221 protein-coding genes, 7 tRNA genes, 2 pseudogenes and 1 riboswitch (2 of these 231 only partly in view) are annotated in these 224,770 nt (G+C 63.9%); of the genes and pseudogenes, 151 read left to right on the top strand and 79 right to left on the bottom strand.

Annotated features, from left to right (window positions below):
- On the bottom strand, window positions 1–321 hold the beginning of the coding sequence (locus G570_RS07920) for a queuosine precursor transporter (RefSeq protein ID WP_037500981.1). The gene continues 330 nt to the left of window position 1, outside the view; only the first 321 of its 651 coding nucleotides appear in the window; it begins with the start codon at window positions 319–321; its stop codon lies off the left edge, out of view.
- A gap of 122 nt (window positions 322–443) precedes the next feature.
- Here G570_RS07920 and G570_RS07925 point away from each other — a divergent pair, with 122 nt between their 5' ends.
- From G570_RS07925 to G570_RS07950, 6 genes are all read left to right on the top strand, one after another.
- Window positions 444–1,430, top strand: a complete 987-nt coding sequence (locus G570_RS07925; protein WP_037500984.1) for an adenosine kinase — start codon at window positions 444–446, stop codon at window positions 1,428–1,430.
- Window positions 1,427–2,005, top strand: coding sequence for an LOG family protein (locus G570_RS07930; RefSeq protein WP_425423556.1), 579 nt, complete (start codon window positions 1,427–1,429; stop codon window positions 2,003–2,005). Before G570_RS07925 ends, G570_RS07930 begins: the two co-directional genes overlap by 4 nt.
- A 28-nt stretch (window positions 2,006–2,033) precedes the next feature.
- On the top strand, window positions 2,034–3,311 hold the full coding sequence (locus tag G570_RS07935; RefSeq protein WP_037500986.1) for a NupC/NupG family nucleoside CNT transporter: 1,278 nt from the start codon (window positions 2,034–2,036) through the stop codon (window positions 3,309–3,311).
- Window positions 3,312–3,368: 57 nt separating this feature from the next.
- Entirely contained in the window at window positions 3,369–4,322 is a 954-nt protein-coding gene (locus G570_RS07940; RefSeq protein WP_084607610.1) for an isopenicillin N synthase family dioxygenase, read from the top strand.
- Window positions 4,319–4,621 (top strand): alkylphosphonate utilization protein, encoded by a 303-nt coding sequence (locus G570_RS07945; RefSeq protein WP_037500988.1) that lies wholly within the window; start codon window positions 4,319–4,321, stop codon window positions 4,619–4,621. Before G570_RS07940 ends, G570_RS07945 begins: the two co-directional genes overlap by 4 nt.
- Window positions 4,622–4,744: 123 nt before the next feature.
- The gene (locus G570_RS07950; protein WP_037500990.1) at window positions 4,745–5,407 is read left to right on the top strand and encodes a hypothetical protein; all 663 of its coding nucleotides are present in this window, start codon (window positions 4,745–4,747) and stop codon (window positions 5,405–5,407) included.
- Here the strand turns inward: G570_RS07950 and G570_RS07955 are convergent.
- A complete protein-coding gene (locus G570_RS07955; RefSeq protein WP_037500991.1) occupies window positions 5,404–5,847 on the bottom strand; it encodes a cytidine deaminase in 444 nt (147 codons plus the stop codon). The genes G570_RS07950 and G570_RS07955 overlap by 4 nt on opposite strands.
- A gap of 59 nt (window positions 5,848–5,906) precedes the next feature.
- Between G570_RS07955 and G570_RS07960 the strand changes: the two genes are divergently transcribed.
- Window positions 5,907–7,616 carry a bifunctional metallophosphatase/5'-nucleotidase gene (locus G570_RS07960; protein WP_037500993.1) on the top strand — a complete coding sequence of 570 codons (1,710 nt, stop codon included), beginning with the start codon at window positions 5,907–5,909 and terminating at the stop codon, window positions 7,614–7,616.
- On the opposite strand, the gene G570_RS07965 is transcribed toward G570_RS07960, so the two are convergent.
- The gene (locus G570_RS07965) at window positions 7,613–9,064 is read right to left on the bottom strand and encodes an AMP nucleosidase (RefSeq protein ID WP_037500995.1); all 1,452 of its coding nucleotides are present in this window, start codon (window positions 9,062–9,064) and stop codon (window positions 7,613–7,615) included. The genes G570_RS07960 and G570_RS07965 overlap by 4 nt on opposite strands.
- Window positions 9,065–9,162: 98 nt before the next feature.
- Between G570_RS07965 and G570_RS07970 the strand changes: the two genes are divergently transcribed.
- From G570_RS07970 to G570_RS07985, 4 genes are read left to right on the top strand one after another with little or no spacing between them, the layout of a single operon-like run.
- Window positions 9,163–9,603, top strand: a complete 441-nt coding sequence (locus G570_RS07970; protein ID WP_156930394.1) for a MarR family winged helix-turn-helix transcriptional regulator — start codon at window positions 9,163–9,165, stop codon at window positions 9,601–9,603.
- The gene (locus tag G570_RS07975; protein ID WP_037500997.1) at window positions 9,600–10,646 is read left to right on the top strand and encodes an HlyD family secretion protein; all 1,047 of its coding nucleotides are present in this window, start codon (window positions 9,600–9,602) and stop codon (window positions 10,644–10,646) included. Before G570_RS07970 ends, G570_RS07975 begins: the two co-directional genes overlap by 4 nt.
- Before the next feature lie 10 nt (window positions 10,647–10,656).
- Window positions 10,657–12,189, top strand: coding sequence for a DHA2 family efflux MFS transporter permease subunit (locus tag G570_RS07980; protein WP_245600271.1), 1,533 nt, complete (start codon window positions 10,657–10,659; stop codon window positions 12,187–12,189).
- On the top strand, window positions 12,189–12,455 hold the full coding sequence (locus tag G570_RS07985) for a DUF167 domain-containing protein (RefSeq protein WP_037500999.1): 267 nt from the start codon (window positions 12,189–12,191) through the stop codon (window positions 12,453–12,455). The genes G570_RS07980 and G570_RS07985 overlap by 1 nt, the downstream gene beginning before the upstream one ends.
- On the opposite strand, the gene G570_RS07990 is transcribed toward G570_RS07985, so the two are convergent.
- From G570_RS07990 to rplM, 4 genes are all read right to left on the bottom strand, one after another.
- Complete coding sequence (locus G570_RS07990; RefSeq protein ID WP_037501001.1) at window positions 12,452–13,246, bottom strand: methyltransferase domain-containing protein; 795 nt, start codon at window positions 13,244–13,246, stop codon at window positions 12,452–12,454. The genes G570_RS07985 and G570_RS07990 overlap by 4 nt on opposite strands.
- A 49-nt stretch (window positions 13,247–13,295) precedes the next feature.
- Window positions 13,296–14,456, bottom strand: coding sequence for a tetratricopeptide repeat protein (locus tag G570_RS07995; RefSeq protein WP_037501003.1), 1,161 nt, complete (start codon window positions 14,454–14,456; stop codon window positions 13,296–13,298).
- A gap of 97 nt (window positions 14,457–14,553) precedes the next feature.
- On the bottom strand, window positions 14,554–15,105 hold the full coding sequence (gene rpsI, locus G570_RS08000; protein ID WP_037501006.1) for a 30S ribosomal protein S9: 552 nt from the start codon (window positions 15,103–15,105) through the stop codon (window positions 14,554–14,556).
- Between the two features lies 1 nt (window position 15,106).
- A complete protein-coding gene (gene rplM, locus G570_RS08005; protein ID WP_037501008.1) occupies window positions 15,107–15,586 on the bottom strand; it encodes a 50S ribosomal protein L13 in 480 nt (159 codons plus the stop codon).
- On the opposite strand from rplM, the gene G570_RS13855 reads away from it, so the two are divergent.
- The gene (locus G570_RS13855) at window positions 15,552–15,707 is read left to right on the top strand and encodes a hypothetical protein (protein ID WP_169731706.1); all 156 of its coding nucleotides are present in this window, start codon (window positions 15,552–15,554) and stop codon (window positions 15,705–15,707) included. The two genes, rplM and G570_RS13855, sit on opposite strands and share 35 nt — an antisense overlap.
- Window positions 15,708–15,724: 17 nt before the next feature.
- Here G570_RS13855 and cutA read toward each other — a convergent pair whose 3' ends face one another.
- Window positions 15,725–16,039, bottom strand: a complete 315-nt coding sequence (gene cutA, locus G570_RS08010) for a divalent-cation tolerance protein CutA (protein ID WP_037501010.1) — start codon at window positions 16,037–16,039, stop codon at window positions 15,725–15,727.
- Window positions 16,036–17,091, bottom strand: a complete 1,056-nt coding sequence (locus G570_RS08015; protein WP_037503996.1) for a COX15/CtaA family protein — start codon at window positions 17,089–17,091, stop codon at window positions 16,036–16,038. The genes cutA and G570_RS08015 overlap by 4 nt, the downstream gene beginning before the upstream one ends.
- Before the next feature lie 103 nt (window positions 17,092–17,194).
- Between G570_RS08015 and G570_RS08020 the strand changes: the two genes are divergently transcribed.
- From G570_RS08020 to G570_RS08085, 14 genes are all read left to right on the top strand, one after another.
- On the top strand, window positions 17,195–17,563 hold the full coding sequence (locus G570_RS08020; protein WP_037501013.1) for a MerC domain-containing protein: 369 nt from the start codon (window positions 17,195–17,197) through the stop codon (window positions 17,561–17,563).
- A gap of 44 nt (window positions 17,564–17,607) precedes the next feature.
- Window positions 17,608–18,075 carry a Fur family transcriptional regulator gene (locus G570_RS08025; RefSeq protein ID WP_037503997.1) on the top strand — a complete coding sequence of 156 codons (468 nt, stop codon included), beginning with the start codon at window positions 17,608–17,610 and terminating at the stop codon, window positions 18,073–18,075.
- A gap of 36 nt (window positions 18,076–18,111) precedes the next feature.
- Window positions 18,112–18,669, top strand: coding sequence for a nicotinamide riboside transporter PnuC (gene pnuC / locus G570_RS08030; protein WP_037501015.1), 558 nt, complete (start codon window positions 18,112–18,114; stop codon window positions 18,667–18,669).
- Window positions 18,666–19,196 carry an AAA family ATPase gene (locus G570_RS08035; protein ID WP_037501017.1) on the top strand — a complete coding sequence of 177 codons (531 nt, stop codon included), beginning with the start codon at window positions 18,666–18,668 and terminating at the stop codon, window positions 19,194–19,196. The genes pnuC and G570_RS08035 overlap by 4 nt, the downstream gene beginning before the upstream one ends.
- A 25-nt stretch (window positions 19,197–19,221) precedes the next feature.
- On the top strand, window positions 19,222–21,147 hold the full coding sequence (gene dxs / locus G570_RS08040) for a 1-deoxy-D-xylulose-5-phosphate synthase (RefSeq protein ID WP_037501018.1): 1,926 nt from the start codon (window positions 19,222–19,224) through the stop codon (window positions 21,145–21,147).
- A gap of 87 nt (window positions 21,148–21,234) precedes the next feature.
- Window positions 21,235–22,356, top strand: a complete 1,122-nt coding sequence (locus tag G570_RS08045; RefSeq protein WP_156930395.1) for an endonuclease/exonuclease/phosphatase family protein — start codon at window positions 21,235–21,237, stop codon at window positions 22,354–22,356.
- Entirely contained in the window at window positions 22,346–23,086 is a 741-nt protein-coding gene (locus G570_RS08050) for a TlyA family RNA methyltransferase (protein ID WP_037501020.1), read from the top strand. The genes G570_RS08045 and G570_RS08050 overlap by 11 nt, the downstream gene beginning before the upstream one ends.
- Complete coding sequence (locus G570_RS08055; protein ID WP_037501022.1) at window positions 23,087–23,623, top strand: TspO/MBR family protein; 537 nt, start codon at window positions 23,087–23,089, stop codon at window positions 23,621–23,623.
- A gap of 2 nt (window positions 23,624–23,625) precedes the next feature.
- Window positions 23,626–23,904 carry an accessory factor UbiK family protein gene (locus G570_RS08060; RefSeq protein ID WP_037501024.1) on the top strand — a complete coding sequence of 93 codons (279 nt, stop codon included), beginning with the start codon at window positions 23,626–23,628 and terminating at the stop codon, window positions 23,902–23,904.
- 54 nt (window positions 23,905–23,958) lie between these two features.
- Entirely contained in the window at window positions 23,959–24,411 is a 453-nt protein-coding gene (locus G570_RS08065; RefSeq protein ID WP_051504179.1) for a type III secretion system chaperone family protein, read from the top strand.
- Between the two features lie 4 nt (window positions 24,412–24,415).
- Entirely contained in the window at window positions 24,416–25,213 is a 798-nt protein-coding gene (locus tag G570_RS08070) for a pyrroline-5-carboxylate reductase family protein (protein WP_037501028.1), read from the top strand.
- A gap of 52 nt (window positions 25,214–25,265) precedes the next feature.
- Window positions 25,266–26,153 carry a branched-chain amino acid aminotransferase gene (locus G570_RS08075; RefSeq protein ID WP_037501030.1) on the top strand — a complete coding sequence of 296 codons (888 nt, stop codon included), beginning with the start codon at window positions 25,266–25,268 and terminating at the stop codon, window positions 26,151–26,153.
- Window positions 26,154–26,303: 150 nt separating this feature from the next.
- Window positions 26,304–28,607, top strand: coding sequence for a putative bifunctional diguanylate cyclase/phosphodiesterase (locus G570_RS08080; protein ID WP_156930396.1), 2,304 nt, complete (start codon window positions 26,304–26,306; stop codon window positions 28,605–28,607).
- 73 nt (window positions 28,608–28,680) lie between these two features.
- A tRNA-Gln gene (locus tag G570_RS08085) sits at window positions 28,681–28,755 on the top strand.
- A gap of 2 nt (window positions 28,756–28,757) precedes the next feature.
- Here G570_RS08085 and G570_RS08090 read toward each other — a convergent pair.
- From G570_RS08090 to G570_RS08100, 3 genes are all read right to left on the bottom strand, one after another.
- A complete protein-coding gene (locus G570_RS08090) occupies window positions 28,758–29,150 on the bottom strand; it encodes a response regulator transcription factor (protein ID WP_037501032.1) in 393 nt (130 codons plus the stop codon).
- A gap of 9 nt (window positions 29,151–29,159) precedes the next feature.
- Complete coding sequence (locus tag G570_RS08095; protein ID WP_037501034.1) at window positions 29,160–29,477, bottom strand: Hpt domain-containing protein; 318 nt, start codon at window positions 29,475–29,477, stop codon at window positions 29,160–29,162.
- Window positions 29,478–29,562: 85 nt separating this feature from the next.
- A complete protein-coding gene (locus G570_RS08100) occupies window positions 29,563–30,714 on the bottom strand; it encodes an acyl-CoA dehydrogenase family protein (protein WP_037501036.1) in 1,152 nt (383 codons plus the stop codon).
- Between the two features lie 47 nt (window positions 30,715–30,761).
- Between G570_RS08100 and G570_RS08105 the strand changes: the two genes are divergently transcribed.
- Genes G570_RS08105 through amaB form a run of 3 tightly spaced genes read left to right on the top strand, consistent with a single transcriptional unit; the run spans window position 30,762 to window position 34,519 of the window.
- Window positions 30,762–31,829, top strand: a complete 1,068-nt coding sequence (locus tag G570_RS08105) for a CaiB/BaiF CoA transferase family protein (protein ID WP_051504184.1) — start codon at window positions 30,762–30,764, stop codon at window positions 31,827–31,829.
- 48 nt (window positions 31,830–31,877) lie between these two features.
- Complete coding sequence (locus tag G570_RS08110; protein ID WP_037504000.1) at window positions 31,878–33,035, top strand: aminotransferase; 1,158 nt, start codon at window positions 31,878–31,880, stop codon at window positions 33,033–33,035.
- The gene (gene amaB / locus G570_RS08115) at window positions 33,032–34,519 is read left to right on the top strand and encodes an L-piperidine-6-carboxylate dehydrogenase (RefSeq protein ID WP_037501043.1); all 1,488 of its coding nucleotides are present in this window, start codon (window positions 33,032–33,034) and stop codon (window positions 34,517–34,519) included. Before G570_RS08110 ends, amaB begins: the two co-directional genes overlap by 4 nt.
- Here amaB and G570_RS08120 read toward each other — a convergent pair.
- Together G570_RS08120 and G570_RS13210 are read right to left on the bottom strand one after the other, a co-directional pair.
- Window positions 34,516–35,322, bottom strand: a complete 807-nt coding sequence (locus tag G570_RS08120; protein WP_051504186.1) for an EAL domain-containing protein — start codon at window positions 35,320–35,322, stop codon at window positions 34,516–34,518. The genes amaB and G570_RS08120 overlap by 4 nt on opposite strands.
- The gene (locus tag G570_RS13210; protein WP_169731742.1) at window positions 35,319–35,708 is read right to left on the bottom strand and encodes a response regulator; all 390 of its coding nucleotides are present in this window, start codon (window positions 35,706–35,708) and stop codon (window positions 35,319–35,321) included. Before G570_RS13210 ends, G570_RS08120 begins: the two co-directional genes overlap by 4 nt.
- A gap of 151 nt (window positions 35,709–35,859) precedes the next feature.
- Here G570_RS13210 and G570_RS08125 point away from each other — a divergent pair, with 151 nt between their 5' ends.
- The 3 genes from G570_RS08125 to G570_RS08135 all read left to right on the top strand — a co-directional run bounded on the left by G570_RS08125 (window position 35,860) and on the right by G570_RS08135 (window position 37,832).
- The gene (locus G570_RS08125; protein ID WP_037501046.1) at window positions 35,860–36,570 is read left to right on the top strand and encodes a PilZ domain-containing protein; all 711 of its coding nucleotides are present in this window, start codon (window positions 35,860–35,862) and stop codon (window positions 36,568–36,570) included.
- Window positions 36,571–36,628: 58 nt separating this feature from the next.
- Window positions 36,629–37,183, top strand: a complete 555-nt coding sequence (gene msrA / locus G570_RS08130; RefSeq protein ID WP_037501049.1) for a peptide-methionine (S)-S-oxide reductase MsrA — start codon at window positions 36,629–36,631, stop codon at window positions 37,181–37,183.
- 196 nt (window positions 37,184–37,379) lie between these two features.
- On the top strand, window positions 37,380–37,832 hold the full coding sequence (locus G570_RS08135) for a hypothetical protein (RefSeq protein WP_156930398.1): 453 nt from the start codon (window positions 37,380–37,382) through the stop codon (window positions 37,830–37,832).
- On the opposite strand, the gene G570_RS08140 is transcribed toward G570_RS08135, so the two are convergent.
- Window positions 37,833–38,756: an L-threonylcarbamoyladenylate synthase gene (locus G570_RS08140; protein WP_037504002.1), complete on the bottom strand. Its 924-nt coding sequence runs from the start codon at window positions 38,754–38,756 to the stop codon at window positions 37,833–37,835.
- Between the two features lie 50 nt (window positions 38,757–38,806).
- Between G570_RS08140 and G570_RS08145 the strand changes: the two genes are divergently transcribed.
- On the top strand, window positions 38,807–40,450 hold the full coding sequence (locus tag G570_RS08145; protein ID WP_037501052.1) for an acyl-CoA dehydrogenase family protein: 1,644 nt from the start codon (window positions 38,807–38,809) through the stop codon (window positions 40,448–40,450).
- On the opposite strand, the gene G570_RS08150 is transcribed toward G570_RS08145, so the two are convergent.
- Complete coding sequence (locus G570_RS08150) at window positions 40,447–40,803, bottom strand: GntR family transcriptional regulator (RefSeq protein ID WP_037501055.1); 357 nt, start codon at window positions 40,801–40,803, stop codon at window positions 40,447–40,449. The genes G570_RS08145 and G570_RS08150 overlap by 4 nt on opposite strands.
- Before the next feature lie 30 nt (window positions 40,804–40,833).
- On the bottom strand, window positions 40,834–41,421 hold the full coding sequence (locus G570_RS08155) for a nitroreductase family protein (RefSeq protein WP_037504003.1): 588 nt from the start codon (window positions 41,419–41,421) through the stop codon (window positions 40,834–40,836).
- A 133-nt stretch (window positions 41,422–41,554) separates the two neighbouring features.
- On the opposite strand from G570_RS08155, the gene G570_RS08160 reads away from it, so the two are divergent.
- The 9 genes from G570_RS08160 (at window position 41,555) to folP (ending at window position 52,357) form a co-directional block, all read left to right on the top strand.
- Window positions 41,555–43,384, top strand: coding sequence for a peptide MFS transporter (locus G570_RS08160; RefSeq protein WP_037501057.1), 1,830 nt, complete (start codon window positions 41,555–41,557; stop codon window positions 43,382–43,384).
- On the top strand, window positions 43,384–44,790 hold the full coding sequence (locus G570_RS08165; RefSeq protein WP_037501060.1) for an amidohydrolase: 1,407 nt from the start codon (window positions 43,384–43,386) through the stop codon (window positions 44,788–44,790). Before G570_RS08160 ends, G570_RS08165 begins: the two co-directional genes overlap by 1 nt.
- Window positions 44,787–46,085, top strand: a complete 1,299-nt coding sequence (locus tag G570_RS08170) for an amidohydrolase family protein (protein WP_037501063.1) — start codon at window positions 44,787–44,789, stop codon at window positions 46,083–46,085. The genes G570_RS08165 and G570_RS08170 overlap by 4 nt, the downstream gene beginning before the upstream one ends.
- On the top strand, window positions 46,082–46,753 hold the full coding sequence (locus G570_RS08175; protein WP_037501065.1) for an NnrU family protein: 672 nt from the start codon (window positions 46,082–46,084) through the stop codon (window positions 46,751–46,753). The genes G570_RS08170 and G570_RS08175 overlap by 4 nt, the downstream gene beginning before the upstream one ends.
- Before the next feature lie 29 nt (window positions 46,754–46,782).
- Window positions 46,783–48,117, top strand: coding sequence for a phosphoglucosamine mutase (glmM, locus tag G570_RS08180; RefSeq protein ID WP_037501068.1), 1,335 nt, complete (start codon window positions 46,783–46,785; stop codon window positions 48,115–48,117).
- A complete protein-coding gene (gene thiD / locus G570_RS08185; RefSeq protein ID WP_084607616.1) occupies window positions 48,114–49,370 on the top strand; it encodes a bifunctional hydroxymethylpyrimidine kinase/phosphomethylpyrimidine kinase in 1,257 nt (418 codons plus the stop codon). The genes glmM and thiD overlap by 4 nt, the downstream gene beginning before the upstream one ends.
- Window positions 49,367–49,948, top strand: a complete 582-nt coding sequence (locus tag G570_RS08190; protein ID WP_037501070.1) for a ribonuclease HII — start codon at window positions 49,367–49,369, stop codon at window positions 49,946–49,948. The genes thiD and G570_RS08190 overlap by 4 nt, the downstream gene beginning before the upstream one ends.
- A gap of 201 nt (window positions 49,949–50,149) precedes the next feature.
- Window positions 50,150–51,277, top strand: a complete 1,128-nt coding sequence (locus tag G570_RS08195; RefSeq protein WP_281169526.1) for a site-specific DNA-methyltransferase — start codon at window positions 50,150–50,152, stop codon at window positions 51,275–51,277.
- A gap of 6 nt (window positions 51,278–51,283) precedes the next feature.
- Entirely contained in the window at window positions 51,284–52,357 is a 1,074-nt protein-coding gene (gene folP / locus G570_RS08200) for a dihydropteroate synthase (RefSeq protein WP_037501074.1), read from the top strand.
- Here the strand turns inward: folP and G570_RS08205 are convergent.
- Genes G570_RS08205 through G570_RS08215 form a run of 3 tightly spaced genes read right to left on the bottom strand, consistent with a single transcriptional unit; the run spans window position 52,323 to window position 55,340 of the window.
- A complete protein-coding gene (locus G570_RS08205) occupies window positions 52,323–53,063 on the bottom strand; it encodes a phosphodiester glycosidase family protein (RefSeq protein ID WP_037501077.1) in 741 nt (246 codons plus the stop codon). The two genes, folP and G570_RS08205, sit on opposite strands and share 35 nt — an antisense overlap.
- A 45-nt stretch (window positions 53,064–53,108) precedes the next feature.
- Window positions 53,109–53,882: a cytochrome c family protein gene (locus G570_RS08210; RefSeq protein ID WP_037501081.1), complete on the bottom strand. Its 774-nt coding sequence runs from the start codon at window positions 53,880–53,882 to the stop codon at window positions 53,109–53,111.
- 21 nt (window positions 53,883–53,903) lie between these two features.
- On the bottom strand, window positions 53,904–55,340 hold the full coding sequence (locus G570_RS08215) for a sigma-54-dependent transcriptional regulator (RefSeq protein ID WP_037501084.1): 1,437 nt from the start codon (window positions 55,338–55,340) through the stop codon (window positions 53,904–53,906).
- A gap of 138 nt (window positions 55,341–55,478) precedes the next feature.
- On the opposite strand from G570_RS08215, the gene G570_RS13420 reads away from it, so the two are divergent.
- Together G570_RS13420 and G570_RS08220 are read left to right on the top strand one after the other, a co-directional pair.
- Entirely contained in the window at window positions 55,479–55,628 is a 150-nt protein-coding gene (locus tag G570_RS13420) for an aa3-type cytochrome c oxidase subunit IV (protein WP_084607750.1), read from the top strand.
- Between the two features lie 8 nt (window positions 55,629–55,636).
- Window positions 55,637–56,764: an NAD(P) transhydrogenase subunit alpha gene (locus G570_RS08220; RefSeq protein WP_037501087.1), complete on the top strand. Its 1,128-nt coding sequence runs from the start codon at window positions 55,637–55,639 to the stop codon at window positions 56,762–56,764.
- Window positions 56,765–57,098: 334 nt separating this feature from the next.
- Here the strand turns inward: G570_RS08220 and G570_RS13215 are convergent, their stop codons facing one another.
- The gene (locus tag G570_RS13215) at window positions 57,099–59,393 is read right to left on the bottom strand and encodes an EAL domain-containing protein (RefSeq protein WP_051504193.1); all 2,295 of its coding nucleotides are present in this window, start codon (window positions 59,391–59,393) and stop codon (window positions 57,099–57,101) included.
- A gap of 166 nt (window positions 59,394–59,559) precedes the next feature.
- Between G570_RS13215 and G570_RS08230 the strand changes: the two genes are divergently transcribed.
- The 3 genes from G570_RS08230 (at window position 59,560) to G570_RS08240 (ending at window position 62,288) form a co-directional block, all read left to right on the top strand.
- The gene (locus tag G570_RS08230) at window positions 59,560–59,841 is read left to right on the top strand and encodes an NAD(P) transhydrogenase subunit alpha part 2 (RefSeq protein ID WP_037501090.1); all 282 of its coding nucleotides are present in this window, start codon (window positions 59,560–59,562) and stop codon (window positions 59,839–59,841) included.
- Window positions 59,842–59,845: 4 nt separating this feature from the next.
- Entirely contained in the window at window positions 59,846–61,342 is a 1,497-nt protein-coding gene (locus tag G570_RS08235) for an NAD(P)(+) transhydrogenase (Re/Si-specific) subunit beta (RefSeq protein ID WP_037501091.1), read from the top strand.
- 223 nt (window positions 61,343–61,565) lie between these two features.
- Entirely contained in the window at window positions 61,566–62,288 is a 723-nt protein-coding gene (locus G570_RS08240) for an aspartate/glutamate racemase family protein (RefSeq protein WP_037501094.1), read from the top strand.
- A 153-nt stretch (window positions 62,289–62,441) separates the two neighbouring features.
- Here G570_RS08240 and G570_RS13730 read toward each other — a convergent pair whose 3' ends face one another.
- Window positions 62,442–62,606, bottom strand: coding sequence for a hypothetical protein (locus G570_RS13730; RefSeq protein WP_156930399.1), 165 nt, complete (start codon window positions 62,604–62,606; stop codon window positions 62,442–62,444).
- A gap of 144 nt (window positions 62,607–62,750) precedes the next feature.
- Here G570_RS13730 and G570_RS08245 point away from each other — a divergent pair, with 144 nt between their 5' ends.
- The 4 genes from G570_RS08245 to apaG all read left to right on the top strand — a co-directional run bounded on the left by G570_RS08245 (window position 62,751) and on the right by apaG (window position 67,422).
- Entirely contained in the window at window positions 62,751–64,235 is a 1,485-nt protein-coding gene (locus tag G570_RS08245; protein ID WP_169731743.1) for an asparagine synthase-related protein, read from the top strand.
- Between the two features lie 95 nt (window positions 64,236–64,330).
- Complete coding sequence (gene uvrC, locus G570_RS08250) at window positions 64,331–66,268, top strand: excinuclease ABC subunit UvrC (protein ID WP_037501098.1); 1,938 nt, start codon at window positions 64,331–64,333, stop codon at window positions 66,266–66,268.
- 3 nt (window positions 66,269–66,271) lie between these two features.
- Window positions 66,272–67,009 carry a DNA repair protein RecO gene (gene recO / locus G570_RS08255; protein WP_037501100.1) on the top strand — a complete coding sequence of 246 codons (738 nt, stop codon included), beginning with the start codon at window positions 66,272–66,274 and terminating at the stop codon, window positions 67,007–67,009.
- Window positions 67,010–67,029: 20 nt separating this feature from the next.
- Window positions 67,030–67,422, top strand: a complete 393-nt coding sequence (gene apaG, locus G570_RS08260) for a Co2+/Mg2+ efflux protein ApaG (protein ID WP_037504006.1) — start codon at window positions 67,030–67,032, stop codon at window positions 67,420–67,422.
- Between the two features lie 6 nt (window positions 67,423–67,428).
- Here the strand turns inward: apaG and G570_RS08265 are convergent, their stop codons facing one another.
- Entirely contained in the window at window positions 67,429–67,767 is a 339-nt protein-coding gene (locus G570_RS08265) for a hypothetical protein (protein WP_156930401.1), read from the bottom strand.
- Between the two features lie 220 nt (window positions 67,768–67,987).
- Here G570_RS08265 and G570_RS08270 point away from each other — a divergent pair, with 220 nt between their 5' ends.
- The 6 genes from G570_RS08270 to G570_RS08295 all read left to right on the top strand — a co-directional run bounded on the left by G570_RS08270 (window position 67,988) and on the right by G570_RS08295 (window position 75,353).
- The gene (locus G570_RS08270) at window positions 67,988–69,103 is read left to right on the top strand and encodes a glycosyltransferase family 4 protein (protein WP_037504007.1); all 1,116 of its coding nucleotides are present in this window, start codon (window positions 67,988–67,990) and stop codon (window positions 69,101–69,103) included.
- Window positions 69,093–69,848, top strand: a complete 756-nt coding sequence (locus tag G570_RS08275; protein WP_051504198.1) for a metallophosphoesterase — start codon at window positions 69,093–69,095, stop codon at window positions 69,846–69,848. The genes G570_RS08270 and G570_RS08275 overlap by 11 nt, the downstream gene beginning before the upstream one ends.
- Before the next feature lie 106 nt (window positions 69,849–69,954).
- Window positions 69,955–70,629, top strand: coding sequence for a polysaccharide biosynthesis/export family protein (locus tag G570_RS08280; protein ID WP_037501105.1), 675 nt, complete (start codon window positions 69,955–69,957; stop codon window positions 70,627–70,629).
- Between the two features lie 11 nt (window positions 70,630–70,640).
- Window positions 70,641–72,845 carry a GumC family protein gene (locus G570_RS08285; protein ID WP_051504199.1) on the top strand — a complete coding sequence of 735 codons (2,205 nt, stop codon included), beginning with the start codon at window positions 70,641–70,643 and terminating at the stop codon, window positions 72,843–72,845.
- Between the two features lie 16 nt (window positions 72,846–72,861).
- Window positions 72,862–74,001 (top strand): tetratricopeptide repeat protein, encoded by a 1,140-nt coding sequence (locus G570_RS13860; RefSeq protein ID WP_037501107.1) that lies wholly within the window; start codon window positions 72,862–72,864, stop codon window positions 73,999–74,001.
- A complete protein-coding gene (locus tag G570_RS08295; protein ID WP_037501110.1) occupies window positions 73,998–75,353 on the top strand; it encodes an O-antigen ligase family protein in 1,356 nt (451 codons plus the stop codon). Before G570_RS13860 ends, G570_RS08295 begins: the two co-directional genes overlap by 4 nt.
- On the opposite strand, the gene G570_RS08300 is transcribed toward G570_RS08295, so the two are convergent.
- Entirely contained in the window at window positions 75,350–76,399 is a 1,050-nt protein-coding gene (locus G570_RS08300; RefSeq protein WP_156930402.1) for a nucleotidyltransferase domain-containing protein, read from the bottom strand. The genes G570_RS08295 and G570_RS08300 overlap by 4 nt on opposite strands.
- Between G570_RS08300 and G570_RS08305 the strand changes: the two genes are divergently transcribed.
- On the top strand, window positions 76,385–77,359 hold the full coding sequence (locus tag G570_RS08305) for a phosphoenolpyruvate carboxykinase (ATP) (protein ID WP_156930403.1): 975 nt from the start codon (window positions 76,385–76,387) through the stop codon (window positions 77,357–77,359). The genes G570_RS08300 and G570_RS08305 overlap by 15 nt on opposite strands.
- Here the strand turns inward: G570_RS08305 and G570_RS08310 are convergent.
- A complete protein-coding gene (locus G570_RS08310) occupies window positions 77,346–77,624 on the bottom strand; it encodes a PqqD family protein (protein WP_037501116.1) in 279 nt (92 codons plus the stop codon). The two genes, G570_RS08305 and G570_RS08310, sit on opposite strands and share 14 nt — an antisense overlap.
- Here G570_RS08310 and G570_RS08315 point away from each other — a divergent pair.
- Both G570_RS08315 and G570_RS08320 read left to right on the top strand, forming a co-directional pair.
- The gene (locus G570_RS08315; RefSeq protein WP_169731744.1) at window positions 77,623–78,165 is read left to right on the top strand and encodes a lasso peptide biosynthesis B2 protein; all 543 of its coding nucleotides are present in this window, start codon (window positions 77,623–77,625) and stop codon (window positions 78,163–78,165) included. The two genes, G570_RS08310 and G570_RS08315, sit on opposite strands and share 2 nt — an antisense overlap.
- Window positions 78,166–78,193: 28 nt before the next feature.
- A complete protein-coding gene (locus G570_RS08320) occupies window positions 78,194–79,237 on the top strand; it encodes an EpsG family protein (protein ID WP_037501122.1) in 1,044 nt (347 codons plus the stop codon).
- Here G570_RS08320 and G570_RS08325 read toward each other — a convergent pair.
- The 3 genes from G570_RS08325 to G570_RS08335 are packed head-to-tail and all read right to left on the bottom strand — an operon-like array spanning window position 79,213 to window position 81,879.
- Window positions 79,213–79,974, bottom strand: coding sequence for a hypothetical protein (locus tag G570_RS08325; protein ID WP_037501124.1), 762 nt, complete (start codon window positions 79,972–79,974; stop codon window positions 79,213–79,215). The genes G570_RS08320 and G570_RS08325 overlap by 25 nt on opposite strands.
- Before the next feature lie 10 nt (window positions 79,975–79,984).
- The gene (locus G570_RS08330) at window positions 79,985–80,632 is read right to left on the bottom strand and encodes an HAD family hydrolase (RefSeq protein WP_037501127.1); all 648 of its coding nucleotides are present in this window, start codon (window positions 80,630–80,632) and stop codon (window positions 79,985–79,987) included.
- A gap of 2 nt (window positions 80,633–80,634) precedes the next feature.
- Window positions 80,635–81,879: a glycosyltransferase family 4 protein gene (locus G570_RS08335; protein ID WP_169731745.1), complete on the bottom strand. Its 1,245-nt coding sequence runs from the start codon at window positions 81,877–81,879 to the stop codon at window positions 80,635–80,637.
- Window positions 81,880–81,981: 102 nt separating this feature from the next.
- On the opposite strand from G570_RS08335, the gene G570_RS08340 reads away from it, so the two are divergent.
- On the top strand, window positions 81,982–83,013 hold the full coding sequence (locus tag G570_RS08340) for a glycosyltransferase (RefSeq protein ID WP_037501132.1): 1,032 nt from the start codon (window positions 81,982–81,984) through the stop codon (window positions 83,011–83,013).
- On the opposite strand, the gene G570_RS08345 is transcribed toward G570_RS08340, so the two are convergent.
- Window positions 83,010–84,311, bottom strand: coding sequence for an oligosaccharide flippase family protein (locus tag G570_RS08345; protein ID WP_037501135.1), 1,302 nt, complete (start codon window positions 84,309–84,311; stop codon window positions 83,010–83,012). The genes G570_RS08340 and G570_RS08345 overlap by 4 nt on opposite strands.
- 310 nt (window positions 84,312–84,621) lie before the next feature.
- Between G570_RS08345 and G570_RS14115 the strand changes: the two are divergent.
- Window positions 84,622–84,789 (top strand): annotated as a pseudogene (locus tag G570_RS14115) (DapH/DapD/GlmU-related protein); the annotation flags it as partial.
- 6 nt (window positions 84,790–84,795) lie between these two features.
- The gene (asnB, locus tag G570_RS08355) at window positions 84,796–86,751 is read left to right on the top strand and encodes an asparagine synthase (glutamine-hydrolyzing) (protein ID WP_037501138.1); all 1,956 of its coding nucleotides are present in this window, start codon (window positions 84,796–84,798) and stop codon (window positions 86,749–86,751) included.
- On the opposite strand, the gene G570_RS08360 is transcribed toward asnB, so the two are convergent.
- Both G570_RS08360 and surE read right to left on the bottom strand, forming a co-directional pair.
- Window positions 86,713–88,386: an ATP-binding cassette domain-containing protein gene (locus tag G570_RS08360; protein WP_037501142.1), complete on the bottom strand. Its 1,674-nt coding sequence runs from the start codon at window positions 88,384–88,386 to the stop codon at window positions 86,713–86,715. The genes asnB and G570_RS08360 overlap by 39 nt on opposite strands.
- On the bottom strand, window positions 88,383–89,159 hold the full coding sequence (gene surE, locus G570_RS08365; protein WP_037501145.1) for a 5'/3'-nucleotidase SurE: 777 nt from the start codon (window positions 89,157–89,159) through the stop codon (window positions 88,383–88,385). Before surE ends, G570_RS08360 begins: the two co-directional genes overlap by 4 nt.
- Before the next feature lie 241 nt (window positions 89,160–89,400).
- Here surE and dksA point away from each other — a divergent pair, with 241 nt between their 5' ends.
- Complete coding sequence (gene dksA / locus G570_RS08370) at window positions 89,401–89,862, top strand: RNA polymerase-binding protein DksA (protein ID WP_037501147.1); 462 nt, start codon at window positions 89,401–89,403, stop codon at window positions 89,860–89,862.
- Between the two features lie 71 nt (window positions 89,863–89,933).
- Here dksA and G570_RS13430 read toward each other — a convergent pair whose 3' ends face one another.
- Window positions 89,934–90,089 carry a YdcH family protein gene (locus tag G570_RS13430; protein ID WP_084607624.1) on the bottom strand — a complete coding sequence of 52 codons (156 nt, stop codon included), beginning with the start codon at window positions 90,087–90,089 and terminating at the stop codon, window positions 89,934–89,936.
- A 156-nt stretch (window positions 90,090–90,245) separates the two neighbouring features.
- On the opposite strand from G570_RS13430, the gene G570_RS08375 reads away from it, so the two are divergent.
- The 4 genes from G570_RS08375 to G570_RS08390 all read left to right on the top strand — a co-directional run bounded on the left by G570_RS08375 (window position 90,246) and on the right by G570_RS08390 (window position 92,619).
- Complete coding sequence (locus G570_RS08375) at window positions 90,246–90,443, top strand: YdcH family protein (RefSeq protein WP_037501150.1); 198 nt, start codon at window positions 90,246–90,248, stop codon at window positions 90,441–90,443.
- A gap of 86 nt (window positions 90,444–90,529) precedes the next feature.
- Window positions 90,530–91,027, top strand: coding sequence for a DUF1465 family protein (locus tag G570_RS08380; RefSeq protein ID WP_037501153.1), 498 nt, complete (start codon window positions 90,530–90,532; stop codon window positions 91,025–91,027).
- An 18-nt stretch (window positions 91,028–91,045) separates the two neighbouring features.
- Window positions 91,046–92,191 carry an iron-containing alcohol dehydrogenase gene (locus G570_RS08385; RefSeq protein WP_037501156.1) on the top strand — a complete coding sequence of 382 codons (1,146 nt, stop codon included), beginning with the start codon at window positions 91,046–91,048 and terminating at the stop codon, window positions 92,189–92,191.
- Window positions 92,188–92,619, top strand: a complete 432-nt coding sequence (locus tag G570_RS08390) for an acyl-CoA thioesterase (protein WP_084607754.1) — start codon at window positions 92,188–92,190, stop codon at window positions 92,617–92,619. Before G570_RS08385 ends, G570_RS08390 begins: the two co-directional genes overlap by 4 nt.
- On the opposite strand, the gene G570_RS08395 is transcribed toward G570_RS08390, so the two are convergent.
- The 4 genes from G570_RS08395 to G570_RS08410 all read right to left on the bottom strand — a co-directional run bounded on the left by G570_RS08395 (window position 92,616) and on the right by G570_RS08410 (window position 99,129).
- Window positions 92,616–93,560: an NAD(P)H-dependent flavin oxidoreductase gene (locus G570_RS08395; RefSeq protein ID WP_037501161.1), complete on the bottom strand. Its 945-nt coding sequence runs from the start codon at window positions 93,558–93,560 to the stop codon at window positions 92,616–92,618. The genes G570_RS08390 and G570_RS08395 overlap by 4 nt on opposite strands.
- A 14-nt stretch (window positions 93,561–93,574) precedes the next feature.
- Window positions 93,575–94,576: a GDP-mannose 4,6-dehydratase gene (locus tag G570_RS08400; RefSeq protein WP_037501164.1), complete on the bottom strand. Its 1,002-nt coding sequence runs from the start codon at window positions 94,574–94,576 to the stop codon at window positions 93,575–93,577.
- Window positions 94,577–94,641: 65 nt separating this feature from the next.
- On the bottom strand, window positions 94,642–98,241 hold the full coding sequence (locus G570_RS08405; protein WP_037501166.1) for an ABC transporter permease/M1 family aminopeptidase: 3,600 nt from the start codon (window positions 98,239–98,241) through the stop codon (window positions 94,642–94,644).
- Window positions 98,242–98,253: 12 nt separating this feature from the next.
- Entirely contained in the window at window positions 98,254–99,129 is an 876-nt protein-coding gene (locus tag G570_RS08410; protein WP_037501168.1) for an ABC transporter ATP-binding protein, read from the bottom strand.
- A 201-nt stretch (window positions 99,130–99,330) separates the two neighbouring features.
- Between G570_RS08410 and G570_RS08415 the strand changes: the two genes are divergently transcribed.
- Window positions 99,331–100,128, top strand: coding sequence for a COG4705 family protein (locus G570_RS08415; RefSeq protein WP_037504011.1), 798 nt, complete (start codon window positions 99,331–99,333; stop codon window positions 100,126–100,128).
- A gap of 39 nt (window positions 100,129–100,167) precedes the next feature.
- Here G570_RS08415 and G570_RS08420 read toward each other — a convergent pair.
- The 6 genes from G570_RS08420 to G570_RS08445 form a co-directional block, all read right to left on the bottom strand.
- A tRNA-Lys gene (locus tag G570_RS08420) sits at window positions 100,168–100,243 on the bottom strand.
- A 107-nt stretch (window positions 100,244–100,350) separates the two neighbouring features.
- Entirely contained in the window at window positions 100,351–101,463 is a 1,113-nt protein-coding gene (gene rodA, locus G570_RS08425) for a rod shape-determining protein RodA (protein WP_037501170.1), read from the bottom strand.
- On the bottom strand, window positions 101,460–103,430 hold the full coding sequence (mrdA, locus tag G570_RS08430; RefSeq protein WP_037504012.1) for a penicillin-binding protein 2: 1,971 nt from the start codon (window positions 103,428–103,430) through the stop codon (window positions 101,460–101,462). Before mrdA ends, rodA begins: the two co-directional genes overlap by 4 nt.
- The gene (mreD, locus tag G570_RS08435; protein ID WP_051504201.1) at window positions 103,412–103,936 is read right to left on the bottom strand and encodes a rod shape-determining protein MreD; all 525 of its coding nucleotides are present in this window, start codon (window positions 103,934–103,936) and stop codon (window positions 103,412–103,414) included. The genes mrdA and mreD overlap by 19 nt, the downstream gene beginning before the upstream one ends.
- Complete coding sequence (locus G570_RS08440) at window positions 103,936–104,820, bottom strand: rod shape-determining protein MreC (protein ID WP_051504202.1); 885 nt, start codon at window positions 104,818–104,820, stop codon at window positions 103,936–103,938. Before G570_RS08440 ends, mreD begins: the two co-directional genes overlap by 1 nt.
- 6 nt (window positions 104,821–104,826) lie before the next feature.
- Window positions 104,827–105,870 (bottom strand): rod shape-determining protein, encoded by a 1,044-nt coding sequence (locus G570_RS08445; RefSeq protein WP_037501172.1) that lies wholly within the window; start codon window positions 105,868–105,870, stop codon window positions 104,827–104,829.
- Window positions 105,871–106,024: 154 nt separating this feature from the next.
- Here G570_RS08445 and mutL point away from each other — a divergent pair, with 154 nt between their 5' ends.
- The 3 genes from mutL to G570_RS13735 all read left to right on the top strand — a co-directional run bounded on the left by mutL (window position 106,025) and on the right by G570_RS13735 (window position 108,842).
- Window positions 106,025–107,785: a DNA mismatch repair endonuclease MutL gene (gene mutL, locus G570_RS08450; protein WP_037501174.1), complete on the top strand. Its 1,761-nt coding sequence runs from the start codon at window positions 106,025–106,027 to the stop codon at window positions 107,783–107,785.
- Window positions 107,786–108,024: 239 nt separating this feature from the next.
- Window positions 108,025–108,576 (top strand): porin family protein, encoded by a 552-nt coding sequence (locus G570_RS08455; RefSeq protein WP_037501176.1) that lies wholly within the window; start codon window positions 108,025–108,027, stop codon window positions 108,574–108,576.
- Between the two features lie 92 nt (window positions 108,577–108,668).
- Complete coding sequence (locus G570_RS13735; protein ID WP_156930404.1) at window positions 108,669–108,842, top strand: hypothetical protein; 174 nt, start codon at window positions 108,669–108,671, stop codon at window positions 108,840–108,842.
- Here the strand turns inward: G570_RS13735 and ilvC are convergent.
- Together ilvC and miaA are read right to left on the bottom strand one after the other, a co-directional pair.
- Window positions 108,832–109,803 carry a ketol-acid reductoisomerase gene (gene ilvC, locus G570_RS08460; RefSeq protein ID WP_051504204.1) on the bottom strand — a complete coding sequence of 324 codons (972 nt, stop codon included), beginning with the start codon at window positions 109,801–109,803 and terminating at the stop codon, window positions 108,832–108,834. The genes G570_RS13735 and ilvC overlap by 11 nt on opposite strands.
- A gap of 9 nt (window positions 109,804–109,812) precedes the next feature.
- Window positions 109,813–110,742: a tRNA (adenosine(37)-N6)-dimethylallyltransferase MiaA gene (miaA, locus tag G570_RS08465; RefSeq protein WP_037501177.1), complete on the bottom strand. Its 930-nt coding sequence runs from the start codon at window positions 110,740–110,742 to the stop codon at window positions 109,813–109,815.
- 61 nt (window positions 110,743–110,803) lie between these two features.
- Between miaA and serB the strand changes: the two genes are divergently transcribed.
- Window positions 110,804–111,598, top strand: a complete 795-nt coding sequence (gene serB / locus G570_RS08470; protein ID WP_342665230.1) for a phosphoserine phosphatase SerB — start codon at window positions 110,804–110,806, stop codon at window positions 111,596–111,598.
- On the opposite strand, the gene G570_RS08475 is transcribed toward serB, so the two are convergent.
- The gene (locus G570_RS08475; RefSeq protein WP_037501179.1) at window positions 111,595–112,515 is read right to left on the bottom strand and encodes an SPOR domain-containing protein; all 921 of its coding nucleotides are present in this window, start codon (window positions 112,513–112,515) and stop codon (window positions 111,595–111,597) included. The two genes, serB and G570_RS08475, sit on opposite strands and share 4 nt — an antisense overlap.
- A gap of 140 nt (window positions 112,516–112,655) precedes the next feature.
- Between G570_RS08475 and G570_RS08480 the strand changes: the two genes are divergently transcribed.
- Genes G570_RS08480 through G570_RS08490 form a run of 3 tightly spaced genes read left to right on the top strand, consistent with a single transcriptional unit; the run spans window position 112,656 to window position 115,530 of the window.
- A complete protein-coding gene (locus tag G570_RS08480; protein ID WP_037501182.1) occupies window positions 112,656–113,384 on the top strand; it encodes a ParA family protein in 729 nt (242 codons plus the stop codon).
- Window positions 113,385–113,396: 12 nt separating this feature from the next.
- Window positions 113,397–114,152 (top strand): hypothetical protein, encoded by a 756-nt coding sequence (locus G570_RS08485; protein WP_037501185.1) that lies wholly within the window; start codon window positions 113,397–113,399, stop codon window positions 114,150–114,152.
- Between the two features lie 34 nt (window positions 114,153–114,186).
- A complete protein-coding gene (locus tag G570_RS08490) occupies window positions 114,187–115,530 on the top strand; it encodes an SPOR domain-containing protein (protein ID WP_051504206.1) in 1,344 nt (447 codons plus the stop codon).
- A gap of 3 nt (window positions 115,531–115,533) precedes the next feature.
- Here the strand turns inward: G570_RS08490 and G570_RS08495 are convergent, their stop codons facing one another.
- From G570_RS08495 to G570_RS08505, 3 genes are read right to left on the bottom strand one after another with little or no spacing between them, the layout of a single operon-like run.
- Window positions 115,534–116,430, bottom strand: coding sequence for an aspartate carbamoyltransferase catalytic subunit (locus G570_RS08495; protein ID WP_037501188.1), 897 nt, complete (start codon window positions 116,428–116,430; stop codon window positions 115,534–115,536).
- 18 nt (window positions 116,431–116,448) lie between these two features.
- Entirely contained in the window at window positions 116,449–116,919 is a 471-nt protein-coding gene (gene ruvX / locus G570_RS08500) for a Holliday junction resolvase RuvX (RefSeq protein ID WP_037501191.1), read from the bottom strand.
- Window positions 116,916–118,034: a DUF3089 domain-containing protein gene (locus G570_RS08505; RefSeq protein WP_037501194.1), complete on the bottom strand. Its 1,119-nt coding sequence runs from the start codon at window positions 118,032–118,034 to the stop codon at window positions 116,916–116,918. Before G570_RS08505 ends, ruvX begins: the two co-directional genes overlap by 4 nt.
- A gap of 78 nt (window positions 118,035–118,112) precedes the next feature.
- Between G570_RS08505 and gatC the strand changes: the two genes are divergently transcribed.
- The 7 genes from gatC (at window position 118,113) to G570_RS08540 (ending at window position 125,693) form a co-directional block, all read left to right on the top strand.
- Window positions 118,113–118,415 carry an Asp-tRNA(Asn)/Glu-tRNA(Gln) amidotransferase subunit GatC gene (gene gatC, locus G570_RS08510; RefSeq protein ID WP_037501196.1) on the top strand — a complete coding sequence of 101 codons (303 nt, stop codon included), beginning with the start codon at window positions 118,113–118,115 and terminating at the stop codon, window positions 118,413–118,415.
- Window positions 118,415–119,896, top strand: a complete 1,482-nt coding sequence (gatA, locus tag G570_RS08515) for an Asp-tRNA(Asn)/Glu-tRNA(Gln) amidotransferase subunit GatA (RefSeq protein WP_037501200.1) — start codon at window positions 118,415–118,417, stop codon at window positions 119,894–119,896. Before gatC ends, gatA begins: the two co-directional genes overlap by 1 nt.
- Window positions 119,893–121,359: an Asp-tRNA(Asn)/Glu-tRNA(Gln) amidotransferase subunit GatB gene (gene gatB, locus G570_RS08520; protein WP_037504017.1), complete on the top strand. Its 1,467-nt coding sequence runs from the start codon at window positions 119,893–119,895 to the stop codon at window positions 121,357–121,359. The genes gatA and gatB overlap by 4 nt, the downstream gene beginning before the upstream one ends.
- Before the next feature lie 23 nt (window positions 121,360–121,382).
- Entirely contained in the window at window positions 121,383–123,005 is a 1,623-nt protein-coding gene (locus G570_RS08525) for an alkaline phosphatase family protein (protein ID WP_037501204.1), read from the top strand.
- Window positions 123,006–123,078: 73 nt separating this feature from the next.
- Window positions 123,079–123,852 carry a hypothetical protein gene (locus G570_RS08530; protein WP_037501207.1) on the top strand — a complete coding sequence of 258 codons (774 nt, stop codon included), beginning with the start codon at window positions 123,079–123,081 and terminating at the stop codon, window positions 123,850–123,852.
- The gene (locus G570_RS08535) at window positions 123,849–125,066 is read left to right on the top strand and encodes a M48 family metalloprotease (protein ID WP_037501210.1); all 1,218 of its coding nucleotides are present in this window, start codon (window positions 123,849–123,851) and stop codon (window positions 125,064–125,066) included. The genes G570_RS08530 and G570_RS08535 overlap by 4 nt, the downstream gene beginning before the upstream one ends.
- 27 nt (window positions 125,067–125,093) lie before the next feature.
- Complete coding sequence (locus G570_RS08540) at window positions 125,094–125,693, top strand: hypothetical protein (RefSeq protein ID WP_156930406.1); 600 nt, start codon at window positions 125,094–125,096, stop codon at window positions 125,691–125,693.
- 115 nt (window positions 125,694–125,808) lie between these two features.
- Here the strand turns inward: G570_RS08540 and G570_RS13865 are convergent, their stop codons facing one another.
- The gene (locus G570_RS13865) at window positions 125,809–125,946 is read right to left on the bottom strand and encodes a hypothetical protein (protein WP_169731746.1); all 138 of its coding nucleotides are present in this window, start codon (window positions 125,944–125,946) and stop codon (window positions 125,809–125,811) included.
- 113 nt (window positions 125,947–126,059) lie between these two features.
- Here G570_RS13865 and G570_RS08545 point away from each other — a divergent pair.
- The 12 genes from G570_RS08545 to G570_RS08600 all read left to right on the top strand — a co-directional run bounded on the left by G570_RS08545 (window position 126,060) and on the right by G570_RS08600 (window position 139,866).
- A tRNA-Leu gene (locus G570_RS08545) sits at window positions 126,060–126,144 on the top strand.
- 79 nt (window positions 126,145–126,223) lie between these two features.
- On the top strand, window positions 126,224–127,795 hold the full coding sequence (gene tig / locus G570_RS08550) for a trigger factor (protein ID WP_037501215.1): 1,572 nt from the start codon (window positions 126,224–126,226) through the stop codon (window positions 127,793–127,795).
- 104 nt (window positions 127,796–127,899) lie between these two features.
- A complete protein-coding gene (locus G570_RS08555; RefSeq protein WP_245600272.1) occupies window positions 127,900–128,835 on the top strand; it encodes a glycosyltransferase family 2 protein in 936 nt (311 codons plus the stop codon).
- A 118-nt stretch (window positions 128,836–128,953) separates the two neighbouring features.
- Window positions 128,954–131,851: a TonB-dependent receptor gene (locus G570_RS08560; protein WP_084607627.1), complete on the top strand. Its 2,898-nt coding sequence runs from the start codon at window positions 128,954–128,956 to the stop codon at window positions 131,849–131,851.
- A 152-nt stretch (window positions 131,852–132,003) separates the two neighbouring features.
- Entirely contained in the window at window positions 132,004–132,651 is a 648-nt protein-coding gene (gene clpP, locus G570_RS08565; protein WP_037501221.1) for an ATP-dependent Clp endopeptidase proteolytic subunit ClpP, read from the top strand.
- A 157-nt stretch (window positions 132,652–132,808) separates the two neighbouring features.
- Window positions 132,809–133,870 (top strand): DUF47 family protein, encoded by a 1,062-nt coding sequence (locus G570_RS08570; RefSeq protein WP_037504019.1) that lies wholly within the window; start codon window positions 132,809–132,811, stop codon window positions 133,868–133,870.
- Between the two features lie 17 nt (window positions 133,871–133,887).
- Complete coding sequence (locus G570_RS08575) at window positions 133,888–134,904, top strand: inorganic phosphate transporter (RefSeq protein WP_037501224.1); 1,017 nt, start codon at window positions 133,888–133,890, stop codon at window positions 134,902–134,904.
- 164 nt (window positions 134,905–135,068) lie between these two features.
- Window positions 135,069–136,349, top strand: coding sequence for an ATP-dependent Clp protease ATP-binding subunit ClpX (gene clpX / locus G570_RS08580; protein ID WP_037501226.1), 1,281 nt, complete (start codon window positions 135,069–135,071; stop codon window positions 136,347–136,349).
- Entirely contained in the window at window positions 136,350–136,880 is a 531-nt protein-coding gene (locus G570_RS08585) for a hypothetical protein (protein ID WP_037501228.1), read from the top strand.
- 60 nt (window positions 136,881–136,940) lie between these two features.
- Entirely contained in the window at window positions 136,941–139,340 is a 2,400-nt protein-coding gene (gene lon, locus G570_RS08590) for an endopeptidase La (RefSeq protein ID WP_037504020.1), read from the top strand.
- Window positions 139,341–139,445: 105 nt separating this feature from the next.
- Complete coding sequence (locus G570_RS08595; protein ID WP_037501231.1) at window positions 139,446–139,718, top strand: HU family DNA-binding protein; 273 nt, start codon at window positions 139,446–139,448, stop codon at window positions 139,716–139,718.
- 73 nt (window positions 139,719–139,791) lie between these two features.
- Window positions 139,792–139,866: transfer RNA gene (locus tag G570_RS08600), tRNA-Val, on the top strand.
- Between the two features lie 45 nt (window positions 139,867–139,911).
- Here the strand turns inward: G570_RS08600 and G570_RS08605 are convergent.
- Window positions 139,912–140,628, bottom strand: a complete 717-nt coding sequence (locus G570_RS08605; protein WP_169731747.1) for a Crp/Fnr family transcriptional regulator — start codon at window positions 140,626–140,628, stop codon at window positions 139,912–139,914.
- Between the two features lie 62 nt (window positions 140,629–140,690).
- Window positions 140,691–141,143, bottom strand: coding sequence for an HIT family protein (locus tag G570_RS08610; protein WP_037501238.1), 453 nt, complete (start codon window positions 141,141–141,143; stop codon window positions 140,691–140,693).
- A gap of 73 nt (window positions 141,144–141,216) precedes the next feature.
- On the opposite strand from G570_RS08610, the gene G570_RS08615 reads away from it, so the two are divergent.
- The 9 genes from G570_RS08615 (at window position 141,217) to G570_RS08650 (ending at window position 147,233) form a co-directional block, all read left to right on the top strand.
- Window positions 141,217–141,293, top strand: a tRNA-His gene (locus G570_RS08615).
- Between the two features lie 55 nt (window positions 141,294–141,348).
- Window positions 141,349–142,398 (top strand): Glu/Leu/Phe/Val family dehydrogenase, encoded by a 1,050-nt coding sequence (locus tag G570_RS08620; protein WP_037501241.1) that lies wholly within the window; start codon window positions 141,349–141,351, stop codon window positions 142,396–142,398.
- Window positions 142,399–142,469: 71 nt separating this feature from the next.
- Window positions 142,470–143,186 (top strand): heme ABC transporter permease CcmC, encoded by a 717-nt coding sequence (ccmC, locus tag G570_RS08625; protein WP_037501244.1) that lies wholly within the window; start codon window positions 142,470–142,472, stop codon window positions 143,184–143,186.
- Complete coding sequence (locus G570_RS13435; RefSeq protein ID WP_084607629.1) at window positions 143,183–143,311, top strand: heme exporter protein CcmD; 129 nt, start codon at window positions 143,183–143,185, stop codon at window positions 143,309–143,311. The genes ccmC and G570_RS13435 overlap by 4 nt, the downstream gene beginning before the upstream one ends.
- Window positions 143,311–143,733: a cytochrome c maturation protein CcmE gene (ccmE, locus tag G570_RS08630; protein ID WP_174377468.1), complete on the top strand. Its 423-nt coding sequence runs from the start codon at window positions 143,311–143,313 to the stop codon at window positions 143,731–143,733. The genes G570_RS13435 and ccmE overlap by 1 nt, the downstream gene beginning before the upstream one ends.
- Window positions 143,730–145,664 carry a heme lyase CcmF/NrfE family subunit gene (locus G570_RS08635; protein ID WP_051504208.1) on the top strand — a complete coding sequence of 645 codons (1,935 nt, stop codon included), beginning with the start codon at window positions 143,730–143,732 and terminating at the stop codon, window positions 145,662–145,664. The genes ccmE and G570_RS08635 overlap by 4 nt, the downstream gene beginning before the upstream one ends.
- The gene (locus tag G570_RS08640) at window positions 145,661–146,188 is read left to right on the top strand and encodes a redoxin family protein (protein WP_037501247.1); all 528 of its coding nucleotides are present in this window, start codon (window positions 145,661–145,663) and stop codon (window positions 146,186–146,188) included. The genes G570_RS08635 and G570_RS08640 overlap by 4 nt, the downstream gene beginning before the upstream one ends.
- A complete protein-coding gene (locus G570_RS08645) occupies window positions 146,185–146,595 on the top strand; it encodes a cytochrome c-type biogenesis protein (protein ID WP_037501249.1) in 411 nt (136 codons plus the stop codon). Before G570_RS08640 ends, G570_RS08645 begins: the two co-directional genes overlap by 4 nt.
- On the top strand, window positions 146,592–147,233 hold the full coding sequence (locus tag G570_RS08650) for a tetratricopeptide repeat protein (RefSeq protein ID WP_051504209.1): 642 nt from the start codon (window positions 146,592–146,594) through the stop codon (window positions 147,231–147,233). The genes G570_RS08645 and G570_RS08650 overlap by 4 nt, the downstream gene beginning before the upstream one ends.
- Here the strand turns inward: G570_RS08650 and ald are convergent.
- Complete coding sequence (ald, locus tag G570_RS08655; protein ID WP_037501252.1) at window positions 147,218–148,318, bottom strand: alanine dehydrogenase; 1,101 nt, start codon at window positions 148,316–148,318, stop codon at window positions 147,218–147,220. The genes G570_RS08650 and ald overlap by 16 nt on opposite strands.
- Window positions 148,319–148,357: 39 nt before the next feature.
- Between ald and G570_RS08660 the strand changes: the two genes are divergently transcribed.
- From G570_RS08660 to G570_RS08675, 4 genes are all read left to right on the top strand, one after another.
- Window positions 148,358–148,918, top strand: coding sequence for an Lrp/AsnC family transcriptional regulator (locus G570_RS08660; RefSeq protein WP_245600273.1), 561 nt, complete (start codon window positions 148,358–148,360; stop codon window positions 148,916–148,918).
- Window positions 148,919–149,039: 121 nt separating this feature from the next.
- Window positions 149,040–150,995, top strand: coding sequence for a potassium transporter Kup (locus tag G570_RS08665; RefSeq protein ID WP_037501274.1), 1,956 nt, complete (start codon window positions 149,040–149,042; stop codon window positions 150,993–150,995).
- A 65-nt stretch (window positions 150,996–151,060) separates the two neighbouring features.
- The gene (locus tag G570_RS08670; RefSeq protein WP_051504211.1) at window positions 151,061–152,974 is read left to right on the top strand and encodes a potassium transporter Kup; all 1,914 of its coding nucleotides are present in this window, start codon (window positions 151,061–151,063) and stop codon (window positions 152,972–152,974) included.
- A gap of 2 nt (window positions 152,975–152,976) precedes the next feature.
- On the top strand, window positions 152,977–153,489 hold the full coding sequence (locus G570_RS08675) for a 2'-5' RNA ligase family protein (RefSeq protein WP_037501277.1): 513 nt from the start codon (window positions 152,977–152,979) through the stop codon (window positions 153,487–153,489).
- Here the strand turns inward: G570_RS08675 and G570_RS08680 are convergent.
- Window positions 153,486–153,896 (bottom strand): DUF3775 domain-containing protein, encoded by a 411-nt coding sequence (locus G570_RS08680; RefSeq protein WP_037504025.1) that lies wholly within the window; start codon window positions 153,894–153,896, stop codon window positions 153,486–153,488. The genes G570_RS08675 and G570_RS08680 overlap by 4 nt on opposite strands.
- Before the next feature lie 131 nt (window positions 153,897–154,027).
- Here G570_RS08680 and G570_RS08685 point away from each other — a divergent pair.
- From G570_RS08685 to dnaE, 7 genes are all read left to right on the top strand, one after another.
- A tRNA-Met gene (locus tag G570_RS08685) sits at window positions 154,028–154,104 on the top strand.
- A 103-nt stretch (window positions 154,105–154,207) separates the two neighbouring features.
- A complete protein-coding gene (locus G570_RS08690; protein ID WP_084607630.1) occupies window positions 154,208–156,250 on the top strand; it encodes a toll/interleukin-1 receptor domain-containing protein in 2,043 nt (680 codons plus the stop codon).
- Between the two features lies 1 nt (window position 156,251).
- Entirely contained in the window at window positions 156,252–156,728 is a 477-nt protein-coding gene (locus G570_RS08695; RefSeq protein WP_037501280.1) for a hypothetical protein, read from the top strand.
- A 323-nt stretch (window positions 156,729–157,051) separates the two neighbouring features.
- Entirely contained in the window at window positions 157,052–158,374 is a 1,323-nt protein-coding gene (gene proS, locus G570_RS08705) for a proline--tRNA ligase (protein WP_037501287.1), read from the top strand.
- Window positions 158,371–159,621, top strand: coding sequence for a lipoprotein-releasing ABC transporter permease subunit (locus tag G570_RS08710; protein ID WP_037501290.1), 1,251 nt, complete (start codon window positions 158,371–158,373; stop codon window positions 159,619–159,621). Before proS ends, G570_RS08710 begins: the two co-directional genes overlap by 4 nt.
- Window positions 159,614–160,288, top strand: coding sequence for an ABC transporter ATP-binding protein (locus G570_RS08715; protein WP_037501293.1), 675 nt, complete (start codon window positions 159,614–159,616; stop codon window positions 160,286–160,288). Before G570_RS08710 ends, G570_RS08715 begins: the two co-directional genes overlap by 8 nt.
- 72 nt (window positions 160,289–160,360) lie before the next feature.
- Entirely contained in the window at window positions 160,361–163,804 is a 3,444-nt protein-coding gene (gene dnaE / locus G570_RS08720; protein ID WP_037501296.1) for a DNA polymerase III subunit alpha, read from the top strand.
- A gap of 255 nt (window positions 163,805–164,059) precedes the next feature.
- Here dnaE and mtgA read toward each other — a convergent pair.
- Window positions 164,060–164,776 (bottom strand): annotated as a pseudogene (mtgA, locus tag G570_RS08725) (monofunctional biosynthetic peptidoglycan transglycosylase); the annotation flags it as partial.
- A 215-nt stretch (window positions 164,777–164,991) separates the two neighbouring features.
- On the opposite strand from mtgA, the gene alaS reads away from it, so the two are divergent.
- Window positions 164,992–167,649, top strand: coding sequence for an alanine--tRNA ligase (alaS, locus tag G570_RS08730; RefSeq protein WP_037501299.1), 2,658 nt, complete (start codon window positions 164,992–164,994; stop codon window positions 167,647–167,649).
- Window positions 167,649–168,089, top strand: coding sequence for a GFA family protein (locus G570_RS08735; RefSeq protein WP_037501302.1), 441 nt, complete (start codon window positions 167,649–167,651; stop codon window positions 168,087–168,089). Before alaS ends, G570_RS08735 begins: the two co-directional genes overlap by 1 nt.
- Here G570_RS08735 and G570_RS08740 read toward each other — a convergent pair.
- On the bottom strand, window positions 168,086–169,861 hold the full coding sequence (locus G570_RS08740) for a cation:proton antiporter domain-containing protein (protein WP_037501305.1): 1,776 nt from the start codon (window positions 169,859–169,861) through the stop codon (window positions 168,086–168,088). The two genes, G570_RS08735 and G570_RS08740, sit on opposite strands and share 4 nt — an antisense overlap.
- 80 nt (window positions 169,862–169,941) lie before the next feature.
- Between G570_RS08740 and G570_RS08745 the strand changes: the two genes are divergently transcribed.
- Both G570_RS08745 and G570_RS08750 read left to right on the top strand, forming a co-directional pair.
- A complete protein-coding gene (locus G570_RS08745; protein WP_037501309.1) occupies window positions 169,942–170,151 on the top strand; it encodes a hypervirulence associated TUDOR domain-containing protein in 210 nt (69 codons plus the stop codon).
- A gap of 32 nt (window positions 170,152–170,183) precedes the next feature.
- A complete protein-coding gene (locus G570_RS08750; protein ID WP_037501312.1) occupies window positions 170,184–171,389 on the top strand; it encodes an FAD-dependent oxidoreductase in 1,206 nt (401 codons plus the stop codon).
- Here the strand turns inward: G570_RS08750 and G570_RS08755 are convergent.
- A complete protein-coding gene (locus G570_RS08755) occupies window positions 171,386–172,606 on the bottom strand; it encodes an NADP-dependent isocitrate dehydrogenase (protein WP_037501317.1) in 1,221 nt (406 codons plus the stop codon). The two genes, G570_RS08750 and G570_RS08755, sit on opposite strands and share 4 nt — an antisense overlap.
- A 110-nt stretch (window positions 172,607–172,716) precedes the next feature.
- Here G570_RS08755 and G570_RS08760 point away from each other — a divergent pair, with 110 nt between their 5' ends.
- Both G570_RS08760 and G570_RS08765 read left to right on the top strand, forming a co-directional pair.
- Complete coding sequence (locus G570_RS08760; RefSeq protein ID WP_051504558.1) at window positions 172,717–173,448, top strand: phosphatidylserine decarboxylase; 732 nt, start codon at window positions 172,717–172,719, stop codon at window positions 173,446–173,448.
- Complete coding sequence (locus G570_RS08765) at window positions 173,448–174,224, top strand: CDP-alcohol phosphatidyltransferase family protein (protein WP_037501320.1); 777 nt, start codon at window positions 173,448–173,450, stop codon at window positions 174,222–174,224. The genes G570_RS08760 and G570_RS08765 overlap by 1 nt, the downstream gene beginning before the upstream one ends.
- Here the strand turns inward: G570_RS08765 and G570_RS08770 are convergent.
- The gene (locus G570_RS08770) at window positions 174,175–174,396 is read right to left on the bottom strand and encodes a hypothetical protein (protein ID WP_156930407.1); all 222 of its coding nucleotides are present in this window, start codon (window positions 174,394–174,396) and stop codon (window positions 174,175–174,177) included. The two genes, G570_RS08765 and G570_RS08770, sit on opposite strands and share 50 nt — an antisense overlap.
- 284 nt (window positions 174,397–174,680) lie before the next feature.
- On the opposite strand from G570_RS08770, the gene rpsB reads away from it, so the two are divergent.
- The 11 genes from rpsB (at window position 174,681) to fabZ (ending at window position 185,307) form a co-directional block, all read left to right on the top strand.
- Window positions 174,681–175,436: a 30S ribosomal protein S2 gene (gene rpsB, locus G570_RS08775; RefSeq protein ID WP_037501326.1), complete on the top strand. Its 756-nt coding sequence runs from the start codon at window positions 174,681–174,683 to the stop codon at window positions 175,434–175,436.
- A gap of 90 nt (window positions 175,437–175,526) precedes the next feature.
- On the top strand, window positions 175,527–176,471 hold the full coding sequence (gene tsf / locus G570_RS08780) for a translation elongation factor Ts (protein ID WP_037501329.1): 945 nt from the start codon (window positions 175,527–175,529) through the stop codon (window positions 176,469–176,471).
- A 112-nt stretch (window positions 176,472–176,583) separates the two neighbouring features.
- Window positions 176,584–177,306 carry a UMP kinase gene (gene pyrH / locus G570_RS08785; RefSeq protein ID WP_037501332.1) on the top strand — a complete coding sequence of 241 codons (723 nt, stop codon included), beginning with the start codon at window positions 176,584–176,586 and terminating at the stop codon, window positions 177,304–177,306.
- 7 nt (window positions 177,307–177,313) lie between these two features.
- Window positions 177,314–177,871 (top strand): ribosome recycling factor, encoded by a 558-nt coding sequence (gene frr / locus G570_RS08790; RefSeq protein ID WP_037501335.1) that lies wholly within the window; start codon window positions 177,314–177,316, stop codon window positions 177,869–177,871.
- Window positions 177,868–178,620 carry an isoprenyl transferase gene (locus tag G570_RS08795; protein WP_037501337.1) on the top strand — a complete coding sequence of 251 codons (753 nt, stop codon included), beginning with the start codon at window positions 177,868–177,870 and terminating at the stop codon, window positions 178,618–178,620. Before frr ends, G570_RS08795 begins: the two co-directional genes overlap by 4 nt.
- Window positions 178,617–179,264 carry a phosphatidate cytidylyltransferase gene (locus G570_RS08800; RefSeq protein ID WP_037501340.1) on the top strand — a complete coding sequence of 216 codons (648 nt, stop codon included), beginning with the start codon at window positions 178,617–178,619 and terminating at the stop codon, window positions 179,262–179,264. The genes G570_RS08795 and G570_RS08800 overlap by 4 nt, the downstream gene beginning before the upstream one ends.
- On the top strand, window positions 179,261–180,424 hold the full coding sequence (locus G570_RS08805) for a 1-deoxy-D-xylulose-5-phosphate reductoisomerase (RefSeq protein WP_037501343.1): 1,164 nt from the start codon (window positions 179,261–179,263) through the stop codon (window positions 180,422–180,424). Before G570_RS08800 ends, G570_RS08805 begins: the two co-directional genes overlap by 4 nt.
- Window positions 180,424–181,554, top strand: a complete 1,131-nt coding sequence (locus G570_RS08810) for a M50 family metallopeptidase (RefSeq protein WP_037501346.1) — start codon at window positions 180,424–180,426, stop codon at window positions 181,552–181,554. Before G570_RS08805 ends, G570_RS08810 begins: the two co-directional genes overlap by 1 nt.
- An 80-nt stretch (window positions 181,555–181,634) precedes the next feature.
- Window positions 181,635–184,265 (top strand): outer membrane protein assembly factor BamA, encoded by a 2,631-nt coding sequence (bamA, locus tag G570_RS08815; RefSeq protein WP_037501349.1) that lies wholly within the window; start codon window positions 181,635–181,637, stop codon window positions 184,263–184,265.
- Complete coding sequence (locus G570_RS08820; protein WP_037501352.1) at window positions 184,265–184,834, top strand: OmpH/Skp family outer membrane protein; 570 nt, start codon at window positions 184,265–184,267, stop codon at window positions 184,832–184,834. The genes bamA and G570_RS08820 overlap by 1 nt, the downstream gene beginning before the upstream one ends.
- A gap of 50 nt (window positions 184,835–184,884) precedes the next feature.
- Entirely contained in the window at window positions 184,885–185,307 is a 423-nt protein-coding gene (gene fabZ, locus G570_RS08825; protein ID WP_051504560.1) for a 3-hydroxyacyl-ACP dehydratase FabZ, read from the top strand.
- Here the strand turns inward: fabZ and G570_RS08830 are convergent.
- From G570_RS08830 to G570_RS08845, 4 genes are read right to left on the bottom strand one after another with little or no spacing between them, the layout of a single operon-like run.
- Window positions 185,273–185,998, bottom strand: a complete 726-nt coding sequence (locus G570_RS08830) for an ABC transporter ATP-binding protein (RefSeq protein ID WP_051504218.1) — start codon at window positions 185,996–185,998, stop codon at window positions 185,273–185,275. The two genes, fabZ and G570_RS08830, sit on opposite strands and share 35 nt — an antisense overlap.
- Window positions 185,995–186,951 carry a FecCD family ABC transporter permease gene (locus tag G570_RS08835; RefSeq protein WP_169731748.1) on the bottom strand — a complete coding sequence of 319 codons (957 nt, stop codon included), beginning with the start codon at window positions 186,949–186,951 and terminating at the stop codon, window positions 185,995–185,997. The genes G570_RS08830 and G570_RS08835 overlap by 4 nt, the downstream gene beginning before the upstream one ends.
- On the bottom strand, window positions 186,948–187,697 hold the full coding sequence (locus G570_RS08840; protein WP_037501361.1) for an ABC transporter substrate-binding protein: 750 nt from the start codon (window positions 187,695–187,697) through the stop codon (window positions 186,948–186,950). Before G570_RS08840 ends, G570_RS08835 begins: the two co-directional genes overlap by 4 nt.
- Entirely contained in the window at window positions 187,666–189,504 is a 1,839-nt protein-coding gene (locus G570_RS08845; RefSeq protein ID WP_037501364.1) for a TonB-dependent receptor plug domain-containing protein, read from the bottom strand. Before G570_RS08845 ends, G570_RS08840 begins: the two co-directional genes overlap by 32 nt.
- A gap of 103 nt (window positions 189,505–189,607) precedes the next feature.
- Window positions 189,608–189,750: riboswitch (cobalamin riboswitch) on the bottom strand.
- Window positions 189,751–189,853: 103 nt separating this feature from the next.
- Between G570_RS08845 and rpmE the strand changes: the two genes are divergently transcribed.
- Entirely contained in the window at window positions 189,854–190,081 is a 228-nt protein-coding gene (rpmE, locus tag G570_RS08850) for a 50S ribosomal protein L31 (RefSeq protein WP_037501367.1), read from the top strand.
- 15 nt (window positions 190,082–190,096) lie between these two features.
- Complete coding sequence (locus G570_RS08855; protein ID WP_037501370.1) at window positions 190,097–190,639, top strand: GNAT family N-acetyltransferase; 543 nt, start codon at window positions 190,097–190,099, stop codon at window positions 190,637–190,639.
- Here the strand turns inward: G570_RS08855 and G570_RS08860 are convergent, their stop codons facing one another.
- The 6 genes from G570_RS08860 to G570_RS08885 all read right to left on the bottom strand — a co-directional run bounded on the left by G570_RS08860 (window position 190,640) and on the right by G570_RS08885 (window position 197,817).
- On the bottom strand, window positions 190,640–192,550 hold the full coding sequence (locus G570_RS08860) for a DUF2207 domain-containing protein (RefSeq protein WP_037501373.1): 1,911 nt from the start codon (window positions 192,548–192,550) through the stop codon (window positions 190,640–190,642).
- Between the two features lie 5 nt (window positions 192,551–192,555).
- Window positions 192,556–193,119 carry a LemA family protein gene (locus tag G570_RS08865; protein WP_037501376.1) on the bottom strand — a complete coding sequence of 188 codons (564 nt, stop codon included), beginning with the start codon at window positions 193,117–193,119 and terminating at the stop codon, window positions 192,556–192,558.
- A 48-nt stretch (window positions 193,120–193,167) separates the two neighbouring features.
- The gene (locus G570_RS08870; RefSeq protein ID WP_245600274.1) at window positions 193,168–194,358 is read right to left on the bottom strand and encodes an acyl-CoA dehydrogenase; all 1,191 of its coding nucleotides are present in this window, start codon (window positions 194,356–194,358) and stop codon (window positions 193,168–193,170) included.
- A 68-nt stretch (window positions 194,359–194,426) separates the two neighbouring features.
- On the bottom strand, window positions 194,427–196,490 hold the full coding sequence (locus tag G570_RS08875; RefSeq protein WP_037501382.1) for a TonB-dependent receptor: 2,064 nt from the start codon (window positions 196,488–196,490) through the stop codon (window positions 194,427–194,429).
- A gap of 157 nt (window positions 196,491–196,647) precedes the next feature.
- A tRNA-Ser gene (locus G570_RS08880) sits at window positions 196,648–196,737 on the bottom strand.
- A 72-nt stretch (window positions 196,738–196,809) separates the two neighbouring features.
- Window positions 196,810–197,817, bottom strand: coding sequence for a TauD/TfdA family dioxygenase (locus tag G570_RS08885; protein ID WP_084607633.1), 1,008 nt, complete (start codon window positions 197,815–197,817; stop codon window positions 196,810–196,812).
- A 29-nt stretch (window positions 197,818–197,846) separates the two neighbouring features.
- Between G570_RS08885 and G570_RS08890 the strand changes: the two genes are divergently transcribed.
- The 11 genes from G570_RS08890 to mazG all read left to right on the top strand — a co-directional run bounded on the left by G570_RS08890 (window position 197,847) and on the right by mazG (window position 208,083).
- Complete coding sequence (locus G570_RS08890) at window positions 197,847–198,839, top strand: hypothetical protein (RefSeq protein WP_156930409.1); 993 nt, start codon at window positions 197,847–197,849, stop codon at window positions 198,837–198,839.
- Between the two features lie 259 nt (window positions 198,840–199,098).
- The gene (locus G570_RS08895; protein ID WP_245600275.1) at window positions 199,099–200,049 is read left to right on the top strand and encodes a lytic murein transglycosylase; all 951 of its coding nucleotides are present in this window, start codon (window positions 199,099–199,101) and stop codon (window positions 200,047–200,049) included.
- Between the two features lie 59 nt (window positions 200,050–200,108).
- Window positions 200,109–201,338, top strand: a complete 1,230-nt coding sequence (locus G570_RS08900) for a D-alanyl-D-alanine carboxypeptidase family protein (RefSeq protein WP_037501391.1) — start codon at window positions 200,109–200,111, stop codon at window positions 201,336–201,338.
- A gap of 6 nt (window positions 201,339–201,344) precedes the next feature.
- Entirely contained in the window at window positions 201,345–201,974 is a 630-nt protein-coding gene (gene tmk, locus G570_RS08905) for a dTMP kinase (protein ID WP_037501394.1), read from the top strand.
- On the top strand, window positions 201,971–202,933 hold the full coding sequence (locus tag G570_RS08910) for a DNA polymerase III subunit delta' (protein WP_037501398.1): 963 nt from the start codon (window positions 201,971–201,973) through the stop codon (window positions 202,931–202,933). The genes tmk and G570_RS08910 overlap by 4 nt, the downstream gene beginning before the upstream one ends.
- A gap of 23 nt (window positions 202,934–202,956) precedes the next feature.
- The gene (gene metG, locus G570_RS08915; protein WP_037501401.1) at window positions 202,957–204,513 is read left to right on the top strand and encodes a methionine--tRNA ligase; all 1,557 of its coding nucleotides are present in this window, start codon (window positions 202,957–202,959) and stop codon (window positions 204,511–204,513) included.
- A gap of 2 nt (window positions 204,514–204,515) precedes the next feature.
- Window positions 204,516–205,295, top strand: a complete 780-nt coding sequence (locus G570_RS08920) for a TatD family hydrolase (protein WP_084607636.1) — start codon at window positions 204,516–204,518, stop codon at window positions 205,293–205,295.
- Entirely contained in the window at window positions 205,292–206,056 is a 765-nt protein-coding gene (locus tag G570_RS08925) for an MBL fold metallo-hydrolase (RefSeq protein WP_037501404.1), read from the top strand. Before G570_RS08920 ends, G570_RS08925 begins: the two co-directional genes overlap by 4 nt.
- Window positions 206,056–206,637, top strand: coding sequence for a retropepsin-like aspartic protease family protein (locus tag G570_RS08930; RefSeq protein ID WP_084607637.1), 582 nt, complete (start codon window positions 206,056–206,058; stop codon window positions 206,635–206,637). The genes G570_RS08925 and G570_RS08930 overlap by 1 nt, the downstream gene beginning before the upstream one ends.
- On the top strand, window positions 206,634–207,221 hold the full coding sequence (locus G570_RS08935; protein WP_037501407.1) for a retropepsin-like aspartic protease family protein: 588 nt from the start codon (window positions 206,634–206,636) through the stop codon (window positions 207,219–207,221). Before G570_RS08930 ends, G570_RS08935 begins: the two co-directional genes overlap by 4 nt.
- A gap of 106 nt (window positions 207,222–207,327) precedes the next feature.
- On the top strand, window positions 207,328–208,083 hold the full coding sequence (gene mazG / locus G570_RS08940) for a nucleoside triphosphate pyrophosphohydrolase (RefSeq protein WP_037504033.1): 756 nt from the start codon (window positions 207,328–207,330) through the stop codon (window positions 208,081–208,083).
- Here the strand turns inward: mazG and hflX are convergent.
- Genes hflX through dusB form a run of 5 tightly spaced genes read right to left on the bottom strand, consistent with a single transcriptional unit; the run spans window position 208,046 to window position 214,559 of the window.
- On the bottom strand, window positions 208,046–209,344 hold the full coding sequence (gene hflX / locus G570_RS08945; protein WP_037501410.1) for a GTPase HflX: 1,299 nt from the start codon (window positions 209,342–209,344) through the stop codon (window positions 208,046–208,048). The two genes, mazG and hflX, sit on opposite strands and share 38 nt — an antisense overlap.
- Window positions 209,341–209,835: an RNA chaperone Hfq gene (gene hfq / locus G570_RS08950; RefSeq protein ID WP_037501413.1), complete on the bottom strand. Its 495-nt coding sequence runs from the start codon at window positions 209,833–209,835 to the stop codon at window positions 209,341–209,343. The genes hflX and hfq overlap by 4 nt, the downstream gene beginning before the upstream one ends.
- A gap of 8 nt (window positions 209,836–209,843) precedes the next feature.
- On the bottom strand, window positions 209,844–211,235 hold the full coding sequence (gene ntrX, locus G570_RS08955) for a nitrogen assimilation response regulator NtrX (protein ID WP_037501417.1): 1,392 nt from the start codon (window positions 211,233–211,235) through the stop codon (window positions 209,844–209,846).
- Window positions 211,235–213,511, bottom strand: a complete 2,277-nt coding sequence (locus G570_RS08960) for a sensor histidine kinase NtrY-like (RefSeq protein ID WP_084607639.1) — start codon at window positions 213,509–213,511, stop codon at window positions 211,235–211,237. Before G570_RS08960 ends, ntrX begins: the two co-directional genes overlap by 1 nt.
- Before the next feature lie 49 nt (window positions 213,512–213,560).
- Window positions 213,561–214,559, bottom strand: coding sequence for a tRNA dihydrouridine synthase DusB (gene dusB, locus G570_RS08965; RefSeq protein WP_037501420.1), 999 nt, complete (start codon window positions 214,557–214,559; stop codon window positions 213,561–213,563).
- Between the two features lie 52 nt (window positions 214,560–214,611).
- On the opposite strand from dusB, the gene G570_RS08970 reads away from it, so the two are divergent.
- Both G570_RS08970 and G570_RS08975 read left to right on the top strand, forming a co-directional pair.
- Window positions 214,612–215,748, top strand: coding sequence for a bifunctional 2-C-methyl-D-erythritol 4-phosphate cytidylyltransferase/2-C-methyl-D-erythritol 2,4-cyclodiphosphate synthase (locus G570_RS08970; RefSeq protein WP_037501423.1), 1,137 nt, complete (start codon window positions 214,612–214,614; stop codon window positions 215,746–215,748).
- Entirely contained in the window at window positions 215,748–216,248 is a 501-nt protein-coding gene (locus G570_RS08975; RefSeq protein ID WP_037501427.1) for a CinA family protein, read from the top strand. The genes G570_RS08970 and G570_RS08975 overlap by 1 nt, the downstream gene beginning before the upstream one ends.
- Here G570_RS08975 and G570_RS08980 read toward each other — a convergent pair.
- Window positions 216,209–216,670: a type II toxin-antitoxin system RatA family toxin gene (locus G570_RS08980; RefSeq protein WP_037501430.1), complete on the bottom strand. Its 462-nt coding sequence runs from the start codon at window positions 216,668–216,670 to the stop codon at window positions 216,209–216,211. The two genes, G570_RS08975 and G570_RS08980, sit on opposite strands and share 40 nt — an antisense overlap.
- On the bottom strand, window positions 216,670–217,599 hold the full coding sequence (gene lipA, locus G570_RS08985; protein ID WP_037501433.1) for a lipoyl synthase: 930 nt from the start codon (window positions 217,597–217,599) through the stop codon (window positions 216,670–216,672). Before lipA ends, G570_RS08980 begins: the two co-directional genes overlap by 1 nt.
- 86 nt (window positions 217,600–217,685) lie before the next feature.
- Here lipA and G570_RS08990 point away from each other — a divergent pair, with 86 nt between their 5' ends.
- The gene (locus G570_RS08990) at window positions 217,686–218,318 is read left to right on the top strand and encodes a carbonic anhydrase (RefSeq protein WP_037501436.1); all 633 of its coding nucleotides are present in this window, start codon (window positions 217,686–217,688) and stop codon (window positions 218,316–218,318) included.
- A 12-nt stretch (window positions 218,319–218,330) separates the two neighbouring features.
- Here the strand turns inward: G570_RS08990 and G570_RS08995 are convergent, their stop codons facing one another.
- Window positions 218,331–218,669 carry a hypothetical protein gene (locus G570_RS08995; protein ID WP_037501439.1) on the bottom strand — a complete coding sequence of 113 codons (339 nt, stop codon included), beginning with the start codon at window positions 218,667–218,669 and terminating at the stop codon, window positions 218,331–218,333.
- 112 nt (window positions 218,670–218,781) lie between these two features.
- Here G570_RS08995 and G570_RS09000 point away from each other — a divergent pair, with 112 nt between their 5' ends.
- The 3 genes from G570_RS09000 (at window position 218,782) to G570_RS09010 (ending at window position 220,679) form a co-directional block, all read left to right on the top strand.
- Window positions 218,782–219,516, top strand: a complete 735-nt coding sequence (locus G570_RS09000) for an NYN domain-containing protein (protein WP_051504223.1) — start codon at window positions 218,782–218,784, stop codon at window positions 219,514–219,516.
- A gap of 63 nt (window positions 219,517–219,579) precedes the next feature.
- Entirely contained in the window at window positions 219,580–220,107 is a 528-nt protein-coding gene (locus G570_RS09005) for a pyridoxamine 5'-phosphate oxidase family protein (RefSeq protein ID WP_037501443.1), read from the top strand.
- Between the two features lie 104 nt (window positions 220,108–220,211).
- Window positions 220,212–220,679: a DoxX family protein gene (locus tag G570_RS09010; RefSeq protein WP_051504224.1), complete on the top strand. Its 468-nt coding sequence runs from the start codon at window positions 220,212–220,214 to the stop codon at window positions 220,677–220,679.
- A 45-nt stretch (window positions 220,680–220,724) separates the two neighbouring features.
- Here the strand turns inward: G570_RS09010 and ettA are convergent, their stop codons facing one another.
- The 4 genes from ettA to G570_RS09030 all read right to left on the bottom strand — a co-directional run.
- A complete protein-coding gene (gene ettA, locus G570_RS09015) occupies window positions 220,725–222,404 on the bottom strand; it encodes an energy-dependent translational throttle protein EttA (protein ID WP_037501445.1) in 1,680 nt (559 codons plus the stop codon).
- A 76-nt stretch (window positions 222,405–222,480) separates the two neighbouring features.
- A complete protein-coding gene (locus G570_RS09020; protein WP_037501448.1) occupies window positions 222,481–224,100 on the bottom strand; it encodes a long-chain fatty acid--CoA ligase in 1,620 nt (539 codons plus the stop codon).
- Between the two features lie 80 nt (window positions 224,101–224,180).
- Window positions 224,181–224,504 (bottom strand): YbaB/EbfC family nucleoid-associated protein, encoded by a 324-nt coding sequence (locus G570_RS09025; RefSeq protein ID WP_037501451.1) that lies wholly within the window; start codon window positions 224,502–224,504, stop codon window positions 224,181–224,183.
- A 1-nt stretch (window position 224,505) separates the two neighbouring features.
- Window positions 224,506–224,770, bottom strand: partial view of a DNA polymerase III subunit gamma/tau gene (locus G570_RS09030; protein WP_037501454.1) — the 3' end only. Its footprint extends 1,373 nt past the window's final position; the window shows 265 of its 1,638 coding nt (coding positions 1,374–1,638); the start codon falls outside the window, past its right edge; its stop codon occupies window positions 224,506–224,508.

Here is a 224,770-nt window from a genome sequence, read left to right on the forward strand (position 1 = left end):
GAACGCATCGAGGCGTTCGGGCTGCATGTCGGGCGAAGCCGGAACGGCTAGCACCGCCAGTGTCAGCAGCAGCGAGGCGACCAGCGGGACGAAACCGATCAGCACCAGCTTGTTGGCGACCTCGCGGCCGTGAAGTTCGGCGATCGCGCTCGACGTGACGACCAGCAGCAGGAAGGCGAAAATGCCGGCCTCGACCGCCAGCGGCCCCATCGCGACTTGCTTGTTGCCGAGTACGCCGGCGATGCACACCATGCCGCCGTAGAAGATCGAAAAGCCGAAAAGCGATTTGGAGATGCCGGCGGGCGCGCTGCTGTCGTTCATCGCCGAAGGCCTAGCCAGATTTCGGCGCGGGGCAAGTCCATTTCCGTTTGACCGCTTGGCCCGCTAAAGCTAGGCGGCGCTCCGCCTTTCCCAACCCGTTCAGGACTCTAGCGACCGCCCGCATGGCCGAAGCCACCATCGATATCGTTGCCATGGGCGATGCCATCGTCGACGTCATCGCGTCGTGCGACGACCAGTTCCTGATCGACCATGACCTTCCCAAAGGCTCGATGCAGTTGCTGACGCCGGCCCAGGCCGATTCGCTCTATTCGGCGATGGGCCAGGCGCGCGAGATGTCGGGCGGCAGCGCCGCCAATTCGATGGCCGGCGTCGCCGCGATGGGGGGCAAGAGCGCGTTTATCGGGCAGGTCGCCGAAGACCAGCTGGGCATGATCTTCGAACATGACATGCACGCGCTTGGCGTCCATTTCGAAACGCCGACGCTGATCGGCGGGCCGCCGACAGGTCGCTGCCTGATCCTGGTGACGCCGGACGCGCAGCGCACGATGAACACCGCGCCGGGCGCGAGCCACGAATTGAGCGTCGACGGGCTCGACCATGAGCTGATCCGTTCGGCCTCGATCCTCTATCTCGAAGGCTATCTGTGGGGTCCGGAAAAGCCCCGCGCGGCGATGATGAAGGCGGTCGAGATCGCCCACGACGCCGGCCGTAACGTCGCCTTCACGCTGAGCGAAAGCGTGTGCATCGCCGGCCGCAAGGAAGGTTTTGCCGCGATGATCGACGGTGGCGGGGTCGACCTTCTGTTCGCCAACGAGGACGAAGTGCTGCAGCTGACCGGCCGCACCGATGTGGACGCGGCGCTGGCCGAACTGCGCGCCAAGGTGCCGACGCTGGTCGTGACGCATGGACCCGACGGCGCGTCCGCGATTCGCGACGGCGAAATGATCCGAATTCCGGCAGCCCCGGTTTCGCAGGTGGTCGACACGACCGGCGCGGGCGACCTGTTCGCCGCCGGCTTCCTCACCGCGCATTGCAAGGGCGCGAGCCTCGAGCGCTGCCTGTGGACCGGCGCGATCGCGGCTGGCGAAGTGATCCAGCACTATGGCGCGCGCCCGATCACCGACCTCAAAGCGAAGATCGGGCTGTGAGCGAGATCAAGCGCCTTGCCGTCTATTGCGGCGCCAATGCCGGCGCCAACGCAGCGTACACCGATGCCGCCCGCGACCTCATTCGCGAAATGGCGGCGCGCGGGATCGACCTGGTTTACGGCGGCGGCAAGCTCGGCCTGATGGGCATCATCGCCGATGAAATGCTGAGCGCGGGCGGCAAGGTCTATGGCGTCATCCCGCAGGCGCTGGTCGACAAGGAAGTCGCCCACCGCGGCCTCACCGAGCTGCACACCGTCAACACGATGCACGAGCGCAAGGCCGCGTTCACCGAGCTGAGCGACGGCTTCGTCTGCCTGCCGGGCGGGATCGGCACGCTCGACGAACTGTTCGAAGCCTGGACGTGGAACGCGCTCGGCTACCACGCCAAGCCCTTCTGCCTGCTCAACGTCGACAATTTCTGGGACGGGCTGACCGACTTCATGGACCATGTGTCGGCGAGCGGGTTCCTGAGCGAAGCGCGCCGCGCGCAGCTGCTGAAAGCCGCCACCCCCGCGGAGGCGCTCGACCTGCTGGACTCGGCCGTGAAAACTGCCACACAGGGCATGACTTGGTAATTCTCGCCCGGGGAGGGGCGGCGTCCTTATGAACCAGAGCCTGCTGGGGTTCGCCGGTGTTGCGGCGATCATCCTTATCGCCATCGCCTTTTCGTCGAACCGTCGCGCGATCAGGTTTCGCGTCGTCGGCGCGGCGTTCGCGCTGCAGGCAGTGATCGCCTTCCTCGTTCTGCGCACGACCGGCGGCCGCGAAGTCATCCAGGCCATGTCCGACGGGGTTGCCGCGCTGCTCGGCTACGCCGGCAAGGGCACCGAATTCCTGTTCGGGCCGAGCGACAAGAACCCGCTCGCCAACACCTTCGCCATCGCCGCGCTGCCGGTGATCATCTTCTTCGCCTCGCTGGTCGCCATCCTTTACTACCTCGGCATCATGCAGCGCGTGGTGAAGTGGGTCGGCGGGGCGATCGGCTTCGTCACCGGCGTCAGCAAGGTCGAAAGCCTGGGCGCGGCAGCCAACATCTTCGTCGGCCAGTCGGAAAGCCCGCTGGTGGTGCGGCCCTACCTCGCCGCGCTGCCCAAGAGCCAACTGTTCACACTGATGTGCGTCGGCATGGCGGGCGTCGCGGGCACGATTTTGGCGGCTTATGCCAGCCTGCTGGGCGAGCAATATCTGCCCTTCCTGCTAGCCGCCGCCTTCATGTCGGCCCCGGGCGGCATCCTGATGGCCAAGCTGATCATGCCCGACGAACCGCCGTCGGCCGGCGAGCTGCCGCTCGAAGGCGCGGTCGCGGTGGCGCCGGAAGAGGACATCGACGTGCAGGGCTTCGAAGAAGGCGAGCAGCCGGCGAACATCATCATGGCCGCGGGTCAGGGCGCGCAGACCGGCGTCAAGCTGGCGGTCGCGGTCGGTGCGATGGTGCTGGCCTTCGTCGCGCTGGTGGCGCTGCTCAACGGCATGATCGGCGGCATCGGCCACCTGTTCGGCCAGGACGGTTGGAGCCTGCAGGCCGGCCTCGGCGCGCTGTTCGCCCCGGTGATGTACCTGATCGGCGTGCCGTGGAACGAAGCGGGCGTCGCCGGCGGGCTGTTCGGCACCAAGATCGCGCTCAACGAATTCGTCGCCTTCATCGACCTCGGCAATGCTGAGGGCGCCGCGGCGGCGCTGAGCGATCGCAGCCGGGCCATCGTGACCTTCGCGCTGTGCGGTTTCGCCAACTTCAGTTCGATCGCGATCCAGATGGCGGTGGTCGGCAATTTAGCGCCGAACCAGAAGGCCAATGTCGCACGGCTGGGCCTCAAGGCGCTGCTCGCGGGCAGCCTTGCCAACCTGATGTCGGCGGCGCTCGCCGGGATCATGCTGCCGTAAATTTCGTTTGTTTGCCGTCAATTGCGCCGCGACAGCGGCAGGAGTAAGTGCGCGCCCATGACTATCGACACCATCACCAGCGAAAGCGTCGCGACCGTTTCGCTCGCCGATGCCGAGACCAATCCGGACCGGCTTGCCCAGGACCTTGGCAACAGCTTCGTCAACTATGGCTTCGCGATCGTCCGCGACCATGGCATCCCGCAGCAGCTGATCGATCGCGCCAACGAACTGGCCAAGCAATATTTCGCGCTGCCCGACGCGGTGAAGCGCAAATATCATGTCGAAGGCGGCGGCGGCGCGCGCGGCTACACGCCGTTCGGGATCGAAACTGCCAAGGGCGCAAACGCCTACGATCTCAAGGAATTCTACCACGTCGGCCGCGACCTGCCGAAAGGGCACAAGTTCCGCGATCATATGGGCGACAATGTCTGGCCGGATGAAGTGCCGGGCTTCAAGGAAACCTTCCAGCAGCTTTATGCCGAGTTCGACAAGGCGGGGGCCAAGCTGCTCCGCGCAGTCGCGCGCTTCCTCAAGATCGATGAGGATTATTTCGTCGACGCGATCCGCGACGGCAATAGCGTGATGCGCATGCTGCACTATCCGCCGATCCCGGCGCAGCCCGGCGAGCATATCCGCGCCGGCGCGCATGGCGATATCAACGCCATCACGCTGCTGCTGGGCGCGGAAGAGGCGGGTCTCCAGCTGCTGACCAAGGAAGGCAAGTGGCTCGACGTCAAGCCGAAGGAGGGCGAACTCGCCATCAACATCGGCGACATGCTCGACCGGTTGACCAACGGCTATTTGCCCTCGACGCAGCACCGCGTGGTCAACCCGGCGCCGGAACGGGCGAGCAATTCGCGCTACTCGATGCCCTTCTTTCTGCACTTCCGCAGCGACTTCGAGATCAAGGCACTGCCGGGCTGCGTGCCGGAGGGCGAAGAGCCCAAGCAGCCGCCGATCACCGCGAACGAATATCTCCAGGAACGTCTGCGCGAGATCAAACTCAAATGACCGACGATGAATATGTCTACGACGAGGAGTCGGGCGAGTGGATGCCTGCCTCCGAACTCGCCGCCAAGCAATCGGCGGCCGACACCGTCGAGGTGCGTGATGCGGTTGGCAATCTGCTCGCCGATGGCGATGCGGTGACGCTGATTAAGGACCTCGACGTCAAGGGCGCGGGCCAGACGCTGAAGCGCGGCACCCTCATCCCCTCGATCCGCCTGACCAGCGACGCGCAGGAAATCGACTGCAAATATCCCGGCATAAAGGGGCTGGTGCTACGCGCGGAGTTCGTGCGCAAACGGTAGGGCGGTCCAGTGCCCATTTGCGAAGTCCACCGCCGATGTTACGCTGCCGCAACGCTGGGGGTTGGCGGCATGCGGTTTCGGCTACCACGACCATTGAAGGGTTGGCGCGTATTCGCGGGAGAGGTGGGCGTCATCGTGCTCGGCGTCCTGCTCGCGCTTGGCGCGGAGCAGCTCGCTTCCACGTTGAGTTTGAAGGCCGAGGCGCGCGAATTTCGCCGCACGCTCGATCATGAGATCGGCCTCAACCTGTTCGCCTATAACGTCCGCAGCCGCCAAAGTGCCTGCAACGCCAAGCGGCTCGAGGACCTGCTCGACTGGATAAAGGCTGCGAAGGACGGGCACCCTTCGCCAGGAATGAACCTTCATTCGCCGGCCATCCTCTATCCCTACCGCAGCGCGTGGGACTCGCGCGATGGCGAGGTGTTCAATTCTCTACCCGCCGGTGCACGCCAGAAATATGCTGAATTCTATGACGAGCTTCGGGGGAATCTCGATCGGTTGAACGAAGAGCACGCAGCCTGGGAAGCGCTGCGGGGCTATTCCATCAGCGGTCCCATTACGACCGACGATCGACGGACCATGCTGCGTGAAGCCGTCAAAGCATATTCTACCGAAGTGACATGGAGCGGCAACATGCCGGTCTCAAAGGCGATCGCCGACCAGCTTGGGATCAAGCCCATCCAACCGGACAATCTGACCAAGGAATTTCTGGATTCGCTCGACGATTGCAATCCGGTGTTAAAGACCGGGCAAGCGGATCCGGCCAAGCAGGCTCGAAGCAGTTAGGCGCTGTCTTTCAAATTTGCAGGACCGAACCCGTGCGGGATCAGGTTATGAATGCGCAGCCTTTCGACCTTCAGTCCGTCGCCCGACGCGGCGAGGATTTCGATGTCGGTGCCGCTAAGGTGCGCGGCCTCAAGGATCGCCTGGCGGCATCCGCCGCAGGGGGTGACCGGCGCTTCGCCCTTCAGCTCGCTGCCCGACCCGTCGCCGCCCGCCACCGCGATGCGGCGGACCTTGTCGAGGCCGAAGGCGTGCTGGGCGGTGGTGAGCGCGCTCTGCTCGGCGCACAGGCCGAGCCGATAGCAGGCGTTTTCCATGTTGGCGCCGGTGACGATCTCGCCATCGACGCTTTCGATCGCGCATCCGACCGAGAAGCGGGAGTAGGGGGCATAGGCCTTGAGCGCGGCTCCGCGGGCGCGTTCGATCAGTTGTTCCTCGTTCATGCAAATGTCTCTAAGCGCTGGCACAGCCTGCCCGCAATAACGTTGATACCGGAGTGACGATGCGCCGCCTTGCCCTGTTGATCGCGACCCTGACGCTGACCGCTTGCGCGACGGCGCCGCGTCATGCCGACGTGCCGCCGACTGTCCCGCCGCCGCTGCCGCCCTTCCCAATCCAGATCCTGGCGTTCAACGATTTCCACGGGAACCTCGAAACGCCGCCGCCGGTCGAATTCACCGAAGCGGATGGCAGCAAGGTGAAGGTGACGACCGGCGGCGCTGCGCACCTGGCGGCGATGCTCGAAAAGCTTCGCGCGACCAATCCCTACACGGTTACCGTGTCGGCGGGCGACACGATCGGCGCGACGCCGCTGACGTCTGCGCTGTTCCTCGACGAGCCGACGATCGAGACGATGAACCGGCTGAAGCTGGAGTTCAACGCGGTCGGCAATCATGAATTCGACAAGGGCGTGCTTGAGCTTAAGCGGATGCAGCAGGGGGGCTGCATTCAGCATACGCGCCGCATGCCCTGCGCCGTCGAGCCGTTCCAGGGCAGCAAGTTCCGCTACCTCGCCGCGAACGTCATCCAGCCCGACGGCACGACCGTCTTCCCGTCGAGCGGGATCAAGCAGTTCGATACGCCGGTAGGGACGATCAGGATCGGCTTCATCGGCATGACGCTGAAGGACACCAAGAACCTCGTCACCCCGGGTGGAGTCGCAGGACTGACCTTCGCCGACGAAGCGGCGACCGCCAACGCGCTGGTGCCCAAGCTGAAGGCCGAAGGGGCGAATGCTATCGTGCTGCTGATCCACCAGGGCGGGAAGCTGCCGACCTTCAACCGCGGCAACGGCTGCGACGGATTTTATGGCGAGATCAAGCCGATCGTCGAACAGCTCGACCCGGCGATCACCACCGTCGTCAGCGGCCACACCCATTGGGCCTATGTCTGCCAGAACGGCGCGGTCGACACCAAGCCCGGACAACTGCTCACCAGTGCGGGCAAGTTCGGCTACATGGTGACCGAGATCCGGCTCGGCTTCGATCCCAAGACCAAGGCGCTGGTCGACCAGAGCGCGGTCAACGACATCGTCGGCGACGGACAGAACGGCGAAGATGCGGCCGTCAAAGCCTATGTCGATAAATATGTCGCCGCGGCCGCCCCGCTCGCCAATCGCTTGGTCGGCAGGCTGACGACGGTCGCAAAGCGCAGCGAATATGACGGCGAAAGCCCGGCGGCCGACCTCATCGCGGACTCGATGCTGGCGGCGACGAGGGACAAGGCCAAGGGCGGCGCGCAGATCGCGCTGGTCAACGCCACCGGCGTCCGCGTCGACCTGCCGGGCGGCGAAGTGCTGTACAAGGACGCCTTCAAGATGATGCCGTTCGGGAACAACCTCGTCGTGATGACCCTGACCGGTGCGGATTTAAAAGAAGCGGTCGAGCAGCAGTTCGCGATTCCGGTGCGGGAAGGCTTCAACGATCCCTCGGTCCTCGCGCCCTCGATGGGGTTCGGCTACACCTTCGACCTGTCGCGCCCGCAAGGGTCGCGCATCGTCGGAATGACGCTGAACGGGAAGCCGATCGACCCCAAGGCGAGCTATCGCGTCGTGGTGAACAACTACCTCGCTAGCGGCGGCGACAGCATCAAGGCGTTCACCAAGGGACGCGATATCACTGACGCCGGGATCATCGACATCGACGCGCTTATCGCGTGGATCGCGGGCGGACGCACCCCGCCCAAGGCGGACCGCATCACGCGGGCATTTTAACGCAGCGGCGGTTCGTCGAAGCTCCTGAGCTTGCGGCTGTGGAGGCCGTCGCCTTCCTGCCTGAGCAGGTTGAGCGTCTCGATGCCGATCTTGAGGTGCTGACTGATCGCACGTTCGTAAAAGGCATTGGCCTGCCCGGGCAGCTTCAGTTCGCCGTGCAGCGGCTTGTCGCTGACGCATAGCAGCGTCCCGTAGGGCACGCGGAAGCGGTAGCCCTGCGCGGCGACGGTGGCCGATTCCATGTCGATCGCGACCGCGCGGCTCTGGTTGAAGCGCAGCGCCGACAGCGTGTAGCGCAGCTCCCAGTTGCGGTCGTCGGTGGTGACCACGGTGCCGGTGCGGAAGCGCTTCTTGAGCTGGTCCTCATCCTCGCCGGTGACGGAGAGCGTCGCCTGGTACATCGCGTTCTGCACTTCGGCGATGGCCGGGATCGGGATTTCGACCGGCAGGATGTCGTCCATGACATGGTCGTCGCGCAGGTAAGCGTGGGCGAGGACATAGTCGCCGATGGTCTGGCTGGGACGAAGGCCGCCGCAATGACCGATCATCAGCCAGGCATGCGGGCGGAGGACCGCGATATGGTCGCAGATGGTCTTGGCGTTCGACGGGCCGACGCCGATGTTGACCAGCGTGATGCCGTCGCCTTCGGGCGTCATCAGATGGTAGGCCGGCATCTGGTGCCGCCGCCATACGCCCGCCGCGATCTGTTCCTCAGCGTCGGTCAGGTCGCCATGTTCGTAAACACCGCCCGGGACCGACAGGCCGGTGAAACGACTGTCGGGCTCACGCAATGCCGCAATGGCGGTGCGCACGAATTCGTCCACGTAGCGGACATAGTTGGTGAACAGCACATAATGCTGGAAATGGTCGGTCGGCGTGCCGGTGTAATGCTTGAGCCGCGCGAGGCTGAAGTCGGTGCGCGGCGCATCGAACAGCGCCAGCGGGCGGGTCGGGTCGAGCGCCAGGTCCCACGCACCGTCGGCTATCTCGTCGCCGATTTCGACGAGGTCGGTCGAGGGGAACCAGCGCGACAGTTCGGCGGTGGTGATGCCCTTGAGGTCGAGGTCGCCGCCGTCAAGGACGAACGGGTAAGGGATTTCGCTGGCCGATGAGCCGACGCTGACCTTCACCTGATAGTCGCCGACGAGGTGGCCAAGCTGTTCGCGCAGATATTCGCGGAATAGGGCGGGGCGGGCGATCGATGTGGTGTAGATGCCGGGCTGGTTCAGCCGGGCGAAGGCGCGGGCCGGGGTCGGCGGCGGCGTTTCCGGATCATATTCGATCCTGAGTTCGGGATAGGCGAAGGCCCCATCGTCGCGGGCCTTGGGGTCGGGCCGTACGCCCCGCTCGGCGTAGGCAGTGAGCGCTTCGCGCAACCTGGTAACGGACTGTGTGTAGCGGGCTTCGAGTTGGTCCAGGATCGTTTCGATATCGTTCTTTTCTGTCATGCCGGGGCCGACTGCACCACCATTGTGGCAAAGGCAAGACAGGGACCACGCAAGCGCGCGGCTTGAATATAGTAAGCAAGCTTATTATATGGACGGCCATGAAAGAGCTTGCCTGGGAAATGGCCGAGACCAGTCGGATGATGCGCCGCTTTTACGACCGGCGCGCGTCGGCGCTGGGCGTGACCAGTGCCCAATGGCGGGTCCTCGCGTGGCTCGGCCGCAAGCCGGGGATGAAACAGGTTGAACTTGCCGAATGCCTGGACGTTGAGCCCATCACGGCCTGCCGGATCGTCGACCGGCTGGAAGAGGCTGGCCTCGTCGAGCGGCAGCGCGATCCCGAGGATCGCCGCGCGTGGCGGCTTGAGCTGACCGACAAGGCCCAGCCGATCCTCGCGCGCCTGCGAGCGCTGGCCGAGGAGATGGCGAGTGAGGCGTTCGCCGGTTTCGACGACGGCGACATCGAAGCGCTACGGACGCGGCTGGCCCGGGTTCGCGACAATGTGACGAAGGCCGAAACGGCCCAAAGGGAATCGGCATGAACGAAATGACCAAGGTCGACACCATCAACGCCAGCGATGCGAACGAAGTGGTGGTGCCCCGGCGCAGTCGGCGTCGCATCGTCCTGTTGTTGATTGTGCCGATCCTGATCGTGGCGGTCGGCCTGTTCATGTGGCTGAACGGCGGCAAGTCGGTCGAAACCGACAATGCCTATGTGAAGCAGGACATCACGGCCATTTCGACCCAGGTGAACGGCCCCGTTGCGGCCGTCTACGTTCGCGAAAACCAGCATGTGAACAAGGGCGACCTGCTGTACCGCGTAGACCCCGCGCCGTTCTTGGCAGCGCTGCACGCGGCAGAGGCGCAGTTGGCCGCTGCCCGCCTGCAGACTTCGCAGCTTCAGGTGCAGGCCGCGGGAACGGGCGGCGACATCGTCAGCGCGGAGGCGAACCTTGCCATCGCCCAGCGTGCGCTCGACCGACAGAACGCGCTGCTGAAGCAGGGCTTCACCACTCGCGCCAACCATGACGATGCGGTCAATGAAGTGGCCAAGGCCCGTGCCCAGCTGTCCGATGCGCGGGCGCGGTCGAACAATGCCAATGCGGCAATCGCGCCGGGCGGCAACCAGCCGCAGATCGCGGCGGCGCTTGCGGCCGTGGAAAAGGCCCGGCTCGACCTGCAGCATACCGAAATCCGCTCGCCGATCAGCGGCACGGTCGCCAAGTCCGACCGCCTGCTCGTCGGGCAGTCGGCAATTACCGGTGTCGCGATGCTGTCGATCGTCGCGGATACGCAGGCATGGGTCGAAGCCAATTTCAAGGAAGGCGACCTCGCCAGGATGGCGCCGGGCCTGCCGGCGGTCGTCAAGTTCGATGCCTATCCGAATTTGAAGCTGAAGGCGCATGTCGCCTCGATCGGGTCGGGGACGGGCAGCGAGTTCTCGGTGCTTCCTGCGCAGAACGCCAACGGCAACTGGGTCAAGGTCACGCAGCGCGTGCCGGTCCGCATCGCCTTCGATGAGAAGCCGCCGCGTGAAATGATCGCCGGCCTTAGCTCGACCGTCGAGGTCGAACTCAACCGCTAAGGCAGGGCAGGTGGAAACCAAAGCCATGGATCCGGGCCGGCGCACGCTGGTCACCATCGCCATCATGCTGGCGGTGCTGATCCAGGTGCTCGACACGACCATCGCCAATGTCGCGCTGCCGCACATGCAGGCCAGCCTCGGCGCGACGCAGGAAAGCATCAACTGGGTGCTGACCAGCTATATCGTCGCAGCCGCCATCACCATCCCGATCAGCGGCTGGCTGGCCGACAAGGTCGGGCGCAAGCGCCTGCTGGTGATTGCCGTCATCGGTTTCACGATCGCCAGTTTCCTGTGCGCGATCGCCACGTCGCTTCCCGAGATGGTCATGTTCCGCCTGATCCAGGGGATTACCGGCGCCTTCCTCGTGCCATTGGCGCAGGCGACGATGTTCGACATCAACCCGCCCGAAAAGCATGCGCAGGCGATGGCCCTGTTCGGCGGCGGGATCATGATCGGGCCGATCCTGGGGCCGGTGCTCGGCGGCTGGCTGACCGAAAGCTACGACTGGCGCTGGGTGTTCCTGGTCAACATCCCGGTCGGCACGCTCGCCGCGCTGATGCTGCTGCGCTACATGCCCAAGACGCCGAAGAACGAGCATAAGTTCGACGTGTTCGGCTTCGCCCTGCTGGGCCTCGCTCTCGGCGGGCTGCAGATGGCGCTGGATCGTGGGCAGCAGCTGGACTGGCTGCAGAGCTGGGAAGTCTGGCTGGAATTCGCGCTGTTCATCGGCGCGATGTGGATGTTCGTTATCCACACCATGACCGGTCGCCAGCCGATCTTCTCGCGCGAGATGTTCATGGACCGCAATTTCTCGCTTGGCCTGTTGTTCATGGCGGTGACCGGGGTGCTGCTGCTCGCCGGCCTGGCGCTGCTGCCGCCGCTGCTACAGCGGCTCTACGGCTATTCGGTGCTGCAGTCGGGCATCCTGACCGCCCCGCGCGGGGTGGGCACGCTGATTTCCATGCTCCTTGCGGGTAGGCTGGTCGGCAAGGTCGACCTGCGCATCCTCGTCGCGCTCGGCATGGGTCTGATGGGCTGGTCGCTGCACATGATGACCGGCTTCGCGATCGACATGGGCAAGGGGCCGATCATCTGGTCAGGCGTGGTCCAGGGACTTGGCCTAGGACTGGTCTTCGTCACCATGCAGGCGCTGGCCTTCGCCACGTTGAAGCCGGAAATGCGCACGCATGCGGCGAGCCTGCTGAACCTGTCGCGCAACATCGGCGGGTCGATCGGGATCAGCATCGTCACAACCCTGCTTGCCCGCAACCTGCAGGTCGCGCACGCCGACATGGTCAGCCACGTCACCGACCAGGTCTTGCCGACGATCACGCAGGGTGTCGTCGCGCAGCTCGGCCTTCCGGCCTCGTCTGCGCTGGCTCTTGCTGATGCCGAAATCACCCGGCAGGCCGCCTTCATCGCCTACCTCGACGATTTCTGGATCATGCAGTGGATCACCTTCGCCTCGATCCCGCTTGTCCTGCTGCTGCGCCCGGCCAAGCCCGCGGCGCCGGGAGAGCCCAAGATGGCGATGGCAGACTGATGGCGCTGCTATCCGTCCGGGTTACGCCGCGCTCGGCCAAGCCGGGCGTCGGGGAGTGGAAAAGCGATCCCTCGGGACGCGATTATCTTGAACTTCGGGTGGCGGCGGCCCCTACCGACGGCGCTGCAAATGAGGAAGTGATCCGGCTGCTGGCCAAGGCGCTCGGCCTGCCGCGGTCGCGTCTCAGCATCGCCAGCGGCGAGAGCGCACGGCTGAAGCGGATCGACACGCCGCTAAGCGAAATCGAGCTGCGCGACCGGCTTTAGCATTTGACGGCGATGACTTCGGCCACGACCGGGGTCAGCATGCGCGTTCCAGGCGCAGGATCGTCGAGCAGCGTCGAGAACTCCGCCGCCTCTTCATCGCTGCAATACCCCAGGTCGCGCAGGCGATAGGCGTTGGTCGCCATGAAGCTGCGCGGCCATTCCCACATCGGGTCGGCGGGTTCAATGATGCGCACCATCGGCCGCATCGACACCACTTCCATCCCTGCATCGGCCAGCCACGCGGGCAGTTGCAACGCGGCATCCGGATCGCCGCCGGTGTCGCGCCAGCTTTTGACCACCAGGTCGCGGTATCGCCGCTGGGCGGGTGGCTGGGGAATCAGTCGCCACGCTTCATAATCGAGATATTCGTGGAAAACGGCGCGGCCGCCGGGCTTGAGCGCCCGGGCGATCTTGGCGACGACCGGCGACGGGTCGGCCAGGAAGGCGAGAACCCAGCGGGTCCATGCCGCGTCGGCGATGCCGTCACCGATGTCCTCTTCGACCAAGTCGATTTCGCGCACGTCTGCGTTCGGCAGGCGGCGAGCGCGCAGCGTTTCTAGGAAATGCGGCGCACGTTCGAGTGCGATAACCTGGCCGTCGGTCCCTGCGATGTCGGCCAGGTCCGCCGTCGCATGGCCGGGCCCTGCGCCGATGTCGAGGAAGGTCTGGCCGCTGGTGAAACCCGCCGCGTCCAGCCCGCTCATCATTTCCGACCGCCAGACGCGGTGCTGCAGGCCGAGGCGTTCGACCTCGATGTCCTGCGTGCCGAGAAGATAGTCGCCGTCGCTCATGCCATCGCCTTACGCCTGCAGCCGCGCCAAGTCGCCCCGTTTCATGCGCTTAAAGCTGCAGCGAAGGGGTCGATGCTTTGAACGGGGCCAATTCTTCCGCCTGCTCTTCGCGCCGGACGGCATATTCGTCCTGCCCGACATGCAGGTTCCCGCGCGGCGGCAGGCCCGGAAAGGGTTCGCTGTCCTCGCCGTGGAAACAGCGGTCATGGACCAGCGCATTCGCGCGGATCGACGGCCAGATCCGATCGCGCAGGAACCACTGGTCCCAGTTCGGCGTCTCCAGCACCTTGGGCTTGTAGGTCGCGATCAGCGGGGCCAGCGGCGGCAGAACGCCGCCCATTCCGGCCCACATCCCGGCGAGGATCGGGTCGCTGTGCGTCCACCAGTCGCGCATCACGTGAAACGGCCTGCCGCTGTCGATCCATAGGCCGACCGATGCGGCCTCGCGCGCGTTGACCAGGCTGTCGCAGTCGCGGACGAGGTAGCGGCGTACCGAGGGGTCGTCGGCAACGAGGAAACGCCGGGTCAGGCGGTGGATGTTGCTTGGCTCGCCTTGCTCCACGATCGTTTCCGCGCCCAAGCGCTGGAGCGTCGCGACGAGGTCGTCCGGCACCGAAGCGTCCAGATAGAAACGGCAGCGGAAGTCGGGATAGACCTGAGGAGCGCGAAGCGCGTTGTGAACCGCGCCACGCAGGTAACGCGGGTTGCTGCCCCACAGGCTGAAGGCGATGATCGACGCGCCGTCGGGTCGCGGCTGGCCAAGGGTGAGGAGCGGGCCGAGGCGGCTTGCCATCTCGGTCTTGGCGGCGATCGCCTTGCGGCCCCAGTCGGCGGCGCGGTCGTCGTCGCCGAGCTTGTGGCAAGCGCCGGCAAGCCCGTCGAAGGCGCCGACATCGGTGCCGCCAAGCGCAATATAATGTTCGAGGTGATGGCGCGTCGCCACATGATCGCCGGTTCGCGTGCACAGCACGCCGGCATTGAGGCGCAACGGAAGATGACCCGGATGTGCAGCAACTGCCCGTTCCAATATGTCGCGGGCCGGAGCGAAGGCGTTTTGCAGGAACAGATAGTAGCAGGCCTGCAGCGCCATATCGGCAGTCGGGGCAGGGTCGCTGTTGAGGCGGGCGAGGGCGATGGCGATGGCCGGACCGGGCCGCTTCGCTTCCCATTCGGCATGCGCCGTCGCATCCCAGCCCTTTGGCAGTCCCATCGTCCCTCCCTTTGCGCCGAGGGTAAGGCAAGCGGGTGCAAACAGAAAGGGCGGCCCCAGCGGGACCGCCCTTCGTCGTTCCGAAATCGGAAAAGTGTTAGCGCTTCGAGAACTGGAAGCTGCGGCGGGCCTTGGCCTTGCCGTACTTCTTACGTTCGACGACGCGGCTGTCGCGGGTCAGGAAGCCTTCACGCTTCACCGCGGTGCGCAGCGCCGGTTCGTAACGCGACAGCGCCTGGGCGATGCCGTGCTTGACCGCACCGGCCTGGCCCGACAAGCCGCCGCCCTTGACGGTGGCGATCACGTCATACTGACCATCGCGGTCGGTCACGCCGAACGGCTGGTTGATGACCAGACGCAGGGTCGGACGGGCGAAGTAGATTTCCTGGTCGCGACCGTTGATCGTGATCTTGCCCGAACCCGGCTTCAGCCACACGCGGGCCACGGCGTCCTTACGGCGACCGGTGGCATAGGCGCGGCCATATTTGTCCAGCTGCTGTTCGCGCAGCGGGGTTTCCGGCTGGGTGTTGACCGGAGCAGCAGCTTCGGTGGTGGCTTCGGTAGCCGGCGCGTCAGCGGCAGGCGCTTCGGCAGTGGCGGCCTGGTTGGTGATTTCGCCCAGGTCGGCGAGGCTCTTCTTGTCGGCCATCTTATGCGCCCACCTTGTTCTTGCGGTTCATCGACGCGACGTCGAGGAGTTCGGGGTTCTGGCCGCCGTGCGGGTGCTCGGTGCCGTTGTAGAGGTGCAGGGCACGCATCTGGTCGCGACCGAGCGGACCGCGCGGGATCATGCGCTCAACCGCCTTTTCAAGGACGCGTTCCGGGAAACGGCCGTCGAGGACCTTGTCGGCGCGCACTTCCTTCAGGCCGCCGGCATAACCGGTGTGCTTGTAGTACAGCTTCTGCTGCAGCTTCTTGCCGGTGAAGCGCACCTTGTCCGCGTTGATGACGACGACATGGTCGCCGCAATCGACGTGCGGGGTGAAGCTCGGCTTATGCTTGCCGCGCAAAATGTTGGCGATGATCGTGGCAACGCGGCCGACCACCAGATTTTCGGCATCGATCAGATGCCACTTCTTTTCGACTTCCGCCGGCTTGGCCGACTTGGTCGTCTTCATCAGCGCCTTCATGGGCCTGAACCTCTTCATCAAAAAAGCTAAGAGGCGCCCCACGCAGGAGACGCCGTCGGCGGCGCTAATGCTGACCAAGCGTCCGAAAGTCAAGCAAAAGCAGGTGATTCCCGACGGGTAAAATAATACCGGCGTTGGTTATTCGACGCTTTGTTCGACCCAATCGGCATAGCTTAGGGCCAGGCGCTCGATCGGCCAGACGGCGATGGCCGCGACGGAATAGCTGTGCAGGTCGGAGATACGGGCGATGATGGCGTCGGCCTTGGCCAGCGTCGTCTTGAACAGGGCAGGCGTCTCGGTCGCCGTTTCGATCGCGCCGTCCCAGCGATAGATGCTGCGGCAGGGCTGCAGGATGTTGACGCAGGCCGCCAGGCCTTCCTCGACGATGGTGCGGCCGATCGCCTGCGCTTCGGCCGGGTCGGCGAACACGGCGTAGACGGTAACGACGCTCACGCGGTTCGCCGTCCGACGGCGTGCATCCCCCAAACCGTCGCCGCGACCAGCAGTGCGCCGACCGCCTGGTGCGCCACCGCCAGCCATAGCGAGATACCCGACATCACCGTGGCGATGCCCAGGATGACCTGAGTACCGAAGGCGCTGTGGATCGCGGTCGACGCCTTGCGGTCCACGCGCTTCACCTTGCGCGCGAAGATGACAAGGGCCGCGACCACTACCCAGGCCCACCAACGATGGATGAAGTGCAGCAGGAAGGGGTCGTGGGTGAAGGCGAACAGCGCGCCCTTCGACCAGTCGATCCCTTCGGGGAAGAGTTGGCCGTTCATCAGCGGCCAGCTGTTGGAAACATAGCCGGCATCGAGCCCCGCGACCCACGCGCCAAGCAGCAACTGGACGGCGAGCGCGCTTGCCGTAAGCAGGGCGGCCCCGGTCAGGCGAGCAGGACCGTTCTCACCGGTGCGGGCAAGCTGGCGCAGGTCGAGCGCGGTCCAGATCAAACCCGAAAGGATGAACAGCGCGGTCAGCAGGTGCGCGGACAGGCGGAAATGGCTGACGTCGGTCCGGTTCACCAGTCCCGATTGGACCATGTACCAGCCGAGCGCGCCCTGGCTCGCGCCGAGCGCGAGAAGGGCGATCAGCCGCCAGCCATAGCCCTGCGGGATTTGCCTGCGGACCCAGAACCACAGCAGCGGAAGCGCGAAGGCGAGCCCGATCAGTCGGCCGATCAGGCGGTGGAACCATTCCCAGAAAAAAATGAACTTGAAGCTGGCCAGGTCCATGCCGGCCGGGCCGTTGATTTCGAGATATTCCGGCGTGGCCTTGTACAGGTCGAACGCATGCTGCCAGTCCGCCTGCGTCAGGGGCGGGATGGCGCCGCTGACGGGCTTCCATTCGGTGATCGAAAGGCCGCTTTCGGTCAGCCGCGTGATCCCGCCGACGACCAGCATGACGAACACCATGGCGGCGACAGTCAGCAACCAGTTGGCGATGGCGCGGGGGTGTGGCGATCGGGCCGAAGCGGCGGCGGGTGCGGGAAGAACCGAGTCCATGTTGCGGCGCGATATGGCGTTTTTGTCGCGCGCTGCCAACATTCGTCGCGATTGCGGGCATGAGACATTGTAACTTTGCCGGTGCGACGTTATATCCTGCGCCATGTCGCCCATCGCGATTCCTACCAAGCGCCTCGACCGGCTGGCCATCGGCCTGTCCGGGCTTTGCCTTGTGCATTGCCTGGCGACCAGCGTGCTGCTTGCCGTTCTGGCCAGCGCGGGGAGCGCGCTTGGGGCGCCGTGGATCCACGAAGTCGGCCTGATCCTCGCCATGGCGATGGGCATGATCGCGCTGGGCAAGGGCATCTTCGAACATGGCTACACCATGCCCAGCGCGGTGGGGGGTCTGGGCCTTGGCGTTATGGCCGGTGCACTGACGCTGCCGCACAACGGGACCGAAGCGGTCTTCACCATGTTGGGGGTGGGCATCCTGGCCCTCGGCCATCGTCTCAACCACATCGCCGGGGAATAGGCCTTCCGCTTGCCGCAACGGCGGGGGCAGCCTATCTAATGACCATGGGCGCGCAGCATCAGCACCAACATCAGCTTCATGAAGGCGATTCGCTTCGGTCGGCGGCGGCCCGGCGCATGTCCGAGCGAGGCGAACAATGGACCGAGATGCGCGCGGCAGTGTTCGACGCACTGGCCGGCTTCGACAAGCCCGCATCGGCCTATGACATCGCAGAGGCAGTATCGAAATCGCGCGGCAAGCGGGTCGCGGCCAACAGCGTCTATCGCATCCTCGACCTGTTCGTCGGCACCAATCTGGCGCGGCGGGTCGAGAGCGCTAACGCCTATGTCGCCAACCAGCATCCGGGATGCCTGCACGACTGTATTTTCCTGATCTGCGACAGCTGCGGATCGGCGACCCATATCGACGACGACAAATTGTCGGCCGGGGTCCGCGATGCTGCCGAGCATGCTGGCTTCGCCGAAGTACGTCCGGTGATCGAAGTCCGCGGCCGCTGCGGCGACTGCAGCTAAGCGCGGCAAGGCGACCGAGGGGGGCGGGCGCACTTCATGACAATCTGGGAAGCGATCGCCGCGCTGCTGGGGCTCGCCAACGTCTGGTTGGTCGTGCGCCGATCGGTGTGGAACTATCCGTTCGGACTCGCGATGGTGGCGCTCTACTTCTTCGTGTTCTGGGAAGCGAAGCTCTATTCAGACGCGCTGCTGCAGATATTTTTCTTCGCGATCCAGCTCTACGGCTGGTGGAACTGGGTACGGGCGCCGAAGGTCGATGACGGTATCATGGTCGAACGGATGGGCAATGCCGCGCGCTTCAACTGGCTTGCCGTTACCGTCCTGGCCAGTTTGGCATGGGGCTTCGGTATGCACCGACTGACCGATGCGGCAGCGCCCTTCGTCGACGCGACGGTAGCCGGTTTTAGTGTCGCTGCGCAGTTGCTGCAGTCGCTGCGCCGCTTCGAAAGCTGGGCGCTGTGGATCGCGGTCGACGTCATCGCCGTCGGTCTCTACGCGTGGAAGGGCCTCTTCCTCACCTCAGGACTTTATCTGATATTCCTGCTGATGGCCGTCGCCGGGTTCGTCGAGTGGCGGCGAAAGCTGGTCGCATGACCTTGATCGTCCTCCATGGCGTCGAGAGCGTCGGCAAGACGACCCTGGGCCGAGAGCTGGCGAGCTATTTCGGCGCACAGTTCCTGCCCGAATTCGGCCGCAGCTATTGCGAGATCAACGGTACCGACATCAGCGCCGACGAGCTGCTGCTGATCGGGCGTTGGCAGCAGCACAATATCGAAGTCGCGCTGACCGAACATCGCATCGTCATCAGCGATACCGACGCGCTGATGACCGCGGCCTGGGCGCGGATGATGCTGGGTCACGACCTGCCCGAGCTGTTCGCCGCCCGGAAGGGGGACCTCTATCTTCATTGTTCGCCCGATACGCCGTTCGTCAGCGACGGCCTGCGTGTCTATGGCAATCCGGAAGAGCGGGCGCGGTTCGATTCCATGGCGAAGGCCGTACTCCACCAGGTCGGGATCCGCCCGGTCATCCTGCGCGGCAGCTGGGATGCGCGGCGCAATACCGCCAAAACCGCGATCCGCGAACTGATCGGGCTCGAACCAATCAGCCTTTCGTCCTGAGAAAAAGGGCGGTAGAGCGACGCTCATGTCAGAGCGCCCCGATACGCCCCTTCTCGATACGGTCCAGTACCCGTCCGACATTCGCAAGCTGCAGAAGGCCCAGTTGCCGCAACTGGCCGACGAGCTTCGCGCCGAGATGATCTCGGCCGTTTCGCAGTCGGGCGGGCACCTCGGCTCAGGGCTCGGCGTGGTCGAGCTGACGGTCGCCATCCACTATGTGTTCGACACGCCCGACGACAAGCTGATCTGGGACGTCGGGCACCAATGCTACCCGCACAAGATCGTCACCGGCCGTCGCGATCGCATCCGCACGCTGCGGCAGGGCGGGGGGCTCAGCGGCTTCACCAAGCGCGCCGAAAGCGAATATGACCCGTTCGGCGCGGCGCATAGCTCGACCAGCATTTCCGCCGGCCTGGGTTTCGCCATCAGCAACAAGCTGTCGAACCGCCCGGGCCGCGCGATTGCGGTGATCGGCGACGGGTCGATGAGTGCGGGCATGGCCTATGAGGCGATGAACAACGCCCATGAAGCTGGCAATCGCCTGATCGTCATCCTGAACGACAATGACATGTCGATCGCACCGCCGGTCGGCGGTCTTTCGCATTATCTGGCGCGGCTGGTCAGCTCTTCGCGGTACATGAAGACCCGCGAAATCGCCCGGCGGGTGTTCGGCAAGCTGCCCAAGCCGGTCGAATCGGCTGCCCGCAAGGCGGAGGAATTCGCGCGCGGCATGGTCACTGGCGGCACGCTGTTCGAAGAACTGGGCTTCTACTACGTCGGGCCGGTCGACGGCCATGACGTGGTAGGACTGGTCGAAATCCTCGAAAACGTTCGCGATGCCAAGGACGGGCCGATCCTCGTCCATGCCGTGACGGTCAAGGGCAAGGGCTATGCCCCGGCCGAAAGTGCAGCCGACAAATATCATGGCGTGGTGAAGTTCGACGTCGTCAGCGGCAAGCAGGACAAGGGACCGGGCGGCGGGCCGCCGTCCTACACGGCGGTCTTCGCCGAAGCGCTGGCTGCCGAGGCGCGTCGCGACGAAAAGGTCGTCGCAATCACCGCGGCGATGCCTTCGGGCACCGGCCTCGACAAGTTCGGGCAGGAATTCCCAGAACGCACCTTCGACGTCGGTATTGCCGAGCAGCATGCGGTGACCTTCGCGGCCGGGATGGCGGCGCAAGGGCATCGCCCGTTTTGCGCCATCTATTCGACCTTCCTGCAGCGCGCTTACGACCAGGTCGTCCACGACGTCTGCATCCAGAACCTTCCCGTCCGCTTCGCCATGGATCGCGCCGGGCTGGTCGGTGCGGACGGCTGTACCCATGCCGGAAGCTTCGACCTTGCCTATCTGTGCACCTTGCCGAACATGGTGGTGATGGCCGCAGCGGACGAGGTCGAACTGACGCACATGGTCCACACGATGGCGCTGTACGACGATGGTCCGATCGCCGTCCGCTATCCGCGCGGCAATGGCCGGGGCCTGGAAATTCCCGCGGCCCAAAAGCTGGAAATCGGCAAGGGGCGCATCGTCCGCGAAGGCAAGAAGGTTGCCATCCTCTCGCTCGGCACCCGCCTCGAAGAAGCGGAAAAGGCGGCCGAGCAGCTGGAAGCCAAGGGCCTGTCGACGACCGTCGCCGACTTGCGTTTCGCCAAGCCGCTCGACGAGGATCTGATCCGCAAGTTGCTGACGACGCACGAAGTCGCGGTGACCATCGAGGAGGCAGCGGTCGGCGGCTTCGGCGCCCATGTACTGACGATGGCCAGCGACCTTGGACTCACCGATGCCGGCCTAAAGATCCGCACCATGCGCCTGCCCGACGTATTCCAGGACCACGACAGTCCGATGAAACAATATGACGAGGCCGGGCTTAACGCGCCCAACATCGTCGAAACGGTGCTGAAAGCGCTCCGCCGCAACGATCTGTCGGCCGAAAGCGGGGCCATAGCCTGATTACCGTCCTCGGCATTCCGCTGGAGTTCATTCTCGTCATTGGCGGGCTGATCCTGTTCGTTGCTTGGGACTGGAGGCAAATGCGTCGTGATTGATCGGTTGCGAATCCACGGCGTCGGTTATTGGCTGAAACGCGTCGGCCGGTTCCTGTTCATCGCGCTGTCGAGCCTGCTGATTTTCCTTACCTTCCTGCCGGAATGGCAGACCGATCGATGGTGGGTGCGCCAATGGGATTATCCGCGCCTGCAGGTTGCGGCGCTCCTCCTCATTCTTGTTGTCTCCATCTGGTGGATCGGGCTGAAGCGGGGGCGCGCGTTCGTCGCGCTCGTCGTCGGTCTAGGCGCTGCGCTGGCTTGGCAGGTGAGCCACTTCCTCGCCTACCTCCCCCCGTATCTGCGACAGGTTGCGACGGCCGAAAATTGCCCGGCGGAGCGACAGATTTCGCTGATGAATGCCAATGTGCTGCTGACCAACAAGGAATATGGAAAGCTGCTGGGGCTGGTCGGTAGATGGAACCCTGACGTCCTGCTGTTGCTCGAAACCGGGCAGGGCTGGGAAAAGGCGGTCGCGCCGCTTGCCAGCCGATATCCCAACCAACTGAGCGAAGCCGCGCCCAACACCTATGGCATGATCCTGATGACCCGGCTGCCGATGTCGGGGCGGATCGAACATCTCCTGCAGCCCGGCATCCCGTCCGCCAATGTGCGCCTGACCCTGGGCGGGGGTCAGCAGGTGATCCTGCATGCCTTGCACCCCGAACCGCCCTGGCCTGGCGACGACAGCGGCGAGCGCGACGCGGAACTGGTGATGGTCGGCCGCGAGGTTCGTGACGATGGCCGCGCGTCGATCGTCATGGGCGACCTTAACGACGTCGCCTGGTCGCGGACGTCGCGCCTGTTCAAGGATGTCGGCGGGATGCGGGACCCGCGCGTCGGCCGCGGCTTTTACCCGACCTTCCACGCCGGGCATCCGCTGTTTCGCTGGCCGCTCGACCATCTGTTCGTGACGCCGCATTTCGAAGTCATGGAGATGCATGTCCTCGAAGACATCGGTTCGGACCATTTCCCGATTTTCTTCCGCCTGTGCCTGACCGACCGGGCGGGCGAGCGCAAAGTCGGCACGTCCGCCTTGGCGGAAACCGAGCAGGAAGCGTCGCAGGAACTGGGCGAGGGCGTCGCGGAGAAAAAGGAAGAGCAACGTGGCCGCTAAGAAGCGCGCCGACCAGTTGCTGGTCGCGCGCGGACTGGCCGAAAGCCGTTCGCGCGCACAGGCGCTGATCATGAGCGGCAACGTATTCGTCGGCGACCGCCGGGTGGCCAAGGCGGGCGACATGCTCGCCGAAGACGCCGAACTGACGCTGAAAGGCCGCGACCATCCTTGGGTATCGCGAGGCGGCATCAAGCTCGACCACGGGCTGACCCATTTCGGGTTCGACGTCACCGATGCGGTGGGACTCGACGTCGGTAGCTCGACCGGCGGCTTTACCGATGTTTTGCTGACAAGAGGTGCGGCGAAGGTATTCGCGGTCGACGTCGGCACTAACCAGCTGGCCTGGAAGTTGCGGCAGGACCCGCGCGTCGTCGTTCACGAACAGACCAATGCGCGCGACCTGACCGCCGATATCGTCACAGAAGAGCCGGACATCGTGGTGTGCGACGCGAGCTTCATCGCCCTTTCCAAGGTCCTCGACCGCGCGCTCGACCTTGCGAGACCAGGTGCACGGCTGGTCGCGCTGGTGAAGCCCCAATTCGAGGCCGGCCGCGAGGAAGTCGGGAAAGGCGGCGTGGTCAGGGACCCCGACGTGCATCGGCGCGTTTGCGAGGCTGCCGGCTTGTGGGTTCAGTCCAAGGGCTGGCGTGTCATCGGTATCGAACAAAGCCCAATTACCGGGCCCGAGGGGAACGTCGAATTCCTGCTGGGCGCGATTAAGGAGGAATGAATGGCCACCACCGCACGTGACGATCGCGGCATCTGGAAGAAGGCGCTGATCACCGTCCCGGCGCTGGTGATCGTCGGAGGGCTGATGGGCTATCTGTCCAACAGCGGCTTCGGCAATCCCTGGTATGACGCGCTGGAACGGCCTGCATTCCAGCCGCCTGGCTGGGCGTTCGGCGCGGTTTGGACGACGCTCTACACGATGATGGGAATCGCGCTGGCGACGATCCTCGATCAACCGCCGTCGAAGCAGCGCCGCGACGCGTTATGGCTGTTCTTCGGCCAGCTGGCGCTCAATTTTTCGTGGTCGCCGGTGTTCTTCAAGCTGCACATGATCGATGTCGCGCTGGTGATCATCATCGTCATGCTGATCATGGCCGCGACCACCGCGAACCTGTTCCGTCGCATCCGCCCGGTGGCAGGATGGCTGCTTCTGCCCTATCTTCTATGGTTGTGCCAGGCGACGGCGCTCAACTATGAGACGGGAAGGCTGAACCCGGGTGCGGATGCCGCGCCGCTGGGGATCACGGGAGAAAAATAGCAATGCAATCTCAGAACCGCATCTTCGACGACCTGGTGAAGATGATGAATGGCGTCGCCGGCACCATGGCCGGGGTCGGCCGCGAAGCCGAAAGCTCGATGCGCGAGAAAATGCGCGAATGGGTCGGCGGGATGGACTTCGTCAGCCGCGACGAGTTCGAGGCGGTGAAGGCCATGGCCGCGGCTGCGCGGGAAGAGAATGACGCACTGAAGGCGCGGATCGACGCGCTGGAAAAGGCAGCCAAACCCAAGGCGCCGAAGGCTCCCAAGGCGGGAGTTTGACCGCTGGCCGACCTTAGCGATCGCGACGAGCGCGACGATGGCGCGCCGATCGAAATGCTCGAGCAATATTTCGAGGCGCGCGGTTGGGCCTGCGAGCGGACGGGCGAGGGCGAGATCATCGCTTCCGCCACCGGCAGCTGGGCCCAATATGAACTGCGCGGCGTGTGGCGGCAGGACGACCAGGTGCTGCAGTTCCTGGCCTTCCCCGACATCAAGGTCGCCAGCGAAAAGCGCGCGGCTATCTACGAGGCGCTGGGGCTGATCAACGAGCAGTTGTGGCTGGGCCATTTCGAGCTGTGGTCGGGCAGCGGCCTGATCGTCTTTCGCCACGCCGCGCTGGTCGGCGAGGGCGACACGATCAGCTTCGAGCAGGCCGAGGCGGTCAGCGAAGCGGCGCTTGAAGAGTGCGAGCGTTTCTACCCCGTCTTCCAGTTCGTGCTGTGGGGCGGCAAGTCACCGAGCGAAGCGATCTCGGCCGCGTTGATCGACACGGCCGGCGAGGCCTGACGCCATGACGGCAGCCTTTCCGGCGCCCGCCTGGCTGGTCGGATGCGGAAATATGGCCGGTGCGATGGTCGACGGCTGGCGCAGGGCCGGTGTGGACCTGTCGGGTGTCACCGTGATCCGACCCAGCGGGACCCCGGTCGAAGGCGTGCGGACGGTTACCACCTATCCAGACGAAGTGCCGCACTTCGTGATGCTTGGTTTCAAACCCCAGAAGCTGGCCGAAATTGCGCCCCCGCTGTCCGAACATGTCGGGCCAGCGACCACGCTGGTGTCGATGCTAGCCGGGGTGACGATCGAGGATCTGCGGCACCGCTTTCCCGACGCCGCGGCGATTGCGAAGATCATGCCCAACCTGCCCGTCGCGGTGGGGGAAGGCGTCGTGCCGATCCTTGCAGACGGCGAGACTGGCGGTGTCGAAGCGTTGATGGCCGCGCTTGGCACCGTCGTGCCGTGTCAAAGCGAGCAGGACGTCGCCGCCATCGGTGCGCTGGCCAGCGCAGGGTCCGCCTATTTCGCCCGTTTCGCGGAGGCGATGGGAAAGGGCGGGGCGGGGCAAGGCCTAGATCCCGAGACGGCGCAACGGCTGGCCGTCCAGGCGATGCTCGGCACCGCTGCCTATGCCAGGGACCGCAAAATCTCGATGGCAGAACTGGCGCGCCGCGTCGCAAGTCCGAAGGGTACCACCGAACGCGGGCTTGCGATGCTTGACGCACCCGACGGGCTGCAGGCGTTGGTCGACCGCACGCTCGAAGCGGCGGTTCGGCGCGGCCGCGAACTGGCCGAGGAAGTGCGCCGCGGTTGACCCTGTGCCGCCGCTCGCCTAGGCGCGGCGGCACGCAGGAGATAGACGGACAATGGCCGAGACGCGCAGCTTCGACGATCGTGACGGATGGATCTGGTTTGACGGCAAGCTGGTCCCGTGGCGCGAGGCCAACGTCCATATCCTGACCCATGCGATGCATTATGCGTCGAGCGTGTTCGAGGGCCAGCGTGCCTACGGCGGCGTCATCTTCAAGCTGCGCGAGCATAGCGAACGCCTGCGGAAATCGGCGTCGATCCTCGGCTTCGACCTGCCGTGGAGCGTCGAAGAGATCGACAATGCCTGCAACGAGGTTCTGAAGGCCAATGGGCTGAGCGACGCCTACCTCCGCCCGGTGGCGTGGCGCGGGTCGGAACAGATGGGCGTCAGCGCCCAGGCGACCAAGCCGCACCTCGCCATCGCCGCATGGGAATGGGGCAAATATTTCGACCCGGTGCTGGCCGAGAAGGGAATTCGCCTCGACATCGCGCCATGGCGCCGACCTGCCCCTTACACCGCGCCGGTCCACGCCAAGGCCGCCGGTCTCTACATGATCTGCACCATGTCCAAGCATCATGCCGAAAACCGCGGCTACAACGACGCGCTGATGTTCGACTGGCGCGGGCAGGTGGCCGAAGCGACCGGCGCCAATGCCTTCTTCGTCAAGCAAGGCAAGCTCTACACGCCGACCCCGGACTGTTTCCTCAACGGGATCACGCGACAGACCGTCATGGACCTGGCCCGCCGCCGCGGCGTCGAAGTGATCGAAAAGGCGATCTGGCCGGACGAACTGGAATCGTTCGAACAATTCTTCCTGACCGGGTCGGCCGCCGAAGTGACCTTCGTCCAGTCGGCGGGACCGTGGAACTTCGAAGTCGGCGACCTGTCGCGCCAGCTTCGCCAGGACTATGACGACCTGGTCAATCGACGCCTGAATTTCTGACGCTAAGCCCTTCAAAATTCCCCGTTCATTGTTTTTTCGCACTCTGACGGTTATGGCCGAAGGTCGGGGTAGAAGCGGGTTTGTGAAGAACGGGGCGTGACATCCATTCGGGCAGTTGAGCGCAAGGAGCGCCGGTCGCGGGACCGCGAAGTGCGTTGGCATGACCTGCTGTCGTTCCGTACGCCCGTCGATCGCCTTTCGCGTGCCGTCCGCGATGCCCAGCTCGAGAGCCTGCTGAAGCTGGTGCCGGCCACGGTCGGTGTCCAGATCGTGACCGCGGCCATCCTCGTTGCGACGGTCCGCGACTCCGTTCCCAATTTCCAGCTCGGCCTGTGGCTTGGCAGCATCATGCTGATCTGCTTTTTCCGCGGGGTGCGTGCGGTCCGCTTGCGGCACGAGCCGGCCTACGCCGCCAAACACCCCGCCAAGGCCAGCTATGTGTGCATGGCAGTCGCCGCGCTGGCGTTGTTGTGGATGGTCGTGCCGCTGTTCTGGTTCGACGAATTCACGCCCGAAGCGCAGGTCGTGACCTGCGTCATTTTCGCGGCAATGCTGTGCGGCGGCAGTATCACGCTGATCTCGCTGCCGCAGGCGGCGCTGACGCATATCGTCATCTATATGGTCAGTTGCGCCTTCCTGACGCTGAGCTTCAGCGGCACGCAGCTATTCCTCCTTTCGCTGATGTACGGAGGCATCCTGACCAGCAACGTGCTGGGCACCGCGCGCCAGTTTATCGCGCACACCCGCGACCGCATCGAACTGCGCGAGCAGGGCGAAATCATCAAGCTGCTGCGCGAATTCGAAGCATCGGGTTCGGGCGGGCTTTGGGAGCTCGATGCCGAACGGCGGTTCGTGAAGATGTCACCTGAATTGCTCGAGGCGATCAACCAGTCGGAAGAAACGGTCGTCGGGCTGCACTTCAAACGCCTGCTCGACCCCGACGGCCAGATCAGCGCGATCTCGACCGGTATGCGGACCCTGTTCGACGATATCGACAACAGCCTGCCGTTTCGCGACCGCGCTGTGCCGTCGGTCGATCGCCAGCGCTGGTGGGCGCTCTCCGGCAAGCCGATCTTCGACCCGTCGGGCCAGTTCGTCGGCTATCGCGGGGTCGCGTCCGACATCACCGACAGCCGCTTGTCTGGTGACGACGCGGTGCGCGCGGCCCGAACCGACCCCCTGACCGGGCTGGCCAACCGCCTGCTGGTCCGCGAATTGCTCGAAGAAGCGGCGATGTCGCAGTGGGAAGGCAAGGCCGAATGCGCCCTGTTGCTGGTCGATCTCGACCGGTTCAAGATGGTCAACGACACGCTTGGCCATGCTATCGGCGACCAGTTGCTGATCGAAGTGGCGCGGCGTCTCGAACTGACCGTCGGGGATGGCGGACGGGTCGGGCGCATCGGCGGCGACGAATTCGCCATCGTCTGGACCAAGTCCAGCGACCGCCTGTCGCTCGCCGATATTTCCAACCGCATCAACGCCGACCTGTCGCGCAGCTTCTCGATCGGCGCTGCAACCATGCACATCGGCGCCACCATCGGCATCGCGGTCAGTCCGGCCAACGGCCAGCGCGAAGAGCAATTGATGCGCAACGCCGACCTCGCCCTCTACCGCGCCAAGGAGGCGGGACGCGGCGGTTTCGCCTTCTTCGAACATTATATGTTCCAGCAGGCGGAAGATCACCGCCTGCTCGAGCAGGACGTCCGCGAAGCGCTCAACAACAATGCGCTGACCCTGGCCTACCAGCCGATCGTCGATGCGCAGTCGGGTGCCGTCGTCGGTCGCGAAGCGCTGCTGCGGTGGCGCCACCCGGTGCGCGGCGATATTTCGCCCGACCAGTTCATTCCGGTCATCGAGGATGCGGGCCTGATCCACCAGATTGGCGACTGGGTAATCCGCGAAGCCTGCGCCGAAGCCGCCGGGTGGGAAAAGCCGCTGCGGATCGCGGTCAATATCTCCGCGGCCCAGCTCGGCGGCGCCGGCCTGGCCAAGACGGTGCTGGGTGCGCTGGCCGCCACGCGCCTGTCGCCTAACCGCCTTGAACTGGAAGTCACCGAAAATGTGTTCCTAGGCGACGACGCCGCGACGCTGGCCTCACTCGAACGCCTTCGCTCGCTAGGCGTCCGCCTGGTGCTGGACGACTTTGGCCAAGGCTATTCGAGTTTCGGCTATCTCAGCCGCGCCCACTTCTCCAAGATCAAGATCGACCAGAGCTTCGTTCGCGGGGCCGCCGACGGCGCCAAGGAATGTATCGCCATCGTCAACGCGATCCTCGCCCTGGCGAGCGGACTTGCGGTTGAGACGACGGCAGAAGGGGTCGAAACGGAGCGGCAGGCGCAGGTGATGCGGCGACTTGGCTGCACCCAGCTGCAGGGTTACCATTTCGGTCGCCCGGTTCCCCCGGCGGCGATCGACCATGATCCCGACGATGACGGCGTCCGCCGCATCGCCTAACCTCTTTTCACCCGCGAATTAGCTGCTATGAGCGCCGCGACCCGCGCGGCATTCGTTCGCGCAACGCGCCTGCTGGGGCGTCGCCAAGTGGTAAGGCACCGGTTTTTGGTACCGGCATTCGCAGGTTCGAATCCTGCCGCCCCAGCCAATCTACATTGCGATCAGGTTTGGGCGCTGGGATTGCAGCAGCAGCGCTTCGACGCGGCCTGCCAGCAGGTCGAAGTCGACCGGCTTTCGAAGATAGTCATCAGCCCCCGCGCCATAGGCGATCGCCTCATCGTTGAGGCCGTGCCTGGCGGTCAGCATCAATGCCGGGATGTGGCACAGGCGCCCGTCGCTGCGCATCGTGCGCACCAGATGTACGCCGGACAGGCCCGGCATGGCGCAATCGACGATGGCCAGATGAGGGGCCCGACCGCGCATCACGCGCAGGGCCGTTTCGCCGTCGGGCAGCCAACCGACGGCATGGCCGGCCGACATCAGGGCGTTGCACACCAGTTCGCCAATGACGGGGTCGTCGTCGACCAGGATGATCCGTGCCATGCTGCGCGGTCAGTCCAGCACGGCGAGCATATGCGAACACAGCGACTTGATCGCGTCGGCATTGTTGGCCGCGCGCAACGGATGTTCCAACCGCATCGCGCATTCGCCGATCTGCGCCTCCCCGAAATAGGAAGAGGTGCCGGCCAGATTGTGCATCAGCCGGGCGATCGACTGGACGTCGAAGTCCAGCTGGAAGGCAGCGTCGAGGGCACGCCGAATGGCCATGACCAGCTCATGTTTCTGCCCAGCATAGATTTCTTCGACGGTGAGGCCGGTCAGCGATACCGATGTCGCACCGTTTCCAAACACACCACCCGGATGAAGCATGACCGAACCTTCCGCGATTGCCGTTGGCCCGAAGTAAACGGCAATGCTTGACGGCACCTATCCTGAAGGTCCGTAACGGATGAGGTTAGCGGGTGTCGGCGACCGTCCGACCGATCAATTCCTTCATGATTTCAGAGGTGCCGCCATAAATCCGGCTGACACGGGCATCCCTCCAGAGTCGAGCGATCGGATATTCATTCATATAGCCGGCGCCGCCGTGAAGCTGGAGCGAGGCGTCGCATGCTTCCCACTGCATCTCGGTGTGCCACAATTTGGCGGCGCTCGCTTCGGCGGGTGTGAGCTTTCCCGCGACATGGCGCGCGATCGCCCAGTCGAGATGCGCCCAGCCGACCTGCAGCTTGGCGGCAAGGTCGGCCAAGACGAAGCGGCTGTTCTGGAAGTCGATGACGCGCTTGCCGAACGCCTTGCGGTCACGAGTGAAGCTGACCGCTTCGTCGTAAGCACGTTGGGCCGAGGCCTGCGCCTGCGCGGCGATCGACAGGCGTTCCTGCGGCAGTTGCTGCATCAGCATCACGAACCCGCCATTCTCCTGGCCGATCAGGCGGTCGGCCGGGAGCCAGACGTCGTCGAAGAACAGCTCGGCGGTATCGTTGCCGTGCAAACCGATCTTGTCGAGGTTGCGACCGCGCGTGAAACCCTCGTCGTCACGCTCGACGACGAACAGCGAGATCCCGCGGGCGCGGCCTTCCTCGGTGGTGCGGGCACAGACGATGACGATGTCCGCGCCATGGCCGTTGGTGATATAGGTCTTGCTGCCCGACAGGCGCCACCCGTTGCCGTCGCGGCGCGCGATGGATTTCATCCCCTGAAGGTCGCTGCCCGCCCCCGGCTCGGTCATGGCGATCGCGCTGACGATAGTGCCGTCGACCATGCCGGTCAGGTAGCGGCGCTTCTGTTCGTCGCTGCCGTAGTGGACGAGGTAATCCGCGACGATGTCGGACTGGAGCGAGAAACCGGCCGCGGAACCCAGATAGGCGATCTCTTCGGTCACGATCGCGTTGAAGCTGAAGTCGAGGCCAGGCCCGCCATAGGCTTCGGGAACCTGCGGGCATAACAGGCCGGCCGCCCCGACCTTTTGCCAGGCGTCGCGCTCGACGGTGCCGTCGCGCTCATGATCGTCCATTCGCGGGGCGATGACGTCGTGCAGGACGCGGCGGACGGTGTCGCGGAACGCGTCGTGGTCGTCGGTGAAGATGGTGCGGTCGGACGGGATCATGGCGACGACGCTAGCGCAGCGCCGGGCCGCCCGCTAGCGTCATGTCCATGACGCTACCGCTTGAAGGCCTCACTATCATCGAAATGGCCGGATTGGGACCCGGACCCTTTGCTGCGATGATGCTTGCCGACCATGGCGCACGTGTCGTTCGGGTCGAACGGGCGGGGATGATCGCGGTGCCGAACGATCCCCTGCTGCGCAACCGCCAGAGCATTTCGCTCGACCTGAAGCGCGAGGATCACCGCGGGGTGGTGCACCGGCTGGCCACCAATGCGGACGGGCTGATCGAAGGCTACCGCCCCGGCGTCATGGAACGGCTCGGCCTTGGCCCGGACGCGCTGCAGGCGGTCAATCCCAGGCTTGTTTACGGGCGGGTGACCGGGTGGGGGCAGGATGGGCCGCTGGCGAACAGTGCCGGTCATGACATTGACTATCTGGCATTGACCGGCCTGCTGCACGCGATGGGCGAACCCGACCGGCCGCCGCGCCCGCCAATGAACCTGGTTGCCGACTATGCCGGCGGGGGCATGATGCTGGCGTTCGGCATGGCGGCCGCCCTGCTCGACGTGCAGCGCGGTGCGGCAGGCAGGGTGATCGATTCGGCGATGACCGACGGTGCGGCGCTGACCGGAGCCTTGATCTACGGCCTGAAGGCGGCTGGCGCGTGGAACGGGGGCAGGGGGAACAACCTGCTCGACGGCGGCGATCCGCTGTATCGATGCTATCGCTGCGCCGACGGGAATTATCTGGCATTGGGCGCGATCGAACCCCAGTTCCGGCGGGCACTGCTGGAAGGGCTCGGGATCGCCGAAGCGACCAAGGAGGCGGTCGCCGCCACTATCGAGACCCGGACGCGCGACGAATGGGTGGAGCGGTTCGCCGGTATCGACGCGTGCGTCGCGCCGGTGCTGGACATGGACGAGGCCCCCGATCATCCGCACAACCGCGCCCGCAAGGTCTTCGTGGCGGTCGGCGGCGTGGTCCAGCCGATGCCTGCGCCCCGCTATGGCGAGCGACCGCCTGTGTCGCCGCCGCGCCAGCCGGGCGAGGACGGACCGACCATTCTCCGTTCGCTGGGCTATGACGCGCCGCAGATCGATGAATTGCTGTCCTGAAAGGGCGATGACGCAGCGTGCCCGGCTGCGGGGCGCCATAAGGGAGTGATGATGAACCCGCTTTACGAACAGATGCCGGTCAGTGTTTTCGAGCGCATGTCGCTTGCCGCTGCGCGGTACGGCGCGGTCAATCTTGGACAAGGTTTCCCCGATTTTGGCTGGCCGCCCGAAATCCTTGACGCTGCCGCCGCTGCGCTGGTCGATGGATCGAACCAATATGCCCCGTCGCGCGGGTTGCCGGCGCTGCGCGCTGCGGTCGCGGCCCATTATTCGCGGCATCATGGGCTTTCGATCGATGCGGAACATATCTGCGTGACGAGCGGCGCCACGGAAGCGCTGGCCGCCGCCATCCTCGCGGTGGTCGAGCCCGGCGATGAAGTGATCGTCATGACCCCGGCCTACGATGCCTATGCGCCACTGATCCGGCGGGCTGGAGGGACCGTCGTCGAAGTCGCGCTGACGCCGCCCGGCTGGGCAGTGGACCGGCATGCGCTGGAGGCGGCAGTCAGTGAACGGACGCGGGCGATCATCGTCAATAATCCGCACAATCCGACGGGCCGCCTGTTCGACCGGGCCGAGCTCGAGGCGATCGCCGCGGTGGCCCGCGACCATGAACTGGTCGTGATCGCCGACGAGGTGTGGGAGCATATCCTGCTCGACGGGCAGCAATTCACGCCCATCGCCTCGCTGCCGGGTATGGCCGAGCGAACGATCAAATGCGGGTCGGCGGGAAAGATATTTTCGCTGACCGGCTGGAAGATCGGCTGGCTGGTTGCAGCGCCCGAACTGGCGGCGGTCGCGGCGCGGGCGCACCAGTTCCTGACGTTCGCCAGCGCGCCGAACCTGCAGGCAGCGGTCGCCTATGGCCTGACCGACGGCGATGCGTGGATCGGACCGATGCGCGAACGGTTTGCGCGCGCTCGCGACGCGATGACGGCAGGTCTCCGGCACGCAGGTTACGTCGTGCTGCCCTCGGCATCGACCTATTTCCTGTGCATAGACCTAGCCGCATCGGGAATCGACGCGACCGACGCGCAGTTCGCAGCGCGGGCGATCGAGGAGGCGGGTGTCGCCGTGGTGCCGCTATCGGCCTTTTCGGACGCGGGGGCGCCGCGGCATCTGGTGCGGCTATGCTTCGCAAAGAAGCAGGAGACCATCGAGGTCGGTGTGGCCGCGATGGCAAAGGCGAGAGAATATTGGGCATGACGACGCAGGATGAAATCGGGCCGCTATTGCAGGTGCTGGGCGTTGAGGCGGGGCATGGCAGCCTGCAATCTCGTTCGCCGATCGACGACGGCTTGCTAGGGACGGTGGGCGAAGCGAACGACGGTGACGTCGACGCCGCCCTATCACAAGCGGTTTCCGCCTTCGCTGCCTGGTGCCAGGTGCCCGCCCCGAGACGCGGGGAGCTGGTGCGTTTGTTGGGTGAGGAGCTGCGCGCTGCCAAGGAGCCATTGGCGCGGCTGGTCACATTAGAAGCGGGCAAGATCATATCGGAGGGCCTCGGAGAGGTTCAGGAGATGATCGACATCTGCGATTTCGCCGTCGGACTGTCGCGCCAGCTTTACGGCCTGACCATTGCCAGCGAACGACCCGACCACCGCATGATCGAGCAATGGCATCCGTTGGGGACGGTGGCGATCGTCACCGCCTTCAATTTCCCGGTTGCGGTGTGGGCGTGGAATGCCGCGCTGGCGCTGGTTTGCGGCAATCCGGTCGTCTGGAAGCCGAGCGAGAAGACCCCGCTGACCGCCGCGGCCGTGATGGCCATTTTTGCGCGGGCAGCGGCGCGTTTCGGGGATGCGCCTGAAGGGCTGGCGCAAGTCCTTCAGGGGGGGCGCACAGTCGGCGAGGCGCTGTGCGACGATCCCCGGGCGGCGCTGGTGTCGGCGACGGGTTCGACGCGCATGGGTCGCGAGGTGGGCCCTCGCGTCGCGTCGCGCTTCGGACGGACCTTGCTCGAGTTGGGCGGCAATAATGCGATGCTCGTCACCCCGAGCGCGGACCTGGCCTTGGCGGAGCGGGCCATCCTGTTTTCGGCGGCCGGGACCGCGGGTCAGCGCTGTACGACTCTCAGGCGCCTCATCGCGCATCGCTCGATCGCCGACGGATTGGTCGAGCGTCTGTCCAGCCTCTATGCGCGGCTTCCGGTTGGCGATCCGCGCGACGAAGCAACTCTGGTCGGCCCGTTGATCGACGAAGCGGCGGAAGCGGCGATGATGCGCGCCCTCGATACTGCGCGCGAGCAGGGCGGTATCGTCCATGGCGGCGAGCGTCTTGCACCCAGGCTCGTACGTCCGGCCTTGGTTGAGGTGACTGCGCAGGAGGGCGTCGTGTTGGCGGAAACCTTCGCCCCGATCCTCTACGTGCTGCGCTACGACACGCTCGAGGAAGCGATCGAGCTCAACAATGCGGTGTCGCAGGGCCTCAGCAGTTCGATCTTCACCAACGATTTGCGCGAAGCCGAGCGGTTCCTGTCGGCGGCCGGATCGGACTGCGGCATCGCTAACGTCAACATCGGTCCATCGGGCGCGGAAATCGGCGGGGCGTTCGGGGGTGAAAAGGAAACCGGCGGCGGGCGCGAAAGCGGCTCGGACAGCTGGAAGGCCTATATGCGCCGCGCGACCAACACCATCAACTACGGGTACGCCTTGCCGCTGGCGCAAGGCGTGCGATTCGACCTCGACTAGGCGTTGCCGATGAGGCCCGGCCAGCGATCGGGCAATTCGCGCGTCCATTGCAGCAGTTCGTCGGGCGGGAGCGGCTTTGCGAGGACATAGCCTTGGGCGACGTCGCAATTGAGCTGGCGCAGAAGGCGCAGCTGTTCGACGGTTTCGACACCCTCTGCCGTGACGCTGAGGCCAAGCCCGTGGGCGAGGTCGATGATTGACCGGACGATCAGCTGGCTGTCGTTCGACGTCGGCGCGTCCTCGACGAAGAAACGATCGATCTTGAGTTCGGTGAACGGCAATTGCCGCAGCTGCATCAAGGTGGAATAGCCGACGCCGAAATCGTCGATGGCCAACCCGATGCCCTTGATGCGGAAGCGGGTCAGTGTGTCCATCAGCTTGACCAGCGGCTGGGTGGCGCCTTCGGTCAGCTCCAGCACCAGGCGGTCCGTCGGCACTTCGATCGCCCGGCACATCCGCTCGACCAGGTCGGGGAAGTCGAGCGCGTCGAGGCTAAGCGCCGAGATATTAAAGGCGAGGGCGGTGTCCAGTCCCTCGTCGCGCCACTGGCGCCACTGGCGCAGCGTCGTGCGAAGTCCCCACTGTGTGAGTTGGTCGATCAAGCCGTGCTTTTCGGCCAGCGGAACGAAACGGGCAGGGGACACCGCGCCCAGATCGGGATCGTCCCATCGCACCAATGCCTCGACACGGTGGAGGCGACCGTCCGACAGGTTGACCTTCGGTTGGTAGACCATGCGAAGCCGACCGTTGATCAGCGCACGCTCGAATCCGTCGAGCAGGCCAAGGTCGGCAGGGGCGATCATGGCACCAGCGTCGGCTTCAACTCGTTAAGAATGTCTTCCAGCTGTTCGAGGCGGGCAGGTTTTTCGACCGGCCCGACCATTTGCAGGCCGAGCGAGTTGCCCAGCCGAAAGGCGCTGTCGAGGACGCGGCGGTCGAACCCGCTGATGATCAGCACCGGATCGGTGAATTCCTGCTCCGCCAGGAAGCGCAGCAACTCCACACCGTCCATGCCCGGCATTTGGAGGTCAAGCGCCACCATGTTCGGACGATCGGCCAAAAACCGGTCGCGAAACTGCTGGTCGTTCGCGGTTACGATGGGCTGGTATCCGCACAAATCCGCGGCTTTTGCGACATAATCGGCCAATGCCGGCTCGTCATCAATCACTAACAGCCTGGGGAAGGCCATGTCGGGTTCATCTCCTCCGCGCATCTCAACGCTAACCGACACTCAACAGCTTTCCGAGCCACCGTCAAACGCATGAAACCGGATTTTAACCCAAAAAAAGCTAAACATCGGCTTTGACGCGATTTTCGGTCGCAATGAAGGGAATTGCCAGATGTTCGGCAGCCTTATCCGGCGCAAGCAGACCCATCGCCCGCTCGGCGAAGACAATGTGGCTTTCGAGTCGACCACCTTTTCGCTGACGACGGCCGTTCCCCGGCCTGCCGAGCGCCGCGGCGATGACCGGGTGATGGCCATGTTGCGGGTCGCCAAGCTCAGCTACGCCGACGGCGAACGCAACCAGCTGATAAGGGTTTGCAACGTGTCGGCTGGCGGTCTGATGGCCGAAGTCGGCCATGAAGTCGCCGTCGGCGACCAAGTCGAGATCGAACTGTCGTCGCAGAAAATCCCGTCGACCGTGGTTTGGACTCGTCAGGGGACCGCCGGCTTCAAATTCGCGCAGAATATCGACCTGGGCGAGCTTCTTGCCGGTCGCAAGCCGCGCCACGGCTTCCGCCCGCGGCCGCCCCGGCTTGAGGTCGACTGCCGCGCCAACGTCAAGCTGGGCGACAAATATTACAACGTCGACGTCCACGATATCTCGCTTGGCGGACTCAAGGTCGAACCGATCGACGAATATTGCCTCGGCAAGCCGGTCATCGTGGTGGTCGAGAGCCTGCGGCCGGTGCGCGGCGAAGTCCGCTGGTTCGCCGACCGCAAGGCCGGCATCGTGTTCGACCAGCCGCTGAAGTTCGAAGAACTGGCTGAATGGGTCGGCAAGCGGCTCGAACTCGCGGCGCTCAAAGCATCGATCAAGAAGGGCTGACCCTTTTCGGATCGCCTGTAACTTCCTATCTCGCGCCCTTGAACGAAAGGGCATGAGAATGGCAGATCAGGTAGCGGTGCTCGCAGGCGGATGTTTCTGGTGCACCGAAGCAGTGTTCCTCGACGTCGTCGGCGTAAAGTCGGTCGAAAGCGGCTACACCGGCGGCACCACCGTGAATCCGACTTACAAGCAGGTTTGCGGGGGCGATACCGGCCATGCCGAGGCGATCCGCATCACGTTCGACGATTCCGAGCTGAGCTATGACGATCTGCTCGACATCTTCTTCGCCATCCATGACCCGACCCAGCTCAACCGGCAGGGCAACGATATCGGCACCCAGTATCGCAGCGCCATCTTCCCGCAGGACGAGGTCCAGGCCGACGCTGCGCGGGCCGCGCTTGCCCGCGCGAACGATGCGCTTAGCGGCAAGGTAGTCACGACGATCGAGCCCAAGGCGGAATGGTATCCGGCGGAAGACTATCACCAGGATTATTGGGCGGGCGAAGGCCAGCGCAATCCTTATTGTCTGGCGGTGATTCCGCCGAAGCTGGCCAAGCTGCGCAAGAGTTTCCAGGCGCGGGTGAAAAGCCAGGCCGCGACCAGCGACATCTGACCGGTTCCATTCCGCACGATCGGGACTAGGCTCGGCCAACGAATCGAGGGGGTCGAGGGGCGTGCGCGTGGAATGTCTGAAACTCTCGGCGGCAATGGCCGCCGCGTCGCTGGTGTCTAGCCTTTCGGCCACGTCTGTCGCGGCGCAATCATCCGCCGCCCCGCCTGTCCTTACGGTCGACCCAAGAACCAACGGCGTGCTTCCTGCCAATACCGAAATCGCGCTGGCGATGGACGATGAGCTGACCACCAAGGCTGGAAAGCTGAAGATCGGACAGAAGTTCGGACTATCGGTCGCAAAGGACGTGCGGGTCGGCGACTACATCATCATCCCCCGCGGAACGCCGGCGATTGGCGAGATCATCTTCCTCACCGGCAAGGCGGCATTCGGGAAGTCGGGCAAAATGGAAGTGGCGCTGCGCTACGTCGACCTCAACGGTCGCCACATCCCTTTGATCGGCACCTATCGGCAGGAAGGCGAAGGCAACAGCGTGGCAACGGCCGCCGGCGTAGCCGCGGTGGGGGTGTTCGCGGGGGTCATCACAGGCCGCAGCGCCGTCATTCCGAAGGGCCGGATGCTGACGGCCTATTTGCGCGAATCGCTACCCGTTGCCTTTCCGGCCAAGGCGGCAATGCCCGCAAACCCCTGATCAGCGAGGCGCAGCGGCTCGTTTCAGGCGATCGCGGATGGCCGCTGCAATGCCGTCGCCGGGAATCGGCGCGATGGCGATCCGCGGCTGGTGGGACCGGTCGGCCACGTGCAGCAGGTCGAACAGGTGCGCGGCTGCCTCGACCGGGTCGCCGCTGGCGCTCAGCGACTGGTCTCCCGCGACTGGTCCGAAGCCGATGAGAAATTCGTCAGGCTCGGCCGTCAAGACGTCCAGCCGCAGCGGCTTCCCCGGCGCATAATGGCTCGACATCTGCCCCGGCGCTTCGATCTTGTCGCCGGTTTCTTCGGTGGCATCGATCGACACCGGGCCACGCCGCAACAGGCGCAAGCCGCCGCCGGTGGCCGCGACGATCGTGCTCTCCAGCCCGCGCTCGGTCTTGCCGCCGTCGACCACTGCGGCGATGCGCCCGTCGAGCGAAGCCAGCACATGGTCGGCGCGGACGGGGCTGATCCGGCCGCTGGCATTGGCTGACGGCGCGGCGAGGGGGCGCCCGACCTTCGCCAGGATAGCTCGCATGGTCGGATGGGCGGGTACGCGGATCGCGATACTGTCGAGCCCGGCCGTCACGATCGATGCGATGCCTGCATCCACGCGACGGGGGACCACGATCGTCAGGGGACCCGGCCAATGGTCCGCGGCAAGCGCCAGCGCGTCTTGGTCGAACTTGCCCAAGCGCCGCGCCGCTTCGAGGTCCGGCACGTGGACGATCAACGGGTTGAAGCTGGGGCGCCCCTTCGCGGCATAGATGGCGGCGACCGCATCGGCATTGGTCGCGTCGGCGGCAAGGCCGTAGACGGTCTCGGTCGGCACCGCGACCGGCTCGCCCGCTAGGATGAGCCGCGCGGCCTCGGCGATTCCTTCATCGCTGTCGTCGAGCCGTTTCGTGTCATATGGAAGCGCCATGCTTCGCTCGCTATAGCGGCTGCGGACCATCCGCCAAGGGACCCTGCAAGATGAGCTTTTCCGCCCCCGTTCGTGACCAGCGCCTGGTGCTCGATGCCGTTGTCGGCATCGGCTCGTTCGACGGCGGACCAGAGGCGGACATGATCGACGCGGTGCTGGAGGGCGCTGCGCAGTTTTCGGAAGGCGAATTCGCGCCGCTGTCCCGGATCGGGGACACGGTCGGGGCTCGCTGGAACAATGGCGCGGTCACCATGCCCGAAGGCTACAGGGCCGCTTACCGGTCGTTCGTCGAGGGCGGATGGATGACCCTGGCCGGACCCGAAAGCCATGGCGGGCAGGGACTGCCGCAGGTGCTGGCGGCGGCGCTGATGGAAAACCTCAACGCCGCGAACATCGGTTTCGCGCTTTGCCCGATGCTGTCGATGGGGGCGATCGAGGCGCTTGAGCATCACGGATCCGACGAACTCAAGGAGCGCTATCTCGCCAAGATCATCTCCGGCGAATGGCCGGCGACCATGAACCTTACCGAGCCGCAGGCTGGCAGCGACGTCGGCGCGCTCAAAACCAGGGCGGAGCCGGTCGGGGACGGCAGCTGGCGGGTGACGGGCACGAAGATCTACATCACCTATGGCGAACATGATCTGGCCGACCAGATCATCCACCTCGTGCTGGCGCGGACGCCGGGAGCGCCGGAAGGCACCCGAGGCATTTCGCTGTTCCTTGTTCCGAAGATCCTGCCCGACGGAAGCCGCAACGACCTGCGCTGCGTCAGTATCGAGCACAAACTGGGCATCCATGCCTCGCCAACCTGTGTCATGAGCTATGGCGATGATGGCGGGGCGATCGGCTGGATGATCGGCCCGGAAAATGGCGGCATGCGCGCCATGTTCACGATGATGAACAATGCGCGGCTCAACGTCGGACTTCAGGGCGTGGGCATCGCCGAGCGCGCAACGCAGCGGGCGGTCGCCTATGCGCTGGAACGACGGCAGGGCGGACTGGCCATTGCGGACTACCCCGACGTCCGGCGCATGCTCATGCGGATGCGTGCGCTGACCAACGCCAGCCGGGCGCTGACCTATTATGCCTTCGGCCAGATCGACCGGGCGTCACGCGGCGATGCCGAAGCGGGCTACCGCGCCGAAGTGCTGACCCCGCTGGCCAAGGCATGGGGGACCGACGTCGGTTGCGAAGTGGCGAGCCTTGGAATCCAGGTCCATGGCGGCATGGGCTATGTCGAGGAAACCGGCGCCGCCCAGCATCTGCGCGACGCCCGCATCGCGCCGATCTACGAAGGCACCAACGGCATCCAGGCCGCCGACCTGGTTGGCCGGAAGCTGGGACTGGATGGTGGACTTGCCTTCGACGGGCTGATCGCGGACATCGAGGCCGAGGCGAAGCACCCCGGCCTGATCGCGCTCACCGATGCGGTCGAAGTCTGCGCCGCAAGCCTGCGCAACGCGGCGCCCGACGACCGGTTGGCCGGGAGTTATCCATTCCTGACCATGTGCGCGGTGATGGTCGGCGGATGGCTGATGGAGCGGCTTGCGAAGGCCGAAGACGCCGACGACCGGACGCGCGCCGCAAGCGAATATTTCCTGTCGGCGGTGGTGCCCGAAGCGTTGGGGCTGGCCGCGGCGGCGGAGGAAGGCGCAGCATTGCTTTACGCGGTGCCGGCCGAAGCGCTGGCCTAGACGCGCTCGCGCTGGATCAGGTCTACCGGATCGATCCCCAGCCGCGCCATGCGGTCGCGAATCTGCGGCCATTCGGTCTTGATGAACTGGTCGCGCTCACTGGTGCGAAGGCGACTCGCCGCGCCATGGGCGACGAACATGCCGACACCGCGCTTGACGACGATCAGGCCCTCGTCCTGAAACCCCTGATAGGCCTTAGCGACCGTCAACGGGTTGGCGCCTTCATCCGCGGCCAGTGCGCGAACCGACGGAAGCGGGTCTCCGTCCTTGTACCGGCCGGCGAGGATCGCGTCGGCGATCACTTCGCGAAGACGAACATAGACGGGCTTTTCGTGAGCAGATCGTAGCGTCATGGTGCTACAATACAGCAACTCGCAAAAAGTTCAATCTTTGAATGGCATCCAGCGTTCGACGATCTGGTCCAGATCGGGACGCGGGCGTTCTTCAAGCTCGCGCCCCGGGGTGCCGATGAACATGAAGCCGGCGATCCGCTCGCCGTCACGGCAGAAACTGCGGGTCACGCGCGGGCTGTAGGCTGCCCAGCCCGTAATCCAGCCGCCGACGAAGCCGTGGGCGTGGACGGCGTGAAGCAGGTTCATCGCTGCCGCCCCGGCGCTCAGCTCCTGCTCCCACAAGGGGATTTTGTGCGGCTGCACCGGACTGGAAATCGCGACCACCAAGGTCGGCGCATTGTGGGCGAATTCTTCGGCCTTTGCGACATGCGAAGGTCCGGCTTCCGGATCATGTTCCGGCAACGCCTGGAGCAGCAATTCCGCCAAGGCTTGCCGCTGGTCAGTCTCTACGATCACGAACCGCCAGGGGGCCAGCTTGCCATGGTCTGGCGTCCGCGCGGCAATGGCCAGGATAGCGTCCAGTTGGTCCGCCGATGGTCCCGGAGCGACCATCTCGCGCGGGCGGCCCGACCGGCGGGTGTTGAGGTAGGCGAGGAGCGAGGAGCGGTCGTTAAGCATCATGGCGTTGCGCATAACGGGACAAGCCCTTGGCAACAATCGACTTCACAAGCCGGGATTCGCCGCTAGGGTGCCGCTCACAAGCATAAGGGGGCGCATGTGGTGCGACACCCCGGGCAGGGAGATGAATTGAATGGTGGATTCACCGACGGCCGATAATCCGGCCGAACCCGATATCAGTCACGAAAATCCGGCAGCCAAGGGCGAATGGTTCGGCCATCCCCGCCAGCTGGCACGGCTGTTCACCACCGAAGCGATGGAACGCTTCGGCTACTACGGCATGCGGGCGCTGCTGACCCTTTACCTGGCGCAGCATTTCCTGTTTTCGGATACGACGACGACCGGCCTTTACGGCGGCTTCACGGCGCTGGTGTACCTGACGCCGCTGATCGGCGGCCTGCTGGCCGACCGAATCCTTGGTGCCAAGCGATCGGTGAAGTTTGGCGCGATTCTGATGAGCATCGGCTATCTGACGCTCTGCTTCGGCGGCGCACCCGCCACGCCCTTCGCCACCATCGACGGCCAACGCTACGAGGTGGTCAACGAAGGTCGCGGCGAGACCGCCAAGCAGTTTGTCGTCGATGGCGACCAGCGTCTGCTGATCAAGGGCAATGACGACAAGACGGTTTCGCTCCTCAATCCCGACGGTAGCGAAGCGCGCAAGATCGCCGACGGCGGATTCAAGCCCGATGGCGAACGCAACCCGATGTCTGTGTTTCTGCTGCTGATCGGCCTTGGCCTCGTGGTCATCGGCAACGGCTTCTTCAAGCCCAACATCTCGACCATCGTGGGCTCACTCTACAAGGACGGCGACCGCCGCCGCGATGCGGGCTTCACCATCTTCTACATGGGCATCAACCTCGGCTCGCTCTTCTCGCAGATCCTGTGTCCGCTGCTCGCAGTCGGCATGGGCAGCTGGGGCGGGCTCGGCTGGTGGGCCGGTTTCGCGCTCGCAGCCAGCGGCATGCTCGTATCGTGGCTGTTGTTCCAGTTCGATGGCGGCAAGCTTGACGGCTATGGCGACCGTCCGGCCGACGCGCCGACCAACAAGGACATCTTCGTTTACGTCGGCGCGATCCTCGCGCTGCCGGTGGTCTATTTCCTGTTCTCCAACCTGATGAGCTATGTGAAGCCGGCCGAAGGCACGGGCATCATCGGCTACATCACCACGCTGCCGATCATGGGCAAGATCATGTTCGGCACCTTCCTGGTGTCGGTCCCGGCCATTCTGGCCTGGGCGTGGTTCAATGGGGTCAAGGACGAGAACGGCCACCGCAAGGAATTCCAGATGATGGTGGCGGCGATGGTGCTGATCACCTTCAACACCGTTTTCTGGACCCTGTTCGAACAGGCGGGCAGCTCGCTGACCCTGTTCGCCGACCGTAACACCGACATGAGCGTGTTCGGCCTGTTCAGCATCACCGCCGGGCAGACCCAGTTCTTCAACGCCTTCTTCATCGTCGCGCTGGCACCGCTCTTCTCGATGATGTGGAACGCGATGGCGCGGCGCGGGATCGAACCGTCGATCCCGGTCAAGTTCGCGATCGCGCTGATGGGCGTTGGCGCAGGCTTCCTGTTCCTGGTCTTCGGTGCGCAGTTCGCGGGCGCCGATTTCAAGGTCGGCCTGTGGTGGCTGGCGGGTCTGTACCTGATCCACTCGATCGCCGAGCTGTGCATTTCGCCGGTCGGCCTCAGCATGATCACCAAGCTGTCGATCGCGCGTATCGTCGGCATGATGATGGGCGTGTGGTTCCTGTCGATCGCCATTGCGCAATATGTCGCTGGCGTGGTCGCCCAGTTCGCCTCGGTGGAGACCGTGGGCGGGCAGGTGACCAACCTGCAGGTCAGCCTCGACACCTACGTCATGGTGTTCGAGAAGATCGGCATCTTCTCGATCATCGTCGGCGGCGTCCTGCTTCTGCTGAGCTGGCCGCTCAAGAAGCTGATGCACGGAGTGAAGTGATGATGAAGGCAGCAAGGACCACCCTCTTAGGAGCGGCGGTCCTTGCTGCCGCTGTCCTGACGGGTTGCGCGACAGCCCCGCAACCCGCGCCCAAGGCGCTGGCGGTCAGGATCAACGAAAATCCCTACCCATCGACCTACGAACGTTATCCCGGCGTTCCGACGCTGATCCGTAACGCCACCATATTCGACGGCGAAGGCGGCAAGATCGACCGCGGTTCGATCCTATTCTCCGATGGTAGGGTTCAGGCGGTCGGCGGGCCCGATCTGGCCGCGCCGGAGGGCGCGAACGTTATCGATGCGGGCGGTCGATACGTTACGCCGGGCATCATAGACGTCCACAGCCACCTTGGCGATTATCCGTCACCCGCCGTCGAATCGCTGAGCGACGGCAATGAGGCCACCGGTGCCGCACGTCCCGAAGTGTGGGCGGAACATAGCGTCTGGCCACAGGACCCCGGCTTCAACCGCGCCCGCGCCAACGGCGGCATCACCGCGCTGCAGATCCTGCCAGGGTCCGCCAACTTGTTCGGGGGCCGCTCGGCAATCCTCAAGAATGTCCCTGCGCGCACGGTGCAGGGCATGAAATTCCCGGGTGCGCCTTATGGCCTCAAGATGGCCTGCGGCGAAAACCCCAAGCGGGTTTACGGCAACAAGGGCGGCCCGCAGACCCGGATGGGCAACATCGCCGTCACTCGCGCGACCTGGATCAAGGCGCAGGAATATAAGCGCAAGTGGGACAAGTATGAAAAGTCGGGCGGCGAGATGCCGGCCCGCGACCTGGCGATGGAAACACTGCGCGGCGTCCTTCAGGGCAAGATCCTGGTCCACAACCATTGCTACCGCGCCGACGAAATGGCGCTGATGATCGATATGTCGAAGGAATTCGGCTACAAGATCGCCAGCTTCCAGCACGCGGTCGAGGCCTACAAGATCGCCGACTTGCTCCGCGAAAACGGCATCTGTGCGGCGATGTGGGCCGATTGGTACGGCTTCAAGATGGAAAGCTATGACGCGATCAACGAGAATATCGCGTTCGTCCACAATGCCGGCGCCTGCGCCATCGTCCACAGCGACGATCCAAACGGCATCCAGCGGCTGAATCAGGAGGCTGCGAAGGCACTCGCCGCGGGGCGCAGGGCGGGGATCCAGATCAGCGAGGAAGTCGCCTGGACCTGGCTGTCGATGAACCCGGCCAAGTCGCTCGGCATCTTTGCCCAGACCGGTAGCCTGAAGGCCGGAAAAATGGCTGACGTGGTGCTGTGGAACGGCAATCCGTTCAGCGTATACACCCGACCCGAAAAGGTGTGGGTCGACGGCGCGCTATTGTTCGATGCCGACAATCCAGCCAAGCAGCCGGTGAGCGATTTCGAACTGGGCCAGCCGGGTGAGGGAGACGTGAAATGATCCGCGCCCTTGCCATGTTCGGACTGCTCACCGCCGCGTCGCCGTTGGCCGCGCAAAATGTCGCGATCACCAACGCACGTTTGGTCATCGGCGACGGCACGCAGGTAATCGATGGTGGCACGGTCTTGGTGCGCGGCGGCAAGGTCGTCGCTGCCGGACGTAACGTTCGCGTTCCTGCAGGCGTCGAAACGGTCGACGCGCAGGGCAAATATGTGACGCCGGGCTTGGTCGCGGGCTTTTCGCGGCTCGGCCTTTCCGAAGTCGACCTTGGGGCGGCCGGATCCGACGATACGGAGATGGGCGGAAGCGTCTTCAACGCCGCGATCGACGTGTCGCCGTCGGTCAATCCGAAGGCATCGACCATAGCCGTCAGCCGCGCCGACGGCGTGACCCGCGCCATCGTCGCGCCGACGACGGGCAAAAGCATCTTTGCCGGTCAGGGCGCCATCATCGACACCGGCGACGATTTTTCGCCTGTCCTCAAGTCGAAGGCGTTCCAGTTCGTCGAACTGGGCGAAGGTGGGGCCGGTACCGCCGGTGGTTCGCGCTCGTCGAGCTTCGAGCTGTTCCGCAATGCCCTGGTCGAAGCGCGCGACCTGCGCGGCCGTCCCGACGGTGCACGCCGCGACGACGTGCTGCTGACCCGCCGCGATGCGCAGGCGCTGGTCGCGGTGGTTCAGGGGCGGCAATTGCTGATCGTTCATGTCGAACGGGCGGTCGACATCGTCAACGTCCTGGCCCTTAAGAAGGAATTTCCGGCGCTGAAGATGGCGTTGGTGGGGGTCAGCGAGGGCTGGACGGTCGCCGACCGGATCGCTGCGTCTGGGGTTTGGGTGATCGCATCGGCGCTCAACGACCTGCCGGCAAGCTTCGAAATGCTCGCGGCAACCCAGTCGAACATCGGACGATTGCGGGCCGCGGGCGTCAAGGTTGCGATCGGCATGATCGACGACAATGATACCCGCTACGCCCGCAACCAGCGCCAGTTCGCGGGCAACCTCGTGTCGCTGCAGAAGGTGCCGCGCGCCAGCGGGGTGAGCTGGGACGAGGCCTTTGCGATGATCAGCGCACGGCCTGCCGAGGCGGTGGGCATGGGCGGCGTGGTCGGCAGCCTGGCCCCCGGACGGCAGGGCGATGTGGTGGTGTGGTCGGGCGACCCGCTGGAAAACGACAGTGTTCCGGAAACTGTGTGGATCGACGGCGTGCGCCAGTCGCTGACCAACCACCAGACCCGCCTGCGCGACCGTTACCGCTCGCTTGAGCGCCAGAATGTGCCGGAGGCCTATCGCAAATGACGCCGCTCCTTCAGCTCGAAATCGCTGCCGCCGCATTCGTAGGCAGTCACTTCATCCTGTCGCATCCGCTTCGCGCACCCTTGGTAAAGGCGATGGGCGAGAAAGCTTTCCTCGGCGTCTATTCGCTCGTGGCGTTCGCGACCCTGGGCTGGATGGTGTGGGCGGCAAGGCAAGTCCCGGCCGCGGCGCCGAAGTGGGAAGCCGGCACGGCGCTGTGGATACTCGCGTCGCTGATGGTGTGGCTCGGCTCGATCCTGTTTGCTGGATCGCACAAGGGCAATCCGGCACTGCCGCATCCCGACCAAGCGATGAAGCCGGTGGGCGAGCCATGGGGGGTATTTCGCATCACCCGCCATCCGATGATGTGGGGCTTCGCATTGTGGGCGATCGCCCATGCCATCGTGAATTCGACGCCGTCCGGCCTGATCGTGTCGGAAGCGGTCGGTGTCCTGGCGCTGGTCGGGGCTGCACTTCAGGATCGCAAGAAGTCGCGGCTCTACGGAAACAACTGGGACGCATGGGCGGGAAATACCAGCTATATTCCCTTCGGACGGGGCCTGGCGTGGCCCGGAACGATGGCGTTTGTCGCCGGAACGCTGCTGTTTTTCGTGGCGACCTGGGCCCATGGTGCGCTCGGCTATCGTCCGGCGGGCTTCTGGGCGTTTTAGCTTAACCATTTTCGCGCTAGACCGTCGGCATGGGACGTAAGTTTTTCGGCACCGACGGGATTCGCGGGCGCACCAACGTGGCGCCGATGACCGCGGAAATGGCGATGAAGGTCGGGCAGGCGGCCGGTGCACACTTCCTGCGCGGCGATCACCGCCATCGCGTGGTCATCGGCAAGGACACCCGCCTTTCAGGCTATATGATGGAATCGGCGATGGTCGCCGGCTTCACCTCGGTCGGCATGGACGTGGTCCTGCTGGGGCCGATGCCGACACCGGCGGTGGCGATGCTGACCAGGGAATTGCGCGCCGACATCGGCGTGATGATCAGCGCCAGCCACAACAAGTTCGCCGACAATGGCATCAAGCTGTTCGGGCCTGACGGCTATAAGCTGAGCGATGCGGACGAGATGGCGATCGAGGCTCTGCTCGACGAGGGCACGGCGCTGGTCGATGCCGGCAAGATCGGACGTGCCAAGCGGATCGACGATGCGCGCGGCCGCTACATCCACTTTGCCAAGGACACCTTTCCGCACCAGCTTCGCCTCGACGGGCTGAAGGTGGTGGTCGATTGCGCCAACGGGGCCGCCTACCAGGTCGCGCCCGACGCGCTGTGGGAATTGGGCGCGGAAGTCATCGCCATCGGTACCAAGCCCAACGGCACCAACATCAACGAAGGCTGCGGATCGACCGCGCCTTCCGCATTGCAGGAAACCGTCGTGGCGTCGGGCGCCCACGTCGGGCTGGCGCTGGACGGTGATGCGGACCGACTGATCGTGGTCGACGAAAAGGGCCAGCTGGTCGATGGCGACCAGTTGATGGCGCTGATCGCCACCTCGCAAAAGGCACGCGGCACGCTGAAGGGCGGGGCGCTGGTCGCCACCGTGATGTCCAACCTTGGCCTGGAACGCTATCTGGATAGTCAGGGTATCGGCATGCTGCGCACGTCGGTCGGCGACCGCTATGTGCTGGAAGCGATGCGCGAACATGGCTGCAATGTCGGCGGCGAACAGTCGGGGCATATCATCCTGAGCGACCATGCGACGACCGGCGACGGGCTGGTCGCAGGCTTGCAGGTGCTCGCCGCCCTCGTCGAAAGCGGCAAACCGGCGAGCGATGTGCTGCACCTGTTCGACCCGGTGCCGCAGTTGCTTAAGAATGTGCGCTTTGCGGGCGGCGCGCCGCTCGACGACGCATCGGTCAAATCGGTGATCGCCGAGGCCGAGGGGGCCTTGAACGGTCGCGGCCGACTGGTGATCCGCAAGTCGGGCACCGAACCGCTGATCCGCGTCATGGCCGAAGGCGACGATCCCCAGCTGGTCGAACAATGGGTCGACCGTATCTGCGAAGCAGTGGCGGCGGCATGAAGACGCCGCGCATCCTGATCATCGCCGGGTCGGACAGCGGCGGTGGCGCCGGTATCCAGGCCGATATCAAGACGATCACGATGCTGGGCGGGCATGCGATGACCGCGATTACCGCGGTGACTGCCCAAAACACGCAAGGCGTGACCGCGGTCCATGCGGTGCCGACCGAGACGGTGCTGGCGCAAATCGACGCGGTGGTCGCCGATATCGGCGTCGACGCCGTCAAGATCGGGATGATCGGGTCGCCCTTCACTGCCCTGCACATCGCCGCGCGGCTGGAGGCGCTGGAAGGGGTGCCGATCGTGTTCGACCCGGTGATGGTCGCGACCAGCGGGGCGAGCCTAGCCGACGACGGCACTATCGCTGCCTTCGGCAAGCTGATGGACGCCGCGACGCTGGCGACCCCTAATATGCCGGAATTAAAGCGGCTAACCGGCGAGGATGACGAGGTCAGCGGCGCGTTCAAGCTGGTGTCGCGTCATGGCTGCGCGGTGCTGATCAAGGGCGGTCACGAAGAAGGCGCGGCGCTGGCCGATGCTTTGGTCGAGGATGACAATATCACCAGCTGGCAGGGTTCGCGGATCGACACGACCAGCACCCATGGCACCGGCTGCACGCTCGCAAGCGCGATCGCCTTCTATCTTGGCGCTGGCCTGCCGCTGGCGCAGGCGGTCGAGCGCGGCCGCCTGTTCGTGCGCATGGCGCTGCACGAAGCAGCCGGGCTGGGCCACGGTCACGGCCCGCTCGGCCAGCAGAATGTGCGGATGGACACCGGCCTTGGCCTGCGGCTCAACCAGGTGACGGTGACCGGCAAGGACTATGCCAAGATGGTCGCCTTCTACCGCAAGCTTGGCCTCAAGCAGATCGTCGACAGCGAGGAAAATCTTTACGCCCGCTTTGAGGCCGGGGCGACGACCTTTTCGATCCAGTGCGATCCCGAGGCCGAAATCGGCGATACCGTCGCGGTCTATTTCGAATGCGACGATTTGGACGAGCGGGTCGAGCAGCTCGCGCGCAGCGGCATTCCGTTCGAACATGGCCCGCGCAACCAGCCGTGGATGTGGCGCGAGGCACGGCTGCGCGACCCGTCGGGCAACACCATTTTCCTCTACAAGGCGGGCGAGGCACGCCGTTTCCCGCCGTGGCGGATCGACGATAGCGAGCTCCCGGAACCGGCTGCGCCTGCTCCGCCGAGCCTGGAAGAGCTGCGCAGCGGCCCGACGCTCAGCAAGAAGCCACGCGAGCTGTCGTGATCGGCGGCGTCGACGAGGCGGGCAGGGGGCCACTGGCAGGGCCGGTGGTCGCGGCCGCCGTCATCCTGTGCGGCAAGGAAATCCGTGGCCTCGCCGACAGCAAAGTGCTGAAAGCCGCGGACCGGGCGAAACTGGCCGCGCGCATCCGAGAACGTTGCCATGTCGGGATCGGCATTGCGTCGGTCGAGGAGATCGACGCGATCAACATTTTCCAGGCGACGATGCTCGCCATGACCCGCGCCGCCGAAGCGCTGTGCGCGGTCGTCGGCTGCGATCCGGTTGAATTGCTGATTGACGGTAACATGACGCCCGCAGGCCGCAACACAGGTTGGCGCTGGCCGGCTCGGGCTATCGTCGGCGGCGATGCCAAGGAGCGCTGCATCTCGGCAGCGTCGATCGTAGCCAAGGAACATCGCGACGCGATCATGCTGGCAGAGCATCAGCGCCACCCTCACTATGGCTTCGACCGACACAAGGGATATGGCACGCCCGACCATCTGTCGGCATTGCGGACCCACGGACCGAGTCCGCTGCATCGCCGCAGTTTCGCGCCGGTGGCCCAGCTTACGCTTTTCTGAAGCCGACTGAGTCTTTCGAGTCACACCACAAGGGGTTGAGTCCGCGATGACTCTCGAGACTCAACATCTAGTGGTTTGGAATCGCGTGGATTCCTTTTGTTCTTCCGCGCCCACTGGGGGCGGGCTTAACGATCCCTTGACCGCGACTCCCGCCTGAATCACCGGTGGTCTAACACCATCGGGGACCTGAAATTTATGAACATGATCGCGCCGATTTCCGACCTGGGCCGTAGCCCGCGGACGCGCGCGCAGGCCAAGAAAGTCCTGCCGCTCGACACGATCCTGGAAGGCGATTGCATCGCCCAGATGCAGAAGATTCCCGACAAGTCCGTCGACATGATCTTCGCCGATCCGCCCTATAACCTCCAGTTGCAGGGCGACCTATTCCGCCCCGAAGGTGGCAAGGTCGATGCCTGCGACGATGCATGGGACAAGTTCGACAGCCTGGCGGCTTATGACGACTTCACCCGCGAATGGCTGGCGGAGGCGCGCCGCATCCTCAAGGACGACGGCACGATCTGGGTCATCGGCAGCTATCACAACATCTACCGCTGCGGCGCACTGTTGCAGGATGCCGACTTCTGGATCCTGAACGACATCGTATGGCGCAAGGCCAATCCGATGCCCAATTTCCGCGGCACCCGCTTCACCAACGCGCATGAAACGCTGCTGTGGTGTTCGAAGGACCCGAAGGCGAAATATACCTTCAACTACCGCGCGATGAAGGCGCTCAACGACGATCTGCAGATGCGATCGGACTGGGTGCTGCCGATCTGCTCGGGATCGGAACGCGTGAAGGACGAATTCGGCGAGAAAGCGCATCCGACGCAGAAGCCGGAAAGCCTGCTCTACCGCATCCTGCTCGCCTGCACCAAGCCGGGCGACGTCGTCCTCGATCCCTTCTTCGGTACCGGCACGACCGGCGCGGTGGCGCGCCGCCTCGGCCGCAAGTGGATCGGGATCGAGCGCGAGCGCAATTATGTGAAAGTGGCCCGCGCGCGCATCGACGCCACGCTGCCGCTCGACGAGAGCGCGATGATGGTGATGGCCGACAAGCGCAGCCAGCCGCGCGTCGCCTTCGGCCTGCTGGTCGAAAGCGGGATGATCCCGGCCGGCGCGACGATCACCGACAGCAAGCGTCGCTGGAGCGCCAGCGTCCGCGCCGACGGATCGATCGATTGCGAGGGCGAGGCCGGTTCGATCCACAAGGTCGGGGCCAAGCTGCAGGGGGCGCCGTCGTGCAACGGCTGGACCTTCTGGCACATCGAGCTGGACGGCAAGCTGCAGCCGATCGACGCCCTTCGCGTCAAGCATCTCGCCTCGTTATAAGAGGCCATGCGCACGCTTATCCGCCCAACGGGCTTCGTCGATTCCCCCTTCGGCCACGACGGCAAGGTCGCGCGGCTGGCTGGCGGGCTCAACTGGTTCGGCCTCGTCGAGCTGATCCGCGTCGAGGGCAATTGCCGGACGGGCCGCGAAATCGTGCCCGTAGAGGGGATCGAGCAACGATTGGACGAGCGGATGGCGTCCGATTGGTCGCGGCTAATCTCGGTCCGGGCGCCGCTGCAATTGCGCGAGCGGACGGTCCGGCTGGACCAGCCGCAGGTGATGGGCATCGTCAACGCGACGCCCGACAGCTTTTCCGACGGGGGCCAGCATGGCGATGCCGATGGCGCGGCGGAGGCCGGCGCCCGCATGGCTGCAGAGGGCGCCGCGATCGTCGATGTCGGCGGTGAATCCACCCGACCTGGCGCGCGAGAGGTGTGGGAGGGCGACGAGATAGAGCGCGTCCGGCCCGTCATCCAGAAGCTTGCGGCCAGCGGAACCGCCATCTCGATCGATACGCGCAAGTCGGGCGTGATGCGCGCGGCGATCGACGCAGGCGCCGCCTTGGTCAACGACGTATCGGCCCTGCTGTGGGACCCGAATGCCGCCGAACTCGTCGCGGCGGCGGGCGTTCCGGTAGTGCTGATGCATCATCAGGGCGACCCGCAGACCATGCAGGACGCACCGCGCTATGACGACGCGCTGGTCGAGATATACCTATGGCTCGAAGAGCGGATCGCCGCGGTGGAAGCCGCCGGGATTTCGCGGAGCAAGATCCTCGTCGATCCGGGCATCGGCTTCGGCAAGTCGGTCGCGCACAATCTTGAGCTGCTCAACGGCCTGGCCTTGTTTCACGGGCTCGGTTGCCCGGTCGTGCTGGGGGCCAGCCGCAAGCGGGTGATCGGCGCGCTGGCCGGTGAAGCGCCGGCCGACGCGCGGCTGCCCGGCAGCATCGCGCTGGCGCTGAAGGCGGTTGAGCAAGGCGCGCAAATTGTCCGCGTCCATGACGTTCCGGAGACGGTTCAGGCGCTGAAGGTCTGGCGCGGCCTCAGGGATGCGGCGCTGAGCCCGCGGCTGGCTTAGTCACCACGATCATCGGCCCGAGGTCTGTGAAATTGTCGAGCCGGTTGCCGGCCGGTTCCCACAGCGAACTCACCGATCCATCGAGGTAAAGCGCGTTTTCCATGTGCAGCCGGTCGCGCATGAAGCGGGCAAGGCGACCGAAGGAGACGGCGTCATCGCTGATGACGAACCGCGGCGTTCCGTCCGGCGCGATGCCGACGGCATTGCGGATGTAATGCGACGCGCCGTCTGGATCGATCTTGGGGTGCAAGGCGCCATCGATCAGCAACAACGGCCCGCTTTGGGTGGCATAGGCGATATTGCCGTCGTCCTTGTATCGGTCGGACGGGACGATGCCGACCGATCGGTCGCGACGTATCAAGAACACGCCGTTCGGCAGCAGGTGGAAGTTGCCGAAGCCGCGCCGACGGTTGATGGGCTGCCGCTGCTTGCCGTCGATCACCAGCAAGCCGATCGCACCGCCGCTTTCGTCGAACATCCCGCCGTTCATCGCGAACAGGACGGTGCTAGGGTCGACCTCCAGCTCCGTCAGGCGGCGTTTGCCGGACGCGATCGACACCCGTCCGTCGCCGGGATCGCAGATCGTGAAGCGGCTGCCTTCGAATTGTTCGATCGAGCAGGGCGAAGGAGGCTGGACGACCGACTGGTCGGCAGCCCCCTCGCAGCCGGCGAGGGTGAAAAGGACGATCGCGAGGACATGACGCATCGCGCCAGCCTGAACGCCCAGCCTCCGTCTGTCGAGCGCTAAGGCTTAGCGGACGCCGTGTTGAGCGAGGAAGTCGATCACGTCCTGGCGTTCGTCGTCCGGCAGGTCGTCGAAGCTCATCATCTGCGCCACGCTGCTGGTCGGGATGTCGCGCGGGTTCCAGTCGATTCGACCTTCGCCGTGCAAGTCCGTCAGTCGTTCCTTCAACCGCTCGCAGTCCCAGCTGTCGTCAAAGCCGTGGGCCATCGGCGGATAGTCGCCGGCGTCGAACCGCCGACCGACCATCGCGGCGATCCTGGTCACCGCCTGGTCGAAGTCGCTCTGCGGTTCATCGTCGCCCCAAGGGAAGTAATCCTCATTCGATGCGGTCAGCCACAGCACGCCTGCGGCGACGCCCGGATCTAGATCGGGCTGCTGGACGAGGAATTCCATGACCTTGAGATCATGTTCCCAGTTCCAATATTGCGCGACCAAATTGCGGCTTGCCGCGCTCCGCTGCGACAACCAGCCAACCGCTTCTTCCCAGTGCATCGGATCGACTTCCGATGGGGGCGGAGTAAAAGAAGGAAGTTCGGAATCCAGCGCCGCAAAGTCTGTCGGCTCCTGCTGCGACATCAGCACCTCGGCGACCGGCGCAATGTTCGGGCTGAGTACCGCACTGGTGTCCGGCTGCTGTTGCCGGGCGTGGTACGTCTCATTTTCGCGCGCAATTTCGGCTTCGCGGAACGCGCTGGCGGAAAAGGTGCGGTTACGCGTGGGAAGCTCGCTGACTTCTTCGGCCTTGCCGCCCTTGCTGAAGATGTTTTGCAAAAAGCCCATCTTGAGTCTCCAAATTCCCGTTCAGGCTGCGGTGTCGATGCCAAGCTCGCCGAGCTTGCGGTAAAGGGTCGATCGGCCGATGCCGAGGCGTCGCGCCACTTCGGTCATGCGGCCGCGGTAATGGCCGATCGCAAGACGGATGAGATCGGCTTCGATTTCGTCGAGGGTGCGAAGATGGCCATCCTGGCGAAACAGCGTCACTTGCGGACCACCCGATACCGCCGCGTCGGTCGATGCCTGACCGATATCCGGCGAAACGTCGCTCCGCCGCCCGCTGAAGCGCGACTGGACGGCGATATGCGGGAAGTCTTCGGCGGTCAGCGCCTGGCCGTCGGCCTGCAACGCGGCGCGAAACAGCACGCCGGCAAGCTGGCGCACATTGCCCGGCCAGCCATAGCGCATCAGGACGCCCAGCGCGTCGTTGCCGATCGACATGGCCTTCATGCCCGGCTCATTCGCGAAGCGCGTGAGCAGGTGGCGCGCCAAGGCAGGGATGTCGCCGCTGCGGTCGCGCAGGGGGGGCAGGTTGACGACCGTGGTGCCGATGCGTTCGGCAAGCCCGCCGTGAAAGTCGCCCGGAAGGGCCCGGCTGCTGGTCGCGACGATGCGGATGTCGACCGAATGCGATCCATTGCAGCCGACCGGGCGAACTTCGCCCGTGGCCAGCACACGATCCAGCTTGGCCTGCGTTTCCTTGGGCAGTTCGCCGACTTCGTCGAGGATCAGGGTGCCGCCGTCGGCCTCGACCAGCTTGCCGACCTTCTCCGAAAAGGCGCCCGGGAAGGCGCCGGGCACATGGCCGAACAATTCGCTTTCGATGATGTTGGCCGCAACCGCCTTGCAGTCCACGACCATCAACGGCCCGCGGGCGCGGAGGCTGGCGTGGTGGATCGCCCGGGCGAAAGTTTCCTTGCCGGTACCGGCTTCGCCGACGATCAGGATCGGCAAGCGGTTGCGCGCTGCCTTTGCCGCGATCGCCTGCGCCGACCGGAAGTCCGGCGAGGCGCCGACCAGCTCTTCCAACGCCAAGACGGGCGCCAGCTTTTCCGACAACGGCGCCAGTTCGCCATTGGGGCGACGTCGATCTGCATGGATCTGGAGGGCCTCAAGCAGGCGTTCGGGCGCGACTGGCTTGGCGAGATAGTCCGATGCCCCGGCCCGCATCGCTTCGACCGCGAGCGCGACCGACCCGCCTTCGGCAAGGACGATAATCGGCAGGGCCGCACGGCAGGTGCGCAGCGCCTTAAGCAGGTCTGGCCCGTCGATTTCGTCCCAGCTCGAGAGGATTGCGGCCTGCACTTCGCGGCCATGCGGGCCCTGCAACAGGCCGACCGCACTCTCCGAACAGGCTGCGCCGACCGTCGTCCAGCCAGCGCGCGATGCGACCGCTGAAAGCTGCCGACGCTCGTTGGCATCGGCATCCACCAGCAGCAGCGATCGAAGATTTTCCTCGCGCATTCCCAACTCCATTCGCGCCCCAGCTTAGGGGCAATGGGTAAAGGCGAGCTTAAGCGCGTTGAAAAAGGCGCTTGGGCGGCGCGAATAGGCTTGTTAAGACGACGGCGAAGACCAACCGTTTTTCGAAGGAATACGATGATGGCCGACACCAAGGCCCACCCGACCGCCACCGAAATGGATTACCCCGCCCACGAACGCAATTACAGCGGTTTCCTGACCCTGCTGAAGTGGGGCACGATCGCGTCGGCGCTGATCGCCGCCCTCGTCATTTACATCATCAGCAACTAGGTCCGCGCTTGAAGATCGCTGTCCTGAAGGAAGGCGGGTCGGAAACCCGCGTCGCCGCCATTCCTGAAACGGTGAAGAAATTCACCGGCCTCGGCGCGAGCGTCGCCGTGGAGTCAGGAGCAGGACAGCAAGCCGGCATAGCGGATGACGAATTTGCGTCCGCTGGCGCCGAGCTGGGCGATCGAAAGGCGGTCCTCAAGGACGCCGACATCATCCTTTGCGTGTCGGGACCCGACCCGGCCGGCCTGTCAGGTGCTAGGAAGGGCGCGCTGCTGGTCGGCGCGCTCGACCCGGTCCGCCGGACCGACGCGATCCGCGGCTACGCCGATGCGGGGCTTGAGGCGCTGGCGATGGAATGGATGCCCCGGATCACCCGGGCGCAGTCGATGGACATCCTGTCGTCGCAGTCCAACCTTGCGGGATACAAGGCGGTCGTCGACGCTGCATCGATCTACGGCCGCGCCTTTCCGATGATGATGACGGCCGCAGGCACGGTCAGCCCGGCCAAGCTGTTCGTGATGGGGGTCGGTGTCGCGGGCCTTCAGGCAATCGCCACCGGTCGTCGCCTGGGCGCACAGGTCAGCGCGACCGACGTCCGCTCGGCAACCCGCGAACAAATCCAGTCTCTTGGCGCCAAGCCGATCTTTGTCGAAGGCGTGGCTGGCATCGAGGGTGAAGGGCAGGGCGGCTATGCCGGCGAAACCAGTCCGGAATATCAGAAGGCGCAGGCTGAACTGGTCAGCAGCCATATCGCCAAGCAGGACATCGTCATCACGACCGCGCTTATTCCCGGTCGTGCGGCACCGCGACTGATCAGCGATGCGCAACTTGCAACGATGCGTCCCGGAAGCGTCATCGTAGACCTTGCCGCCGAGGCTGGCGGCAATGTCGAAGGGTGCGCGGCAGGCGAGATCGTCGAGCGCCACGGCGTGAAAATCGTCGGTGCCGTCCAGCTCTCACGGACGCTCGCCGCCGACGCCTCCGCCTTGTTCGCCCGCAACCTGACCAACTTCCTGACCGCCTTCTGGGACAAGGACCAGTCGGCGCCGGTCTTCCCGGACGACGACGAAATCGTTTCCGCGATCCGTTTGAGTCGCGATGGACGAATCGTGAACGACCGCCTGATCCAGGCCTAAAGCCAGACACCGCTTTGCGCACAAAAAGGGCCGGCGGAGCATCACGCCCGACCAGCCCGATCGATAACTTCGCTGTCTATAAACAACCAACTACGACCTGCGCCGAGCCGCAGATCGTATTGATTTCAAACATTAAAAGCCGGGAGCGGCCCGGCTTTAATGCTTAGCCGCGACTGCCAGCGCCGTCCCAGCCACCGCCGAAGAGCCAGGTCCAGAGACCGGTTTTCGACTGGGTCTTTTTCGTCTTCATGGTCGTCCCCTGTCAAAGCACGGCAAGACGTGCCGCTGAGGGGACATTAACCTTAATCGAAATGGTTAGCAACTCGTTAACTATTTACGCCACGACGCGACTCCTATTTGTGCCGATACGCTTGATCAGGCCTTCAAGACTGGTGGGACGGCCAATAATGAAGCCTTGGGCGACGTCGCAATTCATCGCGACCAGCAGGTCCATCGCCTCGTGCGTTTCCACCCCTTCGGCAACCACGGTTCGCCCGAGCGAATGGGCAAGGGCGATCGTCGACTGCACCATCACCATGTCGCTGCGATTGTCGCGCATCGATTTGACGAAGCTCTGGTCGATCTTGATTTCGGTCGCCGGAATTTTCTTCAGATATTCCAGCGTCGACAGACCGGTCCCGTAATCGTCGATCGAAATTCGGACACCGATGTCGCGCAGGCGGACCAGGCAGTCGATGTCGGCGCCGCTTTCGGTCATGGCGGCGGTCTCGGTCAGTTCCAGCGTCAGCCGTGCCGGATCGAGCCGATAGCGCTCGAGGACTGCCTTGACCTTCATCGGCAGACGTTTGTCGTGAAGCAGGCGGGCCGACAGGTTGACGGCCATGTCGAATTCGCCGTGTCGCTGGTTGACCTTGCTAGCCGCGGCGACGGCGGCGTCGAGCACGAAGAAGGTCAGCTTCTCAATGCGGTCGTGATGTTCGGCAGCGGCGACGAACTCGCTCGGGCTGATCGGCCCCTTTTCAGGGTGGGTCCAGCGCGCCAGTGCCTCGGCACCCCGGACAGTGCCGGTGGGAAGATCGAGCTGGGGCTGATAGGCGACCCAAACTTCGCCATTGTCGATCGCATCGTCGAGCTGGGCCAGCAGCGACAGCCGCCAGCCGGCGTCGCGTAAACGTTCCGGGTCGTGATACTTCCACTTGAGGCCTTCGCTCGCGGCTTCGTCGGCGGCGACAAGGGCAGAGCCGAAGCGGTTCGCCATCGATCGGCCACTGCCGACTTCGACGCCGAACGTGATCGCGATGTCGTAGCGGTCGCCCTGGACCCGGGCTGGGCTGCGGAACAATGCGTGCAACGCTTCGACATGATGGCCGATCGACGTGCCCTGGTCGATCGTCCAGCCGAAAATGCCGTCGTCGCCCTGATAGACGCGGGTCACCTGCGATCCGACGCCGAGGCGCTTCACGATCTGCTCGACGAAATCGCGCTCCGCTGACGCGGACATGGTCGAGGTCACCTGGGCAAAGTTGAGCACGCGGGCGGCGATGATCGGCCGGTCGCGCTCGTCACGTGCCCGCTTGAAGGCGTTGAGGTTGGGAAGCCCGCTGACCGGATTGACCAGCCCGCGCTGCTTGGAGTGACGCCAGCCCAGAACCCCGCTGATGACGCAGACGAGGAAAAGGCCGGGGGTAATGTCGACGAACAGGCCGTTCGCTTCGAGGGCGATCGGGCCGAGCAGCAACAGCGCGGCGGTAGCGGACAGGATGAGCGGCCGATTGGCCCGCTGCCACAGGAAGCAAAGCAGGACGGCCGCAATTGCCACCAGCAGGGAAGGGATCCAGCCCAGGTCATGCTGCTGACCCTTCATCAGCGTTTCGGCCGCGATGATGTGGACGTAGACGCCGCCGAACTTGCCCTGTCCGGGGATCATGAACTGGTCGTATTGCCGCCACGCGTCAGACCCGACGATGACGATTTTCCCGGCAAGGCGCGACGGATCGATCTTGCCTTCGATGACGTCCGACGCGCTGACCTTCGGGACGGTTTTGAGGTCGAACGCGTAGTCGACGCGGAAGCTTCCGCGGGTATTGTCGCCCTGGCCCGCCATGATCGAGGCGAAGGACGGGATCTGTCGTCCGTTCACCGGCAGTCCGCGTTCGATCTGCCACACTTCGTTGGCGTAATTATAGACCACCGCGATCGAGCCCATCTGCGCGTGGCGATAGAACATCGGCATCGACTGAGTGCCTTCGCCGACCAGCTCGAACGCGCCTTCCTTGGCCAGCGCGGCGAGGACGACATGGTCGTTGTTCTGCAGCGCTGCGGCCAGCGCCTGGTCTTCCTTCGGCTCGCTGGCTTCGGCGAAGACGACGTCGTGAAGCTGCATCTTGGGCTTCGCTTGCCCGATCTTCTCGACCAGTTGCGCATAGCGCGAGCGGGGCCAGGGCCAGCGGCCGATCGCCTGGCTGGACTTTTCGTCGAGCGCAACGAGGACGATGTCCCCGCTTACGGGTCGTTCATTGACATGATTGCGGACCGAGCGGAGCCGGTCTTCGGGATATTCGCCGGCGCCGATCAACCCGAACAGCAGCGACAGGCCGATCGCCCAAGCGAGCAGCTTGAAGGGAAATTTTCCTTCCGTGTCGGTCGTGGCTGCCTTTTTAAAGGGCATGTGCGCGTCAATCCCAGTTGCTAGCGCGCACCTTATGCGCACGAAAAGGTTATCAAATCGGAAACCCCGTTGCAGTTAACGACGGAGCTGGCACAGGCCGAACGCGCCCCTCGACAAGCCGTCCGTCGCTTGCCACAACCGTCCCAACAAAGCGGGGAGGGCGGTCGTGGACTTCATCTCGATCCTGTCGATTTTCGTGCTGGCCTGTTTCGTCGGCTATTATGTGGTCTGGTCGGTTACGCCGGCGCTTCACACCCCGCTGATGGCGGTTACCAATGCCATTTCCTCGGTCATCATCGTCGGCGCGCTAATCGCCGCGGCGGCGAGCGGCAGTGCGGGGTCGAAGTGGCTCGGCCTGGTCGCGGTGGCACTGGCGAGCGTGAACATCTTCGGCGGTTTCGCGGTCACCCAGCGCATGCTGGCGATGTACAAGAAGAAGGATCGCTAAGCGCATGGAACACGCCGCTTCGGTCCCCGCCTGGGTTCTCATCGCCTACCTGATTTCGGGCATCTGCTTCATCCTTGCGCTGCGCGGCCTGTCGAGCCCGGCCACCAGCCAGCGCGGCAACAAGCTCGGCATGGCCGGGATGGCGATCGCGGTGGGAACGACCCTTTGGACGCACTTTCCGGGTAATCTCTACTCCTCAGTGGGGCCGGCGCTTCCCGGAATCACACCCGGCACGAATGAAACATTCAACTTCGTCCCGAACGTGACAACGGCAATTGAGATTTTCGCCGCCATCGTCATCGGTGGCGGCATCGGCCTCGTCACCGCGCGGCGCATCCAGATGACGGCGATGCCGCAACTGGTCGCCGCCTTCCACAGCCTCGTTGGGCTTGCGGCGGTGCTGGTGGGCGCGGCGGCGTTCCTCAATCCCGGCGCGTTCGGTATCCTCGGGCCGGAGGGGATTCTCACCGTTAGCCGGGTCGAAATGGGCCTCGGCGTCGCGATCGGCGCGATCACGTTTTCCGGCTCGGTCATCGCCTTCTTGAAGCTCAACGGCAACATGAGCGGCAAGCCGATCCTGCTGCCGCTTCGCCATGTCATCAACTTGGGCACGCTGGCGGCTATCCTTGGCCTCATCGCCTATTTCACGATGGACCAGAGTCCTTGGATCTTCTGGACCGTGACCGCGCTCAGCTTCCTCATCGGCTTTCTGCTTATCATCCCGATCGGCGGGGCGGACATGCCGGTGGTGGTCAGCATGCTCAACAGCTATTCGGGCTGGGCAGCGGCGGCGATGGGCTTCACGCTGCACAACACCGCGATGATCATCACCGGCGCGCTGGTCGGCTCGTCGGGCGCGATCCTCAGCTACATCATGTGCCGCGCCATGAACCGCAGCTTCATCAGCGTGATCGCCGGCGGCTTCGGCGGCGATGCCGTCGCGGCGGGCGGTGCAGCGGCGCAGATCGACCGGCCCTACAAGCGCGGCAGCGCCGAGGACGCGGCCTTCCTGATGAAACAGGCCGACAAGGTCATCATCGTCCCCGGTTACGGCATGGCGGTTGCCCAGGCGCAGCACACGTTGCGCGAAATGGCGGATCTGCTCAAAAAGGAAGGGGTGGAGGTCAAGTTCGCCATCCACCCGGTGGCGGGCCGGATGCCCGGTCATATGAACGTGCTGCTGGCCGAAGCGAACGTGCCTTATGACGAGGTGTTCGAGCTGGAAGACATCAACAGCGAGTTCGCCCAGGCCGACGTCGCCTTCGTCATCGGCGCCAACGACGTCACGAATCCGGCCGCCAAGACCGACAAGAGCTCACCGATCTACGGCATGCCGGTGCTCGACGTCGAAAAGGCACGGACCGTGCTGTTCATCAAGCGATCGATGGGTGGCGCGGGTTACGCGGGTGTCGACAATGAACTCTTCTACCGCGACAACACCATGATGCTGCTCGCCGACGCGAAAAAGATGGTCGAAGAGATCGTAAAATCGCTCGGTTAGGTGCCGAGAGATTTTTCGATCTTGTGAAGTCGCTCGGTTAACCGCTTGACCGCAAATTGCCGGTCCGCATCGGCGAAGCGAGCCGCCCGAGCGACGAATTTTGTCGCAGCATGGTTCGTTAAACCCTTCAGTTAATGCGCTTTTGCGCTTATCCCTTGGGGCAGGGGGTCATTCGATCCATGCGTAAAACCGGGCAGCCGGGCAGTCGTCCGGGGAGGGACAATTGAAGAAGTTGGGGATGTTGGGCGGCGCGACTTGGAGCAGCAGCGCCCTTTATTACGACCATATCAACCGTGCCGTCGCGCGCCGCCTGGGCGGGCTGCACAGCGCAAGGATGATCATCGAAAGCCTCGACTTCGCCGAATATGCCGCCTTCCATCAGGTCGAGGATCTTGCCGGCGGCAATGCCATGATCGTCGACGGCACCAGGCGGCTGGCCGCGGCGGGGGCCGAAGGCATCCTGCTGGCCAGCAACACCATGCACAAGGCCGCGCCCGATGTGATCGAAGCGACCGGCCTGCCGCTGCTCGACATTCGCGAAGCCACCGCCGCGCGATTGATCGCCGATCGCCGCACCCGCATCGCCCTGCTCGGCACGCGCTTCACCATGACCGAGCCGTTCGCGCGCGAGCCATACGAGCGCAATGGCATCGCCATCCAGGAACTGCAGCCGGTGTGGCGCGACGAGGTCGACCGCATCATCTACGAGGAACTGGCCGCCGGCCGCGTGGTCCGCGACAGCCAGCGTAAGCTGAAGACGCTGATCACCGAATTGGCCAAGCAGAAGGTGCAGGCGATCGTCCTTGGCTGCACCGAGTTGGTGCTGGCGGTCGACGTCAGGGCCAATGTCCTGCCGGTCTACGATACGACCGCCATCCATGCGGCGGCTGCCGTAGAATGGATGCTTGGCGATGCCGAAGAAACGCAGGTTTTGGCTGCGGCCTGACCCGGCTCAACTCGTCCTTGGCGTGGCGCATAAAGACGCTATGCTGTGGCCAAGATTGAAAAAGGGGTAGGGCAGTCGATGGCGACGCGTAAGCAGTGGAAGAAGCCTGAGGTTCGCAAAATCGTGGCTGGCTCGGCGGAAGCGCAACGGAGCTCAGGAAATCCTGACGCCAAATTCGGCAAACCCGGCGCAGGCGGCCAATTCAGCTAACCGCTTGCGGGCATAACCTTGAGTTTCAGCGGCCTTTTCGCGGCTGAGCCGCGCGATGCCGGCGCCGCAGGAAAAGCCTTTCGCCACAAAGTTATCGGGCGGGAACATAGACCGCTTTTCCGCACGGCCTGTCGCTCCGATGGCGCGGTCGCCTATGCAATCGACTGGCGGGCCGATCAGCCCATGCCCGATGTCGGCGGGTTACTGAAGGGTTGGGCGTTAGGCGCGTGGGACGGGCCGGGGGACTTTGCCTTGGCCGTCGTCGATGGCGAGGCTGACACGCTGACGCTCGGTTTGGCGCCGCTTTCCGAGCTGGAATTGCACGTTCGGGTTGATGCCGACGGTACCGTTCGCTTCGCGACGGATCTCAAGGACTTGATCGATCCGGACGAAAAGCCGGATGTCGCGATGCTGGGCAAGGCGCTCGGCATGGCTGCGTTTTTCGACGAGCAGCGCGGTTTCTACCCCGGTGTTTTTCCGATTCATCCGGGCACGCTGGTTCGCTTTTCGGCCAATGGGCAGGAGGTTCATCGTTTCTGGGACCCTGCCCGCTCCGACTGCATGCGCACCGATGTGCGGACGGCGGGCAACCATTTGCGCGACCTGCTCGAAGCCGTCGTCACCGAACGGCTAAACGTGGCGACGGAGCGACCCGCCAGCCTGCTGAGCGGTGGACGCGATAGCGGTGCTGTGACCGCCATTGCGTCCCATATACTGGAACGGCGCGGCGAGCGCCTGGATGCATGGACGGCCGCGGCGTTTCCAGGCGCGGAAAGCGCCCGCGGCCATGTGCTCGACGAAGCGCCGATCGCGGCGGAAACCGCGCGGCGCTGGACCAACATCGATCACCATGTCGTTCGCCCCCGCCAGATCGACCTTTGCGGGCGGCTCGACGATATACACCGTGCCGTAGCGGTCCCGATCGTCCAGCCGCTGGCGGTCGGCTGGTGCGAAGCGCTGTGGGACGATTGCGTCGCGAACGGCAACCGACTGCTGCTCAGCGGCGATTTCGGCAATTACGCCCTAAGCGCGGGTGGGCCGGTCTATCTCGACGATGTCCGGCGCGAAGAGGGGGCTTGGCCGTGGGTGAAGAATGCTTTCAACAGTTTGGCTGCGGCACCAAAGGGCGCTCGTGGCTTGGTCAGCGGTCTGCTTCGGCGGCACCTGAGGGAGGGCAAGAGCGGCGCGAGCCCGATCGACCCGTTTCTGCGAGGCGACCTGTTCGAGGCAAGGCGAGCCGCGTTCGAACGGAGGCCGGACCGTCCTGCCAGCTATCGGCAATGGCTTCGGTCGGGCTTGCGAGTTTCGATCGGTTCTAATGACGTCGTCTCCATTGACCGCCCATTGGTCATGACGGATCCCACCCGTGATCGCCGGATCGTAGACTTCGTTAACGCGCTGCCGGCCAGCGCGCTTGCCGGGCCGTCGGACCGGCGTCGCCTGTTCGACGCAGCGTTCGGCGACTTGCTACCACCGTCCGTCCTGCGCCCGCCCGCGCGCGGCCGTCAGAACGTCGACTGGCATTACAGCTTTGTGCCTTCGCAACTGTGCAAGGGCATCCGCCGTTACTCGGCATCGCCGCTGGTCCGTTCGCTCGTCGACTGCGATGCACTGCTCGGCGCGCTCGACCATTGGCCGAGCCGTCGGACGTTAGGCGGGCCGATCTACGAAAAGATGGTCTGGGGTGTGTTGCCGGCGGTGTCGATGGCCAGCTTCCTGTACACTCGGACCGACTGACGCCGCGCCACAGAGTTTCGATAGGCTGTTCCTTCAGCTATTTCAGGCAGTGTCGACACTGGCGCGCGGGCGCCACTGTCCCTATCTCCAGCACGGTGAGCAAGGCAGACCGCCCAGACCTTCCCGGATCGACCGACCGCTTTCTCGAAGAGAAGGCGACCTATGCCGTGCGCGGGTCGGAAGCGCCCGATCTGGAAGCCGGGGTCAAGGCGATCCGCAACGTGGTCAAGACGTTGCCGTCGCGGCCGGGCGTCTATCGGATGCAGGATGCCAAGGGCGACGTGCTCTACGTCGGCAAGGCGCGGGTGCTGAAAAACCGGGTCACCAATTATACGCAGGTGGCGAAGCTGCCCAAACGGCTGCAGCGGATGGTTTCGCAGACCCGCGGCATGACCATCGTCACGACGCGGACCGAGGCCGAGGCGCTGCTGCTCGAAGCGCAGCTGATCAAGCGCTTCCGGCCTCCGTACAACGTCCTTCTGCGCGACGACAAAAGCTTTCCATTCATCCTGCTGCGCGAAGACCATCCCTTCCCGCAGGTGCGCAAGCACCGCGGCGCGCGGCGGACCAAGGGGCAATATTTCGGCCCCTTTGCCAGCGCCGGAAGTGTCACCTCGACACTTAATGCCCTGCAGAAGCTATTCCTGCTTCGCAGTTGTTCGGACAGCTTTTTCGCCAACCGCAAGCGGCCGTGCCTGTTGTACCAGATCCGCCGCTGCTCGGCGCCATGCGTGGGGCGCATCGACCGCCAGGACTATGACGAGCTGGTTGAGGACGCGAAGCTGTTCCTGGCGGGCAAGTCGACGGGTGTGCAGGCAAGGCTCGGCAAGCAGATGGCCGAAGCCGCCGAGAAGCAGGATTTCGAGCTGGCCGCCGTCTACCGCGACCGTCTGCGGGCACTGACCTATGTGCAGGGATCGCAGACCGTCCACGCCGAAGGGCTTGGCGACGGCGACATCTTCGCGCTGGCCAGCAAGGCCGGGCAAATGTGCATCCAGGCCTTCTTCATTCGCGGCGGGCAGAATTGGGGTCATCGCAGCTTCTTTCCTGCGCACACCGCCGACGTGCCGGAAGATGAGGTGCTGACCGACTTCCTGATGCAATTCTATGAGGAGGTGCCGCCGCCGAAACGCATCCTGCTCGACCGCGACCTCGCCGAGGCGGAACTGGTCGCCGAAGCGCTGTCGGAACGGGCCGAGCGCAAGGTCGAGATCAGCCGTCCGCAACGCGGCGACCGGCGAAAGCTGATCGAGCAGGCAAGGCGAAACGCCGAGGAGGCGCTGGACCGACGGATGGCGGAGTCGACGACGCAGGTTAAGCTGCTGCGCGAACTGGCCGACACGTTCGAACTGCCCGAGCCGCCGAGCCGTATCGAGATTTACGACAACAGCCACATCATGGGCACCAATGCGACCGGGGCGATGGTGGTCGCGGGCCCGGAAGGCTTTCGCAAGAACAGCTATCGCAAATTCAACATCAAGAAGGCGCGGACCGACGACGATTTCGGGATGATGCGCGAGGTGTTGGAGCGCCGCTTCGCTCGGCTCGAAAAGGAAGACCCTGACCGCAACCAGGGCGAATGGCCCGACCTCATCCTGATCGACGGTGGCAAGGGCCAGCTCAATGCCGTGCTGGAGATCATGGAAGAGCAGGGGGTCAGCGACGTCCCGGTAATCGGCGTTGCCAAGGGGCCGCATCATGGGCGCGAGGGCAGGGAGGTGTTTCACCTTCCAGGCGGTCGCGAGGTTACGCTGCCTGTCAATTCTCCCCTGCTGTTCTACGTCCAACGCCTGCGCGACGAGGCGCATCGCTTCGCCATCGGCACCCATAGGCAGAAGCGTGCGAAGAGCCTCACCACGTCGAGCCTCGACGAGGTGCCGGGGATCGGTCCCAACCGCAAACGCGCATTGCTGATGCATTTCGGAACCGCGCGCGCGGTCAAGGGTGCGGCGCTCGAGGACCTGGAACGGGCGCCGGGCATCAGCAAGTCGATGGCCCGGCAAATCTACGATTATTTCCATCCGCGCGGTTAGGCGATGCGGATCGACACGCCCGCCATCGTCCTCGCCAATCGCCCGCACGGCGAACATGGCGCGGTCGTGCGGTTCCTGACTCCGGATCACGGTTTGCAGCCTGGCTATGTGAGGGGAGCGAGGGGACGGACGCTGCGTCCTGTCTTGGTGCCCGGCAACAGCGTCCAACTCGGCCTTTCCGCGCGGACCGAAGGGCAATTGCCCCAAGCGACGGTCGAGCTGGCGCATAGCCGGGCTGCCATGCTTGGCGAGGCATTGCCGGCAGCGGCGATCGACTGGGCCACCGCGCTCTCGGCGGCAGTGCTACCGGAAGGGCAACCCTATCCGCGACTATATCTTGCCCTCGACGGCCTGCTGACAGCCATCGAATCGGCGCCGGCGGCCAGCGGATGGGGCGCCGCGTTGGTGCGGTTCGAACTGCTGCTGCTGGCGGAACTGGGGTTCGGGCTGGATCTGTCGCAATGCGCGGTGAGTGGTTCGGACGACGATCTTGTCGCGGTCAGTCCGCGCTCCGGTCGCGCCATCTCCCGCGCGCAAGCCGCGCCATATGCCGGCAAGTTGTTGCCGTTGCCCGAGTTTTTGGCCTCTGGGGGAAACGCGTCGTGGCGCGACATTGCGGACGGCTTGGCCCTTACTGGTCATTTCCTGGCGCGGGACGTGCTTCACGATCGCCTGTCCTTGGTCGCCGACAGCCGCGCGCGATTGGTCAGCCGCTTGCATAAGGCAGCCGGCCTCGCCTAGCCTTAACCATGGTCGACACAATGTCCCTGCTGTTCCCGCACGAAGCGCGCACGGATGATGTCGTGGTTCGGGTCGCGGTCAGCTACCTCGCCGACCAGTCCGCGCCATCGCAGAACAGGTGGTTCTGGTCCTACCATATCCGCATCGAGAATGAGCGTAGCGAGGCGGTGCAGCTGCTGGCGCGGTACTGGCGCATCGTCGATGGTCACGGAAATGTGCATGAGGTGCGCGGGCAGGGCGTCGTCGGCGAAATGCCGGTCGTTGGCCCGGGCGACAGCTACGACTATGTGTCGGGCTGCCCGCTCGACACCGATCGCGGGGAAATGAGCGGCAGCTACATGATGGTCGATCCATCCGGGCGTTCGATCGAGGTCGCAATCCCGCGGTTCGACCTCATCGGTCCTCGAATTTAGCGACGATCAACTCGGGCTGGCAGGCTCGAACTTGCCCCGTTCGTCCTTGGTCGCAATGTAGACGAAGGCGCCAAAGACCGCCCCAAGCCCTGCCAATGCGGCCGCCGGAGGTTCGCCGCCGCAGCGGCCGAGCCGCAGGTTAGGTTCACGGAAGACCGGACGCGGGTCCGTCTTGCGCAGTTCGATGCTCTGCTGGCTGTCGGCCGGAATCCAGTCCTTGTCCTGGTAATCCCAATAGCAAAGCCGATCGGGGTCGACGACGTCGGTCGAGTAGGCCGCGAGCGCCGTCCAGGACGAAATCGCCGCGTCGCCCGCAGCGACTGCCGGTGCCGGAGCGATAGTCATGGCATGCGCCATTGCACTGCAAAGCAGGCCGGCTGTTACCACTGCCGAAGCGATCAACCCACGCTTACGCACGCAAACTCCCGTTTCGTTTCGCCGACAGTGATCGAAATACACTGTTCGCGCAACCTTAGGCGCAAGGTTTTGCGATAAATTGAACCGCCGTGGTTAATGCCGTGGGTTTTGAGTTGAATTGGCGGTCGTTGACCCGCATTCACAAAGCGTGTCCGCGCGTCCCCCTTCTGCCATCGCCCTTACCGCCAATTCGATGCGGAATTTGGCGCATTTCCGCGCCCTGCTGATCCGCGCGTTACAGTCTGCCGGTTACCGCGTCGTGCTGATCGCGCCGGAAGATGAATCTCGCATCGACGGGCAGGTCGAGCGGATCGACATTCGCATGGACCGCGCAGGCACCAACGTCCTGAAAGACTGGTCGACCGTCAGGGCTTATCGATCGCTCCTTGCTTCCGTTCGACCTCAACTGGTGCTGGGGTTCACGCCGAAAGCGAACATTTATGGCGCAATGGCCGCACGATCGACCGGGATTCCATTCGTTCCAACGATCAGCGGGTTGGGGACTGCCTTCCTGAAGGGTGGCGCGCTGCAACAGGTCCAGCTCGGCCTCTACCGTCACGCCTTTCGGCACTGCCCTGCCGTCGTGTTCCAGAACGCGGACGATCGCGACCTGTTCAGGGCGAGGCGGATCGTCCGCGACGGGCAGGAGCATGTTGTCCCCGGCTCGGGCATCGACCTTGTCCATTTCGACGTTCGACCGCAGCCGGGGAAAAGCCAGGTCCGCTTCCTGTTCATCGGCCGCATGCTGGCGGACAAGGGAATCTTCGAGCTTGCCGAGGCGGCGAAGATCCTCCGGGCGCAAGGGGTCGACTTCCATCTCACGCTGGTCGGAGAGGTCGACGAGGGCAATCCGTCGTCGGCCGATCGCGGGCTGATACAGCGCTGGCAGGCGGAAGGGCTGCTGGGATGGGTCGGAAGCCAGTCCGACGTGCGCCCCTTCATTGCCGACGCGGACGTGGTCGTCCTGCCGTCCTACCGCGAAGGAATGCCGCGCGCCCTGCTGGAGGCGGCAGCGATGGGGCGCGCGATGGTTGCAACCGATGTGCCGGGATGCCGCGATCTGGTGGTGGCGGGCCGAACCGGGCTCCTCTGCAGTGCCCGCGACGCGACGTCATTGGCCAGCGCGATGGCGTCGATGGCCAGCCTTTCCGTGGACCAGCGCGTGCAGATGGGCCGCGAGGCCAGGGCGCTGGTCGAGCGGGACTTCGATGCGGCCATCGTGGCCGGTCGCTACCTCGACCTGTTGCACGAGCATGGGCTATGACCGGCGCGACCCGATGACGCTCTTGCTTCCTCGTGCCCCCAGCGGCTGGCGCGCCTATGCGGTTGGCGATGTGCACGGACGTCTGGACCTTCTCGACCGGTTGCTCGGCAAGATCGACGCCGACCTGGCCGAGCGTCCGGCGGACCGGGTCGCGCTGGTGATGCTGGGCGACCTGATCGATCGCGGACCCGACAGCCGCGGCGTGGTGGAGCGGCTTCGCACAATGGACGAAAGCCGCTACCGGCGCATCTGCCTGATGGGCAACCATGAAGAGGTGTTGCTGCGTATCCTGGCGGGTGAGCGGGGGCTGGTGCAGGACTGGCTGCTATTCGGTGGCGCCGAATGCCTGGGCAGCTACGGCGTCGATGCTTCTCTCGTGGGACGCTTGCCTGAACGTCAGGCGCTTGAAATTATCCGCCGCGCGATTCCGGACGCGCATTCCGCATTCATCGAGAGTTTCGCCGACACGTTGCGCTTCGGCGATTACCTGTTCGTCCATGCCGGGATCCGTCCCGGGGTCGCGATTGAAGAGCAAAAGCAAATCGATCTCAGGTGGATACGCCGCGAATTTCTCGACCATGATGAGAATCTTGAAGCCATGGTAGTCCACGGTCACACGATTTCAGCGTCGGTCGAACAGCTATCGCACCGGATCGGAATCGATACCGGGGCTTACCGGTCCGGCGTTCTCACCGCCTTGGCGGTCGAGGACGATCGCCGGTGGTTTTTGTCTACCGGTCAATGACAAAGCGGTAGCGCGGATTTAACGCATCGTGCATCATCGCGTTCGCGCGTTGTGCGGAGAGACCGAATCTATGACGGCTTGTGGGTTGAATGGGCGAGCTGCAGCCATGCTGTCGCTCGCCATTGGGGCATCTTTGCTGTCGTCATGCGCCGACCATCGTGGCGGCCCCATTCCCTATGACGTGCAGAATTTCGGCGTGCCGGACGCGCCGTCGGCGACGGCGCTCGGTGCTGGATACCGCATTGCGCCGATGGACACCGTCAGCGTCAAGGTTTTCAAGATGCCGGACCTGTCGGGTGACTACGAAGTCGACCTGACCGGCCAGCTGTCGATGCCGCTGATCGGCAATGTCGACGCGTCCAACCTGACGATGGCGGAACTCGATCAGCGACTGACGCAGCGATTGGGCGAAAAATATCTCGAAAATCCCGACGTGACGGTCAGCCTCAAATCGTCGACGCTGCGGTCGGTCACGATCGACGGGGCAGTGAACAAGTCGGGCTCCTTCCCGGTAATGGGACCGACCAGCCTGATGCAAGCCGTCGCCTTGGCTGGCGGCACCACGCAGGATGCCAACAACCGGCGGGTTGCGATTTTCCGCACGATCTCCGGCAAGCGGCAGGCGGCAGCCTTTGACCTGACCAGCATTCGGCGTGGCGAAACGCCCGATCCGCAGGTCTATCCGGGCGACATCGTCATCGTCGACGGCTCGTCGATCAAGTCGATCCAGAAACAGATTCTCAACAGCTTGCCCGTAATTTCGATCTTCAAGCCCTTCTAGACGCAGCGCTAGTGAACAAGAACATCATCCTGACCGACGACCAGCCGTGGGCGCTGGGCAATGTCGTTTCGCGGCCGGCGTCGTCGCCGCGTGCCGATGCGCCGGACGGTCTGGACCTCGCAGCGTTGCTCCGGATTTTGGTGACGTGGCGCTGGCTGATCGCCGGTGCGATTGCGCTCGGCATATTGCTCGGCATCATTGCGACACTGGTGACGAAGCCGGTTTATCGGGCATCGGTGACGCTCGAGGTGAATTCTCCGACGGTGGAGATCATGGATGAGCAGCGCCGCGCCCAATCGTCCGCGACCGCCGCACCGTGGGATTATGTCGCCACGCAGGTCGGCCTTCTCTCGAGCCGGAGCATCGCCGAGCGCGCAGCCGAGGACCTCAAGCTGGCCAGCAATCCCGATTTCGTCGGGGAAGGTGGCACGCCAGAACAACGGCTGCAGATCGCGGCAGGTCGCATTTCCGGCGGGCTGAAGGTGCAGATGCCCGAGGAGGGGCAACTCGTCAGCTACACGATGGACGCCGACACCCCCCAGATGGCCGCTGCCATCGCCAACCAGGTGGCGGACAGCTTTATCAACGTCACCCTGCAGCGTCGGTATGAAGCGAGTTCCTACGCGCGCAACTTCCTTGAAAAGCAGATCAACAAGGCGCGCGCCGACCTTGAGCAGTCTGAGAAACTCCTCGTCGCCTACGCGCAAGCGCAGGGCATCATCACTACCTCGACCTCGCAGGGCGTGCCCAACGGTGACACCAACTCGCTGCAGGGTGAATCGCTCGTCGCGCTGAACAAGGCGCTCGCCGATGCGACGGCCCGACGGGTCGCGGCCGAAGGCGCCTACCGGCAGGGCTCGGCGGTCGGCGCGACAGCCGACGTCAATGCCGCGACGCAGGCCATGCGCCAGCAAAAGGCTGCGCTGGAAGCGGAATATCAGGACAAGCGGACGCTGCTGAAGCCCGATCACCCGGACATGATCAGCCTGCGTTCGCGCATCGACGAGTTGAGCCGCCAGATCAGCCGCGAGGCGTCGCAGGTGTCGTCGGGACGCAACAACAGCCTGCTCGGGGAATTTCGCGCTGCACAGGCGGCCGAAAGTGCGCTGCAGGCGCGGGTGAATGCGCTCAAGGGCTCGGTGCTCGACCTGCGCGGTCGCAGCATCCGCTACACCATCCTGCAGCGCGACGTGGACACCAACCGCGCGCTGTATGAGGCGCTGCTCCAGCGATTCAAGGAAGTCGGCGTTGCCGGGGGCATCGGCGCGTCGCCGGTGTCGATCGTCGATCGTGCCGATCCGCCCGGCGGCCCGTACAAGCCCAACCTGATGATCAACCTTGCCGTTGGCCTGCTGGCGGGCCTGATCGGCGGGATCGGGTTGGCGATGGTGCTCGAATTCCTCAACGACACGATCAAGACGCGCGAGGACGTGCGCAACAAGCTTGGTCTCGCCTGTCTTGGCGCCGTGCCGAAGAGCCCGGGCAAGGACAGTTTCGCCGAGGAGCTCAAGAACCCCAAGTCGAGCGTCTCCGAGGCCTATTCGTCGGTGGCAGCATCGCTGCGCTTCAGCACCGAAGACGGCCTGCCGCGCCGCCTGCTCGTCACCAGTACGCGGTCGGGTGAAGGCAAATCATCCTCGTCGCTTGCCCTGGCCCAGAATTTCGCAAGGCGCGGCGCAAAGGTCCTGCTGGTCGACTGCGACCTGCGCAAGCCGTCGTTCCGCGCGGCTTCGGAAAAGATCGGACTGACCAGATTGCTGACTGGGGATGACGACGATATCTCGGCGCACGTCACCAAGACGCAGTTCGACAATCTGCTGTTGCTGCCGGCCGGGCCAATTCCGCCCAATCCGGCCGACCTGCTGTCGACCGGCCGCTTCGCATCGATCCTGCAGGAATTGCAGGAACAGTTCGACGTCATCGTGTGCGACGCGCCGCCGGTGATGGGGCTTGCCGACGCGATATTGATGGCACCAGCCGTCGGGCAAGTGATGTTCGTGGTCGAAAGCGGGAAGACGCGCGCGCGCTCGGCGCTCGAATCGCTGCGGCAGATCGGCGCCACCGGTGCGCATATCGTCGGCGCCACGCTCAACAAGTCGTCGGAAGATGCCGGGGGTTACGGGTATAAGGGCTACGGCTATGGCTATGGCAATCGCTATGGCGCCGTCGACAAGCGCCGGACGGAGATCGAGCTGATCCCTCACGATGGCGACTGAAACGGATCGCCCATCCATGCTGAAGCGCTGGCTCGCCGGCCTGTGCTTTACGCTCATGGCCTTGTTGGTCCTTCATAACGGTCCGACCCGCTGGGCGGTTGAGCGGGGCGTCGACCTTAAATTGTCCAGCGATCCACGGCTGGCGATCCGCGGGGCGCTCAGCGATATTGCCGCCGCGAGCCGTACTGGTCGCCCGCCGGCGGAACTGGTCGAACGCGCCGTCGGCATATCCCGAGCTGCACCGTTGCTGGCTGAACCCTTCGTCGTTGCGGCCATCGCAGCCGACGATCGCGGCGATCGCCGCAGCGCCGAACAACTCTTCCTCGCGGCACGGCAACGCGATCCCCGATTGCCGGTGACCCGCTATCTTCTAGGCGATTTTTACCGCAGGTCCGGCGCAGATGCTGCCGCCCTGGCCGAGCTGATCGTGTTGATGAGGGTCCAGCCGCAACAGCAGATCGGCATGCTTCCCTATTTCGCTCAATTGGCGACCATCGCGCGACATCGGCCGGCCATCCGGCGTCTCGTCCTGTCCGATCCGGGCTATGGCCGGGCGATCCTCAGTGCTGCAGCGGCCGAGGGTGCGCCGGCGTCCTACATCCTGTCGGTGGGGCGCCAACTCCCGCCCGATCCCGAAAACCGTGGGTGGCAGGAGCGGCTGATCGCCAAGGCGATCGAACGCGGCGATTTCGGTGCCGCCCGGGCGATTTGGAGCGCGGTCACTGGCAACTCGACTGCCGATGCGATCGTCCCCACGTTCGACGATCGGCTGTCGCCTGCGCCGTTCAATTGGACATTGGCCAACAGCGCCGACGGCGTCGCCGAACCCCAAGGTGCGCGGCAATTATCCGTGCTTTTTTACGGCCGCACGCCGGTCGGATTGGCCGCGCAGTTGATGACCCTGCCAAGCGGACGATATCGATTTGCCTGGCAAATGTCGGAGACGGCAGGCGATGCATCGGCGCTGTCGTGGCGCGTGACATGTGTGCCGTCGGCAACGCCGGTCTCGAGTGCCGGTATTGGCGCAACCGAACTGATCATGGCGATTTCGGGCGATTGCCCGGCACAGCGGCTGGAATTGGTCGGGACGCCGACCGTCGACCAGCAGCGGGTGTCGTCGACGGTTGGCGACCTGTCGCTGACGAGGTTGCCATGACGTTGAAGATGCGACCATGGCTGGCGCCGTCCTACCTCCTGCTCTGCCTGCTGCTGGGTGGCAGTTCGCAGGCCATACTCGGCAATGTCGTCATCCAGCTGGCGGGACTTGCCATTATCGCCGTCGCCACGTTCACGAAGACAGCGCGACCCGATCCGGCTTGGCGCGGCTTTCGCTGGCTCCTGATATCCCTGGGGCTGGTGGTGCTATTACAGCTGGTGCCGCTTCCCGCGGCGCTTTGGCAGGCATTGCCGGGCAGGTCGCTGGTCCGCTCTGGCGACTTGTTGCTGGGGATCGGCAATGTGTGGCGCCCGCTCAGTCTGTCGCCGTTCGATACGCTTTCGACCTTGCCCGCATTCATTCCCCCCGTCGCCATGCTGACTGCTATCCTGGTCCTTCACAGCCGATCGGGCGAGCGCATGGCGACCGTGCTGGCCGTCGCGGCGATGACGGCAATGGTGCTCGGCGCGCTGCAGTTGGGGTCGCATGACGGACGATTCTATCTCTACGCCATCACCAATGTCGGCGTCCTCACCGGCTTTTTCGCCAACGGCAACCACATGGCGGCATTGCTGCTGTGTGTAATCCCGTTCGCGGCCGCGCTGGTAGAGCGGGGAGGGACCGACGAAAGCGCCCGGCAGCGCAAGATCACGATAATTGTCGTCGCGGTCGGTCTTTGCGCGGTTGCCGTGGCCGGGCTGGCGCTCAACCATTCGCTGTTCGGTTATGCGATGGTCCTGCCGGTTTGCGTGGCCTCGCTGCTGATCGCATGGCGTCACCGGATCGGAAGGCCCGGACGTCTGGCTATTGCCGGGTCATGCATTGTAGCGGCCATCCTTTTGGTCTCGGTCCTGGGCCTCCGCGCCAGCCCGGAACCGACGGGAGGGCTGGAGGCGTCGGTGACCACGCGGGCCGAGATGGCGGCCAAGAGCTCGCGATTGCTCGTCGACCATTTTCCCGCTGGTACGGGGATCGGGACGTTCCAACGCGTCTACCCGACCGTCGAAGATCCAGCCGAGGTGAACCAGGTCTACGTCAACCACGCCCATGACGATTTCCTCGAATGGGTCGTGGAGGGCGGCCTGCCCGGATTGGCGCTGCTTGCCGCTGCGTTGCTTTGGTGGGGTCAAAAGGCATTGACGATGCTCCGCGATCGTCGGGCCGACGGCTTTGCCCAGGCTGGCCTGATCGCTGCCGTGGTCCTGATGATCCACAGCGTCATCGACTTTCCGCTCAGGACCGCGGCGCTTGCGTGCCTGTTTGCCGCGTCGACGGGCTTGATGATCACGTCCCGTCGCCTGCCCAAGCAACGACCCGAATTGAGGCCGTCGCGGCACTTGCGCATCGACTAGCGGCGAAGGATCTCCCCGATTTGGCGCACGGCCTCGCCAAAGGCGAATGCCGCGCCCGGGCGTTGGAGCATTTGCAGCAGATGGATCGTGACCGTGCCGAGGTGCCGCATGGTGGGCTCTTGCGTCGCGGCGAGCTGGCGGTTGCATATCATCGATGCCGCCCGCAATCCGGCTCCGCCGCTGATCAGCGCCCGTGGCAGGGGGAAATCGAACCACTTTTCGAGCAAGCGCAGGGCAAGAAACGAGGGGCGGCCGACCCCGCTCTCCACGGCCTGTTCGTGCCACGTCATTAGCTTTCCAGTCCCATTCGCGAGGACAAAAGCATGAAGGTCGGCCAGCCACTTTAGCCGGAACCAGGCGCTGGAGGCGCCATGCACGCAGAGATAGGCGTAAAGCGGGGCGTCGGCGAGGGTGGCAAAGGTGCGATTCCCAAGCTCGACCTGTTGTCGCGCCGCGGAAAGGTCGATGTGTTGGATGAGCGCCGGATTGTCTGCCAACCGCGAATGAAGGTCGACCTGTTGCCCAGACCCGGGGTGAACCCAAACGGACTCCTTCCGCGACTGGTGCCAGTCGGTCGCCGAACGGGCCGGGCCAGGCACAGTATTTTCAAACCCGACGGTGCGCAGTGCGCCAGCGGCCTTGGCGATATCCGATCGGGACACCAGCACGTCGATGTCGCAGCTGTCCTTGGCTTGCGGGTGCGGGTAGGTCAGCGCGGCCAGCGTGAATCCTTTCAGGAACAGCAGGTCGATTTGCTGCGCATCGAAGGATTGCTGGATCGTCGCGGCGGCGGTGAGCGCCTGCAATTGCCCGGCAGCGATCGCCGTTGCGCGTTTACGCAAGATCGCCGCAAGTTCGGCCGGGACGTCGGCGTTTGCAGCGACCAGTCCGTCCCATGCCAAGCCTTCAACCCGGTGTCGCGCCGCCAAGGTGGTGAACGAAGTCCAGGCGACGCCTTTCGCCATCGCCAGTTTCGCGCGGGCTGACGGTTCATAGGCGGATCGCACCGCCAGGATCAGGAAAGACAGTTCGTGATCGCCGGGCATGACCGCGGTAGAGCAGGCAATCGTGCCTACGCCAAGCAGGACCTTGGCAAGCTGCGCCAAATCGGCTCCACCACGGCAATGCCGCCGTTCCGTTACCGCCTGTTCGGTCTCAACATCGCCAGCGATATCGAGTTGCCCGACCTTCTACCCGCGACCGGTGAGGCGGTCGATGTGGCCGTGCGGTCCGTTTCGCCCCAGCCGAAACGGTCGGCGGATATCGCGATCGACGGGGTTGCGACCTATTGCGTGCCCGACGGTCGAACGATCGAAATATCCAAGGCGTCTGACGCGGACTGGGCCGACGTCCGCCTGTTCCTTCTAGGCAGCGCGATGGGGATGCTCCTGTATCGACGGGGCGACCTGCCGCTCCATGCCAATGCCGTCGACATGGGCGGGGAGTCATGGGCTTTCTTGGGTGCAAGCGGAGCAGGCAAATCGACGCTAGCCGAATGGTTGCAGCGCCAGGGGCACCGGCTGCTGGCCGATGACATTTGCGTAACGCGTCAAACGCTCGCCGGTGAAGTAATGGTCTACGCGGGCATCCCCAGGATGCGCCTGTGGGAGGACGCGGCGATACGCGCCGGCCTCGACCCTGCCAGCTTGCCCCGATCGGTTCCCGGAGCCCCGGAGTACCGCAAATATGACGTCGCGGTGGCCCCGTCGTCGGGTCTCGACGCCGTCCGGCTCGCCGCGCTCTGCGTTTTGGACAGCGGAGGCGAATGGGCCGTCGAACCGCTGCAAGGGCTTGAGGCGGTCGAAAGCCTTTACGCCCACAGTTATCGCGGCGCTCATGTCGGGCCGGTAGGGAATGCGGAACGACATTGGCGAAGCTGCCTCGCGCTTGCTGCCGACGTGCCGATGTTCTGCTACCGCCGGACCATGGATCCCGACCGAATGGATGATGAAAATCGGCGCGCCGTGGCGGCCATTTCCGCATTTATCGCAGCTAGGCAGCCGTGACGACCAGGCCTTCGGCGCGCAGCCGTTCGATCAGCTCCGCCACGTCGCGCCGGCAGATGTCCGGATCGACATCATAGGCGGCCATCAACTCCTCGCACAGCGAATCCAGGGAGGTCGGGACGGCCAGCAACCGCCAGACCGTGGCGCTGACGTCCTCCATGCCGAAACACTGGCCTCGGCCAACATCGAGCGCGACGATGTCGTCGCCGATTTCACTAAACAGCACACGGTCGTCGCGGACCAGCAAAGTGGCATCTTCCGGCATGTCCAATTCCTTGCACGCACTTTGGCGGTCGGCAAGTACGGTCGACCTGGCAGGCAGGCTGGTCTACACCAGTGTTATGGGAAAAGGGGCGCAAGGCGGGAGGAGTATCGGCGACGTCTTGCTGGCGGCCGAAGCGCTGATGTTTGTGGCGCTCGCGCGGATCGTGGTCGCCGCGCTGCCATTCCGGCTGCTGGCGGCCTGGATGTCGCGGCCTTCCGGGCGACGCGCCGCCGCTGCATCGCCCGATCGCCTGCGGCTCGCGGTAGAGCGGGCGAGGCGATATTCGCCCTGGCGCTGCGTGTGCATCCATCATGGCGTTGCCCTGCACCGAATGCTGCGCCGCCGAGGCTACCCCTCGCATTTCGTTTACGGCCTGTCGTCGGCAGAAGGCGCACTTGAGGCCCACGTCTGGGTCGAGCTTGACGGTGCGGTGGTGGCAGGCGGGGACGAGGCCGCGACGTTCCAGCCGGTTGCGACATTTCCCGATGACCTGTCCGGTCGGCCACGGCCCAAAGTATCGGTGGATTGCGTGACGCGCTGAGGCTAGGCCCGGTCGGGGGAGGCTGCGCGTGATAGCCTATTGGTTTCTGTTCCTGTGTATCGCCGCCGGCGTCTTGTTTCATCGCGAATCACCGGACGGTGACCGGCCCGGCGTGATGTTCGCGGCTGCAATCGCGCTCATCACCATCATGACCGGCCTGCGTTACGAGGTCGGCGGCGATTGGCAGACTTATGAGCGGTTGTTCCACTACACCGTGCTGGTCGGCATCGAGCGAACGATCGACACGACCGATCCCGGATATCAGCTCGTCAATTGGCTGGTCGCGCAGGCGGGAGGCACGATCGTTGCCGTCAATCTGGTCTGTGCGATCATTTTCAGCTGGGGCCTGCAGCGGTTCGCAAGGTCGCAGCCACGGCCGTGGGTCAGCCTGCTGGTTGCCGTCCCTTACCTCGTCGTGGTCGTCGCCATGGGATATACGCGTCAGGCGACCGCCATCGGCATCCTAATGGCTGGCCTCGCCGCATTGATCGGCGGCGCCGGAATCTGGCGCTTCACCGCCTATGTGGCCGCCGCGGCGATGTTCCATAAAACGGCGGTCGTGATGCTTCCGTTCGCGATCTTCGCGCTGCAGCGGAACCGTATCATCAATTTGGTCGTCGGCGTCGCGGCGTCGCTGCTGTTGTACCGATATTTCCTGGCTGACGCGCTCGAACGGTTCGTCGAAAATTATCTCGAGTCCGAATATACCTCGCAGGGCGCCTTCATCCGCCTGATGATGAGTTTCGTGCCGGCCCTTCTGTTTTTTGCGCTTGGGCGGCGGATGGACTTCGATCAGCGCCAATATCGGCTGTGGTGGATTTTTTCGGCAACGTCGGTGGCGATGCTGGCGCTGCTGTACGTCCTGCCGTCATCGACAGCGGTCGATCGCCTGGCGCTCTATCTCATTCCGCTGCAACTGGTGGTGGTGCCGCGGACGATCGACCTGTTCAAAGACCAACGCATCGGTCGTTTGCTGGTGCTGGCCTATGCGGCGGCGGTGCTGTTCATCTGGTTGAATTTTGCAACCTACTCGAACGCCTGGATCCCTTACGGATTTGCGCCGCTCGGCTGAGGCGACAGCAGGGCCCACGCGCCGTGTGCAGCCAACAGCCATAGCCATAGCTCGATCAGCACGTCAGACCCGATTGCGACGGCGACGAGCGCGATAAGCGGGACGCTCAGCGCCATAGAGGCTGCGGGGAACCAGCGCGCGCGGCGTTCCGGCATCGCGAGCAGCCCCTTGCTGTCGGCATAGGCAAGGTAACGTAGCGGAACGTAGAGAAGGGCTGCTGCGAGCGCCGTCACAAGCCACCCCGCGAGGCTCAACAATGCCGATATTGGAAGGATGAAACGTAGCATCGCCAGTTGCATGAAGCTGGACAGTCGCAGCGACGGCGAGCGGACCAGATTGTGCAGCGCCAGCGCCGCCAGCAGCGCGCATTGGCCGACCAGCCATGGCGTGTTTTGCCACCATCCAGCCCATGCCGCGATCGCCGCCCACCCCGCGAGCCGGACCGCGACGAAGGGCAGAATGAATTGCGGAGAGGCCGGGAAGGGTGTGCGCTCTCGTCCGTCGCGGTGTCGCGCAGCGTCCCACGCGTCGTTGATCAGATAGCCAATTTCGTAAAGGCAGATGAATGCCAGATAACCTAGGGCAAAGGCTTGCGCGGCGCCTGCCAAGGTCAGCCCTTCCTGCCGCACCAGGATCCACCACGCGGGCAGCCAGCTGCTCACGACCAGATAGCCGAGATCGCGAACCGAATTGAGCCGGGTGGTGGCAAAGTAGCCGAACGGCACGAAGGCCAGCATGCTGTTCGCCCTAGAGCGCGATATAGTCATGATCGTCCCCCGCCCACCGCGCTTCGCTGCCCTTCGGAAGCACGATGGTGGCACGGTCGGCCAGCGCAATCAAAGCCCGGTCGGTCAGGTTGTCGGTATAGACGGAAAGGGGGCGTTCGATCGGCGCACCGCTTTGCGCCAGATATTCCGATTTGCGACCGGTAAGGTCGGTGGCGATACGACCGGTACAGCGGCCACCGTCGAAGCCGAGCAGGCTTCCCTGCGCTTCTACCCGCAATGCCCGACCGATCGCCTCGGCGACCGGCGAAATGCTGCTCGACAGCAGCAGGATATCGTCCCCGTTCGCGCGATGGCGCTCAAGGCGCTGCATCACCTCGGCGTTGCTCAATGCGGGCAGTCGCTGGCTCGCATAGGCGTCTGCTTCAGCGTCGATGAGCGCGCGATCGTGGCCTGCCAAGGCGGCGATCATCCGGGCCTTGGCAATATCCTTACCCAGAAGCCGGTGCGACAGCGCACCCAACCAGAAGGCCGGGTGCCCGCGGCCAGTCCAACGCGCGACGCGGGCAGCGACCGCGGGATCGTTCCGCGCGCCGAAAAAGCGCAGGAAGTCGACCGTCGTGTTGACCGAGTAGAGCGTGTCGCAAATGTCGAAGACGGCCAGACTCATGCTCAAGCCTCGGCCGGCAGGCTAAGCGGGGTCAGCGCGTCGTAGATCAGCGAATAGCCTTTGACCGCCAGCGGGAGGTCGAACATCGTTCGGGCGCGTTCGCGCAGGGTCTGCCGATCAGTCTGCTGCAGATCGGAAAAACGGGCGGCGGCGTGCGCCAGCGAAGAGTCGCTGAGGTCGGGCAGCGAAAGGCCGGCACCGAGTTCGTGCAGGATTGCCGCCGTGTCGCCGACCGTGTCATTGCCGATCATCGGTACGCCGCAGGCAAGATATTCTCCGAGCTTGGTCAAGGATACGCCCTTGCTCGACATGCCCTCGGTACAGAAACCGGTGGCGACGTCCACTGCCGCGAGCAAGTCGGGGACTTGCGACCTGGCAGCATGCCGAACGATCAGGCGTTCGGGCTTGATCGCGATGCCAAGCTCGGCCGCTTGCGCGATCAAGGCGGCATGATCGACGTTTCCGATGACCAGCATCGCCGCGTCGGGATGGTCGCGGGCGATCATGCCGAACAGCCGCAGATGGGCGTCGAACCGATAAACGGTGCCGGTCGAACCCAAGTAGCCAAGGACGGGCGCTTCGGGCGCGATGCCCAAGTCGCGCTTAGCTGCGGCGCGTTCGTCCCTCGACGCCGCGTGGAACAGGTCAAAATCGGTACAGCAGGGAATGACGGATATCGGCCCTGGACCAGGATCCGGCCACGACATGATCTCGTCGCGAGCGGCGCCGGTCAGGGTGACGATATGATCCGCCTCGCGAAGCATTTCGGCCTCCCGTACCTTCCACTGACGGTAAAGCGTTCGCCCGATAAAGTTATCGTCGCGCCAGCGCCCGCCCTCGCGCCGCTGGTCCGCCCAGAAACCGCGCATGTCGAACAGTATCGGGATGCCGAAACGGCGCTTCAATTCCAGCGCGACGTAACTGCCCTGATAGCTGCGCCCGTGAACAAGGTCGTAGGTGCCTTGTTCCATCGCCTGCCGGGCCGCCGCCCGCATGCGGATTAGGTCCCAGGCCTTGGCGAGCAAGGGCGGCCTGTCGTGGAAACGCTGCGGTCGCCAGTCGATCCCGACGTCCGTGCAACTTGCCCGTACCGCATTGCCCAGCCGTGAGTAGGCCGCGGGCTTTTCGAAGGTGATGGCGGTGATCCGATGTCCGCGCCCGGCGCAACCGGAAAGGTAGGGCAGGACTTGCGATTGGCCGATCTGGTCGCAAAGGCCGTCGTAGCAAAGGTAGATTATTCGACTCAATCTGGCGGCCATTTCGTGCGGATGCTGCCGCTTGCTAGGGGTTGGCGCCACGACTTGGCAACCGCTGTTGGTCACGGCGGCCAGCTGTGCCAAGGAACCTGCATGCCCAGCGTCCTGACATGGCCGGCCGTCAGCGTGGTCGTCACCTGCTACAACCTCGAACGCTATCTAAGGGATGCACTGCTGTCCGTCCGGGCGCAGGATTATCCGGGACCGGTCGAAATCATCCTGGTCGACGACGCGTCGAGCGATGACAGTCTGGCTTCGGTGGCCGATGTGCCCGGCGTGACGCTCGTCACGAAGGCGACGAACGGCGGCGTCCTGCTGGCGACGATCGACGGCGTCGAACGAGCAAGCCATGACCTCATCTTCCTGCTCGACGGCGACGATATGTGGGAGGCCAGCAAGCTGCGCCTGTCCGTCGCCGCGCTCAACGAGCCGGGCGTCGCGTTCGTGACTCACAGCCTCAGCCACATCGACAGTTGTGGGCAGTCGATCGTTCGGTCCAATCGGGTCGAGGCCGGGCTCGGCAAGGTGCCAGCCGACGGGATGTCGGGCCACTTGCGCGAGTCGATCCTGACCATGCGGGACGACGTCTGGCTCGGCAGCGCGTTCGGATTTCGACGGTCGCTGGTCGACTGGAATGGTTTTTCGGCCTTTGTCGCCGGACTGCCGGATCCGGCCAATTGCTATCAGGACTGGCCGCTCGCCTACTGGATCGCGGCCCATAAGAACGTCCGGCTGTCATATGTCGCCGAACGTCTGTTTGGTTACCGCCTGCACGGCGCCAACCATAGCGGCGATGCCGGGTCAGCATCGCGTGCCGCGCGCAATTTTCGTCGCGCGGCCAATACGCTCGATGCGATGATCGAAATCGCCGGGCGTTTCGGGGTCGAGACAGGCGTGGCCTCGCTACGCCAGCGCGCGACGAGTTATCGATACTTGTCCGGCCTTTACGGAGGCGGGCGGCTCAGCTCGCTCCCGAATTTTGCCCGTTCAGCGCCGAGCTTTGCGGCACGGGGACTGCTGGCGAAGGAGACCATCAGGTTGTTCGCGATCATGCTGCTCGGTCCCGACCGGTTTGCACAACTGGCGGCGAGGCGGGCGGGCGCCCTCGACCTCAAGACCAGCTAGTGACGCAGTGCGCCGAGTACGCTGGAATCCACGCCGAGACGACGGCGTCCGTCGAGCCAGCTGAGCCCGCCGATCAGGGCCAGTGACACCAGCTGGCCGACGGCTGCGCCGATTGCGCCGAAGCGGGCGACCATTATCGAACTCGCGACCACGGCAATCGCAATCGCGAAAAGGTAGATCCGCGTCAGCTGACGTTCGCGACGACCCATCGCCAGCAATATCGGGCCCATGCCGAACCATGCGAAGGCAAGCTGCGCGATGCACAGGATCGTCAGCGGCGCCCAGCTGCCGTCATAGGCCGGACCGAATACCAGGTTGATCAGCGGCCGGCCGAGCAGCAGGCAGCCCAGCGTCACCGCCGATACGAGGGCCGTCGCAATGGCCGCGATCCGGGCAAGCAGCTTCTGCAACGCCACCTGCTTGCCGTCGTGGACCAATTTCGAGACCTGGGGCGCGTAGATGATGTGCAGAATGGTGACGGGCATCGACGCAACGACCGAACAGGACACGGCTGCGCGATATAGGCCCAGTTCCACGTCGCTAGATGCCCAGCCGAGCAGCATCGACCCATAGGTCCCGTCAAACTGACGCAGCAGGTCGACCATGCACAGCGGCAAGGCAATGCGCAGCCACGGGCTGACCGCCTGCTTACCCGTTACTGGCGGCAGCCGCTGCGTCAGCCAGCGCACGCTCACCAGTGCCGTAATCGCTGCCACGGCGGCCTGAACCCACAGGGCCGTCCTGGCGTCGAGCGCCCAGCCGGCGATCGCGATGATCCCGATAACGCCAAGCGCCATGACCGGCCTGACCACGATATCCATGACCTGGCCGCGGCCCATCGCGCCCAGCCCGCGAAGCTGCGCGGCGATCAGGGCCGTCACGGCCAGGAACGGGATGGCGACGGCACCGGGCAGCACGATACCAAGCGCAGTCGGATCGATGAAAAATGCAGCCGTGACGGCCAATATTGCGATACCGACCGACGACAACAGCGTCGCCGAGAGATAGGATTTCGCAAGTCCCGGAATGTCCGCTTGCCGCTCGCTGCCTAGCCGGGCGCCGAACTCGCGCACCGCGAGTTGCGGCGTGCCCAAGGTTGCAATGGTCATGCCCAGCGCGCCGATGGCCACGACCAGTCCGTAAATCCCGAATTCGGCCGGTCCCAGCGTCCTTGCCAGGACCACCCCGAGCGCGAATGCTGCACCGAGCCCCGCGACCCTGAGGCCAAGGCTGGTCAGTCCGGTCGCAACGCCGGAATTGCGAAACAGTCGATTGCGCAGCCGGTCGGTCACGGCCATGGTCGGCTGGGAAGGGTGACGGGCAGGGAAGTCGGCATCGGTGTTGGATCGGGTTAAGCGCTTCTGGTGGCGGGTCAAGGCACGGCGCATGTTCGGCCAGGACATATCCGTGTTCGGGGACTTCACGGTCGACAACCCGATGAAGGTTCGTTTCGGCACGGGTTGCGCCATCAATGCGGGCGTCCACCTCGTCGGGCGGAACGGCATCGAAATCGGCAACAACGTCATCTTGTCCGCCCGTTGCATGTTGGTCGATGCCGGACTGGAGCCGGGCCCGCCGCCACCCGGCGGGATCCGTACCTATCGCGACGGACCCATCGTCATCGGCAACGACGCCTGGATCGGGGCAGGGGCCATCATTCTTGCCGGGGTGACGGTGGGCGACGGCGCGGTCGTCGGGGCGGGGAGTGTGGTGACCCGCGACGTCGCACCGGGCCAGACCGTGGCCGGCAATCCGGCGCGACCGATCGGAGCCTGACGGACCGTGTGCGGCATTGCCGGTATCTGGGGCGGTGGCAGCCGCGACGAGCGACTGGCCAACGCGATGGCCACTTCATTGCGTCACCGCGGACCCGACGATGCCGGGCGATGGATTGACGAGGCGGCTGACCTTGCCCTGCTCCATCGGCGTCTGTCGATCGTCGACCTGTCTCCGCTCGGTCATCAGCCGATGCTGTCCGCCGATGGTCGATGGGCGATCGCCTATAATGGCGAAATCTATAATCATGCCGAACTGCGCCATCGCCTCGAGCAGGCGGGAGCGGCGCCGGTCGGTGGGTGGCGCGGTCATTCGGATACGGAAACGCTATTGCAGGCCATCGCAGCGCTGGGCCTGGACCGCGCACTCGACCAGGCTGTGGGAATGTTCGCGATCGCACTGTGGGATCGCAAGTTACGCCAGTTGCACCTCATCCGCGACCGTTTCGGGGAAAAACCGCTATATTACGGATGGTTGGGCAAAGACTTTATTTTTGCGTCGGAATTAAAGGCGTTCAAGCAGCACGCCCATTTTAACGCGGCCATCGATGAGGGAGCGATGGTGGCCTATCTCGCGTCGACGGTGATCCCGGCGCCGATGACCATCTACCGCGGGCTGCACAAGCTGATGCCGGGCACGATCCTGACGCTGAAGGACGCAGCACGGCCCGCCGATTGGAGCGCCCCCACACCCGGGACATCGGGGCGCACGTTCGAATGTCGCCGCTATTGGGATTATCCGGCTGTTGTCGAAAAAGGGGCGGCCGAGCCGTACCAGACACACGTCGAGTCATTCCAGGCCCTCGACGACGCGCTGAGCGCAGCGGTCGACGGGCAAAGGGTGGCGGACGTTCCGATCGGCGCCTTCCTGTCAGGGGGCGTAGACAGTTCGACGATCGCGGCGCTGTACCAGCATCGTGCAACCCGGCCGATTTCGACTTTCACCATCGGATTCAGCGAACCGGCATTCGACGAATCGCCATTCGCGCGCGCCGTGGCCAGGCATCTCAAGACCGATCATCACGAACTGATCATCACGCCGTCGCAGGCGCGGGACGTCATTCCATCGCTACCCGCCATTTACGACGAACCTTTTGCCGACAGTTCGCAGATTCCGACCTACCTCGTCAGCCGGTTCGCGCGGCAATCGGTGACGGTTGCGCTAAGCGGCGACGGCGGGGACGAATTGTTCGCGGGATACAATCGCCACGTGATCGGGGCAAAGTTCTGGCGGCGCGTGGCGGGCTGGCCGGCATGGCTGCGCAAAGGCGGCGGAGGGATCGTCGATGCGCTGCCGTCTGCCTTCTGGTCCAGCGCGCCGGGACTGGGGCCGCGCAGCCCGGCATTCGTCCAGAAGCTGCGCAAGGGCGCGCGCGTGCTGCAACGGTCCGATACGCTCGCCGACGTCTATGCCAGCTTCGTCGACGAATGGTATGGCGAGGCGACCCCGTTGCGCAGCGGCGCACGATGGCGGCCTGACCTGCCCAGCTTGCCGAACCGAGTGGACGAAGCGGCGCAGATGGCCTGCTGGGATGCCATGACCTATCTGCCCGACGACATCCTGACCAAGGTCGATCGGGCGTCGATGGCCGTCAGCCTCGAAACGCGCGCACCGTTCCTCGATCATCGCGTAGCAGAAGTCGCCGCCCGCATACCGGCATCGATGAAGGTCGATCGGCGCGGCGGGAAGGCGATCCTGCGCGACCTCCTTGCCAAGCATGTTCCGACTTCGCTCTTCGATCGGCCGAAGACCGGCTTCGGCATCCCGGTCGGCGATTGGATAAAGGGGCCATTGCGGGAATGGGCGGAAGAGCTTCTGGACGATAACCGCCTTGAAACGGGCGGTGTGTTCGATCCGGTCATCGTCCGCAAGCGCTGGGCCGACCATCTCGCCGGACGACGCGATTCCACTGCGGCCTTATGGTCAATCCTGATGTTCGAGGCGTGGCGCGCCCTCGACTGACGTCGGGACGAGCCGACCATGGTCCAAGGTCACATGGATACCGCCGCGCGACAGCATGCCGCCGCGGTGAGCGATGACCACGATGGTCTTGCCGGCTTCCTGCAGCCGGTCGAGGCCGTCGAGGATCGTCTGTTCTGTCTCGTCATCGACCGCACTGGTCGCCTCGTCGAGCACCAGCAGCGGTGCATCGCGGTAGATGGCCCGGGCCAGCGCTAGTCGCTGCCGCTCGCCGCCGGACAGTCGCACGCCATCTTCGCCCAGTCTGGTGTCCAGGCCGCCTTCCAGCCGGTCGACAAGGAGCGAAAGACCGGAAAAACCAATCGCCTGGCGCATCTTTGCAATGTCGACGGGTCGAGATCCGGCAATCGCTGCGAGCAAGGGCTCGTCGGCAAAATAAGGGGACTGCGGCACATGTGACGCCATTCGCTGCAGTCGCTGTGCCGACGCCTCTACACCGTCCACGCTGATGCTTCCGCAAGAAGGTCTGAGCAAGCCCATCAGCAGGTCTGCAAGCGTCGACTTGCCTGCCCCCGACGGCCCCTTGATCACCAGTCGCTCTCCTTTTCGGATCGTGAGCGAGATGTCCTGCAATTCTGCCGTCGACGAGGCGGGGTAGGCAAAGCTGACCGAATGAAGCTCGATCGACCGCGCGAACCGTACCGCCGATGCTGGCTCAGCCACCGATGCAGGCAGTTCGGTCAGCGATAACGCCTCGTCGGCCATCGACTGCGCCATGGTCGAGGCCGTCCAGCCCTGGAACAAGATTTGCGCGGACGGCATCAGCCGTTGGCCGGCCAGCGCGAGCGCGCCAAGCGTAGGAATCGCACCAATAATCCCGCCGTCGCGGTCGCTCCACAGCAGGGTGACCGCCAGCATCGCCAGGATCGCGCCTGTTTCGACCAATTGCCGCGGGACCAGGTTGGCGACCGACGTAACGATGCCGTTTTGCGCAACTTCATCGCCGGCCTGTCCAAGGCGGCGACCGTAGGCTTGCTGCGCGCCGTCGAGAATGATGTCCCGAATGGCGCCTTGGCTGTCCTGCAACGCGCGAACTCGATCCTCGTAGGCGCGATTGGCTTGACCGCCGCTGCGTGAAAGTTGGCGGTGAAGGCCGAAACCGATCAAACTGAAAGTTCCTGCCAGTGAAATGAAAACGAACAGCGCTGCGGCGGCGTCGATCGCGAGAAGGATGGCCACGATGGCGATCATCGACAGCAACGCCGATATCGACTGCAGGACCGGGAGGAAGAGGCCGAAGATCGCCTGTTCGATCCGCTCGGGCGTCGCCAGCAGCCGGGCCGAATGTTCCTGCAGGTGAAAGACGTAGGGCTGGTCGAGCCATTTGCGGTGCGCCTCCTTGATCAGATCGCGGCTCGCGAGATGCCCGACGCGCTGGGTGGCAAAGGCGGTAATCGCCCGCAACACTCCTGACAGCCCGATGACCGACCCGAACGCCAGTGCGCTATGCCCGGCGCCGCCACCGCCGACGGTGAGCGCCGACAGCAACCCGGCAAGCGTGGCGACCGAGGCGGCGTCGGCGACGGCGCACAGGCACATCAGCAAGAGCGCGACCGCAACGTCGATACGACGATTGGCGGGAAGTGCGCTCAGCAGTCGCCAGGCGCGGTTCGTCATCCGGCAATCCGCCCCAACGATGCCTGAAGGTCAGACATTCCGCCGTCGTGGGTCAGATCGAGCTGGAGCGGAGTGACCGCGATGTAGCCGTCGGCCACTGCTTCCAAATCGGTCATGTGGGCCGGGGTTTGCACCGTGGCGGCAAGGCCGAACCAATAATAACGATAGCCGCGCGGATCGCGTCGCTCGGTGACCGTCAGACGCCCATAATCGCGCATGCCCTGGCGGCAAACGCGAACGCCTGCGACGCAGTCAGGCGTGGCGGCCGGGAAGTTGACGTTGACCAAGACGCCCTTTTCATGCGGCGTCTCAAGAATCGCTCTTATGACACGCTCTCCCCATGCCATTGCCGCGTCGAAGGGAACGGCATCGCCCATCGCTTCCCGGGGATAAAGCTGGCTGAGGGCGATCGACCGGATGCCGGCCAGCGCCCCTTCCATCGCGGCGGATACCGTGCCCGAATAGGTCACGTCCTCGGCCAGGTTGGCGCCGCGATTTACCCCGGACAGGATTAAGTCGGGCGGACTCTCCTTCATGATGTGGGCGAGCGCCATCATCACGGAATCGGTCGGCGTGCCGGTGACGGCAAATCGCTTGTCGCCGAGTTTTCTCAGCCGGATCGGCCGGGTGAGGGTCAGGGAATGGCCCGCTCCCGATTGCTCGTCCGCCGGCGCGACCGCCCACACGTCATCGGATAGTGCGGACGCAATCCGTTCAAGGACGGCGAAGCCCGGTGCGTTGATTCCGTCGTCGTTGGTAAGCAGGATGCGCATTGGCCAAGCTATGCGGCCTGTGCGGTGGCGGGACAACCACCTGCGGCATCCTCGCAACAATCCACAGTTATTTGGCCGCAATGTCGGTCAGTGCTTGTTAAGCATGGCGCGGTTAACTAATAGGCCCGCGGGGACATCGACTGTTCCGGCTAAGTGTCGGGAAGTCCTGTTGTTTTCGCCTCCGGCCGGACCCGGTGGCCCGGTTTCGGCAGGGATCGCGCTTGTGTCGGGGAGGGTATTGATGGCGACTGCTCTGCAAGACCTTTATGAAGGTCGTGAGCCATTCGATCGTATGGAACTACCTGAGGATTATCGTCCGTCGGACGAGGAAGAATTCATGTGCGACCGGCAGCGGGCCTATTTTCTGGGCAAGCTGAAGGATTGGAAGGAAGCGATCGTCGAGGAAAGCCGGGCAACGATGGCCCAGCTCCAGATCGACTCGCTACGCGAACCGGATATCGCCGATCGCGCATCGAGCGAAACCGACTGGTCGATCGAACTGCGCACCCGTGATCGCCAGCGCAAGCTGATCAGCAAGATCGATGCCGCAATTCGCCGCCTCCACGAAGGGGAATATGGCTATTGCGAAGTGACCGGCGAGCCGATTTCGCTGGCCCGCCTCGAAGCGCGTCCGATCGCGACGATGACCCTGGAAGCCCAGGAAAAGCACGAGCGAATCGAGCGCGTTTCGCGCGACGACTGATTTCTGGATTCTAAAATCGAAAAGGCCGGCCGCTCCCTCGAGCGACCGGCCTTTTTCATGAGCTCCCCGCTCTAATGGCCTACCAAGGCATCTTTGAGCCTGAGTTTTTCCTTCTTAAGTCGCGCCAGTAAATCCACGTCCGGGTGAGGGCGGTGCTCTTCCGCGTCGATCTGTGCGTGAAGAGCGGCATGTTTGGATGCGATTGCCTCAACGTGGGCTTTGTCCATCGGTCAATTTCCTTTCGTTGGCTGACGCGTGACAGAGCAGTGAATTAATCACGAAATTCGCCGATTGGCGAATCAGTTCGGCGAAACCGTGCGGCGGCTCGCCGTTGACAGACAGCCGGGTGACGGCGAGCGGTATCGCCGCTAGGATGAAGCGCCATGAACGACGATGATCCGCGCGAACTGCTCCAATTGCTCAAGGCGGAACATCGCAGGCTCGACACCGACATCGAACTTTTCCGCAATTCCGGCAATTTCGACCAACTCGAACTTGCCCGGATGAAGAAGCGCAAGCTGGTGCTGAAGGACGAAATCCAGGTGCTTAGCGACCGGATCATCCCCGACATCATCGCTTAAAGCATGTCCGAAGTTGACACAGTTGCGACCGAAGTAACGGGCGAGCGTTCCAACCACTCCACGACAATGGCACAATCGACCGACCGATGACCGACTCGAACCACGACGACGATCCGATCGCCCAGCTGCGCATCACGCCGCGGCTCATCGACTCGCTTTATACCGAGGCGATGGTCCTGGCCGATGAAGCGCGCGCCTATTTCGACGAGGCCGGTCGCCGCGATCGCGGCACGCTCGATGCGGCTGCGCGCGTCGGTTTCGCCTGCGAGTCGCTCAAGGTCACGACACGAATCATGCACATCGTTGCCTGGCTGCTGACGCAAAAGGCGGTCGAGACAGGCGAAATCAAATCGGCGGACGGCCGGCGCCCGGAACGGCGCCTTGGTCATGCCAACGACAGCGATTCCGAGCTGGTCGCCAGCCTGCCGGACGATGCGAAGCGGCTGATCAACGCCAGCATCGACCTTTACACGCGCATTCAGCGGCTGGACGAAGGCCAATTGGCCGACGAGCCGGCGCCCAGTCCGGCGCGGGCCTTGATGGGCCGCCTGGAACGCGACCTGATCTGGAATCGCCGCGACTGACGGCCTAAGCTGGAAGGCATGGAGCCTTTCACCTTTCATCCTGGACCCGCGATATTCTCCGGCGAGGGCAGTGCGCGGCGGCTTGTCGAGCTTCTTCCCGAAGGACGCTGCCTGTTTGTGACGGATGCCGGCGTTCGCCAGATGGGTTTAGCAGTTGGCATGGTCGACGCGCTTCGATCGTCCGGGCGCGATCCGGTCATATTCGATGCGGTGGAAGCTGACCCGTCCCGCGACACATTGATGGCTGCTGTCGCGCTCGGACGACGGCATGACGTCACGCATGTCGTCGGCTTCGGCGGCGGCAGCCCGATGGACGTCGCTAAGCTGGCTGCATATCTGCTCGGCTCTGGCGGCGATCTTGACGACATTTGGGGGGTGGGGCTCGCCAAGGGAACGGGTCTCCCGCTCGGGCTTGTCCCGACGACGGCCGGGACGGGCAGTGAAGCGACGCCGGTTGCGGTCATCACTTGCGACGGCGGCGAAAAGAGGGGCGTGAATTCGCCGTCGCTGATCGCCGACTGGTGTGCGCTCGACGCATCGCTGACGATCGGCATGCCGCGGCACCTGACGGCGGCGACAGGGATCGACGCGATGGTTCACGCCATCGAGGCCTATACCTCGGCGCGTCTGAAAAACCCGATCAGTGATCTTTATGCCAAAGAGGCGCTGCGTCTCTTGTCGGCCAATCTCATCCGCGCGTGCGAGCAACCCAACGACTTGTCCGCGCGGTCGGCGATGTTGCTCGGCGCGCATCTCGCCGGTCTTGCCTTTGCCAACGCGCCGGTTGCGGGGGTGCATGCGCTGGCCTATCCGCTCGGCGGTCTCCATCATCTGCCGCACGGCCTGAGCAATGCGCTGATGCTGCGCCCCGTCCTGCAACATAACAGCGAGGCGGCAAGGGAGCATTACGCCGAATTGGCTGAGATCGTCGTGCCGGGTTGCGCAGGGCAGGGTAGCCAAGCGCGCTGCGCAGTGCTGATCGACGCGCTGGACCGGATGATCATCGACAGTGGCCTGCTGCCGCGCCTGCGCGACCATGGCGTACCAGACACCGACATTCCGCTGCTGGCGCGGGAGGCGATGAAGCAGCAACGCCTGCTGGTGAACAATCCGGTACCGATCGACGAAAACGACGCTCGTCGCCTGTACGAGGCCGCGTGGTGAGCCGTCCCGAACCACGGCGGCGGGACGCGTACCGCCACTTTACGACCATCACCACCCGGTGGGCTGACAATGACGCCTACGGCCATGTCAACAACACCGTCTACTACGCCTGGTTCGACACGGCGGTGAACGAATGGCTCGTCGCGCAGGGACTGCTCGACATCGAACATGGCGACCCGATCGGGCTGGTGGTCGAAACCGGGTGCCGCTACTTCGCGCCGCTTTCCTATCCGGGCGAGGTCGAAATCGGCATAGCCGTGGATCACCTCGGTGGCAGCAGCGTGACTTACCGCGTCGGCGTGTTCGCCATGGGGGGCGCGGCTCCTGCCGCGGAAGGGCATTTCACCCATGTTTACGTCGGCCGCGACAGTCGGCGACCGGAGGCGCTACCCGATGACTGGCGCCGCAAACTTGAAGCGCTGGCCTAGCCGCAGAGCGCGGCCTTGGCCTCGGCATATTCGCGGGCGAAGCGGTCGACCAGTTGCCCGGCAGGCAGCTTTTCCTTGATGGCGCCGATGCCCTGGCCCGATCCCCAGATATCTTTCCACGCCTTGGCGCCGCCGAAGTTCATCTTGCTCGGGTCGCTTTCGGGCAGATTGTCGGGGTCCATGCCGGATTTCACGATCGAGCCCTTGAGGTAATTGCCCCACACGCCGGTGAACAGCGACGAGCCGACGATGTCGCCCGCGCCCGACTTCACGATCTCGTCCTTGTAATCCTCGGAAGCGCGCGCCTCGGTCGTGGCGATGAACGGCGAGCCGATATAGGCGAGGTCCGCGCCCATCGCCTGTGCCGCAAGGATCGATCGGCCGTGGGCGATCGCGCCCGACAGGATCAGCGGCCCGTCGAACCATTCCCGGATTTCCTGGATCAGCGCGAACGGCGACCATTTGCCGGCGTGGCCGCCAGCACCCGCGGCAACTGCGATCAGGCCGTCCGCACCCTTGTCGATCGCCTTGTGAGCAAAGACGTCATTGATGATGTCATGAAGCGTGATGCCGCCCCAGCGGTGCACAGCTTCGTTAAGCTCGACCCGCGCACCGAGCGAAGTGATGACGATCGGCACCTTCCATTTCTCACAAATCGTCATGTCTTCGTCGAACCGGGTATTCGACATGTGCACGATCTGATTCACCGCGAAGGGCGCCGACGGGCGGTCGGGGTTTTCGCGATCATGCTTGGCCAGCGCCTCGGTGATTTCATGAAGCCATTCGTCCAGCTGGCTTGCCGGGCGGGCGTTGAGGGCCGGGAAGCTGCCGACTACGCCCGCCTTGCACTGTTCGATGACCAGCGCGGGATGGCTGATGATGAACAGCGGCGATGCGATCACCGGGATGCGAAGGTTCTGCAGGATCGGGGGAAGGCTCATGCGTAGGGGCTTTCTCAGTCGATGCCGTGGTAAGATTTGAACCAGTCGACAAAGCGCGGAATGCCCTCGTCGATGCTCGTGGTGGGCGTAAAGCCGTGGTCGCGCTGGATGGCGCTGATGTCGGCGTAAGTGTCGGTGACGTCACCAGGCTGTAGCGACTGGAAATCGATCCGCGCGGTACGCCCTGTTGCCCCTTCCAGGACGCCGATCATCCGCATCAGCTCTTCCGAGCGATGGTTGCCGATGTTGTACAGCGCGTGAGGGCTGCGGCTGCCCCCGGCCTTGACCTCTCGGTCATCTTTCGGTGCGCCGTCGAGGCATGCGATCACGCCTGACACGATGTCGTCGATATAGGTGAAGTCGCGGCGCATCTCGCCATTGTTGAACACGACCAGCGGCTGGTCGGCCAGCAAGGCCTTGGTAAAGATCCACATCGCCATGTCGGGACGTCCCCACGGGCCATAGACCGTGAAGAAGCGCAGACCCGTCATCGGGATGCGGAACAGGTGCGAATAGCTTTCGCTGATCAGTTCGTCCGACTTCTTGGTCGCGGCATAGAGCGAGATCGGTTGGTCGACGCGGTCTTCGACGCGGAAAGGCAAGGTGTCGTTGCCGCCGTAGACCGATGACGAACTGGCGTAGACGAAATGGTCGACACCGCGGTGACGCGCCAGTTCCAGCATGTTGACGTGGCCGAGCAGGTTCGACCGGACGTAGCTGTGCGGGTTGATCAGCGAATATCGGACGCCGGCCTGCGCGCCGAGATGGACGATGCGGTCGAAGCGGTGATGCCGCGTGAATTCCGCAAGCGCGCCCTGGTCGGCAAAATCGACGCATTCGAAACTGAAGGCGTTGCCAAAGCCGGTCTTGAGGTTGGCAAGCCGCGCATGCTTCAGCTTCGGGTCGTAATAATCGTTGAGGTTGTCGATGCCGACGACTTCCTCGCCGCGCGCCATGAGCGCCTGCGATACCTGTGAACCAATGAATCCGGCGGCGCCGGTAACGAGAATGGACATGCGCCCCTGCTAGCCGAGCCGGAGCGCAGGCGCGAGAGGCCAGAAGCAGGAAATTTCCGGAACGCCTAGCGCGAGGTTGAGACCGACATGATGTTGTCGTTGCTGTTGCGGTCGACGTAAAATGCGTACGGGTCGACGCCCGCGAACTCCGGCTTGCGGTTTGAGCGCACGACGATGGTCTGTTTGCCGGACACGACCGGGCGGCGGTCGATCGAAATGACGTTCGCCTTGCCGAAGCTGCCTTCGCCGGGACGCGCAGTGAACAGGCCTATCTCGATCCGATCCCTAAGCGGGACCGCCTTTTCCGCGCCCTTGCCGTCGGCGTGATATTTTGCCGCATCGACGGTCAGCGTCGTCACCCACTGGGTGCCCTGCTGACGGGTCTGGGCGTCGGTGACCTTCAGGTCGTACAGGGTAATCCGTTCGAACAGGTCGGTGATCAGCGCCTGTTCGTCGGGCGTCCGCGCGACCTTGCGCAGTTCGGCAATGAAATCGAGCGAGCGGTGGTAGGGAGGCCCCTTGAACTTCCACCTATCGAGGAAGGTGCGCAGCGCGAGGTTCACCCGGTCTTCGCCCAGCCGCTGCTGAAGCAGATACATGGCGAGTGCGCCCTTGTTGTAATGGACGTAGGCCTGGTTTTCGACGCGGGCCAGCGGCAGCTCCTCCAGCGCTTCGCCCTTGCGCGAGCGAAGATAATCGTCGAGCTCATATTTCAGGAAGCGGCGGATGCTGTCCGGTCCGTACAGCTTCTTCATCACCATCAAGGCCGAATATTGCGCGAGCGTTTCGCTGGTCAGCGTGGCGCCCTGCATGTCGGCGCCGACCGCCTGGTGCGCCCAATATTGGTGGCCCAGTTCGTGCGCGACGACATAGGTCACATAGTCGATGTTCTCGGCATTGCTGAGGTTCGCGGCGAAGCCGATGCTCTCCGAATAGGGCATGGTGCCGGCGAAGGCCTGCGCGTAACCGGCATATCCCGGAAACTCGAGGATGCGGGCGTGGCGGAACTGGTAGGGCCCGAAATTCGCGCGGTAATAATCGAGCGCGGCACCCAGCGCCTTTTGCATCACCGGCACGTTCCAGCTGTGGCGCGGATCGTAATAGATTTCGGTGGCCACATCCCCCTGCATCCGCTGGTCGATCGCGTAGCGGGCGGACTGCACGGAAAAGAAGTTGTTGATCGGCGCGCTGCTCACGAAGCGCGCGGTCCGGCGTCCGTTTTCGACTTTGTCGGATACGCGATCGCCGGGCGCCACCGGGACCTGACCGGCATCGGTCGTAACGCTGATGTCGGAATGGACCCAACTCGTGCCTACATAGTTTCGCGCGGTCGCGGTCATGTCCTCCAGCTTTGCCGGCCGAAGCTCCGCTGGCAGTCCCTGTCGCCGACGCTGGGTGCGGTCGCGTAACAGGCCGTTGCGATCCATGCCGACGATCGGCGCAATCTTGTAATTGTTCACGAAAGTGCCGTTGGGCGTCACGTCCGTCGGCTGCGCGTCGTTGCGGAAGCCGCGGTACCAGATCCGGGTCGCGAAATGCGCCATTGTCGACTGCCCCGGCGCCAGCGGCTCGTCGAAACGGAAGATGTAATATCCGTGCTCGACATCGCGCCTCGTCGAATTGGCACCGTCCACCGACAGCTTGAACAATTTTACGTCGTCATCGCCGACCCGCAGATGGACCTCCGTCAACGGCTGCGCGGTTTCGTTGACCAGTCGATACGCCCCGTTGGTTTCGAGCTTGCGATCCTGCGGGAAAATCTGGATCGCCAGCTTGACGTCGCGGACGGTCGGCTGCGGCAGGTTTTCATATCTCAGATAACGTTTTTCAAGATCGGCTATCAAAACCTCGCGATCGTCGCTGGTGCGGCGAACGTTAAGCTGGTGCGTGGCGTGATAGATGACGCTTCCCGACAGGATCATGACGGCGAGTGCGGCAAGTCCGAAGACCACTTCGCCACGTCCCAGCCGACGGGAAAGGGCGGCAACGCGCGGGCGCACGGCGGTAACCGTACCGCGCGGCCAGACAAGGTGCGCGAACAGCAGCAGCAAGGCGCCGCCCGCCAGCCAATAGGCGCGCGCCCATGCTGCACCGATCCAGAAGCCGCCGTCGCCGTTCATGTCGCTCAGCGGTTCCATTGGCGAACTGCCATAGGTGTAGAGCAGGTCGTCGTAGCCGACACTGGACAGGAACACCCCGCTGACGAACCACAGGAGCATCAGGCCCCAACCGACATATTTGTTCGGGCTGAGCACCTGCATGAACACGGCGAGGATCGCGATCAGCAGGGAATCGATCGTAACCGGGGCGATGTACCAGAGGAGGTATCGGGTCGGGGAAAAGTCGAACACGCCCTTGGCGAGCTGGGTCGCCATTCCGGCGATAGACCCGGACACGACGACCAGCAGCAACACGGCGAGGATCGCCAGCACCTTCGGCACGATCATCACCCAGTCAGGCGACGGGGTCGAGTCGACGATTTCGTTGATCTTGCGCTCGCGTTCCCGCCAGACCAGTTCGCCGCCGTAGAAGATGGCGATCATCAACGTGAAGAAGAGATAGCCGTCGCGCAACGAACTGATCACGTTGGCCGTCAGAGGATAGGTCGGCGTGCCGTACATTGCGCGGGTCGTCAGCAGGTCGGCGAGCGAATTGAAAATCGCCAGCAGGAGGATGACGATCAGGCCGGGGCTTTTCAGCACCTGCACCATTTCCGCGCGCAGCCGGGTCAGAAATTGCGCGCGGGTAGACGCAGAACCGAAGCGCGCGCTCGGCAGGTCGGAAGCGGTTTCCGGCGCGACCGACGCCATTTGCGCATCACGCGCCTCTCGCTTCGCCAGCTTCCTCAATCGCCGCTTGGAGGGGGCACGCTCGCTGAAAGAAAATCGCCAGACGGTCCCAGCCAGCAGCAGCGATCCCAAGCCGATGACGAACAGGCGATTGATCAGGAAATTGCCGTGGAGGGGAAAAAGGCGGCTGTTGAGGTCGGCGGTGGTCCAATATCGCGTGAGGTCCTGGATCGCGCTGAACCCGAGCAATTCGAACTTCGCCAGGTACGGCAGCCATTCCGGCTTGTTCGTCGCGAACAGCAGGGTGACGGTGTAGCCCATCAGGATGACCACGACGCCGACGTAGCTTGCCAGCATCGACCGAAAATAGGTGGCGAGCGCGAGCAGCAATGCACAGCTCAGGAAGATGTTGGGCAGCGCGACGACCGAAAATTGCCACAGATACATCGCCGGGCCGTTGGGGCCGACGGTTTCGGCGTCCACCCACGGCATCTCGACCCCGACCATCATGCCAAGCGGTGTCGCGAGGTAGCCGAGAAGGGCGATGATCAGCCCGCCGACGAACCGCCCCATGATGAAGGCCGTCCTGCTGATCGGCGTCGTTCGCATGATCTGACCGAAACCGGTGGTATCGTCACGCACGACGGCATTGGCGACGAAACTGGTCGTCACGAACTGGTAGAAGATCGCGAAGACCGCCAGGGCCACGCCAACCGCGAACGGCGCATTTTCATGAACGGCGCCTGGCGTGCCGAAACTGACGTTTTCGCTCGCGGTCAGTCCGAAACCGAGCAGGACGAAAATCCCGACCGCCACCCAGAAGACCGGATTGCGCAGGTGGTAGCGGATTTCGAACCGCATGATGTCCAGGAACATTCCCGATGCTCCTCAGGCTGCGCGGCGCGGGTCGGACAGGGTCGAGAAATAGATATCCTCAAGGCCCGCGTTCACGGGTTCGAAGCCGGCGGGCCGGGCGTCGGACAGGATGTGGATGATCATCTGGCCGGCGAACAGCCGGGTCGAGATGATATCGAACGCCGAGCGATATTCGGCCAGATCCTCGCGCCGGATGGTCTTTTTCCAGACCCGGCCGTGCATCGATTTGATGAGCGCCTTCGGCGCGCCTTCCAGCTGTACGCGACCATTGGCGAGCACGGCCATCCGCGGGCAAAGGTCGGCCACGTCGTCGACGATATGCGTCGACAGGATGACGACCACCTTTTCGCCGATGTCGGCGAGCAGGTTGAGGAAGCGGTTGCGCTCTTCCGGGTCGAGGCCGGCGGTCGGTTCGTCGACGATGATGAGGCGCGGATTGCCGATCAGCGCCTGGGCGATCCCGAAGCGCTGCAGCATTCCGCCCGAATAGCCGGCGGCCGCCTTGTGACGGTGAGCCCACAAATTGGTCTGGTGCAGAAGGGTCTCGACGGTGTCCTTGCGCTCGCCTGCACTCGCGATGCCTTTCAGCGCTGCAAGATGATCGAGCAACTGGTAGGCGGAGACGCGCGGATAGACACCAAAATCCTGCGGCAGGTAACCGAGGGTCTTCCGCACCTCATCGGGTTTTTCGAGGACGTCGATGTCGCCAAAGCGGATGGTGCCCGACGTCGGGCATTGCAGCGTCGCGACGGTGCGCATCAGGGTCGACTTTCCGGCGCCGTTCGGGCCCAACAAGCCGTACATGCCAAGCGGGATCGACAGGCTCACATTGTCAAGCGCGTGCGTGCCATTGGGATAGGTGTGGCTGACACCGGACAGTTCCAGCATGCGTCCCCCGTGTTATGTTCTTAATACACTTAGTCGCCCAGACGGCGAAGTCAACGCGCCTCTGGATCAACGGCGGTGTAGATTCGGTGAATGTCACCCGGCCAACGGACTGAGACTGGCCAGCTTGCGCGGCGTCATTTGTCGCTGGCGATGCAACCGGCAATCGGGCAGCACCGTTATCGCGAGCGGAGAAGGCAGATGATGGTCAGGGACGAGTTGGCGCAGACGAGCAAGGTTCCGGCGGTCACGCTGGGTTTCTGGATCATCAAAATCCTGGCCACCACGCTGGGTGAAACCGGCGGCGATGCCGTGTCCATGTCGTGGCTCGGCGAAACGACCCCGAGCGCAGGGAGCGCGGGCGTCAACGGCTATCTCGTCGGCACGGCCATCTTCGGTTTGCTCCTCGCGCTGCTGGTATGGCTGCAGGTCCGCGCGACACGCTTCCGGCCATGGCTTTACTGGGCGACGATCATCGCTTCGACCACTGCGGGGACGACATTGGCGGACTTCGCAACGCGGTCCATCGGGCTGGGATACCCTGGCGGCTCCTTGCTGCTCTTCGCGCTGGTCATCGCATCGCTGCTGGTCTGGTATCGCGCGCTGGGCACCGTCGACGTCAATCGGATCGTCAGTGCGCGCGGGGAATCCTTTTACTGGCTCACGATCACCTTCTCGCAAACGCTCGGCACTGCGCTGGGTGACTGGGTTGCCGACGGTCCGCTGGGCTATTCCGGGGCGGCCATGCTGTTCGGCGGCGCCCTCGCAATATTGGCCGCGGCCTATTTCTGGACCCGCTTGTCGCGCACCCTGCTGTTTTGGGCGGCGTTCATTCTGACGCGGCCGCTCGGCGCGACCGTCGGCGATTTCCTCGACAAGCCGATCGCGAAAGGCGGGCTATCGCTCAGCCGACCGCTGGCAACGGCGGCGCTTGCCGGCGCGATCGTGCTGCTCGTCCTGCTCCTGCCGCAGAGAGCGGGAAGGCATCCTGCAAGCGACTGATCCCGTCGCGGCGCTAGCCAAGATTTCTGAGAGAAGGAATGGTGGACGCACTAGGGCTCGAACCTAGGACCCGCTGATTAAGAGTCAGCTGCTCTACCAACTGAGCTATGCGTCCCCAAGATACCTTGGATGCCTGAACGGCAGGTGCGGCACCCACGTTTCGGGTGGCGCGGGCGGGCCTCTAACAGCGATGCGCGGGCTGTGCAACAGCCCTTTTGAAAATTATGCGAGCGGGCTGCGACTACGCGACTGGCGCTCAAGCCCCATCAGGATGCCGAGGCAGATCATTACCGTCATCACCGCCGATCCGCCGAAGCTGACGAGGGGCAGGGGGATGCCCACCACCGGCGCCATCCCCATCACCATCATCAGGTTGATGGACACGTAGAAGAAGATGGTTGCGGTAAGGCCTGCGGCGGTCAACTGGCCGAAGCGGGTCTTGGCCTTGCGGCTGACCCCCATGCCCCAGCGCAGGACCATGAAGAAACAGAAAATCAGCACCGCGCCGCCGACCAGTCCCCATTCCTCGACATAGGTGGCGAAGACGAAATCTGTATGACCTTCGGGCAGATAGTCGAGATGGCTCTGGCTGCCGTTGAGATAGCCCTTGCCGAATATGCCTCCCGAACCGATTGCGATCTTTGATTGACTGATGTGATAGCCGGACCCCAGCGGATCGGCCTCTGGATCGAGGAATATCAGCACGCGCTTGCGCTGGTAGTCGTGCATCATGCTGAACAGGATTGGGCCGGCCACTGCGGCCGCACCCACGGCCGACAGGAAATACCACATCGGCAGACCGGCAAGGAACATGACTGTCACCCCGCCGAGCAGCACCATCGTAGCGGTGCCGAGGTCGGGTTGGACCAGGATCAGCGCCCAAGGGACGCCAAGCAACGCCGCGGCCGGCCATAAACCACGCCAGCGGCGGATGTCGCTAGTCGGTAAAAGGTCGTAGAACCGCGCCAGCGTAAGCACGATCGCAGGCTTCATGAATTCGGACGGCTGCAGGCGAATAAAGCCGAGGTCGACCCAGCGCTGCGCGCCCTTTCCGACGAACCCTACCGCTTCGACCAGCACCAGCAGGACCAGGATAACGACGTAACCAGGAAAGGTCATCTGCTTGATGAAGTTTTCGGGGATGTAGCTGATGCCGATCGCGGCGACCGCGAATGCCAAGATCAGGATGCCTTGCTTCAGCGCCCAAGGCGACATGGAACCGCCAGCGGCGGAATAAAGGGTCACGACCCCGATCGTGCATATCAGTGCGACGAGCCAGATCAGCCGCCAAGGCAGGCGGGCGAGGGGCTGGGGGATGATCGATGAAAGGATCATCCGGCACCGTCCTTCGCGGCGCTCTTGTCGGAAGACGCCGCCGCCGCCTTCTTCGCTGCACTCGCAGCCGCCTTGTTGGCTTCGGCGATGCGAGCATATTCTTCAGACTGGCGCGCCGTCCGCTCGGCCAGGCTACCGCCCCACTGGCTTTCCAAAGCATTCAGCGTGTCCATCGCACGTTGCGGATCGAACATGTAGGTCATGCAATCTCGCACGATCGGCGCGGCCGCCGACGCGCCGAAGCCGCCATGTTCGATGATGCAGCCGATTGCGTACCGCGGATTATCGACGGGCGCGAAGGAGACGAACAACGCATGGTCGCGTAACGCCCAGCTTGATTGGAACCCGCGCTCGCCGAGCCTGAAAACCTGTGCGGTGCCGGTCTTGCCGGCCATCTGGATGCCATCCAGCGGCAATTTCGACCCGACGGCCGTACCCGACTCATTGACCACCGCCGACATCGCCTTGCGTATGATCTCAAGATGCTCCGATGTCGCGTTAAGGGGCGGCGCGGGCTTAATGGCGTCTGCTTTGAGCAGGCGAGGCTGGAGCAGTTTGCCCGATGCCAGCCGTGCCGGCATGACGGCCAACTGCATCGGGTTAACCAGTACATAGCCTTGGCCGATCGACGTGTTCGCAGAATCGAAAGCCTGCCATTTTCGCTGATACTTTTTCATCAGCCATTTGGGGTTGGGCATCGTCCCGAACCTCTGGGAAGGGATCGGCAGGTCGAATTTTTGGCCATAGCCGAGATAGTTGACCATTTCGGTCGTCTTTTGCGGGTCGGTGACCAGCCCCATCGCCCAGAAATAAGTGTTGCAGCTTTTTTCGATTGCCACGTGCATGTCGACCGTGCCGTGAACCGCGTCACAGCGGAAATAGCGGTTGCCGATACGAATTCCGCCGGGGCAGTGAACGCGGCGGCCCGGGTCGATGCCTTGTTGCAGGAAGGCTAGCGCCATCGCCGGCTTGATCGTTGATCCGGACGGATAGAGACCCAGCGCGACCTTGTTGAGCAGCGGGATATGATCGTTTTCCGACAGCATGCGCCATTCGGTGCTGCCGATGCCGTCGCTGAAACTGTTCGGATCGAACGCCGGCATCGACACATAGGCCAGCATGTCGCCGTTGGTGGTATCGATCGCTACAAGAGCACCCGACTGGTCGCCCATGCGCCGTGCCGCATATTCCTGCAGACCCGCGTCGATCGTCAGCTGGACGGTCTGTCCCGACCGGTCGGGCTTGGGTTCAAGCTCCCGAACCAGCTTGCCGCGCGCGGTCAATTCGACTCGCTGGCCGCCGGGCTGTCCGCGTAGCCGCGGTTCCAAAACCTTTTCGAGCCCGTCCTTGCCGATCTTGAAGCCCGGCGTCACCAGCAGCGGGTTCTTTTCCTTTTCGTAATCCTTGGCCGATGCCGCACCGACATAGCCCAGCAGGTGGGCGACCGCAGGACCGGCGGGATAGAAGCGCGAAAAGCCACGCTGCGGCTGGACACCGGGGAGCTCCGGTAGACGTACGGTCACCGCGGCATAGCGGTCGTAGGGCACATTTTCCGCCGCAACGACCGGACGATAGCCGCTCGCTTCCTTCAACTCCTTGTTGATCCGGTCGACGTCGTCGGGGTTGAGCTGCAGCAGTTCCGCCAGCAGCGGGATGGTGGTTTCGGGCCGTTCCAGCTGGTCGGGAATGATGTCGACGCGAAAGTCGCTGCGGTTGATCGCGAGCGGCTTGTTGTTGCGGTCGACGATCCATCCCCGGCGCGGGGGGACGATAATCAGCTGGACCCGATTGTCTTCGGATTTGGTCTCATAGAGTTCGTGCTGGTTGACCGAGAGATAGCCCAGTCGCCCGACCAGAAGTGCGCCAACCGCAGCCTGCGCACCGCCAACCAGGGTCATACGGCGCGTGAAGGTCAGCGACTGGTGCGCCTGGGTAAATCGCGAGGCCTTCACGGCCGCAGCCTCCACCGATCGAGCTTGGCGACCCACAGCGCTGCAAGCGGAAAGCACAAGGCGGCGACCAGGATCGACGGGCCTGCAGTTTGCGCGAAGGGCAGGCTGGCGCCGGAAATGGCGGCGACCCGCCACTGGATGAGTTCGGAACCGGCGATCAGCAGGATGGCGACTGCCCATTCGATCCAATAGTCGCGCCACTGGGTTCGCCGGTCGACGAAGTCCATGACGATCATGACGGCGCACCACGTTGCGATGCTGAGGCCGATCGGATTGTCGGTCATCAAATCGTTGAAGAAGCCGAGCGGCGCCGCCCACCAGGCCGGCCAGGCGTCGGCGCGCAGCATTCGCCATGCGACCAGGATCAGCAGACCCCAATCGGGCCACCAGCCGGTAGCCGAAATGACCGGGAGCACCGCCAGCAGCGATCCGATCATGACGCTGATGGCCGGGACGACTTCGGCGTGCTGGCGCGGGCCGCGGTTCAGCCGCTTGCCCTGGCTGAGCGCGGAACGGACCATTACTCGCCGCTTTCTTCGGTGGCCTTTGCGGCCTCGATCGCCGCGGGCTCGAACGGCTTTTCGACGATTGCGAAACTGACATGCGCCGGATCGGCAATGGGCATGGCGATCGCCCCGTCGTCGTCGAGGCGGATGACCTTCCCTACAGGAACGAGCGGCGGATAAAGGCCGCCGGTTCCGGACGTCACGATAATGTCGCCGACCTTGAAGGGATTCTTGCCAACCTCGAGTGGGCGTACGTCGATCGTCCCGTCGCCGCGCCCAGTCGAGATCACGGGAACATTGCCGTTTAGGATCTTGGCCGGAACGATGTTGGCACGGTCGCTGACCAATAGCACGCGGCTGGCGCTTGACCCGGCGATCACGACGCGGCCCAACAGGCCTTCGGCGGATCGCACTGGCATACCAGGTTGGACGCCGTCGCTGCTACCGATCGACAGGACCGCGAAACGGCGCGGACTTTCGAACGACGATCCGACCACGCGGCCTGCAGCGACGGTCATGTCGCTGGCATCGCGTAGCTTGAGCGCCGCCTTCAGCTCCCGGTTTTCCTCGAGGATGGCGCGTGCCTCGACCATTCGACGCATCAGCGCATCGCGGTCGCGCCGAAGCTGTGCATTCTGGTTGGCGGCGTCCCAGTAATTGCCGGCCCCGCTGACCAGTCCCGAAACCGTAGTCGTGACCTGGCGAAACGCCCCCGAAACCGGCGCGGTTACGTCCAGCGTGGCTCCTCTCACCGCGGCGTAGCTTTGCGGCGCAGCGAGCGAGAGGATCAGTAGGATGAGCCCGACCACCAACCCGGCGACGACCGCCAGGAAGCTGAAGAACAGGCCATATTGTGCACGCCTGGACCAGCCCGGGCGTGGTCCCGCCGAGGCCGCCATCCGCGGTTACGCCGTCTGCAGGACGCCGCGGAACTGCTCTTCTTCGAGCGCCCGACCGGTTCCCAGCGCCACGCAGGTCAGCGGGTCTTCGGCGACGGTAACCGGCAGGCCGGTTTCGTCGCGAAGCACCTCGTCCAGCCCCTGCAGCAGCGCGCCGCCGCCGGTGAGGACGATGCCCTGGTCGCAGATGTCGGCGGCCAATTCCGGCGCGGTGTTTTCCAGCGCGATGCGGACGCCTTCGACGATGGTGCCGACCGGTTCCGACAGCGCTTCGGCGATCTGGCCCTGGTTGATGCTGATTTCCTTCGGCACGCCGTTGACCAAATCGCGGCCCTTGATGTGGACCGTGGTGCCGATGCCATCGACCGGCGGCTTGGCGATGCCGACTTCCTTCTTGATCCGCTCCGCCGTGGCTTCGCCGATCAGCAGGTTGTGGTTGCGGCGAACGTAGGAAGAAATGGCTTCGTCCATCTTGTCGCCGCCGACGCGGACCGAAGTGGTGTAAGCGAGGCCGCGGAGCGAGAGCACCGCGACTTCGGTGGTGCCGCCGCCGATGTCGACGACCATCGATCCAATCGGCTGGGTCACCGGCATGTCGGCACCGATCGCGGCCGCCATCGGCTCTTCGATCAAATAGACGGCGCTGGCGCCGGCGTTCGACGCGGCATCGCGGATCGCGCGGCGTTCGACGCTGGTCGAGCCCGACGGAACGCAGATCACGATTTCCGGGAAACGCCAGGCGCGCATCTTGCCGCCGTGCACCTTGTGGATGAAGTGCTTGATCATCTGCTCGGCGACGTCGATGTCGGCGATGACACCGTCGCGCAAGGGCCGGATCGCTTCGATCTGGTCGGGGGTCTTGCCCATCATGAGCTTGGCGTCGTCGCCGACCGCCTTGACCTTCTTCACGCCGTTGATGGTTTCAATCGCCACCACCGACGGCTCGTTCAGGACGATCCCGCGACCGCGGACATAGACCAGCGTATTGGCCGTCCCGAGGTCGATCGCCATGTCATGCGACATCCATTTGAACCAGCGCGTCCAGAACATTCTTTCCCCGTCTCTCGCTAAGCAGTTGAAAGTGCGGCCGCGACGTTGCGGCCCTGATTACCCACCGTTATCCAAGCCCTTGTGAAAGCAGCATGAATCCTGATCGAAAATCCATGCTTCAAGGTCTGGCTCCGATTGGGCTAGGACCGTCGTCATGTCAATAAGAAGGCTACCGTCCGAGCTCATCAACCGCATCGCTGCAGGCGAAGTGGTAGAAAGACCAGCCAGCGCGTTGAAAGAACTGGTCGAAAATGCGCTCGACGCAGGCGCACGGAGCATCGCGATTCGATTAAGCGCAGGCGGGCTCGACCTCGTCGAAGTGGCCGATGACGGCAGCGGGATGGCGCCGGCCGAGATGCATCTGGCACTGGAACGGCACGCGACGTCGAAGCTACCCGACGATGCCATCGAAAATGTGCTGAGCTTTGGCTTCCGCGGCGAGGCGCTGCCCTCGATCGCCAGCGTGTCGCGCTTCACCATCGAAAGTCGTCCGCGCGGCAGTGACGGCTGGCGGGTGACCGTGGATCATGGCGACAAGGGGCATGAGGGGCCCGCAGCCCTCCCGCCCGGCACGCGAGTCCGCGTCGAAGGGCTGTTCGACAAGGTGCCGGCGCGGCGAAAATTCCTGCGAAGCCCGCGCTCCGAATATGCCGCCTGCCTCGACGCGGTGAAGCGGCTTGCCATGGCCCGCCCTGACGTGGCGTTCAGCGTCGAGCACGACGGGCGGCGGGTTTTGTCGGTGCAGCCGAGCGACGCGCCGACCCGGGTCGCGGCCCTGCTGACGCACGAGCTGGATCGCCATGGGTTGGGGATCGACTGTGTCCGCGACGGGCTGCAGCTCACCGGCGTGGTAAGCCTGCCGACCTTCAACCGCGGCATGGCCGACCAGCAATATCTGTTCGTCAACAAGCGTCCGGTGAAAGATCGGCTCCTCGTCGGCGCTTTGCGCGCTGCCTACCGCGACTTGTTGGCGCGCGACCGTCATCCGGTGGCGGCGCTGTTCGTCGAAGTGCCGACCAGCGAGGTCGACATCAACGTCCATCCGGCCAAGACCGAAGTCCGCTTCCGCGATCCCGCCGCAGTGCGTGGGCTGATCGTCGGCGGACTCCGTGCCGCGCTGGATGAGGCCGGTCATCGCAGCGCCGCCCGCGAGCAATTCGCCCAGCCCGCCGCCTGGCAGGTGGAACCTACGGCGCCGGTGGTCGAACCGGAGCAGGCGCCGCGCTTATGGAACGCGCCGACCTATTCGCCAGCCGCCGTTGCGGAGCGTCGACCCGACTTCCTTCCCCAGGGCAGGGCAGTGGCGGCATCGCCGGTTGCGCCACCCGATGAACGCTACCCACTCGGCATCGCCCGCGGTCAGGTCGCGGCGACCTATATCGTGGCCGAGGCGGAAGACGGACTGGTCATCGTCGACCAGCATGCCGCCCATGAACGGCTCGTCCTCGAGCGGATGCGCAACGCGCGCGAGGGTGGGGAGGTGGCACGCCAGGCGCTGCTGATTCCCGACGTCGTCGAGCTTGACGAACCCGAATGCGACCGGCTCGAAGCCGCCGCACCGGAACTGGCCGACATGGGGCTGGAAATCGAACGCTTCGGTCCCACCGCAATGCTGGTAAGGGCGACGCCGGCGCCCCTTGGCAAGACCGACATTCCCGGGCTGCTCGCCGACCTTGCCGCCGAGCTGGCCGAACTTGGTAGTGCGCTGTCCTTGCGGGACAAGCTCGACCTGGTCGCAGCCACCATGGCGTGTCACGGTTCGGTGCGGGCAGGGCGTATCCTGTCGGTGGCGGAGATGAACGCCTTGCTCCGCGAAATGGAGGTTACGCCCCACTCCGGACAGTGCAATCATGGCCGCCCGACTTGGGTCAAACTGGGCCATGGCGAGATCGAAAAGCTGTTCGGGCGCCGCTGAGAAAAAAATTTGTTAGGCGCAAATGATTGAAAGGGTTGGGAACAATCCTATCTGTTGGCGCATTGGGGCGCTTCGTTCATCGGACTGTAATGCTCAGGCCTTGATGCACGACGTGGGGCTACCGATTTATCGGTAATAACGGGACGAAGGAAAGAAGCCGAGCAGTAGAACCTGCGACGTTTCGAATCCTGTTACATCATGTTCACTTCATCGAAGTGAGCAAACAATGGAGTTTGACTGTGAAAAATATTGCTATTCTTGCTGCCGCTTCGTCGATTGCTTTGGTTGCCACCCCGGCGTTGGCCCAGACCGCCAACACCGCCCCGGTCGGCCCGCGCGTCGAAGCTTTGGTCGGCTATGACTCGCTCAAGGCGCTTGGCGATACCGACGACGGCGTCGTGTACGGTGTGGGCGGCGGTTACGACTTTGCGGTCGGCAACAATGTCTCGCTGGGCCTCGACGTCGAAGCCACCGACAGCACCCAGAAGGTCGGCGATGACACTGTCTATGTGAAGTCGGGCCGCGACCTCTATGCCGGCGGCCGCGTCAGCTTCGGCATCAGCGACAAGGCCAATGTGTATGTGAAGGGCGGCTACACCAATGCCCGCTTCAAGGCGTCGGACGGGGTCACGACCGCAGCCGACAATGCCGACGGCTGGCGACTGGGCACCGGCCTGCAGTACAACATTGCGGGCAAGGCCTATGTCGGCGGCGAATATCGCTTCTCGAGCTATGAGGGCGGCGACCTCAAGCGCCACCAGGTGGCGCTGACGCTCGGCACCCGCTTCTAAGCGGTTCTGGCCGCAAGGCCGGTAAGGAGGGCGCTCGGGTGACCGGGCGCCCTTTTTCTGTTATGCTAGCCTCGATTGGCGGGAGAGCAGCCATGAGTGAGGTGGACAAAAGCTATTATGCGCAGCGTGCGGCCGAAGAGGCCGAGCTTGCCACCAACGCAAGCGACGAGACGTCGCGCGCCGCACACTTCAGGTTGCAGCGGGCCTATACCGAACTGGCCTCGGTCGGCGACCGGGCTCGCCACGAAGCGGAGATCATCGGTTAAAGTCGAGCGCTTTTCGGGCCTGCTCTGCAGCCTGCAAACGGGCGCGTCGCCGGGCTTCGGTCAACAGCGGATAGCCTGACGCCTCTTCGTCGCGCAGGGTCGATGCGAATGCGCCGGACCGTACCGAAGCCAGCACGTCCCGCATCCGCTGGCGAATGGTCTCATCGACGATTTTCGGGCCGCCAAGTGCCGCGCCGAGTTCCGCCGTATTGCTGATCGCTTCGCGCATTCCCGCGATCCCGCGCGCCTCGATAAGGTCGGCGATGAGCTTCAACTCACCGACGCATTCGAGATAGGCCACTTCTGGACTGAAGCCTGCCTCGACCAGCGTATCGAAGCCGGCAAGGAGCAGGTCCGGCACGCCGCCCCACACTACGGCGTGCTCGTTGAACAGGTCGGCTTCGCACTCCTCGGCAAAACTGCTCTCGATCAGCCCGGCGCGCGCGCAGCCGATGGCCCGGCCATAGGCAAGTGCCGTCGCCTCGGCAGAACCGCTTGCGTCCTGCTCGACCGCGTAAAGGGCCAACATTCCGGCACCTGCCTCGTAGAGCGATCGCAGTGCGGTACCGGGCCCTTTCGGTGCGATCATGACGACGTCGAGGTCTGGGCGCGGGACCACGAATCCGAAGCGGATCGCCAAGCCGTGGGAAAAGGCCAGCGTTGCACCATGTTTCAGCGACGGCTCGATCGTTCGATAAACGGCGCTCATCGCTTCGTCCGGCACCAGCAGCATGACGAGATCGGCCTGGGCGGCCGCCTCGGTCATTACGGCGTGGCGCAGGCCGTCGGCCTCGGCCTTGCTGCCAGAGGTCGATCCATCGCGTAGGCCGACAACTACATCGATGCCGCTATCTTTCAGGTTCAGCGCTTGCGGCCGTCCCTGGTTGCCATAGCCGATGATGGCTACGGTGCGGCCCTCGAGCGGCGCGGGATCGATATCGGCTTCGCAAAGTCGCTGCATGCTGGCGGGCTAGCGCGTCGCGCCAAGCATGGCCAGCACCTCGTCGTACCGATCGCGGTCGAGGGGGCGGTCGTACCGCGGCCAGTCTTCCGGGGGCTGATGGGCGAACCAGGTATATTGCCGCTTGGCATAACGGCGGGTCGCCAGCTGGCCAGATGCGATCGCCTGCGCCTGTGTCGCCTCCCCATTGAGGAAGGCGGCCAGTTCCGGAACGCCGATCGCCCGCATGACAGGAAGGTCGGGATCGAGGCCGCGGTCGAGCAGTGTCGCGACTTCCTCCACCGCACCGTCATAGACCATGGCCGCGAAACGCTGATCGCAACGGGCGTTCAGCCAAGGGCGTGGTGGAATGAGGATCGCGGCGGAAAGGTCGATTTCGTCTCCAATTCCTCCCGTCGTTTCCGACTGCCAGTCGGCCAAGGTCCGCCCGGTCGAACGCACGACCTCAAGGGCCCGGGCGACCCGCGTCGTGTCGCCGGGATTGAGCCGTTGGGCGGCGACCGGGTCGAGCAGCGTGAGTGCTGCGTGATTTTCCGCGACGCTCGCTGCCCGAACCGCGGCCCTGACCGCGGGATCGATTGGCGGGACCGGGGCGATCCCGTCCAGAAGCGTACGGATATAAAGGCCCGTCCCGCCGACCAGGATGGGCAATTGCCCATTCGCATGGGCGCGGTCGATCTCCTTGCGCGCCATGGTTGCCCAGTCGGCCGCCGAACAGGCATCGGCACCGTCGCGGACGCCGTAGAGGCGGTGAGAGGCCCTAGCCATGTCGAGCGGGGACGGGGCGGCGGAAAGGATCGGCAGGTCTCGGTAGATTTGCGCGCTGTCGGCGTTGATGATGGCGCCATTCGCCTTTTCCGCGAGGCGCAATGCCAACTCCGACTTGCCGCTGGCCGTCGGACCAGCGATGACGGCGACAGGAGGTTTGTCCTTGACCATTGCGACCTTGATAGCAGCCGATCGGCTAGACGAAAGACTGGTTGAATCCGCGCTCGCTCGCGTGACCGGTGCTTCGCTGTCGGGATGGATCGAACCTGGTAGCGCTGCCGACCTTCGCGTTAGCGATGTGGCGGCCGCCCGATCCGCTTTGGAGGGCTGGGAAGGGGTCGACCTGATCGCCTTGCCGCGCGGGCGCGACATCCGCCTGTTCGTCGCCGACATGGATTCGACCATGATCGGCCAGGAATGCATCGACGAGCTCGCCGACTATGCCGGCGTGAAGCCGCAAGTCGCCGACATTACGGAGCGGGCGATGCGCGGCGAACTCGACTTCGTCGGCGCGCTGCGCGAGCGCGTGGCCCTGCTCGAAGGATTGCCCGAGGCGACGATCGCGCAATGTCTCAAAGAGCGAGTTACGCTCAATCCGGGCGCTGGGACGCTGGTGCGCACGTTGACCGCAGAGGGCGTCAGGACGTTGCTGGTGTCGGGCGGCTTTACCGCCTTTGCCGAACCGGTGGGCGAGCTGATCGGCTTTGACGAGGTCGAAGCCAATGTACTGGAGGTCGCTGGCGGGGTGCTGACCGGCAAGGTCAGCGGGCGCATCGTCGACAGCGGCTACAAGAAGGCCGCGCTGATCGGTCGGCGCGAGCATCTGTCGCTTGGCCACGCTCAGACGATGGCGATCGGCGATGGCGCCAACGACCTGCCGATGGTCGAAGAGGCGGGGTTTGGCCTTGCCTACCGCGCCAAGCCGGTGCTGGCCGCCTCCGCGGACGCGCGGCTCGACAATCATCCGCTCAGTGCTTTGCTCTGGGCGCTCGGAATCCCTAGCGACCGCTGGATTCAGGCAGGCTAGCGGCCTTCGACGGGAAAGCAGGGGGTCGGCGCAAGTTTGGCGCAAGCGCCAGAGGCTGCGGCGCGGCTTTCGAACGGGCCGGCCTGCAAACGAACGACCTTGCCGGCCGCGACGTAAAAGGCCTGGCGCCCTGCCAGACGACCGGAAATTTTCGCAAATTGGGTCTCCGCCGAGGCCCGCGTCGAAAATGCGCCAAGCTGGATACGCCATGCGCCATTGGCGGTGGTCGTCGGCACGGTGGCGATGGGCGTAGCGGGAGCTTTGACCGTCGCGGGCTTGGGGGCGGGGGCGACTGCCGGGGCTTTCGCCTTGCCGATTGCCGCCTTGGTCGGGAGCGGCGACGCCGAAGCTGGTTTCTGGCCGGGAGCGGCCATTTTCTGCGCCAGTGCCACGCCCTGCTTGCGAAGCTCCAACGGCATTACCTGATCGAGGTCAGCCAATGTCGCTTTGGCAGGCGGCAGTCCCTGCGCCGCGGCCCGGCTGACATAGGCGTAGGCCTTGACCGGATCGGCCGCGATCCCGTCGCCGTTGTATAGCGCGGTTCCGACCATCAACAGTGCCCGGGGCTCGCCGGCATCGGCGGCGGCACTCAACCAGCGCAACGCGCCGACCCTATTGCCGCTTTGGAACAGCATCAGGCCGAGCGTCGCCTGCGCGTCGACATGACCCTTATGGGCCGCTTTGTCGAACCAGCCTTGCGCGCTGGCGAGGTCAAGCGGAACACCCTTGCCGAGACGGTAGGCCTGGCCAAGGTTGAACTGCGCGTCGGCGTCCCCCTTGTCGGCCAGCGGTTGCCAGATCCGTACCGCCGCTGCCGCATCGCCTCTTTGCCAGGCAGCGATGCCTTCGCTGACCGATTGCGCCACCGCGGTCGTCGAAATCAGGCCAAACGCCAACAGGCCCAGATATTTACGCATTGCCACTCCCCAAGGCGACCACCGCCACCTGTTACGCCGACGGCGCGCAGGCAACAAGGTCGGGGCGATGTTAACCAATATTTAGGCCCTTGGCTGTCAGATGACGTCAACTTCATCCGTCATTTGGCGAGGGGAATAGAATGCGCGTTCTGGCTTTGGCATCGCAGAAGGGCGGGTCCGGCAAGACGACCTTGTCCGGCCACCTTGCGGTGCAGGCGCAACTGGCAGGGGCCGGTCCCGTCTGCTTGATCGATATCGACCCGCAAGGCTCGCTCGCCGATTGGTGGAACGAGCGGCAGGACGACATGCCGGCCTTCGCGCAGACCACGGTCGCGCGGCTGGCGTCGGACCTTGAGGTATTGCGCCAGCAGGGCTTCCGCCTTGCGGTGATCGACACCCCGCCGGCCATCACCATGGCGATCCAGTCGGTCATCGCCGTTGCCGAACTCATCGTCATCCCGACTCGCCCCAGCCCGCACGATCTGCGTGCCGTCGGCGCGACGGTCGACCTGTGCGACCGCGCCGGGAAGCCGCTGATCTTCGTCGTCAACGCCGCGACCCCCAAGGCAAAAATCACCTACGAGGCGGCGGTCGCCCTGTCGCAGCACGGCACCGTGGCGCCGGTCACGCTTCACCACCGCACCGATTTCGCTGCCTCGATGATCGACGGCCGCACGGTGATGGAAGTGGATCCCAACGGTCGGTCGGCTCGCGAAGTCATCGAACTGTGGGATTACATTTCGGATCGTCTCGAAAAGAATTTCCGCCGGACCGTGTTCGCCGCTCCGAATGCCGCGCCCGGCATCGGCAGTGCGCCGGCCGCGCCGCGTCCTGTCGGTGGCTTCGGCCGCCGCGTCGTCGGCCAGTAAGGAGTTAGCACAGTGGGTGAACCCAAGACCTTCGCTTCGCTCTCTTCGGGCCTGCTGGCCCGCAAGGGTGCTGCCCGCCCGGCGATGCGTCCCCAGGGCTTCGGCCAGGTCGGTGCTGCCGGTCTCGAGGATCTCGGCTGGAACGACATGGGCTTTGAAGCGCCCAAGCCGGCGCTGACGCCGGTCCGCGACAGCGATCACGATGCCTTTGGCGAAGAAGTTCAGCAGCCGTCGCGCAATCCGCTTTCGGCGCTGACCCCAGCCTCGCCTGTGCACAGTCAGCAGGCGGAGATCGAGCAGCGGTTCAACGCCTCCGACGAGGAAGGCGAAGATGAAAACGGCGAGTATATCGACGAAACCGCCGAGCTGTACGAACCGGAAGCCGAAGCGAAGCCGACGTTCGAAGTCCGCAAGGCGACTGCGCTGCCGACGCCGGAACCGGAGGCATATGACGAGCCGATGGAGCTGGTCGAGGAAGCGACGCCGACCTTTGTCGCGCCTGCAGCGATCGTCCCGGTTGCACCTGCGCCGGTCGCTGCGACGCCGGTTCGCCCGCGCCGCCCGCGCGCTGCGCCGGGCAGCAAGGGCAAGGCCGCCTTCACGTTGCGCCTCGACTCGTCACGCCACCTGAAGCTGCGTCTGGCCTGTGCGGTGACCGGTCGTTCGGCCCAGCAGTTGGTGACTGATGCGCTCGACCAGCTTCTGGACGGGATGCCGGAACTCGATTCGATGGCTGAAAAGGCACCGAAAACCGCCAAGACCGCCTGACACCAGGCGCACGGGGAATTTGGAGGGGAATGTCATGACCAAGACGAACCGACTGGGAGCCAAGCTTGCCGCCGCATCGCTGATTGCGCTGGCCACGGCCTGCAGTGGCCCGATGGATCATGCCAGCCGTGATGGCCGCCTTGATGGCAAGGCCGACGCGTCCAAGATCGGCCTCGCCACGCGGGCCCAGGTCGCCCTTCAGTCGAACGATGTGGCAGGTGCCACCGCGCTGGCCGAACAGGCGGTCGAGGCAAGCCCCAACGATGCCAGCTTCCGCGCGCTGCTTGGCAACTGCTACCTCGCCGCCGGCCGTTTCCAATCGGCCGAGGCGGCCTATCGCGACTCGCTGACCCTTGTTGCGAACCAGCCCAAGGTGATCCTCAAGCTGGCGCTGGTGCAGACGGCGCTGGGTCGGGGCAACGAAGCCAGCTCGCTTCTCTACCAGGCGCAGCAGGTGATCGATCCGACCGACCTCGGCCTTGCGCTGGCGCTTGCCGGGAACAGCGATGCCGCCATCCAGGTCCTCGAATCGGCCGCGCGTCAGGTCGGCGCAGAATCGCGGACCCGCCAGAATCTGGCACTGGCCTACGCCTTCTCCGGTCGCTGGTCGGAAGCCCGGGTCGTCGCTGCCCAAGACCTTCCCGCGGCCCAGGTCGACGCCCGTATCCAGGAATGGATGGCGCTCGCAAAGCCGTCGCGCCAGTCGGACCAGGTTGCCGCTTTCATCGGCATCTCGCCAATCGCCGGCGATCCGGGTCAGCCGGTCCGTCTTGCGCTCAACAAGAGCGCCGAAGACGTTCGCTACGCATCGTCCGAACCCTTGCCGTCGACTGCCGTCACGGAAGGGCTGACGTCGACGGCTGCGGTGGAGGTGCCGGAAGCGCAGCCGTACCAGCCCGAACCGGCTGCGGTGGTCGCTGCAGCCGAACCCGTCGCCGCCCCCGTCGCCGAACCTGTCCCGGCCGAAGCGCCCGCACCGCTCGCCTATGCCGAAGCGGCGCCTGTTGCGCCCGTTGCGCCCGCGCTGTCGCCGTCGTCGATCCGTGTGAAGGAAACCGTCGCAAGCCTGCGCCGTGCGGCCCTACAGGCCAACGCCCGCAACAGCCGCGTCGTGGTCCAGCTTGGCGCCTACACCAATCGCGCCGGCGTCCAGCTAGCGTGGAAAAAGGCGGCTGCGAAATACGCATTGCTCAAGGGGTACACCCCTGTGAGCGCGAAGTTCGCCAGTGCCAATGGCACCTTCTATCGCCTGTCGGTGAAGGGCTTCGCCAGCGACCGTGAAGCGCGCGGCTTCTGTTCGAAGCTGCAAGCCTCGGGCCGGGCATGCTTCGTCCGCTCGACCGCGGGCGACGCGCCGGTTCGTTTCGCTTCGCGCTAAGCTTTACCCGCGACGAGTGGCGGTCAGCAGGTCGAGAACGGCCATGCGGACCGCCACACCCATTTCTACCTGACGGACGATCAGCGACCGTTCGGCGTGGTCCGCCAGCGGTCCCTCGATCTCTACTCCGCGGTTGATCGGACCGGGGTGCATGATGACCGCATCCGGCGCAGCCTTGGCAAAGCGCGCTTCGGTTAGGCCATAGCGCGACAGGAATTCGCCCGGCGCATCGCCCAGATCGTCTTCCAGTCGTTCGCGCTGGACCCGCAACATCATGACCACGTTGGCACCGTCGACCGCCGCATCGATCGATCCGCCGCCTAGTTCGGGCGGCATCAGAGACGGCGGCCCAACGAAGCGCAGATCCGCGCCCAGTCGTCCGAGCAGCTTGGCGTTCGAGCGCGCGACACGGCTGTGCTTGATGTCGCCGCAAATGGCGATCTTGAGGCCTCCGATCCGCCCGAAATGCTGGCGGATGGTTGCCGCGTCGAGCAGCGCCTGGGTCGGATGCTCGCCGATCCCGTCGCCGGCGTTGACCACCGGACAATCCATTATGGCGGAGATATCGTGCGGCGCGCCGCTCTTGGCATGGCGGATGACCAGCGCGTCGGGCCGCATCGCGTTGAGAGTGCGCGCCGTGTCCTCCAGCGTCTCGCCCTTTTTGATCGAGCTGTGTGCGACCTGCATCGTCACGACTTGCGCGCCGAGCCGGTTGGCGGCGATTTCGAAGCTGAGCAGCGTGCGCGTCGAGTTTTCGAAGAAGGCGTTGACGATGGTGAGGCCGTCCAGCCGGCGATCGTTGCGGCGAGGCTGGCGGTTGTAAGCGAACCAGCGCTCACCCTCGTCGAGGATGGTGGCGATCTGGGCGTCGGAGAGGTCTTCGATGGAAAGAAGGTGCATCGAGACCGCCCCCTAACGTCAGTGGGGCAGATTGACCAGAGCGTCGATCGCGCCCTGCAGGATATGCGCGGCGGCGTGGGCATCGACTTTCTCGGCCCGCTGGGCGCGGCTCATGTCCTGGTCGAGCATGGCGCGTTCCACCGCGACGGTCGACCAGCGCTCGTCCCACAGCAGGATGGGCAGCGTCAGCGGAGCGAGGTTGCGGGCGAAGGCGCGGACCGACTGGGTGCGCGGCGAATCACTGCCGTCCATGTTGAGCGGCAGGCCGACGACGAGACCGCGGATCGCCTCTTTGGCCACGATGGCCTTCAATCGTTCGAGGTCGGCGGTGAATTTGCCGCGTTTCAACTTCTCAAGTGGGGTCGCGAAGCTCCATCCCGCGTCGCAGGTCGCCAAGCCCACCGTCTTGGTCCCCACGTCCAGCCCGAGCAGGCGGCCGCTCCCGCTTCCCAGCGCTGCAGCGAAATCTGCGGCGGATGAATGGATCATCGCGACTGGAACGCCTTCAACCGACGTTCGGCGTCGGCGCGGATCGAGCCCCACCACAGCGCATAGTCATAGGCGTGGTAGTTGTTCCCCGGCATGACGTAGTTGCCCATCCCCGGCGGCGTCCCGTCGATGATCAGGAAGCCGTCCTTGCAATGCGCGCCGAGCTTTCCGGGTTGCAGGGTGGCCGAGGTCAGGGTGCCATCAGGCACCAGCGTGCCGAGATTGGCCGACGCAGGGGCGGGGGCAGAAGTGCCGGTCAGCGGATTGGTGCAGACCATATTCGCCTTGGCATGCTTGATCCCGTTGAAGCCGGGCTTTCCGACCCACGCGCGTTCAATCAGTTCGGGATTGGCCGGGTCGCCGAAACTTTGCCAGCTGAGCAGGCAGGCGGTCTGGTTGGGGGCGCTACAGGCGGAAAGCCCAAGGACGGGCAGGTCGGCCTTGGTGTCGACAGGCCAGCCGCCGACGTAGGCCGCGACCAGCCGGCCCTTCAGCGCATCGCGCCGATCGCGCAGCAGGCGCAGCAGGTGCAGGGATCCCTGGCTGTGCCCGGCGAGGATCAATGGCTTGCCCGCGTTGGCGGCGGCGAAGGCGTCGAACGCGCGCAGCACATCGTTGTAGGCGAGGTCGAGCGCCTTGGTCGCATCGTCGCTTGTCAGCAGGAAGGCGCCGAATGCCGCCTGCCGGTATCGCGGCGCCCAGACTTCGGTGAAGCCGGCAAAGGCGCTCGACTGGCTCTGCACGAATAGCTTGGCGCGGTTTTCCGGATCGCCCGTCATGATCGCGGGGGCATTCCAGCGATCGTTCGCCAGGTAGGTGGTGGGATGGATGTAGAAGGTGGCCGCGGCTGGCGGCGCCAGCGTCATCGGCGGTGGCGCGGAGCCGTCGGCCTGTAACGGTCGCCAATCGGCCAGCGACGGTCCGTCGCCCGGACGTGCAAGCCACGCTTCGGCTTTCACATAGTCTGGCGCACCGTCGGCCGGATCCTGATAGTGACCGGTGGGGGTGGCCATCTTCGTCAGCACCCGGTCGCCGAACTGGAAGATGGCGAAGGCGCCGGCCACCGCGATCAGGATCAGGATGAAGACGCAGCCGAGAAATCGTCGTGCACACATGGCCGCCCCGCTTAAAGATGCTGCGCTGCAACGGCAACTCGCTTGAAGGGAGGCGCGGCCCTCGCTATCGCGCACCCCATGTCCGTTTCCGAAAAAGAAGTGCGCCACGTCGCCAAGCTCGCCCGGCTAGCGCTGAGCGATGCCGAGATCGACAAGATGGTGCCCGAACTCAACAACATCCTCGGCTGGGTCGAGCAGCTGGGCGAGGTCAACACCGACGGCATCGAGCCGTTGACTGCGGTGATCGAGAACCACACGCGCCTGCGCGACGACGTGGTCAACGCCGACCCGCTGACCGGCGGGGGCGTTCGCGACGATATTCTGAAGAATGCGCCCGATGCGCAGCATGGCTTTTTCGCCGTGCCGAAGGTGATCGAATAGTGAGCGAGCTTACCAGCAAGACGATCGCCCAGCTGCGAGACGGGTTCCGCGCGGGCGAATTCGCCGCGACCGAAGTCGCCGAGGCGTTCAACGCGGCGGTGGTGGCGGGCAGGGCGCTTAACGCCTGGACCGTGGAAACGCCGGAACTGGCGCTGGAAGCAGCGAAAGCCGCTGACGCCGCGCGTTCTTCGGGCGATTTGAAGCCGCTGTCGGGCATCCCGCTCGGCATCAAGGACCTGTTCTGTACCGAAGGCGTCGACAGCACGACCGCGTCGAAGATCCTGACCGGGTTCAAGCCGACCTATGAGAGCACCGTGTCGGGCAATCTCAAGCGGGCGGGCGCGGGGATGCTGGGCAAGCTCAACATGGACGAGTTCGCGATGGGTTCGTCGAACGAGACCAGCGCCTACGGGCCGGTCATTTCGCCGTGGCGCCGCAACGACGGCGGCAACGCTGCGCTGACCCCGGGCGGAAGCTCGGGCGGCTCGGCGGCGGCGGTGAGCGCGGGCATGGCACCGGGCGTCACCGGCACCGACACTGGCGGCTCGATCCGCCAGCCAGCCGCCTTCACCGGCATTTCGGGCATCAAGCCGACGTACGGCCGCTGCAGCCGCTGGGGCATCGTCGCCTTTGCCAGTTCGCTCGACCAGGCCGGACCGATGGCCAAGGATGTCCGCGACTGTGCGATCATGCTCGAGAACATGTGCGGCTTCGATCCCAAGGACGCCACCAGCCTCGACCTGCCAGTGCCGCAGTGGGAAGCGGGATTGTCGAGCGATTTGAAGAGCAAGCGGGTCGGCATTCCCAAGGAATATCGCATCGACGGCGTGCCGGACGAGATCAATGCAATCTGGGATAAGGGCATCGACTTCCTGAAGGATGCCGGCGCCGAGATCGTCGAGATCAGCCTGCCGCACACCAAGTACGCGCTACCGACCTATTACATCATCGCGCCCGCCGAGGCCTCGTCGAACCTCGCCCGCTACGACGGCGTGCGCTATGGCCTTCGCGAGACGCCGCAGGGCGGCAACCTCGACGCCATGTACGCCGCGACCCGCGCCGAGGGCTTCGGCGCCGAGGTGAAGCGCCGCATCATGATCGGCACTTATGTGCTGTCGGCGGGTTTCTACGACGCCTATTTCACCAAGGCGCAGAAGGTCCGCGCGCTCATCAAGCGCGACTTCGCTGAGGCCTTCGCCAAGTGCGACCTCATCCTGACCCCAACCGCGCCGAGCGCGGCGTTCGGGCTGGGCGAGAAGATGAGCGACCCGCTCGCGATGTATTTGAACGACGTCTTCGCGGTCCCGGCCAGCCTCGCCGGCCTTCCCGCGATGAGCGTCCCGGGCGGCCTCGACGCGCAGGGGCTGCCGCTTGGGTTGCACCTCATCGGCAAGGAACTGGACGAGCAGACCGTCCTCAACGCCGGCCTCGCGATCGAGGAACGCGCCGGCTTCACGGCACGAGCGGAGAAGTGGTGGTGAGCGAGTATAGGATCAAAGGCGCCACCGGCGATTGGGAGGTCGTGATCGGCCTCGAGGTTCACGCGCAGGTCGTGTCCAATGCAAAGCTGTTCAGCGGCGCGGCGACCGCATTCGGCGCGGAGCCGAATACGCAGGTCAGCCTCGTCGACGCGGCGATGCCGGGAATGCTGCCGGTGCCGAACCGCGAATGCATTCGCCAGGCGGTGCGCACCGGGATGGCGATCGATGCCAAGATCAACAAATGGTCGCGCTTCGACCGCAAGAATTATTTCTACGCCGACTTGCCGCAGGGCTACCAGATTTCGCAGCTCTACCACCCGCTGGTGGGCGAGGGGTCGATCACCGTCCTCACCGACGAGAAGGACGAGGCCAGCGCCAAGACCATCGGCATCGAGCGCATCCACGTCGAACAGGACGCGGGCAAGCTGATGCACGACCAGCATCCGACCATGTCCTACGTCGATTTGAACCGCTCGGGCGTCGCGCTGATGGAAATCGTGTCGAAGCCCGACATGCGCTCGCCCGCCGAGGCCGGCGCCTACCTGCGCAAGCTGCGCGCCATCCTGCGCTACGTCGGCTCGTGCGACGGCAATATGGAAGAAGGCTCGATGCGCGCCGACGTCAACGTCAGCGTGCGCAAGCCGGGCGAGGAATTCGGCACGCGCACCGAGACCAAGAACGTCAACTCGGTCCGCTTCGTCATGGCGGTGATCGAGCATGAGGCGCGCCGACAGGTCGATTTGATCGAGGAAGGCGGCACGGTCGCGCAGGAAACGCGGCTCTACGATCCCGACAAGAATGTCACGCGGACGCTGCGGTCGAAGGAAGATGCGCACGATTACCGCTACTTCCCCGATCCCGACCTGCTTCCGCTCGAACTTGACGACGCGTTCCTCGATGCGTGCCGTGAGAGCCTGCCGGAACTGCCGGACGCCAAGCGCAAGCGCTACGAGGATGCGGGCATCACCGCGTACAACGCCTCGGTCTTGACCGCCGAAGTCGAAATCGCGCGCTGGTTCGATGCGCTGCTGGAAGAGGGCGCGGAGCCCAAGCAGGCGTCCAACTGGGTCAATGCCGAGCTGTTCGGTGCGCTGAACCGCCTCGGCAAGGGCATCGACGAATGCCCGGTGACGCCGGCGCAGGCGGCCGAACTGCTCAAGCTCGTCGCCGACGGCACGATCAGCGGCTCCATCGCCAAGACCGTCTTCGAAAAGATGATCGAAACGGGCGACGGCGCCGGCGTCATCGTCGAGCGCGAAGGCCTTAAGCAGACCAGCGACACCGGCGCGATCGATGCCGAGATCGACAAGATCCTCGCCGCCAACGCCGACAAGGTCGCCGATTACAAGGGCGGCAAGGTCCAGCTGTTCGGCTTCTTCGTCGGCCAGACGATGAAGGCGATGCAGGGCAAGGCCAACCCGGGCGTGGTCAACGAACGACTGCGCGCGAAGCTGGACGGCTGAACGATCGAATTGAGGAGACGGCGATGACGCGTTGGGGATTGCTTGCGGCCTGTGCACTGATCGCCGCACCCACGACGGCCAAGGCGCCGGAACGGCCCGCGCCCAAGCTGATCGTCGCCATCTCAGTCGACCAGTTTTCCGCCGACCTGTTCGACGAATATCGCCCGACCTTCACGGGCGGTCTCAAGCGCATCGCGGGCGGGACGGCCTTTCGCAACGGCTTCCAGGCCCACGCCGCCACCGAGACCTGCCCGGGTCATTCGACCATCCTGACCGGCTCCTTCCCGGCGCGGACCGGGATTATCGCCAACGACTGGACCGACCAGCGCGTCGCCCGTTCGGACAAGACGGTCTATTGCGCGGAGGACGAGCGGGTGCCCGGATCGTCCTCGTCGGCCTATACCGTCAGCCCCGTGCACCTGCGGGTGGAGACGCTTGGCGAATATTTGACGGCTCAGCGGGCAGGCAGCCGTTCGGTTGCAGTCGCGGGGAAGGACCGGGCGGCGGTGATGATGTCTGGCCACAAGGTCGACCAACGCTGGTACTGGGACGGCAAGAAATATTCGACCGATCAGCAGGGCAAGGCGCCGCCCAAGGCGGTGACGGCGATCAACAATGCGGTCGCCGCGATGATCGCTGCGCCGGCCTTGCCGCTGACGCCGCCGCCGGGCTGTGAAGCCAAGTCAAAGGTCTATGCAGTGGAAGGCGGCGGGAAGGCCGTCGGCAATGGCCGCTTCGCACGCGCCGCCGGCGATGCACGCGCCTTCCGCGCCAGCCCAGCGTTCGACGGTGCCACGCTTGCGCTTGCGGCGGGGCTGATCGGGGAGATGGGGCTGGGGAAGGGCTCGCAGCCCGATCTCATCGCCATCGGTGCCAGCGCGACCGATTATGTCGGCCACACTTTCGGGACCGAAGGCGAGGAAATGTGCCTGCAGATGGCCAGCCTCGACCGCGATCTGGGCGATTTCCTGTCATATCTCGACGCCCAGAAGATTGACTATGCCGTGGTACTGACCGCCGATCATGGCGGCAACGACATTCCGGAACGGCAGCGTGAGCGCGGTATACCGACTGCGGCGCGGATCGACCCCAACTTCACCGTGACGGCGATTGGCAAGCAGATCGGGCAAAAGTTCGGTTTGGCTGGCCCCGTGCTGTGGGGCGGCTCGGTCGGGGACGTCTGGCTCGATGCGGCAATCGCGCCGGCCATGAGGCCCAAGGTGCTGGCGGCTGCCGTCGCCATCGCCAAGGCTCACCCGCAGGTCGCAGAGGTTTTCACCCGGAGCCAGATCGAGCGCACCGCCGTTCCGACCGGATCGCCGGTTGGCTGGACGCCCATCCAGCGAGTCCGGGCTTCGTTCGACAAGGAGCGCTCGGGCGATTTCGTGGTTGTGCTGAAGCCACGCATCACCCCGATTGCGGACACCAAGACCTATGTGGCGACGCACGGAAGCCTGTGGGATTATGACCGCCGCGTTCCGATCCTGTTCTGGCGTCCGGGCATGAGTGCGACCCAACGCAACGACGCGACCGAGACGGTCGATATCATGCCGACCCTTGCGGCGATGCTAGGGCTCAAGGTCGACCGCAAGGTGATCGACGGGCACTGTCTCACTATCGAAGGCGTCGCCTGCCCAGCCGACTAGTGTCTGAAAACGCTTGATTTGTTAGCGCTCGTCGTCAACCTTGCGCGGTCTTACCGTCGGGGAGGGTGATGGCATGCGCCGGTTGGGTTTCGCGCTTGCAGCTTGTCTGGTGCTCAGCGGGTGCGTCAGCACGCGCCAGTTTGCCGATGTTGAATTTTCGCCGCCTCAGGGGTCGTACAAGCTGCTGGTTCTTCGGCCGGATATCAGCGTCGGGTCGGTCACAACCGGCGGCCTGGTCGAGCCGCGGGCCGATTGGACCGACCAGGCCAGAACGCAGGTCATCGCCGCACTTCGTCAGCAACAGGCCGGTCGCGGCGGCGATGCGACGATCATGGACAAACGAAGCGGGCTGGGCGGGGTCGACGCGGAGACGGTCGCCGAGCTTGAGCGACTGCATTATGCCGTCGGCTCGTCCATCGTGCTACATCGCTACAATGGCGCCTATCTGCCGACCAAGCGGCGGCAGGGGCTCGACTGGACGTTGGGGCAGGATGCGGTCGATTTCGGCCGCAAGACCGGCTTCGATTATGTGCTGTTCATGCATGCGGAGGACAGCTTCGCATCGGACGGGCGCGTCGCCTTGCAGATCCTAGGGATCGCCGGCTGTTTCGTCGGCTTCTGCGCGCCGAACGTCGGGGGCGGCGGACAACTGGCCTACGCCAGCCTGGTCGACCTAAGGACCGGCGATGTCGTCTGGTTCAACGTGGTTCAGGCCGGCAGCCAGGTCGCCGGAATCAAGATGGGCGACATGCGTACGGCCGATGGGGCGGCGCAACTGGTCGACCGGCTGCTGGGACGGATGAAGCCCGGCCGAAACGTGCGCGAGCGGGCGGGCAAGGCGAAATGAGCCCGATCGATCGACGTTCCTTCCTGCATGGCGGGCTCGGTGCGGTGGCCGCCCTCTATGCCGGAAGCGCCCAAGCTCGCGTCCTGCCGCGCGACATGGCTCCGTTGATCGGTCCTGGCTATCGCGCACAGGACGAGGACGAAAAAGGCCTGTGGCAGTTGATGGAGCGGGTCGAGGAGGAGGTTTCCGGATCGAACCTCCTCATCCGCGACGACAGGCTGACGACCTATCTTGGCGACATTATCGGCCGCGTCGGTGGGCCAGCAGCCAAGGACATGCGCATTTATCTGGCGCGTATTCCCGAATTCAATGCGGTCATGTTCCCGACCGGCTTCGCTGTGGTGTTCAGCGGCTTGCTGCTGCGGATGCGCAACGAAGCCCAGTTGGCGGGGGTCATTGCTCACGAAAGCGCCCATTTCCTTCGCAAGCACCAGCTTCGCGGGTGGCGCGACACGCGGCGCAAGACCGATATATTTTCGTTTCTCGCAATGGGTGCGGGCGTGGCAGGCGGGGCCACGGGCGTCTATGCTGGCGATCTCGTCCGGCTCGCGCAGTTCGGCACGATCCTCTCGCTGCTCCGCTATAATCGAACGCTGGAGGCGGAGGCCGACGCCATGGGCGTTCGCCTGCTCGCCGATGCTGGCTATGACCCGATGTCGATGAGCGAAACCTGGGAGCAGCTGATCGGGGAATTGAACCTGTCGGCAAAATATCGCGGAAAGCACCGGGAGCGCGACTTCGCGCTTTTTTCGACGCACCCGTCACCGGAATCGCGCATGGCAGACCTCAAACTGTCGGCGGCGGAAGTTCGTCAGCCGGGAAAGAGCTATCGCGACTTTCGCGATCGCTATCTGGCAGAGCTGGCCGGCATCCGTCCGCAATTGCTCGACGACCAGGTGAAGCTCAACGATCCCGGTGCCAGCCAATATGTCGTCGAGACGTTGGCCCGCGACGGATGGAACGGATTTCTTCGTTTCCACGAAGGGGAAATATGGCGCTTGCGGGGTAAAAAGGGCGACGAGGAGCGGGCGGCGCAAGGTTATGCCGCGGCGGTGTTCTACGCCGATGCGCCGGCCGACGCATGGCGCTGGCACGGCATCATGCTCCAGAAGAGAGGACGCACCGGAGAGGCCAAGGCCGCGTTCACCCGATATCTGCAGATGGCGCCAAACGCCCCGGATGCGCCCTTCGTTCGCCAGATGCTGGCCAGTTAGGAGAGGTCGATGCGTGGACGGTCCGTCTTGTTACTTGCAGCAATGCTGTCGGTCGCGGCGCCGGCAAGCCCGCAATTCCTGTCCTTCGGCGGTTACACGCTGGTGGAGGCGCGTGAGCACAAGGTCGGCGACGGCAATATGGCCGTCACGCCGCCGCGCCCATGGAACCGCGCTCCGCGCTCGATTTTCTTCGACCTGAGCGAGGTCGAGGACTGGACACAGAACGGAGTCTACCTCGACGGCATCAGCTTCGTCACCGACCTCAAGGACAAGAAGGCGTTGATCCGCCAGTATCGGCGGGACGACCGTCAGGTGCCGGTGTTTCGGTCCGACATGACCGCGCCGGAAATCGCGGCGATGGTCGAAAGCCTTTATCGCATCCGCGGCGGCGCGGTCGATTTCCGGACGACGTCACTGCAGCCGCGGCAGTTCATGGGCTACCCCGGCTTTCAGCAGGACTATGATCATCTCGACGGTGACGAAGTCCGGCGAAGGGGGCGGGTCGTCGGGGCGGTGATCGGCGGGCGGCTTTACATGGCGATGTTCGACGCGACCCAGATGCATTATTTCGACGCCGGCATCGGCGATTTCGAAGCGATCGTGCGTAGCGCCCGCCTAACGCATTAATCCGCCACCGGGTCGGGCGGCGGCGGCGCGGGCGGTTCGTCAGGCAGGTGCGGCACCGGCTGCGGTTCCTCCGGATGCGGCGGAAGTCCGGGTATCGGTGGACGGCTCGCCATGCTCAGGCCTGTCCCGGTTCCGGTGCGGCAGGCGATGGAACGTCGACGTCGCCAGGCATGGCCGGCGCTTCGGCAGGTGGAACACTCGGCTGGGCGGGCTGGATGGGCTCGGGCGGGGTTTCTGGCGGTGTGGTGGCCATGTCGTTACTCCTTCATGGCGAATAACCTTGCCGCTTCAAAAGGGTTGCTCGTCCTATCGCTCTTGTCTGGCGCGACAGCCTTGCTATAGGCCGCCCACTTTCAAGGCGTCCGCGCGGGCGTGGCGGAATTGGTAGACGCGCTGGATTTAGGTTCCAGTATCGCAAGATGTGGGGGTTCGAGTCCCTTCGCCCGCACCAGCCAGCCACGCAGTCAATCCGGGGGATTGGCGAGTGGCTGGCTCCAGACAGTTTATTGAGCAGGATCAAGCAAGTGACCATGAAGACCGTCGAGACGGAAAATGAAGGCCTGAAGCGGGCCTACACGCTCACCATTCCCGCCAAGGACATCGACGCCCGCGTCGACGGCGAGGTCAAGCGCATCGCGCCGCAGGTCCGCATGCCGGGCTTCCGTCCGGGCAAGGTGCCGGCCAACCTTATCCGCAAGATGCACGGCGAAGCGATCATGCGCGACGCGCTCAATACCGCGGTGCAGGACAGCGTCAATTCGCTGCTCGGCGAAAAGAAGATCCGTCCGGCGATGCAGCCGGAAGTCGAACTCGACGAAACTTACGAGCCGGGCAAGGACGCGACCATCCACGTCAAGCTCGAAGCGCTGCCCGACATCAAGGCACCGAAGATCGACGGGCTGAAGCTTGAGCGCCTGATCGTCGAGCCCGACGAAAAGCAGGTCGACGAGCAGATCGAACAGCTCGCCAAGTCGCAGACCCGCTACGACGACGCCAAGAAGGGCCACAAGGCCGCGACGGGCGACCAGGTCGTGATCGACTTCGTCGGCAAGGTCGACGGCGTGGCGTTTGACGGCGGTACCGGCGAAGACATGGCAGTCGTCATCGGCTCGGGCCAGCTCATTCCGGGCTTCGAAGATCAGCTGGTCGGCGTGAAGCTGGGCGATGAAAAGCAGCTCAACGTCACCTTCCCGAACGACTATCCGGCCGAAAACCTCAAGGGCGCGGCCGCGACCTTCGACATCACCGTCAAGGCGGTGAAGGTTGCCGGCGACACCAAGATCGACGACGAGTTCGCCAAGCAGCTCGGCCTCAAGGGTCTCGACCAGCTCAAGGGCCTGATCCGCGACCAGCAGCAGCAGGAACTCAACGGCCTGACCCGCACCCACATGAAGCGCCGCCTGCTCGACATCCTGGCGGCGGATCATGATTTCGACGTCCCGCCGTCGATGGTCGAAGCCGAATATGAAAACATCATGGCCCAGCTTCGCCACGAAGCCAGCCACGAAGCCGATCCGGAAGCGGCGCTGAAGGAAATCGAAGGCGATGCCGACGATTATCGCAACATCGCCGTCCGCCGCGTTCGCCTCGGCCTGCTGCTGAGCGAAATCGGCGCCGAAAACGGCATCGAGGTCAGCAACCAGGAAATGAACCGCCTGATCGGCCAGGCCGCGTCGCAGTACCAGCCCAAGGACCGCGACATGTTCGTCCGCTACATCCAGGAAAATCCGATGGCCGCCGCGCAGCTTCGGGCGCCGCTGTATGAAGACAAGGTCGTCGACTTCCTGTTCGGCAAGGCGGAAGTGACCGAGCGCACCGTCACCCGCGACGTGCTCGAAGCCGACCTCGAAAGCGAAGAAGGCCATGTCCATGGCCCGGGTTGTGGACACGACCACGACCATGACAACAAGCCGGCCAAGAAGGCTGCCGCCAAGAAGCCGGCCGCCAAGAATGCCGAGCCGAAGGAAGAGGCCAAGGCTGAGCCCAAGAAGGCCGCTGCCAAGAAGGCGGCCGCGCCGGCCAAGGCCGAAAAGGCGCCGGCCAAGGCTGAAAAGGCTCCGGCCAAGAAGCCGGCTGCCAAGAAGGCTCCGGCCAAGAAGTAAGCGCGACCCACACGCGCTTGTCGAAGCCCCGCCTTTCTCTCTACGATGGACGAGAGGGGCGGGGCTTTTCGATTCCGCACGCTATCGATGAATTGGGGGAAAAATTGGACGGCATTCGCATCGCGGTGGTCCTGCCGTGCTACAACGAGGAAGCGGCGATCGCGGAAACGGTGAGGGGCTTTCAGGCCGCGCTGCCGGGGGCGACGGTCTACGTCTACGACAATAACAGCAAGGATCGCACGGTCGAGATCGCCCGGACTGCCGGTGCCGTCGTCCGCTGCGAAAAGATGCAGGGCAAGGGTAACGTCGTGCGCCGCATGTTCGCCGACGTGGAAGCCGACGTTTATATCATGGCCGACGGCGACCTGACCTACGATCCCAAAGCGGCGCCGGAAATGGTTCGGATGCTGGTCGAGGAGCAGCTCGACATGGTCGTCGGCACGCGCCAGCACGAAGCGGCGGACGCCTATCGCGGCGGCCATGTGCTGGGCAACCGTCTGTTCACCGGCCTGCTCGCCAGCCTGTTCGGTCGCAGCTTCACGGACATTTTTTCAGGCTACCGCGTCTTTTCGCGTCGGTTCGTAAAAAGCTTTCCCGTGCTGTCGGCGGGGTTCGAGATCGAAACCGAAATCAGCGTCCATGCGCTAGAACTTAGGATGCCGGTTGGCGAACTGGTCACGGCCTATGGCGCCCGTCCGGAAGGTTCGGCGTCGAAACTCAGCACTTACCGCGATGGCTGGCGCATCCTGAAGACGATCGGGACGCTATACCGCGTCGAGCGACCGGTCCTGTTCTATGGCGGGATCGGCGCGCTGATGTTGGTCGCCGCGCTCGTGCTGGCGGTGCCGCTGGTGCTGACCTACCTCGACACCGGCCTCGTTCCGCGCTTCCCGACCGCAATCCTGGTCACGGGAATGGTCGTGGTCGGGGTGCTCTGTTTCTTCGCCGGCCTGATCCTCGATACCGTCACCCGGGGACGTCGGGAAATGCGCCGCTTGGCCTATCTCGCGCACGCGGCAACCACTGTTGCGGAAAAGTGACAGATGCAGGTTGAAAAACTGCGTTAACTGGTGGCCCCCTAGGCACCTCCACTAGGTGTGATACGCTCCCAACACAGCATCGGACCTCGTCGGTCCTGAATGATGGGGGAGAAAATTTATGATCCGTCTGTCCACCGGGCTGAAGGCCGGCGTCGGCCTTGCCGCATTGTCGTTTGCGTCCATGTCTTTCGCGCAGGATGCCGGCGGTGCGCCGCAGAACGTCCAGGCCACCGAGCAGGGGCAGCAGAGCGAAATTGTGGTGACCGGCTCGCGCATCCGTCGCGACCCGCTCAACCAGGATTCGCCGGTCATCACCGTCGACCAGGACGCTATCGCCAAGACCGGCCTTTCGGCGATCGCCGACGTCCTCCAGCGCCTCCCCAGCGCAGCGGGCGGCCTTAACTCCAAGGTCAACAACAGCGGCAACCTCGGCAATCCGCCGGACGGTGGCGGCGTCGGCGCCGGTTCGGCGGAAATCGACCTGCGCTACCTCGGCGCCAAGCGGACGCTCGTGTTGGTCGATGGCCTTCGCTACGTCAATGCGACGAGCGCCAGCGGCATCCCGGCGACCGTCGACCTCAACACCATGCCCGCCAACATGATCGAGCGGATCGAAGTGCTGCAGGCCGGCGCATCCCCGCTTTACGGTTCGGACGCGATCGCGGGCGTGGTCAACGTGATCACCGTCGCCCAGCAGAAGGGCCTGAAACTGTCGGCGCAATATGGCCAGTACCTCGGCGATGGCGACGGCAAGACCCAAGATTATCAGGCGAGCTGGGGCAATGGCCGCGACAGTGCGATCGATATCGCCGTCGGTGCCGCCTATGTGAAGCAGGAGGCGGTTCGCTCCGCCGACCGCAGCATTTCGCTGTTCCCGAACCCGGGTCAGACGACCTGCCTTACCGGGGGTTGCAGCAGCGCCTCGGCACTTGGCCGTTTCGACCTTCGCACCGGTGCCAACACGGGTCTCCCGATATATGGCAACTGGACCATCGGCACAGCGCCGGACAACACGCCGACTTTCGCCGAATTGCGCGGCTTTACCACCGCTGACCGCTTCAACTTCGCGCCGTACCAGTACATCCTGACGCCCAGCAAGCGCTATGGCGGCTGGGCCAGCGTCAAGGCTGATCTTGGCGGCGACACGCACCTTCGCGTTCGCGGCAGCTGGAACCGGCGCAAGTCGCAGAACCAGGCGGCGTTCGAACCGCTGTTCATCGGCCCGGATGCCGGCAACGGCGCCGGCAGCCTTTTCGACACGCTGTCGATCGATGTTACCAATCCCTACAACCCGTTCGGGATCACGCTCCAGTCGGGGCTCAACCCCGACGGCACGCCCAACGGCCAGACGCCGACCTATTCGTTCATCGCCCGCCGCCTGATCGAGGCGGGGCAGCGTACGTTCAACCAGACGGTCAATACCACGTCGCTCACCGCCACACTCGACGGCAAGTTCAATGCGTTCGGCAAGGACTGGTACTGGGACGTCAATGGCATCTACGGGAACAACAAGGCGCACCAGTCCTTCACCGGCAACGTTCGCGCCGACCGCGTGGCGCTGGCCGTCGGGCCTGTCGCTGCATGTAATGCGACCCCGGGCTGCGTACCGCTCAACCTGTTCGGCGGCGCCGGGTCGATCACGCCGGCGATGCTCGACTGGATCGCCTTCACCGAAAAGGACCGCAGCAAGCAGAAACTTGCTGGTCTGACCGCCAACATCACCGGCGACCTGTTCGAACTTCCTGCCGGCCCGGTTGGCGTGGCGTTCGGTTACGAACACCGCAACCAGAGCGCCTCGTTCACACCCGATCCGATCGTTTCGGCGGGTCTCGGCGCCGACATTCCGGCCCAGCCGGCCCGCGGCAAGTACAACGTCGACGAAGTCTACGGCGAAATCCGCATCCCGATCCTCAAGGATCAGCCGATGGCCTATTCGCTGGAACTCAACGGCGCGATCCGTCACTCCGACTATTCGATCAGCGGCGGCAGCACGACCTACACCGTGACCGGCCTGTACAAGCCTGTACACGACCTGCTGCTGCGCGGCGCTTATTCGACCGGTTTCCGCGCACCGAGCCTCGGCGAACTGTTCGGCGGCCGCTCGCGCTTCGACTTGCCGGCCGACGATCCCTGCACCAGCGCGGCCGGGGGCCTGTTCCCGACCAATGCGACGGTTCGGGCAAATTGCATCGCCAATGGCGTTCCGGCTGACGGCAGCTATGCCGAAGACCAGGGCGGCCAGCTGCCGATCATCACGCAGGGCAACGAAAACCTGAAGGCCGAAAAGTCGAAGAACCTGACCTTCGGCATCGTCTATTCGCCCGAATGGGCGCGCGGCGACGGCGGCAACCTCAATGTCGAGCTCAATTATTACGACATCAAGGTGACCGACGCGATCGGCGCGGTCGATCCCAACGTGACGCTCAACAACTGCGCCCTTCTGGGCGATGCGGCGAGCTGCGCGCTGGTCAAGCGTACCGCCAACGGCTTCATCAACGAAATCGACGGAACGCTGGGCAACCTCGACAGCATCAAGACCAAGGGCCTCGATGCGACGCTCAACTACCGCACCCGCAACACCGGAATCGGACGCTTCGGGCTGACCGTCAACGCTACGCACCTAATCAAGTATGAGCTGACGGCGTCGAACGGCTTTGTCGTGATCGACCGCGTCGGGACGGAGCGTGGCAGCCCCGACCAGGCCTACCCGAAGTGGAAGGGCAATGCGACGATCGACTGGGGTATGGGCGACTTCGAAGCCGCCTGGACCAACCGCTACATCCAGAGCGTGACGGAAGCGAACGGTAACAAGCTGGGTAAGCGGATCTACACCGATATCCAGCTGACCTATACGCCGACGTTCCTCGAGCGGAAGGTGTCGCTGACCGCCGGCATCAATAACCTGTTCGACAAAGATCCGCCGGCCTGCTTCACCTGCAGCGTGAACAATTACGATCCGACCACTTACGACGTGCCGGGCCAGTTCGGTTACCTGCGCCTGTCGTACAAGATGTAAGCGTCCTACGCTTCGCGTCTGAAAAGGGGAGGGCGGCCCGCCGGATTGGTGGGTCGCCCTTTTCCTTGGCCGCCTTAACCATGGGCGGCTTGAACATTGCGCCATTCCTGCCGATGTAGGGCAGGCACAACATAAGGATAAACGGGTTTCCCATGGACCATCAGGACATCGCCAGCTACCTCATCCCGACCGTCATCGAGCAATCGAACCGCGGCGAGCGGGCCTTCGACATCTATTCGCGGATGCTGCGCGAGCGGATTATCTTCCTGACCGGCCCGGTCGAAGACGGCATGGCCGCCTCGATCACCGCACAGCTGCTCTTCCTCGAGTCCGAAAACCCGAAGAAGGACATCTTCATGTACATCAACTCGCCGGGCGGCGTGGTGACGGCGGGCCTCGCGATCCATGACACCATGCAATATATTCGCCCGCGCGTTGGAACGGTATGTATCGGGCAGGCCGCGTCGATGGGCAGCTTCCTGCTTGCGGCGGGTGAGCCGGGCATGCGCGTTGCGCTGACCAACAGCCGGATCATGATCCACCAGCCGTCGGGCGGTGCACAGGGCATGGCGTCGGACATCGAGATCCAGGCGCGCGAGATCCTGCGCATGCGTACCCGCCTCAATTCGCTCTATTCCAAATACACCGGCCAGCCGATTGAGGAAGTCGAGAAGGCGATGGACCGCGACAAGTTCATGGAAGCCGACGAAGCCAAGGCGTGGGGCCTGATCGACGAAGTATTCGATCGTCGCCCGGATGCCGGCGATGAAAGCGGCGCGGGCGATATCACCCCGGCGTAATCAAACTGTCATTTTTGTTGCGGGCCTGATGGCCCAAGGCTAGGGCTCGTTGGGTTGACCGGCGGGCCCTTTGCCATGCCGGGGAGGGGGGTCCATTCGCCAGATTGCCGCCTTGCCGTACCGTACGGAAGGGAACGCGCTTGACGCGCCGGTTTCGATCCTTCTGGTGACCTCTCGCGATACCGGGCGCTGGGTCATTCCCAAGGGAAATTTCGCCAATACGACGCCGCCCCACGCCGCCGCGGCCCAGGAAGCCGAAGAAGAGGCGGGCGTTCTCGGATCGGTTTGCCCGACTCCGATCGGCTCGTTCCGCTACCGCAAACGCAAGGGCAGTGGTGCGTCCCTGATGGCGGACGTCGAGGTCTTTCCCTTGTCGGTCAGTCGCGAACTGGACGACTGGAAGGAAAAGGGCGAGCGCGAGCGGCGCTGGTTTACGCTGGCGGACGCAGCGAAGGCGGTTGACGAGCCGGACCTGCGCGACCTCATCCGATCGTTCAACGCAACCGAATTCAACCAGGCGGCCCGACGGCCAGGAATGCTGTCGTTCGTCGCCGAAAAATCGAAGGTAGGCCCCATGTTTGCATGGTTCCAGCGACTGCTTCCCAAGACCGGCAACTTCTTTGAACTTTTCGAAGCCCATGCGGTGGCAACCGTTGCCGCCGGCGATGCGATGGGACGCCTTGTCCAAGGTGGTCCCACCTTGCACGAAAATGCTCGCGAGATTTTCGAACGAGAAAATGACGCCGACCAGATCATCCGGGAAGTGTTGAAAACGGTCCGCGAAACATTCCTGACGCCGTTCGACCGCAGCGCGATTACCGCGCTCGTCGGCGCGATGGACAATGCCATCGACGAGATGCAGGCCGCCGCCTCGGCCATCGAATTGTACGAGGTCAAGGACTTCAGCCAGGAAATGAAGGACATGGCGGCGATCATCGTCGATAGCGCCCGCGTCGTATCCGAAGCGATGCCCCTGCTGCGCGACGTCGGGAAGAATGGCGGCCGCCTGCATGAATTGACCGAGCGACTGGTGCGTATGGAAGGTCATGCCGACGTCATCCATTCGGCGGGCCTGAAGGCCGCCTTCCAAGCCCATCGCAAAGGGGACGCGATCCAGTTCGTCGTCCAGCGCGAAATCTTCAAGCATCTGGAACGCATCGTCGACGCCTTTGAGGACGTCGCCAACGTCATCGACGGCATCGTCATCGACCATAGCTAAGGGCAGGGGCGCTACCCATGCATGAACTCGCCTTTCCGCTATTGGTCGGACTAGTCGTTCTGGCGCTGGCGTTCGACTTCCTGAACGGCCTCCACGACGCCGCCAATTCGATTGCCACGGTGGTCGCGACGAAGCTGTTGGGCCCCGTGCAGGCCGTCGCCTTCGCTGCATTCTTCAACTTCGCGGCCTATTTCCTGATGCTGTGGTTCCCGACCCTGCACAAGGTTGCGGATACGATCGGCAAAGGCCTGATCGACAAGGACCTTGTCACGCCGGCGGTCGTGTTCGGCGCGCTGGTCGGGGCGATGTTCTGGAATGTGGTGACGTGGCTGAAGGGCATACCCTCATCGTCCAGCCATGCGCTGGTCGGCGGCATCGTCGGCGCCGGGCTGGCAAAGGCAGGTCTCGATGGCATCCAGTGGAGCGGCTTGAGCAAGACGCTGTTGTTCATCCCGCTTGCGCCCCTGATCGGCATGACGGTCGCGATGCTGGTTATGTTGGTGAGCAGTTGGTTCGCGATCAGAGAATCGGCGCGCGGCGCAGAACGCACCTTTAAGGCCCTTCACCTCGTGTCGGCTGCGGCCTATTCGACCGGTCACGGCCTCAACGATGCGCAAAAGACCATGGGGATCATCACGGTCCTGCTTTATTCGACCGGCTACCTGCACGGCGAATTCGCTGTTCCGCACTGGGTAGCGCTCAGTTGCTACGTCGCCATAGGTCTGGGCACGCTGACCGGCGGCTGGAAGATCATCGAAACGATGGGCAGCCGCATCACCAAGCTTTCGCAGCACCAGGGTTTCGCGGCGTCGACCGGCGGATCGATCATGTTGTTCGGGGCCAGCGCCGCCGGCATCCCCGTCTCGACCACCCACACCATAACGGGCGCGGTGATCGGCGCAGGCGTGGCGCGGCGCGCTTCGGCCGTGCGGTGGGGAGTGGCGCAAAGCGTGGTGATGGCGTGGATCATCACCATTCCATGCTCGGCGGTCGTCGCTGCCGCCTTTTATTGGCTCACGACGCTATTCGGCTGATGCGACCCTTGTGGGAGCCAGACGTGACCGCCATATTGCGCCAAGTGACCGGTTCGCAACGGAGCGGTCGTTAACTGCCTTTGGTAGTTTGATTGTATGGAAAAGCGGGTTAGCATGGCCCGCCGGTCGCCCTGCGGCCTGTGAAGGTGAAGACAAGGACATATATGACCAAGCTCCAAGGTGGCGGCGACAGCAAGAGCACGCTTTACTGCAGCTTCTGTGGCAAGTCGCAGCATGAGGTGCGCAAGCTCATCGCCGGCCCGACCGTCTTCATCTGCGACGAATGCGTCGAACTGTGCAACGACATCATCCGCGAGGAAACCAAGTCGTCGCTGGTTAAGAGCCGCGACGGCGTGCCGACGCCGAGCGAGATCTACAGCGTCCTCGACGATTATGTGATCGGCCAGCAGCGCGCCAAGCGCGTCCTGTCGGTGGCCGTCCACAACCATTACAAGCGCCTGTCGCACGGCCAGAAGGGCGCCGGTGACGTCGAGTTGGCCAAGTCGAACATCCTGCTGATCGGCCCGACCGGTTGCGGCAAGACGTTGCTGGCGCAGACGCTGGCGCGCATCCTCGACGTGCCGTTCACCATGGCCGACGCCACGACGCTGACCGAAGCCGGTTACGTCGGCGAGGATGTCGAAAACATCATCCTGAAGCTGCTGCAGGCCAGCGACTATAATGTCGAAAAGGCCCAGCGCGGCATCGTCTACATCGACGAAATCGACAAGATCTCTCGCAAGAGCGACAATCCGTCGATCACCCGCGACGTATCGGGCGAAGGCGTGCAGCAGGCCCTGCTGAAACTGATGGAAGGCACTACGGCTTCCGTCCCGCCGCAAGGCGGCCGCAAGCATCCGCAGCAGGAATTCCTTCAGGTCGACACCACCAATATCCTGTTCATTTGCGGCGGCGCCTTTGCAGGCCTCGAGAAGATCATCGGCGATCGCCTGCAGGGCAAGTCGATCGGCTTCGGCGCGCATGTCGCGGCGCCTGAAGAACGTCGCACCGGTGCCGTGCTGAAATCGACCGAGCCGGAAGATCTGATGAAGTTCGGCCTCATCCCCGAATTCATCGGCCGTATGCCGGTCATCGCAACCTTGGAAGACCTCGATGAAACCGCGCTGGTCAAGATTCTGGTCGAGCCGAAGAACGCCCTGGTCAAGCAGTATCAGAAACTGTTCGACATGGAGGATGTCGAGCTGAAGTTCAGCGACGACGCGCTGGCGGCGGTGGCCAAGAAGGCGATCGAACGCAAAACCGGCGCGCGCGGCCTTCGCTCGATCCTGGAAGGCATCCTGCTCGACACCATGTTCGACCTGCCTTCGATGGAGGGCGTCGACGAAGTCCATGTCGACAAGGATGTGGTCGGCGGATCGAAGGAACCGGTCCGCGTCTATTCCAAGAAGGAAAAGACGGCCTCCTCGGGCGGCGACGCCGCCTAAATGGAGTCTGCTCCGAGCGAGCCGCACCGGCTCTTTGACGACAGCTTGCTGCGGATATTCCCGAAGCCGATCCGCGAACCGCGGCGGGCGTGGCTGGCGATCCCGCTGGCCTATGTGCTTAGCATCGGTGGCAGCCTGTTGCTTGCCTCGCTGGTTCAGAATATCGGCCCGGCGTTGGAAACGCCCAAATTCCCCATGCAGGGCGGGACCGCGCTGTTCGCGTTGGTCGTGTTCGCGCCGGTTGTCGAGACCTTCATCATGGCCGGGTTCATCACCTTGTTCCGGATGGTCATGCGCGACGACCTGGCGGTCCTGGCGAGTGCCATCGGCTGGGGCGTCGCCCATTCGCTCGAAGCTGCTGCCTGGGGCCTCACCATCTGGTGGCCTTTCCTCATCTTCTCGACGCTCTACGTCGTATGGCGCCAGCGCAGTTTCGGCACCGCGATCGTCGTCGTCGCCGCGACGCATGGGCTGCAGAACCTGGTCCCCGCGCTTACTGTCGCCTATCCCGGTCTGCTACCCGGGCTTTAGACCCGCTTTGCCCGGGCGGCGCGTGTTGCAACGCGGTTGCGACGGTCCCATATGGACCTCATGACACTGACCCTCCCGATCCTTCCCCTGCGCGACATTGTCGTTTTCCCGCATCGCATCGTTCCGTTGTTCGTAGGGCGCGAAAAGTCGGTGGCGGCGCTCGAAGCGGCGATGAAGGCCGACAAGCAGCTGTTCCTCGTCGCGCAACTCGATCCGTCCGAGGACGAGCCCGATCGGGACGCGATGTACGACCTTGGCGTCGTCGCGACGGCCATGCAGCTGCTCAAACTGCCCGACGGCACCGTTCGCGTGCTGGTGGAAGGTGCACAGCGCGCGCGACTGGTCAATCTCGTCGATGCGGACGGATACCAGGCCGCTGAAGTCGAAATGGTCGACGAAGAGGCGTCGGACGATGTCGAGGCGACCGCACTGATGCGCTCGGTCATCGACCAGTTCGAAAATTACGCCAAGCTCAACAAGCGCCTGCCGGCCGAAACCGCCATGCAACTTGGCGAGATCGAGGACGCGTCGATCCTGGCGGACGCGGTCGCATCCAACCTGTCGGTCAAGGTCAGCGACAAGCAGGCGCTGCTCGGCGAACTCAATCCCGCACGCCGCCTGGAAATGGTGTTCGCCTTCATGGAGGGCGAGCTAGGCGTCCTGCAGGTCGAAAAGAAGATCCGCAGCCGCGTGAAGCGGCAGATGGAGAAGACGCAGCGCGAATATTACCTCAACGAACAGTTGAAGGCGATCCAGCGCGAACTCGGCAATGAAGGCGAGGATGGCGGCGACGAGCTCAACGAGCTGGCCGCCAAGATCCGCAAAACGCGGCTCAGCAAGGAAGCCAAGGCCAAGGCCAATGCCGAGCTCAAGAAGCTGCGCGCGATGGCTCCGATGTCGGCCGAAGCGACCGTGGCCCGCAATTACCTCGACGTGCTCCTCGGCCTGCCGTGGGGCAAGAAGAGCCGCCTGAAGCGCGATATCGAAGAGGCGCAGGCGGTGCTCGACGAGGACCATTACGGCCTTGAGAAAGTCAAGGATCGAATCATCGAATATCTCGCCGTTCAGGCGCGCACCAACCGGCTGAAGGGGCCCATCCTGTGCCTCGTCGGCCCGCCGGGTGTCGGCAAGACCTCTCTCGGCCGCTCGATCGCGCGAGCGACGGGTCGCGAATTCGTGCGCCAGTCACTGGGCGGCGTGCGCGATGAGGCGGAGATCCGAGGCCATCGGCGGACCTACATTGGCTCGCTGCCGGGCAAGATCATGTCGAACCTGAAGAAAGCGGGAACGAGCAATCCGCTGTTCCTGCTCGACGAAATCGACAAGCTCGGCCAGGACTTCCGCGGCGATCCGGCATCGGCGCTGCTCGAGGTGCTGGACCCCGAACAAAACAGCAAGTTCCAGGATCATTACCTCGAACTCGACTATGACCTGAGCGACGTCATGTTCGTAACGACCGCCAATTCGCTCGACATGCCGCAACCGCTGCTCGACCGCATGGAGATCATCCGGCTCGAAGGCTACACCGAGGATGAGAAGGTCGAGATTTCGAAGCGCCACCTCATCCCGAAGCAGATGGAGGCGCACGGCCTGAAGGATGACGAGCTTACCTTCACCGACGAGGGGTTGCGCACCGTCATCCGCCACTACACCCGCGAGGCTGGCGTGCGTACGCTGGAGCGCGAACTGGCAAAGGTCGCGCGCAAGTCGCTTCGCCGGATCCTCGAGCATAAGGTCGACAAGGTCGAACTGACGGCGGACAATGTCGCCGAATTCCTCGGCGTGCGGCGGTTCCGCCACGGCATGGGCGAGGAAGAGGACCAGGTCGGCGCGGTCACCGGCCTCGCCTGGACCGAAGTCGGCGGCGAACTACTGACCATCGAAGCCGTGACTGTCCCGGGCAAGGGCCAGATCAAGACGACCGGCAAGCTCGGCGAAGTGATGCAGGAGTCGATCCAGACCGCGATGAGCCTGGTAAAGGCGCGCTCGCCGTCATACGGCGTCAAGCCGTCGCTGTTCGCGCGCAAGGACATTCACGTCCATTTGCCCGAAGGTGCAGTGCCCAAGGACGGGCCGTCCGCCGGCATCGGCATGGTCACGGCGATGATTTCGACGCTGACCGGCATCCCGGTGCGCCGCGATGTCGCTATGACCGGCGAAGTCACGCTGAGGGGGAGGGTGCTCCCGATCGGCGGGCTGAAAGAAAAGCTGCTCGCGGCGCTTCGCGGCGGGATTAAGACCGTGCTCATTCCGGCTGAAAACGAGAAGGATCTGGCCGACATCCCGGCGTCGATCCGCGAAGGGCTGGAGATCGTGCCGGTCAAGCATGTCGACGAAGTGCTGGTGCGAGCATTGGCGCAGGCGATCGAACCGATCGAATGGACCGATGCGGACGAACAGGCGACCGAACCGGCTATCGCTCCGCAGGTCGCACCGGGATCGCCCACCGTCCGCCACTAACCTTTCGTCGATCACTTTGACTCATGGCGCTGGAATTGGGTTAAAAGCGCCTTTCCTTTCCATGCGAGCCGAGTCTCGCGATGCTGATGCGGGAGCCCATAAGCGATGAACAAGCAGGAACTCATCGGCCACGTCGCGGATCGCGCCGGGCTGTCGCGCAACGATGCCAGCCGGGCGATCGAGACGATGCTCGAGGTCGTCACGTCGGCGCTGAAGCGCGGGGATGAGGTTCGCCTGGTCGGCTTCGGCAATTTCTCGGTAACGCGGCGCAAGGCTTCGACGGGGCGCAACCCGCGTACGGGCGAGCCGATGCAGATCAAGGCGACTTCGCAGCCCAAGTTCCGGCCCGGCAAGGTCCTGAAAGACGCCGTCCAATAAAAGTCCGGCACGAGGATGCGGTGGGGCTGGACACCGCCATAACGCTCGCCTAATGGCCCCGGACCGGTTTTCCGGGCGCGTAGCTCAGCGGTAGAGCACACCCTTCACACGGGTGGGGTCACAGGTTCAATCCCTGTCGCGCCCACCATTTTCCAACGGGCCGCATGTCGATCGCTGACGTGCGGCCCGTTTGCTATCCAAGATAGTCGGGTTGGAATTGGGCGAGCCGGCGGAGTTCGTTCCAGTCCGTGAACGCGATCTCGCGACCGTTGCGTACAATCATTCCAAGCCGTTCGAGTTCAGCCATCACGCGATTGACGTTGACCGATGTCTGGCCAGTGATGTCTGCGATATGCTGCTGCGTGAACGGGTTGACCATCGATTCATGGTCGATGTCGAGGTTCATCCGGGTTGCCGTCTCGCACAGCAGGTGGGCAACCCTCGCGGTAGAGTCGCGACGCCCGGTATTCACCAACCATTCGTACCCGATGCTGTTGTGGCGCTGGACCAGTTTCCAGAAAAAGCGGGCCAGTTCCGGATTTGCATCGACCAGCGGATCGAAGTCGCTGGCCTTGCCGACCATGACCTCGCTGCGCACGATCGCCTGCACGCCATAATCGGTGGTCCCTTCCCGCGGCAGGATGCCGTCGCCCGGGAAACGGAGCGCGACGATCTGCCGCTTTCCGCTACTGTCGGCTTTGAACTTGGCGAGCAGGCCGCTGCGGACGAACATCACCTCGTCGCGCGCAACACCGGCTTCGCGAAACGGCCTTCGCGGTTCCACGTGAACGAGCCTGTGCGGCATCGAATCCAGAATGTCGGCGAGCCGCGGCTCCAGCCCGGCTTCAATTAGCCGCTCCCGAAGCGCGACCCCGTTTTCGCCCAAAGAACGGACGTGTCGAGTCGTCATTGTCATCTCCCCGATCGAGAGATGCGGCGGCCTGAAATTTTGCGCAACCTATATTAAAAAGGTTAATTTCCTGGCGACCACAATGATGGCTCCTTCAGCGCCGCGACCATCGAGATGATTTGGTCTTGCGTGAGAGCCTGGCCCGACTTGAGGTCCGGCGGTCCTGGCCATGCGGTATCCGCCATGCTGACACCCGCTACCGTGCGCTCACCTTCGTAGCGCGGAAAGATGTGGAAGTGGACGTGCGGATCGACCATCATCAGCATTAGGTAATTGATCCGCTGGTATGCCACCGCGCGTCGCAACATTTGTTCGAGGTCGTGGGTGATGATGCCGAGCTCAGCATGGGCGCCCGCAGGCAGGTCGCCGAACGCCCGCGCATCGGACTTGGCGGCGAGCACCAGCGATCCGGCGGTGACTTGGGTGGGCCGGAGCATCAACAACCAATGGCGATAATCCCTTAGCCTCGTTTCCGGGTAGCCGAATTTCATGATCGTGGCGTTGACCTGGTCCATTCGTCCACCATCGCTTGCATATTGGAAAAGTCGACCTTAAGGAGCGCGGCCAAGCCATCCAAGGCATTTCACGGCGATCGTAGCTCAGTTGGTTAGAGCATCGGTTTGTGGTACCGAGGGTCGCGGGTTCAAGTCCCGTCGATCGCCCCATTTTCCCTTGGCCGGACGGGTTTTTGTCCAGGCCGGGCAGGCAGTTAGGCGATCCATGAACACTCCCTGGGGCTACCCCGACTTCGACGCGCACGAAGCGCTTCACTTTGTCACCGACGAAGCCACCGGCCTTCGCGCGATCATCGCGATGCATTCGACCCACCTTGGTCCGGCGGCTGGCGGAACGCGGTTCTGGCATTATGCCGACGATGCCGATGCACTGACGGACGCGCTGCGCCTGTCCCGGGGGATGAGTTATAAGAATGCCATGGCGGGACTGCCGCTCGGCGGCGGCAAGGCGGTCATCCTCGCCGATGGAAACCGGACGAAGACCGACGCCATGGTCGCGGCGTTCGGCAAGGCGATCGATCGCCTCGGCGGCAACTATGTCACCGCCGAAGACGTCGGAATGAGCGTCAAGGACATGATGACGATCGCCGGCCAAACGAAATATGTCGCGGGCCTCCCGGTCGAAGGGGGTGCTGTGGGTGGCGATCCCGGGCCGCATACCTCGCTTGGGGTGTTCCTCGGCATCAAGGCGGCGGTCAAGCGGGCGCTGGGCAAGGACAGCCTGTCGGGGCTTCATCTCGCCCTTCAGGGCGCCGGCAGCGTTGCAGGCGGCGTAGCGCGCCATGCCGCTGCGGAAGGCGCCAGGCTGTCGATCGCAGACGTGGATGCGACGCGGGCTGCGGCCCTCGCCGCGGAAACGGGCGGCACGGTCGTCGACCCGACCGACATTCTCGGCCTTGAGGCCGACGTGGTCAGCCCCTGTGCGCTCGGCGCCATTCTGACCGAGGAGACGATTGCGGCCCTCAAGGCGCCGATCGTCGCCGGCGGCGCCAACAACCAGCTGAAGACGCAAGAAGACGGCCGTCGCCTGCAGGCGCGCGGCATTCTTTATGCGCCGGACTATGTCATCAATGCCGGCGGCATCATTAATGTGTCGACCGAATATGTCCGGGACGGTGGACCGGAACTGGTGCGTCAGCGGATCGAAGCGATCCCCGCACGGCTGGAAAATATCTGGGCGGAAAGCGCCGCCAGCGGGCGCGACCCGGCGGCGGTGGCCGACGCCATGGCGCAGCAGCTGATCGGCCGCGGCTAAGCCGGTTTAGCCAATATCGATGAAGGTCGATTGAAGCGGGCGCAGGCCTCGGCTAGGGCTGTTGCATCAGTATGCACGGTTACGCCAATCCCGCCCGTTTCCTGAAGTTCGCCCGCCCGGCAACCGGCTGGCTGCTAAGCATTGGTGCGCTGTTGATCGCGGTGGGCTGTTACAGCGGCCTGTTCGTCACGCCCCCGGATTATCTGCAGGGTGACACGGCCCGTATCCTCTACATCCATGTGCCGGCCGCCTGGCTTGGCATGGCGGGCTGGGGATCGATCGCCGCAGCGTCGATCAGCCAACTGGTCTGGCGGCACCCGCTGGCGGCGGTCGCCGGACGTGCCGTTGCACCGGCGGGCGCGACCTTTGCCGCCATTTGTCTCGCAACGGGCTCGATCTGGGGCCGCCCGGCATGGGGAACCTGGTGGGAATGGGACGGGCGGCTGACCTCTATGCTCGTCCTGTTCTTTCTCTACCTGGGCTACATCGCGCTGGCATCGGCCGAACGAGAGCGGGGTGGGGAGGGACGCATGACCGCCATTTTCGGATTGGTCGGCGCGGTCAACCTGCCGATCATCCATTATTCGGTGCTGTGGTGGAATACCCTCCATCAGGCCCAATCCATCAGCCTCACCGGATCGAAGATCGCGCCCGAACTACTTTGGCCGCTGCCGTTCACCATGATCGGGTTTACGGCGCTGTTCGCCGCGCTCGTCCTGATGCGGATGCGCGGCGAGCTTGCGCGGACACGGCTTGAAGCCAGACTGCGCAGGAGTGCCGTCGAATGAACCATTGGGCGTTTGTCACGGCCGCTTATGCCGTCACATTGCTGGCCACCGGCGGGCTGACGATATGGAGTTGGCTGTCGATGCGCAGGGCGGAAGCCGCGTCCGACGCGGTGAAGCGCCGCTGATGGTCAAGGCAAAGCATCAGCGGTTGATCCTCGTCAGCCTTGCCCTGGTCGCGCTGATCGGGGCCGTGCTCCTGGCGATGTGGGGATTGCAGGACCGCGCAGCCTATTTCGTCACCCCCAGCGACATTGCGGCGGGCAAGGGGCGTGACGGTGCTGCGCTCCGACTGGGCGGAATGGTCGTCAAAGGTTCACTGGCGCGCGATCCCGACGGCCTGACCATCCGTTTCAAAGTCAGCGACACCAAGAAGGAAACGCCGGTGCTGTTTCGCGGCATCACTCCCGACCTGTTCAAAGAAGGCAATGGGGCAGTGGCGGAAGGGCGACTGGGACCCGACGGCGTATTCGTCGCGGACACCATCCTGGCGAAGCATGACGAGCGGTACATGCCGCCGCAAATGGCCAAGGAGGCATCCGCCAAGTGATTGCGGAGGCCGGACTTGCTGCCCTGTGGCTGGCGGCGGCGCTTACCGCGCTGCAATTGGCCCTGTCGCTCGGCATCGCCGGGCCGGTGGGCCGTGAAGTTCGGACGATCCGCGGCGTGTCGATCGCGCAGGCGGTCATGACCCTGACGGCGTTCGGCCTGTTGATCCTGCTGTTCCTGCGTTCGGACATGAGCGTGCTGCTGGTGGCGGAGAACAGCCACAGCCAGAAGCCATGGCTGTACAAGTTCGCCGGAACCTGGGGCAATCATGAAGGCTCCATGCTGCTGTGGGTCAGCGTCCTGTCGGTCAGCGGCGCGGCACTCGCCCTGTTGGAGCGCAGGCTTTCGGACCAGACGTTGAGTGCCAGCATCGGCGCGCAGGCCGCGCTGGGCCTGGGCTTCTTCGCCTTCCTGCTGTTCGCGTCCAACCCTTTCGAGCGGCTGGACTCTGCACCGGTCGATGGCCGCGGCCTGAACCCGCTGCTGCAGGACCCGGGTTTAGCCTTCCACCCGCCGACCCTTTACCTAGGCTATGTCGGCCTGTCGGTGGCGTTCAGCCTGGCAGTTGCCGGACTGCTTCGCCGCGATGTCGGGCCCGACATCGCCCGTGCGATGCGGCCGTGGGTGCTCGGCGCGTGGGTCCTGCTGACCATCGGCATCACCGCCGGCAGCTATTGGGCCTATTACGAACTGGGTTGGGGCGGATGGTGGTTCTGGGACCCGGTCGAAAACGCCTCGCTGATGCCTTGGCTGGCGGCGACTGCACTTCTCCATAGCGTCAACGTGCTGGCGGCGAGGGGCGGCCTTCGCGCATGGACCATGATGCTGGCGCTGGTCGCCTTTTCGATGTCGATGGTCGGCACTTTCCTGGTTCGCTCGGGCATCCTGACGTCGGTTCATGCTTTCGCCGTCGATCCGGAACGCGGCGCCTTCATCCTGGCGCTGCTGGCGATTTACATCGGCGCGGCGCTGACCCTGTTCGCGCTGCGCGTCGCCCATGTGAAGGAAGGCGCGCCGTTCGAGATCGTCAGCCGTGAAGGCGGCTTGGTCGCTAACAATCTCCTGCTGTCGGTCATTCTCGGCGTGGTCTTCGTCGGAACGCTCTACCCGTTGATCGCAGAGGCGCTGACCGGCGACAAATTGTCAGTCGGTCCGCCCTATTTCAACGCGGTCGCGACGCCGATGGCGTTGACCATGGCCGCGCTGATGATGATCGCGCCGCAGCTGCGCTGGCGACGGGACTCGGCAGCGATCCTGCCCCGCCTGTTGCCGGGCTTGCTGGTGGCGCTTGCGGCACTTGTGATCAGCCTTTGGCTCGCGCCGCAGATCGGCCTGATCGAGCGGTCGGCGCTCGCCATCGGCCTTGGTCTCGTTCCAGCCAGCCTCCTGCCGCTGATCGGTCGATCCCTAAGGCGTACGCCACTTGCCACTTGGGGCATGGTCATCGCGCATTTGGGTGTTGCGCTGTCGATCATCGGCGCCGCCAGCAACAGTGCGTTCACGGTCGAAGTGCTCCACGCGGCAAAGCCCGGCGAGCAGGTGCAGGTCGGCCCTTGGCTGATCGAATTCCGCGGCGTGAGACCGGCCGTCGGCCCGAACTACACCGCGATCGAAGGCGAATTGCGGGCGACGCGCGGCAACGGGGTATCGGTACTCCATCCGCAAAGCCGCTATTTTACCTCGCCGCCGACCACCACCAATGAGGCCGGGATCGAGACCTTCTGGAACGGACAGCTTTACCTGGTGCTGGGTGAAGAGGGCGAGGGCGGCAAATGGCAGCTGCGGCTGTGGTGGAAGCCGTTTGTGACCCTGATCTGGCTGGGCGGCGCGTTCATCGCGCTGGGCGGCCTGCTGGCGTTGCTCGGCCGCTGGTGGAAAGGCCGATCGAACCGGACAGACAAGACGCCGAAGCGCAGGAAGGGCTATCGATGAGCCGTGCCTTGCGCTTCGCCCCGCTGATCGTCCTGCTGCTCTTCGTGGCGGCAGTTGTATGGCGCCTTGCTGTTCCAGTGGATCAAAAGGTGCCGTCGCGGCTCATCGGCAAGCCGCTTCCCGCCTTCGCGCTGGTTGCGGGCGTTCCCGGCAAGCCGGGCCTGAAATCCACCGATCTGGCTCTGGGCCAACCGCGCATCGTCAACCTGTTCGCAAGTTGGTGCGTGCCCTGCGCCGGCGAAGCGCCGCAATTGCAAGCCTTGAAGCAAGCCGGCGTCCCGATTGACGCCATCGCCATTCGCGACCGCTCGGTCGATATTCAGGCGTTCCTGACCCGCTACGGCGACCCGTTCGACCGGATCGGCAGCGACCCGGAAAGCCGCGTTCAGCTGGCTTTGGGGTCGGCGGGCGTGCCCGAAAGCTTCGTCGTCGATGGTCGGGGCGTCATCCGATACCAACATATCGGACCGATCGAACCGGACGACGTGCCGCGCCTGATCCAGGAAATGGAGCGTGCGCAATGAGGCTTACGGTCCTTGTCCTTGCCTTGCTGGCAGCGACGCCCGTCATGGCCGACAGCGATTTGCCGGCGGCGCGCTGGGCCAATGAGCAACTGCCCGACCCTGCGCAGGAGGCCGAAGCGTCGAAGCTCATGGCTGAACTGCGCTGCCTGGTCTGCCAGGGGCAGGCGATTTCCGATAGCAACGCCGAAATGGCCGGCGACATGCGCGCGCTGGTGCGGACGCGGATTGCGTCCGGCCAATCGCAGGAACAGGTCCGCACCTACCTGATCGAGCGCTATGGCGACTGGATTAGCTACAATCCGCCGGTCGAGCCCAAGACCTGGCCTTTGTGGCTGGCGCCGCTGGTCATGCTGGCAGCGGGTGCGCTGTTGCTTCGCAAACGACTGGTCCGGAGGCGGTCCCCATGATGGCCTATGCGACGTTGGCGATTTTCGTGTTCGTCATTCTGGGCGGCCTATGGCTGGCGCGCATTCGCGGCCCGATCATGACGATGATCGCGGCAGCCCTGATGTTTGGCTGTGCGGGCTATGCGCTGCAAGGCCGGCCGACCTTGGAAGGCAGCCCGCGTGAATTTGCCGAACGGCCCGCGCCGCTGCCGCTGACCGGCGCGCGCCAGGCATTGCTCGGCCAGTTCGACCCCAGCGACAATTGGCTCAACATGGCCGATGCCCTCTCTGCACGCGGAAAGCCCAGTGAGGCTGCCGCGTTGCTTGCCAAGCAGGTCGAGCGGCATCCGGGCGACTTCAAATTGTGGATCGGTCTGGGCAATGCGTTGGCAGACCATGCTCAAACGCTCACGCCGGCGGCCCGCCTGGCCTATCGTCGCGCGGCGGAGCTGGCACCGGGGCACCCGGCGCCCGGTTTTTTCCTCGGACTGGCCGAGGCACGCTCCGGCAATCCCGAGGCGGCGCGACAAATCTGGTCGGATATCCTGCGAACCGCGCCTGCCGACGCCAGTTGGCGTCCCCTCATCGAGCAGGGCGTCATCGCCACCGGCGGGAGCGTTACGCCCCCGCCAGCAACAAAGGGTCAGGCCGGCTCGTAAGCGAGGCCGAGCGCCTCGGCGACGGCTTCGTGGCGGACCTTTCCGTCCGATACGTTTAGGCCGTTGGCGAGGTGCGGATCTTCCGCCATCGCCTTCTTGGCGCCGAGGTTGGCGAGCTTCAGCGCGAACGGCAGCGTCGCGTTGTTAAGCGCGAAGGTCGAGGTCCGCGCAACCGCACCCGGCATATTGGCGACGCAGTAGTGAATGACGCCGTCGATCTCGTAGACCGGGTTGTCGTGGGTGGTCGCCTTCGACGTTTCGAAGCAGCCGCCCTGATCGATCGCGATGTCGACCAGCACCGAACCGCGCTTCATGGTCTTGAGCTGATCGCGAGTGACGAGCTTGGGTGCCGCTGCGCCGGGAACCAGCACCGCACCGATGACCAGCTCGGCTTCCTGGATCGCCTGCGCGATCGCGGCCTTAGAGGCGAAGGCGGTCTTGATCTGGCTGCCGAAATGCATGTCGAGTTCGGCAAGGCGGTCGTTGTTGATGTCGTAGATGGTGACGTCGGCGCGCTGGCCGGTCGCAATCTGGGCGGCGTTGATGCCGGCGACACCGCCGCCGAGGATGGCAACCTTGGCCGGGGCCACGCCCGGAACGCCGCCGAGAAGGACGCCGCGGCCGCCTTGTTCCTTTTCGAGGTAGTGCGCGCCGACCTGGACCGACATGCGGCCGGCGACTTCGCTCATCGGCTTCAGCAGCGGCAGTGCACCCGACCGCGACGTGACCGTTTCATAGGCGATACAGGTCGCGCCCGACGCAATCAGGCCTTTCGCCTGTTCGGGGTCGGGGGCCAGGTGGAGGTAGGTGAACAGCAGGTGGTGCGGGCGGAGGCGCGCGATTTCGACCGGCTGCGGCTCCTTGACCTTGACGATCATTTCGGCCGTTTCGAACACGTCGTCAGCCGTCGGCAGGATCGTCGCGCCCGCCTGCTGATAGGCCTTGTCCGAAAAATCGATGCCCATGCCGGCATTGGTCTCGACAAACACCTCATGACCGGCCGCTACCAATTCAGCGACCGAGGCGGGGGTCAGGCCGACCCGGTATTCGTGGTTCTTGATTTCCTTGAGGACACCGACGCGCATCTAATTTCTCCTTAAATCCTCTGCGTCGTTGATACCCGATTGGATCAGGCGAAATCTTTGCAAAGTTGTGCGCTACTGCGCTATCATTCGCATGAATTTACGGTTTTGGAAGCCAAATTGAGGAATTTTGTCGAGATGGATAAGTTTGACGCGGGAATCTTAAAGTCCCTGACATCAAACGCCAGGCTGCCCGTAAGCGCCATTGCCGAGGCCGTCGGGTTATCCCAATCGGCCTGCACGCGACGCATCCAGGCTCTGGAGGCCAAGGGCTTTGTCCACGGCTATTCCGCTCGACTCGCGCGGCGAAAACTGGGCTTCAAGATCACGGCGCTGGTCGACATCACACTCGGAACGCAGGTTGAGGAAGATCTGGCGGCGTTCGAGGCGGAAGTCGCGTCGATCGCCGGCATCGTCGAATGTGCACTCGTCTCCGGTGGCCAGGATTACCGATTGAAAATTCTCTGCCGGGACCTCGACGATTATGAGCGTCTGCACCGGGAACGGCTTGGTCGCCTGCCGGGCGTCGTGACCATCAACAGCAGTTTCGTTCTTCGCAACGTGCCAACAAGGGGCGAGGCCGACGCCTTGTTCGGTGAGTAGACAGCCAATTCAGGCTCGATTGCAGCGCCAATGCGGGGGTGCTAGGGCGGCGCGCCCCGGACTCGGGCCCTTTTTGAGTCCAGACGCGTTACGGTTTTAAGTTTCTGGCAGTCAGGCGACCATGGATTCCACTGCAGCGAAGGCCATCGAGGGGAATGACGTGACCGACGGCCACGCCGCCGGGACGCACGGCCATCATCATGGCCCGCTGGGGAAGATGATGGTGGGGGCCATCGGTATCGTCTTCGGCGATATCGGCACCTCCCCGATCTACGCTTTCCGCGAAACCTTTGCCGGGCACCACCGGCTCGTCCCCGACAGCCTTCACATCTTCGGTGTTCTAAGCCTCATTTTCTGGTCGATGATGATCATCGTGACGCTGAAATATGTGCTGATCATCATGCGGGCCGACAACAAGGGCGAAGGGGGCAGCCTTGCCCTGCTCGCGCTGATCAACCGATCGACCGGCAATGACAAACGCAAATGGACCACCGGCATCGTCCTGCTCGGGGTGTTCGCGACATCGCTATTTTACGGCGACAGCATGATCACGCCGGCCATCTCGGTGCTTTCGGCGGTCGAAGGCCTGACCACGGTGAACACCGCGTTCGAGCCGTGGGTCATCCCGCTCGCCGTCGTGATCATCATCGGCCTGTTCGGCATCCAGTCGCGCGGCACGGCCAAGGTGGGGGCGATGTTCGGCCCCATCATGCTGGTCTACTTTGTTACGCTTGCGGTCCTTGGGCTTATTCACATCGCCAAATATCCGGCCGTGATCGTCGCGATGCTCAATCCCTGGAATGCCATCGCCTTTTACATCGACGACCCGATCCCGGCCTTCATCGCCATGGGCTCGGTCGTGCTGGCCGTGACCGGTGCCGAAGCGCTTTATGCCGACATGGGCCACTTCGGCCGCAAGCCGATCAAGTTCAGCTGGCTATTCTTCGTCCTGCCCGCGCTGCTGCTCAACTATATGGGGCAGGGGGCGATGATCCTCGCCCAGACCCCGGCCGACGCGCTGGAAATGGTCAAGAACCCCTTCTTCCTGCTCGCACCCGAAGCATTGCGGCTACCGCTGGTCATCCTCGCAACCATGGCGACGATCATCGCCAGCCAGGCGGTCATTTCGGGCGCTTTTTCGGTGACGCAGCAGGCGATCCAGCTGGGCTTCATTCCGCGCCTTCACATCACCCACACCAGCGAACATGCCGCCGGCCAGATCTATATTCCGGTGATCAACTGGGCGCTCCTGACGATGGTTCTGCTGTTGGTGTTGAACTTCCAGACGTCGTCGAACCTTGCCGCCGCCTATGGAATTGCGGTCACCGGCGCGATGTTCATCGATACGCTGCTGATCGCGGTCGTGCTCTACAATATGTGGAACTGGAACAAGATTCTTGCGACGGCGCTGCTGGCGATCTTCCTCACCGTCGACCTGCTCTACTTCGGTGCCAACCTGCTCAAGGTTCCGGTGGGCGGCTGGTTCCCGCTGCTGATCGGCTTCATCGCCTTCACGATGTTGACGACCTGGGCCCGCGGCCGTGCGCTGATGATCGCGCGCATGAACGAACAGTCCTTGCCAATCGAAGTGTTCATCAAATCGGCCTCGTCGAGTGCAACGCGCGTTCCAGGCACGGCGGTTTTCATGACCAGTTCGGTAACCGGCGTGCCCCACGCGCTGCTCCACAATTTGAAGCACAACAAGGTGCTTCACGAGCGCATTCTGCTACTGACGGTCAAGATCGAAGACGTGCCTTATGTCAGCGCCGGAAAGCGGTCGGAATCCAAGGAATATGGGAACGGTTTCTACCGCATCGTCCTGCGCTACGGGTTTATGGAAGAGATCGACGTCCCTGCAGCGCTGGCGGGGATGGAAGGCGTCGGCAGCGCTTGCAAGATGATGGACACCAGCTTCTTCCTTGCGCGCCAGACCCTCATCGCATCGTCGAGACCGGGGATGGCCATCTGGCGCGAGCGGCTCTTTTCCTGGATGCTGCGAAACGCCGAAAGCGCGATGGAATTTTTCAAGCTGCCGACGAACCGGGTCGTGGAACTCGGCAGCCAAGTAGAGATTTAAGCAAAACTGCTGGACGCTCGCCCTTCGCGACGCGCGCCCTCCGTTCAACTGGAGTGTAGTCCACAATGCCCGACAATCAGGCGGCCAACGAGGTCGCGGAAGCGCATGGTGATGGCCATCATGCGCAAGGAAGCGTCGCCGCGCTGACCATCGGCGCCGCTGGTGTCGTGTTCGGCGACATCGGCACCAGCCCGCTCTACGCCATGAAGGAAGTGTTCGTCGGCCATCATCCGCTGGCGGTCGATCCGTTGCACCTGTTCGGCGTCATCAGCCTGATGTTCTGGTCGCTGATGATCATCGTGACGTTCAAATATGTCACCGTCATCCTGCGGGCTGACAACAAGGGGGAGGGCGGCAGCTTGGCGCTGCTTGCGTTGATCCAGCGGTCGACGGGCGGCGGCAAATGGTCGAAGGGCCTGGTCCTGCTCGGCATCGCGGCAACCGCGCTCTTTTTCGGCGACGCGATGATCACGCCTGCCGTGTCGGTGCTTTCTGCGGTCGAAGGGTTGAGCACAGTGAGCGACAGCTTCACCCCTTATGTCATCCCGGCAGCGATCGCGATCCTGGTTGGCCTGTTCGCCATCCAACGTCACGGCACCGATACCGTCGGCAAGCTTTTTGGCCCGGTCATGCTCCTCTATTTCGCGGTGATTGCGACGCTGGGCGTCGTCCAAATCGCGCAGAACCCGGCCGTCCTGCAGGGGTTGAACCCAATCTGGGCCTATCGCTTTTTCGCCGACAATCCGATGTCGGCCTTCCTCGCTATGGGGTCGGTGGTGCTGGCGGTGACGGGTGCCGAGGCCCTTTATGCGGACATGGGGCACTTCGGGAAGAATCCCATTCGCATCGCGTGGTTGTTCCTCGTCTTTCCAGCGCTGCTGCTCAATTATCTCGGGCAGGCAGCACTCATGCTCCGGCTCCCGGAGACGGCAGCCAATCCCTTCTATCTGATGGCCGGGGAAAGTTGGCGCCTGCCAATGGTGATCCTCGCCACCCTTGCCACCATCATTGCCAGCCAGGCCGTTATCACCGGTGCCTTTTCCGTCGTGCGGCAAGCGGTTCAGCTCGGCCTGATGCCGCGCATCCACATCGATCACACCAGTGAGAAGGCAGCGGGACAAATCTACATCCCGGCGGTCAACTGGGTGCTGATGATGCTGGTCATCCTGCTGGTCCTCGGCTTCCGGGAATCGACCAACCTGGCCGCTGCGTACGGCATCGCCGTCACGGGAACGATGTTCATCACCGCCATCATGCTGGCCGTGCTGCAGCGCCGCGTGTGGAAGTGGCCGCTGTGGGCAGTGGCGATCGAGATCGGACTGTTCGTATTGATCGACGGCCTGTTCTTCGCCTCGAACCTGACGAAGCTGTTCGATGGCGGCTGGTTCCCGCTGCTGATCGGGGCGATCGCGTTCACCCTGCTCACGACCTGGGCGACGGGTCGCAAGCTGGTCATCAATCGCCTCAATGAAGGCAGCATGCCGATCAACGTCTTCATCAAGTCCGCCTGCACGAGCGCGCACCGCGTGCCGCTGACCGCGGTTTACATGACGAGTGCCCGCGACGGAGTGCCGCCGGCGCTGCTGCATAACCTCAAGCACAACATGGTCCTGCACGAACGGAACGTGCTCCTGACGGTCAAGATCGGCGATGTGCCGCGCGTGCCTGAGGAAAAGCGGGTCGAGCTGCACGACATGGGCAGCGGCTTCTACCGGGTGATCCTGCATTATGGCTTCATGGAGGAGGCGGACGTTCCCGCGGCGCTGGCATCGGTGCAGCAACCGGAGAAGTTCTACCAGCCGATGAAGACCAGTTTCTTCCTGTCGCGCCAGACCTTGCTCGTCTCGTCGCGGCCGGGAATGGCGATCTGGCGCGAAAAGCTCTTTGCCTGGATGCTGCGCAACGCGGAAAGCGCGATGGAATTCTTCAAGCTGCCGACCAATCGCGTCGTCGAACTCGGTAGCCAGGTCGAAATCTGACCATGGACGAAGGTGCGGCTCCCCTCATCGTGACGGCAGAGTTGGGAGCCGACGACCTCGCGATGGTCGATGGACTGCGACGCCAGCATTTCCCGCCGGAGCGGAATGTGCTGCAGGCCCATCTGACGATGTTTCATGCACTGCCGCCGTCGGCGGAAGGGGAGCTGAAAACCCTTTTGTCGGAAATCGCCGCTGGTCCGGCGCCAATGGCTTTGCTTGAGCAGCCCTATTCGATCGGCAGGGGTGTGGCGTTGAAAGTCCGTTCGCCGGACCTTGCGACCATCCGCGAGCATATCGCGTATCGGTTTCACGGCATGCTTACCGCCCAGGATCGTCAGGGATGGCGACCGCATATCACCATCCAGAACAAGGTAACCCCGGACCTTGCACGCGACACGCTTCGCAAGGTCGAAGCCGAATTCAAGCCACGACCGCTGCAGATCGCGGGCATCGGGCTTTATCGCTATCTCGGCGGATCCTGGGGCTTGGTCCGCCGCTTCCCATTCCGGGGTTAGCTGAGGTCGCCGATCCCGTCGACGCTGAGGTCGAACGCGGCGAGGCCGGCTTCGAGCACCGATGCGAGCATCGGCATGTCCATCAGTTCGTCGACGATATTGCTCTCGTCGCTCGCCGCTTCGATCGCCTCGTCCCAGTCGGATGCGTCATAGACTCCTTGGCCGACCCAGGCGAATGCCAGCACTTCGGCCTGCTGGTCGTCTGCGAGATCCTGGAGCGCGCCGATCAGCTCCTCTTCGACGCTGGTGTTGATGCTGTCGTCGAGCACCGACAGCGCTTCACCGTCTTCGCCATCGACATTTTCCGCGACCTCGCCGCCGTCATAGTCGGTGGGAACCTGTGCCTCATATTCCTTCGCACGAAGGATGATGCGGCTCAGCGTTTCTAGCGGGGTCAGCGGTTCCATGATCGTCACTCCAGTGTTTCCGCTTGAACGAGGGTTGGCCGCCCTTGTTCCGCTGTCGCTACAGCTTGTTGACGGGGGCAGGGGACGACCCTATAGGCCCCTCCGCGCCCCACGACGGGGCAGCCTTTCGGGGCGGAGTAGCTCAGCTGGTTAGAGCAGCGGAATCATAATCCGCGTGTCGGGGGTTCGAGTCCCTCCTCCGCTACCATTTCCCCCTAACGTTGGCCTCCGCTGGCTATTAGCTCCGTTATGGTTTACGGAAGTTAACCGCGGAGATTGCGTAACCTTGGTCGTACCTTGGGGGAGGTCACATGGGTGGCGTCGCGCAATTCTGGGCGTTTCTAAGTTACAGCCACCGCGACCGGCGTTGGGCCAATTGGCTCCATCATGCCCTTGAAACCTATCGGGTTCCGGCAAGACTGGTCGGACGAGATGGGCCTGCCGGTCCCATTCCCGCACGGCTGTCGCCCATTTTCAGGGACCGGGAAGAATTGGCCGCGTCGTCCGACCTTGGCGAACGGCTTGGCGACGCGCTCAGAAATTCGAAATTCCTTGTCGTGCTCTGCTCGCCGTCGGCTGCGTCGTCGCAGTGGACAAATCAGGAAATCGTCGAGTTCAAGCGCGCGCACGGTGACCAGCGTATCCTCGCCGCCATCGTCGATGGGGAACCCTTCGCCAGCGCGATGCCCGGCCGAGAAGCCGAGGAATGTTTCCCCCCGGCACTTCGGTTCAAGATCGACGCCGACGGCAAGCTGACCGACGAACGATCGGAGCCGATCGCGGCCGATTTTCGCGAGAGCGGCGACGGGAAGCGGATGGCCAAGCTCAAGCTGGTTGCCGGCATGCTTGGGGTGGGCCTGGACGAACTGGTCCAGCGTGACCAGCAGCGGCGGCAGCGGCGCCTGGCATGGCTGGCGGCGGCGTCGGTTGCCGGCATGGCCGTCACCAGCGGACTGGCAGTCGCCGCGGTTCGGGCCCGGCACGAGGCGGAATATCAGCGCGGCCAATCCGACAGTCTCGTCGAATTCATGCTGACGGACTTGCGGGCGAAGCTGGAACCGGTGGGACGTCTCGATGCGCTCGACGCAGTGGGGGAACGGGCGCTTCACTATTACGGGCGGCAGGACGTTGCCGATCTCAGCGCCGATGAGCTGGGGCATCGTTCGAAGGCGCTCAATCTCGTTGGCGAAGTGCGAAATCTGCGCGGCGACATGGCCGGTTCGATGCGCGCCTTTGCCGAAGCCGCGCGGACGACGGGGGAGCAGCTGCGCCGCGATCCCGACGATCCGCAGCGAAATTTCGATCATGCGCAGAGCATGTTCTGGGTTGGATATTATGCCTGGCAGACCGGTGATCGCGCGCAGGCCCGGCGCGACTTCGAACAATATCGCGCCTTGGCCGGGAAGCTGGTGGCGATCGATCCCAAGAAGCCCGAATGGCAGGCCGAAGTCGCCTATGCGGAAACGAACCTTGGCGTGCTGCGCATGGAGGCGGGCGACGGGGCAGGGGCGGTCGGCCACTTCAAGGCCGCCGAGCGGGTTTGGCGGGCGTTGGGCGGAGACAAGCCGGGCAATCGCGACATGAGCTACCAGCTTGCCCAATCGCTCGCGTGGCAGGCCGACGCATACCGTAGCGCAGGCGACAGCCCGAAGGCGCTGGCGGTCCGCCGGGCGGAAAGCGGGATTTACCGCCTCGTGCTGGCCAAGGCGCCCGACGACTATGAGATGCGCGAAGGGCTGACCGTTTCGCAGAGCCGGCTTGCCCAACTGATGCTCGACGTCGGCATGTCGCGCGCCGCCTTCGACCTTGCCCGTTCCGCCAATCGCGATGCGGAGGCATTGCTCCAGCGCGATTCGAAAAATGCCCTCTGGAAAGAGATGGCGGCCAAGTCGCGAAACATCCTGGCGGAGATCGCCATCGTCAACGGCGACCTTCCAACAGCACGGTCCGCGAACCATTCCGCTGCAGCCCTCTGCCAGGAATTGGTCGACACCGGCAAAACGGTCGAAAAATGGAGGAGCGATTGCCTTGCTCCGGCGCGGTGGATGGCCGCGCTGATCGACGTCCGAACCGGGGATGCAAGCGGCGGTATCCGCTTGGCCCAAGACTTCCAGCATGCGTTTGCCAAGCCGCCATCGGTCCCCAGCCAGGAACTGTTGTTCGGCCAAGTGATGGCCAGGCTGATCGCTGCCAAAGGCACGGGCGGGTCCGGTGCCGCCCAGGCGGGCGTGGTGCTCGCATCCATGCAAATCCCAAAGGACGCGCGGTTGAGGGCGGCCGCCAATTATCTTTCGCCCTCGTCTCAGGCGCCGAGCAGCTATCCGCTCGCCAGCCTGATGGGAACGGAGCAATGACATGACCCTTACCGAAACGAAGCCCGACATGACCCTGGCCGTCAACGTGGCACTGACCGGTTCGATCGATTCGAACGGCACGCTGACCTTCAGCAATGTGAACTATACGCAAGGCACGACGATCCCGGCGTCGACCAGCGTCGTCGATGCGAACGGCGACATAGACCTTACGCAAATGAAGAAGACGCACGGCTATTCGGATGACACAACCATCACGTTCAACCTGTCCGGCACGATCACGGACAGCAACGGCAACAATGTCGCCTTTTCCTATCCTGAACCCGCCAGCTCGGCGATAACCATCTCCAACGGCGGTAACGACAGCGGCTTCAGCGCGCAGTTCGGCGGCAATGTGTGCATCCTGATCGTGAACGATCTCGACAAGGACGCGAAGCATCACGACTACGCACTGAACATCTACGCCGATTATGGCCAAGGCATATCGCAGCCGATCGATCCGGCGATCATCAATCGGTAAGTGCAAGGAACGCAAAAACGCCCGGGCACTAGTCCCGGGCGTCCTTGCGTGACGATTGCTCGTCAGCCCCCTTGGAATAGACGGCCACCACCCCCTGACAGGTAGCAGCATCCTCCCTGGACCCTCCGGCCATCGCCAGCTTGATCCGATGGCTGAGGCTTAATCCCGCCAAGTGCCTGATGTCACGCCTCAAACAGCAGCATTGAAACATTATGGTGACGGCTGTGTCCGGCGTGCAACATGGTGCGCGGGGCGTTGCGTTGCAGCATGGCGCCCTTTAGACGGCTTGCAGCCAATTCTCCTCGTTTGCGAAAGTATCTCCCTTGCGCCTTTCCCGCTCGTTTCTCCCCGTTCTAAAGGAAAGCCCGTCCGATGCGCAGATCGTCAGCCACAAGCTGATGCTGCAGGCGGGGCTGGTCCGCCAGACCGCCGCCGGGATCTACGCCTGGCTGCCGACGGGCTGGCGCGTCCTCCAGAAGATCGCGCAGATCGTTCGCGAGGAGCAGGACAGGGCCGGCGCAATCGAGCTGCTGATGCCGACGCTGCAGTCGGCCGACCTGTGGCGCCAATCGGGCCGCTATGACGCATACGGTCCCGAAATGCTGCGGATCAAGGACCGGCATGAGCGCGAAATGCTCTATGGTCCGACCAACGAGGAAATGATCACCGCGATCTTCCGCGACGACGTGAAGAGCTATCGCGACCTCCCGCGCACGCTTTACCACATCCAGTGGAAGTTCCGTGACGAGGTCCGCCCGCGCTTCGGCGTGATGCGCGGCCGCGAGTTCTTGATGAAGGATGCCTACTCGTTCGACCTTGACGAGGCCGGCGCCCGCAACAGCTATTACACCCAGCTGCTCGCTTACCTGCGCACCTTCCAGCGGATGGGCATCAAGGCGGTCCCGATGAAGGCGGCGTCGGGGCCGATCGGCGGCGACCTCAGCCATGAATTCATCGTCTTGGCACCCACGGGCGAAAGTGAGGTGTTTTACGACGCGGCCTTCGAGGAATTCGACTGGGGCCAGGCCGAACTGCGCTATGACGACGCGGATGGTCTCAAGGGCCTCTTCGACAAAGTGAGCGGCACCTATTCGGCGACCGACGAGACGCATGATGAAGGCCGCTGGGCCGAAGTGCCGGCCGACCGCCAGCGCACCGGTCGCGGGATCGAGGTCGGCCACATCTTTTATTTCGGTACCAAATATTCCGCCGCCATGGGGCTGAAGGTTTCCGGCCAGGACGGGTCGATGGTGACGCCCGAAATGGGCAGCTACGGCATCGGCGTTTCGCGCCTCGTCGGCGCCATCATCGAGGCCAGCCACGACGACAAGGGCATCGTCTGGCCCGAAGCGGTGGCACCGTGGAAAGTCGGCCTCGTAACCATGCGCGGCGATGACGAAGCCTCCATCGCGGCCGCCGAGGATATCTATGCGCGCCTGACCGCCGCCAATGTCGAGGTGCTTTACGACGACCGCGACGAGCGGGGCGGGGTCAAGCTGGGCGGCATGGACCTGATGGGCCTGCCCTGGCAGGTGATCATCGGCCCGCGCGGGCTGGCGAGCGGCTTGGTCGAGCTAAAGAACCGTCGCACCGGCGAAAAAGAGGAACTTTCGATCGACGCAGCCATTGAGCGCCTCACCGCATGATCCTCAACGCTTATGAAAAAATGATCGCCAAACGCTACTTGCTTCCGGGCAAGGGCGAGGGCTTCATTTTTGTCGTCGTCGGTTTCTCGGTCGGCGCCGTTGCGCTCGGCGTTGCTGCCCTCATCATCGTCATGAGCGTGATGAACGGCTTTCGGGCCGAACTGTTCGACAAGATCAGCGGGTTGAACGGTCACGCCATCATTCAGGGCTATGACGGACGCCTGTCGGATTGGCAGCAGATCGCCGACGCGGCGCGCAAGACGCCCGGCGTGGTATCCGCCACCCCGCTGATCGAACAGCCACTGATGGCGTCCGCCAACGGCCGCGTCGAAGGGGTCTTGGTTCGGGGTAGCCGGATCGAAGATATTCGTTTGAACCCAGTGCTCTCGGGGAACGTCCTGTCCGGCGATCTGAAGTCACTGGCGCCCGACAATGGCACGGTCGCGATCGGCTCCGGTCTTGCCCAGAACATCGGCGCATTTCCGGGAAGCGAGATTACGCTGATCAGTCCGGAAGGCCGGTCGACTCCGGTCGGAACGGTGCCCCGCATGGTGACCTATCGCGTCGGCGCGGTGTTTGAGACCGGCATCTACGACTATGACAAGGCGTTCGTGATCATGCCGATGCAGGATGCGCAGACGCTTCTGATGCTGGGCGACCAGGTCGGCATGGTCGAAATCCAGACCAACAACCCTGACAAGGTCGCCAGTATCGTCGCACCCCTTCAGCCGCTGGTACAGGGCAAGGGCGTGATCGCCGACTGGCGCCAGATGAACAGCGCGCTGTTCGAAGCCTTGCAGGTCGAACGCATCGCCATGTTCGTGGTGTTGTGCATCATCATCCTCGTTGCCGCCTTCAACATTGCGTCCTCGCTGATCATGATGGTGCGATCCAAGACCCGGGACATCGCCATCCTGCGGACCATGGGCGCCAGCCGGAAGGCGATGACCAAGGTTTTCATGACCGTTGGCCTCACGATCGGCTTCATCGGCATCGCCGCTGGCGCGATCCTCGGCGCCCTGTTCCTCTTCTTCCGCCAGGGTATCGTCGACCTCATCCAGCTGGTGAGTGGCCAGAACCTTTGGGATCCGTCGGTGCGTTTTCTATCAGAACTGCCGTCGCGGACCGATCCGGTGGAGGTGATTGCGATCATCGCGGTCACGCTCGTCCTGACCTACCTTGCGACCCTGTTCCCGGCCCGCCGCGCGGCCGCTACCGATCCCGTGCAGGTGCTGCGTTATGAGTGAGCAGGTTCTCCAGACGAGCGACCTTCGGCGCAGCTTCACCCAGGGCGGGGTCACCATCGATGTGCTGCGCGGGGTCAACCTGTCGGTCGCGCCGGGCGAGATCGTTGCGCTGCTCGGCCCTTCGGGATCGGGGAAGTCGACGCTGCTCCAGGCGGTCGGATTGCTCGAGGGCGGTTTTTCAGGCTCGATCCGGATCATCGGCCAGGAAGCGGCGCAACTGGACGACGACGGGCGAACCGCGCTTCGCCGCGATGCGCTCGGCTTCGTCTATCAATTCCACCACCTGCTGCCCGATTTCGACGCGGTGGAAAATGTCGTCCTGCCCCAGGTCATTCACGGCACCGCGCCCGATGCGGCACGCGAACGCGCAACCCAGCTTCTGACCCAGTTGGGGCTGGGCGAACGGCTCGACCATCGGCCGTCCAAATTGTCGGGCGGCGAGCAGCAGCGCGTTGCCGTCGCGCGTGCCTTGGCCAACCGTCCGCCGCTCGTGCTGGCGGATGAGCCTACCGGCAACCTCGACGAACGCACCAGCGATCGCGTCCTTGGCGAATTCCTCAACCTCGTTCGGGGCGAAGGAAGTGCTGCGCTGGTCGCGACCCACAACGAACGTCTTGCGGCGAAGATGGACAGGGTCGTACGGCTTCACAACGGGGTGTTGGGCTAAGCCCAATTTGCTGGGGATAAGTGTGGCCGGCGGGGTGGCGACTCACGCCCGCCATGCCCATAGTGGGAGACGATGTCCGCGCTCCCCTACGTCCCGCTCCGCGTTTTCTCGTCCTTCACGATGCTGGAAGGCGCGATCGAGCCAAAGGCCATCGCCAAGCAGGCGAAGAAGCTCGGCTTTCCCGCCATCGCGCTAAACGATCGCAATGGGCTATACGCTGCCATGGCGTTCGGCGATGCCTGCCTTGCCGAAGGTGTTCAGCCGATCGTCGGCGCGCTTCTGGCCGTTGCCCGTCCGGGAGACATCGGTCCGGCGGGTGCGATCGACTGGCTGGTTCTGCTCGCGCAGGATCAGACCGGCTACGATAATTTGTGCAAGCTGGTCAGCGTGTCGCACATCGACCGGCCGATCACCGAAGACCCGCACGTGTCTTTCGAAGGACTGGACGGTCTTACGGACGGCCTGATTTGTCTGACCGGTGGAGGGGAAGGGGCGATCGCACGGCTTTTTGCTGACGGGCAGGCCGACAAGGCCGGGTCCTATGCGGGGCGGCTGAAGGCATTGTTCCCCGACCGCCTGTACGTGGAGATCAGCCGGCGCAACAACCCGATCGAGGAGTCCGCTGAAGGCGCGCTGATCGACCTGGCCTATGCGCTCGACTTGCCGCTGGTCGCGACTAACCCTGCCCAATATGCGGAGCCGGATTTCCACGCCGCGCACGACGCCATGCTCTGCATCGCCAATTCGACTTATGTGGAAAACGGCGACCGCCCGACCAGCTCGCCTGAGGCATGGCTGAAACCGGCCGACGTCATGACGTCATTGTTCGACGACCTGCCTGAAGCGATCGCTAACACCGCTGTCATCGCCCAGCGCTGTGCCGTCACTGCGCCCAAGCGCCGACCGATCCTGCCGCGCCTTAGCGACGACGAAGACGAAACGCTCCGCCGGGAAGCGCATGCGGGGCTGGAACGGCGCATCGACGGCAAGAGCGAGGAGGACAAGGCGCGCTACCGTGAACGGCTCGATTTCGAGATCGACGTCATCACCCGCATGGGATTTTCGGGCTACTTCCTGATCGTCGCCGACTTCATCCAGTGGGCCAAGGCCAACGACATCCCGGTCGGCCCGGGCCGCGGTTCGGGTGCGGGCAGCGCGGTCGCATGGGCGCTGACCATCACCGACCTCGACCCGATCGAATTGAAGCTACTGTTCGAACGTTTCCTCAACCCGGAACGCGTGTCGATGCCCGACTTCGACATCGATTTCTGCGAAACCCACCGCGACAAGGTCATCAGCTACGTCCAGCAGAAATACGGCCGCGACAAGGTGGCGCAGATCATCACCTTCGGGCGCCTGAAGGCGCGCGCGGTGCTGAAGGACACCGGCCGCGTGCTACAGATGAGCTATGGCCAGGTCGACCGGCTCGCCAAGCTCATCCCCAGCCATCCGACCGACCCGTGGGATCTCAGGCGCGCCCTCAACGGCGTTATGGAGCTCGAAAAGGAGGTCAAGGCCGACAAAGACGTCCAGCGCCTGTTCGATCTCGCCACGCGGCTCGAAGGCCTGCCGCGCCACAGCTCGACCCATGCCGCCGGCGTCGTGATCGGCGACCGTCCGCTCGACCAGCTCGTCCCGCTCTATCGCGATCCGCGCTCGGACATGCCGGTGACGCAGTTCGACATGAAATATGTCGAAGGAGCGGGGCTGGTGAAGTTCGACTTCCTCGGCCTCAAGACCCTGTCGGTGCTCAAGGAAGGTCAGCGCCTGCTCAAGCTCAAGGGCATCGACGTCGACTATTCAACGCTCGCCTGGGACGATCCGGCGGTGTTCGACCTGCTTCAAAAGGGCGACACGGTCGGCGTGTTCCAGCTGGAATCGGAAGGCATGCGGCGAACGCTGGCCGCGGTCCGACCGACCAATTTCGGGGACATCATCGCGCTTGTTTCGCTCTACCGCCCCGGCCCTATGGACAATATTCCCTTGTTCGGCGATCGCAAGAACGGGCGGCAAGCCATTGAATTCCCGCATCCGATGCTCAAGGATGTGCTCGCCGAAACCTATGGCATCTTCGTCTACCAGGAACAGGTGATGCAGGCCGCGCAGGTGCTTGCCGGCTACAGCCTCGGCGACGCCGACCTGCTGCGCCGCGCGATGGGCAAGAAGATCCAGAGCGAAATGGACGCGCAGCGCCAGCGCTTCGTCGAGGGCGCGGCGAAGAACGACATCAGTGCGACCAAGGCCAACGAACTGTTCGACTTGATCGACAAGTTCGCGGGCTATGGCTTCAACAAGTCGCACGCCGCGGCCTACGCCTTGGTCGCCTACCATACCGCCTGGCTGAAGGCACATCATCCGGCCGAATTCTTCGCCGCGTCGATGAGCTACGATATTCACCAGACGGACAAGCTGGCCCTGTTCGTCGAGGACATGCGCCGCAGCGGGATCGAGTGCCTGCCCGCCGACGTCAATGCGTCCGAAGCGGCCTTCAGTGTCGAGGGCGATGCGGTGCGATATGCGCTGGGCGCGCTGAAGGGCGTCGGCGAAAAGGCGATGGAGTCACTGGTCGAGGAACGACAGGCGAATGGCCCTTTCAAGAATCTCGACGACTTCGCCGCGCGGATCGATCCCAAGCTGCTTAACCGTCGCCAGTTGGAAAGCCTCGCCGCCGCAGGCGCCTTCGATAAGCTCAACGCCGACCGCGCCAGCGTCTACACTGCGGCTGAGACCATTCTCGCGCACGCTTCGTCCGCTCATGAGCAGCGCACCAGCGGCCAGCACGGCCTGTTCGGCGGGCCGGCCGCGGTCGATGTCGCGGCCATCCGCCTTCCAACCAATGTCCAATGGTCGCTGGCGGAGCGGATGGCGGCGGAGCGCGACAGTTTCGGCTTCTACTTCTCCGCCCATCCCGTCGACGCGCAGAAGCACCTGCTTGCAGCGCACAAGGTGCGCACCTACGCGCAATTGTCGGAGATGACTGGTTTCGTCGAGGGGCGGAGCCAGACCATGATGGCTGGCCTGGTCGAAGGCGCGCGTTGGCGCACCTCGGCCAAGGGGCGGCGCTACATGATGGCGACGATCTCCGACCCCAGCGGCCAGTATGAGGCGACGGCGTTCGACGACGAGCCTTGTGCCGACCTTGAAGCGGCCGCCAAGGGCGGCACCTGCGGCCTGATGACCGTTGAGCTCGACCGCCGCCCCGGTGAGGACCAGCCACGCGTAACGGTCAAGAAGTTCCAGCCGCTCGACCAGCTCGCCAAGCGTACCCGGCTGCAGATGCATTTGACGATCGCCGACGGGTCGCTGGTAAAGACAGTGGCGCGCGAACTCCAGGCAGCGCGCGGGGGCAACGGGATCGTGCGCGCAACGTTGCCGGTCGGCGGAGGCCGGACCGCGACGGTCCTGTTGGGACAGGCATTTTCGCTCGACGCCGATCTGGCGATGCGGCTTGGCCGCATCCTGGGGGAGGAGCAGGTAGATCTTAGCGCCCCGCCAAAACTGGCGCTGGTCGGCTAGCTACAGCCCGTTCGCCGGTTCGGCCGGTGTCGGCGGTGGTTCGGGCGTACCTGACGGCTGTTCGATGTCCGTCGGCGATTGCGTCACATCCCCGCTGCCGTTGTCCGCAGGAGCCGGCGGTGCGCTAACCGGCGTCTCGTCGACGCTGGGTTCGGGCGGTGGCGGCGTAGCGGTTTCATAGTCCGCGCCAGGCTCGACGACCGGCCGGCCGGTTTTCGGCGGCGTCTTCTGCGGTGGCGCTGCGTTACCCTTGTAGACGCAGGAGTCGAGACCGTCGCGGCCGACGATACCGATCCGCGCAGCGATGCTGTTGCCGTAGCGACGGGTGAACCCCTTGGGCGCTACTGCGCCGCGCTTCTTGGGCAGCGGGAGCACCGCGGCAATGCGCGCGGCCTCGGTCGCGCTCATCGCGCTGGCGTCATGGTCGAAATAACGCAGCGACCCGGCGTTGGCGCCATAGGTGCCGATCCCGGTTTCGGCCACGTTGAGGTAGACCTCCATGATCCGCCGCTTCCCCCAGATATGCTCGATGAGGAAGGTAAAATAGGCCTCCATGCCTTTGCGGGCATAGCCGCCGCCTTGCCAGAGGAAGACGTTCTTCGCGGTTTGCTGGCTGATGGTGGATCCGCCGCGGATACGGCCGCCCGAGGCGTTGCGCTTGGCAGCATCCTGGATCGCGTCCCAGTCGAAACCACTATGCTGGCAGAATTTGGTGTCTTCAGCGGCAATCGCAGCGCGGACCATGTCGCGGTCCATTTCATTGAGGCCCATCCAGTCCTTGTCGACTCCGCGGCCGGCGATCAGGTCGCCGACCATCGTCGCGGTGATTGGTGGCGGCACAAACCGCAGGACGACGACATAGCCGATCGACAGGACGAACAACCAAATGATCAGTCGCAGCAGGAAGCCGAGGATTCCGCCCTTTTTCTGCGACGGTCGGCGATATTTTGGGAGAGTACTGCGCTTGGCCATGAGCGGACGCTAAGCGGGCGCGGTGCAAAAAGTAAGCCCCGGAAACCGAAGTTCCCGGGGCTCCATGGTTCGCTTCCGAAGATTTGAATCACGCAACCAAAACGGACGATGCGGGCATAGGTTCCGTGCCGGATCAAAATTTTTTACGGCCGCTTCATTTTTCGTTGAACTCTCCCCGCTTGCCGCATTGCAGCAAGTCTCATATCTGCACCTTCATGACCTCGACCAACGACATTCGCCGCGGATTCCTCGATTATTTCGAACAGAATGGCCATGCGCGCGTCGCATCGGCCCCGCTTGTGCCCCACAACGACCCGACGCTGATGTTCGTCAACGCCGGCATGGTGCCGTTCAAGAATGTCTTCACCGGCCTGGAAAGCCGGCCCTATTCCACCGCGACCAGCAGCCAGAAATGCGTGCGGGCGGGCGGCAAGCACAATGACCTCGACAATGTCGGCTACACCGCGCGCCACCACACTTTCTTCGAAATGCTCGGGAATTTCAGCTTCGGCGACTATTTCAAGGAACAGGCGATTACCCATGCCTGGACCCTGCTGACCAAGGAGTGGGGCCTGTCGCCGGACCGGCTGACTGTCACCGTCTATCACACCGACGACGAAGCGTTCGGTATCTGGAAGAAGCTGACGGGCTTCGCCGACCACAAGATCATTCGCATCCCGACCAAGGATAATTTCTGGGCGATGGGCAGCGATGGCCCGTGCGGCCCCTGTTCGGAAATCTTCTACGATCATGGCGACCATATCTACGGCGGCCCGCCGGGCAGCCCGGACGAGGATGGCGATCGCTTCGTGGAGATCTGGAACCTCGTCTTCATGCAGTTCGAGCAGGCCAATGACGAAATCGTCAGCGAGCTGCCGAAAAAGAGCATCGACACCGGAATGGGCCTGGAGCGCATCGCCGCCGTCATGCAGGGCGTCCACGACAATTACGATACCGACACCTTCAAGGCGCTGATCGCCGCGTCGGAGGAATTCACGCACACCAAGGCGCTGGGTGATCAGATGGCGAGCCACCGCGTGATCGCCGATCACTTGCGCGCGTCGGGTTTCCTTGTCGCCGACGGCGTGCTGCCGGCCAATGAAGGGCGCGGTTATGTGCTGCGCCGTATCATGCGCCGCGCGATGCGCCACGCCCACCTTCTGGGCGCCAAGGATCCGCTGATGCACCGCCTGGTGCCGCAGCTGGTCCGCGAGATGGGCCAGGCCTATCCCGAACTGGTCCGCGCCCAGCCGCTGATCGAGGCGACGCTGCTGCAAGAGGAAACCCGCTTCCGCCAGACGCTGGCCAACGGCCTCAAGCTGCTCGACGAAGCGACCGCGACGATGGGCGAGGGCGGCACGCTGCCCGGCGCGACCGCGTTCAAGCTCTACGACACTTATGGATTCCCGTACGACCTCACCGAAGACGCGCTGCGCGCGCGCGGCCTTGGCGTCGACCGCGAAGGCTTCGACGCGGCGATGGCCGAACAGAAGGCCGCCGCGCGCGCCGCGTGGAAGGGTTCGGGTGAGAAAGCGAGCGACGAGCTGTGGTTCGACTTGGCCGAGGAAGTCGGATCGACCGAATTCACCGGCTATTCGGGCCATGACGGCGAAGGCGTCGTGCAGGCGATCGTCAGGGATGGCGCCCGCGTAGACAGCGCGGTTGAAGGCGAAACCGTCACGCTCGTGCTCAACCAGACGCCGTTCTACGGTGAAAGTGGCGGACAGGTCGGCGATGCCGGAAAACTGTCTTCGCTCAAGGGCTTCGAAGGCCATGTTGAGGATACGTCGAAACCCCTCGGCAAGCTTCATGCGCTCCGCACCCGCATCGTCAAGGGCAGCGTCAACGTAGGCGAAACGCTCGCCCAATCCGTCGATGTCGCCCGACGCAGCGCGACCCGCGCCAACCACAGCGCGACCCATCTGCTTCACGCTGCGCTTCGCAACATTCTGGGCGGCCATGTCACGCAGAAGGGCAGCCTTGTCGCGCCCGACCGCCTGCGCTTCGATTTCTCGCACCCGATGGCGCTGAGCCCCGACGAAATTGTCGCGATCGAAGCGCAGGTGAACGCCGAAATCCGCGCCAACGAGCCGGTCTCGACCCGGCTGATGACCCCGGACGATGCAGTCGCCGCCGGCGCGCTCGCGCTATTCGGCGAGAAATATGGCGACGAGGTGCGCGTGCTCAGCATGGGCCGCGAGGGCGAGGCCAGCCGCTATTCGGTCGAACTGTGCGGCGGCACCCATGTGAACGCCACCGGCGATATCGCCCTGTTCAAGATCATCGGCGAAAGCGCGGTAAGCTCTGGCGTGCGGCGTATCGAGGCGCTGACCGGCGAAGGCGCGCTCGCCTGGCTCAACGGGCGCGACCAGCGCCTGAAAGAAGCGGCGGCCAGCCTCAAGGCGTCGCCGGACGAAGTGCCCGCCCGCATTGCCACGTTGGTCGAAAACGCCCGCAAGCTGGAACGCGAACTGGCGGACGCCAAGAAGGCGCTCGCCATGGGCGGCGGGGGCAAGTCCGAGGCCGCCGGCCCCGAGCAAGTCGCTGGCGTCGCCTTCCTCGGCCAAGTCGTGGAAGGCCTCGATCCCAAAGGCTTACGCAGCGAAGTCGACACCATGAAGCAACGCGTCGGTAGCGGCGTTGCGGTCCTCATCGCGGTCAACGAAGGCCGAGCCAGCGTCGCTGCTGGAGTCACCGACGACCTCGTCGGCCAGGTCAGCGCGGTCGAGCTCGTCAAAGCGGCGGTCGCGGCGCTGGGCGGGCAGGGCGGCGGTGGCCGGCCTGACATGGCGCAGGGCGGCGGGCCCGATGGCGACAAGGCGGACTCGGCCCTCGCCGCCGTCAAGGAAACGCTGGCGAAGGTCGTCGCCTGATGCATCAGGGCGCCGTAGAGCCGGTCACGCTCCACGGCGCCTGCCACTGCGGCTCGGTGAAATTCAAGGTCAGGCTGCATCATGGCCTGGCCTCGGCCCGTCGCTGCACCTGCAGCTATTGCGCCATGCGCGGTGCGGTCGCGGTATCGGCGCGGATCGATGGCCTTGAGATCATCGACGGCGCCGACGCGCTCGCGACCTACAGTTTCAACACCGGCATCGCCCAGCATCATTTTTGCCGGAATTGCGGAATTTACACCCACCACCAACGCCGATCCAACCCGGACGAGCTGGGCGTGAACGTCGCCTGCCTCGACGGACTGTCACCTTTCGACTTTGCCGAAGTCCCCGTTCTCGACGGTCAGAATCACCCGAACGACCGCGAAGATGGCCGCACCCTGCGGCTCGGCACGCTCCGCTTCATACGCGGCAGTCACTAGCCGGAGCGCACGTCCCTCAGCCGGCGCCGGCCCAAGCTGGGTTCGACGTCGAGATCGCCATCCTTCATGATCTCCGCGCGCAATTCGCTGCGCTTCTCATGGATCGAAGCGATGACGGGTCCCATCGCCACGCCAATGTCGACGAGCACCGCTTCCGACAGCTGCAGCGACGCTTCCATCGCTTCCGGCACGGCATCGGTCACGCCGGCCTTGTAAAGCCTTGCTGCATGGTGAGTATCGCGGGCGCGGGCGATGATCGGCAAAGCCGGATGAGTTTCGCGCAGGCGCCGCGCCAGCCGTGCGGTTAGCACCGGATCGTCCATGGTCAGCACTACGGCCTTGGCCTTGCCGAGATCGAGGCGATCGAGCAGTTCGCGTCGCGACACGTCCCCGAACATGACCGAATAGCCACGACTGCGAGCATCGGTGAAGCCATCGATGTCACTGTCGATCGCAAGGTATGGCCGCCCATGCTCCTGCAGCATGTCGGCGACGACACGGCCGACGCGGCCGAAGCCGAAGATGATTGTGCGGTCGGGCACGGCTTCCGCTTCCATCGTTTCGAGATGGCGCCGGTCGACCCCGCGGCCGGCCAATCGGCCTAGGCCCGCGAGCACTGGGGTCAACGTGAGGCCGATGGCCGTGGCCGCCGACCAGAAGGCCACGGTGTCCTGCCGCAGGATGCTGGCCGCCCCCGCGGCACCAAGTACGATCAGGGTGGTTTCGGACGGGCTGGACATCAGGACGCCGGTCTCCGCCGCTACCCCGGGTCGTGCGCCTGCCAAACGCAGCAGCGCCGCGGTGACGATCGACTTCACCACCAGGACGCCGGCCAGCGCGCCGATCAGGGCGAGCCAGTCGTCGACGAGGGCACCGATGTCGATCCGCATGCCCACGGTGATCAGGAAGATGCCCAGCGCCAGTCCCTTGAAGGGCTCGACCACCAGTTCGACCTCGTTTCGATAGTCGGTTTCGGCGATGACGAGGCCGGCAATCAGCGCACCGAGGATGGGCGACAGGCCGACCGAAGCAGTGACGGTCGCTGCGAGGATCACCACCAAGAGGGAAATGGCGAGGAAGAGCTCGGGCTTTTTCGACCGCGCGGCCTGCGCAAACAGCGTCGGCAGGATAAAGCGGCCGATGACGAGAATCCCGACGACGGCGAGTGATCCGTAAAGCGCGATCCGACTTAAACTTTCACCCACCTCGCTGGTGGCCGCGCCTGCGGTGGCGCCGATCAGGAACAGCATCGGCACCAGTGCGAGATCCTCGAACAGCAGCATCGACAGGGCTGCGCGGCCCACGGGACTCTGCGTCCCAGATATCGGCAGTACCAGTGCCGTCGATGACATGGCCAGTGCCAGGCTTAGCCACAGCGCGCTTTGCGTCGGCCACTGGATGGCGAGAAGAAAACCGCCGATCAGTGTCGCGGCGCCGATCATCTCTGCAGCGCCGATGCCGAACACCATCTTCCGCATTGCCACCAGCCGGCGAAAGCTCAGTTCAAGGCCGATCGTGAACAGCAAAAGGACGATGCCGAATTCGGCGAAGGGTTCGATCCCCGTGGGGTCGGTAATGCTGACGGCTTCAAGCCAGGGATAGCGTCCGGTCAGTGCGCCGAGGCCGAAAGGTCCGGCGACGATCCCGACGAGGATGAAGCCGATCACCGGATTGATGCGCAGCCGCGCGAAAGCGGGGATGACGATGCCCGCTGCGCCGAGGATGGTCAGCGCGTCCGACAACGCCGGAGTGATGTGGAAATCGCCCGCCATGCCCCTTCAAAGCAAATGATCCGGTCGAAGTCACGGCACCGTAGGCATTTTTCGGCGTTTTCACGGCGAGAGGAAGATCGATGACGAAAACGTTGAAGAAGGGCGACAAGGTCGCGTGGGACAGCAGCGGCGGGCATTCGGTCGGCAAGGTTGTCCGGAAAGTCACCTCGACCACCCACATCAAGGGGCACAAGGTTGCCGCGACCAAGGGCGATCCGCAGTATATCGTCGAGAGCGACAAAAGCGGAAAGCGTGCCGCGCACAAGCCCGCGGCGCTTCACAAGGCTTGACGCAGCGTCATGGCGTCAGCGTATGAAGCGGTGTGGCTGACGTTCTAATCGTTGGAGGCGGACCTGCCGGCATGATGGCCGGCCTGCTGTTCGCCCGCGCCGGGATTCCTACCAAAGTCGTTGAGAAGCACGCGGACTTCTTCCGCGATTTCCGCGGGGACACCGTTCACCCGTCGACCATGGAGATTCTCGACCAGCTGGGCTTGCTCGATCGTTTCCTCGGCCGTCAGCATAATCGAATCGACAAGGCGCGCATCAGGATCGAAGAGCGCGACTGGACGATCGGGGATCTCTCGCATCTCGATACGCCGGCGCCGTTTATCGCGATGATGCCGCAATGGGATTTCCTCGACTTCTTACGGAGCGAAGCGGCGAAGTACCCCACGTTCGAACTGGCGATGGAAGAGGGGGTGGCGGGCTTTATCCGGGGTGGCGAGCGTATAACCGGGATTCGCTACGCATCCGGTCGGGAAGAGGTAGCAGGCAAGTTGGTCGTCGCGTGCGATGGGCGTGCGTCGCTGGTCAGAACGCTGGGCCTACTACCGGTCGAAACGCTCGGTGCGCCGATGGACGTGCTTTGGTTCCGGCTTCCCAAGAATGACGACGGCAGAGACGCGTTGCGGGGTTCGGTGCAGCCCGGGCGGATGGTCGTGCTCATCGATCGCGACGACTATTGGCAGGTCGCCTTCCTGATCGCGAAGGGATCGGAAGCGGAGGTGCGGGCGCGGGGTCTGGACTGGCTCCGATCTGAGGTGCGCGACGCCTTTCCGGACGCCGACCTTGGCGGTGCGCTCCAATCCGATGACGACGTCAAGTTGCTCAGTGTCGCCGTCGACCGCCTAAAATCATGGTCGAGGCCGGGCCTGCTGGCGATCGGCGATGCGGCGCATGCGATGAGCCCGATCGGCGGGATCGGAATCAACCTCGCGATTCAGGACGCGGTCGCGGCGGCAAATCTGCTTGCGGGCCCGATCAGGGCCGGCAAAGCGGTCGATCCGTTGCTCGATCGCGTTCGCAAACGCCGGCTATTCCCGACGCGCCTGATCCAGGCCGGTCAGGTCGCGGCGCAGGACAATATCATCGGTCGAGTGTTGGGTGGCGGCGCGGTTCGCGCGCCTTGGCCGGTCAAGTTGCTCGACCGTATTCCGCTCCTCAGGCGGATCCCGGGCAGGATCGTTGGGCTAGGCGTCCGGCGCGAGGAAGTTCTCTCGCCGAACGCCTTTCCCTCAATTATTTAAGCCCAGTTCTTCATTTCGTTTTCGAGGTTTTCGCGGATCGCCTCGAAGAATTGCTCGGTCGTCATCCACGGCTGGTCCGGTCCGACCAGAATCGCGAGATCCTTGGTCATCTTGCCTTCTTCGACGGTGCGCACGCACACCGCTTCCAGCGTCTCGGCAAAGCGGACGACGTCGGGCGTCTCGTCCAGCTTGCCACGGAACTTGAGGCCGCCGGTCCAGGCAAAGATCGACGCGATCGGGTTGGTCGAGGTCGCCTTGCCCTGCTGATGCTGGCGATAGTGGCGGGTAACGGTGCCGTGCGCCGCTTCGGCTTCGACCGTCTTGCCGTCAGGGGTCATCAGGACCGACGTCATCAGGCCCAGCGAGCCGAAGCCCTGCGCGACCTGGTCCGACTGGACGTCGCCGTCATAATTCTTGCAGGCCCAGATGAACTTGCCGCTCCACTTCAGCGCCGACGCGACCATGTCGTCGATCAGGCGGTGCTGATATTCGATCCCGGCCTTTTCGAACGCCGCCTTGAATTCAGCGTCGTAGATTTCCTGGAAGATGTCCTTGAAGCGGCCGTCATAGGCCTTGAGGATGGTGTTCTTGGTCGACAGGTATACCGGCCAGCCGCGCTGTAGGCCGTAGTTCATGCAGGCGCGGGCGAAGTCGCGGATCGATTCGTCGAGGTTGTACATGCCCATCGCGACGCCGGCCGACGGAAACTCAAACACTTCATGTTCGATTTCCTGGCCGTCTTGGCCGACGAACTTCATGGTCAGCTTGCCCGGTCCGGGCACTTTGAAATCGGTCGCCTTATACTGATCACCGAAGGCATGACGGCCAACCACGATGGGGTCGGTCCAACCCGGAATCAGGCGCGGGATGTTGTCGATGACGATCGGTTCGCGGAAAACGACGCCGCCCAAGATGTTGCGGATGGTCCCGTTGGGCGACTTCCACATCTTCTTGAGGTTGAATTCCTCGACGCGGGCCTCGTCCGGGGTGATGGTCGCGCATTTCACGCCGACGCCATACTGCTTGATCGCATTGGCGGCATCGATGGTGATCTGGTCGTCGGTCTCGTCGCGCTTTTCGATGCCGAGGTCATAATATTTCAGGTCGATATCGAGGTAAGGCAGGATCAGCCGTTCGCGAATCCATTCCCAGATGATGCGGGTCATTTCGTCGCCGTCGAGCTCGACGACCGGGTTCTTCACCTTGATCTTGGCCATGATTTTCCTGCTTTGGGGTCTTTCGGTTGCGCCGCGCATTAAGGTGAGGAGCGGCATGACGCAACCGTGGCGATTGTGCCGACGCTCTATCGCCCGTAAGGGACATGCCCATGTCTCAGCTCGATACGCCCAGCAATCACCTGACCACCGTCAAATGGCGCTTTCCATCGGTACATCCCGAAGGTCGAAAGTTCACCCTGATCGCGGCCTTCCTGACGATGGTCGCTTTCTACACGATGCCCGACATCATCGGATGGCTGTTCGTCGGCCTGACCATCTGGGTCGCCGCCTTTTTCCGCGACCCCATCCGGACGACGCCGCAGGATCCCAAGCTGATCGTCGCCCCCGCCGACGGCCTGGTCACGCTGATCCAGACGGTCAAGGCACCGCTCGAACTGGCGGGCGAGGGCGGCCTGACGGGCGAATTCACCCGCGTGTCGATTTTCATGAGCGTATTCGACGTGCACATCAATCGCTCGCCGATCGAAGGCACCATTCGCCGCGTCGCCTATGTGCCGGGGAAGTTCCTGAATGCCGACCTCGACAAGGCCAGCGAGGACAATGAGCGCCAGCATTTCCTGGTCGAGTGCGAGGACGGGGTGCGCATCGGCTTCACCCAGATCGCCGGACTGGTTGCGCGCCGCATCATGTCGTTCGTCAAGGAAGGCGATCGCGTCGCTGCCGGTGAGCGCATCGGTCTCATCCGCTTCGGCAGCCGCGTCGACGTCTATCTTCCGGCCGGAACCGGCTCGCAGGTCCTGCTCGGCCAGCGGACGATTGCCGGCGAAACCGTCCTTGGAGAGCTTGGCGTCGATCCGCGCCGCTTGGGTCTCAGCCAGTAATGCCGCCAGCCATCGATCGGGGCCTGTCGTTCCGGGCGTTCCTGCCCAACGCGGTTACGGCGCTCGCGCTCTGTTTCGGCTTGACGGGAATCCGGTTCGGCTTTGCCGGCGACTGGGAAAAGGCGCTGGCGTCGATCATCATCGCGGGGGTGCTCGACGGTCTCGACGGGCGCATCGCGCGGATGCTTCGTGCGCAAAGCAAGTTCGGCGCGGAACTCGACAGCCTTAGCGACAATATCGCCTTCGGCACCGCGCCGGCGCTGATCATCTTCTTCTGGTCACTCCGCGAAGCGCCGAAATTCGGTTGGACGGTTTCGCTCGCGCTGGCGGTGTGCTGTGCCTTGAGGCTCGCCCGCTACAACGCCCGCATCGATGCCGACGAGCAGCCGCACAAATCCGCGGGTTTCAATACCGGCGTTCCGGCCCCTGCGGGCGCCGGCCTTGCCTTCGTGCCGATCCTCCTCTGGCTAATCAGCGATAATGCGTTGTTTCGCTCATGGACCCTGGTGATGCCGTGGACGCTGTTCGTAGCAGCGCTGATGATCAGCAGCCTTCCCACTTACAGTTGGTCGTCGATCCGGATTCGCCGCAGCTGGCGTATCTTTGCACTGGCCGGTGTCGCGCTGCTGGGCGCTGCACTGATCAACGAGCCTTGGATCACCTTGCTGCTGATCTGCCTGACCTACCTGGCGAGCGTGCCGATGAGCATGGCCGCCTATGCCAAGGTTAAGCGGCGGCGCGCATCGCAGACGGTCGGCGGGCAGTCGCTACCGTAACCGGACGGGGCGCGTAGCGCACTGTCACCGGGCGAAAAGTCTGGCGGGGCTGGGCAAGCCAGCTGTTGCCGGCGAGCGCGGCGGCGATCTTGTCGGCATCGCGTCGGACGAGCGAAACAATCGCCGAAATGGTCAGACCGAGAAAGGCGAGGGTCACGGCGGTGGCGATCATCGTCTCATTTCCTTCCGTTTTGCGCTGAACAGCCCGGGAACGGCTTTGTTCCATTTCGGCGCCCAATCGCTTCGATTTGCTCGATGTTCTTCTAATGTTCCGCCTGCGTCAAGCGAAAATGTTCCGCAAATGTTCCAATTCGATTGAGGCGGGCCGGAAGTGCTTGAAAGGTCGGGCAACTTCGTCTAGGTGCGCCCGCATTCCACAGGCATCCCTTCCATAGCGGTGCCGGCGTTGCCGGTTACTTGGGGGTGTCGAGGACCAACCGCGTTAGGAGAACTACCATGGCGACCAATGTCGTCACCATGCAGCAATTGCTCGAAGCCGGAGCGCACTTCGGCCACCAGACCCACCGTTGGAACCCGCGCATGAAGCCGTACATCTTCGGCGACCGCAACGGTGTCCACATCATCGACCTGTCGCAGAGCGTTCCGCTGTTCGCGCGTGCGCTCGACTTCGTTCAGCAGACCACCGCCCGCGGCGGCAAGGTCCTGTTCGTCGGCACGAAGCGCCAGGCGCAGGATGCGATTGCCGAAGCCGCCCGCGCGTCGGGCCAGCACTTCGTCAACCACCGCTGGCTGGGCGGCATGCTCACCAACTGGAAGACCGTGTCGAACTCGATCAAGCGCCTCAAGAGCCTTGAAGAGCAGCTCGCCGGCGACACCCAGGGCCTGACCAAGAAGGAAGTCCTTCAGTACACCCGCGAGCGCGACAAGCTCGAGCTCTCGCTCGGCGGAATTCGCGACATGGGCGGCCTGCCGGACGTCATGTTCGTCGTCGACACCAACAAGGAAGAGCTGGCGATCAAGGAAGCCAATGTGCTTGGCATTCCGGTCGTCGCGATCCTCGATTCGAACTCGGATCCGAACGGTATCGCCTTCCCGGTTCCGGGCAACGACGACGCCAGCCGCGCCATCCGCCTCTACTGCGACGCGATCGCCAACGCCGCCATCAGCGGCAAGACCGGCAATCGCGCGTCGAAGGGCGAGGACATCGGCGCGATGGCTGAGCCGCCGGCGGAAGCCGCGCTGGAAGCCTAAGCTTCCCGCTTACACACGTTTCGGGGCGTGTCGCGGGGGGCCTTGGCTTTCCGGCGACGCGCCCCACATTCCCATCTGGAGGATATGACAATGGCTGAGATCACCGCTGCTTCGGTGAAGGAACTGCGCGAGCGCACCGGCGCCGGCATGATGGACTGCAAGAAGGCGCTGGCCGAAAACAATGGCGACATGGAAGCGTCGATCGACTGGCTGCGCGCCAAGGGCTTGGCGGCTGCCGCCAAGAAGGCCGGCCGTACCGCGGCTGAAGGCTTGGTCGGCGTTGCCGTCGAAGGCACCAAGGGTGCTGCCGTCGAAGTCAATTCGGAAACCGACTTTGTCGCCAAGAACGAACAGTTCCAGGACTTTGTGAAGGCCGTTTCGGCGCTGGCGCTGAATGCCAACGGCGACATCGATGCGCTGAAGGCCGCCCAGTATCCGGGCGCCGGCACCGTCGAGGAACAGCTGACTGCCAACATTGCCACCATCGGCGAAAACCAGTCGCTGCGCCGCACCAGGGTGCTGGAAGTCGCTGAAGGCGTCGTCGTCAGCTACGTCCACAATGCCGTCGCTCCCAACATGGGCAAGATCGGCGTGCTGGTTGCGCTGGAAAGCGCTGCCAACACCGACACGCTCGCCGGCCTCGGCAAGCAGCTGGCGATGCACATCGCCGCCGCCAACCCGCTGGCGCTTGATGCCGACGGCCTCGACGCCGACATGCTTGCCCGCGAACGCGCGATCGCCATCGAAAAGGCGAACGAAAGCGGCAAGCCGGCCAACATCGTCGAAAAGATGGTCGACGGCACCATGGCTAAGTTCGCCAAGGAAAACGCGCTGCTCTCGCAGCTGTTCGTGATGGACGGCAAGACCCCGGTCGCCGACGTCGTCGCGCAGGCCGGAAAGGAAGCCGGCAGCCCGATCGTGCTCAAGGACTATGTTCGCTTCCAGCTCGGCGAAGGCATCGAGAAGGAAGAATCGGACTTCGCGGCGGAAGTCGCGGCGGCCGCCGGCGTCAAGAAGGACGAACCGGTCGCTTAAAGAGTCTTGCCGCCATCAAAGGCGGTTGGCAGAGGGGCGGGTGCGCCGTAAGAGCGCATCCGCCCCTTCGCATATCTGCGGTTCGGGCCAAGACGAGAGGAACCTGCCCTTTATGACCCGCCCGAGCTTCCATCGCATCCTGCTGAAGCTGTCGGGCGAGGCGTTGATGGGCGACAGCGCGTTCGGGATTAACCCGGAGACCGTGGCGCGCATGGCCGCCGAAGTGAAGGCAGCCAAGGAACAGGGTCACGAAATCTGCCTCGTCATCGGCGGCGGCAATATCTTCCGCGGGATGGCGGGTGCTGCAGCCGGCATGGACCGCGCGCAGGCCGACTATATGGGCATGCTGGCGACCGTGATGAACGCGCTGGCGATGCAGAATGCGCTCGAACAGATCGGCGTAGAAACCCGCGTCCAGTCGGCGATCAAGATGGACCAGGTGTGCGAACCGGTAATCCGCCGCCGCGCCGAACGACATCTCGCCAAGGGCCGGATCGTGATCTTCGCCGCCGGCGTCGGCAGCCCCTATTTCACCACCGACAGCGGCGCCGCGCTGCGCGCCGCCGAAATGAAGTGCGACGCGCTGTTCAAGGGAACCAGTGTCGATGGCGTCTATGACGCCGACCCCAAGAAGGTTGCCGGTGCGACCCGATATGAAACCGTGACCTTCAACCAGGTGCTGGCGAGCGACCTCAAGGTCATGGACGCCAGCGCCGTCGCGCTGTGCCGCGATAGCAATATTCCGATCGTCGTGTTCAACATCCGCGAACCGGGCAATCTGGCCAAGGTTCTGGCGGGCGAAGGCACCGCGACGGTCGTCCAGAACAAGGAGTAAGAGAGCGATGCCTGCCTACGACAAGAACGACATCCAGCGCCGCATGACCGGCGCGCTCGAAAATCTGAAGCACGATCTTGCCGGCCTGCGCACCGGGCGCGCGTCGACCGCGCTGCTCGATCCGGTGCAGGTCGAAGTCTATGGCGCCAACATGCCGCTGAACCAGGTTGCGACCGTGTCGGTCCCCGAACCGCGCCTCATTTCGGTGCAGGTCTGGGACCGCTCGAACATGAATGCGGTCGAAAAGGCAATCCGTAGCGCGGGCCTCGGCATCAACCCGATCACCGACGGACAGATGATCCGCCTGCCCATTCCCGACCTCACCGAAGAGCGCCGCAAGGAACTGGCCAAGCTTGCCAGCCAATATGCCGAAAAGGCCCGCGTCGCCGTGCGCAACGTCCGCCGCGATGGCATGGACGCCTTGAAGACCGACGAGAAGAAGAAGGAAATCAGCGAGGACGAGCACAAGCGGCTCGATACCGAAGTGCAGAAGATGACCGACGATACGATCAAGGACATCGATGCGGCCGCGCACGCCAAGGAACAGGAAATCCTGGGCAAGTGACCGCCGCACCCGCCGCGACCGGGGGCCATGCCTCCCACGGCGGTGGGAGGGGGGATGGGCCGCGCCACGTCGCGATCATCATGGACGGCAACGGCCGCTGGGCGCAGCGCAAGGGGCTTCCGCGTGTAGCCGGGCATCGCGCCGGGGCCGAGGCAGTCCGCAAGACGTTGCAGGCCGCCGCAGACGCAGGCGTCGAAGTCCTGACGATCTACGCCTTCTCCTCGGAAAACTGGCGTCGGTCGGCGGAGGAGGTCAGCGACCTCAAGGGCCTGATGCGTTTCTACCTCGAACGCGAGCTTGCGACGCTGGAGAAGGAGCGCGTCCAGCTCCGTATCATCGGCGATTACCGCGCCTTCGGTCCCGAATTGTCGGCGCGGCTGGAAAAGGCCGTCGAGCGTACCCGGACGAACACGCGGCTCACGCTGGTCATCGCGTTGAATTACGGCAGCCGCGCGGAAATTGCCGCCGCGTGCCGGTCGCTCGCTACCGAGGCGCGCGATGGGAAGATCGATCCCTCCGCGATCGACGAAGAGGTGGTCGGACGCGCACTCCAGACATCCGACTGGCCTGAACTCGACCTGCTTATCCGCACGTCGGGCGAGCAGCGCCTGTCGAATTTCCTGCTGTGGCAGGCGGCCTATGCCGAACTTTTGTTCGTGGACACGCTGTGGCCGGATTTCGACGAGGCAGCGTTCAACGCCGCCCTGGCCAGCTATGCGGCGCGACATCGCCGCTTCGGGGGACGATGAGCGAACTCGCCAAACGGACCGTCGTGGGGATGATCCTGATCGTTGTCGCGCTCGGCCTCGCCTTCATCGGCGGCTGGCCGTTCGCGCTGATGGTCGCCCTGATGGCGACGGGAATGTATGTCGAATGGACCCGCATCGTGCGCGACTGGGGCATCGGCTGGAAGATCCTCGGATTTATCTACTGCCTGCTTCCCGCGCTCGCCCTGCTATGGATCCGCGAGCGCGCGGAATATCAGGGGTTGGGTACGGGGCCGGACCTGCTGATCTGGGTGTTCCTCGTCGTGTGGTCGACCGATATCGGAGCCTATTTCGCGGGCCGTGCCATTGGCGGGCCCAAGCTGGCGCCGTCGATCAGCCCCAACAAGACCATAGCCGGGCTTGTCGGCGGCGTGATCAGCGCGGCTGCGATTTCCGGCCTATGGGCATACAGTCAGGGCCTTCCCACCATCCTTTACGGCATGGCGGTTCCATTCGCCATTGCGGCACAGGGCGGTGACCTGTTCGAAAGCGGGTTGAAGCGCCGGGCAGGGGTCAAGGACAGCGGCAACTGGCTGCCCGGGCATGGCGGCCTGCTCGACCGGCTTGACGGGTTGGTTCCGGTTTCGGTCCTGACCGCTGCGCTGATGCTGAGCGGCTGGCTATGACGGTCAGGCGCATATCCATCCTTGGGGCGACCGGATCGGTCGGCACGTCGACGCTCGACCTGGTCGAACGCAGTCGCGACGCGTTCGACGTGTTTGCGCTGACGGCGGCCACTAATGTCGACAAGTTGGCGGATGCCGCACTACGTACGGGCGCCAATCTGGCGGTAATCGACCGGGCAGAACTGCTGCCGGATTTGCGCGACCGTCTAAAGGGTAGCGGTTGCCGTGCGGAGACTGGGGCTGATGCCCTGCGCGAAGCGGCAGCAGGCGACGTCGACTGGGTCATGGCCTCGATCGTCGGGTGCGCAGGGCTGGAACCGGTGATGGCCGCCGTAGACGCGGGCAAGACCGTGGGTCTGGCCAACAAGGAATCGCTCGTCACCGCAGGCGGGCTGATGACGGCGGCGGCCGCGAGGTCGGGTTCGACGATCCTTCCGGTCGATAGCGAACATAACGCGATATTCCAGTGTCTTCAGGGCCATCGTTCGCAAGATGTTGCAAAACTGATCTTGACCGCAAGCGGTGGCCCGTTCCGAACCCGCAGTCGCGAAGAGATGGCTGCAATGACCCCCGAACAGGCAGTGGCCCATCCCAATTGGTCGATGGGCGCCAAAATCAGCGTCGACAGCGCATCGATGATGAACAAGGGCCTTGAACTGATCGAAGCGCATCACCTGTTCGGCCTGCCGTCGGAGCGCATCGCCATTCTCGTCCACCCCCAGTCGGTCATTCATTCGATGGTCGAATATGTAGACGGGTCGGTACTGGCGCAGCTTGGCAGTCCCGACATGAGGATTCCGATTGCGCACGCGCTGGCCTTTCCCGGCCGTATCGACACCCCGGCGGAAAAGCTCGATCTGGCCAAGGTTGCGTCACTAACGTTCGAAACGCCGGACCCGGTACGATTCCCGGCGCTTCGGCTCGCGCGGCAGGCTCTGGAGGCGGGCGGGGCGCAGCCGATTGCCCTCAATGCGGCGAATGAGGTTGCGGTCGCAGCTTTTCTAGACCGGAAAATCGGCTTTCTCGACATCCCGCGGCTGGTCGAAGACGTCATGGCTCGCACTGGCGCAGGGCAGCCCCAATCCATCGCCGAGGTCATCGACATTGATCGCCGTTCTCGGGCACTTAGCATTGAATTGATGACGGAAATCGCCGCCTGATGCTCGCCCAGCCGCCCATCTGGTTTATTGCCATCGCGTTCGTATGCGCGATCGGCCCGCTCGTGTTTTTCCACGAGCTTGGCCACTATTGGGTTGCGCGCTGGTTCGGGATCGGCGCTTCGCAGTTTTCGATCGGGTTCGGTCGCGAATTGACCGGCTGGACGGACAAGCGGGGAACGCGGTGGAAGATCGGCTGGATGCCTTTGGGGGGCTATGTGCGCTTCATCGGCGATATGAACGCCGCCAGCCAGGCCGATGCCAATGCCGACCTCAGCAGCGAAGAGCAGGCCGTAGCATTTCACAACCGTCCGTGGTGGCAACGCTTTCTGGTAGTGCTTGCCGGGCCGGTCGCCAATTTCGTCTTGGCGATCGCGATTTTTGCCACTTTCTTTGCCAGTTACGGTTTCCCCAACACGCCGCCAGTGGCAGCCAGCATCGCGCCGGGCAGCGCCGCCGAGGCCGCGCAACTTCATGTCGGCGACCGGATCGTCAGCGTTGCCGGACAGGCGACGAGGCGCTTCGAAGATATACAGCGGATCGTGTCGATCCGCCCTGGCGAGCAAATCGACCTTATGGTCGAGCGAAACCAGGCCGTGCGCACTGTCCCGGTGCGATTGGGCTCGGTCGAACAGGTGGACGAATTCGGGCAGAAATACCGGATCGGCCAGCTGGGCATCGGCGTGCCGCAACGCGAATTCGAGAAGATTTCCGTTGGTGCCGCCATCCCGGCTGCAGCAGGCTACGCATTTGATCTCACCCGGTCGATGGTCGACGGGCTGGTGCAGATCCTGACCGGCCAGCGATCGACCAAGGATCTCGGCGGTCCCTTGAAGATGGCCCAGATTGCCGGCCAACAGCTGTCGCTCGGATTATTCGAATTCGTTCAGCTTGTTGCGCTGTTCTCGATTAATCTGGGATTCATCAACCTGTTGCCAATTCCAACGCTCGATGGTGGACATCTGGTCTTCTACGCCGCAGAAGCGGTCCGGCGAAAGCCGGTCAGTCTGCGGGCGATGGATTGGGCTTTTCGCGGTGGTCTTGCCCTGCTTCTTGCTCTCCTCGTCTTCGTCACGCTCAACGATCTTGCGTCGTTCGGCCTGTTCGAAGGACTTGGGCGCTTGATTGGCTAGTAAGGTTCGGGCAGGGCAAGAATATCAGTCTGGCGCGGCCCCAACGGCGGCGTCGTAAATTAAGAGTAGGGCGGGGACGCGTGACTTCCACCAGCAATCGTTTCACCAGTCGCACGGGCCGGATTCTCCTGGTCGGCACCATCTTGGGAGGCTGGGCGGCGCCCTTGCTGGCACAGGCTGCGCCTGCCCCGGCGCCGAGCGGCGGCGCGCTGCTCACGGCACCGGCGGCAAGCCGGACCATCCGTTCGATCCGCGTCGTCGGTTCCGAACGTCTCGAACCGGAAACGGTGCGTAGCTATGCCGGCCTGGTCCCGGGTCAGGAATATACCGCCGAAGTGCTCGATCAGGCGCTGAAGGACCTGTACGCGACCCAGTTGTTCGCCGACGCCCAGATCGAAGGTGCCGACACCGGCGACATCCTGATCCGCGTCAAGGAAAACCCGGTCATCAACCGCATCGTCCTTGAAGGCAACAAGCGGATCAAGAACGACAAGATCCTGCCGGAAATCAAGCTGGCACCGCGCCAGATCTTCACCCGTTCGGGTGCTCGTGCCGACGTCGATCGCATCATCGAACTGTATCGCCGCCAGGGCCGGTTCGCCGCGTCGGTCGAACCCAAGATCGTCAATCTCGACCAGAACCGCGTCGATGTCGTCTTCGAAATCTCGGAAGGCGACAAGTCCAAGGTTCGCGCGATCAATATCATCGGCAACGAGAAGTTCGGCGACGGCCGCCTGCGCAAGGAGATGTATACCAAGCAGGCCGGCGGCATCCTCGGCTTCATCAAGTCGAACGATAGCTATGACCCGGACCGGCTTGCCGCCGACCAGCAGAAGCTGCGCGCCTTCTACCTGACGCAGGGCTATGCCGACTTCCGCGTCGTGTCGGCGCTCGCCGAACTGACCCCGGACCGCAAGGACTTCATCATCACCTACGTGATCGAGGAAGGTCCGCGCTACAAATTCGGCACCGTCGAGGCGGAAAGCGCCATCCGCGACTTCCCGGCCGACCAGATCAAGCAACTGGTCAAGATCAAGCCGGGCAACTGGTTCAACGCCAAGCTGGTCGAAGACACGGTCACCGGCCTCAACGAGGTGGCGGGTTCGAAGGGCTATGCGTTCGCCGAAGTCAGCCCCGACTTCCAGCGCGACGCCGAAAAGCATGAGATGAACCTGACCTTCAAGGTCGACGAAGCGCAGCGTGCCTATGTCGAGCGGATCAACATCCAGGGCAACACGGTCACCCGCGACAAGGTCATCCGCCGCGAATTCCGCCTCAACGAAGGCGACGCCTTCAACGCCTTCAAGCTGAAGCGCAGCCAGGACCGCATCCAGAGCCTGGGCTTCTTCCAGGAAAATCTGGAGATCAAGCAGGCGCAGGGTTCGGCGCCGGACCGCGTGGTGCTCAACCTCGACGTCGAGGAAAAGTCGACCGGGCAGCTGCAACTGTCGGCGGGTTACTCGAGCCTCGAACGCTTCGTGATCGCGGCCTCGATCGCCCAGAGCAACTTCATGGGCAAAGGCCAGCAGCTTCAGGCCGGCATCAACTATTCGCGCTATTCCAAGTCGGTGCAGCTCGGCTTCACCGAGCCCTATTTGTTCGACAAGCAGATCGTTCTTGGCGGGGATATCTTCCTGCAGGACTATAACAGCTTCAACTTCGTCGGCAGCACGCGCAACCGCACCTATCAGCAGCGCCGCATGGGGACGGGCGTCCGTCTCGGCTTCCCGGTGACGGAATATGTGTCGATCGGGACACGCTACACGATTTCGCGCGACCGCATCTCGCTCGACAAGGCTCAATTCTTCACCGATCCTGACGGAACGGGCCCGCTTCCGGCCGTCTGCGATCCGCAGAAGTCCAGCACCTACCTTTGCGACGAACTGGGTACCCGTTTGACCTCGCTGCTGGGTTACACCGTCGCGTTCGACAGCACAAACGGGGTCCGCGCCACGCGCGGCCAGCGGATCGTGTTCACGCAGGAATTCGCTGGTCTCGGCGGCGACGTCAAATATCTGCGCCAGCGCATCGATGCGACCAAATATTGGGGCTTGCCAGCGGGCTTCATCCTCTCGGCCCATGCCGAAGGCGGCTACATCCACCCGCTGCAGAAGGCGCCGGGACCGGGCCGCGACGCGATCCGCCTAAACGACCGCTTCTTTGGGGCTCAGCTGCGCGGCTTCGACATCCGCGGCATCGGGCCGCGTATCCAGCGCTTCGTCTACATCAACGATGCGGGCGAACTCGATACGTCGAACAAGAACATCGTCAGCGATACACTTGGTGGCCGCGCCTATTACATGGGCCGGCTTGAGCTCGAATTCCCGACCAGTTCGGGCCTTAAGAGCCTGGGATTGAGGCCGTCGGCGTTCGTGGACGTCGGATCGCTGTGGAAGCTCGACAAGCCAAACCTCAACGACAGCCGCGGCATCTGCGCACCGCCGACCCCCGCTGCGGGCGAGACGGCGCAGGATCCGTACAGGCTGCAGGCGGGCGACACGGCCTGTCCGACCAACTTCACCTTCGTGCCAGGCTCCGGCTACAAGGAAGTCTTCCTCGACAGCTCGGCCAAGCCGCGCCTGTCGGTCGGTATCGGCGTCAACTGGACGTCACCCTTCGGTCCGCTTCGCATCGATATCGCCAAAGCCCTGCTGAAGCAGGACGGCGACGATACGAAGCTCTTCTCTTTCAACGTAGGAACTCAATTCTAATGAAAAAGCTTTTGATTGCTGCCGTGGTTGCGGCGCTGCCCCAGATGGCCGCTGCGCAGAGCGTTCCGGCCCCGGTCATCGTCGTCGTCGACGGCAACAAGGCGGGCACCGAATGCAATGCCTGCAAGGCCGCGATGACCCAGCTGCAGACCCAGGCACAGGGCGTGCAGCAGCTGCGCCAGCAGCTGGTTGCCCCGCTGCAGAGCGAAGGCCAGCAGCTTCAGGCGCAGATCACCGCGCTGAACGGAAAACAGCCCGACGCTGCGCTGACCGCCAAGATCACCGCGTTCCAGGCGAAGCAGAACACTGCCAACCAACAGCTCGAAGCGCGCGCCGCGACCTTTGAGCGTAATCGCAACTACGCTCTGCAGCAGATCAGCGATCGCATCGGGCCGGCGATCGACGCCGTGCAGGCGCGTCGCAAGGCGAACATCGTTCTGGAAGCGAGCACGGTCGCCCGCGTATCTCCTGCGCTTGACGTCACCGCCGACGTCATCGCCGAACTCAACCGCACGCTGACCTCCGTCGCAACGGTTGCGCCGGCTGCCGCGGCGCCGCAGGGCCGGTGAACGAACTAGGTGATACGGCCGCCATCGGCCCGCTGGATGTCCGGCGGGTGATGGCGGCATTGCCGCACCGTTACCCGTTGCTGCTGGTCGACCGGGTCGAACGCATCGTTCCCGACCAATCGATCACCGCCATCAAGGCGGTAAGCATGAACGAGCAATTCTTCCAGGGGCATTTCCCCGGTCGGCCGATCATGCCTGGCGTTCTCATCGTCGAGGCACTGGCCCAAGCGGCCGGCGTGCTGGCGGTCGAAAGCCTCGGGCTCGCGAACAGCGGCAAGCTGGTTTATTTTATGGCCATCGAAGGCGCGAAGTTCCGTACGCCGGTCGAGCCGGGTTGCCTGCTCCAGCTGGACGTCGAATTCATTCAGAAGCGGGCCAGCGTCTGCAAGTTTGCCGGCAAGGCGTCGGTTAATGGAAAGCTGGCAGCCGAAGCGCAATTCACGGCGATGATTGCCGATCCGCCTTCGGACTGATCGCCCAGCCAGGTCCGGCTCGGCGGACGAGGAAAATGTCTTCGAAGCGCTCGCTGCCCATCAGGGTAGCGGGCGCTTCGTCCATTTCGACCCGGCCGTTCGCGAGTACCAGGGCCCGGTCGAACAACGGCAGGTGCGACAGGTCATGCAGCGAGGCGAAGACGATCGCACCGCGCGCTGCCTCGTCCCGCATCAGTTTGAGCACGCGCAGCACCCAATAGGGGTCAAGGTTCGACAGCGGCTCGTCCAGCAAATGCACGTCAGGCCGGGCGGCCAGGCATCGAGCGAACAAGACTCGGGTTCGTTCGCCCGTCGACAGGTCGCTAATCGGGCGATCGGCCAGTGTCGTGAGAGAAAGGAGATCGAGCACCTCGTCGATCTCGGAACCGGAAGCGCGGGAGCTGCCGAGCCCGACGACATCGCGCACCGGGATAGGCCAGGCGATATCGCGCGACGCGGGCAAGAAAGTGAGCAATGCCTGACGGCGGGCGGGTGAAACCGCCGACAGGTCTTCGCCCCCGACGGAAACCGTGCCGCTTGCCGCCTCGATCCCCGCGATCGCCCGTAGCAAGCTGGTTTTCCCGCCGCCGTTCGGGCCGATTATGGCAATCATCTGACCGCCCGCCGCATCGAGATCGAGCCTCTGCAAACGCCCAAGGATGGCAATATTGAGCGCGCGAAGTGACGTCATGCCGTCAGTCTCCGTCGCATGCCGACAACCAGCCAGACGAACAACGGCGTCCCGAAAAGCGCGGTGAGGACGCCGACCGGGATCGGCCGGTCGAGCGGGATCATGCGCGTGGCCAGATCGGCCGCGGTCATCAGCGCCCCGCCGATGATCGCAGCCGGAAGCAGCGCCTGACCCGGATGTCCCCTGGTCAGTCGACGCGCGAGATAGGGAGCGACCAGGCCGACGAAACCGATGGCGCCGACGGTCGACACGCAGGCGCCGACTGCGATGGCCGTCAGTACGACAACCTCACGGGTCAGCCGAAGCGGTTTGATGCCCGAAGCAGCGGAGATGTCTTCGCCAAGAGCCATAATGTCCAGCGCGCCAATCCGACGGACCAGCAGGGTGATGGCAATGGCGGAAGGGATGAGCGCCGCAGCAGCCTGCGACAGGCTGCGGTCGGCGAAGTTGCCCATCAGCCAGTCGAACGCGTCGTAAAAGGCGAAGGGTGACGGTGCGAGGGCGAGGGCAAGGCTGGTCGCGGCGCCCGCGGCCATCGATATGGACAGCCCGGCAAGGAGTAAGGTCGCACTGTCGCTTCGCGCCCCGGCGAGGACAAAGAGCAAAACCAGCGCCAGCAGCGCGCCGCCCGACGCGAACAGCGCCACCGCAACCGGGCTGGCGGCGCCGAGGAAATAGCTGCCCACGACTGCGCCCAGCGCTGCGCCGCTAGAAGCGCCACTGATGTCGGGCGAGGCGAGCGGGTTTGCGAACACGGCCTGCAAGGCGGCGCCGCTGGTTCCAAGGACGAGACCATAGCCGATCGCCAGCATCGTGCGTGGAAGCCGGAGCTGGAGCAGCAAGGTCTGGGCCAATTCCGGGTCAACACGATGGGCAGAGAGCAGCGCGTCGATGGGGAGCAGGAGATGCCCCACACCGATAAGAATGAGAAGAGCGATCAGAAGGTATCTCACAGAAGTCCCCGTAATCGCTCTATTTCATAAGGCATCAGCGGGCCGGCGCAGGTCCAAGGCCGACCGTCCGTTTCAATGATCCTGCTGTTGGCTTCACGGACCCAGGGCTGGTCGAGCCACCGTCTGCCCTGCGACATCTGCCGCGCGCGATAGTTGGACTTCAACAGGATCGGCGGAGCGTCCGTCATCAGCCATTCGGCGCTAACCTTGCCGCCGGGCAGCGCCATTTGGCGCAAGCCCGCCAGGGTCATCCAACTTGCAGCAAGCGAGGTCGCGGAAACGGTGGTGCCGCCTTGGCCAACAAAGGCTGCGGGCCTCGGGGCAGGTTTCGATGCCTGGAGCTGGCGGACCCTCCATTTCCAGCGGGGCACGGCAGCCTGCTGTCCACTTAGTCGGGCGACGATTTCCAAATTCGACACCACATCATCGATGCTTTGCGGAAAGTGCAGATCCACTGTCTGGATGCCAAGCCGCTTCGCCAATTCGCGCGTCGAACGCCCACCGCCGCCCATCGTCAGAAGAATGGTCGGACGCTGGGCGATGATGTCTTCCAGCGTGCCATTGTTCACCGGAATGCCCCGGGCGACACGCCATAGCGGGGAGTCGTCACGGTCGGCGGCCAGTCGGCTGACACTGGCGATCTGCGTCCGACTGGCGGCGAGCAGCAGATATTCGTCTGTGCACAGGTTCAGCGACGCGATGCGTACCGCCCCGCTAGCGGCCAAGAGCGACGCGGAAACCGGCATGAACGCTCCTCCCTTCGCTGCGATAGCCCACAACGTCCTGATGCCCGCTGTCGAAGGCGTTTGCGATCCTCAAGGTCACCTCGACCGGCCCGCCAACGCGATAGGCTGCCTGACCGCCCGCGAGCCAATAGGATCGAAGGTTGACCCGGTCAGCGGGAAAAACGTCGAAGTTCGTGTCGATATGCGCGCCGGTATAGCTGAGTGCGGCACCGTAGCTCAGTCGGCCGGAAACCCCATCGACCGCGATGCTGCCGCTGTGGCGTGGACGGCGTTGTTCCTTCAGCCGAAGCCCGGTTGCGAGCTGCGGCTCGCTGGCATCCAGCCACGCATAGGTGAGTGTGACACGGATAGCGTCGTTTGGCCGGTACGCCGCTTCCGCCTCGATCCCTTGTCGCTTGCTGGTGCCGCGGGCGTTGGCAGTCGACGAAAGGAAGGTGTCGGGATCGAAGGTGTCAACGATTTCGTCCTTCAGCCGCTGCCGATAATAGGTCACGGCCGCGCCGAACGAATGGCCGGAATAGCGCAGCGACCATTCGCCGCCGACGCTCGATTCGGGCTTCAGCCCGGGGTTGCCGACGAAACTGCCTGGGAAAAAGCCGTAGAGGTCGAAAAAGCTGGGCTGGGCGATGCCTTCCCCATAGCTGGCGGCCGCAGAAAAGCCGCCACCAAGTTTCGCCATGATGCCGGCCCGAATGCTGGTCGCATCCTTGAACCGGTCGAACATATCGTGCCGTACGGTGAGGTCGGTCGTGACGGGACCGAGATCGCGCATCTTCCATGCGAGCGTGACGGAACGGTGCGTGCGCGTGCGGTCCTGATCGGTAAAGCCTCCGTAGGCGACGTCACGTGCCCGGAACGCCTCGCGCTCGGCATCGATCGCCGCGACGAAACTGTGCCGGCCTGTCGTCAGGCCTCCTTCCAGCGCGGCCGTTCGCCGGGTTGCCGACGTGCGGTTGATGGGGTCGTCGGCCAGGAAGTTTCGGTTGGAAGACCCCAACAGGCTGCCGGACAGGATTAGATATTGCTTCGACCGGTCGCCCACCTCTGCAAACAGGCGGCCCGCGGCAAGGCGATTTCGGCTTTCATCGAGTGTGTCGGCGCGAAGGAAAGTGGCCGGGTCATAACCGTCGAACTGGCTTTGTTCCCAAAGGGCGAAGCCCGAAGCGCCGACAACCACTTCATCGGCCAGCTTCAGGCGGCCGGATCCACGCAGCGCGACATTGCGGTATCCGTCGCGATCGCCCGTTCCATCGAAACTGTCGACGCCGTCGCTGCGCTGGCCCGCGGCGGCCAGCGACAGGCCTTGCTCCGTATTTCCGTTCGAACCGCCGATTGCGCCGCGCAGCGTGTCGAAGCTGCCATATTCAGCAGTCATACGCGCCTTGGCGCCGCCGGGCTTCGTTCCATCGACGGCAACGACACCGCCGATCGCTTCCGAGCCCCACAGCGCCGATTGTGGGCCGCGGACCACCTCGATCCGACTTGCGATGTCGGCGTTGAGCAATTCGAACCGCGGTTCGTTGCCAGCGGCCGGGTCGTTTGCCCGGATGCCATCGATAAACAACAGCGTGTGGTTCGCCTCGGCGCCGCGGATTCGAACTTGGGTGAGCGAGCCGGCGGGTCCGCTGGTCGATACCGCCGCCGAGGGCACCAGGCGCAGCAGATCGGGGATCAGCGGTGCGCCGATGCGGATGATGCGGTCCTGGTCGATGACCGTAACGGTAGCAGGCGTATCGCCGATGGCGTCGGCCGTACGGCTGGCCGTAACGACGATCGCCGGCTGGTCGGCGGGTGGCATGTCCATCATTAATCTATTCCTTCCCGTTCCATGACATGTCGTCACGGAGGGAAGGCGAGCGGCAACCATGCCGCGCGGACCGCCCACGCTCCACGGCTGGACCCGGCCGGGAAACGGACGACGACCTATGGCGGGTATCTGACTTCCCCTCGCAAGGTCGCGAAGGTCACAGTTGCGGGCACAGTGCCGGATGTTCGCCGGCTTCCCCCTTAACCGGCCGCATTACACGGCCGGACCCCAGGTCATGGACCGCAAGTGCCGCTGGGCAGGGTGCCTTGTCAAGCGGATCGCCTTGGGGTAGGGGCGCGCTTCACCTTGCAGGCTGGTCGGAACCAGCCACCTTAAAGGAACAAATATCATGAAGACCGATACCCATCCGGACTACCACTTCATCACCGTCCAGATGACTGACGGCACGACCTACCAGACCCGCTCGACCTGGGGCAAGGAAGGCGACACGCTGCAGCTCGAAATCGACCCGACTGCGCACCCGGCCTGGACCGGCGGCACTCGTCAGCTTCAGGAAGGCGGCCAGGTCGCGCGCTTCAACAAGCGCTTCGGCGGCCTCTCGCTCACCAAGAAATAAGCAGCCATCTCTTCGATGGTTACGCAGCACCGCTCGGCTCCGACGCTGGAGACCGAGCGGTTGTTGATTCGGGGCTATACTCGCGACGATCTCGACGGCCATTTTGCGATCGTTGGCGACGATGCGACGATGACCTTCATCGGCGGCAAGGGGCTGAGCAAGGAAGACACTTGGCGGCGCCTCGCCGCGACCGTCGGCATGTGGCAGCTGATGGGGTTCGGAGGCTGGGCCATTGTCCGCAAGGAGGACCAGCGGATCATCGGCACCATCAGCGTTTTCACCGCATGGCGCGACCTGAAACCCGAATTCGGCAATGAACCGGAAATGGGCTGGATCTTTGCGCCTGACGTTCATGGTCAGGGCTATGCGTCCGAAGCATGTCGGGCCGTGCTGGACTGGGTAGACTCGACGCTGCAGCCCACGCCTGTCTGGGCAATCATCTCGCCAAAAAATGCGCCGTCGTTGAAGCTGGCCGAGCGGCTGGGGTTCGAGCGGCACAACATGACCACCTACCATGACGATCCGACGCTGGTGCTGAAGCGTCCGGCAAGGGGCTGATTACCAGCCCCCGCCGCCGCCACCACCGCCGCCGCCGCCCGAAAATCCCCCTCCACCCGAACCGCTCGACGAGCCCGGAGCGGTCGAGGCCGACGAGATCGTGCTGCTGAGCGAGCTTCCGAGCGAATTGACGAAGCCGCCGGTATCGGACCAAGGGTCGTAGTTTCCGCTGTACCACATGAACGGCTGGCTGCCCGATGCCGTGGCTACCGCCGAAGCTGCGGCCAGCGTACTGGCGAAACGGTCGGCCCAGCGGTTCTCCACGTCGAGCGCGATCGCATAGGGAAGGTATTTCTCGAACAACTCGATGCTGTCTTGAGGCGCATGCATTCGGTCGAGCCGTTCGCGCTCGGTCACGGAAAGATATTGTTTGAAGCCGGCGATGCGGTCGAGCACGGCGCGGCCTTCCTTGGTCGGGGCGTCGATCCAGGCAAAGGTGCTGAGCGCGAGCGGCAGCCCGAGGAAAGTAATGCCGAGCGGGATCCAGTTGCCCGTCGAAAGCGCCATCGGCAGCAACGGAAAGCCGATGACGAGCGCGATGGCGCCGACGACGTAGGGCAATGCCTTCGCCACGCAGCCGCCGCCGGAGGATTGCGGCAGGAATTTCCACAGCACCAACGCGCCGATCAGGAGCAGGGCAGGGGCGAGGGCGAAGGACGCGGGAATGATCCCGTCGCCATAGGCGATCGCGTCGGCGGTCAGGACAACCGCCAAGCCCCAGACGACCAGCGCGGCAAACGCCCAGCCAAGATTGCGGTTGAACAGCTTGCCGGCGAAGCGTTCGTCGAAGCGATCGGACATGATGTTGCTCGCCGCCGAAAAGGTGGCGTGGTTCTGATTGTCCATCTCCAGCCGCTCGCCGGGGCCGACCAGCCTGGTGATCGCGGCGTGCTCGGCATCGTCGAGCAGCTGCGCGTTGGGAGACGATGTTCCAACGATGTAGCGTCTACGGCTGAGGCCCAGCAGCGCCGACTCTTCCTCGATCTTCACATGACCTTTGACTGCCGCCTGGACGAGAGCGGCTGCGAACCCGCGATTGTCGAACTTCTGCTTCAGGACGTAGCGCATCGCCGCGGGGCTGAGCCCGTCGGGGGGCGAGAAGATCGGCACGACCGTACCGGCCTCGGGGTCGCGCCCAGCGCGGCGGTAAGCGTTGAAGAGGAAGGCCACCAGTGCGATTAGGCCGGCGACGGCGATTCCGGGCGGTGCCACGTCGCTCAGCCACCAGCCCAGCTTCGTTGACGCGTCGGCATCGGCCACCACGCCCTTGGGAAAGCCTGCGGCAACCGTCAGGCCCTCGTTTGACCCCAGCGGACTGGTCGTGACGAAGCTGATCGATTGCGCGGTCTGGCTCGACACCCGTGAATGACCAGTGTTGTCGCCTTGCCGACCCGTGTAGGCGGCTGCCTGCGTAAAGCTCGCGGGCTTGGGGAGGGTGATGGTCGCCGAGGCTCGGTCGATCGGGAAGATCCAGCCGTTGCCGGTGACGTTCCAGTACAGTTCGTCGTATTGATCGAACCGGCCAAGCATGCGGGTTGCGCGGTAATGGATGACGTAGCGATGCGCGCCAATGGGCACGATGCGGTCCGCCGACCCGATCTTGATCCGGACGCCGTTGCCGATCGATTCGACCTTGTAGGGCTCGTCCCGTCCGTCGAGCTGGGTCCCCGCCAGGTCGAATCCGACCCTGATCCGCTCACCATGCTTGCCTTTGTAACGGGTCGGGAAGTCGCGATAGATGCCGTGGTTGATCTGGACGTTTTCGACGTTGACGTCGATCGTTTCGGTGACGTCGATGGAGCCGTCGGGCTGGATCGCGATCCGGCTATCGTACGACGTTATCCGCTCGTCCGCGCTCGCCGGCGCAGAGGCGAAGGCGAGGAGCGCGACCAGCGCGGCGATCAGGCGCATTCAGCTTAGCCTGCGTTGAAGTCGATCTTGGGTGCGCTCTGGATCGTCGGATCGGCGTCTTCGTAATAAGGCTCACTGCCAAAGCCCATCGGACCGGCGATCAGCACATTGGGGAAGGTCGCGATCGATGTGTTCAGGTCGCGGGCGGTCGCGTTGTAATAGCGGCGCGCGCCCTGCAGTTCGCCTTCGATGCTGCTGAGCTCGCCCTGCAGCTGCTGGAAGTTGGCGCTGGCCTTGAGCTCCGGATAAGCCTCCGCCACGGCGAACAGACGGCCGATAAGGCCGGTCATCTGCGCGTCGGCGGCTGCGGTGGCGGCCACCCCGCTGGCGCCGGTCAGCGCGCCGCGCGCCTTGCTGATCGCGTCGAAGGTCTCACGCTCGTGGGTCGCATAACCCTTCACCGTTTCGACGAGGTTTGGGATGAGGTCGGCGCGGCGGCGCAGCTGGACTGTGATGCCGCTGAACGCTTCTTTCACCAGCTGCCGCAGGCGCACGAGGCGGTTGTAGATCGCAGTCAGGAAAACCAGCGCCAAGACGACGACGACGCCGATGATGATCAACAAGGTCATGCTTCTACTCCCCCACTGTATTGGGGGAGCATAGCAGGTTCATCGAGACTAGAAAGCGGCAATCCCGGTAATCGCGCGGCCGATGATCAGCGCGTGGACGTCGTGGGTGCCTTCGTAGGTGTTGACAGTTTCCAGGTTTGCGGCGTGGCGCATGACCTGGAATTCGGCCGAAATGCCGTTGCCGCCATGCATGTCGCGGGCGATGCGGGCTATGTCTAGCGCTTTGCCGCAGTTGTTGCGCTTGATCATGCTGATGGTCTCGGGGATCAGTTCGCCGTCGTCCATCCGCCGGCCGACGCGCAGCGCTGCCTGCAGGCCCAGCGTGATTTCAGTGACCATGTTGGCGAGTTTGAGCTGCACCAGCTGGTTGGAGGCGAGGGGACGACCGAACTGGTGCCGGTCGAGCGTGTATTGGCGCGCGGCGGCGTAGCATGCCTCGGCGGCGCCCATCGAGCCCCAGCCGATACCGTAGCGGGCGCGGTTAAGGCAGCCGAACGGACCTTTGAGGCCAGAAATTTCCGGGAAAATCGCGTCTTCGCCGACTTCCACGCCGTCCATGACGATCTCGCCGGTGATCGAGGCGCGAAGCGACAGCTTCTCCTTGATCTTGGGCGCGCTCAGCCCCTTCATGCCCTTTTCCAGCACGAAGCCGCGGATTGCGCCGCCATGGGCTTCGGACTTGGCCCAGACGACGAACACGTCGGCGATGGGAGAATTGGTGATCCACATCTTCGAGCCGCGAAGGCGGTAACCGCCCTCGATCTTTTCGGCACGGGTGCGCATCCCGCCCGGATCGGAACCGGCGTCGGGTTCGGTGAGGCCGAAACAGCCGACCAGTTCGCCCGACGCGAGACCGGGCAGATATTTCCGCTTCTGCTCTTCCGAACCATAGGCGTTGATCGGGTGCATCACGAGGCTCGACTGGACCGAGCAGGCCGAGCGATAGCCGCTGTCAACGCGCTCCACCGCGCGGGCGATCAGGCCGTAGCTGACATAGCCGAGGCCGGCGCCACCATATTCGGGCGACACGGTCGCGCCGAGCAGGCCTAGCTGGCCCATCTCGCGCATGATCTCGCGATCGAAATTCTCGTTGAGATACGCTTCGGTGACGCGCGGCTGGAGATTTTCCTGGCAGTAGGACTCGGCCGTGTCGCGGACCATCCGCTCTTCGTCGGTCAGCTGGTGGTTGAGGTCGAACGGATCGGACCAGTCGAACGGCAGGATTTTGGGCTCGCCCACGAAGATATCTCCGGTGCTCAGATTGAGGTTGGCGCGCCTTTAGCCGCTTGCGCGGGCGAGCGCCACCCTCAGCCGAACTGCTGCTTGATCGTCAGCGTGAAGGCCCGGTGATTGTTGCGATCGCGGAACTCGACCAGCGACGGGTCGGCGGAGCGGTCGGGGAAGGAGAACGTCCGTCGGCGCTGGCCGTGGGTGCTGGTCGCATTGTCGACGTCGAAGGTCAGGGTGGTCTTGGCGGTAGGGCGATATTCGACAAAGGCCGTGGTGTAGACCTTGTCGTTGAAATTGCAGTCGACCTCGTCGACCCGGTAGAAACAGAATTCGCTGCGGTCGAACAGTGCCATCCCGTAGGCGAATTTGCCGAGGTCGTGACGATATTCCGCATTCCATTCCCATTTCGGCCAGAAGCCTGAGAAGGCGCGGGAAGAGCCGCTGACGGGGTCGTCTACCTTAGTGTCCTGGATCCTGCCGAAGAATTTGACGCGCGCGCCCTTGATGCCGATCGAAGCGAGTGGGGCGTCAAGCGTCAAAGCCGCGAATTTGCGGCGTCCCGATCCGATATTGCCGGGGGCGTCGAAACCGTCGTCGGTAAGGATGCGGTCCTGCAATAGCGAGATCCTGTCGAGGCCAAGCTCGACCTTGGCAAGGCCGTCGCCGAGGATCGGCTTTTGGACGGTCAGCCGCGCTTCCCACGCGCGCTGCGGCAGCAGGTTGGCGTTGCCACCGTTGACGCGGTCGCTGGTGAGTTCAGCGGAACTGACGAAGTCGTAGAAGTCGAGCTGGGCGACGGTCCGCTTCAGCGATGCCTGGGCGTGAAGACCGGACTTCAATCGCCAGTCCAGCGTCAGGCCGGGTTTGAAAAAGGACAGCGACCGATCTGCCGTTGCATCGCCGCGCACCTTCAGGCTGGACGTTTCATAGGCCAAAGTCGCGTCGGCCCGCAGCGTCGATGTAATCGGGTGGCCGACATTGGCGAAGAACTGGCCGCGCTTCTCGCTGACCTTGGCCTGCGCAATCGGGAGATCGATCGGCGTCCGGGTGCCATCGTCCTCGATAAGGTCGAGGCGCAGGTCGTTGTCGAGGACATTGTAGACATATTCCGCGCCAAGCTCGACGTTAAATCCGGCCAGGTTGGAGCGGGTCCACGACAGGCGACCGATCGATTCGTCGCGCTGGGCCTTGGTTCGCTGTTCGAATCCGCCGACCAGCACACCTGCCGGGTCGTTGCCGTAGTAGGCGTCGAAATTGTCGCGCTCGGCGCGAGTGGCGAGGCCAACCAGCTTGACCGCGCCGCCAAGTAACGGCCGCGTAATGTCCCCGCCAATTTCAAATGTGTTGTTGAGATAGTCGAGCACCAGGCTGTCGTCATGCGCCGGGCCGTCCGTGGGCGTGACGTGATTTCGCTGCTTCAGCAGATAGGGTCCGTGCTGGTATCGAATGTTGGCGCGGATCGATCGATCGGGGGCTTGCTCCCAGGCAAAGTTCGCCGAAGCATATGGGGCGCGGTCGCGCTGATCATTATGTTTCCGACGATATTCCAGCGGCATGCCGTCGACAGTGGAGACAAGGTCGTAGCCTTCTTCCTGGCTGTCGTTGGTCTGCGTCCCGGCGGCCACGTTGAACGAGACATCGCCTTTTTTCCACAATGCCGTCCCGCTTACGTCTCCGAGCCATTTGTCGGGGTAGCGATGCCGTATGAAGCTGGTGACGGTCGCATCGAAGCCGCCCTCTTCGGACATGACGATGTTGAGGACTTGCGACCGACCCGCATAATCCGAGCCGTATAGGTCGCCGGGTTGTACCTCGACCCGGCTGACCCGCTTGGCCGGTATCCGGCGAAGCACCGTCTCCAGGCTCTCGCTCTTGCTGCTCGGCCTTGCCCCGTTGATGACCACATTTCCCGCCGCCGCCGCGAAGCCGCGGACGTCGCTGTTGCCCAGATCGAGGGTGAAGCCGGGCACATGTTGTGCGATTTCCAGCGCGTTGGTGGGCGAATAAGCGGTGAAATAGCCTTGCTGGTAGATCGTCGCGCGGCCGACCTCGGTCACCAGTTGGGTGGCGTCCTGCGCCAAAGCCGGCGTGGCAGAGACAATGGCAATCAGCGAGCAGGCCGACACGAGGATGGTACGCATGGAGTTCCCCTTGGTTGAGCGCCGCTGGTCGCTTCAATTACGGGGCCGTGCCAATCGCTTTCGACGGTTCGACGAACGGTTAGACGGGAGGCGGACCGCTGTCGTCCAGCCGACTGGGGCAACCGCAATGGGGTGGACGGTTCGACGAACGGCGGTCTGGCGGAGAGGGTGGGATTCGAACCCACGGTGAGCTTGCACCCACGGCGGTTTTCAAGACCGCTGCCTTAAACCACTCGGCCACCTCTCCGCGCGCTGTCGTAGACGGCAGTCCGAGCGCCTATTCGACTGACCCGGGCAAGGCAAGCGGCCTTTGGGTGCGCTACTGCGCGCGCATTGCCAGTTGCGGGGGCATGAAACCTTCCCGTCGCCACGGGGGCGCCGGGGGTTCTTCCGGATCGGGTGCAACGCCATCGAGATAGCCGAAATAGGTTGCGATCCTGCGCCCGTCGCCCGGCACGATTTCGGTACGGCCATGCATGAACCGGCTGTTGTCGAGCATCACGATGTCGTTGGCGTGCCATCCCACCGGAACCGTCAGGCGATCGCTGACCCGTTTGACTTCTTCGACCCAGCGGTCGGGCACCAGGCTCCAATCGTCCATCACCGGATAGGTTTTCACACCGCGCAGATAGCGGGTGAAAAGGATGAAATTGCCCCACGCCAACTCGCCCTGGAAGCGCGAGGGCTGGAGCAAGGGACGGGTGAAGCAGCGCATCAACTGGCCGCCGTGCCATTCGAAGGTGAAAGGGCATTGGGCGGGCGGGTCGGCCAGAAGCGCGTCATCGGGGTTGGTGGCGCCGAGCCAATATTGCAGATCGGCGGCCGTTGCGGGAACGGCATAGCGGATGCGTCGGCCTTCCATTTCCGCGCGCATCGTTTCCGGAAGCTGCCTGACGATTTCGATGCCGTCGCAAATCGTAGTTTGGCCGCCCGACGACGGCGGCGTTGCGCAATAGAAGAAGGCGGCGTCGGGACGCCACGGTTCGCGGGACAGTTCGGGATGGAGCGGGAAGGGCTTGTTGCCGAGGTTGACCGACTGAACCCCCGAGGCGCCATCCAGGACGATCCGCTTTCCGCTCTCATTGAAGACCGGGACCGGGCAAAAATCGCGGGCGAACGCACCGAATCCATCAAGTGAGGTCGTAAAGCCGCGAAGCAGGACCGCGCCATGCTCACGGAACAGATCCAAAATTTCGTCCTTCCGAACTGCTTCGAGGGCCGTGTCCGCGTCGGCCGCAATCCTTACCATCGGAAAAGCATGGGTCGGCGGCGTTACGGAATAGTTCGACATGGCAGCTGAAGGGACTTTCACTCCGCGCGTTGGCATCGCTCGATCGACATCCCTATAGCGATCGCATGTCGCCGGATGCCAGCCAGATCTTCGCCTCGCCAGACTATCATTGCCTGGGCATGGGGCAGGACCGCGCGCAATTCGTCAGGATGGACCGCGACGATTACCGCCAGTCGCTCTTCCTCGACCGGCGTCTGGTCACGAAGCGCCCGGAAATTCTCGAATTGCCACTGGCACCTCTGATAGGCGTATCGAGTGGGGCCGCGACAGGCTCGCCGCGCTGGATATTTCATGTCGCCCATTGCGGTTCGACGCTGCTCGCCAACCTTCTCGACCAGCCGGGCCGGTCGCTTGTCCTGCGAGAACCGCCGGCACTTCGCCAGGTCGGAATCGCGCGGGGGCAGGGAATGGCCGTCGATGCGGTCGAGCGACGTTTCGGCCTGGCCCACCGATTGTCGTCGCGCACGTTCGACCCTGCGGAAACGGTCGTTATCAAGGCCAACGTCCCGGTCAATTTCTGTCTCGACCTCGTCGCGAAGGTCCAGCCGAATTCGCCGGCCGTCCTGCTGTATCTGGATTGGCCGGACTATCTGACCGCCATACTGCGCACGGACAACCATCGGTCGTGGCTGACGAATATCACATCGACCTTCCGCGCCATGATCGAGAGCATCCTTGGCGCGCCCTTGTCCGATGTCGATGCCGAACGGGCCGCCTCGCTCTGGTTGGCACAGATGCAGCTCTACCGCGGGTTCATGGACGCCAATCCCGCCGCCGCCGCGCTGGATGCCGAGCTGCTTTTTCAGGATCCGCTGGCAACGGCCGCTGCGGTAGCTTCGCACCTTGGTCTTCACGGTGTCGATCCGACGACCAATGCCGCTGCGCTTGGCAGCTACTCCAAAAATCCGTCACAGCCGTTCGACAGCGAAACCCGTCGCCGCAGGGCCGAAGCGGACCGCGAGCGCCTGTCTGGCGAACTGGCAGTGGCAGGAGCATGGCTGGCGCGCATCACCGCGCAGGATGGCCTTCCAAAGTTCGACCGCTCCATTACGCCTTGATGCTCCGAGTTTGAGCGGACCAATCGTGTGGGCAATAGGACGGAAAGGGTATCAGCCTTCCGAAACCCTCGCTACGATCCACGCCATGGGGAAACATTGTAAGCGTAGCATGTTGGCGGCCATCGTAGTGGTTAGCGGTGTCTGGTCTTCAGTCTCGATCGCGCAGACCGATCCGCTGGCACCACTTCCCGAGGTGCGTGTCCAGCCTGTCCCCCAGCAATCGATTTTGCAGCCGGCAGTCAGTCCGCCGACAGCAAGCTTGAACGGTTTTGCCGCCTACAAGCAGAGACTCATCGCAGTTTCGCGCCAGGCCGGCGTTCGCGAGGCGACGATCCAGTCGACCATTCCGTTCCTGTCGCTTAACGAGCGGGTCATCCGGCTCGATCGCGCCCAGCCGGGCGGAGTCAACAATCCAAATGCAATCCCGCCGTTCGCTCCTTACCGACGGGAACATGTCACCGCCGATTTGATCCGGCGCGGTCAGGCCAGATTCCGAAACAACTGGGCACAATTGTCCGCGATCGAGCGGCGATACGGTGTCGAACCGCAAGTGCTGATGGCCATTTATGGACATGAAACCAGCTATGGCGCGGTTACCGGCGGTTTCGACCTGCTCGATGCGTTGGCAACCTTGGCCTACGAAGGGCGGCGGCGCGATCTGTTCGAAGGCGAATTCGTCGCTGCCCTGCAGCTCGTCGACAAGGGCACGCCGCGAAGCCGGTTAAAGGGTAGCTGGGCAGGGGCGACGGGCTATCCCCAGTTCATGCCGTCCACCGTCCTCCGCTTGGCGACCGACGGCGACGGCGACGGCCGCGCCAACATCTGGTCGAGCGAACTTGACGGACTGGCATCGATCGCGGCCTATCTGCGCGATGCGGGTTGGAAGCCAAACGTGCATTGGGGAATACCGGTCCGGGTACCGTCGAGCCTCAATCGCGCCGCGATTGTCACCCGCGTAACCGCCCCGCGTTGCGAAGCGGTCTATCGACGTCACAGCCAATGGAAGACGTTCGCCGAGTGGCGGGCCTTGGGGGTGCAGGCGGTGGGCCGCACGATACCCGACGCCGAGATGGCTACCTTGTTAGAGCCCGACGGGCCGAATGCGACCGCCTATCTGCTGACGACCAATTATCGCGCCATCCTAGATTATAATTGCTCCAATTTTTACGCGCTTTCGGTCGGCCTGCTTGCCGACGCCATTGCAGGCTAATGGCCGCTCCGCGATAGTAGTCTCCAGTCCGATTCCCACCCGCTCGTTCCACGGAGTTCATGACCTTGGCCCTTCGCCTTATCGCCAGTTTTTCCGCCGTTTCCCTGATTGCGCTGGCGGCGCCGTCCGCCTCGCAACAGGCCGCGCAGCAGCCGACCTTCGGCGCGACCGCCGTCGGCACTCCGACGTTCGATACCAGTGCGAAGGTGGCATTCCTGATGGACCTTTCATCGGGTGCGGTCCTCCTCGACAAGAATGCCGACGTGCGCATGCCCCCGGCTTCCATGGCCAAGATGATGACCACCAACGTGGCATTCGAATTGATTGACCGGGGCGAATTGAAGCTCGACAAGATGTGCACGGTTCGCCCGGAAACGTGGCAGAAATGGCATGGCCCTGCGGCCGGGTCGACGATGTTCCTGTCGCCGAACGAGCAGGTCAGCGTGGAAAACCTGCTGCATGGTATCGTCACGCTGTCGGGCAACGACGCGTCGGTGGTCCTGGCCGAATGTATCGCGGGGACCGAACAGGCCTTCACCAACATCATGAATGAAAATGCCAAGCGGCTCGGCCTGACCAATAGCCAGTTCGGCACCGCCAATGGCTGGCCGGACGAAGGGCGGACATACGTCACCGCCCGCGACCTCGCGACCCTGGCCCGCGCGGAAATCGAAAACCACCCCAAGCTGTACAAGCAATTCTACAGCCAGACGAGCTTCACCTGGGGCAAGACGCTGGGATCGGGCAGCGACATCACCCAGGCTAACCGCAATCCGCTGCTCGGTCGCGTGGCCGGTGCCGACGGCCTCAAGACGGGCCACACCGAAGAAGCGGGCTACGGGTTCACCGGGTCCGCGGAGCAAAATGGCCGCCGCCTGATCATGGTGGTCGCCGGGATCGACAGTTTCAACGGGCGCATCCAGGAATCGGTGCGACTGATGGAATGGGGTTTCAATGCGTGGCAGACCAAGCCGCTGTTCAAGGCGGGCGCATCGGTCGGCTCGGCCAAGGTCCAGCTGGGCAGTTCCAGCGAGGTCGGCCTCGTTGCGCCGCGCGATTTGGCCGTCACGATCCCCGCAGGAATGCTTTCCAAGGTCAGCGGCATGAAGGTGCGATACAAGGGGCCGGTCAAGGCTCCGATCGCCAAGGGGCAGCATATCGCCGACCTGGTTGTCATGACGCCGCAAGGCGAACAGATTACGCCGCTCGTTGCCGCCGACGCCGTTGGAGAAGCCGGGTTCCTCGGCCGCGCCTGGCTTGGGCTCAAACAGTTGGTCGGGCTGGCCTGATCGGTCATGGCGCGGGGACGGTTCATCAGTCTTGAAGGCGGGGAGGGCGCCGGCAAGTCGACGCAGCTCGAAGCGCTTGCAGAGGCCCTGCGCGGCCGTGGGCTGGCCGTCGTGGTGACCCGTGAGCCCGGCGGCAGCCCCGGCGCCGAAGCGATCCGCAAACTGCTCCTGGAAGGCGATGAAAACCGCTGGAACCCCAGGGCCGAAGCGCTGCTGTTCGCCGCCGCTCGGTCCGATCACGTCGAAAAGACGATCAGGCCCGCGCTCGACCGCGGCGAATGGGTACTCAGTGACCGTTTCCTCGACAGTTCGCTTGCCTATCAGGGTGAAGCCGGCGGGTTGGGGATCGAAGCGGTCCGGGATTTGCACCGCTTCGGCAGCCTGGATTTCCTTCCCGACCGCACACTTGTGCTGGAAATTGGCGAAAGCGAGGGCGCAACGCGTGCCCGCGTGAGAGACGGCAATGCCGGGGACCGCATAGGGTCGCGACCGCCCAGCTATCATGCCGCGGTCGACGCAGGGTTCAAGGCGATGGCGACCAAGGAGCCGGAGCGCGTTCGACTGGTCGACGCCAGCGGCAGCCAGGCCACCGTAACCGCGCGCCTGCTTTATGCCTTGGCCGACCTGCTGCCGTGATCCTGGGCCATGACGACAATGTCGATCAGTTCGCCACCGCCTGGCGGACGCGGCGACTGCATCACAGCTGGTTGCTGACCGGGCCCAAGGGCGTGGGCAAGGCGACCTTCGCCATGGCCGCAGCCCGACGGATCCTTGCCGAAGGCGCGAGTCCCTTCGATCTTCCAGGGATAGACACGCCGCCCGATCATCCGATTGCCCGCTTGCTGGCGGCTGGCAGTCACCCCGACTTTCGCCTGCTGGAAAGGCTCGAGCGCCCGACCGGCGGGTTGGCGCGAAACATCAGCGTCGAACAGATCCGGTCGCTGGGCGACATGTTGGCGGTCACGCCGTCGCTCAGTCCGTGGCGCGTCATCGTGATTGACAGTGCCGACGATCTTGAAGCGTCGGCGGCCAATGCGCTTCTCAAGATGCTTGAGGAACCGCCCGCCAACACAATCTTCCTTCTCGTTAGTCACGCACCCGGCCGCCTGTTGCCGACGATCCGCTCTCGATGCCGCCGACTGGATTTCGCGCCCTTGCCGGATGACGTCATGACGTCGATCGTAAGTGGCTGGAATCCGCAGGACAGCGCTGAAAAGATCGATGCGCTGGTTGAATTCGCTCAGGGCTCGCCGGGCCGCGCCAAGGAAATCGGCGAGCTCGACCTTGCGGTGCTCGAAGCGGACGCCGTTGCCATCATGCGCAATGGCGATCGTGACAATGCGCTGCGATCAAGGATGGCCGCGACCCTAGGCGGCAAAGCCTCGGCGGACCGCTACGCTGCTTTCATAACCCTCGTTCCCGGTCTGATCGCCCGCGAAGCGATTGCAGCCGAAGGGGAGGTAAGGGGGCGGGCGCTCGATGCCTATGCCAAGGCCCGGGAACTGGTAGCGATCGCGCCGCGCCTGTCGCTCGATCCCTCCTTCACCATCTTCCAATTGGGCGGTGTGCTGGCATCCGTCGCCTTGAAGCCTTAGGACAGGGCGGCTAGGGCGCTGGCATGTCCGAACCCTTCTACATCACGACCGCCATCAGCTATCCCAACGGCAAGCCCCATATCGGCCATGCCTATGAAGCCATCGCCGCGGACGCCATGGCGCGGTTCCAGCGCGCCAAGGGTCGCGATGTCCGATTGGTCACCGGAACCGACGAGCATGGCCTGAAGATGGTTCAGACGGCCCGTGCGGCGGGGGCCGAAACCTTGGCCTACGCCGACGAAATGTCGGGCTATTTCCGGCAGATGTGCGATGATCTCAACATCAGCTATGATGCCTTCGTTCGCACCACCGAACCGCGGCACAAGGCGGCGAGCGTCGCCCTGTGGGAGGCGATGGAAGTGAATGGCGATCTCTACCTCGACCGTTATGAGGGCTGGTATTCGGTCCGTGACGAAGCGTTTTACGACGAAAGCGAACTGATCGACGGCGCAGACGGTGCCAAATTGTCGCCGCAGGGAACACCGGTCGAATGGACGACCGAGGAAACCTGGTTTTTCCGCCTTTCCAAATATCAGGACAAATTGCTGGCGCTCTATCGCGACCATCCGAACTTCATTCGACCGGAAAGCCGACGAAATGAGGTGGTCCGGTTCGTCGAGGGCGGGCTGAAGGATCTCAGCGTGTCGCGCACCAGCTTCGACTGGGGCGTGCCTGTGCCGGGTAGCGACGGCCACGTCATGTATGTCTGGGTCGATGCCCTGACGACCTACATGACCGGCGTCGGCTTTCCCGACAGGGAAGGGGATTGGGCGCGCTTCTGGCCGGCCGATGTCCACCTCATCGGCAAGGACATCGTTCGCTTCCATACCGTCTACTGGCCGGCGTTCCTGATGTCCGCCAACCTGCCTTTGCCGAAACAGGTGTTCGGCCACGGTTTCCTGCTCGCCAAGGGCGAGAAAATGTCGAAATCGCTGGGCAACGTCGTCGATCCGATGGCGCTGGCGGAGCGCTTCGGCGTCGACCAGCTGCGCTATTTCCTGCTTCGAGAAATCAGCTTCGGACAGGACGGCAGCTACAGCGAGGAGGCGATCGTCAACCGCGTCAATGCCGAGCTGGCCAACAGCTTCGGCAACCTTGCGCAGCGCACCCTCAGCCAGATTTTCAAAAACTGTGACGGCGCCTTGCCTCGGATTCACGGGCACACCGACGAAGACCAGGCGCTGTTCGATACAGTCGGGACAGCGGTGTCCAAGACGATGCGCACGGCTTTTGCAGACTTTGCCTTGTCACAGGCGGCCGAAGCCTGGATTTCAGCCGTTTTTGCCTGCAACGCTTACATTGATGCGCAAGCGCCCTGGGCGCTCAGGAAGACCGACGTCGCGCGGATGGAGACGGTGTTGGGTACGCTCTACATTTGTATCGCCCAGCTCGCGGTCGCCATCGCCCCGATCATTCCCGAGAGCTCAGGCCGACTGCTCGATCAGATGGGCATTGCCGACGAATTGCGAACGTATGATGCGATCGCCACCCATTGGTATTCACCGCTGGCTGAAAGCGAATTTCGGCTCGAACAGCCAAAGGGTCTTTTCCCGCGGCTGGAATTGAGCGGGGAGGCGTAAGCGTGGGCCTGATCGACAGCCATTGCCATCTCAACTACGAAGGTCTCGTCGAACGCCAGCATGAGGTGCTTGCAGCGGCGCGTACGCGTGGCGTCGACGGCTTCCTCAACATCTCGACGCGGCAGCGCGAATGGGCCGCGATCATCGCCACGGCAGAACGTAATCCCGATGTCTGGGCCACGGTCGGCGTCCATCCGCACGAGGCGGACGCGCATCCGGACCTCGGCGCCGCTGCGCTGGTCGACGCGGCGGCGCACCCGAAAGTGGTGGCGATCGGCGAATGCGGCCTCGACTATTATTACGACAAGTCGGATCGCACGGCCCAGCGCGAGCGCTTCCAGGCGCATATCGACGCGGCGCGAGCGACTGGCCTGCCGCTCGTCGTGCATACGCGCGATGCCGAGGACGACACTGCCGACATGCTGACGCGCGAAGTTGGCAAGGGCGGCGTGTCGGGGGTCCTCCACTGCTTTACCGGCAGTGCCGGCCTCGCGCGGACGGCGCTGGACCTCGGTTTCTACATTTCGCTGTCCGGGATCGTCACCTTCAAAAGCGCGAAAGATTTGCAGGAAACCGCGAAATTCATTCCTGCGGACCGGCTGTTGGTCGAAACCGACAGTCCGTTCGTGGCGCCCGTTCCGCATCGCGGCAAGGTTTGCGAGCCGGCCTATGTCGCAGACACGGCGGCTTTCCTGTCCGATTTGCGCGATGAGCCCCTCGATGAACTGACCGCAGCAACCAGTGCCAACTTCCGATCGCTGTTCCGGAAAACCACCGCGTGAGGATCCGTATTCTCGGTTGCGGGACATCGTCGGGTGTGCCGCGGATCGGGAACGACTGGGGCGATTGCGATCCGACCGAGCCTAAAAACCGCCGAACCCGATCGTCGATCATGATCGAGAGCAACGGGCAACGGATGCTGGTCGATTGCGGACCCGATTGCCGGCAGCAGTTGCTCGACGCCGATGTCGCCAGGCTGGCTGCGGTCATCGTTACGCATGACCATGCCGATCATTGCCACGGCATCGACGAGCTTCGACAGGTCGCCTACCACGTCGGTGATGCCATTCCTTTGGTCGCTCGGGCCGACGTCCTTGACCGACTGGCTCGGCGGTTCGGTTACGCGTTTCGCGGAAGCGAGCTTTATCCGGCAGTCTTGCGCGCCGTTGAGGCTGGCGAAACGCAAATGCTCGGCAATGCGCTCCTGCGTTTCGCCGATCAGCCGCACGGCGGTATAACATCGATGGGCGTTAGGGCGGACGAGGAGGGGCGTTCTCTTGCCTACTCGATCGATTTTCACGCAATGACGGACGAAATGTTGTCCCTTTATCAAAACGTTGATGTTTGGATTTGCGATTGCCTGCGAAGGACGCCGCATCCCACCCATGCGCATCTTGATGCGGTGCTCGGCTGGGCAAGGGAGCTGGGCGTGGGCCGACTATTGCTTACCCATATGGACAAGAGCATGGATTATGCCACCTTGTCGGCCGAGTTGCCCGACTGGGCGGAGCCGGCCTTCGATGGGCAGGAGATCGTACTGTAATGAGTGACGCCGACGGTCCGTATCTTCTCACTACCTTATTATGCTTGGTTTTGGTCGGCAGCGGGCTTGCCGCCCGCCGTCTGCCCCTGGCCCAGACGGCAAAGATGGCGCTGGCCTGGATCGGCATCTTCACGCTGGTTTTCGGCCTTCTCTCATTCCGTAGCGAATTCACAATGGTCGGGCAGCGAATGAAGAGCGAGCTACTGGGCACGTCGACGGTTGAGGGCGGGGAGGTGAGGGTGCAGATGGCCGAGGACGGCCATTTCTGGACCAACGCTACCGTCAATGGCAAAGACGTGCGTTTCCTTATCGATAGCGGTGCCACGACGACCACCATTTCTGGTGAACTGGCGGATCAACTGGGCATCGAAGGAACGACCCGCAAGGCATTGGTGGAAACGGCGAACGGCACCATCGGGATGCGGCTGGCCGACGCCGACCTAAAAGTCGGGAACATCGAGCGGCCGGGGCTTGGCGTGATGATCAACGAGCAGGACTCCGCGAATGTTATCGGGATGAATTTCCTGTCGTCGCTGACGTCATGGCGCGTGGAAGGTCGCCAATTGATCATGAAGCCATGACCAACGACCTGATGCTTGGCGGGCTCTATGTCCTGATGGCGATCATGTTGGTGTTCGGGGCGCTGATGACCCGCCGCGAACCATGGGCCAGGAACCTGACCTTCTTGCTGGCGTGGCTGTCCATATTCGGCGGCGGCTTCGTCATGTTCACCTTCCGCGACGAAATGGGGCTGTTTGCCCAGCGGATCAGGAGCGAGGTGACGGGCGAGCCGGTTCTCAAGGGCCGTCAGGTGAGAATTCCGCAGGCGATCGACGGCCATTTCTACGTCGACGCTCGCATCAACGGCGTGCCGATCCGATTCCTGGTCGACAGCGGCGCCACGGTCACCACGATCGGCCGTATGGCCGCCGGTGAGGCCGGCGTTGCTGTAAGCACCGAACGAAACCAGGTCGTGCTTACCGGCAACGGCGTCGTTGAAGTGTCGCGCGGGCGGGCCGAGACGCTGGCAATTGGACCTATCCAGCGTAGCAACATGCAACTCCATATTGCTGACCGCGACGAACTCAACGTGCTCGGAATGAATTTCCTGTCGTCGCTCAATCGCTGGGGCGTCGAGGGACGATGGCTGGTCCTTGAGGGATGAGCAGAGTTGCTTTAGTTTTCAAATTAACATAATACATATTATCATACTCACACTCTAACGTGCTGTGGGGGTGGAAAAGCCCCTTCAGCTCCTTCATATCCGCGATATGACCCTTGAACGGCTTCAGTCAATCATGCGCCGGCTGCGCGACCCCGAAACCGGATGCGAATGGGACAGCGTGCAGACCTTCGAAACGATCGCACCGTACACGATCGAAGAAGCTTATGAGGTCGCCGACGCCATCCATCGCCAAGACATGACCTCCTTGGCCGACGAGCTTGGCGATCTGCAGTTGCAGGTCGTCTTCCACGCGCAAATGGCCGAAGATGCCGGCCATTTCGTCCTCGACGACGTGCTGGACGGCATTTGCGACAAGATGGAACGCCGCCACCCCCATATCTTCGGCGACGCAGAGAATGGCGGCCATCATTTATGGGAGGCGATCAAGGCCGAAGAGCGAGCCAAAAGCCCCGACCGGAGCGCGCTGGCGGGTGTCGCTTTAGCACTTCCGGCCTTGGAGCGTGCGGTGAAGCTGCAGAAACGCGCCGCGCGCACCGGGTTCGACTGGCCGACCATCGACGGCCCGAAATCGAAAATTCTCGAAGAATTGGAAGAAATTGAACAGGCGCCTCCAGCCGAGCTGGAGGAAGAAGTCGGAGACTTTCTGTTCGCGGTGGCGAACTTCGTACGCCATCTTAAGGTCGATCCGGAAGAGGCGTTGCGTAAAGCCAATCGCAAGTTCGAGCGCCGGTTCCGCACGATCGAAGCCACGCCCGGGTTCGATGAATTGAGCCTGGATCAGCAGGAAGCGCTTTGGGTCGCGGCTAAAGGCGCTGAAAGCGGGCCCAATTCTCGGGGCTGAGCTTTACCGTGACGACGGTGTCGTCTTCCACCACTTGCTGATCGACGATTTCACCGCGCGCATGGAGCCACGCCAATCGGCCGCCGTCGGCGACCGGAATGCGCACGATGTGCGTTTGCGCACCGCTATGCAAAAGGCGTGAGATCTCGTCGCGCAGGACGTCGACCCCCTCCCCGGTCAGCGCCGATACCGCAACGACGTCATCGCGTCGGTCTGATTCGCCTTCGATTTCGCTGCGGTCGAGCCTGCTCAAGGCGTCAATCTTGTTCCATACTTCCAGCCGAGGGGGCGAATCCTCCTCGTTCAGGCCGAGAACCCCTAGGACCTGTTCGACGTCGGCCTTCTGTGCGTCTGTATCGGGATGCGATACGTCGCGGACGTGCAGAATGAGGTCGGCCGAAGCGACTTCTTCCAGCGTGGCGCGGAACGCCGCGACCAATTCGGTCGGCAGGTCCGACACGAATCCCACCGTATCGCTGAGAATGGCCTTGTCGAACCCGGGGATCCTGACCTGCCGCATGGTGGGATCGAGGGTCGCGAAGAGCAGGTCTTCGGCCATGACCGATGCCTGGGTCATGCGATTGAACAGCGTCGACTTTCCGGCATTGGTGTAACCTACCAGCGCGATGACCGGCCAGGGGGCTTTCTGTCTACGCCCGCGGTGAAGGCCACGCGTTCGCTTGACCTGGTCGAGTTCCTTGCGAATGCGCGCCATGCGGTCGCGGATCATTCGCCTGTCCGCTTCTATCTGGGTTTCGCCCGGCCCGCCGAGGAAGCCGAAGCCGCCGCGCTGTCGTTCAAGGTGGGTCCAAGACCTCACCAACCTGCCTGCCTGATAGTCGAGGTGGGCCAGTTCGACCTGCAAGCGCCCTTCGGCGGTCGCCGCCCGTTCGCCGAAGATCTCGAGGATCAGCCCGGTTCGGTCGATCACCTTGCACTTGGTGAGGTCTTCCAGCGTTTTCTGCTGAACCGGGGTCAAAGAGGCGTCGACGATCAGCAACTTGGCGTCGGCCGCTTCGGCGATCCCTGCAAGTTCTTCGGCCTGTCCCTTGCCGAACAGGCTGGCAGGGCGAACCTGCCTGATACGAAAGGCCTTGCGCTCGACGACCTCGATCCCGATCGCCATTGCGAGACCAGCAGCCTCCTCCATCCGCGCATCGACCGAACGCAGCGATGCCGAACCGATCCTTTCGGGGACGGCCAGCACCGCACGCTCGCCGCGCGCAATGCCGCTGTCGTCGCTACGGTTGAAAACGCTCAGGACGGATCCTCGTCATGATGTTCGGCACTGCCGAGGTCGAGCGGATTGTCCGGCTGCACGGTGGAAATGGCATGTTTGTAGACCAGCTGCACCTGCCCGGCCCGTTCGAGCATCAGCGAAAACTGGTCGAACCCGGCAACGACGCCTTGCAGCATCACGCCGTTGACCAGAAAGACCGTCATATGTTCGGCTTCGCGGCCCGCAGCGGCGAGGAATAGGTCCTGAAGTGCCGGTCGCCGGCCATTGGCCCCTTCCCCACCGATTCCCTTCGGAATGTCGGTCGGCGCATGGCTTGGCATGATGGTCGAAACGCTATGCTTGTAAATCAGCTGGCTAACCCCGTCCCGGCGCAGCAGCAGCGAAAAGGCGTCGAACCAAGTAATGATACCCTGGAGCTTGACGCCCTTCATCAAGAAGACCGTCGCCGGCGTTTTCGATTTGCGCAGGCTGTTGAGGAAAGCATCCTGCAGACTGAACGGTTTATCGGCCATCGTTACGATCAATCCTCGTCATCGCGCTTGTCGCCCAGGCCCAGCGCCTTAAGCTTGCGATGGAGCGCTGAGCGTTCCATGCCGATAAAGTTGGCGGTGCGCGAGATATTTCCGGAAAAGCGACGGATCTGGATCTTCAGGTATTCGCGCTCGAAGCTTTCCCGTGCCTCGCGCAGCGGGGAGCCCATGATCGCCATACTGGTCACGCCCCCGCCGCTGCTGCTGCTGCCCGCCTGCTGGTCGATTATTTCCGTCGGCAGCAGGTCGACTTCAATACAGTCGACGCGGTCGCCTGGCGTAAGGATCATGGTGCGTTCGATGATATTGCGCAGCTGCCGCACGTTGCCCGGCCAGTCGTGGGCCTGCAGCGCGGCAATCGCGTCCTTGGACATGTTGGGCGTGCCGACCCGCCGTTCCGCCGCAAACCGGGCCAGGAAGATGGTCGCAAGCTCGGGGATGTCCTCGCGCCGCTCGCGCAACGGGGGAATCCGAACGGGCACCACGTTGAGGCGGTAATAAAGGTCTTCGCGGAACCGCCCGGCCGCAATCTCGTCGGCAAGGTTGCGCGAGGTTGCCGACAACACGCGAACGTCGACCTTGATCGGCCGCTGCCCGCCGACCCTGGTGTAGCTCTGGTCGGTCAACACGCGCAGGATCTTGGCCTGCGTGGTGATCGGCATGTCGGCGATTTCGTCCAGGAACAGCGTGCCGCCATGCGCCTGCTCCAGCAAGCCAGGGCGCCCAATCCCGTCGATCTCGCTCCCGAACAGCTCTTCCTCGATCCGCTCCGGGCTCATCATCGCCGCCGAAAGCACGATGAACGGTGCTCCGGCCCGCGGGCTCCAGTTGTGGATCATGCGCGCCGCGATTTCCTTGCCCACCCCCGCCGGGCCGGTGATCATCACGCGACTTCCGGTCGGTGCGACCCGCTTCAGCGTCGCACGGACCGTATTGATAGCAACGGAATTGCCGTCGAGCTGGTCGTCCTGGCCGACCTGCTGGCGCAAAGTCGCATTTTCGCGGCGCAGGCGATCGGTCTCGGTCGCCCGGGCGACCAGATGCAGCAGCTTGTCCGCCTTGAACGGCTTTTCGATGAAATCGACGGCGCCCTCGCGGATTGCGGCGACAGCCGTATCGAGGTTGCCATGACCCGAAATCATGATCACGGGCAGCGTCGGGTCGCGGCGCTTGACCTCCTCAAGGATCTGCAGCCCATCGAGCTTCGAGCCTTGGAGCCAAACGTCGAGCAGCACCAGGCTAGGCCGCCGGTCTTCGATAGCATTGAGCGCAGCGTTGCTGTCGCCGGCCGTCCGAACGGCATAGCCTTCGTCCTCGAGAACGCCCGATACCAGCTCGCGAATGTCGGCCTCGTCGTCGACTACCAGCACTTCCAGGGCCATCAGCTCGGCTCCTCCTCATCATATTCGCCATCGTCGCCGCGCCGGGCGTTCGGGGTGAGCGCATCCTCTTCGCTCGCCAACTCGGCCAGTCGTGCGGCGTCAAATGCGATCCGCACTCGCGTGCCGCCACCCGCACGATCGAGAAATGCGATCTCGCCGAGATGTTCCTCGACGATCTTCTTGACGATCGCGAGGCCGAGTCCGGTGCCACGAATGCGGGTCGTCATGTAGGGTTCGGTCAGCCGTTCGCGGTCCTCCGGCAAGCCGACGCCCGTGTCGGTCACTTCGATCACCAACTGCTCGCCCTCTTCGCGGATCGACAGGTCGACCCGGTCGCCCGCATCATTGCGCTCGCCGCGATTGCGGCGTGCCTCGATCGCCTCGACCGCATTCTTGACGATGTTGGTCAGCGCCTGACCGAGCTGGCGGCGATCGCAGACCAGCGGGATATTGCCGCTGGGCGGCTCCATCGTGAAGACGAGGCCGGGATGCGCGACTTCGTGCAGGAACAGTGCAGCGCGCGCGATTTCATGCAAATTCTCCCGCCGAAATACGGGTTTTGGCATTCGCGCGAAGTTGGAGAATTCGTCGACCATTCGCCGCAGATCGCCGACTTGGCGAACGATCGTTTCGGTCAGACGGGTGAACGTATCCGGATCGCTCGACACCTCGCCCGCATAGCGACGCTGCAGGCGTTCGGCGGCCAATTGGATCGGGGTCAGCGGATTTTTGATCTCGTGCGCGATACGCCGCGCGATGTCGGACCATGCCGCGCGGCGCTGGTCGCTCAGCTGCTCGGTAATATCGTCGAAGGTCAGGACGGAGCCGTCGCCGTAGCGCATGCGCTTGACGGCTAGCGTGCGTTGCCCCTCGTTTGAGTGGACGAGGACGGTCGCATCCCGGGCATCGCCGTTCATGAACTCCTGCAATTCTTCCGACACCTCGCGCAGGCTGAGGCCTTCGATTCCGGCATCGCCATGCTGGAGAAGTGTTTCGGCAGAGCGGTTGGTCAACAGCACTCGGCATTCCGAATCGAGGGCGATGACGCCTGCGGTGACGCTCGACAGGACCGCCTCGATGAAGGCGCGCCTCGTGTCGAGCTGGCTGTTGGCGGCGAGCAGCGCCCCGGTTTGTTCCTCAAGACGCCCCGTCATCCGGTTGAACGCAGTTGCGAGCGTCGCAATTTCGTCCGACGGCTCGACGACATGCACCCGGGTAGACAGGTCGCCTCCCTCGATCCGCCCCGCAGCCTCGACCAGTTCGTCAACCGGGCGAAGCAGCCGGTCCGCCAGCTTCAGTGCGGCGAAAATGACAACGGCGACGATCACCAGCGCGGCCAGCAATAGCGCCCCGTTGAAGCGCAACTGGTTGGTCCGGCTGCGGTCCACGAGGGCGCGATAGTCGGCGAGAACCCCGGTCGCCTGCTCGATCTGCTTGCGGAAGTCGTCGGTCACCTTGCGCGCAACGAAGAGATAGAGACCGCGGTCGCGATCGAACGGCGCCAGCACGGCGATGCGGCCGGGCGTGATGACCTCGGCAGCGCTGGTGCTGCCCTTGAGCTGCGACATGGCCGCTGCGACCTGCGACGGGTCGATCAAGCCGTCGTAGTATAGGATGCCGCGCACGACGGTCATCTGGCCGTTGGGACCGACCTGGATGATCGCGGATTCGTTGAGGTTGCGGCGATAGGTCTGGAGACCCATCGCATCTTCGAACATCTTAGTGTCGATCGGATTGAGCCGGCGGACATCGTTCAGGTCGGTTTCCATCGCTACCGCTTCCGCGCCGACCCGGTTGACCTCGGTGTCATAGACGGACTGCGTCAGCTCCAGCGTGTTTTCGAGCATGCCGCGCGCGCGGTCGGAGAACCAGAATTCAAGGCCGGCCTGGAAAAGCAGCGACGCGAAGATCGCGACGATCACTGTCGGCACGGCGGCGATGATCGAGAACAGTGCGACGAGCCTTGTATGCAGCTGGCCCGTCCCAACCCCCCGCGCGCTTGCCCGGCGGAGCGCGAATTTGCGCGACAACAGCACCATCAGCGCGATCGATGGAATGAGGTTGGCGACCAGCAGGAAGGCGATCTGGGTGGGCGTCAGAAGGCTTCCGGGTTCGGCGTCGCGACCCAGCAGCGAGAAGCTGATGGCGACGATCAACACCAACACCGCGCCGCTGATCCACGTCGCCCAGCTGTACAACTGCCCGCTGTCACGCTTGCGCGACAGCCAGCTCCGTGCCGGGGTCAATAGGTTGGAATCAGCCGGTTGCGCATCCATTCGGGCCCTGCCCTAGCATGGACGCGTTGCATAAAGAACACAGTTTTGGTCAGGCTGCGCTTTTTGCCAACCAGGGTGAATAAAAGTCGCGGAGCATGCGGATCACCACGTCCGGATCGTCCTGCGTATTGACCTTGTTGCGGAATTCGGCCGACCCGGTCAGTCCCTTGGTGTACCAGCCAATATGCTTTCGGGCGAGGTTGACGCCCGTCTGCTTCCCGTAGAGCCGCTGCATTTCGTCATATTGCTCGAGGATGACGTCAAGCTGTTCGTCCATCGACGGGTCAGGCCTGACGCCGTCGGCCGAAAGATCGGACATCACCTGGCCAAGCAGCCACGGCTTGCCGTAGGCGCCGCGCCCGATCATTACGCCGTCGGCGCCGGATTGTTCGAGCGCAGTCCTGGCGTCTTCGATCGAGCAGATGTCGCCGTTGACGATGACCGGCAAACGGGTTGCTTCCTTGACCTTGCGGACGAACGCCCAGTCGGCGCTGCCCTTGTACATCTGGTTGCGGGTCCGGCCGTGGACGGTGATCATCTGCGCGCCCAAATCCTCCGCGATCCGCGCGAGTTCGGGTGCGTTCAGGCTTTCGTGGCACCAGCCCATGCGCATCTTGACTGTCACGGGCACTTTCACGGCCTTGACCGTTGCATCGATCAGGCTTGCCGCGAGCGGCAGGTCGCGCATCAGCGCCGACCCGGCATCGCCGTTCACCACCTTGCGGACTGGGCAGCCCATGTTGATGTCGATGATCGCCGCGCCGCGCTGTTCGTTGAGCTTTGCGGCTTCGGCCATTTCCTTGGCGGTGCAGCCGGCCAGCTGGAGCGACACTGGCTCTTCGCTAGGGTCCCAAGCGGCTTTCTGGAGGGACTGGCGCGTTTCCCGGATCATCGCCTGGCTGGCGATCATCTCGCTCACGGTCAGGCCGGCGCCGTAGCGCTTGACGATCTTGCGGAACGGCAGGTCGGTGACACCCGTCATCGGCGCCAGGATCACGGGCGCGTCGATGGTCACGGGTCCGACCGAGATGGGCTTTACGAGGGTCATGCGAGCGCGCGCCTTTACATTAGACGCACGATTGCGGCAAGGCGGCGGCAGAATGACCGTAACCGCTCTTATCGTCGCCGCAGGATCCGGCACCCGCATGGGCGGCGATGTTCCTAAACAATATGCCACGATCGCCGGAAAAAGCGTGCTCGCCCACGCGGTAGACGCATTGGCGTCACATCCCCGAATTAGCAGCGTCCGCGTGGTGATCGGAAGCGGACAGCAGGAAATGGCGGCAACGGCGCTTGCGGGGCGTGACGTCGGTGACGTCGTGATCGGCGGCGCTCAGCGGGCCGACAGCGTCAGGGCCGGGCTTGCCGCGATCGGCGATGGCGTCGTTCTTGTGCACGACGCCGCCCGCCCCTTTTGCCCGCATGACGTCATCGACCGGTTGCTCGAGGCCTTGGACGGTGCCGATGGCGCCGTGCCTGCCCTTCCCGTCGCCGACACGCTGGCCAAAGGACTCGCCACGGCCGATCAGCTCGTAGACCGAGATCGGCTTTGGCGGATCCAGACGCCGCAGGCTTTCCACGTAGAAGATCTGCGCTACGCCATCGACGAAGCGGGCCGCGGTCATACCACCGACGAGAGCAGCGTCATGATCGCCGCCGGGCTGAAGGTGGCGTTGGTCGAGGGAAGCGCATCGCTCGACAAATTGACGACACCCGAAGACTGGCGGCGCGCCGAAGCGCTGCAGGAGAGCAAGATGATCAGCCGTACCGGCTTGGGTTTCGACGTTCATGCGTTCGAGGGGACTGGCCCGCTGATGATGGGGGGCATCGAAATTCCGCACGAGCGCGGTCTTGCCGGGCATAGCGACGCCGACGTCGTCCTGCACAGCATCACCGATGCGCTGCTCGGCGCGGCCGGCAAGGGCGATATCGGGCAGCATTTTCCGCCCAGCGATCCGCAGTGGAAAGGCGCAGCGAGCGACATTTTCCTCGCCCACGCCGCCAATCTAGTCCGCGACGACGGCGGGATCATCGATTTCGTTGATTGCACGGTCATTTGCGAAGCGCCCAAGGTGGGTCCATATCGCCAGGCTATGCAAAGCCGCGTTGCCCAGATCCTGAAGCTTCCGTCCTCGGCGGTGTCGATCAAGGCGACCACCACCGAACAAATGGGCTTCACCGGCCGCCGCGAAGGCATTGCGGCGCAGGCCGTGGCAACGATCAGGGTGCCGCGCTGATGCAGCTCCTTCCCCAGCAGCTCGTCGACAAAGCGCGCGAAGTCGTCGAGGCCAACCGCAAGATCGGTCGTCGCTTCACCGTCGCCGAAAGCTGCACCGGCGGTCTGGTCAGCGCCGCGATCACCGAAATTCCGGGTGCAAGCGAAGTCTTTGTCGCCGGTTTCGTTACCTATTCGAACGAGGCCAAGATTGCGCGCTTGCGGGTGTCGCAGGACGTGATCGAAACCTTCGGCGCGGTCAGCGTCGCCACCGCATGGGCCATGGCGCAAGGGGCGCTGCATGCACTCGATGTCGATGTAGCAGTTTCCATCACGGGGATTGCCGGACCGGACGGGGGAACGCCCGGCAAGCCGGTCGGAACGGTGGTCTTCGCCAAGGCACTAAAAGGACAGTCGCCGGACGACTGCGCCGCTGACAGCCACTTGTTCGACTCCGCGCAGGGTCGGTCGGGAATACGCTTTCAGGCCGCGCTTTGCGCGCTGGACTTGCTGCTTCCGTAAAGTTCGGCTGCCCGGGTCTCGAAGGCGCCGGTCATCCGCCTTAAGGCGCGGTCGAACATTTGCCCCGCAAGCGTTTCAAAAATGCGGTTTTTGAACGCGAAGTCGACAGAGAAAAACACTTCGGTCCCGCCGTCCGGTGCGGGGTCGAAGCGCCACTCGTTCTTCAGATATTTCAGCGGCCCTTCGATGTAGTCGACGCAAATCCGGCTAGGGAACTGCTTGGTAACCCTGGATGTGAAGCGTTCCTTGAACGCGTTGAACCCGACGATCAGGTCGGCGATCATTTCATGTTCGCTATCCGACCTGATGCGGACGGCGGTGACCCAGGGCAGGAATTCGTCGTAGCGGGCGACATCGGCAACCAGCGCGAACAATTGTTCGGGGCTGTATGGCAGGTGCTTGGTCTCGCTATGACGCGGCATCAGGCCAGAACGCCGCCGGTCCGCGCAAGTTGCTTGTTGCGCGCGTCCTGCATTTTCTTGAAGTCGTCGCCCGCGTGATAGCTCGACCGCGTCAGCGGCGTCGCAGCCACCAGCAGGAAGCCCTTGGCCCTGGCGATCGCGGCATAGGCCTTGAACGCGTCGGGCGTGACATATTCCTCGACCCTGGCGTGACGCGGCGTCGGCTGCAGATATTGCCCCATCGTCAGGAAATCGATGCCTGCCGATCGCATGTCGTCCATCACCTGGTGCACCTCGAGCCGCTGCTCGCCCAGGCCGACCATCACGCCCGACTTGGTGAAAATCGACGGATCGAGCTTCTTGACCTGCTCGAGCAGCCGCAGCGACGCATAGTAGCGCGCCCCGGGCCGGATCGTCGGGTAAAGCCGCGGAACGGTTTCGAGATTGTGGTTGTAGACGTCCGGCCGTGCAGCGACGATCGCTTCGACCGCCGCCTCATGCTTGTTGCGGAAGTCCGGGGTCAGGATTTCGATGGTCGTCGTCGGGGTGGTCTTGCGGATCGCTTCGATCACCTTGACGAACTGGCTGGCGCCGCCGTCCGGCAGGTCGTCGCGATCAACCGAAGTGATGACGATATGTTCAAGCCCCATGGCCGCGACGGCGTCGGCCGTATTCTGGGGCTCCATCGGGTCGACGGCCCGCGGCATGCCGGTCTTGACGTTACAGAAGGCGCAGGCGCGGGTGCAGGTGTCGCCAAGGATCATGACCGTGGCGTGTTTCTTGGTCCAGCATTCGCCAATGTTCGGGCAGGCCGCTTCCTCGCACACCGTTGCGAGATTCTTCGAGCGCATCAGGCGGCGCGTTTCGGCATAGCCTTCGCTGGTCGGTGCCTTCACGCGGATCCAGTCGGGCTTGCGCTGCTTGGGCGGCGTCGGGAGCGGAGCATTCATGTCGGGCCAGATAGCGACTGGCGCGCACTCTTGCCACCCCTCCCCTCGCTCGCCTAGGCGCAGGTGACGTTACGGAAAGGATTCGAATGGAAGGCTTCGGCAACCTGCTGGCGGGATATCGCCGTTTCCGCGAGAATCGCTACGAAGCCGAAAAAGGCCGTTGGCGCGAACTGGCCGAAGGTCAGAGCCCGCGCGCAATCATTATCGCCTGCTGCGACAGCCGCGCTGATCCGGCAACCATCTTCGACACCGACCCGGGCGAGATTTTCGTCGTTCGCAACGTCGCCAACCTCGTTCCCCCGTTCGAAGGGGGCGGCGGACGTCATGGCGTCTCCGCGGCATTGGAATTTGCGGTAACGCAGCTGAAAGTGCCGGAAGTCGTAGTGATGGGTCATGAGCGCTGCGGCGGGATCATGGCCGCGCTGACGGGCTGTTTTCACGATGCGCCGGCGGGCGAAGGCGGCTTCGTTGCCAACTGGATGAGCCAAATCGAAGGGCCCGCTCACGAAATCGCCCAGTCACACGGAACGGACGAAGCCGCCGCCCGCGTGTTAGAAGAGGTCGGCATTCGCCAGAGCTTAAAAAACTTGCGTACCTTCCCCTTCGTGTCGGAACGCGAAGACAAAGGTGCGCTAAAGGTCCTGGGCTGCCATTTTTCGATCAGCGAAGGGCAGCTTTACCTGCTCGACGAGGCGGAAGACATCTTCCGCCCCGTCTAGCCAGGACTTCGACTAGCAGCGGGTGTTGTAGTCGTAGATCGGGTTGCCGTACTGGTCGACATAGTAGCAGTAGCCGCGCGTATCGCGGTAATATTGCTTGCCCTTGATGACCGCACCGGCGACGCCGCCAAGGATGGCACCGGCAACGGCGCCCTGGATCGGGTTCACGCCGGGAATGACGGCACCGGCCGCCGCACCGACGGCACCGCCGATGGCAGCGCCCTTTACGGCGTTGCTGGTCTGGGTGTTGCGATACGGGTCGTTGTAACCGTAGCCATAGGGATCGGTCGTGGCGCAGGCCGATACGGCAAGGCTGCCGGCGATGGTGGTGGCGATGATAAGACGCTTCATGGGCACGTTCCTCCGATACACATCCCCGCCCCTGCGAGGACTTAGACTCGTCAACAACGGTTTCGTTCCGCCTGCGTCGTGCTAGGAAGCGACGGACAGGAGCGAAAACCCGATGAGTGACCGTAACGATTACGCCGAATCTGAGCTGAACATCGCCTTACTCATCGACGCCGACAACGCTTCACCCGACCATCTGGACGATGTGCTGCTCGTCCTGGGGGAGTTGGGCACGATCAACATTCGCAGGGCCTACGGTAACTGGGCCAAGACCTCGCTCAAAGGATGGGGGGCGCTGACAGGCATGCATTCGATCGTCCCAATGCAGCAGTTCGATGTCGTCAAGGGCAAGAGCTCGACCGACATGCGCATGACCATCGACGCGATGGACCTGCTCTACCGCGGCCACGTGGACGGGTTCGGCATCATGTCGTCGGACAGCGACTTCCTTCCCCTCGCCCAACGTATCCGCGAGGACGGCCTGCCGGTTTATGGTTTCGGAACGGCCAAGACTCCGATGAGCTTCCGCCAGGCTTGCACCCGCTTCTTCGACGTTGATGCGCTGGACACGAACGGCGAAGAGGCGTTGGAAGCACCCCCGATCACTGCCGGCCAGCGGGCGGTGGAAGCCGACCTGCTGCAGGTGCTTGGAGCCGCCTACAAAGCGTCGAAGCGAGACGACGAAGGCTATGCCAGCCTTGCGGAAGTTGGACAGCGCGCCAAGGCCGTCAGCAGCTTTGCCGTCCGCAATTACGGGTTCAACCGTCTGAGCGAACTTATCAAGGCCGTGCCCAATTTCGGCACCAAGGTAAGCGAGGACGGGCGACTGCTGGTGAAGCGGATGCGATAGAGCGCGGAACGGCTCGAAGCTTATACCGTTCTTATGGCAACCTAACCCGCAAGGAGAGTTGCCATGTTCGGCAAGGATGAAGCCCCCGAAATTCGCCTCAAGAAGAAGCTTTGGACCGCGCTCGACGACAGCCCATTCATGATGCTCGGCCTCGAAGGCGTCGAAGACAGCCGCACGCGCCCGATGACGGCGCAGATCGATCGACAGGACCGCGACAAGGAAGACGGCGGAGCGATCTATTTCTTCGCGTCGAAGACCGACGGGGTCGGCGCAGACATCGGTCAGGGTCATCGCGCCGTTGCCGCCTATAGCGCCAAGGACCATAAGCTGTTTGCCCACATCCACGGCACGCTCGTTCCTAGCGACGACCGCGCGGTCATCGACCGCTTGTGGAACCCCTTCATCGCAAGCTGGTACAAGGACGGCAAGGACGATGCGGACCTGCTGTTGTTGCGCTTCGATACCGAACGCGCCGAGGTTTGGGAGGCCGACACCGGATCGACCCTGAAGGCGGCGGCGCTGAAGGCGCTGTTCGACATCGATCCCGGCAAGGAGCACAGCCGGGAACACAAGGCCGAAGTCGCACTTTAACCTACCCGCCCTCCCATGAACAAAGGTGCCGGCCACATGGTCCGGCGCCTTTTTTCGTGGTATGCAAGACTGATCGGGATGCCACGAAATTGCCGGAGGGCTGAATGGAAAATCCGATCGTCGAACCGGGCGGCTGGTCAGAACGCTATGCCAGCGAGGTCCTCAGTATCCTTCGTATCGTCACGGCCGCGCTGTTCCTGCAGCATGGCATGACGAAAATCCTCGGCTTCCCATGGTCATCGGCCAGCCTGCCGTCGATGTGGAGCCTGCTGTGGGTGGCCGGGCTCATCGAATTGGTGGGTAGCCTGCTATTGCTTATTGGCCTGTTCTCGCGACCCGTCGCCCTGCTGCTGTCGGGGGAAATGGCGGTAGGCTATTTCATGATCCATGCGCCGCAGAGCACCTACCCGATGCTCAACGGCGGTGAATCGGCAGTGCTGTTCTGCTTCATCTTCTTATACATCGCGTTCGAGGGCGCCGGGCCTTGGAGCATCGACGCGATCCTGAAGAGGAAGCACAGCGAGGCGGGTGACGGATATTACGCCGCCAAACACCAGACAGTAGTTGATTGATAGGCTGAAGACGGCGGTGACGGCGTAACCGCCACCGCCTCTGATTTACCGGCTCAGCTTCTTGTAGGCGAGGCGCGTGGGTCGATCCGCCGCGTCACCAAGGCGGCGGCGCTTGTCTTCCTCATAGGCTTCGAAATTGCCTTCGAACCATTCGACGTGGCTGTCGCCTTCGAACGCCAGGATGTGCGTCGCCAGGCGATCGAGGAAGAAGCGGTCGTGGCTGATGACCACGGCGCAGCCCGCGAAATTTTCGATCGCGTCTTCCAGCGCACCCAGCGTTTCGACGTCGAGATCGTTGGTCGGTTCGTCGAGCAGCAGGACGTTGCCGCCCTCCTTCAACATCTTGGCCATGTGGACGCGGTTACGCTCACCGCCCGAAAGCTTACCGACGTTCTTCTGCTGGTCCTGACCCTTGAAGTTAAACGCGCCGACATAGGCGCGAGTCGACGTATCCTGGCCATTGACCTTCATGTAATCGAGCCCGTCCGAAATCTCTTCCCAGACATTCTTCTTGGGATCGAGATGGTCGCGGCTCTGGTCGACGAAGCCGAGGCGCACGGTCTCGCCCAGGCTGATCGTGCCGGTGTCAGGCTGTTCCTTGCCGGTCAGCAGTTTGAACAGGGTCGACTTGCCCGCACCGTTCGGCCCGATGACGCCCACGATGCCGCCCGGCGGCAAGGTGAACGACAGGTCTTCGAACAGCAGCTTGTCGCCATAGGCCTTGGAGATGTTGTTCACCTCAATGACCTTGCCGCCAAGGCGCTCGGGCACCTGGATGACGATCTGGGCCTTGCCGATGCGCCGGTCATCCTGCGCTTCCTGCAGCTGTTCGAACTTGCGGATACGCGCCTTCGATTTGCTCTGGCGCGCCGCCGGGGTTTGCCGGATCCATTCCAGTTCGCGGGCCAGCGCCTTTTGCTTGCCGCTTTCCTCGCGGCTTTCCTGCTCGAGGCGCTTCGCCTTCTTTTCCAGATAGGTGGAGTAGTTTCCTTCGTACGGATAATAGCTTCCGCGGTCGAGTTCGAGGATCCATTCCACCACATTGTCGAGGAAGTAGCGGTCGTGGGTGATCATCAGCACCGCGCCGGCATATTCCTTGAGGTGGTTTTCCAGCCACTGGACGCTTTCGGCGTCGAGGTGGTTGGTCGGTTCGTCGAGCAGCAGGATCGACGGCTTCTGGATCAGCAGCCGGGTCAGCGCGATGCGGCGCTTTTCACCACCCGACAGATTCTCCACGCTCCAGTCGCCCGGCGGACAGCGCAGCGCTTCCATCGCGACTTCGAGCTGGTTGTCGAGCGTCCAGCCATCGACCGCGTCGATCTTGCCCTGCAGCTCACCCATCTCTTCCATCAGCGCATCGAAGTCGGTGTCGTCCTTGGGATCGCCCATCTCCGCTGAAATGGCATTGAAGCGATCGACCATGTCCGCAACTTCGCGCGCGCCGTCCTTGACGTTCTCAAGCACGGTCTTGGTCGGGTCGAGCTCGGGCTCCTGCGGCAGGTAACCGACCGTGATGTTCTCGCCCGGCCATGCTTCGCCCGAAAATTCGGTGTCGATGCCCGCCATGATTTTCATCAGTGTCGACTTACCCGCCCCGTTCGGACCGACGATGCCGATTTTGGCACCCTGGTAGAACTGGAGGTTGATGTTGTTCAGCACCGGCTTTTGCGCGCCGGGGAAGGACTTGGTCATGCCCTTCATGACGAAAGCATATTGAGCGGCCATGGGGTCGCGAGGCTCCGTGAATAGAGTTGGGATTTGTCAGCGCACTTAGGGGCTGGCGCGCCGTTAATCCAGTGCCTTAGCGGCGAAGTTCCTCCAACCGCGCATCCGCGTCGGCGAAGCGGTAGGCGGAAAAGCGTTCTCGCAGCATCTTCTTGCTGAGCTTGCCAGTCGCGGTGTGGGGCAATTCGTCGACGAATTCGATGGCGTCGGGTAGCCACCACTTCGCGACCTTGGTGGCCAGATGGCTTCGCAAGGCGTCAGGGCAAATGTCGCATCCTTCCTGCCTTACGACGACAAGCAGAGGGCGTTCGTCCCATTTGGGATGGGCGATACCGATCGCCGCAGCCTCTGCTACGCCAGCGAAGCCGACCGCTGCGTTTTCCAGCTCGATCGAACTGATCCACTCCCCGCCGGACTTGATCACGTCCTTGGCGCGGTCGGTGATCTGCATGGTACCGTCGGGGTGGAGGCAGGCGACGTCGCCGGTATCGAACCACTGATCTTCGTCGGTCGCGTCTTCTTCGGCCTTGAAATAGCGCCTGATAACCCAAGGTCCTCGGCACTGGAGATTGCCGGAAGATTTGCCATCTCGCGGCAGGGCGTTTCCGTCCTCGTCGACCGTGCGCAGCTCGACGCCGAAGGGCACCCTTCCCTGCCTCGAAATATATTCGACTTTCTCGTCGATGCTGTAATTTTCCCAGCCCAGCGGCCGCGAGCCGCATGTCCCGATCGGCGAGGTTTCGGTCATGCCCCAAGCGTGCCCGACCTCGATGCCATGCTCCAGGAACCAGCGGATCATGGCGCGCGGTGCCGCCGACCCGCCGATGGTAACTTGTTTGAGGTCGGACAGCTTGTCGCCGCTGCGCTCGAGATAATCGATCATCGTGAGCCAGATGGTCGGGACGCCGGCCGAATGGGTGACCTTCTCCTCGCGAAACAGGCGGCACATGGTGTCCGGGCGGTAATCCGCCGACAGTACCAGCTTGCAACCCATCATCGGCGCCGCCCACGGAACGCCCCAGGCGTTGGCATGGAACATCGGCACGATCGGCAGCACCACCGACTGCTTCGACAGGTTGAAGATGTCCGGCGCCGCCTCGGCGAGCGTGTGAAGCATCGTCGAGCGATGCTCGTAGAGCACGCCCTTGGGATTTCCGGTCGTACCGCTGGTGTAGCAGAGGCCGACCGGATCGCGCTCGTCGCCCTCGACCCAGGCATAGTCTCCGTCCTGCTCGCCGATCCATTCCATGAAGCCGGTATCGCCGACCCCGTTGGCTGGAGGGTCGAAGCAGATATATCGTTCGATCGTTGTCCAGCGGGGCTTCATCGCCTCGACCAGCGGAGCAAACGCGTGATCGTAAAGCAGCACCCGGTCTTCGGCGTGGTTGGCGATATATTCGAGCTGGTCGGGGAACAGGCGCGGGTTGATGGTGTGCAACACCCCGCCCATTCCCGCCGCGCCATACCAGCTGCTGAGGTGACGGCTATGGTTCATCGCCAGCGTCGCGATCCGGTCGCCCTTGCGGCAACCGAGCGCTTCCAGCGCTTGCGCCATCCGCCGTGCATCGTGGGCGACCGCGCGCCAGTTGGTACGGGTCACACTGCCGTCGGCCCAGGCGGTGACGATTTCACCTTCGCCATGTTCGCGTTCGGCGTGGTCGACCAGGCGCATCACGCGCAGTGGCCAGTCCTGCATCGCACCCAATGCCAAGTCACCCTCCCGATCAAAGCTGTTTTGCGGGGAGGATTGCTGCAAATCACCGTTACGGCAAGCCTTTAGAAGGGCAGCTTGAATCCGGGCGGCAGCGGCAATCCCGAGGTCATTTCCTTCATCTGGTCGCCGGCAGCGAGATCGGCCTTGGCGCGGGCATCGTTGATGGCCGCGGCGATGAGGTCCTCGAGCATCGTCTTTTCGGACGGGACGAGCAGGCTGTCGTCGATAGACACACCAAGGATCCGGCCCTTGGCCGTCGCCTTGATCTTGACCAATCCGCCGCCCGATGCGCCTTCGACCTCGACCTTGTCGAGATTGTCCTGCGCCGCCTGAAGCTGGGCCTGTGCGGCTTCCGCCATCTTCATGATTTCATCGAGGCTGGGCATGTCAGGCTTCCTTCTGTTCGATCGATTCAAGCGCCGCTTCCGGAAATTCCTCGAACAGCGCCTTTACATTGGGGTCATCGAGCACTTCGGCCCGAACCCGCTCTTCGGCCATGACCTCCTGCTGCTGCAGTGAAGGCGATCCGCTCTCGTCTGTCAGCCGGACGTCATAGCTGTACCCCGTCGCCGCCTTTGCGGCAGCCGACAAATCGCGCGAAAAGTCGGGGCCGAGCGGCTTCAGCGGCTTCAGTACGATCTCGCCGTCGCCA

Origin of the sequence: Sphingomonas jaspsi DSM 18422, assembly GCF_000585415.1 — a bacterium.
GTDB classification, from domain to species: domain Bacteria; phylum Pseudomonadota; class Alphaproteobacteria; order Sphingomonadales; family Sphingomonadaceae; genus Sphingomicrobium; species Sphingomicrobium jaspsi.

What these genes read in the sequence shown, in the direction of transcription:
- G570_RS07925 (WP_037500984.1), top strand. Translation starts at nt 444, where the DNA reads ATGGCCGAAGCCACCATCGATATCGTTGCCATGGGCGATGCCATCGTC.
- G570_RS07935 (WP_037500986.1), top strand. Translation starts at nt 2,034, where the DNA reads ATGAACCAGAGCCTGCTGGGGTTCGCCGGTGTTGCGGCGATCATCCTT.
- G570_RS07940 (WP_084607610.1), top strand. Translation starts at nt 3,369, where the DNA reads ATGACTATCGACACCATCACCAGCGAAAGCGTCGCGACCGTTTCGCTC.
- G570_RS07945 (WP_037500988.1), top strand. Translation starts at nt 4,319, where the DNA reads ATGACCGACGATGAATATGTCTACGACGAGGAGTCGGGCGAGTGGATG.
- G570_RS07955 (WP_037500991.1), bottom strand. Translation starts at nt 5,847, where the DNA reads ATGAACGAGGAACAACTGATCGAACGCGCCCGCGGAGCCGCGCTCAAG.
- G570_RS07960 (WP_037500993.1), top strand. Translation starts at nt 5,907, where the DNA reads ATGCGCCGCCTTGCCCTGTTGATCGCGACCCTGACGCTGACCGCTTGC.
- G570_RS07965 (WP_037500995.1), bottom strand. Translation starts at nt 9,064, where the DNA reads ATGACAGAAAAGAACGATATCGAAACGATCCTGGACCAACTCGAAGCC.
- G570_RS07970 (WP_156930394.1), top strand. Translation starts at nt 9,163, where the DNA reads ATGAAAGAGCTTGCCTGGGAAATGGCCGAGACCAGTCGGATGATGCGC.
- G570_RS07975 (WP_037500997.1), top strand. Translation starts at nt 9,600, where the DNA reads ATGAACGAAATGACCAAGGTCGACACCATCAACGCCAGCGATGCGAAC.
- G570_RS07985 (WP_037500999.1), top strand. Translation starts at nt 12,189, where the DNA reads ATGGCGCTGCTATCCGTCCGGGTTACGCCGCGCTCGGCCAAGCCGGGC.
- G570_RS07990 (WP_037501001.1), bottom strand. Translation starts at nt 13,246, where the DNA reads ATGAGCGACGGCGACTATCTTCTCGGCACGCAGGACATCGAGGTCGAA.
- G570_RS07995 (WP_037501003.1), bottom strand. Translation starts at nt 14,456, where the DNA reads ATGGGACTGCCAAAGGGCTGGGATGCGACGGCGCATGCCGAATGGGAA.
- rpsI (WP_037501006.1), bottom strand. Translation starts at nt 15,105, where the DNA reads ATGGCCGACAAGAAGAGCCTCGCCGACCTGGGCGAAATCACCAACCAG.
- rplM (WP_037501008.1), bottom strand. Translation starts at nt 15,586, where the DNA reads ATGAAGGCGCTGATGAAGACGACCAAGTCGGCCAAGCCGGCGGAAGTC.
- G570_RS08015 (WP_037503996.1), bottom strand. Translation starts at nt 17,091, where the DNA reads ATGGACTCGGTTCTTCCCGCACCCGCCGCCGCTTCGGCCCGATCGCCA.
- G570_RS08020 (WP_037501013.1), top strand. Translation starts at nt 17,195, where the DNA reads ATGTCGCCCATCGCGATTCCTACCAAGCGCCTCGACCGGCTGGCCATC.
- G570_RS08025 (WP_037503997.1), top strand. Translation starts at nt 17,608, where the DNA reads ATGGGCGCGCAGCATCAGCACCAACATCAGCTTCATGAAGGCGATTCG.
- pnuC (WP_037501015.1), top strand. Translation starts at nt 18,112, where the DNA reads ATGACAATCTGGGAAGCGATCGCCGCGCTGCTGGGGCTCGCCAACGTC.
- G570_RS08035 (WP_037501017.1), top strand. Translation starts at nt 18,666, where the DNA reads ATGACCTTGATCGTCCTCCATGGCGTCGAGAGCGTCGGCAAGACGACC.
- dxs (WP_037501018.1), top strand. Translation starts at nt 19,222, where the DNA reads ATGTCAGAGCGCCCCGATACGCCCCTTCTCGATACGGTCCAGTACCCG.
- G570_RS08055 (WP_037501022.1), top strand. Translation starts at nt 23,087, where the DNA reads ATGGCCACCACCGCACGTGACGATCGCGGCATCTGGAAGAAGGCGCTG.
- G570_RS08060 (WP_037501024.1), top strand. Translation starts at nt 23,626, where the DNA reads ATGCAATCTCAGAACCGCATCTTCGACGACCTGGTGAAGATGATGAAT.
- G570_RS08065 (WP_051504179.1), top strand. Translation starts at nt 23,959, where the DNA reads ATGCTCGAGCAATATTTCGAGGCGCGCGGTTGGGCCTGCGAGCGGACG.
- G570_RS08070 (WP_037501028.1), top strand. Translation starts at nt 24,416, where the DNA reads ATGACGGCAGCCTTTCCGGCGCCCGCCTGGCTGGTCGGATGCGGAAAT.
- G570_RS08075 (WP_037501030.1), top strand. Translation starts at nt 25,266, where the DNA reads ATGGCCGAGACGCGCAGCTTCGACGATCGTGACGGATGGATCTGGTTT.
- G570_RS08090 (WP_037501032.1), bottom strand. Translation starts at nt 29,150, where the DNA reads ATGGCACGGATCATCCTGGTCGACGACGACCCCGTCATTGGCGAACTG.
- G570_RS08095 (WP_037501034.1), bottom strand. Translation starts at nt 29,477, where the DNA reads ATGCTTCATCCGGGTGGTGTGTTTGGAAACGGTGCGACATCGGTATCG.
- G570_RS08100 (WP_037501036.1), bottom strand. Translation starts at nt 30,714, where the DNA reads ATGATCCCGTCCGACCGCACCATCTTCACCGACGACCACGACGCGTTC.
- G570_RS08105 (WP_051504184.1), top strand. Translation starts at nt 30,762, where the DNA reads ATGACGCTACCGCTTGAAGGCCTCACTATCATCGAAATGGCCGGATTG.
- G570_RS08110 (WP_037504000.1), top strand. Translation starts at nt 31,878, where the DNA reads ATGATGAACCCGCTTTACGAACAGATGCCGGTCAGTGTTTTCGAGCGC.
- amaB (WP_037501043.1), top strand. Translation starts at nt 33,032, where the DNA reads ATGACGACGCAGGATGAAATCGGGCCGCTATTGCAGGTGCTGGGCGTT.
- G570_RS08120 (WP_051504186.1), bottom strand. Translation starts at nt 35,322, where the DNA reads ATGATCGCCCCTGCCGACCTTGGCCTGCTCGACGGATTCGAGCGTGCG.
- G570_RS13210 (WP_169731742.1), bottom strand. Translation starts at nt 35,708, where the DNA reads ATGGCCTTCCCCAGGCTGTTAGTGATTGATGACGAGCCGGCATTGGCC.
- G570_RS08125 (WP_037501046.1), top strand. Translation starts at nt 35,860, where the DNA reads ATGTTCGGCAGCCTTATCCGGCGCAAGCAGACCCATCGCCCGCTCGGC.
- msrA (WP_037501049.1), top strand. Translation starts at nt 36,629, where the DNA reads ATGGCAGATCAGGTAGCGGTGCTCGCAGGCGGATGTTTCTGGTGCACC.
- G570_RS08140 (WP_037504002.1), bottom strand. Translation starts at nt 38,756, where the DNA reads ATGGCGCTTCCATATGACACGAAACGGCTCGACGACAGCGATGAAGGA.
- G570_RS08145 (WP_037501052.1), top strand. Translation starts at nt 38,807, where the DNA reads ATGAGCTTTTCCGCCCCCGTTCGTGACCAGCGCCTGGTGCTCGATGCC.
- G570_RS08150 (WP_037501055.1), bottom strand. Translation starts at nt 40,803, where the DNA reads ATGACGCTACGATCTGCTCACGAAAAGCCCGTCTATGTTCGTCTTCGC.
- G570_RS08155 (WP_037504003.1), bottom strand. Translation starts at nt 41,421, where the DNA reads ATGCTTAACGACCGCTCCTCGCTCCTCGCCTACCTCAACACCCGCCGG.
- G570_RS08160 (WP_037501057.1), top strand. Translation starts at nt 41,555, where the DNA reads ATGGTGGATTCACCGACGGCCGATAATCCGGCCGAACCCGATATCAGT.
- G570_RS08165 (WP_037501060.1), top strand. Translation starts at nt 43,384, where the DNA reads ATGATGAAGGCAGCAAGGACCACCCTCTTAGGAGCGGCGGTCCTTGCT.
- G570_RS08170 (WP_037501063.1), top strand. Translation starts at nt 44,787, where the DNA reads ATGATCCGCGCCCTTGCCATGTTCGGACTGCTCACCGCCGCGTCGCCG.
- G570_RS08175 (WP_037501065.1), top strand. Translation starts at nt 46,082, where the DNA reads ATGACGCCGCTCCTTCAGCTCGAAATCGCTGCCGCCGCATTCGTAGGC.
- glmM (WP_037501068.1), top strand. Translation starts at nt 46,783, where the DNA reads ATGGGACGTAAGTTTTTCGGCACCGACGGGATTCGCGGGCGCACCAAC.
- thiD (WP_084607616.1), top strand. Translation starts at nt 48,114, where the DNA reads ATGAAGACGCCGCGCATCCTGATCATCGCCGGGTCGGACAGCGGCGGT.
- G570_RS08195 (WP_281169526.1), top strand. Translation starts at nt 50,150, where the DNA reads ATGATCGCGCCGATTTCCGACCTGGGCCGTAGCCCGCGGACGCGCGCG.
- folP (WP_037501074.1), top strand. Translation starts at nt 51,284, where the DNA reads ATGCGCACGCTTATCCGCCCAACGGGCTTCGTCGATTCCCCCTTCGGC.
- G570_RS08205 (WP_037501077.1), bottom strand. Translation starts at nt 53,063, where the DNA reads ATGCGTCATGTCCTCGCGATCGTCCTTTTCACCCTCGCCGGCTGCGAG.
- G570_RS08210 (WP_037501081.1), bottom strand. Translation starts at nt 53,882, where the DNA reads ATGGGCTTTTTGCAAAACATCTTCAGCAAGGGCGGCAAGGCCGAAGAA.
- G570_RS08215 (WP_037501084.1), bottom strand. Translation starts at nt 55,340, where the DNA reads ATGCGCGAGGAAAATCTTCGATCGCTGCTGCTGGTGGATGCCGATGCC.
- G570_RS13420 (WP_084607750.1), top strand. Translation starts at nt 55,479, where the DNA reads ATGGCCGACACCAAGGCCCACCCGACCGCCACCGAAATGGATTACCCC.
- G570_RS13215 (WP_051504193.1), bottom strand. Translation starts at nt 59,393, where the DNA reads ATGCCCTTTAAAAAGGCAGCCACGACCGACACGGAAGGAAAATTTCCC.
- G570_RS08235 (WP_037501091.1), top strand. Translation starts at nt 59,846, where the DNA reads ATGGAACACGCCGCTTCGGTCCCCGCCTGGGTTCTCATCGCCTACCTG.
- G570_RS13730 (WP_156930399.1), bottom strand. Translation starts at nt 62,606, where the DNA reads ATGTTCCCGCCCGATAACTTTGTGGCGAAAGGCTTTTCCTGCGGCGCC.
- recO (WP_037501100.1), top strand. Translation starts at nt 66,272, where the DNA reads ATGCGGATCGACACGCCCGCCATCGTCCTCGCCAATCGCCCGCACGGC.
- apaG (WP_037504006.1), top strand. Translation starts at nt 67,030, where the DNA reads ATGTCCCTGCTGTTCCCGCACGAAGCGCGCACGGATGATGTCGTGGTT.
- G570_RS08265 (WP_156930401.1), bottom strand. Translation starts at nt 67,767, where the DNA reads ATGACTATCGCTCCGGCACCGGCAGTCGCTGCGGGCGACGCGGCGATT.
- G570_RS08275 (WP_051504198.1), top strand. Translation starts at nt 69,093, where the DNA reads ATGGGCTATGACCGGCGCGACCCGATGACGCTCTTGCTTCCTCGTGCC.
- G570_RS08280 (WP_037501105.1), top strand. Translation starts at nt 69,955, where the DNA reads ATGCTGTCGCTCGCCATTGGGGCATCTTTGCTGTCGTCATGCGCCGAC.
- G570_RS13860 (WP_037501107.1), top strand. Translation starts at nt 72,862, where the DNA reads ATGCTGAAGCGCTGGCTCGCCGGCCTGTGCTTTACGCTCATGGCCTTG.
- G570_RS08295 (WP_037501110.1), top strand. Translation starts at nt 73,998, where the DNA reads ATGACGTTGAAGATGCGACCATGGCTGGCGCCGTCCTACCTCCTGCTC.
- G570_RS08300 (WP_156930402.1), bottom strand. Translation starts at nt 76,399, where the DNA reads ATGCCCGGCGATCACGAACTGTCTTTCCTGATCCTGGCGGTGCGATCC.
- G570_RS08315 (WP_169731744.1), top strand. Translation starts at nt 77,623, where the DNA reads ATGTCCAATTCCTTGCACGCACTTTGGCGGTCGGCAAGTACGGTCGAC.
- G570_RS08310 (WP_037501116.1), bottom strand. Translation starts at nt 77,624, where the DNA reads ATGCCGGAAGATGCCACTTTGCTGGTCCGCGACGACCGTGTGCTGTTT.
- G570_RS08325 (WP_037501124.1), bottom strand. Translation starts at nt 79,974, where the DNA reads ATGCTGGCCTTCGTGCCGTTCGGCTACTTTGCCACCACCCGGCTCAAT.
- G570_RS08330 (WP_037501127.1), bottom strand. Translation starts at nt 80,632, where the DNA reads ATGAGTCTGGCCGTCTTCGACATTTGCGACACGCTCTACTCGGTCAAC.
- G570_RS08340 (WP_037501132.1), top strand. Translation starts at nt 81,982, where the DNA reads ATGCCCAGCGTCCTGACATGGCCGGCCGTCAGCGTGGTCGTCACCTGC.
- G570_RS08345 (WP_037501135.1), bottom strand. Translation starts at nt 84,311, where the DNA reads ATGGCCGTGACCGACCGGCTGCGCAATCGACTGTTTCGCAATTCCGGC.
- G570_RS08360 (WP_037501142.1), bottom strand. Translation starts at nt 88,386, where the DNA reads ATGACGAACCGCGCCTGGCGACTGCTGAGCGCACTTCCCGCCAATCGT.
- surE (WP_037501145.1), bottom strand. Translation starts at nt 89,159, where the DNA reads ATGCGCATCCTGCTTACCAACGACGACGGAATCAACGCACCGGGCTTC.
- dksA (WP_037501147.1), top strand. Translation starts at nt 89,401, where the DNA reads ATGGCGACTGCTCTGCAAGACCTTTATGAAGGTCGTGAGCCATTCGAT.
- G570_RS13430 (WP_084607624.1), bottom strand. Translation starts at nt 90,089, where the DNA reads ATGGACAAAGCCCACGTTGAGGCAATCGCATCCAAACATGCCGCTCTT.
- G570_RS08375 (WP_037501150.1), top strand. Translation starts at nt 90,246, where the DNA reads ATGAACGACGATGATCCGCGCGAACTGCTCCAATTGCTCAAGGCGGAA.
- G570_RS08380 (WP_037501153.1), top strand. Translation starts at nt 90,530, where the DNA reads ATGACCGACTCGAACCACGACGACGATCCGATCGCCCAGCTGCGCATC.
- G570_RS08385 (WP_037501156.1), top strand. Translation starts at nt 91,046, where the DNA reads ATGGAGCCTTTCACCTTTCATCCTGGACCCGCGATATTCTCCGGCGAG.
- G570_RS08395 (WP_037501161.1), bottom strand. Translation starts at nt 93,560, where the DNA reads ATGAGCCTTCCCCCGATCCTGCAGAACCTTCGCATCCCGGTGATCGCA.
- G570_RS08400 (WP_037501164.1), bottom strand. Translation starts at nt 94,576, where the DNA reads ATGTCCATTCTCGTTACCGGCGCCGCCGGATTCATTGGTTCACAGGTA.
- G570_RS08405 (WP_037501166.1), bottom strand. Translation starts at nt 98,241, where the DNA reads ATGTTCCTGGACATCATGCGGTTCGAAATCCGCTACCACCTGCGCAAT.
- G570_RS08410 (WP_037501168.1), bottom strand. Translation starts at nt 99,129, where the DNA reads ATGCTGGAACTGTCCGGTGTCAGCCACACCTATCCCAATGGCACGCAC.
- G570_RS08415 (WP_037504011.1), top strand. Translation starts at nt 99,331, where the DNA reads ATGGTCAGGGACGAGTTGGCGCAGACGAGCAAGGTTCCGGCGGTCACG.
- rodA (WP_037501170.1), bottom strand. Translation starts at nt 101,463, where the DNA reads ATGATCCTTTCATCGATCATCCCCCAGCCCCTCGCCCGCCTGCCTTGG.
- mreD (WP_051504201.1), bottom strand. Translation starts at nt 103,936, where the DNA reads ATGGTCCGTTCCGCGCTCAGCCAGGGCAAGCGGCTGAACCGCGGCCCG.
- G570_RS08440 (WP_051504202.1), bottom strand. Translation starts at nt 104,820, where the DNA reads ATGGCGGCCTCGGCGGGACCACGCCCGGGCTGGTCCAGGCGTGCACAA.
- G570_RS08445 (WP_037501172.1), bottom strand. Translation starts at nt 105,870, where the DNA reads ATGTTCTGGACGCGCTGGTTCAAATGGATGTCGCATGACATGGCGATC.
- mutL (WP_037501174.1), top strand. Translation starts at nt 106,025, where the DNA reads ATGTCAATAAGAAGGCTACCGTCCGAGCTCATCAACCGCATCGCTGCA.
- G570_RS13735 (WP_156930404.1), top strand. Translation starts at nt 108,669, where the DNA reads ATGAGTGAGGTGGACAAAAGCTATTATGCGCAGCGTGCGGCCGAAGAG.
- ilvC (WP_051504204.1), bottom strand. Translation starts at nt 109,803, where the DNA reads ATGCAGCGACTTTGCGAAGCCGATATCGATCCCGCGCCGCTCGAGGGC.
- miaA (WP_037501177.1), bottom strand. Translation starts at nt 110,742, where the DNA reads ATGGTCAAGGACAAACCTCCTGTCGCCGTCATCGCTGGTCCGACGGCC.
- G570_RS08475 (WP_037501179.1), bottom strand. Translation starts at nt 112,515, where the DNA reads ATGCGTAAATATCTGGGCCTGTTGGCGTTTGGCCTGATTTCGACGACC.
- G570_RS08480 (WP_037501182.1), top strand. Translation starts at nt 112,656, where the DNA reads ATGCGCGTTCTGGCTTTGGCATCGCAGAAGGGCGGGTCCGGCAAGACG.
- G570_RS08490 (WP_051504206.1), top strand. Translation starts at nt 114,187, where the DNA reads ATGACCAAGACGAACCGACTGGGAGCCAAGCTTGCCGCCGCATCGCTG.
- G570_RS08495 (WP_037501188.1), bottom strand. Translation starts at nt 116,430, where the DNA reads ATGCACCTTCTTTCCATCGAAGACCTCTCCGACGCCCAGATCGCCACC.
- ruvX (WP_037501191.1), bottom strand. Translation starts at nt 116,919, where the DNA reads ATGATCCATTCATCCGCCGCAGATTTCGCTGCAGCGCTGGGAAGCGGG.
- G570_RS08505 (WP_037501194.1), bottom strand. Translation starts at nt 118,034, where the DNA reads ATGTGTGCACGACGATTTCTCGGCTGCGTCTTCATCCTGATCCTGATC.
- gatC (WP_037501196.1), top strand. Translation starts at nt 118,113, where the DNA reads ATGTCCGTTTCCGAAAAAGAAGTGCGCCACGTCGCCAAGCTCGCCCGG.
- G570_RS08525 (WP_037501204.1), top strand. Translation starts at nt 121,383, where the DNA reads ATGACGCGTTGGGGATTGCTTGCGGCCTGTGCACTGATCGCCGCACCC.
- G570_RS08530 (WP_037501207.1), top strand. Translation starts at nt 123,079, where the DNA reads ATGCGCCGGTTGGGTTTCGCGCTTGCAGCTTGTCTGGTGCTCAGCGGG.
- G570_RS08535 (WP_037501210.1), top strand. Translation starts at nt 123,849, where the DNA reads ATGAGCCCGATCGATCGACGTTCCTTCCTGCATGGCGGGCTCGGTGCG.
- G570_RS13865 (WP_169731746.1), bottom strand. Translation starts at nt 125,946, where the DNA reads ATGGCCACCACACCGCCAGAAACCCCGCCCGAGCCCATCCAGCCCGCC.
- tig (WP_037501215.1), top strand. Translation starts at nt 126,224, where the DNA reads ATGAAGACCGTCGAGACGGAAAATGAAGGCCTGAAGCGGGCCTACACG.
- G570_RS08560 (WP_084607627.1), top strand. Translation starts at nt 128,954, where the DNA reads ATGATCCGTCTGTCCACCGGGCTGAAGGCCGGCGTCGGCCTTGCCGCA.
- clpP (WP_037501221.1), top strand. Translation starts at nt 132,004, where the DNA reads ATGGACCATCAGGACATCGCCAGCTACCTCATCCCGACCGTCATCGAG.
- G570_RS08575 (WP_037501224.1), top strand. Translation starts at nt 133,888, where the DNA reads ATGCATGAACTCGCCTTTCCGCTATTGGTCGGACTAGTCGTTCTGGCG.
- clpX (WP_037501226.1), top strand. Translation starts at nt 135,069, where the DNA reads ATGACCAAGCTCCAAGGTGGCGGCGACAGCAAGAGCACGCTTTACTGC.
- G570_RS08585 (WP_037501228.1), top strand. Translation starts at nt 136,350, where the DNA reads ATGGAGTCTGCTCCGAGCGAGCCGCACCGGCTCTTTGACGACAGCTTG.
- lon (WP_037504020.1), top strand. Translation starts at nt 136,941, where the DNA reads ATGACACTGACCCTCCCGATCCTTCCCCTGCGCGACATTGTCGTTTTC.
- G570_RS08595 (WP_037501231.1), top strand. Translation starts at nt 139,446, where the DNA reads ATGAACAAGCAGGAACTCATCGGCCACGTCGCGGATCGCGCCGGGCTG.
- G570_RS08605 (WP_169731747.1), bottom strand. Translation starts at nt 140,628, where the DNA reads ATGACGACTCGACACGTCCGTTCTTTGGGCGAAAACGGGGTCGCGCTT.
- G570_RS08610 (WP_037501238.1), bottom strand. Translation starts at nt 141,143, where the DNA reads ATGGACCAGGTCAACGCCACGATCATGAAATTCGGCTACCCGGAAACG.
- G570_RS08620 (WP_037501241.1), top strand. Translation starts at nt 141,349, where the DNA reads ATGAACACTCCCTGGGGCTACCCCGACTTCGACGCGCACGAAGCGCTT.
- ccmC (WP_037501244.1), top strand. Translation starts at nt 142,470, where the DNA reads ATGCACGGTTACGCCAATCCCGCCCGTTTCCTGAAGTTCGCCCGCCCG.
- G570_RS13435 (WP_084607629.1), top strand. Translation starts at nt 143,183, where the DNA reads ATGAACCATTGGGCGTTTGTCACGGCCGCTTATGCCGTCACATTGCTG.
- ccmE (WP_174377468.1), top strand. Translation starts at nt 143,311, where the DNA reads ATGGTCAAGGCAAAGCATCAGCGGTTGATCCTCGTCAGCCTTGCCCTG.
- G570_RS08640 (WP_037501247.1), top strand. Translation starts at nt 145,661, where the DNA reads ATGAGCCGTGCCTTGCGCTTCGCCCCGCTGATCGTCCTGCTGCTCTTC.
- G570_RS08645 (WP_037501249.1), top strand. Translation starts at nt 146,185, where the DNA reads ATGAGGCTTACGGTCCTTGTCCTTGCCTTGCTGGCAGCGACGCCCGTC.
- G570_RS08650 (WP_051504209.1), top strand. Translation starts at nt 146,592, where the DNA reads ATGATGGCCTATGCGACGTTGGCGATTTTCGTGTTCGTCATTCTGGGC.
- ald (WP_037501252.1), bottom strand. Translation starts at nt 148,318, where the DNA reads ATGCGCGTCGGTGTCCTCAAGGAAATCAAGAACCACGAATACCGGGTC.
- G570_RS08665 (WP_037501274.1), top strand. Translation starts at nt 149,040, where the DNA reads ATGGATTCCACTGCAGCGAAGGCCATCGAGGGGAATGACGTGACCGAC.
- G570_RS08670 (WP_051504211.1), top strand. Translation starts at nt 151,061, where the DNA reads ATGCCCGACAATCAGGCGGCCAACGAGGTCGCGGAAGCGCATGGTGAT.
- G570_RS08675 (WP_037501277.1), top strand. Translation starts at nt 152,977, where the DNA reads ATGGACGAAGGTGCGGCTCCCCTCATCGTGACGGCAGAGTTGGGAGCC.
- G570_RS08680 (WP_037504025.1), bottom strand. Translation starts at nt 153,896, where the DNA reads ATGGAACCGCTGACCCCGCTAGAAACGCTGAGCCGCATCATCCTTCGT.
- G570_RS08690 (WP_084607630.1), top strand. Translation starts at nt 154,208, where the DNA reads ATGGGTGGCGTCGCGCAATTCTGGGCGTTTCTAAGTTACAGCCACCGC.
- G570_RS08695 (WP_037501280.1), top strand. Translation starts at nt 156,252, where the DNA reads ATGACCCTTACCGAAACGAAGCCCGACATGACCCTGGCCGTCAACGTG.
- G570_RS08710 (WP_037501290.1), top strand. Translation starts at nt 158,371, where the DNA reads ATGATCCTCAACGCTTATGAAAAAATGATCGCCAAACGCTACTTGCTT.
- G570_RS08715 (WP_037501293.1), top strand. Translation starts at nt 159,614, where the DNA reads ATGAGTGAGCAGGTTCTCCAGACGAGCGACCTTCGGCGCAGCTTCACC.
- dnaE (WP_037501296.1), top strand. Translation starts at nt 160,361, where the DNA reads ATGTCCGCGCTCCCCTACGTCCCGCTCCGCGTTTTCTCGTCCTTCACG.
- alaS (WP_037501299.1), top strand. Translation starts at nt 164,992, where the DNA reads ATGACCTCGACCAACGACATTCGCCGCGGATTCCTCGATTATTTCGAA.
- G570_RS08735 (WP_037501302.1), top strand. Translation starts at nt 167,649, where the DNA reads ATGCATCAGGGCGCCGTAGAGCCGGTCACGCTCCACGGCGCCTGCCAC.
- G570_RS08740 (WP_037501305.1), bottom strand. Translation starts at nt 169,861, where the DNA reads ATGGCGGGCGATTTCCACATCACTCCGGCGTTGTCGGACGCGCTGACC.
- G570_RS08745 (WP_037501309.1), top strand. Translation starts at nt 169,942, where the DNA reads ATGACGAAAACGTTGAAGAAGGGCGACAAGGTCGCGTGGGACAGCAGC.
- G570_RS08755 (WP_037501317.1), bottom strand. Translation starts at nt 172,606, where the DNA reads ATGGCCAAGATCAAGGTGAAGAACCCGGTCGTCGAGCTCGACGGCGAC.
- G570_RS08760 (WP_051504558.1), top strand. Translation starts at nt 172,717, where the DNA reads ATGTCTCAGCTCGATACGCCCAGCAATCACCTGACCACCGTCAAATGG.
- G570_RS08765 (WP_037501320.1), top strand. Translation starts at nt 173,448, where the DNA reads ATGCCGCCAGCCATCGATCGGGGCCTGTCGTTCCGGGCGTTCCTGCCC.
- G570_RS08770 (WP_156930407.1), bottom strand. Translation starts at nt 174,396, where the DNA reads ATGATCGCCACCGCCGTGACCCTCGCCTTTCTCGGTCTGACCATTTCG.
- rpsB (WP_037501326.1), top strand. Translation starts at nt 174,681, where the DNA reads ATGGCGACCAATGTCGTCACCATGCAGCAATTGCTCGAAGCCGGAGCG.
- tsf (WP_037501329.1), top strand. Translation starts at nt 175,527, where the DNA reads ATGGCTGAGATCACCGCTGCTTCGGTGAAGGAACTGCGCGAGCGCACC.
- pyrH (WP_037501332.1), top strand. Translation starts at nt 176,584, where the DNA reads ATGACCCGCCCGAGCTTCCATCGCATCCTGCTGAAGCTGTCGGGCGAG.
- frr (WP_037501335.1), top strand. Translation starts at nt 177,314, where the DNA reads ATGCCTGCCTACGACAAGAACGACATCCAGCGCCGCATGACCGGCGCG.
- G570_RS08800 (WP_037501340.1), top strand. Translation starts at nt 178,617, where the DNA reads ATGAGCGAACTCGCCAAACGGACCGTCGTGGGGATGATCCTGATCGTT.
- G570_RS08805 (WP_037501343.1), top strand. Translation starts at nt 179,261, where the DNA reads ATGACGGTCAGGCGCATATCCATCCTTGGGGCGACCGGATCGGTCGGC.
- G570_RS08810 (WP_037501346.1), top strand. Translation starts at nt 180,424, where the DNA reads ATGCTCGCCCAGCCGCCCATCTGGTTTATTGCCATCGCGTTCGTATGC.
- G570_RS08820 (WP_037501352.1), top strand. Translation starts at nt 184,265, where the DNA reads ATGAAAAAGCTTTTGATTGCTGCCGTGGTTGCGGCGCTGCCCCAGATG.
- fabZ (WP_051504560.1), top strand. Translation starts at nt 184,885, where the DNA reads ATGGCGGCATTGCCGCACCGTTACCCGTTGCTGCTGGTCGACCGGGTC.
- G570_RS08830 (WP_051504218.1), bottom strand. Translation starts at nt 185,998, where the DNA reads ATGACGTCACTTCGCGCGCTCAATATTGCCATCCTTGGGCGTTTGCAG.
- G570_RS08840 (WP_037501361.1), bottom strand. Translation starts at nt 187,697, where the DNA reads ATGCCGGTTTCCGCGTCGCTCTTGGCCGCTAGCGGGGCGGTACGCATC.
- G570_RS08845 (WP_037501364.1), bottom strand. Translation starts at nt 189,504, where the DNA reads ATGATGGACATGCCACCCGCCGACCAGCCGGCGATCGTCGTTACGGCC.
- rpmE (WP_037501367.1), top strand. Translation starts at nt 189,854, where the DNA reads ATGAAGACCGATACCCATCCGGACTACCACTTCATCACCGTCCAGATG.
- G570_RS08855 (WP_037501370.1), top strand. Translation starts at nt 190,097, where the DNA reads ATGGTTACGCAGCACCGCTCGGCTCCGACGCTGGAGACCGAGCGGTTG.
- G570_RS08860 (WP_037501373.1), bottom strand. Translation starts at nt 192,550, where the DNA reads ATGCGCCTGATCGCCGCGCTGGTCGCGCTCCTCGCCTTCGCCTCTGCG.
- G570_RS08865 (WP_037501376.1), bottom strand. Translation starts at nt 193,119, where the DNA reads ATGACCTTGTTGATCATCATCGGCGTCGTCGTCGTCTTGGCGCTGGTT.
- G570_RS08875 (WP_037501382.1), bottom strand. Translation starts at nt 196,490, where the DNA reads ATGCGTACCATCCTCGTGTCGGCCTGCTCGCTGATTGCCATTGTCTCT.
- G570_RS08885 (WP_084607633.1), bottom strand. Translation starts at nt 197,817, where the DNA reads ATGCCAACGCGCGGAGTGAAAGTCCCTTCAGCTGCCATGTCGAACTAT.
- G570_RS08890 (WP_156930409.1), top strand. Translation starts at nt 197,847, where the DNA reads ATGTCGCCGGATGCCAGCCAGATCTTCGCCTCGCCAGACTATCATTGC.
- G570_RS08900 (WP_037501391.1), top strand. Translation starts at nt 200,109, where the DNA reads ATGACCTTGGCCCTTCGCCTTATCGCCAGTTTTTCCGCCGTTTCCCTG.
- tmk (WP_037501394.1), top strand. Translation starts at nt 201,345, where the DNA reads ATGGCGCGGGGACGGTTCATCAGTCTTGAAGGCGGGGAGGGCGCCGGC.
- metG (WP_037501401.1), top strand. Translation starts at nt 202,957, where the DNA reads ATGTCCGAACCCTTCTACATCACGACCGCCATCAGCTATCCCAACGGC.
- G570_RS08930 (WP_084607637.1), top strand. Translation starts at nt 206,056, where the DNA reads ATGAGTGACGCCGACGGTCCGTATCTTCTCACTACCTTATTATGCTTG.
- G570_RS08935 (WP_037501407.1), top strand. Translation starts at nt 206,634, where the DNA reads ATGACCAACGACCTGATGCTTGGCGGGCTCTATGTCCTGATGGCGATC.
- mazG (WP_037504033.1), top strand. Translation starts at nt 207,328, where the DNA reads ATGACCCTTGAACGGCTTCAGTCAATCATGCGCCGGCTGCGCGACCCC.
- hfq (WP_037501413.1), bottom strand. Translation starts at nt 209,835, where the DNA reads ATGGCCGATAAACCGTTCAGTCTGCAGGATGCTTTCCTCAACAGCCTG.
- ntrX (WP_037501417.1), bottom strand. Translation starts at nt 211,235, where the DNA reads ATGGCCCTGGAAGTGCTGGTAGTCGACGACGAGGCCGACATTCGCGAG.
- G570_RS08960 (WP_084607639.1), bottom strand. Translation starts at nt 213,511, where the DNA reads ATGGATGCGCAACCGGCTGATTCCAACCTATTGACCCCGGCACGGAGC.
- dusB (WP_037501420.1), bottom strand. Translation starts at nt 214,559, where the DNA reads ATGACCCTCGTAAAGCCCATCTCGGTCGGACCCGTGACCATCGACGCG.
- G570_RS08970 (WP_037501423.1), top strand. Translation starts at nt 214,612, where the DNA reads ATGACCGTAACCGCTCTTATCGTCGCCGCAGGATCCGGCACCCGCATG.
- G570_RS08975 (WP_037501427.1), top strand. Translation starts at nt 215,748, where the DNA reads ATGCAGCTCCTTCCCCAGCAGCTCGTCGACAAAGCGCGCGAAGTCGTC.
- G570_RS08980 (WP_037501430.1), bottom strand. Translation starts at nt 216,670, where the DNA reads ATGCCGCGTCATAGCGAGACCAAGCACCTGCCATACAGCCCCGAACAA.
- lipA (WP_037501433.1), bottom strand. Translation starts at nt 217,599, where the DNA reads ATGAATGCTCCGCTCCCGACGCCGCCCAAGCAGCGCAAGCCCGACTGG.
- G570_RS08990 (WP_037501436.1), top strand. Translation starts at nt 217,686, where the DNA reads ATGGAAGGCTTCGGCAACCTGCTGGCGGGATATCGCCGTTTCCGCGAG.
- G570_RS08995 (WP_037501439.1), bottom strand. Translation starts at nt 218,669, where the DNA reads ATGAAGCGTCTTATCATCGCCACCACCATCGCCGGCAGCCTTGCCGTA.
- G570_RS09000 (WP_051504223.1), top strand. Translation starts at nt 218,782, where the DNA reads ATGAGTGACCGTAACGATTACGCCGAATCTGAGCTGAACATCGCCTTA.
- G570_RS09005 (WP_037501443.1), top strand. Translation starts at nt 219,580, where the DNA reads ATGTTCGGCAAGGATGAAGCCCCCGAAATTCGCCTCAAGAAGAAGCTT.
- G570_RS09010 (WP_051504224.1), top strand. Translation starts at nt 220,212, where the DNA reads ATGGAAAATCCGATCGTCGAACCGGGCGGCTGGTCAGAACGCTATGCC.
- ettA (WP_037501445.1), bottom strand. Translation starts at nt 222,404, where the DNA reads ATGGCCGCTCAATATGCTTTCGTCATGAAGGGCATGACCAAGTCCTTC.
- G570_RS09020 (WP_037501448.1), bottom strand. Translation starts at nt 224,100, where the DNA reads ATGCAGGACTGGCCACTGCGCGTGATGCGCCTGGTCGACCACGCCGAA.
- G570_RS09025 (WP_037501451.1), bottom strand. Translation starts at nt 224,504, where the DNA reads ATGCCCAGCCTCGATGAAATCATGAAGATGGCGGAAGCCGCACAGGCC.